The sequence below is a fragment of the Pseudomonas sp. Van50 genome, assembly GCF_055390755.1.
On record NZ_AP024343.1, the window covers coordinates 2114062 to 2342286 of the forward strand.

Annotated in this window: 195 protein-coding genes, 3 tRNA genes, 1 other RNA gene and 12 pseudogenes (2 of these 211 cut by a window edge); 116 read left to right on the plus strand and 95 right to left on the minus strand. The window is 61.6% G+C overall.

Going from position 1 to position 228225, the window contains the following annotated elements:
- The 8 genes and pseudogenes from ppsA to ACZ5M5_RS09360 form a co-directional block, all read left to right on the plus strand.
- Positions 1 to 1138 carry the 3' portion of a phosphoenolpyruvate synthase gene (gene ppsA, locus ACZ5M5_RS09325; RefSeq protein ID WP_192259685.1) on the plus strand. Its footprint begins 1238 nt before the window's first position, so the window shows 1138 of its 2376 coding nt (coding positions 1239-2376); the start codon falls outside the window, past its left edge; it ends in the stop codon at positions 1136 to 1138.
- A gap of 157 nt (positions 1139 to 1295) precedes the next feature.
- Positions 1296 to 2285, plus strand: a complete 990-nt coding sequence (locus ACZ5M5_RS09330; RefSeq protein WP_060738492.1) for an alpha/beta fold hydrolase — start codon at positions 1296 to 1298, stop codon at positions 2283 to 2285.
- A 126-nt stretch (positions 2286 to 2411) separates the two neighbouring features.
- Positions 2412 to 2903, plus strand: coding sequence for a ribonuclease E activity regulator RraA (rraA, locus tag ACZ5M5_RS09335; RefSeq protein ID WP_060738491.1), 492 nt, complete (start codon positions 2412 to 2414; stop codon positions 2901 to 2903).
- A 25-nt stretch (positions 2904 to 2928) separates the two neighbouring features.
- Positions 2929 to 3923, plus strand: a pseudogene (locus ACZ5M5_RS09340) (zinc transporter ZntB).
- 64 nt (positions 3924 to 3987) lie between these two features.
- Entirely contained in the window at positions 3988 to 4233 is a 246-nt protein-coding gene (locus ACZ5M5_RS09345) for a hypothetical protein (protein ID WP_014337331.1), read from the plus strand.
- A 2-nt stretch (positions 4234 to 4235) separates the two neighbouring features.
- The gene (locus ACZ5M5_RS09350) at positions 4236 to 5060 is read left to right on the plus strand and encodes a mechanosensitive ion channel family protein (protein ID WP_003199523.1); all 825 of its coding nucleotides are present in this window, start codon (positions 4236 to 4238) and stop codon (positions 5058 to 5060) included.
- Positions 5061 to 5151: 91 nt separating this feature from the next.
- Positions 5152 to 5742 carry an RNA polymerase sigma factor SigX gene (gene sigX / locus ACZ5M5_RS09355; RefSeq protein ID WP_003183614.1) on the plus strand — a complete coding sequence of 197 codons (591 nt, stop codon included), beginning with the start codon at positions 5152 to 5154 and terminating at the stop codon, positions 5740 to 5742.
- Between the two features lie 107 nt (positions 5743 to 5849).
- Complete coding sequence (locus tag ACZ5M5_RS09360; protein WP_060738489.1) at positions 5850 to 6884, plus strand: OmpA family protein; 1035 nt, start codon at positions 5850 to 5852, stop codon at positions 6882 to 6884.
- Positions 6885 to 7100: 216 nt separating this feature from the next.
- Here ACZ5M5_RS09360 and cobA read toward each other — a convergent pair.
- The 8 genes and pseudogenes from cobA to ACZ5M5_RS09400 form a co-directional block, all read right to left on the minus strand.
- Positions 7101 to 7855 (minus strand): annotated as a pseudogene (gene cobA, locus ACZ5M5_RS09365) (uroporphyrinogen-III C-methyltransferase).
- A gap of 10 nt (positions 7856 to 7865) precedes the next feature.
- A complete protein-coding gene (locus ACZ5M5_RS09370) occupies positions 7866 to 10583 on the minus strand; it encodes a nitrate reductase (RefSeq protein WP_464738921.1) in 2718 nt (905 codons plus the stop codon).
- A complete protein-coding gene (gene nirD / locus ACZ5M5_RS09375; protein WP_018605256.1) occupies positions 10583 to 10900 on the minus strand; it encodes a nitrite reductase small subunit NirD in 318 nt (105 codons plus the stop codon). The genes ACZ5M5_RS09370 and nirD overlap by 1 nt, the downstream gene beginning before the upstream one ends.
- The gene (nirB, locus tag ACZ5M5_RS09380; protein ID WP_060738486.1) at positions 10897 to 13350 is read right to left on the minus strand and encodes a nitrite reductase large subunit NirB; all 2454 of its coding nucleotides are present in this window, start codon (positions 13348 to 13350) and stop codon (positions 10897 to 10899) included. Before nirB ends, nirD begins: the two co-directional genes overlap by 4 nt.
- 426 nt (positions 13351 to 13776) lie before the next feature.
- Positions 13777 to 15447 carry a bifunctional protein-serine/threonine kinase/phosphatase gene (locus ACZ5M5_RS09385; protein ID WP_060738485.1) on the minus strand — a complete coding sequence of 557 codons (1671 nt, stop codon included), beginning with the start codon at positions 15445 to 15447 and terminating at the stop codon, positions 13777 to 13779.
- A 9-nt stretch (positions 15448 to 15456) separates the two neighbouring features.
- Entirely contained in the window at positions 15457 to 16668 is a 1212-nt protein-coding gene (locus ACZ5M5_RS09390; RefSeq protein ID WP_025212688.1) for a nitrate/nitrite transporter, read from the minus strand.
- 531 nt (positions 16669 to 17199) lie between these two features.
- Positions 17200 to 17775: an ANTAR domain-containing response regulator gene (locus tag ACZ5M5_RS09395; protein WP_060738484.1), complete on the minus strand. Its 576-nt coding sequence runs from the start codon at positions 17773 to 17775 to the stop codon at positions 17200 to 17202.
- A gap of 14 nt (positions 17776 to 17789) precedes the next feature.
- Complete coding sequence (locus tag ACZ5M5_RS09400; protein WP_464739345.1) at positions 17790 to 18977, minus strand: CmpA/NrtA family ABC transporter substrate-binding protein; 1188 nt, start codon at positions 18975 to 18977, stop codon at positions 17790 to 17792.
- A 268-nt stretch (positions 18978 to 19245) separates the two neighbouring features.
- Between ACZ5M5_RS09400 and ACZ5M5_RS09405 the strand changes: the two genes are divergently transcribed.
- From ACZ5M5_RS09405 to ACZ5M5_RS09545, 29 genes and pseudogenes are all read left to right on the plus strand, one after another.
- Positions 19246 to 19983: a helix-turn-helix domain-containing protein gene (locus tag ACZ5M5_RS09405; protein WP_464738922.1), complete on the plus strand. Its 738-nt coding sequence runs from the start codon at positions 19246 to 19248 to the stop codon at positions 19981 to 19983.
- Positions 19984 to 19987: 4 nt separating this feature from the next.
- A complete protein-coding gene (gene sctC / locus ACZ5M5_RS09410; protein ID WP_464738923.1) occupies positions 19988 to 21643 on the plus strand; it encodes a type III secretion system outer membrane ring subunit SctC in 1656 nt (551 codons plus the stop codon).
- Positions 21640 to 22746: a type III secretion system gatekeeper subunit SctW gene (gene sctW, locus ACZ5M5_RS09415; RefSeq protein ID WP_464738924.1), complete on the plus strand. Its 1107-nt coding sequence runs from the start codon at positions 21640 to 21642 to the stop codon at positions 22744 to 22746. Before sctC ends, sctW begins: the two co-directional genes overlap by 4 nt.
- A gap of 24 nt (positions 22747 to 22770) precedes the next feature.
- Positions 22771 to 24821: pseudogene (locus ACZ5M5_RS09420) on the plus strand (EscV/YscV/HrcV family type III secretion system export apparatus protein).
- 66 nt (positions 24822 to 24887) lie between these two features.
- Complete coding sequence (sctN, locus tag ACZ5M5_RS09425; RefSeq protein WP_464738925.1) at positions 24888 to 26174, plus strand: type III secretion system ATPase SctN; 1287 nt, start codon at positions 24888 to 24890, stop codon at positions 26172 to 26174.
- Positions 26158 to 26613, plus strand: a complete 456-nt coding sequence (locus ACZ5M5_RS09430) for a type III secretion protein (protein WP_060738477.1) — start codon at positions 26158 to 26160, stop codon at positions 26611 to 26613. The genes sctN and ACZ5M5_RS09430 overlap by 17 nt, the downstream gene beginning before the upstream one ends.
- Positions 26610 to 27311 (plus strand): type III secretion effector protein, encoded by a 702-nt coding sequence (locus ACZ5M5_RS09435; protein ID WP_464738926.1) that lies wholly within the window; start codon positions 26610 to 26612, stop codon positions 27309 to 27311. Before ACZ5M5_RS09430 ends, ACZ5M5_RS09435 begins: the two co-directional genes overlap by 4 nt.
- Before the next feature lie 23 nt (positions 27312 to 27334).
- On the plus strand, positions 27335 to 27478 hold the full coding sequence (locus ACZ5M5_RS09440) for a hypothetical protein (RefSeq protein ID WP_464738927.1): 144 nt from the start codon (positions 27335 to 27337) through the stop codon (positions 27476 to 27478).
- Positions 27475 to 28398, plus strand: a complete 924-nt coding sequence (locus tag ACZ5M5_RS09445) for a FliM/FliN family flagellar motor switch protein (protein WP_103308492.1) — start codon at positions 27475 to 27477, stop codon at positions 28396 to 28398. Before ACZ5M5_RS09440 ends, ACZ5M5_RS09445 begins: the two co-directional genes overlap by 4 nt.
- Positions 28391 to 29050 carry an EscR/YscR/HrcR family type III secretion system export apparatus protein gene (locus tag ACZ5M5_RS09450; protein ID WP_103308493.1) on the plus strand — a complete coding sequence of 220 codons (660 nt, stop codon included), beginning with the start codon at positions 28391 to 28393 and terminating at the stop codon, positions 29048 to 29050. The genes ACZ5M5_RS09445 and ACZ5M5_RS09450 overlap by 8 nt, the downstream gene beginning before the upstream one ends.
- A gap of 8 nt (positions 29051 to 29058) precedes the next feature.
- Complete coding sequence (locus ACZ5M5_RS09455) at positions 29059 to 29313, plus strand: EscS/YscS/HrcS family type III secretion system export apparatus protein (RefSeq protein WP_092472850.1); 255 nt, start codon at positions 29059 to 29061, stop codon at positions 29311 to 29313.
- Between the two features lie 3 nt (positions 29314 to 29316).
- Complete coding sequence (sctT, locus tag ACZ5M5_RS09460) at positions 29317 to 30120, plus strand: type III secretion system export apparatus subunit SctT (RefSeq protein ID WP_103308494.1); 804 nt, start codon at positions 29317 to 29319, stop codon at positions 30118 to 30120.
- A complete protein-coding gene (locus ACZ5M5_RS09465) occupies positions 30095 to 31129 on the plus strand; it encodes an EscU/YscU/HrcU family type III secretion system export apparatus switch protein (RefSeq protein ID WP_103308495.1) in 1035 nt (344 codons plus the stop codon). Before sctT ends, ACZ5M5_RS09465 begins: the two co-directional genes overlap by 26 nt.
- Positions 31130 to 31400: 271 nt before the next feature.
- Positions 31401 to 31883: a type III secretion system translocator chaperone SicA gene (gene sicA / locus ACZ5M5_RS09470; protein ID WP_060738471.1), complete on the plus strand. Its 483-nt coding sequence runs from the start codon at positions 31401 to 31403 to the stop codon at positions 31881 to 31883.
- Positions 31884 to 31885: 2 nt separating this feature from the next.
- Positions 31886 to 33655, plus strand: coding sequence for a type III secretion system translocon subunit SseC family protein (gene sctE / locus ACZ5M5_RS09475; protein ID WP_464738928.1), 1770 nt, complete (start codon positions 31886 to 31888; stop codon positions 33653 to 33655).
- A 24-nt stretch (positions 33656 to 33679) separates the two neighbouring features.
- A complete protein-coding gene (locus tag ACZ5M5_RS09480) occupies positions 33680 to 34777 on the plus strand; it encodes a cell invasion protein (RefSeq protein WP_464738929.1) in 1098 nt (365 codons plus the stop codon).
- A 337-nt stretch (positions 34778 to 35114) separates the two neighbouring features.
- A pseudogene (locus tag ACZ5M5_RS09485) lies at positions 35115 to 35896 on the plus strand (IpaD/SipD/SspD family type III secretion system needle tip protein).
- A 79-nt stretch (positions 35897 to 35975) separates the two neighbouring features.
- Positions 35976 to 36233: an acyl carrier protein gene (locus ACZ5M5_RS09490; protein WP_207281427.1), complete on the plus strand. Its 258-nt coding sequence runs from the start codon at positions 35976 to 35978 to the stop codon at positions 36231 to 36233.
- A 341-nt stretch (positions 36234 to 36574) separates the two neighbouring features.
- Positions 36575 to 37756: a winged helix-turn-helix domain-containing protein gene (locus tag ACZ5M5_RS09495; protein WP_464738930.1), complete on the plus strand. Its 1182-nt coding sequence runs from the start codon at positions 36575 to 36577 to the stop codon at positions 37754 to 37756.
- Positions 37753 to 38217: a transglycosylase SLT domain-containing protein gene (locus ACZ5M5_RS09500; protein ID WP_060738465.1), complete on the plus strand. Its 465-nt coding sequence runs from the start codon at positions 37753 to 37755 to the stop codon at positions 38215 to 38217. The genes ACZ5M5_RS09495 and ACZ5M5_RS09500 overlap by 4 nt, the downstream gene beginning before the upstream one ends.
- A gap of 128 nt (positions 38218 to 38345) precedes the next feature.
- Positions 38346 to 39524: a PrgH/EprH family type III secretion apparatus protein gene (locus tag ACZ5M5_RS09505; RefSeq protein WP_464738931.1), complete on the plus strand. Its 1179-nt coding sequence runs from the start codon at positions 38346 to 38348 to the stop codon at positions 39522 to 39524.
- Positions 39525 to 39545: 21 nt separating this feature from the next.
- Positions 39546 to 39791: a type III secretion system needle filament subunit SctF gene (gene sctF, locus ACZ5M5_RS09510; protein ID WP_464738932.1), complete on the plus strand. Its 246-nt coding sequence runs from the start codon at positions 39546 to 39548 to the stop codon at positions 39789 to 39791.
- 59 nt (positions 39792 to 39850) lie between these two features.
- Complete coding sequence (sctI, locus tag ACZ5M5_RS09515) at positions 39851 to 40159, plus strand: type III secretion system inner rod subunit SctI (protein ID WP_103308499.1); 309 nt, start codon at positions 39851 to 39853, stop codon at positions 40157 to 40159.
- Positions 40156 to 40878 (plus strand): EscJ/YscJ/HrcJ family type III secretion inner membrane ring protein, encoded by a 723-nt coding sequence (locus ACZ5M5_RS09520; RefSeq protein WP_103308500.1) that lies wholly within the window; start codon positions 40156 to 40158, stop codon positions 40876 to 40878. Before sctI ends, ACZ5M5_RS09520 begins: the two co-directional genes overlap by 4 nt.
- A complete protein-coding gene (locus tag ACZ5M5_RS09525) occupies positions 40865 to 41431 on the plus strand; it encodes a secretion system protein (protein WP_464738933.1) in 567 nt (188 codons plus the stop codon). Before ACZ5M5_RS09520 ends, ACZ5M5_RS09525 begins: the two co-directional genes overlap by 14 nt.
- On the plus strand, positions 41403 to 42104 hold the full coding sequence (locus tag ACZ5M5_RS09530; protein ID WP_464738934.1) for an oxygen-regulated invasion protein OrgB: 702 nt from the start codon (positions 41403 to 41405) through the stop codon (positions 42102 to 42104). Before ACZ5M5_RS09525 ends, ACZ5M5_RS09530 begins: the two co-directional genes overlap by 29 nt.
- Positions 42094 to 42531: a hypothetical protein gene (locus ACZ5M5_RS09535; protein WP_060738458.1), complete on the plus strand. Its 438-nt coding sequence runs from the start codon at positions 42094 to 42096 to the stop codon at positions 42529 to 42531. Before ACZ5M5_RS09530 ends, ACZ5M5_RS09535 begins: the two co-directional genes overlap by 11 nt.
- Before the next feature lie 51 nt (positions 42532 to 42582).
- Complete coding sequence (locus tag ACZ5M5_RS09540) at positions 42583 to 43953, plus strand: hypothetical protein (protein ID WP_103308503.1); 1371 nt, start codon at positions 42583 to 42585, stop codon at positions 43951 to 43953.
- Positions 43954 to 44049: 96 nt separating this feature from the next.
- A complete protein-coding gene (locus ACZ5M5_RS09545) occupies positions 44050 to 45069 on the plus strand; it encodes a quinone-dependent dihydroorotate dehydrogenase (protein ID WP_060738457.1) in 1020 nt (339 codons plus the stop codon).
- A gap of 398 nt (positions 45070 to 45467) precedes the next feature.
- Here the strand turns inward: ACZ5M5_RS09545 and rmf are convergent, their stop codons facing one another.
- Positions 45468 to 45683: a ribosome modulation factor gene (rmf, locus tag ACZ5M5_RS09550; protein ID WP_003223300.1), complete on the minus strand. Its 216-nt coding sequence runs from the start codon at positions 45681 to 45683 to the stop codon at positions 45468 to 45470.
- 532 nt (positions 45684 to 46215) lie between these two features.
- Between rmf and rlmKL the strand changes: the two genes are divergently transcribed.
- Entirely contained in the window at positions 46216 to 48486 is a 2271-nt protein-coding gene (gene rlmKL, locus ACZ5M5_RS09555) for a bifunctional 23S rRNA (guanine(2069)-N(7))-methyltransferase RlmK/23S rRNA (guanine(2445)-N(2))-methyltransferase RlmL (RefSeq protein WP_464738935.1), read from the plus strand.
- 143 nt (positions 48487 to 48629) lie between these two features.
- Positions 48630 to 51013: pseudogene (locus tag ACZ5M5_RS09560) on the plus strand (sensor domain-containing diguanylate cyclase).
- A 167-nt stretch (positions 51014 to 51180) separates the two neighbouring features.
- Here ACZ5M5_RS09560 and dacB read toward each other — a convergent pair.
- A complete protein-coding gene (gene dacB / locus ACZ5M5_RS09565; RefSeq protein WP_103308506.1) occupies positions 51181 to 52647 on the minus strand; it encodes a D-alanyl-D-alanine carboxypeptidase/D-alanyl-D-alanine endopeptidase in 1467 nt (488 codons plus the stop codon).
- A gap of 47 nt (positions 52648 to 52694) precedes the next feature.
- Here dacB and ACZ5M5_RS09570 point away from each other — a divergent pair, with 47 nt between their 5' ends.
- Together ACZ5M5_RS09570 and ACZ5M5_RS09575 are read left to right on the plus strand one after the other, a co-directional pair.
- Positions 52695 to 52889 (plus strand): hypothetical protein, encoded by a 195-nt coding sequence (locus ACZ5M5_RS09570; RefSeq protein WP_139236193.1) that lies wholly within the window; start codon positions 52695 to 52697, stop codon positions 52887 to 52889.
- On the plus strand, positions 52879 to 53223 hold the full coding sequence (locus tag ACZ5M5_RS09575) for a YggL family protein (protein WP_072407906.1): 345 nt from the start codon (positions 52879 to 52881) through the stop codon (positions 53221 to 53223). Before ACZ5M5_RS09570 ends, ACZ5M5_RS09575 begins: the two co-directional genes overlap by 11 nt.
- Before the next feature lie 169 nt (positions 53224 to 53392).
- Here ACZ5M5_RS09575 and ACZ5M5_RS09580 read toward each other — a convergent pair.
- Positions 53393 to 54582: pseudogene (locus ACZ5M5_RS09580) on the minus strand (benzoate/H(+) symporter BenE family transporter).
- Between the two features lie 355 nt (positions 54583 to 54937).
- On the opposite strand from ACZ5M5_RS09580, the gene ACZ5M5_RS09585 reads away from it, so the two are divergent.
- Entirely contained in the window at positions 54938 to 55702 is a 765-nt protein-coding gene (locus ACZ5M5_RS09585) for a GntR family transcriptional regulator (RefSeq protein ID WP_003183531.1), read from the plus strand.
- A 122-nt stretch (positions 55703 to 55824) separates the two neighbouring features.
- Here ACZ5M5_RS09585 and guaD read toward each other — a convergent pair whose 3' ends face one another.
- The 4 genes from guaD to xdhA all read right to left on the minus strand — a co-directional run bounded on the left by guaD (position 55825) and on the right by xdhA (position 61965).
- A complete protein-coding gene (gene guaD, locus ACZ5M5_RS09590; RefSeq protein WP_207281437.1) occupies positions 55825 to 57129 on the minus strand; it encodes a guanine deaminase in 1305 nt (434 codons plus the stop codon).
- Between the two features lie 19 nt (positions 57130 to 57148).
- The gene (gene xdhC / locus ACZ5M5_RS09595; RefSeq protein WP_060738450.1) at positions 57149 to 57991 is read right to left on the minus strand and encodes a xanthine dehydrogenase accessory protein XdhC; all 843 of its coding nucleotides are present in this window, start codon (positions 57989 to 57991) and stop codon (positions 57149 to 57151) included.
- A 127-nt stretch (positions 57992 to 58118) separates the two neighbouring features.
- On the minus strand, positions 58119 to 60518 hold the full coding sequence (xdhB, locus tag ACZ5M5_RS09600; RefSeq protein WP_464738936.1) for a xanthine dehydrogenase molybdopterin binding subunit: 2400 nt from the start codon (positions 60516 to 60518) through the stop codon (positions 58119 to 58121).
- Positions 60511 to 61965: a xanthine dehydrogenase small subunit gene (xdhA, locus tag ACZ5M5_RS09605; RefSeq protein ID WP_464738937.1), complete on the minus strand. Its 1455-nt coding sequence runs from the start codon at positions 61963 to 61965 to the stop codon at positions 60511 to 60513. Before xdhA ends, xdhB begins: the two co-directional genes overlap by 8 nt.
- Before the next feature lie 370 nt (positions 61966 to 62335).
- Here xdhA and ACZ5M5_RS09610 point away from each other — a divergent pair, with 370 nt between their 5' ends.
- The 6 genes from ACZ5M5_RS09610 to ffs all read left to right on the plus strand — a co-directional run bounded on the left by ACZ5M5_RS09610 (position 62336) and on the right by ffs (position 71857).
- Positions 62336 to 62995, plus strand: a complete 660-nt coding sequence (locus tag ACZ5M5_RS09610; protein WP_060738447.1) for a GntR family transcriptional regulator — start codon at positions 62336 to 62338, stop codon at positions 62993 to 62995.
- A 1-nt stretch (position 62996) separates the two neighbouring features.
- On the plus strand, positions 62997 to 66485 hold the full coding sequence (gene smc / locus ACZ5M5_RS09615; protein ID WP_464738938.1) for a chromosome segregation protein SMC: 3489 nt from the start codon (positions 62997 to 62999) through the stop codon (positions 66483 to 66485).
- Positions 66486 to 66743: 258 nt separating this feature from the next.
- Positions 66744 to 67589: a cell division protein ZipA gene (gene zipA, locus ACZ5M5_RS09620; protein WP_092166671.1), complete on the plus strand. Its 846-nt coding sequence runs from the start codon at positions 66744 to 66746 to the stop codon at positions 67587 to 67589.
- Between the two features lie 133 nt (positions 67590 to 67722).
- The gene (ligA, locus tag ACZ5M5_RS09625) at positions 67723 to 70086 is read left to right on the plus strand and encodes an NAD-dependent DNA ligase LigA (RefSeq protein WP_464738939.1); all 2364 of its coding nucleotides are present in this window, start codon (positions 67723 to 67725) and stop codon (positions 70084 to 70086) included.
- A gap of 219 nt (positions 70087 to 70305) precedes the next feature.
- Entirely contained in the window at positions 70306 to 71466 is a 1161-nt protein-coding gene (locus ACZ5M5_RS09630; RefSeq protein WP_464738940.1) for a zinc-binding metallopeptidase family protein, read from the plus strand.
- Positions 71467 to 71760: 294 nt separating this feature from the next.
- Positions 71761 to 71857, plus strand: an RNA gene (gene ffs / locus ACZ5M5_RS09635) — signal recognition particle sRNA small type.
- Positions 71858 to 72038: 181 nt separating this feature from the next.
- Here ffs and ACZ5M5_RS09640 read toward each other — a convergent pair.
- The gene (locus tag ACZ5M5_RS09640; RefSeq protein WP_464738941.1) at positions 72039 to 72545 is read right to left on the minus strand and encodes a DUF4823 domain-containing protein; all 507 of its coding nucleotides are present in this window, start codon (positions 72543 to 72545) and stop codon (positions 72039 to 72041) included.
- Between the two features lie 199 nt (positions 72546 to 72744).
- Positions 72745 to 73059: a helix-turn-helix domain-containing protein gene (locus tag ACZ5M5_RS09645; RefSeq protein WP_053120652.1), complete on the minus strand. Its 315-nt coding sequence runs from the start codon at positions 73057 to 73059 to the stop codon at positions 72745 to 72747.
- 338 nt (positions 73060 to 73397) lie between these two features.
- Between ACZ5M5_RS09645 and ACZ5M5_RS09650 the strand changes: the two genes are divergently transcribed.
- Entirely contained in the window at positions 73398 to 75146 is a 1749-nt protein-coding gene (locus tag ACZ5M5_RS09650) for a putative bifunctional diguanylate cyclase/phosphodiesterase (protein ID WP_464738942.1), read from the plus strand.
- On the opposite strand, the gene ACZ5M5_RS09655 is transcribed toward ACZ5M5_RS09650, so the two are convergent.
- A complete protein-coding gene (locus ACZ5M5_RS09655; RefSeq protein WP_464738943.1) occupies positions 75092 to 75862 on the minus strand; it encodes a substrate-binding periplasmic protein in 771 nt (256 codons plus the stop codon). The genes ACZ5M5_RS09650 and ACZ5M5_RS09655 overlap by 55 nt on opposite strands.
- Positions 75863 to 76004: 142 nt before the next feature.
- Here ACZ5M5_RS09655 and dnaX point away from each other — a divergent pair, with 142 nt between their 5' ends.
- The 4 genes from dnaX to recR all read left to right on the plus strand — a co-directional run bounded on the left by dnaX (position 76005) and on the right by recR (position 80474).
- Positions 76005 to 78080, plus strand: coding sequence for a DNA polymerase III subunit gamma/tau (dnaX, locus tag ACZ5M5_RS09660; protein ID WP_464738944.1), 2076 nt, complete (start codon positions 76005 to 76007; stop codon positions 78078 to 78080).
- Positions 78081 to 78144: 64 nt separating this feature from the next.
- On the plus strand, positions 78145 to 78483 hold the full coding sequence (locus tag ACZ5M5_RS09665; protein WP_003183512.1) for a YbaB/EbfC family nucleoid-associated protein: 339 nt from the start codon (positions 78145 to 78147) through the stop codon (positions 78481 to 78483).
- 287 nt (positions 78484 to 78770) lie between these two features.
- Positions 78771 to 79805, plus strand: a complete 1035-nt coding sequence (locus ACZ5M5_RS09670) for an NADP-dependent oxidoreductase (protein ID WP_207281448.1) — start codon at positions 78771 to 78773, stop codon at positions 79803 to 79805.
- 66 nt (positions 79806 to 79871) lie between these two features.
- Positions 79872 to 80474 carry a recombination mediator RecR gene (gene recR, locus ACZ5M5_RS09675; RefSeq protein ID WP_060743061.1) on the plus strand — a complete coding sequence of 201 codons (603 nt, stop codon included), beginning with the start codon at positions 79872 to 79874 and terminating at the stop codon, positions 80472 to 80474.
- A 126-nt stretch (positions 80475 to 80600) separates the two neighbouring features.
- Here the strand turns inward: recR and ACZ5M5_RS09680 are convergent, their stop codons facing one another.
- The 18 genes and pseudogenes from ACZ5M5_RS09680 to ccoN (ACZ5M5_RS09765) form a co-directional block, all read right to left on the minus strand.
- Positions 80601 to 81149, minus strand: a complete 549-nt coding sequence (locus ACZ5M5_RS09680) for an adenine phosphoribosyltransferase (protein ID WP_003183509.1) — start codon at positions 81147 to 81149, stop codon at positions 80601 to 80603.
- A gap of 76 nt (positions 81150 to 81225) precedes the next feature.
- Positions 81226 to 81960 carry a fumarate/nitrate reduction transcriptional regulator Fnr gene (gene fnr, locus ACZ5M5_RS09685; RefSeq protein ID WP_060738437.1) on the minus strand — a complete coding sequence of 245 codons (735 nt, stop codon included), beginning with the start codon at positions 81958 to 81960 and terminating at the stop codon, positions 81226 to 81228.
- 94 nt (positions 81961 to 82054) lie between these two features.
- Positions 82055 to 83437, minus strand: coding sequence for an oxygen-independent coproporphyrinogen III oxidase (hemN, locus tag ACZ5M5_RS09690; RefSeq protein ID WP_464738945.1), 1383 nt, complete (start codon positions 83435 to 83437; stop codon positions 82055 to 82057).
- A gap of 221 nt (positions 83438 to 83658) precedes the next feature.
- Entirely contained in the window at positions 83659 to 84342 is a 684-nt protein-coding gene (locus ACZ5M5_RS09695) for a sulfite exporter TauE/SafE family protein (protein WP_072407868.1), read from the minus strand.
- Positions 84335 to 84553, minus strand: a complete 219-nt coding sequence (gene ccoS, locus ACZ5M5_RS09700; protein WP_060738434.1) for a cbb3-type cytochrome oxidase assembly protein CcoS — start codon at positions 84551 to 84553, stop codon at positions 84335 to 84337. The genes ACZ5M5_RS09695 and ccoS overlap by 8 nt, the downstream gene beginning before the upstream one ends.
- A 24-nt stretch (positions 84554 to 84577) precedes the next feature.
- A pseudogene (locus ACZ5M5_RS09705) lies at positions 84578 to 87027 on the minus strand (heavy metal translocating P-type ATPase).
- A gap of 178 nt (positions 87028 to 87205) precedes the next feature.
- Entirely contained in the window at positions 87206 to 87745 is a 540-nt protein-coding gene (locus ACZ5M5_RS09710; RefSeq protein ID WP_060738432.1) for a FixH family protein, read from the minus strand.
- Between the two features lie 11 nt (positions 87746 to 87756).
- Positions 87757 to 89172, minus strand: a complete 1416-nt coding sequence (gene ccoG, locus ACZ5M5_RS09715; RefSeq protein ID WP_060738431.1) for a cytochrome c oxidase accessory protein CcoG — start codon at positions 89170 to 89172, stop codon at positions 87757 to 87759.
- A gap of 205 nt (positions 89173 to 89377) precedes the next feature.
- On the minus strand, positions 89378 to 89800 hold the full coding sequence (locus ACZ5M5_RS09720) for a PIN domain-containing protein (protein WP_464738946.1): 423 nt from the start codon (positions 89798 to 89800) through the stop codon (positions 89378 to 89380).
- Positions 89800 to 90054: a type II toxin-antitoxin system Phd/YefM family antitoxin gene (locus tag ACZ5M5_RS09725; RefSeq protein WP_060738429.1), complete on the minus strand. Its 255-nt coding sequence runs from the start codon at positions 90052 to 90054 to the stop codon at positions 89800 to 89802. The genes ACZ5M5_RS09720 and ACZ5M5_RS09725 overlap by 1 nt, the downstream gene beginning before the upstream one ends.
- Before the next feature lie 149 nt (positions 90055 to 90203).
- On the minus strand, positions 90204 to 91187 hold the full coding sequence (gene ccoP / locus ACZ5M5_RS09730) for a cytochrome-c oxidase, cbb3-type subunit III (protein ID WP_060738428.1): 984 nt from the start codon (positions 91185 to 91187) through the stop codon (positions 90204 to 90206).
- Positions 91184 to 91369 (minus strand): CcoQ/FixQ family Cbb3-type cytochrome c oxidase assembly chaperone, encoded by a 186-nt coding sequence (locus ACZ5M5_RS09735; protein WP_003183474.1) that lies wholly within the window; start codon positions 91367 to 91369, stop codon positions 91184 to 91186. Before ACZ5M5_RS09735 ends, ccoP (ACZ5M5_RS09730) begins: the two co-directional genes overlap by 4 nt.
- A 5-nt stretch (positions 91370 to 91374) precedes the next feature.
- Positions 91375 to 91983, minus strand: coding sequence for a cytochrome-c oxidase, cbb3-type subunit II (gene ccoO / locus ACZ5M5_RS09740; protein WP_053120680.1), 609 nt, complete (start codon positions 91981 to 91983; stop codon positions 91375 to 91377).
- A complete protein-coding gene (gene ccoN, locus ACZ5M5_RS09745) occupies positions 91983 to 93425 on the minus strand; it encodes a cytochrome-c oxidase, cbb3-type subunit I (protein WP_030140905.1) in 1443 nt (480 codons plus the stop codon). The genes ccoO (ACZ5M5_RS09740) and ccoN (ACZ5M5_RS09745) overlap by 1 nt, the downstream gene beginning before the upstream one ends.
- Before the next feature lie 481 nt (positions 93426 to 93906).
- Positions 93907 to 94860, minus strand: coding sequence for a cytochrome-c oxidase, cbb3-type subunit III (gene ccoP / locus ACZ5M5_RS09750; protein WP_103308821.1), 954 nt, complete (start codon positions 94858 to 94860; stop codon positions 93907 to 93909).
- Positions 94857 to 95056 (minus strand): annotated as a pseudogene (locus ACZ5M5_RS09755) (cbb3-type cytochrome oxidase subunit 3). The gene ccoP (ACZ5M5_RS09750) and the pseudogene ACZ5M5_RS09755 overlap by 4 nt, the downstream one beginning before the upstream one ends.
- 5 nt (positions 95057 to 95061) lie before the next feature.
- Positions 95062 to 95670: a cytochrome-c oxidase, cbb3-type subunit II gene (gene ccoO / locus ACZ5M5_RS09760; RefSeq protein ID WP_053120686.1), complete on the minus strand. Its 609-nt coding sequence runs from the start codon at positions 95668 to 95670 to the stop codon at positions 95062 to 95064.
- Between the two features lie 10 nt (positions 95671 to 95680).
- Positions 95681 to 97105, minus strand: a complete 1425-nt coding sequence (gene ccoN / locus ACZ5M5_RS09765; RefSeq protein ID WP_003199614.1) for a cytochrome-c oxidase, cbb3-type subunit I — start codon at positions 97103 to 97105, stop codon at positions 95681 to 95683.
- Positions 97106 to 97201: 96 nt separating this feature from the next.
- On the opposite strand from ccoN (ACZ5M5_RS09765), the gene ACZ5M5_RS09770 reads away from it, so the two are divergent.
- The gene (locus ACZ5M5_RS09770) at positions 97202 to 97894 is read left to right on the plus strand and encodes an alpha/beta family hydrolase (protein ID WP_060738425.1); all 693 of its coding nucleotides are present in this window, start codon (positions 97202 to 97204) and stop codon (positions 97892 to 97894) included.
- Positions 97895 to 98055: 161 nt separating this feature from the next.
- Here ACZ5M5_RS09770 and ACZ5M5_RS09775 read toward each other — a convergent pair whose 3' ends face one another.
- The 3 genes from ACZ5M5_RS09775 to acnA form a co-directional block, all read right to left on the minus strand.
- A complete protein-coding gene (locus tag ACZ5M5_RS09775) occupies positions 98056 to 99621 on the minus strand; it encodes a methyl-accepting chemotaxis protein (RefSeq protein WP_060738424.1) in 1566 nt (521 codons plus the stop codon).
- 77 nt (positions 99622 to 99698) lie between these two features.
- Positions 99699 to 100487 carry a CPBP family intramembrane glutamic endopeptidase gene (locus tag ACZ5M5_RS09780; protein ID WP_060738423.1) on the minus strand — a complete coding sequence of 263 codons (789 nt, stop codon included), beginning with the start codon at positions 100485 to 100487 and terminating at the stop codon, positions 99699 to 99701.
- Positions 100488 to 100918: 431 nt separating this feature from the next.
- Entirely contained in the window at positions 100919 to 103660 is a 2742-nt protein-coding gene (acnA, locus tag ACZ5M5_RS09785) for an aconitate hydratase AcnA (RefSeq protein ID WP_464738947.1), read from the minus strand.
- A 173-nt stretch (positions 103661 to 103833) separates the two neighbouring features.
- Here acnA and rlmM point away from each other — a divergent pair, with 173 nt between their 5' ends.
- Complete coding sequence (gene rlmM / locus ACZ5M5_RS09790; RefSeq protein ID WP_103308819.1) at positions 103834 to 104922, plus strand: 23S rRNA (cytidine(2498)-2'-O)-methyltransferase RlmM; 1089 nt, start codon at positions 103834 to 103836, stop codon at positions 104920 to 104922.
- A gap of 144 nt (positions 104923 to 105066) precedes the next feature.
- A complete protein-coding gene (gene tusA, locus ACZ5M5_RS09795; RefSeq protein ID WP_003183455.1) occupies positions 105067 to 105318 on the plus strand; it encodes a sulfurtransferase TusA in 252 nt (83 codons plus the stop codon).
- Here the strand turns inward: tusA and ACZ5M5_RS09800 are convergent.
- Positions 105315 to 106718 (minus strand): MATE family efflux transporter, encoded by a 1404-nt coding sequence (locus ACZ5M5_RS09800; protein WP_103308818.1) that lies wholly within the window; start codon positions 106716 to 106718, stop codon positions 105315 to 105317. The genes tusA and ACZ5M5_RS09800 overlap by 4 nt on opposite strands.
- A 284-nt stretch (positions 106719 to 107002) precedes the next feature.
- On the opposite strand from ACZ5M5_RS09800, the gene pdxB reads away from it, so the two are divergent.
- The gene (pdxB, locus tag ACZ5M5_RS09805) at positions 107003 to 108157 is read left to right on the plus strand and encodes a 4-phosphoerythronate dehydrogenase PdxB (protein WP_464738948.1); all 1155 of its coding nucleotides are present in this window, start codon (positions 107003 to 107005) and stop codon (positions 108155 to 108157) included.
- Between the two features lie 120 nt (positions 108158 to 108277).
- On the opposite strand, the gene ACZ5M5_RS09810 is transcribed toward pdxB, so the two are convergent.
- Positions 108278 to 108457 carry a PA1571 family protein gene (locus ACZ5M5_RS09810; RefSeq protein ID WP_003199629.1) on the minus strand — a complete coding sequence of 60 codons (180 nt, stop codon included), beginning with the start codon at positions 108455 to 108457 and terminating at the stop codon, positions 108278 to 108280.
- Positions 108458 to 108715: 258 nt separating this feature from the next.
- Between ACZ5M5_RS09810 and ACZ5M5_RS09815 the strand changes: the two genes are divergently transcribed.
- Positions 108716 to 110488 carry an ABC transporter transmembrane domain-containing protein gene (locus tag ACZ5M5_RS09815; protein ID WP_464738949.1) on the plus strand — a complete coding sequence of 591 codons (1773 nt, stop codon included), beginning with the start codon at positions 108716 to 108718 and terminating at the stop codon, positions 110486 to 110488.
- 144 nt (positions 110489 to 110632) lie between these two features.
- Here ACZ5M5_RS09815 and ACZ5M5_RS09820 read toward each other — a convergent pair whose 3' ends face one another.
- Positions 110633 to 112561 (minus strand): transglycosylase SLT domain-containing protein, encoded by a 1929-nt coding sequence (locus tag ACZ5M5_RS09820; RefSeq protein WP_060738417.1) that lies wholly within the window; start codon positions 112559 to 112561, stop codon positions 110633 to 110635.
- Positions 112562 to 112774: 213 nt separating this feature from the next.
- Between ACZ5M5_RS09820 and ACZ5M5_RS09825 the strand changes: the two genes are divergently transcribed.
- Positions 112775 to 114691 carry an ATP-binding cassette domain-containing protein gene (locus ACZ5M5_RS09825; RefSeq protein WP_464738950.1) on the plus strand — a complete coding sequence of 639 codons (1917 nt, stop codon included), beginning with the start codon at positions 112775 to 112777 and terminating at the stop codon, positions 114689 to 114691.
- A 168-nt stretch (positions 114692 to 114859) separates the two neighbouring features.
- Here the strand turns inward: ACZ5M5_RS09825 and ACZ5M5_RS09830 are convergent, their stop codons facing one another.
- On the minus strand, positions 114860 to 115300 hold the full coding sequence (locus ACZ5M5_RS09830; RefSeq protein WP_060738415.1) for a universal stress protein: 441 nt from the start codon (positions 115298 to 115300) through the stop codon (positions 114860 to 114862).
- A 101-nt stretch (positions 115301 to 115401) separates the two neighbouring features.
- Between ACZ5M5_RS09830 and ACZ5M5_RS09835 the strand changes: the two genes are divergently transcribed.
- The 7 genes from ACZ5M5_RS09835 (at position 115402) to ACZ5M5_RS09865 (ending at position 123957) form a co-directional block, all read left to right on the plus strand.
- A complete protein-coding gene (locus ACZ5M5_RS09835) occupies positions 115402 to 115839 on the plus strand; it encodes a hypothetical protein (RefSeq protein WP_103308813.1) in 438 nt (145 codons plus the stop codon).
- 590 nt (positions 115840 to 116429) lie between these two features.
- On the plus strand, positions 116430 to 118577 hold the full coding sequence (fadB, locus tag ACZ5M5_RS09840) for a fatty acid oxidation complex subunit alpha FadB (RefSeq protein WP_060738413.1): 2148 nt from the start codon (positions 116430 to 116432) through the stop codon (positions 118575 to 118577).
- A 30-nt stretch (positions 118578 to 118607) separates the two neighbouring features.
- Positions 118608 to 119783, plus strand: a complete 1176-nt coding sequence (gene fadA, locus ACZ5M5_RS09845; RefSeq protein ID WP_024618393.1) for an acetyl-CoA C-acyltransferase FadA — start codon at positions 118608 to 118610, stop codon at positions 119781 to 119783.
- Between the two features lie 108 nt (positions 119784 to 119891).
- On the plus strand, positions 119892 to 120128 hold the full coding sequence (locus tag ACZ5M5_RS09850) for a DUF1653 domain-containing protein (RefSeq protein ID WP_060738411.1): 237 nt from the start codon (positions 119892 to 119894) through the stop codon (positions 120126 to 120128).
- Between the two features lie 115 nt (positions 120129 to 120243).
- A complete protein-coding gene (gene topA / locus ACZ5M5_RS09855) occupies positions 120244 to 122856 on the plus strand; it encodes a type I DNA topoisomerase (RefSeq protein ID WP_060738410.1) in 2613 nt (870 codons plus the stop codon).
- A 236-nt stretch (positions 122857 to 123092) separates the two neighbouring features.
- Positions 123093 to 123617 carry a DUF6586 family protein gene (locus ACZ5M5_RS09860; protein ID WP_103308812.1) on the plus strand — a complete coding sequence of 175 codons (525 nt, stop codon included), beginning with the start codon at positions 123093 to 123095 and terminating at the stop codon, positions 123615 to 123617.
- A 106-nt stretch (positions 123618 to 123723) separates the two neighbouring features.
- Positions 123724 to 123957 (plus strand): hypothetical protein, encoded by a 234-nt coding sequence (locus ACZ5M5_RS09865; protein ID WP_003183419.1) that lies wholly within the window; start codon positions 123724 to 123726, stop codon positions 123955 to 123957.
- 71 nt (positions 123958 to 124028) lie between these two features.
- Here ACZ5M5_RS09865 and sulA read toward each other — a convergent pair whose 3' ends face one another.
- Together sulA and lexA are read right to left on the minus strand one after the other, a co-directional pair.
- Positions 124029 to 124502 (minus strand): SOS-induced cell division inhibitor SulA, encoded by a 474-nt coding sequence (gene sulA / locus ACZ5M5_RS09870; RefSeq protein WP_464738951.1) that lies wholly within the window; start codon positions 124500 to 124502, stop codon positions 124029 to 124031.
- A gap of 10 nt (positions 124503 to 124512) precedes the next feature.
- Positions 124513 to 125121 carry a transcriptional repressor LexA gene (gene lexA, locus ACZ5M5_RS09875; protein WP_003199651.1) on the minus strand — a complete coding sequence of 203 codons (609 nt, stop codon included), beginning with the start codon at positions 125119 to 125121 and terminating at the stop codon, positions 124513 to 124515.
- 241 nt (positions 125122 to 125362) lie between these two features.
- Between lexA and ACZ5M5_RS09880 the strand changes: the two genes are divergently transcribed.
- Both ACZ5M5_RS09880 and nagZ read left to right on the plus strand, forming a co-directional pair.
- Positions 125363 to 126070, plus strand: coding sequence for a TetR/AcrR family transcriptional regulator (locus ACZ5M5_RS09880; protein ID WP_013692622.1), 708 nt, complete (start codon positions 125363 to 125365; stop codon positions 126068 to 126070).
- Positions 126071 to 126253: 183 nt separating this feature from the next.
- The gene (nagZ, locus tag ACZ5M5_RS09885; protein WP_177431707.1) at positions 126254 to 127252 is read left to right on the plus strand and encodes a beta-N-acetylhexosaminidase; all 999 of its coding nucleotides are present in this window, start codon (positions 126254 to 126256) and stop codon (positions 127250 to 127252) included.
- A gap of 273 nt (positions 127253 to 127525) precedes the next feature.
- Here nagZ and ACZ5M5_RS09890 read toward each other — a convergent pair whose 3' ends face one another.
- The 3 genes from ACZ5M5_RS09890 to mfd are packed head-to-tail and all read right to left on the minus strand — an operon-like array spanning position 127526 to position 134257.
- Entirely contained in the window at positions 127526 to 130219 is a 2694-nt protein-coding gene (locus ACZ5M5_RS09890) for a DEAD/DEAH box helicase (RefSeq protein WP_060738406.1), read from the minus strand.
- 11 nt (positions 130220 to 130230) lie between these two features.
- The gene (locus tag ACZ5M5_RS09895) at positions 130231 to 130797 is read right to left on the minus strand and encodes a peptidoglycan binding protein CsiV (RefSeq protein ID WP_265035847.1); all 567 of its coding nucleotides are present in this window, start codon (positions 130795 to 130797) and stop codon (positions 130231 to 130233) included.
- Between the two features lie 10 nt (positions 130798 to 130807).
- Positions 130808 to 134257, minus strand: a complete 3450-nt coding sequence (gene mfd / locus ACZ5M5_RS09900; RefSeq protein WP_060738404.1) for a transcription-repair coupling factor — start codon at positions 134255 to 134257, stop codon at positions 130808 to 130810.
- Between the two features lie 168 nt (positions 134258 to 134425).
- Between mfd and ACZ5M5_RS09905 the strand changes: the two genes are divergently transcribed.
- Positions 134426 to 135889 (plus strand): glyceraldehyde-3-phosphate dehydrogenase, encoded by a 1464-nt coding sequence (locus ACZ5M5_RS09905; protein WP_060738403.1) that lies wholly within the window; start codon positions 134426 to 134428, stop codon positions 135887 to 135889.
- Between the two features lie 168 nt (positions 135890 to 136057).
- Here the strand turns inward: ACZ5M5_RS09905 and tcuC are convergent, their stop codons facing one another.
- Entirely contained in the window at positions 136058 to 137356 is a 1299-nt protein-coding gene (gene tcuC, locus ACZ5M5_RS09910) for a tricarballylate/proton symporter TcuC (protein WP_464738952.1), read from the minus strand.
- 227 nt (positions 137357 to 137583) lie between these two features.
- Here tcuC and ACZ5M5_RS09915 point away from each other — a divergent pair, with 227 nt between their 5' ends.
- Both ACZ5M5_RS09915 and sthA read left to right on the plus strand, forming a co-directional pair.
- A complete protein-coding gene (locus tag ACZ5M5_RS09915; RefSeq protein WP_464738953.1) occupies positions 137584 to 138573 on the plus strand; it encodes an FAD:protein FMN transferase in 990 nt (329 codons plus the stop codon).
- Between the two features lie 212 nt (positions 138574 to 138785).
- The gene (gene sthA / locus ACZ5M5_RS09920) at positions 138786 to 140180 is read left to right on the plus strand and encodes a Si-specific NAD(P)(+) transhydrogenase (protein WP_003183399.1); all 1395 of its coding nucleotides are present in this window, start codon (positions 138786 to 138788) and stop codon (positions 140178 to 140180) included.
- 42 nt (positions 140181 to 140222) lie between these two features.
- Here the strand turns inward: sthA and ACZ5M5_RS09925 are convergent, their stop codons facing one another.
- Together ACZ5M5_RS09925 and ACZ5M5_RS09930 are read right to left on the minus strand one after the other, a co-directional pair.
- Positions 140223 to 140945 carry a glycerophosphodiester phosphodiesterase gene (locus ACZ5M5_RS09925; protein ID WP_072407809.1) on the minus strand — a complete coding sequence of 241 codons (723 nt, stop codon included), beginning with the start codon at positions 140943 to 140945 and terminating at the stop codon, positions 140223 to 140225.
- Entirely contained in the window at positions 140942 to 141538 is a 597-nt protein-coding gene (locus tag ACZ5M5_RS09930) for a PilZ domain-containing protein (protein WP_103308894.1), read from the minus strand. The genes ACZ5M5_RS09925 and ACZ5M5_RS09930 overlap by 4 nt, the downstream gene beginning before the upstream one ends.
- Before the next feature lie 94 nt (positions 141539 to 141632).
- On the opposite strand from ACZ5M5_RS09930, the gene ACZ5M5_RS09935 reads away from it, so the two are divergent.
- The 3 genes and pseudogenes from ACZ5M5_RS09935 (at position 141633) to ACZ5M5_RS09945 (ending at position 144881) form a co-directional block, all read left to right on the plus strand.
- Positions 141633 to 142883 carry a lipoprotein-releasing ABC transporter permease subunit gene (locus ACZ5M5_RS09935; protein ID WP_060738398.1) on the plus strand — a complete coding sequence of 417 codons (1251 nt, stop codon included), beginning with the start codon at positions 141633 to 141635 and terminating at the stop codon, positions 142881 to 142883.
- A gap of 7 nt (positions 142884 to 142890) precedes the next feature.
- Complete coding sequence (gene lolD, locus ACZ5M5_RS09940) at positions 142891 to 143574, plus strand: lipoprotein-releasing ABC transporter ATP-binding protein LolD (RefSeq protein WP_162843734.1); 684 nt, start codon at positions 142891 to 142893, stop codon at positions 143572 to 143574.
- A gap of 63 nt (positions 143575 to 143637) precedes the next feature.
- Positions 143638 to 144881: pseudogene (locus tag ACZ5M5_RS09945) on the plus strand (lipoprotein-releasing ABC transporter permease subunit).
- 101 nt (positions 144882 to 144982) lie between these two features.
- Here ACZ5M5_RS09945 and ACZ5M5_RS09950 read toward each other — a convergent pair.
- The gene (locus tag ACZ5M5_RS09950; protein WP_103308893.1) at positions 144983 to 146335 is read right to left on the minus strand and encodes a heavy metal sensor histidine kinase; all 1353 of its coding nucleotides are present in this window, start codon (positions 146333 to 146335) and stop codon (positions 144983 to 144985) included.
- On the minus strand, positions 146332 to 147012 hold the full coding sequence (locus tag ACZ5M5_RS09955) for a heavy metal response regulator transcription factor (protein ID WP_072407801.1): 681 nt from the start codon (positions 147010 to 147012) through the stop codon (positions 146332 to 146334). Before ACZ5M5_RS09955 ends, ACZ5M5_RS09950 begins: the two co-directional genes overlap by 4 nt.
- Before the next feature lie 152 nt (positions 147013 to 147164).
- Here ACZ5M5_RS09955 and copI point away from each other — a divergent pair, with 152 nt between their 5' ends.
- Both copI and queF read left to right on the plus strand, forming a co-directional pair.
- The gene (gene copI, locus ACZ5M5_RS09960; RefSeq protein WP_103308892.1) at positions 147165 to 147686 is read left to right on the plus strand and encodes a copper-resistant cuproprotein CopI; all 522 of its coding nucleotides are present in this window, start codon (positions 147165 to 147167) and stop codon (positions 147684 to 147686) included.
- Positions 147687 to 147747: 61 nt separating this feature from the next.
- Entirely contained in the window at positions 147748 to 148578 is an 831-nt protein-coding gene (gene queF / locus ACZ5M5_RS09965) for an NADPH-dependent 7-cyano-7-deazaguanine reductase QueF (protein ID WP_060738393.1), read from the plus strand.
- A 184-nt stretch (positions 148579 to 148762) separates the two neighbouring features.
- On the opposite strand, the gene ACZ5M5_RS09970 is transcribed toward queF, so the two are convergent.
- The gene (locus tag ACZ5M5_RS09970) at positions 148763 to 149026 is read right to left on the minus strand and encodes a DUF4404 family protein (protein ID WP_060738392.1); all 264 of its coding nucleotides are present in this window, start codon (positions 149024 to 149026) and stop codon (positions 148763 to 148765) included.
- 109 nt (positions 149027 to 149135) lie between these two features.
- A complete protein-coding gene (locus tag ACZ5M5_RS09975) occupies positions 149136 to 149756 on the minus strand; it encodes a phosphatase (RefSeq protein WP_103308891.1) in 621 nt (206 codons plus the stop codon).
- A 201-nt stretch (positions 149757 to 149957) separates the two neighbouring features.
- On the opposite strand from ACZ5M5_RS09975, the gene ACZ5M5_RS09980 reads away from it, so the two are divergent.
- The 3 genes from ACZ5M5_RS09980 (at position 149958) to rssC (ending at position 152657) form a co-directional block, all read left to right on the plus strand.
- Entirely contained in the window at positions 149958 to 150647 is a 690-nt protein-coding gene (locus ACZ5M5_RS09980; protein ID WP_060738390.1) for an MlaA family lipoprotein, read from the plus strand.
- Between the two features lie 346 nt (positions 150648 to 150993).
- Entirely contained in the window at positions 150994 to 152175 is a 1182-nt protein-coding gene (gene rssB / locus ACZ5M5_RS09985; protein ID WP_060738389.1) for a two-component system response regulator RssB, read from the plus strand.
- The gene (gene rssC / locus ACZ5M5_RS09990) at positions 152175 to 152657 is read left to right on the plus strand and encodes an anti-sigma factor antagonist RssC (RefSeq protein ID WP_025212773.1); all 483 of its coding nucleotides are present in this window, start codon (positions 152175 to 152177) and stop codon (positions 152655 to 152657) included. Before rssB ends, rssC begins: the two co-directional genes overlap by 1 nt.
- A 204-nt stretch (positions 152658 to 152861) precedes the next feature.
- On the opposite strand, the gene tal is transcribed toward rssC, so the two are convergent.
- The 5 genes from tal to ACZ5M5_RS10015 all read right to left on the minus strand — a co-directional run bounded on the left by tal (position 152862) and on the right by ACZ5M5_RS10015 (position 156655).
- On the minus strand, positions 152862 to 153788 hold the full coding sequence (tal, locus tag ACZ5M5_RS09995) for a transaldolase (RefSeq protein WP_092197315.1): 927 nt from the start codon (positions 153786 to 153788) through the stop codon (positions 152862 to 152864).
- 177 nt (positions 153789 to 153965) lie between these two features.
- Positions 153966 to 154961, minus strand: a complete 996-nt coding sequence (gene dusA / locus ACZ5M5_RS10000) for a tRNA dihydrouridine(20/20a) synthase DusA (protein WP_464738954.1) — start codon at positions 154959 to 154961, stop codon at positions 153966 to 153968.
- Between the two features lie 110 nt (positions 154962 to 155071).
- Positions 155072 to 155920, minus strand: a complete 849-nt coding sequence (locus ACZ5M5_RS10005; RefSeq protein ID WP_464738955.1) for a metallophosphoesterase — start codon at positions 155918 to 155920, stop codon at positions 155072 to 155074.
- A complete protein-coding gene (locus tag ACZ5M5_RS10010; RefSeq protein WP_464738956.1) occupies positions 155886 to 156485 on the minus strand; it encodes a putative adenosine monophosphate-protein transferase Fic in 600 nt (199 codons plus the stop codon). The genes ACZ5M5_RS10005 and ACZ5M5_RS10010 overlap by 35 nt, the downstream gene beginning before the upstream one ends.
- Positions 156485 to 156655 (minus strand): YhfG family protein, encoded by a 171-nt coding sequence (locus ACZ5M5_RS10015; protein ID WP_003199786.1) that lies wholly within the window; start codon positions 156653 to 156655, stop codon positions 156485 to 156487. Before ACZ5M5_RS10015 ends, ACZ5M5_RS10010 begins: the two co-directional genes overlap by 1 nt.
- 152 nt (positions 156656 to 156807) lie before the next feature.
- Here ACZ5M5_RS10015 and ACZ5M5_RS10020 point away from each other — a divergent pair, with 152 nt between their 5' ends.
- Both ACZ5M5_RS10020 and ACZ5M5_RS10025 read left to right on the plus strand, forming a co-directional pair.
- On the plus strand, positions 156808 to 158028 hold the full coding sequence (locus ACZ5M5_RS10020; protein WP_103308883.1) for a putative DNA modification/repair radical SAM protein: 1221 nt from the start codon (positions 156808 to 156810) through the stop codon (positions 158026 to 158028).
- The gene (locus tag ACZ5M5_RS10025; RefSeq protein ID WP_464738957.1) at positions 158019 to 158897 is read left to right on the plus strand and encodes a TIGR03915 family putative DNA repair protein; all 879 of its coding nucleotides are present in this window, start codon (positions 158019 to 158021) and stop codon (positions 158895 to 158897) included. The genes ACZ5M5_RS10020 and ACZ5M5_RS10025 overlap by 10 nt, the downstream gene beginning before the upstream one ends.
- A 15-nt stretch (positions 158898 to 158912) precedes the next feature.
- Here ACZ5M5_RS10025 and ACZ5M5_RS10030 read toward each other — a convergent pair whose 3' ends face one another.
- Together ACZ5M5_RS10030 and ACZ5M5_RS10035 are read right to left on the minus strand one after the other, a co-directional pair.
- Positions 158913 to 159275, minus strand: coding sequence for a DUF6364 family protein (locus ACZ5M5_RS10030; RefSeq protein ID WP_060743052.1), 363 nt, complete (start codon positions 159273 to 159275; stop codon positions 158913 to 158915).
- 4 nt (positions 159276 to 159279) lie between these two features.
- Positions 159280 to 159551, minus strand: a pseudogene (locus tag ACZ5M5_RS10035) (BrnT family toxin).
- A 678-nt stretch (positions 159552 to 160229) separates the two neighbouring features.
- Between ACZ5M5_RS10035 and ACZ5M5_RS10040 the strand changes: the two are divergent.
- A complete protein-coding gene (locus ACZ5M5_RS10040) occupies positions 160230 to 160505 on the plus strand; it encodes a hypothetical protein (protein WP_025212783.1) in 276 nt (91 codons plus the stop codon).
- Between the two features lie 608 nt (positions 160506 to 161113).
- Here the strand turns inward: ACZ5M5_RS10040 and ACZ5M5_RS10045 are convergent.
- Positions 161114 to 162049, minus strand: coding sequence for a LysR substrate-binding domain-containing protein (locus ACZ5M5_RS10045; RefSeq protein ID WP_060738349.1), 936 nt, complete (start codon positions 162047 to 162049; stop codon positions 161114 to 161116).
- 183 nt (positions 162050 to 162232) lie between these two features.
- Between ACZ5M5_RS10045 and ACZ5M5_RS10050 the strand changes: the two genes are divergently transcribed.
- Both ACZ5M5_RS10050 and cuyB read left to right on the plus strand, forming a co-directional pair.
- On the plus strand, positions 162233 to 163528 hold the full coding sequence (locus ACZ5M5_RS10050) for a dicarboxylate/amino acid:cation symporter (protein WP_060738348.1): 1296 nt from the start codon (positions 162233 to 162235) through the stop codon (positions 163526 to 163528).
- A gap of 10 nt (positions 163529 to 163538) precedes the next feature.
- Positions 163539 to 165050, plus strand: coding sequence for a cysteate racemase (gene cuyB, locus ACZ5M5_RS10055; RefSeq protein ID WP_464738958.1), 1512 nt, complete (start codon positions 163539 to 163541; stop codon positions 165048 to 165050).
- A 61-nt stretch (positions 165051 to 165111) separates the two neighbouring features.
- On the opposite strand, the gene ACZ5M5_RS10060 is transcribed toward cuyB, so the two are convergent.
- On the minus strand, positions 165112 to 166020 hold the full coding sequence (locus tag ACZ5M5_RS10060; protein WP_464738959.1) for an AraC family transcriptional regulator: 909 nt from the start codon (positions 166018 to 166020) through the stop codon (positions 165112 to 165114).
- 368 nt (positions 166021 to 166388) lie between these two features.
- Between ACZ5M5_RS10060 and ACZ5M5_RS10065 the strand changes: the two genes are divergently transcribed.
- Positions 166389 to 167606, plus strand: a complete 1218-nt coding sequence (locus ACZ5M5_RS10065; RefSeq protein ID WP_464738960.1) for an MFS transporter — start codon at positions 166389 to 166391, stop codon at positions 167604 to 167606.
- Between the two features lie 12 nt (positions 167607 to 167618).
- On the opposite strand, the gene ACZ5M5_RS10070 is transcribed toward ACZ5M5_RS10065, so the two are convergent.
- Positions 167619 to 168026 carry a DoxX family protein gene (locus ACZ5M5_RS10070; RefSeq protein WP_464738961.1) on the minus strand — a complete coding sequence of 136 codons (408 nt, stop codon included), beginning with the start codon at positions 168024 to 168026 and terminating at the stop codon, positions 167619 to 167621.
- A 57-nt stretch (positions 168027 to 168083) separates the two neighbouring features.
- On the opposite strand from ACZ5M5_RS10070, the gene ACZ5M5_RS10075 reads away from it, so the two are divergent.
- Complete coding sequence (locus ACZ5M5_RS10075) at positions 168084 to 168503, plus strand: winged helix-turn-helix transcriptional regulator (RefSeq protein ID WP_318646565.1); 420 nt, start codon at positions 168084 to 168086, stop codon at positions 168501 to 168503.
- A gap of 124 nt (positions 168504 to 168627) precedes the next feature.
- Positions 168628 to 168864 carry a hypothetical protein gene (locus ACZ5M5_RS10080; protein ID WP_192259847.1) on the plus strand — a complete coding sequence of 79 codons (237 nt, stop codon included), beginning with the start codon at positions 168628 to 168630 and terminating at the stop codon, positions 168862 to 168864.
- 45 nt (positions 168865 to 168909) lie between these two features.
- Here the strand turns inward: ACZ5M5_RS10080 and ACZ5M5_RS10085 are convergent, their stop codons facing one another.
- From ACZ5M5_RS10085 to ACZ5M5_RS10095, 3 genes are all read right to left on the minus strand, one after another.
- Complete coding sequence (locus tag ACZ5M5_RS10085) at positions 168910 to 169398, minus strand: hypothetical protein (RefSeq protein WP_192259848.1); 489 nt, start codon at positions 169396 to 169398, stop codon at positions 168910 to 168912.
- A 140-nt stretch (positions 169399 to 169538) separates the two neighbouring features.
- Positions 169539 to 169826: a NadS family protein gene (gene nadS, locus ACZ5M5_RS10090; RefSeq protein WP_060738344.1), complete on the minus strand. Its 288-nt coding sequence runs from the start codon at positions 169824 to 169826 to the stop codon at positions 169539 to 169541.
- A gap of 2 nt (positions 169827 to 169828) precedes the next feature.
- Positions 169829 to 170143 (minus strand): type II toxin-antitoxin system RelE/ParE family toxin, encoded by a 315-nt coding sequence (locus ACZ5M5_RS10095; RefSeq protein WP_106269851.1) that lies wholly within the window; start codon positions 170141 to 170143, stop codon positions 169829 to 169831.
- Between the two features lie 127 nt (positions 170144 to 170270).
- Here ACZ5M5_RS10095 and arsN2 point away from each other — a divergent pair, with 127 nt between their 5' ends.
- On the plus strand, positions 170271 to 170702 hold the full coding sequence (gene arsN2, locus ACZ5M5_RS10100; RefSeq protein ID WP_092166495.1) for an arsenic resistance N-acetyltransferase ArsN2: 432 nt from the start codon (positions 170271 to 170273) through the stop codon (positions 170700 to 170702).
- Here arsN2 and chrA read toward each other — a convergent pair.
- Complete coding sequence (chrA, locus tag ACZ5M5_RS10105; RefSeq protein WP_207281483.1) at positions 170699 to 172057, minus strand: chromate efflux transporter; 1359 nt, start codon at positions 172055 to 172057, stop codon at positions 170699 to 170701. The two genes, arsN2 and chrA, sit on opposite strands and share 4 nt — an antisense overlap.
- A gap of 322 nt (positions 172058 to 172379) precedes the next feature.
- Between chrA and ACZ5M5_RS10110 the strand changes: the two are divergent.
- The 4 genes and pseudogenes from ACZ5M5_RS10110 (at position 172380) to ACZ5M5_RS10125 (ending at position 177416) form a co-directional block, all read left to right on the plus strand.
- Positions 172380 to 173950: pseudogene (locus ACZ5M5_RS10110) on the plus strand (sensor domain-containing diguanylate cyclase).
- Between the two features lie 102 nt (positions 173951 to 174052).
- Positions 174053 to 174847, plus strand: a complete 795-nt coding sequence (gene xth / locus ACZ5M5_RS10115) for an exodeoxyribonuclease III (RefSeq protein ID WP_464738962.1) — start codon at positions 174053 to 174055, stop codon at positions 174845 to 174847.
- A gap of 102 nt (positions 174848 to 174949) precedes the next feature.
- Entirely contained in the window at positions 174950 to 175774 is an 825-nt protein-coding gene (locus ACZ5M5_RS10120) for an arylamine N-acetyltransferase family protein (protein ID WP_103309341.1), read from the plus strand.
- A gap of 124 nt (positions 175775 to 175898) precedes the next feature.
- A complete protein-coding gene (locus tag ACZ5M5_RS10125) occupies positions 175899 to 177416 on the plus strand; it encodes a nucleobase:cation symporter-2 family protein (RefSeq protein WP_464738963.1) in 1518 nt (505 codons plus the stop codon).
- Between the two features lie 78 nt (positions 177417 to 177494).
- Here ACZ5M5_RS10125 and ACZ5M5_RS10130 read toward each other — a convergent pair whose 3' ends face one another.
- Entirely contained in the window at positions 177495 to 177845 is a 351-nt protein-coding gene (locus tag ACZ5M5_RS10130; protein WP_060738336.1) for a hypothetical protein, read from the minus strand.
- 260 nt (positions 177846 to 178105) lie between these two features.
- Between ACZ5M5_RS10130 and ACZ5M5_RS10135 the strand changes: the two genes are divergently transcribed.
- Positions 178106 to 178927, plus strand: a complete 822-nt coding sequence (locus tag ACZ5M5_RS10135; protein WP_192259857.1) for a shikimate 5-dehydrogenase — start codon at positions 178106 to 178108, stop codon at positions 178925 to 178927.
- A 6-nt stretch (positions 178928 to 178933) separates the two neighbouring features.
- Here the strand turns inward: ACZ5M5_RS10135 and ACZ5M5_RS10140 are convergent, their stop codons facing one another.
- Entirely contained in the window at positions 178934 to 179581 is a 648-nt protein-coding gene (locus tag ACZ5M5_RS10140) for a YceH family protein (protein ID WP_103309333.1), read from the minus strand.
- A 129-nt stretch (positions 179582 to 179710) separates the two neighbouring features.
- Between ACZ5M5_RS10140 and ACZ5M5_RS10145 the strand changes: the two genes are divergently transcribed.
- The gene (locus ACZ5M5_RS10145) at positions 179711 to 180220 is read left to right on the plus strand and encodes a DUF1993 domain-containing protein (RefSeq protein WP_060738333.1); all 510 of its coding nucleotides are present in this window, start codon (positions 179711 to 179713) and stop codon (positions 180218 to 180220) included.
- A gap of 200 nt (positions 180221 to 180420) precedes the next feature.
- Here ACZ5M5_RS10145 and sstT read toward each other — a convergent pair whose 3' ends face one another.
- Positions 180421 to 181653, minus strand: coding sequence for a serine/threonine transporter SstT (sstT, locus tag ACZ5M5_RS10150; protein WP_464738964.1), 1233 nt, complete (start codon positions 181651 to 181653; stop codon positions 180421 to 180423).
- A 281-nt stretch (positions 181654 to 181934) separates the two neighbouring features.
- On the opposite strand from sstT, the gene ACZ5M5_RS10155 reads away from it, so the two are divergent.
- Positions 181935 to 183095, plus strand: a complete 1161-nt coding sequence (locus tag ACZ5M5_RS10155; RefSeq protein WP_072405360.1) for an MFS transporter — start codon at positions 181935 to 181937, stop codon at positions 183093 to 183095.
- On the opposite strand, the gene nhaR is transcribed toward ACZ5M5_RS10155, so the two are convergent.
- Positions 183092 to 183988 (minus strand): transcriptional activator NhaR, encoded by an 897-nt coding sequence (nhaR, locus tag ACZ5M5_RS10160; RefSeq protein ID WP_060738330.1) that lies wholly within the window; start codon positions 183986 to 183988, stop codon positions 183092 to 183094. The two genes, ACZ5M5_RS10155 and nhaR, sit on opposite strands and share 4 nt — an antisense overlap.
- Before the next feature lie 140 nt (positions 183989 to 184128).
- Between nhaR and ACZ5M5_RS10165 the strand changes: the two genes are divergently transcribed.
- Both ACZ5M5_RS10165 and ACZ5M5_RS10170 read left to right on the plus strand, forming a co-directional pair.
- Positions 184129 to 184380, plus strand: a complete 252-nt coding sequence (locus ACZ5M5_RS10165; protein ID WP_060738329.1) for a hypothetical protein — start codon at positions 184129 to 184131, stop codon at positions 184378 to 184380.
- Between the two features lie 26 nt (positions 184381 to 184406).
- Positions 184407 to 185156 (plus strand): TerC family protein, encoded by a 750-nt coding sequence (locus ACZ5M5_RS10170; protein WP_060738328.1) that lies wholly within the window; start codon positions 184407 to 184409, stop codon positions 185154 to 185156.
- Positions 185157 to 185236: 80 nt separating this feature from the next.
- Here ACZ5M5_RS10170 and ACZ5M5_RS10175 read toward each other — a convergent pair whose 3' ends face one another.
- On the minus strand, positions 185237 to 185401 hold the full coding sequence (locus tag ACZ5M5_RS10175; RefSeq protein ID WP_170842391.1) for a hypothetical protein: 165 nt from the start codon (positions 185399 to 185401) through the stop codon (positions 185237 to 185239).
- A gap of 224 nt (positions 185402 to 185625) precedes the next feature.
- On the opposite strand from ACZ5M5_RS10175, the gene ACZ5M5_RS10180 reads away from it, so the two are divergent.
- Positions 185626 to 186303, plus strand: a complete 678-nt coding sequence (locus ACZ5M5_RS10180; RefSeq protein ID WP_060738327.1) for a hypothetical protein — start codon at positions 185626 to 185628, stop codon at positions 186301 to 186303.
- A gap of 101 nt (positions 186304 to 186404) precedes the next feature.
- Positions 186405 to 186599 carry a DUF6021 family protein gene (locus ACZ5M5_RS10185; RefSeq protein ID WP_092176405.1) on the plus strand — a complete coding sequence of 65 codons (195 nt, stop codon included), beginning with the start codon at positions 186405 to 186407 and terminating at the stop codon, positions 186597 to 186599.
- A 114-nt stretch (positions 186600 to 186713) separates the two neighbouring features.
- On the opposite strand, the gene pbpG is transcribed toward ACZ5M5_RS10185, so the two are convergent.
- Both pbpG and folD read right to left on the minus strand, forming a co-directional pair.
- Positions 186714 to 187652: a D-alanyl-D-alanine endopeptidase gene (gene pbpG / locus ACZ5M5_RS10190; protein WP_060738325.1), complete on the minus strand. Its 939-nt coding sequence runs from the start codon at positions 187650 to 187652 to the stop codon at positions 186714 to 186716.
- A 331-nt stretch (positions 187653 to 187983) separates the two neighbouring features.
- Positions 187984 to 188838 (minus strand): bifunctional methylenetetrahydrofolate dehydrogenase/methenyltetrahydrofolate cyclohydrolase FolD, encoded by an 855-nt coding sequence (gene folD, locus ACZ5M5_RS10195; RefSeq protein WP_053120836.1) that lies wholly within the window; start codon positions 188836 to 188838, stop codon positions 187984 to 187986.
- 281 nt (positions 188839 to 189119) lie between these two features.
- On the opposite strand from folD, the gene ACZ5M5_RS10200 reads away from it, so the two are divergent.
- From ACZ5M5_RS10200 to ACZ5M5_RS10245, 10 genes are all read left to right on the plus strand, one after another.
- A tRNA-Arg gene (locus tag ACZ5M5_RS10200) sits at positions 189120 to 189196 on the plus strand.
- Positions 189197 to 189237: 41 nt separating this feature from the next.
- Positions 189238 to 189313: transfer RNA gene (locus tag ACZ5M5_RS10205), tRNA-His, on the plus strand.
- A gap of 58 nt (positions 189314 to 189371) precedes the next feature.
- Positions 189372 to 189456, plus strand: a tRNA-Leu gene (locus tag ACZ5M5_RS10210).
- 422 nt (positions 189457 to 189878) lie between these two features.
- On the plus strand, positions 189879 to 191189 hold the full coding sequence (tig, locus tag ACZ5M5_RS10215) for a trigger factor (protein WP_060738324.1): 1311 nt from the start codon (positions 189879 to 189881) through the stop codon (positions 191187 to 191189).
- Between the two features lie 93 nt (positions 191190 to 191282).
- Positions 191283 to 191924: an ATP-dependent Clp endopeptidase proteolytic subunit ClpP gene (gene clpP, locus ACZ5M5_RS10220; protein WP_003183177.1), complete on the plus strand. Its 642-nt coding sequence runs from the start codon at positions 191283 to 191285 to the stop codon at positions 191922 to 191924.
- Between the two features lie 107 nt (positions 191925 to 192031).
- Positions 192032 to 193315 carry an ATP-dependent Clp protease ATP-binding subunit ClpX gene (gene clpX / locus ACZ5M5_RS10225; protein WP_024778305.1) on the plus strand — a complete coding sequence of 428 codons (1284 nt, stop codon included), beginning with the start codon at positions 192032 to 192034 and terminating at the stop codon, positions 193313 to 193315.
- Positions 193316 to 193476: 161 nt separating this feature from the next.
- Positions 193477 to 195873: an endopeptidase La gene (gene lon / locus ACZ5M5_RS10230; protein ID WP_014339302.1), complete on the plus strand. Its 2397-nt coding sequence runs from the start codon at positions 193477 to 193479 to the stop codon at positions 195871 to 195873.
- A 149-nt stretch (positions 195874 to 196022) separates the two neighbouring features.
- The gene (locus tag ACZ5M5_RS10235) at positions 196023 to 196295 is read left to right on the plus strand and encodes an HU family DNA-binding protein (RefSeq protein ID WP_002552737.1); all 273 of its coding nucleotides are present in this window, start codon (positions 196023 to 196025) and stop codon (positions 196293 to 196295) included.
- A gap of 224 nt (positions 196296 to 196519) precedes the next feature.
- Positions 196520 to 198391: a SurA N-terminal domain-containing protein gene (locus ACZ5M5_RS10240; protein WP_060738323.1), complete on the plus strand. Its 1872-nt coding sequence runs from the start codon at positions 196520 to 196522 to the stop codon at positions 198389 to 198391.
- Positions 198392 to 198733: 342 nt separating this feature from the next.
- Positions 198734 to 199627, plus strand: a complete 894-nt coding sequence (locus tag ACZ5M5_RS10245; protein ID WP_464738965.1) for a DUF2242 domain-containing protein — start codon at positions 198734 to 198736, stop codon at positions 199625 to 199627.
- A 279-nt stretch (positions 199628 to 199906) separates the two neighbouring features.
- Here the strand turns inward: ACZ5M5_RS10245 and ACZ5M5_RS10250 are convergent, their stop codons facing one another.
- From ACZ5M5_RS10250 to ACZ5M5_RS10260, 3 genes and pseudogenes are all read right to left on the minus strand, one after another.
- Complete coding sequence (locus ACZ5M5_RS10250) at positions 199907 to 200944, minus strand: AraC family transcriptional regulator (protein WP_060738321.1); 1038 nt, start codon at positions 200942 to 200944, stop codon at positions 199907 to 199909.
- Between the two features lie 2 nt (positions 200945 to 200946).
- A pseudogene (locus ACZ5M5_RS10255) lies at positions 200947 to 202076 on the minus strand (carbon-nitrogen hydrolase family protein).
- 173 nt (positions 202077 to 202249) lie between these two features.
- Positions 202250 to 203467 carry a DUF3422 domain-containing protein gene (locus ACZ5M5_RS10260; protein WP_103309325.1) on the minus strand — a complete coding sequence of 406 codons (1218 nt, stop codon included), beginning with the start codon at positions 203465 to 203467 and terminating at the stop codon, positions 202250 to 202252.
- 239 nt (positions 203468 to 203706) lie between these two features.
- Between ACZ5M5_RS10260 and ACZ5M5_RS10265 the strand changes: the two genes are divergently transcribed.
- Both ACZ5M5_RS10265 and ACZ5M5_RS10270 read left to right on the plus strand, forming a co-directional pair.
- Complete coding sequence (locus ACZ5M5_RS10265) at positions 203707 to 205746, plus strand: oxidoreductase (RefSeq protein ID WP_060738318.1); 2040 nt, start codon at positions 203707 to 203709, stop codon at positions 205744 to 205746.
- A 186-nt stretch (positions 205747 to 205932) separates the two neighbouring features.
- A complete protein-coding gene (locus ACZ5M5_RS10270; protein WP_464738966.1) occupies positions 205933 to 206841 on the plus strand; it encodes a 1-aminocyclopropane-1-carboxylate deaminase/D-cysteine desulfhydrase in 909 nt (302 codons plus the stop codon).
- Between the two features lie 7 nt (positions 206842 to 206848).
- Here ACZ5M5_RS10270 and ACZ5M5_RS10275 read toward each other — a convergent pair whose 3' ends face one another.
- On the minus strand, positions 206849 to 207397 hold the full coding sequence (locus tag ACZ5M5_RS10275) for a cytochrome b (RefSeq protein WP_060738316.1): 549 nt from the start codon (positions 207395 to 207397) through the stop codon (positions 206849 to 206851).
- 123 nt (positions 207398 to 207520) lie between these two features.
- Positions 207521 to 208927, minus strand: a complete 1407-nt coding sequence (locus ACZ5M5_RS10280; protein WP_464738967.1) for a type VI secretion system Vgr family protein — start codon at positions 208925 to 208927, stop codon at positions 207521 to 207523.
- Positions 208928 to 209145: 218 nt separating this feature from the next.
- Between ACZ5M5_RS10280 and ACZ5M5_RS10285 the strand changes: the two genes are divergently transcribed.
- Positions 209146 to 209850, plus strand: coding sequence for a YebC/PmpR family DNA-binding transcriptional regulator (locus tag ACZ5M5_RS10285; protein ID WP_003183149.1), 705 nt, complete (start codon positions 209146 to 209148; stop codon positions 209848 to 209850).
- Positions 209851 to 210038: 188 nt separating this feature from the next.
- Here the strand turns inward: ACZ5M5_RS10285 and ACZ5M5_RS10290 are convergent, their stop codons facing one another.
- From ACZ5M5_RS10290 to ACZ5M5_RS10325, 8 genes are all read right to left on the minus strand, one after another.
- Complete coding sequence (locus tag ACZ5M5_RS10290) at positions 210039 to 211364, minus strand: leucine-rich repeat-containing protein kinase family protein (RefSeq protein WP_464738968.1); 1326 nt, start codon at positions 211362 to 211364, stop codon at positions 210039 to 210041.
- Between the two features lie 233 nt (positions 211365 to 211597).
- Positions 211598 to 212659: an ABC transporter substrate-binding protein gene (locus ACZ5M5_RS10295; RefSeq protein WP_464738969.1), complete on the minus strand. Its 1062-nt coding sequence runs from the start codon at positions 212657 to 212659 to the stop codon at positions 211598 to 211600.
- A gap of 18 nt (positions 212660 to 212677) precedes the next feature.
- Positions 212678 to 213793: an NAD(P)/FAD-dependent oxidoreductase gene (locus ACZ5M5_RS10300; RefSeq protein ID WP_464738970.1), complete on the minus strand. Its 1116-nt coding sequence runs from the start codon at positions 213791 to 213793 to the stop codon at positions 212678 to 212680.
- Positions 213790 to 215145, minus strand: a complete 1356-nt coding sequence (locus ACZ5M5_RS10305; protein ID WP_464738971.1) for an FAD/NAD(P)-dependent oxidoreductase — start codon at positions 215143 to 215145, stop codon at positions 213790 to 213792. Before ACZ5M5_RS10305 ends, ACZ5M5_RS10300 begins: the two co-directional genes overlap by 4 nt.
- 166 nt (positions 215146 to 215311) lie before the next feature.
- Entirely contained in the window at positions 215312 to 215602 is a 291-nt protein-coding gene (locus tag ACZ5M5_RS10310) for a (2Fe-2S)-binding protein (protein ID WP_003199964.1), read from the minus strand.
- 7 nt (positions 215603 to 215609) lie between these two features.
- Entirely contained in the window at positions 215610 to 216404 is a 795-nt protein-coding gene (locus ACZ5M5_RS10315) for an ABC transporter permease (RefSeq protein ID WP_060738310.1), read from the minus strand.
- Positions 216405 to 216410: 6 nt separating this feature from the next.
- A complete protein-coding gene (locus ACZ5M5_RS10320) occupies positions 216411 to 217280 on the minus strand; it encodes an ABC transporter permease (protein WP_060738309.1) in 870 nt (289 codons plus the stop codon).
- Entirely contained in the window at positions 217277 to 218302 is a 1026-nt protein-coding gene (locus ACZ5M5_RS10325) for an ABC transporter ATP-binding protein (protein ID WP_464738972.1), read from the minus strand. The genes ACZ5M5_RS10320 and ACZ5M5_RS10325 overlap by 4 nt, the downstream gene beginning before the upstream one ends.
- A gap of 247 nt (positions 218303 to 218549) precedes the next feature.
- Here ACZ5M5_RS10325 and ACZ5M5_RS10330 point away from each other — a divergent pair, with 247 nt between their 5' ends.
- Entirely contained in the window at positions 218550 to 219386 is an 837-nt protein-coding gene (locus tag ACZ5M5_RS10330; protein ID WP_464738973.1) for an IclR family transcriptional regulator, read from the plus strand.
- 134 nt (positions 219387 to 219520) lie between these two features.
- Here ACZ5M5_RS10330 and ACZ5M5_RS10335 read toward each other — a convergent pair whose 3' ends face one another.
- Positions 219521 to 220273 carry an anti-sigma factor family protein gene (locus ACZ5M5_RS10335; protein ID WP_060738306.1) on the minus strand — a complete coding sequence of 251 codons (753 nt, stop codon included), beginning with the start codon at positions 220271 to 220273 and terminating at the stop codon, positions 219521 to 219523.
- Positions 220270 to 220776, minus strand: a complete 507-nt coding sequence (locus tag ACZ5M5_RS10340) for a sigma-70 family RNA polymerase sigma factor (protein WP_092175321.1) — start codon at positions 220774 to 220776, stop codon at positions 220270 to 220272. The genes ACZ5M5_RS10335 and ACZ5M5_RS10340 overlap by 4 nt, the downstream gene beginning before the upstream one ends.
- A gap of 167 nt (positions 220777 to 220943) precedes the next feature.
- Here ACZ5M5_RS10340 and ACZ5M5_RS10345 point away from each other — a divergent pair, with 167 nt between their 5' ends.
- A complete protein-coding gene (locus ACZ5M5_RS10345; protein WP_103309885.1) occupies positions 220944 to 222026 on the plus strand; it encodes a catalase family peroxidase in 1083 nt (360 codons plus the stop codon).
- The gene (locus tag ACZ5M5_RS10350) at positions 222023 to 222559 is read left to right on the plus strand and encodes a cytochrome b (RefSeq protein ID WP_464738974.1); all 537 of its coding nucleotides are present in this window, start codon (positions 222023 to 222025) and stop codon (positions 222557 to 222559) included. Before ACZ5M5_RS10345 ends, ACZ5M5_RS10350 begins: the two co-directional genes overlap by 4 nt.
- Positions 222560 to 222765: 206 nt before the next feature.
- On the opposite strand, the gene ACZ5M5_RS10355 is transcribed toward ACZ5M5_RS10350, so the two are convergent.
- Together ACZ5M5_RS10355 and ACZ5M5_RS10360 are read right to left on the minus strand one after the other, a co-directional pair.
- Positions 222766 to 223917, minus strand: coding sequence for a M14 family metallopeptidase (locus ACZ5M5_RS10355; RefSeq protein WP_464738975.1), 1152 nt, complete (start codon positions 223915 to 223917; stop codon positions 222766 to 222768).
- Between the two features lie 496 nt (positions 223918 to 224413).
- Complete coding sequence (locus ACZ5M5_RS10360; RefSeq protein WP_060738301.1) at positions 224414 to 224755, minus strand: DUF6124 family protein; 342 nt, start codon at positions 224753 to 224755, stop codon at positions 224414 to 224416.
- A gap of 130 nt (positions 224756 to 224885) precedes the next feature.
- Here ACZ5M5_RS10360 and ACZ5M5_RS10365 point away from each other — a divergent pair, with 130 nt between their 5' ends.
- Entirely contained in the window at positions 224886 to 225533 is a 648-nt protein-coding gene (locus tag ACZ5M5_RS10365; protein ID WP_060738300.1) for a LexA family protein, read from the plus strand.
- 29 nt (positions 225534 to 225562) lie between these two features.
- On the opposite strand, the gene ACZ5M5_RS10370 is transcribed toward ACZ5M5_RS10365, so the two are convergent.
- Entirely contained in the window at positions 225563 to 227512 is a 1950-nt protein-coding gene (locus tag ACZ5M5_RS10370; RefSeq protein ID WP_464738976.1) for an acetyl/propionyl/methylcrotonyl-CoA carboxylase subunit alpha, read from the minus strand.
- On the minus strand, positions 227509 to 228225 hold the 3' portion of the coding sequence (locus tag ACZ5M5_RS10375) for a gamma-carboxygeranoyl-CoA hydratase (RefSeq protein ID WP_464738977.1). It continues 105 nt past the right edge of the window; the window shows 717 of its 822 coding nt (coding positions 106-822); the start codon falls outside the window, past its right edge; its stop codon occupies positions 227509 to 227511. The genes ACZ5M5_RS10370 and ACZ5M5_RS10375 overlap by 4 nt, the downstream gene beginning before the upstream one ends.

The following is a 228225-nucleotide window of genomic DNA, read 5'->3' on the forward strand; positions in this document are numbered from 1 at the left end:
CGGGCGTACCTGCCACGCGGCGATCATCGCCCGTGAACTGGGGATCCCGGCCGTGGTGGGTTGCGGCAACGCCACCCAACTGCTCAAGGATGGCCAGGGCGTGACCGTTTCCTGCGCCGAAGGCGATACCGGCTACATCTTCGAGGGCGAACTGGGCTTCGACATCAAGAAGAACTCCGTGGACGCCATGCCGGAGCTGCCGTTCAAGATCATGATGAACGTCGGCAACCCGGACCGCGCCTTCGACTTCGCGCAGTTGCCGAACGCCGGTGTGGGCCTGGCCCGCCTGGAGTTCATCATCAACCGCATGATCGGCGTGCACCCCAAGGCACTGCTGAACTACGACGGCCTGCCCCAGGAAATCAAGGACAGCGTCGACAAGCGCATTGCCGGCTACGACGATCCGGTCGGTTTCTACGTCGAGAAGCTGGTGGAAGGCATCAGCACCCTGGCGGCGGCGTTCTGGCCGAAAAAGGTCATCGTGCGCCTGTCGGACTTCAAGTCCAACGAATACGCCAACCTGATCGGCGGCAAGCTCTACGAGCCGGAAGAAGAGAACCCGATGCTGGGCTTCCGTGGTGCGTCGCGCTACATCAGCGAATCGTTCCGCGACTGCTTCGAGCTCGAGTGCCGCGCCCTCAAGCGCGTGCGCAACGAGATGGGCCTGACCAACGTCGAGATCATGGTGCCGTTCGTGCGGACCCTGGGCGAAGCGAGCCAGGTCGTCGACCTGCTGGCGGAAAACGGCCTGGCCCGTGGCGACAATGGCCTGCGCGTGATCATGATGTGCGAATTGCCGTCCAACGCCATCCTGGCTGAAGAGTTCCTCGAGTTCTTCGACGGTTTCTCCATCGGTTCCAACGACCTGACCCAGCTGACCCTGGGCCTGGACCGCGATTCCGGGATCATCGCCCACCTGTTCGACGAGCGGAACCCGGCGGTCAAGAAGCTGCTGGCCAATGCCATCGCCGCCTGCAACAAGGCCGGCAAGTACATCGGCATCTGCGGCCAGGGGCCTTCGGACCACCCGGACCTGGCCAAGTGGCTGATGGAGCAGGGCATCGAAAGCGTTTCGTTGAACCCCGACTCGGTGCTGGAAACCTGGTTCTTCCTGGCCGAGGGTCAGGCGGCGGTCTGATCGAGTGAAGGGACCTCACCGGTAATGTAAGCCGGGTAACCTTTGTGGGAGCGAGCTTGCTCGCGATAGCGGAGTGTCAGCCAAGATTATTTTGCTGATCCACCGCAATCGCGAGCAAGCTCGCTCCCACAGTCGTCTTTTTTTGTGCAAGAAGATTATGCAAAGCAGCAGCAACCTTTTTCCTGTCGCCCTGATCAGCGCCGAGCGGCGCGGTGATCTGAGCGAAGATGTCTATCGCTTGAAACCCGGCAACAGCCCGGACTACAGCGTCGAACTGGCCGTGACGCGGCTGGGCATGGCCGACGCGGGTGAAACCCGTGGCGTCCCGGTGATCCTGTTGCACGGCAGTTTTTCCAACCGGCGCTTCTGGTATTCGCCCAAGGGCCTGGGCCTGGGGGCGTACCTGGCACGCCTGGGATTCGACGTGTGGATCCCCGAGATGCGCGGCCATGGGCTCTCCCAGCGCAACCAGGGCTATCGCCACAATCGAGTGGCCGACTATGCCCGCTACGACTTGCCGGCCATTGGCGCCTTCGTGCGTGAACAGAGCGGGCAGGTTCCCCACTGGATTGGTCATTCCCTGGGGGGCATCACCCTGGCGGCAGCCTTGGGCGGCCACTACCTGGGCGAGCCTGCCGTGGCGTCGGCGGCGTTTTTCGGCACCCAGGTCAGCCGCACCTACTGGCCGCTGAAAATTCCGCCGGTGGAATGGAGCGGTCGCTTCATTCTCAAGCGTTTTGCCCAGTTATCCGGCTCGAGGCTCAAGCGTGGCCCCGAGGACGAGCCTATCGGCCTGGCCCTGGAAAGTATGCGTTGGTACGGTTTGTTCGGGCGTTTCGGCGATGCCGAGAAGAACTGGTGGGCCGGGTTGGCCGATGTCCAGTTGCCGGTGCTGGCGGTGAGTGCCGCGGGTGATCACCAGGACCCGACCTGGGCTTGCCGCAAGCTTTTCGATCAGATCGGCTCCGTGCACAAGCAGTTTGTCTGCCTGGGCCGGAGACAGGGTTTCACTGACGATTTCGGTCATGTCGAGATGCTGGTCAGCAAGGCCGCCCACCTTGAGGTCTGGCCGTTGGTGGCGCGTTGGCTCGAGGATCAACAGGCCCCCCTGCTGGCAGAACAGCCCCAGTTGGCCGAGGCGGTTTGAGGCGAAGGCTCTGACAAGGGCATTTCGCTCTGGTCGGCTTGCGGCTAAGATATGACGCTTCAAGCAGTTCCAGTCACAAACGGTTGCTCATTCAGTCTGACGTTCCAGCCTTCCAGGAGTTGTTCGATGAACCATTACCTCACGCCCGACCTGTGCGACGCCTACCCGGAACTGGTGCAGGTGTTGGAACCGATGTTCAGCAATTTCGGTGGCCGCGATTCCTTCGGCGGCGAAATCGTGACCATCAAGTGCTTCGAGGACAACTCGCGGGTCAAGGAGCAGGTTGAACTCAAGGGCAACGGCAAGGTGCTGGTGGTCGACGGCGGCGGTTCCCTGCGCCGGGCACTGCTGGGGGACATGCTGGCGGAAAAAGCCGCGAAAAATGGCTGGGAAGGGCTGGTGATCTACGGTTGCATCCGCGACGTCGATGTCATCGCCCAGACCGACCTCGGGGTCCAGGCCCTGGCCAGCCATCCGATGAAGACCGACCGGCGTGGTGTCGGCGAGCTCAATGTGGCAGTGACCTTTGCCGGCGTGACGTTCCGCCCGGGCGAGTATGTCTACGCCGACAACAACGGCGTGATCGTTTCGCCAAGCCCGCTGAAAATGCCTGAATGAAGCGCTGCAGCCATAAGGGATGAGGATGTTCGAGGAAGAAAACGCGCAATGGGGGCTGGTGCATGCCCTGGTGCTGGACGGTAAAGGCGGCGCGCGTTCCATAGCCCGGACCGAACTCGACGATTTGCAGTTGCAGGCCCACGAAAGCCTGTGGCTGCACTGGGATCGCAGTCATCCGCAAACCCACACCTGGCTGCGCAAATCCAGCGGCCTGAGCGAATTCAACTGCGACCTGCTGCTCGAAGAGAACACCCGGCCGCGCTTGTTGCCGTTGCCCAACGCCGAACTGCTGCTGTTCCTGCGGGGGATCAACCTCAACCCGGGCGCCGAGCCGGAAGACATGGTGTCGGTACGGATCTTCGCGTCCGCCCAGCGGGTGATCTCCCTGCGCCTGCGTCCGTTGCGCGCCACCGATGAACTGTTGGCGCAACTGGCCGAGGGCAAGGGGCCGAAAACGGCCTCCGAACTCATCCTTTATATGGCGCAATACCTCACCAACAAGGTGCAGGACCTGGTCACTTGCCTGTCCGAAATCGTCGATGGCGAGGAAGAAAAGCTTGATACCGACGAACGGTATACCCCGAGCACGACGCCATTTTGCACATCCGTCGAAGGGCCGCCGGACTCAAGCGATTCCTGGCGCCACAGCGGGACATCTTCGGCCAGATGACGCGGCTCAAGCTGCCCTGGTTTTTCGATGACGACGGTGACTATTGGAACGAATTGAACAACAGCCTGACCCGTTACCTCGAGGAGCTGGAATTGACTCGAGAGCGCGTGGGGCTTGTGCTGGAGGCCGAAGACCGGCGCCTTTCGGTGCGCATGAACCGCACCATGTACCGCTTCGGCATCGTCACCGGGATTTTCCTGCCGATGAGTTTTCTCACCGGCCTTTTAGGTATCAACGTCGGCGGCATTCCGTTTTCCGAAAGCCCCTACGGTTTCATGGTCGCGTGCCTGCTGATGATCTGCGTGGCACTGGGGCAGTGGTGGTTGTTCCGCCGTTTGCGCTGGGTGTGACAGGGGTTTCATGTGACCCGACGAAATTTGATCGCGTCTTCCACAGACATCACGAGAGGTGCGTATGCACGATCCGTTTGAACAGTCTTTGCGCGACATGCTCAAGGCCTCGCCGTCCAGCCGGGACGACGATGCATGCCTGGGACGTGTACTGAAAACCGCCAACCGCCAGGTCGGCGCGGGCGATCTGTTCAGTCTGCTGGGCCGCTGGTTGCCCGCACTGATGATCGCCCTGAATAACGGATCGGCCCATGTCTCGCCGGTTTCCCGCCGTAAACCTGTTACTCGCACCGCTGATAAGGCTGATTGAATATGGAACTTGATCTCTGGACCCAGAGCCTCGTCACGGCAATGACTGCGTTGTGGACCAAGGTAGCCAACTTCATCCCGAACCTCTTCGGGGCGTTGGTGGTGCTGTTGTTGGGTTTTGTCGTGGCCAAGCTGCTGGACACGCTGCTGTCCAAGTTGCTCGCCAAGCTGGGCCTCGATCGCCTGATGGGCGGCACCGGCCTGACCAAGTTGCTGTCCCGTGGCGGCATCCAGGTGCCGATCTCGACCTTGGTCGGCAAGATCGTCTATTGGTTCGTATTGCTGATTTTCCTGGTTTCCGCAGCAGAATCCCTTGGCCTTGAGCGAGTTTCAGCTACGCTCGATATGCTTGCATTGTATTTGCCGAAGGTTTTTGGTGCTGCGCTGGTGTTGCTGGTGGGTGTCCTGCTGGCACAACTGGCCAATGGGCTGGTGCGCGGAGCGGCCGAAGGCGTCGGGCTGGACTATGCCGCTGGCGTGGGGCGTATCGCCCAGGGCCTGGTGATTATCATCAGTATTTCGGTGGCGATCAGCCAGTTGGAGGTCAAGACTGACCTGCTCAACCACGTGATCGTGATCGTATTGATTACCGTTGGTCTGGCGGTTGCGCTGGCAATGGGATTGGGAAGCCGGGAAATCGCCGGTCAGATTCTTGCGGGAATCTATGTGCGTGAATTGTATGAGGTTGGGCAACAAGTGCGTGTTGGCGAGGTCGAAGGCCAGATCGAGGAGATCGGCACGGTGAAAACCACATTGCTGACCGAGGAGGGCGAGTTGGTGTCGCTTTCCAATCGGATCCTGCTGGAACAGCATGTGAGTAGCCGCTAACCCGGCAAACCCTGCTAATGTATGCCGCCGCGAAATGCCTGCTACCACAGGCTGCGGCGCACATTGACCTAGACTGTCGGCCCGACTTGTTTTGAACAAACCCCAATCGCTATCCACGCGCTACGACCCCCGTGATCTCTCCGATGAGGAGTTGGTCGCGCGCGCGCATACGGAGCTGTTCCACGTAACACGCGCCTATGAAGAGTTGATGCGTCGCTACCAGAGAACTTTATTTAACGTTTGTGCGCGTTATCTCGGGAACGATCGTGATGCTGACGATGTCTGTCAGGAGGTGATGTTGAAGGTGCTGTATGGCCTGAAGAACTTCGAGGGGAAATCGAAGTTCAAGACCTGGCTCTACAGCATCACGTACAACGAATGCATCACGCAGTATCGCAAGGAACGGCGAAAGCGTCGCTTGATGGACGCGTTGAGCCTGGACCCTCTCGAGGAAGCGTCGGAAGATAAGGCGCCCAAGCCCGAGGAAAAGGGTGGACTCGATCGCTGGCTGGTCTATGTAAACCCGATCGACCGGGAAATTCTGGTGCTACGATTTGTCGCAGAGCTGGAATTCCAGGAGATCGCAGACATAATGCACATGGGTTTGAGCGCGACAAAAATGCGTTACAAGCGCGCTCTTGACAAATTGCGTGAGAAATTTGCGGGCATTGCTGAAACTTAGTTCGGCGCAAATATCTCTTACGTGTAGGCAAGTTCTGATAGACTTGCCGCCGAGTTGTCCCCCGGTTTGCGGGACTGCTTCACAATCACCAGATGGGGATTTAACGGATGAAACTGAAAAACACCTTGGGCTTTGCCATTGGTTCTTTGATTGCTGCCACTTCGTTCGGCGCTCTGGCACAAGGCCAAGGCGCAGTTGAAATCGAAGGCTTCGCCAAGAAAGAACAATTCGACAGCGCTCGTAACTTCAAGAACAACGGCAACCTGTTCGGCGGTTCGGTTGGTTACTTTCTGACCGACGACGTTGAACTGCGTCTGGCCTACGACGAAGTGCACAACGCACGTACCGACGACGGCACTAACGTCAAGGGCGCCAACACCGCTCTGGACGCCCTGTACCACTTCAACAACCCAGGCGACATGCTGCGTCCTTACGTTTCGGCCGGCTTCTCCGACCAGAGCATCGACCAGAATGGCAGCAACGGCCGTAACCGTTCTACCTTCGCCAACGTTGGTGGCGGCGCCAAGCTGTATTTCACCGAGAACTTCTACGCCCGTGCCGGCGTTGAAGCTCAGTACAACATCGACCAGGGCGACACCGAGTGGGCGCCAAGCGTTGGTATCGGTGTGAACTTCGGTGGCGGCTCCAAGCCTGCTGCTGCTCCAGTTCCAGCTCCGGCTGAAGTTTGCTCCGACAGCGACAACGACGGCGTGTGCGACAACGTCGACAAGTGCCCTGACACCCCAGCCAACGTAACCGTTGACGCTGATGGCTGCCCAGCAGTTGCCGAAGTCGTTCGTGTTGAGCTGGACGTCAAGTTCGACTTCGACAAGTCGGTCGTCAAGCCTAACAGCTACGGCGATATCAAGAACCTGGCTGACTTCATGAAGCAGTACCCATCCACCAGCACCACTGTTGAAGGTCACACTGACTCCGTCGGTCCTGACGCTTACAACCAGAAACTGTCCGAGCGTCGTGCAAACGCCGTTAAGCAAGTTCTGACCAACCAGTACGGTGTTGAATCGTCCCGCGTTCAGTCTGTTGGCTACGGCGAAACCCGCCCAGTTGCCGACAACGCCACTGAAGCTGGTCGTGCAGTTAACCGTCGCGTAGAAGCGCAGGTTGAAGCTCAAGCTAAGTAATTAGCCCACAGCTTTGGAAAAGCCCGGCCTAGGCCGGGCTTTTCTTTGCCTGGGATTTATTAAAATGAGGGGGGCGTTGCCGCAAGACCGTTGGTTAAACACAACACCTGTGGGAGCGAGCTTGCTCGCGATAGCGGTGTGTCAGCCAGTATTGATGCTGCTGACCCGACGCTATCGCGAGCAAGCTCGCTCCCACATTGGGTTGGGTGTTGTTTGTTACAGCGCCGAAGCCTGAACCCACGCAGGCTGTGATGCGGCCAGTTCGGCAGCACCGGCCACCGCGCCAATCACCAGGATCGCCGGGCTCTTGAGCTGGAAGGCGCTGGCATCGGCTTCCATCGAGGCCAGGTCGCTGCGGCAATCACGCTGGTGGGGCAGGGAGGCGTTTTCGATCATGGCCACGGGCGTGTTCGCCGCCAGGCCACCGGTCAGCAACTGCTCACGGATCTCGCTCAGTTTCGCCACGCCCATGTACACCACCAGCGTTGTGCCGCTTTGAGCCAAGGCTTGCCAGTTCAGGCTGCTACCGTCCTGGGTGTGGGCCGTGACGAGGGTCACGCCCCGGGCAATCCCGCGCAGGGTCAGTGGAATATCGCACTGGGTCGCCCCCGCGAGGCCGGCGGTGATGCCGTTGACCAGCTCCACCTCGACGCCATGCTCGCGCAACCACTGCGCTTCTTCGCCGCCGCGGCCGAAGATGCACGGGTCGCCGCCCTTGAGGCGCACCACGCATTTGCCCTGGCGGGCATAACGCAGCATCAGCCGATGAATGAAGGCCTGGGGGTGGAACGACAGCCACCGCGCTTGCCCACGGCAATGATGCGCGCAGCGGGGCAGTGCTCCAGCACCGCGGCATTGACCAGGTCGTCGATCAACACCACGTCGGCCTCGCCCAAGGCGCGCACGGCTTTGAGGGTCAGTAATTCAGGGTCACCGGGACCTGCACCCACCAGCCAGACTTTTGCGTTCATAGTGTTTTCCTCACGAGATAGCCGCCAGCGGTTGCGCAGTGGCAACCAGCAGGCGTTTGATTTCCGGTACGCAGGAACCGCATTGCGTGCCACAGCCCAATTCCTGTTTAAGCCCCTGCAAGTCCAAGCCACGTTCAATGCCTGCGCAGATCGCACGCTGGCTGACGTTCATGCAGTTGCACAGGGTTTTGCTACCACCCGTTGCGGCGCCGACATTGCCTGGCGGCGCGCTCAAAGGCGCCAGCAGCCAGCGCCGCAGTTGTTCATCGGCACGGCCTTCGAGCCACAGGTTCTGCAGCCAGTGCCGAGCCAGGGTTTCGCCGGCCAGGCGAATGGCGGTGATGCGGCCGTTTTCGATGCGCACCCGTTTGCCGATGGCGCGACGCGGGTCGTCATAGGCCAGCACCGGCCCGTCGATCAGGCCCAATTGCTGGTCGATGGCCTGGAGCAGTTGCGGTTCGGGTGCAACGGCGCTGGCAGCGCGAATCAGCAACGCGGGACGCTCACGGCCGGTCAGGCTCAGGCTGACGTAGGAAAACGCCTCACACAGGGGGCGCAGCGCCTCCAGATGCTGTTGAACATCGCCTTCGATCAAGGCGAAAAGCTGCCAAGGCAGGTTCACCGGCTCCAGGCGCACGCCGCTGTGCTTGAGTTCCGGTTGTTTCGACAAGGGGTCGAAAGCCGGTTGAGTCAGGGTATTCACGCCGCCCTTGAGGAATCGATCACCCCAGTGCATGGGCAGGAACGCTTGACCGGGGCGCACACTGTCGTCGCTGTCCACCGCCACGATCACGCTGCCGCGACGGCTCTTGAGGCTGACCAGGTCGCCCGCTTGCAGGCGATGCCGCTGCAGTTCATCGGGATGCAGGCTGAGTACGGCTTCGTTCACATGCCCAAACAGCTGCGCGGCGGTACCGGTGCGGCTCATGCCGTGCCACTGGTCACGCAAGCGGCCAGTGTTGAGGGTCAATGGGTAGCGGGCGTCACGCAGTTCCTGGGCGGCGCGATAGGGATCGGCCACGAAGCGCGCTCGGCCACTGTCGGTCGGGAAAATCCCGTCCACGTACAGGCGCGCCGTCCCGACCGTGGCGCCGTCCGGGAAGGGCCATTGCTGGGGGCCGAGGCGGTCGATCAGGGCATGGCTGATGCCGGACAAGTCCAGGTCGCGGCCACGGGTCAGTTGCTTGTATTCATCGAACAGTTGGGCCGGGGTGTCGAAGGCGAAAAGGCTGGGTTGGCCTGGGCGCAGACGTTTCTCCAGGCGTTGTGCGAAATCCACTGTGATTGCCCAGTCCGGCCGTGCTTCACCCGGTGCGCCGATGGCCCGACGGACGTGGGAAATACGCCGTTCGGAGTTGGTCACCGAGCCTTCCTTCTCGCCCCAACTGGCTGCCGGCAGCAGCAGGTCGGCAAAGGCAGCGGTCTCGGTGGTCCGGAAGGCTTCCTGCAACACCACGAACGGGCAGGCTTGCAGGGCCTCGCGTACCGCTGTCTGGTCCGGCATCGACTGGGCCGGGTTGGTGCAGGCGATCCACAGGGCCTTGATCTTGCCGCTGCGCACCTGCTCGAACAGCTCGATGGCGCTCAAGCCGGTGGTGGCGGGCAATTGCTCGACGCCCCAGTAACGGGCGACGTCGGCACGATGCTCCGGGTTGGCCGCTTCGCGGTGGCCCGGCAACAGGTTCGACAGGCTGCCGGTTTCTCGTCCGCCCATGGCATTGGGTTGGCCGGTCAGCGAGAAGGGGCCCGCCCCCGGCCGGCCGATTTGCCCGGTGGCCAGGTGCAGGTTGATCAGTGCGCTGTTCTTGGCGCTGCCGGCGGTGGACTGGTTCAGGCCCATGCACCACAACGAAAGGAAGCTCGGCGAGGTGCCGACCCATTCGGCGCACTGGTGCAGTTGTTCGACGCTGATGCCGCACAACTGGGCGACCATCGCCGGGGTGTAGTCGCGTACCAGGTTCTTCAGGTCCGCCAAACCTTCGGTGTGGGCGTTGATGAAGTCGCGGTCGACCCAGTCTTCCCACAGCAGCAGGTGCAAAATCCCATGGAACAAGGCGACATCGGTGCCCGGCAGGATCGCCAGGTGCAGGTCCGCCAGGTCGCAGGTGTCGGTGCGCCGGGGATCGATGACGATGATTTTCATCTGCGGCCGGCGGGATTTGGCCTCTTCGAGGCGGCGAAAGAGGATGGGATGGGCGTAGGCCATGTTACTGCCGACGATCATCACGCAGTCGCTCAGCTCCAGGTCTTCATAGCTGCAGGGCGGGGCGTCGGCGCCGAGGCTGCGTTTGTAGCCCACCACGGCGGAAGACATGCACAGCCGGGAATTGCTGTCGATGTTGTTGGTGCCCACCAACGCCCGGGCGAGTTTGTTGAAGGCGTAGTAATCCTCGGTCAGCAATTGGCCGGAGATATAGAACGCCACGCTGTCGGGGCCGTGTTCGGCGATGGTCGCCGCGAAGACGCTGGCGGCGTGATCCAGGGCGCTGTCCCAGTCGGTACGGGCCCGGGTCAGGCCTTTGCCCAGGCGCAGTTCCGGGTACAGGGCGCGGGCGGCGAGGTCGCCGGTCAGGTGCAGGGTGGACCCCTTGCTGCACAGTTTGCCGAAGTTGGCCGGGTGGGCGGGATCGCCGCTGACGCCGAGGATGCGCTCGTCGTCATGCTCGATCAGGACGCCGCAACCGACCCCGCAATAACAGCAGGTCGAGGCAGTGATCTGGCGGTTCATCAGCTTGCGTCCCGCAGGGCCAACTGCACCCGGCCGTTTTCCACCCGGGCCGAATGATGATGGGCGCAGCCCACATCGGGGGCTTGGGCCTGGCCGCTTTCCAGGTCGATCTGCCAGTTGTGCAGCGGGCAGGCCACGCGCTTGCCGTAGACCAAGCCTTGGGACAACGGGCCGCCCTTGTGCGGGCAACGGTCATCGAGGGCGAACACTTCATCGTCGCTGGTGCGGAAAATCGCGATATCGCCTTTGGGGCCATTGATGATGCGCGAACCGAGGATATTGATCTCTTCCAGTGCGCAGATATCCAACCAGTTCATGCCGGCACCTCCAGGTTTTTCACAGGGATGACCTCGAATTCTTTCTTCAACTGAGGCTGTTCCAGGCGTTGCTTCCAAGGGTCCTGTTCCAGCGACAGGGAAAACTTCAGGCGTTCGTGGAGGGCCTTGCGCCGCTCGGGGTCTTCCAGCACGGCTTTCTTGATGTGCTCCATGCCAACTCGCTGCATGTAATGCACAGTGCGTTCGAGGTAGAAGGCTTCCTCGCGGTACAACTGCAGGAAGGCGCCGTTGTATTCACGCACTTCTTCAGCGGTCTTGAGCTTGACGAAAAACTCGGCGACCTCGGTCTTGATCCCGCCGTTGCCACCGATGTACATCTCCCAGCCGGAGTCGACGCCAATGATGCCGACGTCCTTGATCCCGGCTTCCGAGCAGTTGCGTGGGCAACCGGAAACGGCCAGCTTGACCTTGTGGGGAGACCACATGTTGAACAGGTCGTGTTCCAGCTCGATGCCCAGTTGCGTCGAGTTCTGCGTGCCGAAGCGGCAGAACTCACTGCCCACACAGGTCTTCACGGTGCGGATGGATTTGCCGTAGGCGTGGCCGGACGGCATGTCGAGGTCTTTCCAGACGCCGGGCAGGTCCTGCTTCTTGATCCCCAGCAGGTCGATACGCTGGCCGCCGGTGACCTTGACCATGGGTACGTTGTACTTGTCGGCCACGTCGGCGATGCGCCGCAGTTCCGAAGGATTGGTCACGCCGCCCCACATCCGCGGAACCACCGAGTAGGTGCCGTCTTTCTGGATGTTGGCGTGGGCGCGTTCGTTGATCAGGCGCGACTGCGGGTCGTCCTGGGCTTCGCCGGGCCAGGTGGAGATCAGGTAGTAGTTCAGCGCCGGGCGGCAGGTGGCGCAGCCGTTCGGGGTGCGCCAGTTCAGGTAGCTCATGGCCCCGGCGATGGTCAGCAGGTGCTGGTCGCGGATCGCCTGGCGGATCTGGCCGTGGTTGAGGTCGCTGCAACCGCAGATGGCTTTTTCGCTCTTGGGTTTGACGTCCGCCGCGCCGCCGACGGTGTTGATCAGGATCTGCTCCACCAGGCCGGCGCAGGAGCCGCAGGAGCTGGCGGCCTTGGTGTGTTTTTTCACGTCATCGACGCTGAACAGCCCGTGCTCCTGGATCGCCTTGACGATGGCGCCCTTGCACACGCCGTTGCAGCCGCAGACTTCGGCGCTGTCGGCCATGCTCATGGCTTTGTCCTGGCCTTGGTGGCCGACGTCGCCCAAGGCGTTTTCGCCGAACATCAGGTGATCGCGGATCTCGCTGATGCCGTGGTTTTCACGGATCTGGCGGAAGTACCAGCCGCCGTCCGCGGTATCGCCATACAGGCAGGCGCCGACCAGCACGTCATCCTTGATCACCAGTTTTTTGTAGACGCCACCGATGGGGTCGGAAAGGGTGATGGTCTCGGTGCCTTCGCCGCCCATGAAGTCGCCGGCGGAGAACAGGTCGATGCCGGTGACTTTCAGCTTGGTCGACGTGACCGAGCCCTTGTAAGTGGCGAAGCCCAGTTGGGCGAGGTGGTTGGCGCAGACCTTGGCCTGCTCGAACAACGGCGCCACCAGGCCGTAGGCGGTGCCGCGGTGGTTGGCGCATTCACCGATGGCGTAGATGCGCGGGTCGTAGGTTTGCATCGTGTCGTTGACCAGGATCCCACGGTTGCACGGGATGCCGGATTTTTCCGCCAGCGCGGTGTTGGGACGGATGCCGGCGGCCATTACCACCAGATCGGCGGGGATGATGTCGCCGTTCTTGAACTGCACCGAGCCGACCCGACCATTGCCGGCGTCGTGCAAGGCCTGGGTCTGCTCGCTGAGGCGGAACTTCAGGCCACGGTTTTCCAGGGCAGTTTGCAGCAGTTGGCCGCTGGTCTTGTCCAGTTGCCGTTCCAGCAACCATTCGCCCAGGTGCACCACGGTCACGTCCATGCCCCGCAGCTTCAAGCCATTGGCGGCTTCCAGGCCCAGCAGGCCGCCGCCGATGACCACGGCGTGCTTGTGGGTCTTGGCGGTGTCGATCATCGCCTGGGTGTCGGCGATGTCGCGGTAGCCGATCACGCCGTCCAGGGTATTGCCGGGGATCGGCAGGATGAACGGGGTGGAGCCGGTGGCGATGAGCAGGCGGTCGTATTCGGCTTCGCTACCGTCTTCGGCGATGACCCGGCGCTTGACCCGGTCGATTTCCACCACTTTGCGGTTGAGCAGCAGCTTGATGTTGTTGTCCAGGTACCAGCTCAGGTCGTTGAGCACGATCTCTTCGAATGTCTGCTCACCGGCCAGCACCGGCGAGAGCAGGATGCGGTTGTAGTTGGTGTGGGGCTCGGCACCGAACACCGTGATGTCGTACAGCTCGTTGCTCAGCTTGAGCAGTTCCTCGAGGGTTCGAACCCCGGCCATGCCGTTGCCGATCATTACCAGTTTGAGTTTTTTCATCAGGGTTCTCCGCAAGCCAGGCCCGTTTCATCACGGCGATCGGACTGGCTCGGCAATTTTTACGAAAACAAAAAAAGGCGTCCCGCTAGCAAGCTAGCGAGGACGCCTTTGTCCTGGTCCCGTTCTCTCGGGAAGCACCGCCTTCATCGTTGGAGGCGTTGCTTTATGTATGGTGAGAGAGGTTATGCAGTGGTTGTGCCAAGTGCCGCGAGGGCGCGGATTTATTGAGGGGCAGGCGGGTGAGTCCAGTTGAAGAGGGATTTATTGCACCGAATCAAAGCGGGTTGCCCGGTATTGGAGCGTCTTGCAGGAGCAGTTGTATGGACGATCAGGCCGCCATCGCGAGCAAGCTCGCTCCCACATTGGATCTGCGGTGGACACAAAACCTGTGGGAGCGAGCTTGCTCGCGATAGGCGCGACCGGATCTCAGCTGTGAAACACCAAAAACAGCAGCACAACATTCACCACCAACGACACCAGCGCCAACGTCCGCCAGACTTTCAGCGGTTCGCGCTCCAGCAAGGGCCTGGGCCTTACGCTCAAGCTGCGGCGCTCGCCCTGTTCCAGCAGCAATAACCACTCTTCGGCGGTTTCAAAGCGCTGGCCCGGGTCCGCCGCGACGGCGCGTTCCAGGCTTTGCCCGAGCCATTCGGGCAGGTCCGGCCGATAGCGGCTGGCACTGACCGGCACACCGAAGCGCGGGCGCTGGAAGGCTTCGATTTCGCCGTAGGGATAATGCCCGGTCAGCAGGAAATACACGGTCACGCCGACGGCATACAAATCCTGTTGCGCCGTGGGCGCGGTGCCGCCGAAGGCTTCCGGGGCAATGTAGCTGGGGGTGCCGGGCAACACGTTGGCCTGGTCTTCGGACAGGCCCGGGCAGTACGCCAACCCAAAATCCAGCAAGCGCAATTCCCCGTCGTCGCCCAGGTGCAGGTTTTCCGGCTTGATGTCGCGGTGGTAGATCTGCCTTCGATGCAACAGGCCCACGGCCCGCACCAGCCGTTGCGCCAGGTCCAGCCATTGCGCCAGAGGCAGCGGTCCACCCTGGTTGAACAGTTCGGCCAGGGTCGCCCCCGGATACTCCCGCATCACATAGTACAAGTGCTGCCGCTGGGGAACGCCATGGACCTCGGGAAACTGTCGTCCGGCGACCCGCTTGAGAAACCATTCTTCCGAGAGCAAGGCCTGTCCGGCCCGGCTGTCGTCCCGTAGCTGCACGGGCAGGGTTTTCAGCAGCCAGGGTTGGCCTTGGCCGTCGTGTACCCGGTAGAGCAACGATTGCTGGCTGTGGCCGAGCAGGCTTTCGATCTGCCAGCCCTCGAAGACCTGGCCCGGTTTCAGCGCCGGCGGCAGGGGCCATTGCTGCAACTGGATCAGGGCATCGCCGATGCTGGCTTCGCCCACCGCATCGACCCGCACCAACAAGGCGCTGGCGTTGTCCTGGCTACCGGCCAGGTGCGCGGCGTTGACCAGGGTCTGGGCGGCGAGGTCCAGGTCCGGTTGGTCCCGAAGAATGCCGGCGATGGCCGTGTCCCCCAAGACCGCCCAGACGCCGTCGCTGAGCAATACGAAAGTTTCGTCGATGCGCAGTTCACCGTCGAGAAAGTCGAGGATCAGGTGTTGATCCAGGCCCAGGGCGCGCTTGAGCACATGTTGCATGCCCTGCTGTTCCCAGACGTGATCCTCGCTGACCCGTTGCAGATGATCGGCGTGCCAGCGGTAGACCCGGCAATCGCCGACATGCGCGAGGGTGAAGCGCCGGCCTCGCAGGACCAGGGCACTGACGGTGGTGAGCAGCGGTTGCCCGCCACCGTTGGCCTGCAGCCAACGATTCTGTGCCAGCAACAGCCGGTCCAGGGCCTGGGCCACGCCCCAGGTTTGTGGCGTGGAATAGTAGTCCAGGGCCAGGGCCTGCAAGGTCGAACGGGCGGCCAGCCCGCCATCGGCGCATTGGCTCACGCCGTCGGCGATGGCGAACAGGTAACCCTTGCTGGCGGCCAGGGCCGGGGCGGGGGTGACCAGGCGCAGGGCGTCCTGGTTTTCCTCCCGCGGGCCAATGGCACTGGCTTCGGCGAAGCTCAATTGCAGGCTCATGGTTGCAGGTTATACCCGAGCAGCGGTGACGGCGGCCGAACCCCAAGTGGTTCTCCAGCGACGCTTGACGCCGTGCAGGCCGAACCAGGCCAGGACACCGAGGCTGGCGAACAACCACAGCGCCAGTTGATAGCTGCCGGTGCTTTGCTTGATCGCCCCCATGCCCGCCGCCAGGGCGAAGCCACCGATGCCGCCGGCCATGCCGATCAGCCCGGTCATCACGCCGATTTCGCGACGGAAGCGTTGTGGCACCAGTTGGAACACCGCGCCGTTACCCGCACCCAAACCGAGCATGGTGCAGACGAACAGGGCCAGGGCCGCATAGGAGCTCGGCAGGTTGAAGCCCACCGCCGCGATGCAGACCGCCGCTACGGTGTACATGCCCAGCAAGGTGCGGATGCCGCCGAAACGGTCCGCCAGGGCACCGCCCAAGGGCCGCATCAGGCTGCCACCGAAGACGCAGGCGGCGGTGTAGTAGCCGGCGGTGACCGGGCTCAGGCCGTATTGGTCGTTGAAATAGCCGGGCAGGGCGCTGGCCAGGCCGATGAAACCGCCGAAGGTCACGCTGTAGAAGAACATGAACCACCAGCTGTCACGATCGCCCAGGGCCTTGAGGTAGTCGGCCATGGATTTGGCTTTCGGCCGCTCGGGGGCGTTCTTGGCTAGCCAGGCGAAGAGCACCAGGGTCAGCACCAGGGGGATCAGCGCGAAGCCGAACACATTGGTCCAGCCGAAGGCCACCGCCATCACTGGAGCGATCAACGCTGCGAGCACGGTGCCCGAGTTACCGGCGCCAGCGATGCCCATGGCCTTGCCCTGGTGCTGTGGCGGATACCACTGGGACGCCAGCGGCAGGGCCACGGCGAACGACGCGCCGGCCACGCCCAGGAACAAGCCCAGCAACAAGGCTTGCTCGTAGCTGTGGATGCCCAGTTTCCAGGCGCAGAACAGCGCACCGATCACAATCACCTGGCCGACCATGCCGGCGGTCTTCGGCGAAATCCGATCGGCCAGCAGGCCCATGAACAGGCGCAGTACGGCACCGGCCAGGATCGGCGTCGCCACCATCAGGCCGCGTTGTTGGGTGGTCAGGTGCAGGTCGGCGGAGATCTGCACCGCCAGTGGGCCGAGCAGGTACCAGACCATGAAACTCAGGTCGAAGTAGAGGAAGGCCGCGAACAGTGTCGGGGTGTGGCCGGATTTCCAGAAGCTTGAATTCATCGCGCACCTCAGCTGTAAAAGTCTCGAGAAATGAGTCAGTGCTTAGAGCAGTGCGCCGTCTGTGGTCGCACCACCGGCTCCGAAGAGCCAAAACAAAAAAACGCCGCAACCCGGATCGCCAGAGAGGCAAGGAGGGTGTGCGACGTCTTTGTCGTAGGTGGGGCAACCGCCGTTGGTTACCTGTGGGTTTGTTTAAGCGAGATCTGTGCCAACAGTAGGGATTGGCGTGAGGGCTATCGCGAGCAGGTCAGTCAAAGGTGATGTTGAATGCAGGGCCGCCATCGCGAGCAAGCTCGGCTCCCACAGTTGGTTGGGGGTGTTCGCAAATATTGTGTTCACCCCTGGACCTGTGGGAGCGAGCTTGCTCGCGATGGCGCCAGGCCAGGCGCCACAAGGCTTTCAGCCGAGCAACTCGTTCATGGCAATGATCTCCCACAGTTGGTTGGGGGTGTTCGCAAATATTGTGTTCACCCCTGGACCTGTGGGAGCGAGCTTGCTCGCGATAGCGCCAGGCCAGGCGCTACAAGGCTTTCAGCCGAGCAACTCGTTCATGGCAATGATCTGCTCCGCCACCTGGATCAGCTTCTGCTGGCGGCTCATGGCCTGGCGGCGCATCAGGGTGTAGGCCTGTTCTTCGTTGCAGTCCTTCATCTTCATCAGCATGCCCTTGGCCAGTTCGATGCGCTTGCGTTCGGCCAGTTGCTGGTCCCGGGCCAGGAGTTGGGCGCGCAGGGCCTGGTCGCTTTCGAAGCGGGCCATGGCCACGTCGAGGATCGGTTGCAGGCGTGCGGCGTGGATGCCTTCGACGATGTAGGCACTGACGCCCGACTTGATCGCCTGGCGCATCACATTGGGGTCGTGCTCGTCGGTAAACATGACGATCGGTCGTGGTTGGTCACGACTGACCAGCACCACTTGCTCCATCACATCGCGTCCGGGTGACTCGGTATCGATCAGGATCACATCCGGACGCACCGTTTCGACGCGCGCCGGCAGGTCGATGGTCAGGCCGGATTCGTCGATCACTTCGAAGCCGGCTTCAATCAGGGCGGCCTTGAGGCGGCCGACTTTTTTCGCGGTGTCGTTGATCAGCAGGATACGCAGCATGGTCGTGGCTCCTGTCAGCGGCTGGCGAGAAGGGGAGCCGCATCGCTCAAGGCGTGCAGTTTGAAGCTGCGGGCGTACCCGGCCGGGTCCGAGCCGTCCCAGGTAATGCCGTCGATCAGTTGGCTGCTGCGCATGTCCTGGCCCGGGGACGCGATGTCCAGCGCCGCACAGGCTTCACGGTACAACGTGAGCTGCTGGACGTCCCGGGCCACGGCCAGGTAATCCGGGTCTTCGCGCAGCAGGCCCCAGCGACGGAACTGGGTCATGAACCACATGCCGTCGGACAGGTACGGCAGGTTCACCTCGCCATTGCCGTGGAAACGCATGGCGTGGGGATCCTGCCAACTGTTGCCCAAGCCATCGGCGTAGATCCCCAGCAAGCGGGGCTCGATGCAGTCCAGCGGGGCGTCGAGGTATTCGGGGGCACTCAACAGTTGCGCGGTGCTGCGACGGTTTTCGCTGTTTTGTTCGATGAAGCGGCTGGCTTCGAGGATCGCCATCACCAAGGCCCGGGCGGTATTGGGGTATTGCTCGACGAACGCCCGGGTGCAGCCCAGGACTTTTTCCGGATGGTCGGGCCAGATGGTCTGGGTGGTTGCCAGGGTAAAACCGAGGTTCTGTTTCACCGCGCTGGCGCACCACGGCTCGCCGACACAAAAGCCGTCGATGCGCCCGGCTTGCAGGTGCGCAATCATTTGCGGCGGCGGCACCACCACGCTGTCGACGTCCGACAAGGGGTGGATGCCCTGGGCGGCGAGCCAGTAATAGAGCCACATGGCGTGGGTGCCGGTGGGGAAGGTCTGGGCGAAGGTCAGTTTCGGGCGAGTTTGGTGCACGTGTCGTTCCAGTGCTTCAGGACTGGTCACGCCCTGGGCCTGCAAGCCATGGGACAGGTTGATGCTCTGGCCGTTCTGATTCAGCCCCATCAGCACCGCCATGTCGGTCGGTGCGACCCCGCCGATGCCCAGGTGCACGGCGTAGACCAGGCCATACAGGCTGTGGGCGGCATCGATTTCACCGCTGACCAGTTTGTCCCGCAGGTTGGCCCAGGATGCCTGGCGCTTGAGGTTCAGGGTCAGGCCGTAGGGTTGGGCGAAGCCCTGGGTGGCGGCGACCACCACCGGGGCGCAGTCGCTCAGGGCCATGAAACCGAGGTTGACCGCGCTCTTTTCCGGGGCATCGCTGCCATTGACCCAGGCCAGGGGTTGGCTGGAACTTCATTCATCGCGCTTCACCTTTACACATAAAAAAAGCGCCGTGTCCGAGCCAAATGCCAGAGCCGGGCCGAAGACGCCGCCGTTGTCCCTTTAATCAGTCTGGCACTCATTTGGCCGTCGGCATGGGCGCCGATGAACAGTAATGGTGCAAGGCATATGCCAGCCCGGCCCTCATCACCTTTCCATCAAGATTCCCGGCGTCGGGTCTTTCATCCTGTCGTTCCTTCCAACGCCACGTCGCAAAGGAGACGGTATGCAGGACAAATCAATTCGCGCCACGGCCTTGCCTGATCTGGGCGAACGCGTGCTGCACCTGCGCGTGGCCCAGTCCCCGGTTCAGCTCAATGCTGCGGGGTTGGGCCGCAGCCACTGCCTGCCCGTCGGTTGGGAGGGGTTGTTGGTACAGAACGATTCCCTGCGCTTCAGTGGTGGCGAGCTGCATGTCACGCCGGTGTGCGAAGCGACGCTGGTCAAGCTGCAGGCGTTCCTGGATATGAGCGATGCCCTGGTGGATGTCGGGCAACGGCTGGACGCGCTGCCATGGGCCTTGTTGCCGGTGGCCGGCGAAACCGTCCGCTCGCCCCAACGGCTCGAACGCTGGTACATCGGGCAAGCGATGGATGGCACCGAGGCCTATCACGCTGTCGCTCGCCTGTTGCGGCATCACGAGAGCTACGGGCTCGTGCGTTTTTTGCTGGAGCAAGGCACCCGCAGTGAAAAGCTGACTACCCTGGCGCAGCGTTATGGCGTGTCGGTCTCGCATTTTCGCCGGCTCTGCCACCAGGCCCTGGGCAGCGCGGCCAAGCCGGCCTTGCGCGGTTGGCGCACGGCCCAGGCGTTGCTGAACATGAGCCTTGGGGACGGCTCGCTGACCGATGTCGCGCTGGAGTTCGGCTTCGCCTCTTCGTCACATTTCTCCAAGGAGATTCGCGAGCTGGTGGGTTTTACCCCCAGCAGCCTGGCCGATATCACCTACCTGCCAGGCAAGTGAATCGATGATCCCTCGTTCGTTATCCCGGGTCCTGTTATTCCTCTGCTTGAACGGCGCGTGGCTGCTGGCACCCGTTGCCGCGGCCGCCAATGTCTATACCTTCGAGGCCCGGGAACAGAGCGCGCGCACGTTTTTCAGCGAGTTGTCCGGGGCCTTGGGCAAGCCGGTCATCGTCAGCAAGGCCGCAGCGGCCAAGCGCATTGGCGGGACGTTCGATCTGCGCACGCCGCAACGGACGTTCGAGCGGGTCAGCGCGCAGATGGGGTTGATCTGGTACAGCGATGGCCAGGCGATCTATCTGTATGACGCCTCGGAAATCAAGAGCGCGATGATGTCGTTGCAGACCTTGACCGTCGCCAAGCTCCAGGCGTTCCTCGGGCGTTCGGGCTTGCACGATGGGCGTTATCCGTTGCGCCACGACGGGCTGCGGACGTTCCATGTGTCGGGGCCGCCGATGTATGTCGACCTGGTGGTGCAAGCGGCCGGGTTGATGGACAACCAGCGCTCGGAACTGCTGCTGGGCAAGCAACAGATTGGCGTCATCCATGTGCGCAACACCTTCGTCAGTGACCGCCAATATGAGCTGCGCGACGACAAGGTGACCATCCCCGGGCTGGCCACCGTGATCGAAGCGTTGTTGCGCGGTGAGCAGCAACAGGTCGAGCCGTCGGTGGCGCAAACCCCCGAACCGCGACCGCGGGGGACGATGCCGGTGTTTCCCCTCGAAGGCCTGGCGAACACCTCTTCGGACCAGGACCCGACGGCCCCACGCATCATTGCCCGCGAGGTGGCCGCCGGCAACATTCGGGTGGTGGCCTACCCGGATACCAACAGCCTGCTGGTCAAGGGGCTGCCGGAGCAGGTGCGTTTCATCGAGAACCTGGTCAACGCCCTCGACACGCCGAAACGCCACGTCGAGTTGTCGCTGTGGATCATCGACCTGCACAAGGATGAGCTCAACCAGTTGGGCATCAACTGGCAGGGCGCGGTGAAGTCAGGCGGGCAGTTCAGCGCCTCGCTCAACGCCGGCTCGGCCACCACCCTCGACGGCGCCTCGTTCGTGACCCAGGTCATGGCGCTGGAACGTACCCACCGGGCGAACGTGGTCTCGCGACCGGTGATCCTGACGCAGGAAAACGTGCCGGCGATCTTCGACAACAACCGCACGTTCTACGCCCCACTGGTGGGGGAGCGCAGTGTCGATCTGCAGCACATCACCTACGGCACCCTGGTCAACGTGCTGCCGCGTTTCGCCCAGGCCGACGAGATCGAGATGTCGCTCAATATCGAGGATGGCAACGAAGTCGAGAATCCCGGCCGGGGTGAGCAGCCCAGTGCGTTGCCGACGGTCGGGCGTACCCGCATCAGTACCGTGGCGCGGGTGCCCCAGGGCAAGAGCCTGCTGGTGGGCGGCTTCACCCGTGACGATCACGGCGAGCAGATCGGCCGCGTGCCGGTGCTGGGGTCGATTCCGTGGATCGGCCGTTTGTTCAGCTATCGCCAGGGCCGCTCGGCCAACACGGTGCGGGTGTTTCTGATCCAGCCCAAGGAGATCCGCGACGCCCTTGAGTCCGCCACGGTGGAGTTGGGCATGCCGTTGCTGACCCCTGAGCAGCACGAGCGCGTGCGGCGAATGTACTTCCGGATGTCCGAGCAATGATCCTGCCACCGGTTTCCATGGGCGGCCGGGCCGCCCAGGCCCGGTTGAATGCCGAGAAGGCCGCCGAACATCCACAACCGCAAGTCGACGCCGAGGCGACGCTGGACGACAGCGCAACGGCGGCCGTGGCGCAGCGCATCGTGCAGATCAGCGACGAGTTGTCGGCGGCGCTGACGCAGTTCCGTGCCCGACGGTTGTTCGAGCTCAAGTCCGAAGCCCTGACCGACACCTTCGAACGCGTGCTGGAGGACGACACCGTGCCCAAGGCCCGGCAGGTGCTGAGCCTGGCGCGGCTAGCGGACAAGCCCGTGGCCTGGTTGCTGCAGATGGCGCGCCGCCTGTTCCCCGATGACAGCGACCTGGCGCTGGTGCTGCGGGCGTTGTTGCGCCGCCGCAACCTGGAAACCCACACCCGCCAGCGCCTCGAAACGCTCTTGCAGACGGTGGTTGCCCAAGGCTCCCCCAAGCGCATGAACGCCGGGATCAACGCCGCGCTCAAGGCCAGGATGTTCGGCAAGAGCATGGCCGTCAGGGCCGGGCTGTTGCGCGAAACCTACCGGGATTTTCTCGAGTCCGACGAAGGCCCGCTCGGTTGCTACCAGGACTGGATCGCCCTGTACGGCCCGGCACAGCGCATGAATGTGCTGGTCTTCATCGAAGCCGCGTTGCTGACTGATATCAGCGCCCAGGACCCCAGTTGCTCGCGCCTTGAGTTCGGTCAACTGTTGACCCGGGTGACCGACCTGAAGCGCTTGCGTTCGGCCGATGGGCTGTTTATCGGCGCCGTGCTCGGCGATGCACTGGTCTGTCGGCACAACCCCCATGAGACCGAATGGCTGGTGTTCCTGCTCGGCGTGTTGACCTACCCCGACGACCTCGACCAGCTACTGCTCGGGGCGTTGGGCGAGCAGGTGCTGCTCAGTGCCCACCGCGAGCGTTCGACGTTGCTGCAAACCCTGCGGCGGCTCAGCCTGCAATTGCCGCCGCCATTGTTTGCCGATGAAGAGGCGCCACAACGCCTGGCCATTCAGTTCACCCGCCTGGCCGACGTCGCCTATGCCCACGAATGCATCGAACAGCGCCAGTCCGGCGGTCAGCCATGATCTTGTCGCGGAGCCTGGCCTGAAATGCTTAATGTGTTCCTGCGAAGTGTCGGCGCGCGTCCGGAGCTGCTGATCCTGACCTTGATGGTGATGATCATCGCCATGCTGATCATCCCCCTGCCGACGGTGCTGGTGGATTTTCTCATCGGCCTGAACATCGTCATCTCGTTGTTGGTGTTCATGGGCTCGTTCTACATCGAGCGCATCCTCAGCTATTCGACGTTCCCGGCGCTGCTGCTGTTGACGACCTTGTTTCGCCTGGCCCTGTCGATCAGCACCAGCCGGCTGATTCTCAGCCAGGCCGATGCCGGCGAGATCATCGCTTCCTTCGGTGACTTCGTGATCGGCGAAAGCCTGGTGGTGGGCTTCGTGATTTTTTCCATCGTCACCATTGTCCAGTTCATCGTGATTACCAAAGGCTCGGAACGGGTGGCCGAAGTGGCGGCGCGCTTCTCCCTGGACGGCATGCCCGGCAAGCAAATGAGCATCGACGGCGACCTCAAGGCCGGCGCCATCGATGCGGCCCAGGCGCGGGAAAAACGCAGCGTGCTGGAACGTGAAAGCCAGCTGTACGGTTCTTTCGACGGGGCGATGAAATTCATCAAGGGCGATGCCATCGCCGGCATCATCATTATTTTCGTCAACTTCATCGGCGGCATGGCCATCGGCGTCGGGCAACTGGGCATGGACCTGTCCACGGCCCTGTCGACCTACACCCTGTTGACCATCGGCGATGGCCTGGTCGCCCAGATCCCGGCGCTGCTGATCGCCATCGGCGCCGGTTTCATCGTCACCCGCGTCAACGGCGATGACAGCAACCTGGGGCGCAACATGCTCACCCAGATGCTGGGCAACCCGTTCGTCCTGGGCGTCACCGCGTTGCTGGCGGTGGGCGTGGGCCTGTTGCCCGGTTTTCCACTGCCGACATTTCTCTCGATCGCCGCGGTGCTGGGGCTGGTGGTGTTCGTGCGCCATCGCCGCGCCTCGCGCCCGGCTGGATCGGGGGAAAGCCGCAGCGAACCTGCCGAGGCCGGCGCGGGGCCGGGGGCGTCGGGACTGATCGATGACGTCGACAACGTTGCGACCGAAACCATCGCCCTGATGCTGCTGGTGCCCCCGGCGCACCTGCAAGCGTTGGAGAAGAATCGTTGGGCGGCGCGCTTTCGCAGCCAGTTTTTCGTCGATTACGGGTTGCGCATTCCCGAACCGCGGCTGCGGGCCAGCGAGGTGCTGCCAGTCCATCAAGTGGCGGTGCTGATCAATGAAGTGCGCGCCGAGCAGTTCGATATTCATTTCGATCACTGGCGCCTGCTGGATTACTCCCCGAATTGGAACCGTTGGGCTTTGCCCTGGTGCGCGGCACCGACAGCAATCGCCTGGGCGGCGTCTGGGTTACGGGTGCCGACCGGGAGCGGGTGCAGCAGTTGGGTTATCACCTGCGGCCTGCCGACGAAGAGTGTTATCGCTGCCTGGTCACGTTGCTGGCGCGCAACATCCAGGAGTTTTTCGGCGTGCAGGAAACCAAGCAGTTGCTCGACGAAATGGAAGCGCGTTACCCCGACCTGCTCAAGGAAGTCTATCGCCACGTCACGGTGCAGAAGATCGCCGAAGTGCTGCAACGCTTGATCGGCGAGCGGATCTCCGTGCGCAACATGAAGCTCATCCTCGAATCCCTCGCCCATTGGGCCTCCCGGGAAAAGGATGTGCTGGCGCTGGTGGAACACGTTCGCGGCGCGATGGCTCGCTACATCAGTAACAAGTTCGCCCAGGGCAACGACCTGCGGGTGTTGCTGTTGTCGGCGGAGTTCGAGGACGTGGTCCGCCGGGGCATCCGACAAACCTCGGGCGGCAATTTCCTCAACCTGGAGCCGGCCGACTCGGAAGAGCTGATGGACCGTCTCAGTGTCGGCCTGGACAGCGTGCACATCGCCCACAAGGACATGGTGCTGCTGTGTTCGGTCGACGTGCGGCGCTACATCAAGAAACTGATCGAGGGACGTTTCCGGGAGCTGGACGTCATGTCGTTCGGCGAGGTTTCCGAGAATGTCTCGGTCAATGTCATCAAGACGCTTTGAGGAGATCTGCCCCATGTCGCACATCTTTTTGCAGGTTGTTGAAACGCTGGCTGAGCAGCCGTGACGATGAATGTCCAGCTGGAAAGACGGGCGGCCCATCCCTTGCGTTTGAGCGGTCCATTGATCGAAGCGGCGCTGAGTGAGGTGGTGGTCGGCGAAATCTGTGAAGTGCGCCGGCATTGGCGTTCGCCCCAGGTCGCAGCCAGGGCGCAGGTCATCGGCTTCAAGCCTGGCGCGGTGCTGCTCAGTTTGCTGGGCGAGGCGAAAGGCTTGTCCCGGGAATCGATGATCGTGCCCACCGGCTCGACTTTGCAGTTGACGTGCAGTGACGCCTTGCTCGGCAGCGTGGTCGATCCCCAGGGCGTTATCGTCGAGCGCCTGGCGCCGTCGACGGCGGTCGCCCAGCGCGATTGTGCGGTGGATGCCGACCCACCGTCGTACCAGCAGCGACGCCCGGTGGTGGAGCCGCTGCGCACCGGTATTCGCGTCATCGACGGCTTGCTGACCTGCGGCGTCGGCCAGCGCATCGGCATTTTTGCCGCCGCCGGTTCCGGCAAGACCACCTTGATCAACATGCTGATCGAACACACGGACGCGGAGGTTTTTGTCATTGGCCTGATTGGCGAACGCGGGCGCGAAGTCACCGAGTTCATCGAGCATTTGCGCCAGTCGCCCAAGCATTCCCGTTGCGTGGTGGTGTACGCCACGTCGGATTTTTCCTCGGTGGATCGCTGCAACTCGGCGCTGCAGGCCACCACCATCGCCGAGTATTTTCGCGACCAGGGCCGGCGCGTGGTGCTGTTGCTGGACTCGTTGACCCGCTACGCCCGCGCGCGCCGCGACCTGGCCTTGGCCGCCGGTGAAGCACCGGCGCGGCGGGGTTATCCGGCCTCGGTGTTCGATGCCTTGCCGCGCCTGCTGGAACGTCCGGGTGTGACCGCGTCGGGCAGCATCACGGCCTGGTACACCGTGCTGCTGGAAAGCGACGACGAGCCGGATCCGATCGCCGAGGAGATTCGCTCCATTCTCGACGGCCACGTCTACCTTAGCCGTGCCTTGGCCGCCAAGGGGCATTACCCGGCCATCGATGTCTTGCGCAGCGTCAGCCGGGTGGCGACGCAGGTCACTACGCCAGAGGTTCGGCAATTGGCAGCCGCGACTCGCGACGCCCTGGCGCGCCTTGAACAGTTGCAGGTGTTTCTCGACATGGGCGAGTACAGCCCGGGCGCGGACGCGGCCAATGATCACGCGCTGCAACGTCGCGAAGCCCTCGACCAATGGTTGCGCCAGCCGACGGATCAATCCAGTGAGCCAGATGAAACCCTGCGGAGCCTGCATGAAATCATTGCTTGATCGACGACGCCTGCTGGCCTTCAGTCTGTTCCGCCGGCAACGCGGCGAGCAGGCCGTGTTGCGTGTCCAGCGTCAATTGCAGCCGCTGCGCCAGGAACAGTCCGCTGTCGAGGAGCAAGAGGCGGCGCTGCAACGTTTGTTGAGCAGCCATCAAGCCAATGATTGTGTGCTGGATCACGGCCAGTTGTTGGCGCTGTTGCGCACCCAGGCGGTCATCCGGCGACGCATCGACCTGCTGCGTGTCGAGCGTGACCGCGTGGATCAGCAGTACCGGCAGGTCGAGCAACAGTTGCAGGCGCAGCGCGAGCAACTGCGTGGGCTGCAACGCAGACACGACAAGTATGCGCGCGGCGTCCAACAGCTGTTGCGTGGGCAACGGCTCGAGGCGGTGCGCCGCGAAGAACGGGAGCTGGAAGAGATGATCGGAGTGCGGCGATGAACGAGGTCTTTGCAGTGCCCACGGGGCCGGTCCAGGCCCTGGAGCCCGTCGACGAAGGTCCGCTGGATGAGCTGCTGGATCAACTCGTCCCGGTGCAAGAGGATGAACTGCCACAAGGTGTGCTGGACCTGGTGACGGCGCTGATTCTGCCTCGGCGCCCCCTGATGGAAGCCGCCCTGACGCTGACCAGGCAGGCGATGAAGGTGGGGCAGGCGGCGCTGGCGGTCGAGCGCGATGAAGCCCGGCCGTTTGGCCGTGATACGGAGGGGGTTGAGCCTGCTGGCAAACGGTGGGTTGCCCGGAAAACCCAGGCTTTTCCACAGGCAGGCCCTCCGTTCGGCAAGTCAACCCAATACGCGTTGCCGCAACGCCTGGAGCCTGTGGCCCCTGGCGTCGATAAAGCGGCGGTGTCGGCATTGGTTGAACCGCTGGCGGTGGAGCCTTTCACTGCACCCCGTCTCGACGAACAACCGTTGCCCCAGGCGCCGATGAGCGCTCAAGGCCCGCGCCAGGCGCCGGCCGTTGCCCCAGCGGCCCTCCCTTCAGCGGCACTACCACCAGCGCCGCCAATGCTTGAGGTGATGGTCGAGGCGTTGCCGGACACGGGCTGGGGCGTGCTGCAAGTACCGTTCAATAGAGGGGCTGCCAGTGGACAGATAACCATTACCCGGGTGCCCGAAGAATCCCCCGGAGCCTGACGCTCAGCCCCAGCAATACCCTGGTGTTCGAGCAACTCAAGGCGCCTTTCGAGCTGGCCCGGGAACCGGCCTGGCGGCTGGCCGACAGTGGCGGCGAGCAGTCGCGCCAGGGCTCGCATCAGGCGCCGGATGAGGAGCAGGACGAGCAGGTCGAGCGTCCGGCATGAGCGCGTTGCCGCTACGACGTGTCGAGCCGTTGGCCCATGCCCAGGCCCAGGCGGTTCAACGTTGGCGACGGGCCGGTCGGGACACGGGGTTGGGCCAGGTGCCAGGGCATGACGGCTATTTGCGTTTCTGCGCCCACGGCGACGGCGGCCACTGGCAAGGGTTGATCGCGGCCCATGACTGGCTGTATCGCGCGCTTCCACAGTTGCAATCGTTACTGAAGGTGGAGACGTCGTTGATGAATATCGTCGAGTTGTTTCGGGCGCTGCCACGTCCCTTGCTGCTGGAGGTGGAGGAGCTGCAGTACCGGGCGCTGTCCGACATCGAATGCGTCGCCCCGGCGCGATTGCCTACCTGCGAGCTGCCCTGGCTCGAAACCCCACGGGGGCGCCTGTGGTTGCTGCAACTACCGCCGACACCCGTTGCCAGCGAGCGCGTGGGTGTCGATTCATGGCTGGACGAATTGCCGTTGCGCCTGGAGTTGATGCTCGGCGTCAGCCACCTGAGCCGCGCCAGCCGGATGCGCCTGGAAGAGGGCGATGTCGTGCGCATCGTCCAGGGTTCTCAGCGCTGTTGGCTGGCCGACTACTGCCTTGGCACTTTCACCTTTACCCAGGAGGGTCTACACATGCAACCGAGCGTGACCGATGCCAATGCGGATAACCCGCCAGAAACCGACGCGACGATCGACCTGGGAGCGCTCCCGGTGCGCCTGGAGTTCCTGCTCCCCAGCCATGAAACCGACCTGGCCACCTTGTCGCGCATCATCGATGGGCAACTGATCCCGCTGACCGAGGACGCGGCGCGGCACATCGAGGTGCGGGCCAACGGCAAGCCGGTGGCCCGCGGGGAGCTGGTGCGGTTGGACGGTCAGTTGGGTGTCGAATTGCTCCAGGTCTATCGGGCCAGCGCCGATGAATGATGTCTCGCTGATCGCGCTGTTGGCGTTCGCGTCGCTGCTGCCGTTCCTGGTGGCGGCGGGCACGTGCTACCTCAAGTTTTCCATTGTGTTCATCATCGTGCGCAACGCGTTGGGCCTGCAGCAGGTGCCGTCGAACATGGCGCTCAATGCGATTGCCCTGATGCTGGCGATTTTCGTCATGACGCCGGTCATGAAGCAGGGCCATGACTACTACAAGCGCGAGGCGGTGGCCTTTACCGATGTCGAGTCGGTGGTGAACTTCGCCGAGAACGGCCTGGGCAGTTACAAGGATTACCTGCGCACCTACACCGACCCGGAGCTGGCGCAGTTTTTCGAGCGGGCCCAGGCGCTCCAGGATGAATCCGACGCGGGCCTGCCTGCCGATGAAGAACTTGAGCCCTCGCTGTTTGCGCTGTTGCCGGCCTATGCCCTGAGTGAAATCAAGAGTGCCTTCAAGATTGGCTTCTACCTGTACTTGCCCTTCGTGATCGTCGACCTGGTGATCTCCAGCATCCTGCTGGCGCTGGGCATGATGATGATGAGCCCGGTGATCATTTCCGTGCCGATCAAACTGGTGCTGTTTGTCGCGCTGGACGGTTGGGCGCTGCTGTCGACCGGGCTGGTCAAGCAATACCTGACCTTGCTGGCTTAGGTGCACCGATGAACGATCTGGTCTATGCCGGCAACAAAACCCTGTACCTGATCCTGCTGATGGTGGCCTGGCCGATCATTGTCGCCACGGTAGTCGGCCTGGTGGTTGGGTTGATCCAGACCGTGACCCAGTTGCAGGAGCAGACGCTGCCGTTTGGTTTCAAGCTGGTGGCGGTTGCCGCTTGCCTGTTTTTGCTCTCGGGTTGGTACGGCGAAACGCTGCTGGATTTCAGTCGTGAAGTTATCCGCCTGGCGTTGAGCTAGCCGATGTCGGTGGCGTTGTTTTTCGACCTGTACGCCTGGTTCGCCGCAGCGGTCCTGGGTGTGGCGCGGCTGGCACCGATTTTTTTCATGTTGCCGTTTCTCAACAGCGGCGTGCTCACCGGTGTCGCGCGTCAGGCGGTGATTGTTCTGGTGGCGCTGGGGTTCTGGCGCTACATCGGTGTGCCCGCACCCGCCCTCGACAGCCTGGCGTTCCTCGGCCTGGTGCTGCGCGAGGCGAGTATCGGCGTGCTGTTGGGAATGCTGTTGGGCTGGCCGTTCTGGGTGTTGCACGCCATGGGCAACCTGATCGACAACCAGCGCGGGGCGATGCTCAGCAGCACCATGGATCCGGCCAACGGTGTCGACACCTCGGAGCTGGCGAATTTTCTCCAGTTGTTTGCCGCGGCGGTGTATCTCGCCGGTGGCGGGATGCTGTTGATGCTCGAAACCGTTGGCCACAGTTATCGCCTGTGTGCACCGGCGAGCGGCTGTCAGTTGCACTTGCCGGCGGTGCTCGGGTTGCTGGATGCGCTGGTGAGCAAGACGCTGGTCATCAGTGCGCCGGTGGTGGCGACCTTGCTGGTCAGCGAGGCGCTGCTGGGCTTGCTCTCGCGTTATGCGCCGCAGATGAATGCCTTCTCTGTGTCACTGACGGTCAAGAGCCTGGTGGCGTTGGTGGTGCTGATGCTGTACTTCGGCGTACATCTGCCGGACGAAGTCTTGCGCATGGGCACGATGGCCGACGGCGTGGCGCAGGCGCTGGGCGGTGGGGAGGAGGGTGATGTCATCCAGCGCCTCGAAGACTGAGAAACCCACGGCCAAGCGCTTGCGTGATGCCGCGCGCAAAGGCCAGACGTTCAAGGCCAAGGACCTGGTCATCACCTGCCTGACCCTCTGCGGCATCAGCTACATGGTGTTCAACAGCTCGTTAGTCGAGGTCATGGAGGTCTACCGGCGGATCATCGCCAGCGATTTTGACGCCGACCTGCAGGCCTACTCGGTGATGCTGGTGCTGATCGGCCTCAAGGCGTTGCTGCCGTTGTTGTTGGTGTGCGTGCTGACCAGTGCCTTGCCTGCCTTGCTGCAAAGCGGTTTTGCCTTGGCCAGCGAAGCCTTGAAGCTAAACCTGGGTGCGTTGAACCCGATCAATGGCTTCAAAAAACTGTTCAGCCTGCGCACGGTCAAGGACACGCTCAAGGCGCTGTTGTACCTGGGCAGTTTCGCCACGGCGCTGTGGATCGTCTGGATCACCCAGCGGCAATTGATCTTCGCCCAACTGTTCGTCCAGGCACCGGCGTTGTTCGCGATCTGGGGGCGTTTGTTGCTGGTGTTGGTGCTGGCATTTCTCGCCTGTGTCCTGCTGATCGTCGTGCTCGATGCCCTCAGCGAGTACTGGTTGTTCATGAAAGACCAGATGATGGACAAGGATTCGGTCAAGCGTGAACACAAGGAGCAGGACGGCAACCCACAGATCAAGGGGCGCCGCCGCGACCTGCACATGGAGCTGTTGTCGGAGCAGGTCAAGTCCGATGTGCGCAGCTCGCGGATGATCATCGCCAACCCGACCCACATTGCCATCGGCGTGTATTTCCGCCCGGAAATCACCCTGCTGCCGTTCATTTCCCTGATGGAGACCAACCAGCGTGCCCTGGCGGTCCGGGCATACGCCAAGGAGGTCGGGGTGCCGGTGATCAACGACGTCGCCCTGGCCCGACGGATCTTCAAGACCCACCAGCGCTACAGCTTTCTGCAGGTGCAGGAAGTCGAGGAGGTGCTGCGCCTGTTGATCTGGCTGGAGCAGGTCGAACAGGCCTGAAGCCAGGCAAAGCCCCTGTGGCGAGGGAGCAAGCTCGCGCTGGGCCTGTAGGAGCTGTCGAGCGGAGCGAGGCTGCGATCTTTCCCCTGGCACTTGAGTCTCAAGCGAAAGATCAAAAGATCGCAGGCTTCGCCAGCTCCTACACAGCCCAGCGCGAGCTTGCTCCCTCGCCACAAAGGGATTGATGAGCGCAATTTGGCAGCGTGGCCTATCGGTGTTTTGGCCCAATGCACCGGTCAGCGACGCTGACGTTTTTTCAGGAGTGTGGCTGATGAGTCGTGACAACAAACAAGACGAGCAGGTGGCCCTGGACGTCGTCGACGCGGTGCTCGGTGGCGCGGCGTTGAAGGACGTGCAAGGCCTCAGTGACGAGCACATGGACAGTCTCTATGCCTTCGCCTTCCAGTTCTACGAACAGGGGCGGCTGGACGATGCCGAGAAGTTCTTTCACTTCCTGTGCATCTACGACTTCTACAACAGCCATTACTGGATGGGACTGGCGGCGGTGCACCAGCTCAAGCAAAACCACCAAAAGGCAATCGACCTGTATGCCATCGCCTTTGCCCAAGGCAGCAACGACTACCGGCCGATGCTCTACACCGGCCAATGTCATCTGGCCCTGGGCAAGGTCGGCAAGGCTCGGTTGTGTTTCGAGTACGTGCTTGAGCAAGCCCCGCAAGACGACCTGCGCGAGCAGGCCAAGGTGTATCTCGACACCCTGGCCCACATGGAACAGCACTGTTCGGAGGACTGAACATGAGTGAAATAAGGGCTACTTTCAACCCGGCGCTTCACGGCGCGATGAGCCGCAGCGAGGCCTTTGAAAAATACGCCGCGGCGGCCAGCAAGGCCGCTCGGACCGCGGATTTCCAGGAGGCTGGCCAGAAAGCGCTGGCGGACCTGATGTCAGTGAAATACGAAGGTCAAACCGGCACATCCGCCGCCTCTACAGGCCGGCCCATGCTATATGCGCCGCCACCGCGCGCCGATGGCAACAAACAGGAAACCAACGGCGACCTGTTCACCCTGTTGATGGCGATGATCAGCGAGCTGATCGGCGAGGTCGACGTCAAGAAGCTGAAAAACCGCCTGGCCATGCTGCAGAGCATGGCCGGCGCCAGGCAACAGGCCCATGAAAACCTGTCGGCTGAATACACCGCCGCCGTCGAGGCCATGACGGCGGCCGAGGGCAGCGTCGGGAGCAGCCAGGAACACCTCGATCAATTGCAGGAGCGGGTCCTGCATGTCCAGGCGTTGCTTCAAGAAAGCGAGGCGCGACTGGCGCAGCTGGACCCGGAGTCCCCCGAATATGCCCAGGAGCTGGCCCGGCGCGACCAGATCCGCGGCGACTTGACCAGCCAGGTCCAGACCCTGCAGACCGCCACCGATGCGCATCTGAAACTGATCGAGGTCGCCAACGCCTGCGCGAAAACGGTGAGCGTGGTGTTCGGCAAAGTGTTGGTGTTCAGCGCCACGAGTTCGACCCCCAAGCAAACCGACGAAAAGGCCCTCAGCAGCAGTGCGCTGGCGCTATTGAACCGCTTGAAAATCATCGAGTTGCTCGGCGAGTCGGCGCAAAACAAAGAGGAGCTCAGCCAGGAGCTGTTCCAGGAACTGCAAGCCAGGCTCCAGGCGCACATGCAGCGCGAGTCGGAAAAGTACCTGGAAGAAGTCCGCAAGGCCGAGGCCCTGCAAAAGACCATGGGCTGCATCGGCAAGATCGTCGGGGCGATCTTGACCGTGGCGACCATCGCCGCCGGTGTCTTGACCGCCAACCCGGTGCTCATCGCCGTGGGCGTGGTCGGTGCGGCCGTGATGATTGCCGACTCGGTGATCCAGGACAAAACCGGCGTGTCGTTCATGGCCGAAGCGATGAAGCCGCTGACCCTCGTCATGCAGGAAGCCATCAAGCTGTTCACCGAGATCTATACCAAGATGCTGATGGAGCTGGGTGTCGATGAAGACAAGGCCAAGGAAATCGCGCAGATCGCCGGCATGATCCAGGGTGTCGTTTCGACGCTGGCTGCCGTCGCGCTGGTGGCCGTGGTCGGGGTGCAGGTGATCGGGCCGATGGTCAGTGCCGTCGCCTCGAAACTGGCGTCGGTGGCCGCCCAGGCCGCGCCCGCCGCCATGCAAGCGATGAAGCAAGTGGCAAGCTCGGTCGGCAACACGCTGACCCAGATGCTCACCCAACTGCGCGGCTTCATCACCAACGGTGCCGATCCGGTATTGCTGGCCCGTTATGCCGCCAACCTGGAAATCGCCCAGGCCGTCACCGAGTTCGGCCACGTCGCGGTGCAGGGCGGGTTGCAGATCAAAAGCGGCCAGCACCAGGTCCAGGCTGCCGTGCACCTGGCCGATGTGCGGGTACGCATGGCTATCAGCGAGGAAATCAGCGCCTACCTGACTCAGGTGGTCAGCAACTATGGCCAGGCGATGCAGGAACGAACCCGCCAGATCGAGCACTTGTTTGCCGATATGCAACGCAGCCATTCCGTCAGCCTGCAAATGGTCAGGCATGTTTGAAATCACGGACAACAGGTATCTACGATGAGCACTATTTACGTTCCAACCACCATCGCATCCCCTGTCATTGACCACGACCGGATCAATGACGCAGGGCTGAGCGAGTTGATCGCCCAAGAGCAATTTTCAAAACGCAAATCCCTTGAGGATTCGCCGATCCTCGACCAGATCGCTGCAAAGCAAATCCTCCAGAACGGTCACTTCGCAGGCCCTTCGGCTGCGGAACTGGGAAGCCGGATCAACGCCTACCAGCCCACTGAATCGGACCAGGAGGACTTCGCTGAAGCGTTGTCGATGGTCAGCGATGACGTGCGCACCGACCTGGCATTTGACCCGGGCGCCTGGGAGAAACACGCCAACGTCCTGGTGGCCGCGATCATTGCCTTGAACGTCGCGCGGGTCGCCAATGCGCAACTGCGCGGCCACTTCAGCGTCATGGCTTCTGAGGCGGCGAAATCCCAGGGCGCGGCCATTGTCGAGTCGGGCCGGGCGGCGCTGAACAGCGCCATCACCGGCGCGGTGGTGTCCGGCGCCATCGCCGGGTTTGCCATGGTCAAGACCTTCCAGGGCCAGGCGTTGAAGCATGCCGACATCGACGTGAACCGTCGTAATGCCATGGATGCCGGCAACCTGGAACGCGACCTCACGTTGGAACGCGGTCGCAATGAGTGGAACCCGCAGACCACCTACAAGATCAAGACCTTCGATGATTTCGCTCGGCCGAAAACGGTCGACTTCAAACCCAAGGGTTCGACACTGACGGACAAGGAACGTGCCTGGTTCGACGGGGAGATCCTCAAGGCCCAGAAGGTCGGCCAGACCTCCGACTGGCTGAGCCAGATGGGCAGCAAGGGGATCGAAAGGAAACTGGAAATCGGTCGCGCCCTCAGCACCCTGTCGATGAGCTTCAGCCAAGTGGTCACGAGTATGGTGCGTCTGACCGAGCTCGCGGCGAAGGAGAAAGAAGTGCTGATGCAAAGTGCGCAAAGCAGCCAGAAGAGCCTGGCTGATGAAGTCAGCCAGAGGGATGGGGCCGACGCGGCGCTGCTGCAAAAAATGATGGACACGGTGATGCAGCTTTTCCAATCCCGTAGCGATGGCATTCGTGCCGTGACGGCGTGAAGGAGCGAGGCCTATGGAAATCACTCAATCTATTCGTTCGCCTATCGTACTGCTGCCGAACGTGGAGGCCATCACCGATGCAGCCCCGCCTCCAGACGTACCGGCTGAGATTCAAACGGTCAGTTCCCTGACGAATCTGCTCGATCGGTCCATGAACGCGATGAACCGCAGCCTTGGTCATCTGCTCAAGTGCCCGTCCATCATCGCCAAGCCAGTGCAGGGCGACGCCGTCGAGTCCACAACGCAGCACCTTGTCGCGGAGTTTGTCGAACTGATCCACGCCAAACGTGATCGAGCGCAAATGTGGGCCGTACAGGTTCGCCAGTGCGTTGCCGTGATGACCCACAGCCAGGGCACGGGGCTTCTGGACAACAGCCAGCGCCAGCAACTCAATGACGAACAAGGCAAAATCCTCCGGGCCCTCCAGGAACACCTGGAGCAGGGCAAGCCCCTCGAGATCGCCGAGGCCTTGGATGCGACGATAAACTCATCGAACGACTTCTTCGACAAACTCCTTGAGCTGATCGACCTGATCAAGAACGGCTACCTCGCCGGCTACGAACACATCATCTCGGCCTATTCGGACTTCTTCTCCGATTTCAACACCGAAATCACCGCGATGATGAAGGATTGGGTCGAAGGGGTTAACGACGGTAAAGAGGTCGAGTTAAGTGCGGGCCCGTTGCGCGAGGCACTGGAAAAACTGATTGCAAAATATTCCCTGCCCAACCCTGCCGCCATGCTCTTTCCGGCCCCCCCGATACCGGAGCGAGCAAGGAAGACGCGGAAAAATGGCTCAAGGCGCTGGGCCTGCCTGACAGTTGCCTTCAGCAAAATCCCAAGCCGAACGGTCCCTGGTGCGTGGTCATCGACATCGGGCCGTTGAATGTGATGCACGACGGGCTGAAGGATTATGGCGACAAGGTAAAGCTCGATACGGCCGCATTCAACGCCTGGCAAACCGGCTTCAACGCCCAGGAGGAACTTCTGAAAAACAGATTGCAGTCCTTCACGCAGAAGTATTCGAACGCCAACGCTTATCACGATAACTTCAATAAGACTTTGTCGGCGCATTTGAATCAGTATGCGGATATGTTGAGGGCGATGTTGAACTTCTAAGGTCGAGCAACGGCTGCAATATTCAATCTGGCATGGCGTGTATTGTTCCACGCCTGTCAGATTCTTTTCAGGAAAGAAAATGTCAGAAAATCTAAGCGAAAGTATCCAGGCCGTCATCAAATCATTGGCGCTTGGTATTCCCCCCAGTGATCGGGTCATTGGCGATGCTTCGCGGTTGGTCGAGGACCTGTTTATCGATTCCATGAGTCTGGTGGAGCTTGTCCTGGCGCTTAATAACGCTTTCGGTATCGAGCTGCCCGAAGGAGAGGTGGAGGCGTGGAGGACAGTGCAGGATGTAGTCGACTCGGTGCAGAGACATATAGGGAATAGCCCTTGATGGGTACCTATCCAGGGGGTAAAGCGTTTTTAATGTTCATTGCCGTGTTTGTTCGCTCTTTGCGGTGTGGTTAAGTTTTATATCTTGATTTTATTGAGTTCCTTCCTACGGTTCTCGTCGCGGTTTCCTACGTTAATAACGTTCAGCGACCTACGGAATCCTCCTACGCATCTTCCTATAGTCAAGCAGCTCGTCATCCCGAGCCTGTCACACCCACAGGCTCACGCGCGCTTCAGTAACTTTCTATAGAGAAGTTTCAAAGTATGGACAGTGCAACTGATCAACCGCTGGTCAAGTCATTCGTTTTTGACCACTGGCTATTGCAAAGCGATGGAACGCTGATGCGAGATGGACAAGGCGTTCATGTTCCACCCAAAGAGCTGCACGTACTGCGTCTGTTGTTGAAGTCGGCGGGTACGGTCGTCAGCAAGGATTTTCTGCTGGACCATGTCTGGCCCCGGATGGATGCGGCGGAGGAGTCGTTGACCCGTTGTATCTACGCATTGCGCAAGTTGTTCAAGGAGAACAAGGGCTACATTGCGACGGTTTACGGCCAGGGTTATCGGTTCACCGGTTCCGTGGTCGAGCTCGACGTACCGAGCGAGGCGACGGCGGTGGCGCCTTCGCTGGCGGTGTTGTCTTTTCGCAATCTGGACGAGATCGCGGCGCTGGATCTGCAGGATCTGATGATCCGCCAACTGACCACGGCGTTCGGTGAGGCATTGCATGTCATTCCCTCGGGTCTGATCGCGGCCTGCGGGGCTTCGGACGACGTGCGGTCGTTGGCCGGGCAGTTGTCGGCGGATTATTGCTTGAACGGTCGTTTTATCGGTGCGGGCGGGTTGCAACACTGGTCGATCGAGTTGATTCGTGGACGCGACCAGGCCTTGCTGCACGGTCAGACGCTGGATGCCTGGGATCCGGGGGAGGCGCTGGGTACGTTGACATGCCTGGTTGCCCAGCACGTACCGGGGCTGCGGCCGGTCGGTGATCGCTGCGGGTCCTATCCGGTGGCGGTGGCGTATCTCAATGGCTTGTGCAGCGTGCAACAGCACACGGTGCAAAGCCTGTGCGATGCCCGGGTGCTGTTCAGGCAGTGTTTGAAACTCGATGCCGGGTACGCGCCACCCTGGTGTGGTCTGGCGGATGTGTGGCTGGGGCAGGCGATGATGGGCCTGGGTGACCCGGAGCGCGCCATCGAAGAGGCGCATTCGGCGGTTTCCAGTGCGTTGGCGCTGGACCCTGGCAGCATCCCGGCGTTGACGCGCCTGGCGTTGCTTACCAGTTTGCGCGGCTGCGAGCAGGCGGCCCAAGTGTTGTTCCGGCGCTGCCTGTTGTCGGCCGATCAGGCGGACGTGCTGTATTTTCATGCCTGGCATCACTGGTTCTGGCAACGCAACGAGCAGGCGCTGCAAGTGCTTGACCAGTGTCTGGCGCATGATCCGGGCTGTGTCCGGGCGCAGATACTGCGGGTGCGCATTCATGAACAGCCGGTGTGGATCCGCGAGAGACGCCTGGCATGACGCGGCGCAGCAAACCGTGGTTATGCCTGCCGGTGTGTCTCGGCCTGGGGTTTGGCATGGCCCAGGCGCACGCCTGGTGCTGGAGCAAGGCGGGACAATTGCACGCCATCGAACCCGAACTGCTTCAGGCGATTGCCGAGGTCGAGTCGGGCCTGCGCTCGGATGCCATCAACCACAACCGCGATGGCACCCGCGATATCGGGCTGATGCAGATCAACAGCATCCATCTCCCACGGCTGAGCACCCAGGGCATTACCGAACAACGCCTGCTGGACGATCCTTGCCTGTCGGTGGAGGTCGGGGCGTCGGTGCTGGCCGGGTTCATCACCCGTTATGGCTATAACTGGACGGCGGTCGGTGCCTACAACGCTGGCAATTCTCCCCGGCGCCAGGCCGCGCGCCTGCGTTATGCGCGCAAGGTCTGGCAGCGCTATCAAGTGTTTACCCAAGCCCGACGATGACCGCGCCATGACCAGGCCGGCGCAGGATTCTGATCCTTTGCCGCACGCTATCGGCAGAATCCGATCAGGAAGCCGGCGGCCGGCCTTTCTACCATGGCAGCTCATTTGACTGCCCTGGAGCCTGGACGGTGACAGTCCTGACAGCCCCCACGCCACAGCCCTGTGTCCTGCGGATACTCAATGGTCCCTTGCAGGGCTGCGAGTTTCCCCTTGGCGAAGGCACGACCCTGTTCATCGTTGGGGCGGTGAATGTGCTCGCAGAAGGCTCACATTCAGCCAGCGTGCCGGCGGATGCTTTCTTCGTGCCCCTGGAGGACGGCGGGTGCAATTTCGAGGTGCTGGCCGATCAGGTCACGCCGGACGGTTTGCCGCTGCGGCTGCTCGGCGACCCCGTGCAAGTCCGGCAGTGTGCCTTCCAATCCAGGGTGCAGATCGACGGCCTGTATATCGCCTTGCGTCCTGAAGACCAGCCTTGGGCGCCGGAGTTGCTCGATTCGCCACTCGACGCCCGGGGAGAGACTGGCGTGCTGCTGGGTGGGCACCGGCGGTGGCTGCGCGGGCTTGGCGGCGCTCTGGCGTTGGCGGTAGCGATCGTCGCGATCAGCCTCTGGTGGATGCCGACGCCTGCGCCTGAAACCGATGTGCGTGAGCTGATGGCGGGCGCCAGTGCGCAGGTCCAGGTGCTGCGCGGGCGTGATCAGGGGGTTTATGTCTTTGTGGCGTCCGAGCGCGATGCCGGCTGGAGCCGACAGGTGCTGACGCGCCACGCCACCTTGAGCGGGCACGTGCGGGTGATGGACCAGGAGCGGCGCCGGCTGGAGCAGGTGCTGGTGGACCATGATCCGCAACTGGCCTGGCATTTCCTCGACCTCAAGGACCCGTCGGTGCCGCGGCTGCTGCTCAGCGCGCAACGCAACCTGCTCACGCCGGACCAGCAGGCCAGGCTGCTCGAGACCTTGCTCGCGGCGGCGCCGTATGCCCGCGACGTCGTGCTGCAAGTGCAGGATGACGCGCTGCTCGCCGATCTGGCCCAGGGCGGTTTGCAGCGTCTTTCGCTGACCTTCAGTCGGGTCGAGCATGGGGACAGTGTCACGTTTGCCGTCGCGGGCGATTTGCAGGATGCCGAACTGGCTGCCGCCCGCCAGTACGTCGACGATTTTTACCGGCAGTGGGGTGGCCGCTACGTGCATTTCACTGTCGAGCTCAGGGACGACGGACTCAAGGGCAAGTCGTTCCAAACCGGCCCGCAGGGCTACGTCAAGACGAGCGCTTCGTCCTGGCATTTCTCCAACATGCAGAGTGAATAACGAATGCCTGGTATCCCGATCATGTTTCCCTTATTCCCCGATGACTTTCTCGGCAAGCAAGCCGCTGCCTTCGAGCTTGGCGCCCAAGGCCTGAAGGAAGCCTTGGACCAAGCGCTGGTGGACCTCAAGGCGGATGCTTCAGACCCCGGAAAACTGGCGGCCTACCAGACCGCGTTTTCCTCCTACACGGTGTTCCGCAACGCCCAGACCAACACGATCAAGGGCTTCAAGGATATCGACATGGCGATCATCCAGGCGGCTCGCTGACCCGTTCTCTTTCAGTTGGCCATCGCTCATGACGATGGCCATTTTCATGAGTGCATCGTATGTCCATCCAAGCTGTTTCCCCGTCGGCCAGTGCGCGCTCGGCCTTGATTGAGTTGCGCGGCCCGCAGGAAGGTCCGGTCGTGTCACTGGAATCGCGAATGATCGATTTGTTTGCCGGTTCCGCCGTCAACAGCGAGCAAGAGGTCTCGGCGATCAATCAGTTGATGCAACGGCCGGACGTCACTCACCCCGAAGTGCTGGCCCACCTGCAGGAGTTGACCGGGCAGTACAACGTGGAGATCAATCTGCTCAACGTGCTGGTGCGCAAAGGGGTGAGCACGGCAGAAACCTTGTTGCGTGCGTCATGAAGCCAGGCCTGTGGGGACTGCTGTTGTGCCTGGCGCTGGCGGGTTGCCGTCAGCCGAACCTGCTGGAAGGGCTGGATCAACAACAGGCCAATGAAGTGCTTTCGGTGCTGCAGCGCAACAATATCGCCGCGGTGAAAGTCGACGCCGGCAAGAACGGTTATGCGGTGAAAATCGATCAGTTGGATTTGCCCGCCGCCGTCGATCTGCTCAACCTGTATTCATTGCCTTCCCGGCCACGCCTGCAAGTGGCCGAAATGTTTCCCGCCGATTCCCTGGTGGCCTCGCCCCGTGCGGAAAAGGCCCGACTGTATTCGGCGTTGGAGCAGCGCATTGAACAGTCGCTGGGTGTGCTCGAAGGCGTGGTGTCGGCACGGGTCCACGTCAGTTACGACCTCGATGCGGGCGAAGGTGGGCGCAAGCCGTCGCCCATCCACCTTTCAGCGGTGGTGTTGCATGAGCGCGATGTCGAACCGCAGTTGCTGATCACCGACATCAAGCGCTTTCTCAAGAACAGTTTTGCCGCGGTGGCGTACGAGAACGTTTCGGTGGTGCTGTCCAAACGCTCTGCAACCCAGCATGTCGCGCCGTCGGTGGTCACGACGCGGCGGCATTCGCCGTGGCCGTGGTGGTTGGCGGCGATTGGCGCGGTGCTGGTGGCCGGTGGTGGCGCTTGGTTGTATCGCCAGTCAACTGCAAGGCCGCGTGATGTCGGACCTTGAGTGTCTGGAACGCATCCTCGCCGAGCCTTTGGCCTACCTGCACCCCCAGCGCCTGGTCGTACCGGCGGGGTTCGAGGGCGATGAGGCCCGCGATCTGCTCGACCGGATCGTCCTCGAGGGGCTGGGACTGCAAGGGCCGTGGCCCTCGCCGCCGTTGACCGGCGTGGCGAAGCAGTGGGTTCGTCATTGGCGGCAATTGCCCTACATCGCCTCGCTCATGGGCGCCTGTCGTTTGCGCGCCGAACTGGCGCGCGGCGCGGCGCTGCTGGGCCTGCCAGGCTCGGTTCGCCGATTCGCCAGCTTCAACCTGGAGGCTCGGGAACGCCTGGCGATCGAATGTCCGCCGGTTTCGCTGGAGCAGGTACAAGCGGCCGGCCTCAACGCATTATGGGGCTGGCACGGGTACGTCCCGTCCCCGCTGCTCGAACGCCTGGACTTGCAGTTCTGCGAGGCGGTGGTTCACCTGCACCGGCAATGGCCCGTCACGAAACCTGATCCAACCCTGTTCTTTTTGGCGGTGCAGCATGCTCGATTCCATCCGAACCCTGAATGACGTGCCCGTTGGCGAAGACGTGCACCTGGCTCGCGAAGACATCGCCGCCGCCCGGCGCCGTCATGCCTTGCAGCTCGAGGCCCGGCGCCGGGCGCGTGAGTATATCGAGCAGGCCCAGCGCGATGCGCAAGCGCTGCATGCCGAGGCATTCCAACGGGGGTATGCCGAAGGCATTCTGCGGGCGACCGGGCATCTGGCCGAAGGCTTGCGGAACGGGCAATCGCTGAGTCTGCAATTGCGCAACGCGCTGGCCCAGGCTGCCCGGGACCTGCTCGCCCAAGCCCTGGAGCAACCCCAGTGGCTGGATGGAATGCTCCAGCGTTGGCTTACCGCGCAACCGGGCGAGACTGGCGCGGTACTGCACCTGCTGTTGCCGCAGCATTGCCGGGAACGTGGCGATGAATGGCGCGAACGCCTGCGCCCGTTGTGGACCGGCGATCTGCTCGTGCACTACCACCCGCACAACCGCTACGTGCTGCGGCTTGGCGATCAACTGCTGGAGTTCGACGTTGAAGCCACCCGGCAACGTCTGGAACCCCGCTTGATGGCGCGCATTGCGCAGTTGCCGGAGACGGTTCGCGTCCTGGACCAAGGGGCGACCCAGGCGCTTGAAGCGTTGTGCTCAAGCTTCACCGGGCAGGCAGCCGAGGCGATGCACGACCATGAAGATTGAATCGTCGACCGCTCCAATCGCCTTTGAGCGCGGCGCGGATGTTGCGGTGCAGAGCCTGGAGTCGCGCCTGTTGGCCGCCCATCAGGGGACGAGCCAGGGCAAACGCCCGGACCCTGAGTTCGAGCATCTGTATCAGGTACTGCTGGCGATGGAAGGGCAGGGTGAGAAGGCCATCCATGAATTCCTCCGCGCCCTGCGGGGAGCCGACGGCGAAACCGCAGCCTATCCCACCGCTCAGGCGCTGATGGCGGTCACGCTGCAGGTGCTGGTTCGACTGAAGGAGCAGGGGTTGGAAAAGTCGCAGCTTTACCGGGAGGTCAGCGGTGCCAATGGCCTGGCGTTTGCGGTGGACCTGTTTGTTAAGGGATTTATGCGGGATGTGTTTCAGCCTATGGGGGATGAGGCTTGGGAGATGAGTGAGTGGTGAGTAACGCTCGGAAAATTTGGCTGTTGATCAAACTACAAGGAGAAATTGACCATGCAAATTACAGGAGGAGCCGGCATACCCGCTGCGGCTCGGAACGACGTTGTTTCGGTTTCAAATACCTCAGCAGGGCCTCTAGAGAAGCTTGATCCCGCGATGTTGAACGCTACGGGATTTCAACCGAGCGAGTTGGGATCACCCAGGCAAGTCAAAGCGGCCTTTGAGCTTTTAAGTCGCGCAACGGAGCCTTTCTTTCAGGAGTGCAATAAGAATCTGGGACAGCTGGATCTAGATGCGAAAATCCGAATTGAACACTTTATCGAATCGGGTGAAATGCCCGCTGATCCTGAAAACAGCGGAATTTTTAATTTAATCGGCGAAGGGGGCACTACTGGCGCCGAAAGCCGTGTAGATCGCTTGAAGGAAGTACTTGAGGCTGGCATGGAACTGCTCGAAGCCGCCAAGGGGCCAGGACTCAATCTCCTGAATGTCGCTGGGCACACGGGCTTGATCATTGCGCTGGCCACCTGTTTGCGCCAGTACGTTGGCTATCACGTCGAACACGCTCTGCGCGAAGGTGATACACCTGAGGCCACGCGGGCATGGGCGACCGTTGCGCTGGCAATGATGGGGCCGGCATTGACGCTGATGGGGGCTGTCCGCAGGGAGATGGCAGGGGAGGCGACCTGGAAGTCTCGGTTGGGGAATTTGTGCATAGCGTCTGCTGCGCTGGGAGGTTCGGTCGCGGCCGTTCTCACGGGAGCGGCGTCAAAGGTTTTCCCAGCATTGACCGGTGGAGTCGTCTACATCATGGCTCGGGCGGTGGCTCAATCCTTCTTTCCTTTGAAAGACAACGCAGGTCCCGCGAACGCAGCGTCAACCGCGGTGACAGCAGCGGCTTATGGCGCAGGTCAATTTGCTTTGGCTGAGCTGGGAAAGGTCATGCCATTGAGTGGGCCTGCCAGGGCAGCCGGGGAGCTTGGTCACGATTTCGGGGCGGACGCTATTCAAGCCGGGCTGAACGCGCTCGGAATGGTAGCCGATGTGGCTACCTTGATTGTCTGCAAAAGTTGGCATGTGCTTTCGCCCCAACGAGGACTGGATTCGGTCTTTTCTGATCCTGAGTCTTTACAACAAGTGGCCTTGGAGGTGCGCGCTGGTGTTCAGTGGCCCACCAGAACGCAATTGGCCGATGCATTCGTGAATGTTGCGGGGGTACGTCTATCGTTTGGGCATACTCTCACCCTGTTCCTAGGTGCGATAGCGGCCATATTGAGTGAATCCCAGTTCGGAGACGATACCCAGGGCCATATGCTCAATGGCTGTTTCGCCATAATGATGACGGTTCTTTATTTTCCACTCATCTTTGCCAACCTGAAACAAACCGGCAATACCTATACTCTGCAGGAAACGACCACGTCTTGATTCAACCCGGGAGCAGCCGCCATCGGTTGCTCGCTCCCATCCCTTCACCCCGGCTATAATCCGCGCCTCATTTCGTCGATCGAGTCAAACCCGCCCATGTACACCCTGGCCCGTCAGCTGTTGTTCAAACTTTCCCCGGAAACCTCCCACGATCTGTCCCTTGACCTGATCGGCGCGGGCGGACGTTTGGGCCTCAACGGTTTGCTGTGCAAGGCACCGGCGAAATTGCCGGTGACGGTCATGGGCCTGGCGTTTCCCAACCCGGTCGGGTTGGCGGCGGGCCTGGACAAGAATGGTGCGGCCATCGACGGGTTCGCCCAGTTGGGTTTCGGTTTCGTCGAAATCGGCACCGTTACCCCACGACCCCAGCCGGGCAACCCCAAGCCACGGATCTTCCGCCTGCCGCAAGCCGAGGCGATCATCAACCGCATGGGTTTCAATAACCTGGGTGTAGACAACCTGCTGGCTCGCGTCGCAGCGGCCAAGTACCAGGGCGTGCTGGGCATCAACATCGGCAAGAACTTCGACACGCCAGTGGAGCGGGCCGTCGACGACTACCTGATCTGCCTGGACAAGGTCTACGCCCACGCCAGCTACGTGACCGTCAACGTCAGCTCCCCCAACACCCCGGGGCTGCGCAGCCTGCAATTCGGTGATTCCCTCAAGCAATTGCTGGCCGACCTGGCCCGGCGTCGCGCGGAACTGGCGTTGACCCACGGCCGGCATGTGCCACTGGCGATCAAGATCGCCCCGGACATGACCGACGAGGAGACCACCCAGGTGGCCCAGGCCCTGATCGAGACGGGCATGGACGCGGTGATCGCCACCAACACGACCCTGGGGCGCGAAGGTGTCGAAGGGCTGGAGCACGGTGACGAGGCGGGTGGTTTGTCTGGCGCGCCAGTGCGTGACAAGAGCACCCACACCGTGAAGGTGCTGGCCGCTGAATTGGCGGGGCGCTTGCCGATCATCGCGGCGGGCGGGATTACCGAAGGCAAGCATGCCGCCGAGAAGATCACCGCCGGGGCGAGCCTGGTGCAGATCTATTCGGGGTTCATCTATAAAGGGCCGGCGTTGATCCGCGAATCGGTGGATGCCATTGCGGCGTTGGGTTGATCAGCCGCGCCTTGAAGTCTGAACAGACCCCTGTGGCGAGGGAGCTTGCTCCCGCTGGACTCTGTAGGAGCTGGCGCAGCCTGCGATCTTTTGATCTTGATCGTTCGCTCTCGACTCAATTGTCTGGAGCAAGATCGCAGCCTCGTTGCACTCGTCAGCTCCTACAGGGCGCAGCCCAGCGGGAGCAAGCTCCCTCGCCACAACGGCGTTTGCAGCTTAGTAATTACATAAAGCCAAGGTATTGGTGTTTGCCGCTCAGGCGATCGCATAAAGCCCAGGCATTAAAAAGGGCTCCTCGAAGGAGCCCCCTGGGCCGTAGCCCGCCGTCCGGATGGGACGTGCGTGGTTAAATCGATATGGGTGTCAAATTGTCGAGTTCTTGAGTATTAAGCCCTGTGTCAGCCGACGGCGTGAAGTTCGTTGAGTCTGTGGATACCCGCAGTGCCGGTCATACCGTCCCAGTTGTCGCCGCGTCCTTCTCGCCAGCCATTGATCCAGGCTTGACGTACCGACGGTAGAGTAAAGGGGCAAAGCTCACGGGATTTACCACCAACGCCATATTGGTAACCACGTAAAAATGCTCTTTCCAACGGATCACGCTTAAGTCTTCTCATAGGGTGTTGCCCTCACTTGTTGACTGTTACTTTAGCGTCGACCTCTATCGAGGCCGGGGCAGAATCATTCTGCCGTTGGTGGCTCGTTGCCGGCGTGACGAGCCGAGGTGTTGACGCCGTTGCGACGTCAACCTGTGTTGAGTTCTAACCAAAGCGTCACAGGGATGGAATGATCGTTTTGTCATAAGCACGTAACAATAAAGATGTTAGGGCGATAAGTAACTTCATGTTCGTTGACCGCTTTTGAGCAAGACCCCTGTATGATCGGCCCTGCGCCAAAGGGGACTGGCTTCGCTTGAATGAGAATGTCCCCCTGTTGCACTCGGGTACTATTCGACGAAAGGGTCGAGTTTTCACAATTTGTTGCACAGAATTTTTTACCTGCCTTCGCATCAAAGCTCTTTTAACCTGAGCGGCGAGGGCGGCACGGCACACATTCGTGCCACGCGGGTGCTCTTGAGAAAAGCACCTGACTGAACCCGGCCCGGCAATGCGTTGCCCGGTCCACTTAGCCAAAGGCTCTGGAAATCCCATGTCCGATCGTTTCGAACTCTTCCTCACCTGCCCCAAGGGCCTCGAAGGCCTGCTGATCGAGGAAGCCGTCGGGCTTGGCCTTGAAGAGGCGCGCGAGCACACCTCGGCCGTGCGCGGCATGGCCGACATGGAAACGGCTTATCGCCTGTGCCTGTGGTCGCGCCTGGCCAACCGCGTGTTGCTGGTGCTCAAGCGCTTCCCGATGAAGGATGCCGAAGACCTGTACCACGGTGTGCTGGATGTCGAATGGCAAGATCATATGCTGGCCGATGGCACCCTGGCGGTGGAGTTCAGTGGTCATGGCTCGGGTATCGACAACACTCACTTCGGCGCCTTGAAGGTCAAGGACGCCATTGTCGACAAACTGCGCACCCCGACGGGCGAGCGGCCATCCATCGACAAGCTCAACCCGGACCTGCGCATCCACCTGCGCCTGGACCGCGGCGAAGCGATCCTCTCCCTCGACCTTTCCGGCCACAGCCTGCACCAGCGCGGTTATCGCCTGCAGCAAGGCGCCGCGCCGCTGAAGGAAAACCTCGCCGCCGCGATCCTGATCCGCGCCGGTTGGCCGCGCATTGCCGCTGAAGGCGGGGCGCTGGCCGACCCGATGTGCGGTGTCGGCACGTTCCTGGTGGAAGCAGGCATGATCGCCGCCGATATGGCGCCGAACCTGCGTCGCCAGCAGTGGGGCTTCACCGCCTGGCTCGGCCATGTGCCGGCGTTGTGGAAGAAACTCCACGAAGAGGCCACCGCTCGCGCCGCCGCCGGGCTGGCCAAGCCGCCGTTGTGGATTCGCGGCTACGAAGCCGACCCACGGCTGATCCAGCCGGGCCGCAACAACGTCGAGCGTGCGGGCCTGAGCGAGTGGATCAAGATCTATCAGGGCGAAGTCGCCACCTTTGAACCGCGTCCGGACCAGAACCAGAAAGGCCTGGTGATCTGCAACCCGCCGTACGGCGAGCGTCTGGGCGACGAAGCCAGCCTGCTTTACCTCTACCAGAATCTCGGCGAACGTCTGCGCCAGGCCTGCCTGAACTGGGAGGCGGCGGTGTTCACCGGCGCGCCAGACCTGGGCAAGCGCATGGGCATTCGCAGCCACAAGCAGTATTCGTTCTGGAACGGCGCCTTGCCGTGCAAGCTGCTGCTGATCAAGGTCTTGCCGGATCAGTTCGTCACCGGCGAGCGTCGCACCCCGGAGCAACGCCAGGCCGAGCGCGAACAGGCCGCCTACGATCAGGCCCCTGAAGTACCGCAAGAGCGCCAGTACAACAAGAACGGCAACCCGATCAAACCGGCTCCGGCACCGGCCCCTGTGGTCGAGCAGGCGCGGTTGAGCGAAGGCGGGCAGATGTTCGCCAATCGCCTGCAAAAGAACCTCAAGTTGCTGAGTAAATGGGCCAAGCGTGAAGGTGTGGACTGCTACCGGGTCTACGATGCCGACATGCCGGAATATTCCATGGCCATCGACCTCTACCACGACTGGGTTCACGTCCAGGAGTACGTCGCGCCGAAGTCCATCGACCCGGAAAAGGCCTCGGCCCGCTTGTTCGACGCCCTGGCGGCCATTCCCCAGGCACTGAACGTCGACAAGAGCCGTGTGGTGATCAAGCGCCGCGAGCGTCAGAGCGGCACCAAGCAGTACGAGCGCCAGAGCGCCCAGGGCAAGTTCACCGAGGTCAACGAAGGCGGCGTGAAGCTGCTGGTCAACCTTACCGACTATCTGGATACCGGGCTGTTTCTCGATCATCGGCCGATGCGCCTGCGGATCCAGAAAGAAGCAGCCGGCAAACGCTTCCTCAACCTGTTCTGCTACACCGCGACCGCCAGCGTCCACGCTGCCAAGGGTGGTGCTCGGAGCACCACCAGTGTCGACCTGTCGAAAACCTACCTGGACTGGGCGCGGCGCAACCTCTCGCTCAATGGTTTTTCCGACAAGAACCGTCTGGAGCAGGGCGACGTGATGGCCTGGCTGGAAGCCAGTCGTGACGAGTACGACCTGATCTTCATCGACCCGCCGACCTTCTCCAACTCCAAGCGCATGGAAGGCGTGTTCGATGTGCAGCGTGACCACGTCCAGTTGCTGGACCTGGCCATGGCGCGCCTGGCCCCGGGCGGTGTGCTGTATTTCTCCAACAACTTCCGCAAGTTCCAGCTCGAGGACAATCTCGGCGAGCGCTACGTGGTGGAAGAGATCACCGCCAAGACCATTGATCCGGATTTTGCCCGCAACGGCAAGATCCACCGTGCCTGGAAGATCATGGCCCGTTGATCGAAGTCTGATTGGATCCATGAAGCCTTGTAATTCAAGGCTTCCAGCCGCATTTTTGGGCTGGCCAAAGTGATGGCTAATAGCTATAACTTAGGCTGTGTCCAGGGCTGTGCCTATGCCTGGCTCCATTCTGAGTTGTGTTTATGGCATTGCATCGGGTGCGCCCCAGGATCCTGGGCTTTATCAGCGAAGATGTGTCGGCCTGGCTAGTGGCTTCGCTGGTGCTGCTGGCCGGCACCTTCCTGACCGGCTTGCTGAGCTGGGCGATGACGAACCTGTTCAATCAGCAATTGCGCCAGCGCTTCGAGTTGCAAGCCGAGGAGCGCTTCAGCCGCATCGAAGAACGCTTCCAGGACGAAGAACAACGTCTCGATGGTTTGCGGCGGTTCTTTGCCAATTCGGTAAAGGTTTCCAACGCGGAATTTCACGGCTACGTCGAACCGCTGTTGCGGCGCACCCTGGCCTTCGCCTGGGCGCCCCGGGTATCTCGGGACCTGCGACAATCCTTCGAGCAAGAGACGCGAGCCCAGGGGGACGACGCCTTTGCCATCCGCGAGGCCGACGATAGCGGCGGCTTGCGGCGGGCCGCCGAGCGGGACGAGTACGTGCCGGTACTGTACCTCCAGAGCCAGCCGCTTTCGATGTCCCCCCTGGGGTTCGATCTGCTTTCCCATCCATTGCGGCGGGCCGCGCTTGAACGAGCGCGTTTGCTCGGTACGGTGGCGGTTTCGCAGCCGTTGGACCTGATGGGGGTCGGACCGGACTTCGCCCGTGGCGTGTTGCTGGTGGCGCCGGTCACCCGGGCGTCGGTCAAGGAACCGTTCGGTTACGTGGTGGCGGGTATCAACATGCGTCAGCTGGTGGGCGATGGCTTGCCGACCGCAGGTCATGACAACCTTTCGATGCGTGTTCTGGACCCGTCCACGTCCGACCGGGAGGAAGTGTTGTTCGACACTCTCGACGCGCCGGGTGACAGTGATTTATCGGCGACCCGCCTGTTGCACCTGGCTGATCACAATTACCGGGTGGAATTGCGGCCCAGCCGGGTGTTCCTGTCGACCAATCACTCTTCGATCACGGGCATGGTGATACTCGGCGGTTTGCTCAGCCTGCTGCTCAGTGCCTTGCTCTACGTGCTGGTCAGCCAGCGGCAGCGGGCCTTGAAGCTGGTGGAGCAACGCACCCGTGAACTGCGCGCCCGGGAACAGGAATTGCGCGGCACCCACGGCCAGTTGCGCGGTGTGCTGGATGCCGCAACCCAGGTCGCGATCATTGCCACTGACCTGCGCGGCGTTATCACGACATTCAACGCTGGCGCCGAACAGATGCTCGGCTACCCGAGTTGCGAGGTGCTGCAAAGCATGACCCTGGAAAGCCTGCATGTGCCCCGCGAGCTCCAGGCCCGGGCCGCCCAGCTCGGCGCGCGTTTTGGCAAACCGATCCCCACCTGCCATGCGATGCTGCTCGAGGGCGGTGAACAGGGTGGGCAACAGGCGCGGGAATGGACCCTGGTACGCCGCGATGGCAGCCACTTGACCGTGAACATGCTCGCCACACCGATGCTCGATGAGCAGGGGCTGTGGGTCGGGCACCTGGCAATCTGCATCGACGTCACCGAACGCAAACGCGTCCACGAAGCGCTGGCGGCCCGTGACCTGCTGTTGAAAAAGCTCAGCGCTCATGTGCCCGGGGGATCTACCAGTTCAAGATGGACTTCAATGGTCGCTTCAGCGTGATCTATGCCAGCGACGGCATCCGCGACATCTATGAGTTGGAACCCGATGTACTGGTGCAGAACGCCGAGGCGATTTTCTCGCGTATTCACTCCTTGGACAGTACGCGCGTCCGCGCTTCGATTCGTGCTTCGGCCCACACCTTGAGCCCGTGGCGTGAAGAGTACCGGGTGCAACTGCCTTTGCGCGGCCTGCGTTGGGTGCGCGGCGAGGCCACGCCTGAGGAGCTGCCTGGCGGTGGGGTGTTGTGGCACGGCTATATCTCGGATATTTCCGACCTCAAACGCGTGGAAGAAGAACTGCGGGCGCTGTCCGTGACCGACGCCCTGACCGGCATTCGCAATCGCCGCTATTTCCAGGAGCGCCTGACCTCGGAGATGGCCCGGGTCGAGCGTGGTTCCGGTGGGCTGGCGGTCATCATGCTCGACATCGACCACTTCAAGCGCATCAATGACCAACACGGCCATGCGGTGGGCGACCGGGTATTGCAGGCGGTCTGCCAGCGCATCGCCCAACGGTTGCGCCGCACCGATGTGTTCTGCCGGTTGGGTGGGGAAGAGTTCGTGGTGCTGTGCCCGGACACTGACAGCGACAGCGCCTATTCCCTCGCCCTGGAACTGTGGGAAGGCTTGCGGGCTGCGCCCATCGAGGATGTGGGGGTGGTCACCGCCAGTTTCGGCATCGCCACCTGGCGCGCCGGGGAGGGCGCCGATGCGTTGCTGCTCAGGGCCGACTCGGGTGTGTACGCGGCCAAGCAGGCCGGGCGGGATCGGGTCGAGACGCAGCTGGATTAGCCACTTGGGCTGGGTACATGGGGCCAAAGTGGACACAAAATTTGTGTACGACACAAATCCCCTGTGGGAGCGAGCTTGCTCGCGATAGCGCCAGGTCAGTCACATCCCTATCAACTGGCCGACCGAATCGCGAGCAAGCGCGCTCCCACATTGGGTTTTGCGCTGGGTCAGAGCACCGAAGCCGTCTGCGGCAGTTTCGGCTGGCGGTACAGGTCCAGCAGCACCTGGTCCAGCACCGACGAAGCGCCCCATGGCTTCGGATCGTTGAGGATCGCTACCACCGCCCAGGTGTTGCCATTGATGTCGCGGCTGTAGCCGGCGATGGCGCGGACGGTGTTCAGGGTCCCGGTCTTGACGTGGGCCTCGCCGGCCATGGCAGTGGTCTTCAGGCGTTTGCGCATGGTGCCGTCGGTGCCGGCAATCGGCATCGAGCTAATGAACTCCGCCGAATACGGGCTGCGCCAGGCCGCTTGCAGCATCGCCGCCATTTCCCGGGCGCTGACCCGTTCGGCACGGGACAGACCGGAGCCGTTCTCCATCACCAGGTGCGGCGCGGTGATGCCTTTCTTGGCCAGCCACTGACGCACCACCCGTTGCGCCGCCTTGGCGTCATCACCATCGGCTTCGTTACGGAACTGCGCGCCGAGGCTCAGGAACAACTGCTGGGCCATGGTGTTGTTACTGTATTTGTTGATGTCGCGGATGATCTCCGCCAGGTCCGGGGAGAACGCCCGGGCCAGCACCTTGGCGTTGCTCGGGGTCGCGGCCAGGCGGTCCTTGCCCTGGATGCTGCCGCCCAGTTCCTTCCAGATCGCCCGCACGGCACCCGCGGTGTAGGTGGCATGGTCCAGCAGCGACAGGTAGGTCTGGGAGCTGCAACCGTCACCAAGCTGGCCGCCGACGGTCACCGTCACGCTGCCGTCTGCCTGTGGCACCGGGTTGTAGCGCACGCCGCCGGCGCATTGCTTGGAATTGACCGCCTTGACCTGGTTTTCGATGCGAATGCTGGCAATCGGCGGTTCCACCGACACCAGCACCCGGCCGCCGTCATTGCGGGCGACGAAGCGCAGGGCCTTGAGGTTGACCAGCAGCGAGTCGGGCTTGACCAGGAACGGCTTGTTTTCGTCATTGCCGTCGTCGTTGAACTCGGGCAGTTGCGGCTGGATGAAGAAACTGCGGTCCAGGACCAGGTCGCCGGTGATCTGCTGCACGCCGTTGGCCCGCAGGTCGCGCATCAGCAGCCAGAGTTTTTCCATGTTCAGCTTGGGATCGCCGCCGCCCTTGAGGTACAGGTTGCCGTTGAGAATCCCGCCGCTGAGGGTGCCGTCGGTGTAGAACTCGGTTTTCCACTGGTGATTGGGGCCGAGCATTTCCAGGGCCGCGTAGGTGGTCACCAGTTTCATGGTGGAAGCGGGGTTGACCGAAACGTCGGCGTTGTACAGCGTTGGAGTGCCGGGGCCATTGAGCGGCACCATCACCAGGGACAGGGCGTCATCCTGCAGTTTGCTGGCCTTGAGGGCTTTTTGCACATTGGGCGACAGGGCAGTGTTGATCGTGGCGGCGTGGGTGGTGACAGGGAGGGCCAGGGGAAGAAGAAGGCTGGCCAGAAGCAGTGGACGCAAAGATTTGATCATTTGAAATAGAACCCTACGGGCGAGGGGGAAAAAACGAGGACATGAAAATGAACGTCCTCAACGGTCATGAAAGTGTCGGCATTATGCCCCAAGCTGCAACGGCTTGGGCCGTGCCTGAGCCCTTCGGCTGCTATTTTTTACCGACGGTAGGCCGATACGCCCGATCAGTCGGGCAATCGACGCATCAAACTGGTAAAGTGCCGGCCGTTATTACTTATGAGGATTGTTCCAATGGCGACTAACCGTTCCCAGCGTCTGCGCAAAAAACTGTGCGTGGATGAATTTCAAGAGCTGGGTTTCGAACTGAACCTGGATTTCAAAGAAGATCTGGCCGATGAGGCTATTGACGCTTTCCTCGACGCTTTCCTGAAAGAAGCCATGGAAGCCAACGGCCTGGGCTACGTCGGCGGCGACGACTACGGTCTGGTTTGCCTGCAGAAGCGTGGCTCGGTCACCGAAGAGCAGCGCGCTGCCGTTGAAGCCTGGCTCAAGGCCCGTCCTGAGCTGACCAGCGTGGAAGTCAGCCCGCTGATGGACGTCTGGTACCCGGAAAAGCCGATCAACCCGGTCGCTTGATGGTCCGATGATGTTCCGAAACCGGCTGCCCGTCTGGGGGCCGGTTTTTTTGTGCCTGTCTGTTGGGTATTGAGTGACCTTCAGGCCGCTATCGCGAGCAAGCTCGCTCCCACAAGGGGCGCATGAACACCCCAAATCTCCTGTGGGAGCGAGCTTGCTCGCGATGCTTTCAAGCGCTACGCCAGTTCAGAATCACCAGGGTCAACACCCCCGCCACAATCCCCAGAACGCCGAACCGATGGAGAACAGTGTCAGCCCCGACGCCGTGACCATGAAGGTGATCAGCGCCGCTTCCCGTTCCTTCGCTTCGCTCATGGCGATGCTCAAGCCATTGATGATCGAGCCGAACAGCGCCAAGGCCGCGATGGACAGCACCAGTTCCTTGGGCAGCGCCGCGAACAACGCCGCCAGCGTCGCGCCGAACACCCCGGCAATCCCGTAGAAAATCCCGCACCAGACCGCTGCGGTGTAGCGCTTGTTGCGATCTTCGTGGGCGTGGGGGCCGGTGCAGATGGCCGCGCTGATGGCGGCCAGGTTGATGCCATGGGAGCCGAACGGCGCCAACAGCAGCGAGGCAATACCGGTGCTGGTGATCAGTGGCGAGGCCGGTACGTTGTAGCCGTCGGCCCGCAGCACGGCGATGCCGGGCATGTTCTGCGAGGTCATCGCCACCACGAACAGTGGAATGCCGATGCTGATGGTGGCCGCCAGGGAGAAGTGCGGCGTGGTCCACACCGGCGTCGCGACTTCCAGGGCGAAGCCGCTGAAGTCCAGCAGCCCCAGCAGGCCCGACAGCGCCGTGCCGATCAACAATGCCGCCAATACCGCGTAGCGAGGGGACAGGCGCTTGACGATCAGGTAGGTGAAAAACATCCCCAGCACCAGGCCGGTGCGATGTTGGGTGGCGACGAAGATCTCGCTGCCGATCTTGAACAGGATGCCCGCCAGCAACGCCGCCGCCAGCGAGGCCGGAATGCGCTTGACCAGGCGCTCGAAACTGCCGGTCAGGCCACAGATCGTCACCAGGACTGCGCAGGTAATATAGGCGCCGATGGCCTCGCCGTAACTCACACCGCCCAGGCTGGTGATCAGCAGCGCCGCGCCGGGTGTCGACCAGGCGATGGTGATCGGCGTGCGATAACGCAGCGACAACCCGATGGAGCACACGGCCATGCCAATGGAAATCGCCCAGATCCACGAGGAAATCTGCCCGCTGGTCAGCCCCGCCGACTGTCCGGCCTGGAACATCAGCACCAGGGAACTGGTGTAGCCGGTCATCATCGCGATGAACCCGGCGACGATGGCCGAAGGCGAGGTATCGGCTAATGGACGAAGTGGCGTGGTCGTGACTTCGGTCATGGTGCGTGATGTTCCTTATTATAGATTATGCGTGTAGGAGCAAGGCCTGTGGGAGCAAAGCTTGCTCGCGATGCAGACGATTCGGTCTGTCAAAGGACCGCGTTGTCGTTCATCGCGGGCAAGCCTTGCTCCCACAAGCCTTGCTCCCACAGGTGTCACAGAATGGTGGGTTTAAGCCTAAACTCAACCCAACTGCCGATTGCAATACAGCCATGCCCGCAAACAGCCGTACAGTCGTGTTGCCATCAGAGGTTGTGTACAATCGAGCTGTTTTTTACGCGATACTTGCCAGCGACCCGCTGTGCCGTATTACAGTCACGGTCAATTCGCCGCAGTTCTCCCGACTCGAGTGCCCATGAACGAACAGTTGCAGCCCCTCAAGAAACAACCGCGAGCTGGTAAAGCCGGCCGCAGCGGAACCCAGGACGATATTGTCTATGCGCATATCTTCGAGGCCATCCTCGAACAACGCCTGGCGCCCGGTACCAAGTTGAGCGAAGAGGCGCTGGGGGAAATTTTCGGGGTCAGCCGCACGATCATCCGCCGGGCGTTGTCACGCCTGGCCCACGAAGGCGTGGTGCTGCTGCGGCCCAATCGCGGTGCCGTGGTGGCGAGCCCCAGCGTCGAAGAGGCCCGCCAGGTGTTCATGGCCCGGCGCCTGGTGGAGCGGGCGATCACCGAACTGGCGGTGCAGCATGCCACGGCCGAACAACTGGCTGAGCTGCGGCAGATGGTCAGCGATGAGCGCGACAGTTTTTCCCGTGGCGACCGCGGCGCCGGCATCCGTTTGTCGGGCGAGTTCCACCTCAAGCTGGCCGAAGCGGCGAAGAATGCACCGCTGATCAGTTTCCAGCGCAGCCTCGTGTCCCAGACGTCGCTGATCATCGCCCAGTACGAAAGCGGCAACCGCTCCCACTGTTCCTACGACGAACACACCCAGTTGATCGACGCCATCGAGGCGCGCGATGCGACGTTGGCGGTGGACCTGATGATGCATCACATGGACCACATCGACAGCAAACTCAACCTCGACGAAGAAAGTGCGTCGGATGACTTGCACGCGGTGTTCTCGCATTTGTTGCAGAGCAAGAAGCCGGGGCGGTCGACGGCCAAGCTCTGAGGGTTGAATCAGTCATACCGTCAATCGCGAGCAAGCTCGCTCCCACAGTGGATTTGTGTTGTTCACATAACCCTTGTGGGAGCGAGCTTGCTCGCGATAGCGATCCTACAGGCGCTGAAACTTTAGCGCTGATGCACCAATTTACCGGCCGCATAAGTCTGCGCCACCGTCCGGTCATCCCCCAACGTCATCAACACGAACAACCGCTCGGCAATGTCCCTGGCCTGCTTCAGGCGATAGCCCAGCAGCGGCGTGGCGTTGTAGTCCAACACCAGGAAATCCGCGTCCGTCCCCGGCTGCAACGTGCCGATCTTGTCCTCCAGGCGCAAGGCCCGGGCGCCGCCGAGGGTGGCCAGGTACAGCGACTTGAACGGGCTCAGCCGCGCCCCTTGTAACTGCATCACCTTGTAGGCTTCGTTCAGGGTGTGCAGCAGCGAAAAACTGGTGCCGCCACCGACGTCCGTGCCCAACCCTACGTTTACCTTGTGCTTCTCGGCCATCGGCAGGTTGAACAGGCCGCTGCCGAGGAAAAAGTTCGAGGTCGGGCAGAAGGCGATGGCCGAACCAGTCTCGGCCAGGCGCGCGCATTCGTCGTCGCACAGGTGCACGCCGTGGGCGAACACCGAGCGCTCGCCGAGCAACTGGTAGTGATCGTAGACGTCCAGGTAACCCTTGCGCTCCGGGAACAGTTCCTTGACCCACTGCACTTCCTGCAGGTTCTCGCTGATGTGGGTCTGCATGTACAAGTCGGGGTATTCCCCCAGCAACTGACCGGCCAGGGCCAGCTGTTCCGGGGTGCTGGTGGGCGCGAAGCGTGGGGTCACGGCGTAGTGCAGGCGACCCTTGCCGTGCCAGCGCTCGATCAGCGCCTTGCTCTCGGTGTAGCTGGATTCGGCGGTGTCGGTCAGGTAGTCCGGGGCGTTGCGGTCCATCATCACCTTGCCGGCGATCATCCGCAGGTCGAGCTTCTGGGCTACTTCGAAAAACGCGTTCACCGACTGCGGGTGCACGCTGCCGAACACCAGCGCGGTGGTGGTGCCGTTGCGCAGCAATTCCTTGACGAAAATATCCGCCACCGCGTCGGCGTGGGCCTTGTCGGCGAACTGGCTTTCGCAGGGGAAGGTGTAGGTGTTGAGCCAGTCCAACAGTTGCTCGCCATAGGCACCGACCATGCCGGTTTGTGGCAGGTGGATGTGGGTGTCGATCAAACCTGGGGTGATCAGCGCGTCCGGGTAATGGGCTATTTCGATATCCGCCGCCAGGGTCGGCAGCAGGTCATGGGCGTGGCCGATGGCGCTGATCTGGCCGTTCTCCACCACCAGCAAACCGTCTTCGAAATATTCATAGGACGCCTCGATACCCACTTCGGCCGGGTCGGCGAGGCTGTGGAGCAGGGCGGCGCGGTAGGCTTTGCGTGTCAGGGGCATGGGAATTCTCAACGAGTGTTCAACGGTTCGCCTGGCTGCGGCGCGAGGCCGGCAGCAGCTTGGCAATCGGTTCGGCGCGCACGGTGTGCTGGCCGAAATCGGCGTTATAGGTGGCGATGATTTCGCCGGCGATGGAGATGGCGATTTCCACAGGCAACTTGCCTTTGACTTCGCCGATGCCCATCGGGCAACGCATGCGTTGCAAGGTGGTGCTGTCGAAACCTCGATCGCGCAGGCGATGTTCGAACTTGACCCGTTTGGTCTTCGAGCCGATCAGGCCGAAGTAGGCGAAGTCGTTGCGCTTGAGGATCGCGGCGCTCAATTCCAGATCGAGCTGATGGTTGTGGGTCATGACGATGCAGTAGCTGCCGGCGGGCAATTCGTCGACTTCATCCAGTGGCTCTTCGGTGACGATCTTGCGTACGCCGTGGGGCAAGTGTTCGGGGAATTCCGCCTCCCGCGAATCGATCCAGCGCACCTTGCAGGGCAGGCTCGCCAGCAGTGGCACCAGGGCGCGGCCGACATGGCCGGCGCCGAACACGGCGATCTGCGCCTGGACCTGGCCCATGGGTTCGAACAGCAACACGGTGACGCCGCCGCAGCACTGGCCCAGGCTCGCACCGAGGCTGAAGCGCTCCAGATGGGTATTCTGCTGGCCGCTGGCGAGCATGTTCCGGGCGATTTCCATGGCCTTGTATTCCAGGTGGCCGCCACCGATGGTGTCGAACGTCTGGCTGGCGCTGATGACCATCTTCGAACCGGCGTTGCGCGGGGTGGAGCCGAGTTCTTCGATGATCGTCACCAGCACACAGGGTTCGCCGCGGGTTTGCAGGTCGGCGAGGGCGCTGATCCAGTTGTACATATTCCACCTCGACATCTGTTTTGTCTGTTCCGGCCTCATCGCGAGCAAGCTCGGCTCCCACAGAGGACCTCAGGGTTAACAAAACTCCTGTGGGAGCGAGCTTGCTCGCGATCGGCCGCGCCGCGGTCTACAGCGAAGCCACTTCGACTTCAGCTTCCTCAGTCTTGACCGCCTTCAACCCCCGCATCTGCTCACACCCCCACAACACCCGCTCCGGCGTGGCCGGGGCGTCGATGTTCGGCTGATGCCGGTAATCCCCCAGGCTCGTCACGGCGTCCTTGATGGCGCACCACGCGGCGATGCCGAGCATGAACGGCGGTTCGCCCACGGCCTTGGAGTGAAACACCGTGTCTTCAGGGTTCTTGCGGTTTTCCACCAGCTTGACCCGCAGGTCCAGCGGCATGTCGGCCACGGCGGGGATCTTGTAGCTGGCCGGGCCATTGGTCATCAGCTTGCCCTTGTCGTTCCACACCAGCTCTTCCATGGTCAGCCAGCCCATGCCCTGGATGAAACCGCCTTCGACCTGGCCGATGTCGATGGCCGGGTTCAGCGAGGCGCCGACGTCGTGGAGGATGTCGGTGCGCAACATCTTGTACTCGCCGGTGAGGGTGTCGACGATCACCTCGGCACACGCCGCGCCAAAGGCGTAGTAGTAGAAGGGGCGGCCACGGGCCTGGCTGCGGTCGTAGTAGATTTTCGGGGTCTTGTAGAAGCCGGTGCTCGACAGCGAGACCTGGGCGAAATACGCCTGCTGCACCAGCGCCTCGAAGCTCAGGATGTGATCGCGCACCCGCACATGGCCGTTGTGGAATGCCACGTCTTCTTCGCTGACCTTGTACTGCCGCGCGGCGAACTCCACCAGGCGCCGCTTGATGGTTTCGGCGGCGTTCTGCGCCGCCTTGCCGTTCAGGTCGGCGCCGCTGGAGGCCGCGGTGGGCGAGGTGTTCGGCACTTTGTCGGTGTTGGTCGCGGTGATCTGCACGCGGTCCATTTCCACCTGGAACACCTCGGCCACCACCTGAGCGACCTTGGTGTTCAGGCCCTGGCCCATTTCGGTGCCGCCATGGTTGAGGTGGATGCTGCCATCGGTGTAGACGTGGATCAGCGCGCCGGCCTGGTTGAGGAAACTGGCGGTGAACGAAATGCCGAATTTCACCGGGGTCAGCGCCAGGCCTTTTTTCAGGATCGGGCTGTTGGCGTTGTAGCGGCGGATCGCTTCGCGGCGCTCGGCGTACTGGCTGCTTTCTTCAAGCTCGGCGGTCATTTCCTCGAGCATGTTGTGCTCGACGGTCTGGTAGTAGTGGGTGACGTTGCGTTCGGTCTTGCCGTAGTAGTTGGCCTTGCGCACCGCCAGCGGATCCAGACCCAGGTGCCGGGCGATGGCATCCATCACCTCTTCGATGGCGACCATGCCTTGGGGGCCGCCGAAACCACGGTAGGCGGTGTTCGACGCGGTGTTGGTCTTGCAACGGTGGCCGTTGATGGTGGCATCGCCCAGGTAGTAGGCGTTGTCGGCATGGAACATCGCCCGGTCGACGATGGAGGCCGACAGGTCCGGCGAGCATCCGCAGTTGCCGGCCAGTTCCAGGGCGATGCCGTGCAAGCGCCCGCGGCTGTCGAAACCCACGTCGTATTCGATGTAGAAGGGGTGGCGCTTGCCGGTCATCAGCATGTCTTCGACCCGGGGCAGGCGCATCTTGGTCGGCTGCCCGGTGAGGTGCGCGACGACCGCGCACAGGCACGCCGGGCTGGCGGCCTGGGTTTCCTTGCCGCCAAAGCCGCCGCCCATGCGGCGCATGTCCACCACGACTTTGTTCATCGACACGCCCAGCACTTCGGCCACCAGCTTCTGCACTTCGGTGGGGTTCTGGGTCGAGCAGTAGACGATCATGCCGCCGTCCTCGGTGGGCATCACCGAGGAAATCTGGGTTTCCAGGTAAAAATGCTCCTGGCCGCCGATGTGCAGCGAGCCCTGGAGGCGATGCTCGGCGCTCGCCAGTGCCGTGGCCGAATCGCCACGTTGGTGGGTGTGGCTGTCGAGCACGAAATGCCGCTTGCGCAGGGCTTCGACCACATCCAGCACCGGTTCCAGGTCTTCGTATTCGACGATGGCGGCCATCGCCGCCTTGCGGGCGGTTTCCAGGTCTCTGGCGGCGACGGCCAGCACCGGTTGGCCGACGAACTGCACGTCATCGATGGCCAGCAGCGGGTCGCCGGGCAGCAGCGGGCCGATGTCCTTCAGCCCCGGAATGTCGGCATGGGTAATGGCGATGCGCACGCCTTCGAAGGCGTAGCAGGGCGCGGTATCGATGCGGATGATCCGGGCGTGGGCGCGGTCCGATAGCCGGGCGTAGACGTGCAACTGGTTCGGGAATTCCAGGCGGTCATCGATGTACTGCGCTTCGCCGGACACATGCTTGGCGGCGCTGTCATGCTTGACGCTGCGGCCTACGCCAGTGGTCAGGTCGCAGGCGAACAGCTCGGCCAGTTCGGCTTGGGTCTTCTCTACGGCGTGATGGTTAGACATAAGCGGTCACCCGAGTCTCGATGTGCGGCGTTTGCAGTTCGATGGAGTATTTGCGCAACAGGTTGCGGGCGCTGAGCAGGCGGTATTCCTTGCTGGCGCGGAAATCCGACAGCGGCGTGAAGTCCTCGGCCAGGGCAGCGCAGGCGCGTTCGACGGTGCTGTCGGTCCACGGCGCACCGATCAGTGCGGCTTCACAATGCTTGGCCCGCTTGGGTGTGGCGGCCATGCCGCCGAAGGCGACGCGGGCGTCGCGGACCACGCCGTTGTCGATGCGCAGGTTGAACGCCGCGCACACCGCGGAAATATCATCGTCCAGGCGTTTGGAGACCTTGTAGGCGCGGAACGCCTGTTCGGCACTGGCCCGGGGCACGATGATCTTCTCGATGAATTCGCTTTCCTGGCGCGCAGTGACCCGGTAGTCGATGAAATAGTCTTCCAGGGCCAGGGTGCGCCGGGTCTGGCCCTTGCACAGCACGATTTGCGCGCCGAGGGCGATCAGCAGGGGCGGCGAGTCGCCAATCGGCGAGGCGTTGCCGATGTTGCCGCCGAGGGTGCCCTGGTTGCGGATCTGCAGCGAGGCGAAGCGTTGCAGCAGTTCGCCAAAGTCCGGGTATTCGGCTTTCAAGGCTTCGTAGCAATCGGAGAGGGCGGTGGCGGCGCCGATCTCCAGGCGATCGTCGAAACGCTCGATACGCTTGAGTTCGGCGACGTTGCCCACGTAGATCATCACCGGCAGGGTGCGGTGAAATTGCGTGACTTCCAGGGCCAGGTCCGTGCCGCCGGCCAGCAGGCGCGCCTGGGGATAGGCGTCGTAGAGATCGGCCAGGTCGGCCACGGTCAGCGGCACCAGGCAACGTTTGTCGCCGCTGTTGAGCTCGCCGGTCTCGGTCGGTGCGATGGCTTTGAGGCGGGCGATGGTCTCGGCCGCGCGGGCGTCGAACTGGTCCGGTTGCTTGCCGCAGCAGGCCTGCTCGGCGGCGGCCAGGATCGGCCGATAGCCGGTGCAACGGCACAGGTTGCCGGCCAAGGCTTCGTGGGCCTTGTGGGCGTCGGGCTGCTCGCTGTTTTTTTGCAGGGCGAACAGCGACATGACGAAGCCGGGTGTGCAGAAACCGCACTGCGAACCGTGGCAATCGACCATCGCCTGCTGGACGCTGTGCAGTTGGCCCTGGTGCTTGAGGTCTTCGACGCTGATCAGTTGCTTGCCGTGCAGGGACGAGACGAAGGTCAGGCACGAATTGAGGCTGCGGTAGCGAATGCGTTCGCGGCCATTCGCGTCCGTCTCCAATTCGCCCACCACCACAGTGCACGCACCACAGTCGCCGCTGGCGCAACCTTCTTTGGTGCCTGGTTTGCCAACGTGTTCGCGCAAATAGTTGAGCACGGTCAGGTTCGGGTCCAGGGCGTGCTCGCTACGGAGTTCCTGGTTGAGTAAAAACTGGATCACGGAAGGCCTCGCAGACTCATTATTGTTGTATCGACATGGGCCTGAATTTATCAGGTCTGACTTTTCGGTCAATGATTTTCTGACTTAAAGGTCAGGAAAATTCGTTTGGTCGATCAACTGCCGTGTTTGGTCAGTATGGACCCATTGTGGGAGCGAGCTTGCTCGCGATAGCGTCGGGTCTGTCGATGCGTTCATCGGCTGGTGCACCGCCATCGCGAGCAAGCTCGCTCCCACAGGTTTGGTTCAGGATGAAAAGCTCAAACTTTTTTGCTTATATCGTGCCAAAAACCCGCTGCAGGCCCTGCGCCATGACGTATCGAGTGCGCTACACTGCGCCGCTTGTGCAAATCGAAGAGTTTGAAGGACAACCATGACGTTCAAGGCCCCGGACAGCCTCGCCGAGCAAATCGCCCACCATCTCGCCGAACGCATCATTCGCGGCGAAATGAAGCCGGGAGAGCGCATCCAGGAACAGAAGGTCACGCTGGCGCTCAATGTCAGCCGCGGCTCGGTCCGCGAGGCCTTGCTGATCCTGGAACGACGCCATTTGATCGCGATCCTGCCGCGCCGTGGCGCCCACGTCACCGAACTTACCGAACACAAGGTGCGCAGCCTCTGCGCGCTGATGAGCGAGCTGTACATCCTGCTGGGCAACGCCGTGGCCCATGGCTGGAAAGAACAGGCCGACATGGCGCCGTTCGTGGCCATCCAGCAGCGTCTCCAGGACGCCTACGCGCGCCAGGACATCCGCACCTTCGTCGATGAAAGCTTCAGCGTGATGCGCGCGGCCTATCTCTTCGCCAACAACCCGTACTTGCAGGAAACCGTCGAGAACCTGCAACCGGCCATGAGCCGTGCCTACTTCCTGGCCCTGGAGCAGCGCAAGGCGGAAATGAGCGAATTTCTCGACCTGTTCCAGCGCCTGCTCGCCGCCGTGCTGGCCCGTGATCTGCCGCAGATCCGCATCGTGCTGACGGCCTACGCCCAGCGCAGTTGCGATCTGGTGGTTGCTGCCCTGACGGCGGCCTGACGTGCGGCTCAAGTGCATCAAGTTGGCGGGGTTCAAGTCCTTCGTCGACCCGACCACGGTGAACTTCCCCAGTAACATGGCGGCGGTGGTCGGACCCAACGGTTGCGGCAAGTCGAACATCATCGACGCCGTGCGCTGGGTGATGGGCGAGAGCTCAGCCAAGAACCTGCGCGGCGAGTCGATGACCGATGTCATCTTCAACGGCTCCACCAGTCGCAAACCGGTAAGCCAGGCCAGCATCGAGCTGGTGTTCGACAACTCCGACGGCACCCTGGTGGGCGAGTACGCAGCCTATGCGGAAATCTCCATTCGTCGCAAAGTGACCCGCGACAGCCAGAACAGCTATTTCCTCAATGGCGCCAAGTGCCGGCGTCGCGACATCACCGATATTTTCCTCGGCACCGGCCTGGGCCCGCGCAGCTACTCGATCATCGAACAGGGCATGATCTCCAAGCTGATCGAAGCCAAGCCCGAGGACCTGCGCAACTTCATCGAAGAGGCTGCGGGGATCTCCAAATACAAGGAGCGGCGGCGCGAGACCGAAAACCGCATTCGTCGCACCCACGAAAACCTGGCGCGCCTGACCGACCTGCGCGAAGAGCTCGAACGTCAGCTCGAACGTCTGCACCGCCAGGCCGAGGCCGCGAAGAAGTACCAGGAATACAAGGGCGAGGAGCGCCAGCTCAAGGCCCAGCTTTCGGCCCTGCGCTGGCAGGCGTTGAACGAGCAGGTCGGCCAGCGTGAAGCGATCATTGGCAACCAGGAAGTCAGCTTCGAAGCCCTGGTGGCCGAGCAGCGTAATGCGGACGCCGCCATCGAGCGCCTGCGGGACGGTCATCATGACCTGTCCGAGCGCTTCAATCTGGTGCAAGGACGCTTCTATTCGGTGGGCGGCGACATCGCCCGGGTCGAGCAGAGCATCCAGCATGGGCAGCAACGGCTGCGGCAGTTGCAGGATGACTTGAAGGAAGCCGAGCGGGCGCGCCTGGAAACCGAATCGCACCTGGGCCACGACCGCACACTGCTGTTGACCCTTGGCGAAGAGCTGGACAGGCTCACGCCGGAGCAGGAAATCACCAGTGCCGCCGCCGAAGAGGCCGCCGCGGCCCTGGAAGAAGCTGAACTGACCATGCATGGCTGGCAAGAGCAGTGGGACAGCTTCAACCTGGCCTCGGCCGAGCCGCGGCGCCAGGCTGAAGTCCAGCAGTCGCGCATCCAGCAGTTGGAAACCAGTATGGAGCGCCTGGCCGAACGTCAGCGCCGGCTGTCCGAAGAACGTGCCTTGCTCGCGGCGGACCCGGAAGACGCAGCGATCCTGGAACTGAGCGAACAACTGGCGACCAGCGAAGCCACCCTCGAAGACTTGCAGGCCAGCGAAGACGCCCAGGTCGAACGCCTTGAGCAACTGCGCCAGGCCTTGCAATTGGCCTTGCAGAACCAGCAACAGGGCCAGGGTGAGTTGCAGCGGCTCAATGGGCGCCTGGCTTCGCTGGAGGCCTTGCAGCAAGCGGCGCTGGACCCGGGCACCGGCACCGCCGAATGGCTGCGCGACCAGCACCTGGCCGAACGCCCGCGGCTGGCCGAGGGGCTGAAGGTCGATGCCGGTTGGGAGCTGGCGGTGGAAACCGTGCTGGGGGCCGACCTGCAAGCGGTGCTGGTGGATGACTTCGGCGGCTTCGACCTGTCGGGCTTTACCCAGGGCGATCTGCGCCTGCTCAGCCCGGCCGGCGACGGAGTACGAATTCCCGGCAGCTTGCTGGACAAGGTCGAGGCCCAGGTGGACTTGTCGCCGTGGCTGGGACAGGTCAAGCCGGTGGACAGCCTTGAGCAGGCGTTGGCCCTGCGCGGGCAATTGGCGGCCGGCGAAAGCCTGATCAGTCGTGACGGGTATTGGGTCGGCCGGCATTTCCTGCGGGTGCGCCGGGCCAGCGAAGCCGAGAGCGGCATGCTCGCCCGTGGCCAGGAAATCCAGCGCCTGGGCGCCGAACGGGAAGAGCGCGAAGCCAGCGTCGAAGCCCTGGAAACCGAATTGCAAAACCTGCGGGCGCAACAGCGTCAACAGGAAAACGGCCGCGAACACCTGCGGCGGCTGTTGCAGGATGAAGCGCGCCAGCAAGGCGAGCTCAAGGCGCAGTTGTCGGCCGGCAAGGCCAAGGTCGAGCAACTGGCGCTGCGTCGCACCCGCCTGGAAGAAGAAATCACCGAGCTGGGCGAGCAGCGGGCGCTGGAGCACGAACAGATCGGTGAGGCGCGCTTGCAACTGCAAGAGGCCCTCGATGCCATGGCACTGGACACCGAGCAGCGTGAACTGCTGCTGGCCCAGCGTGACAGCTTGCGTGAGCGCCTGGATCGGGTGCGCCAGGAAGCACGCCAGCACAAGGACCACGCCCATCAGTTGGCGGTGCGCCTGGGCTCGCTCAAGGCTCAATACGATTCCACGCGCCAGGCCTTGGAACGACTGGAAATGCAGTCCGAACGCCTGACCGAAAAACGCGAGCAACTGAGCCTCAATCTGGAGGAGGGCGAGGCACCTTTGGAAGAGCTGCGCCTCAAACTCGAAGAGTTGCTCGACAAGCGCATGAGCGTCGACGAAGAACTCAAGACGGCGCAGATCGCCCTGGAGGACGCCGACCGCGAACTGCGCGACGCTGAGAAGCGCCGCAGCCAGGCCGAGCAGCAATCCCAACTGATCCGCGGCCAGATGGAACAGCAGCGCATGGAGTGGCAAGCCCTGACGGTGCGGCGCAAAGCCTTGCAGGACCAATTGCTGGAAGACGGCTACGACCTCGATGGCGTGCTCGCCACCTTGGTGGCCGGGGCGAATGAAAAGGACGCCGAGGAAGAACTGGAGCGCATTGCCCAGCGTATCCAGCGCCTGGGGGCAATCAACCTGGCGGCCATCGACGAGTACCAGCAGCAGTCCGAGCGCAAGCGCTACCTGGACGCCCAGAACGATGACCTGGTGGAAGCCCTGGAGACCCTGGAAAACGTCATCCGCAAGATCGACAAGGAAACCCGCAACCGCTTCAAGGATACCTTTGATCAGATCAACGGCGGTTTGCAGGCCCTTTTCCCAAAAGTTTTCGGTGGCGGCAGCGCCTATTTGGAACTGACGGGCGAAGATTTACTCGATACAGGGGTGACAATCATGGCGCGTCCTCCTGGCAAGAAGAACAGCACCATCCATTTGCTCTCCGGTGGCGAAAAGGCGCTGACCGCGCTGGCCCTGGTCTTTGCCATCTTCAAATTGAACCCGGCGCCGTTCTGCATGCTCGACGAAGTCGACGCGCCATTGGACGACGCCAACGTAGGCCGTTACGCACGGCTGGTGAAGGAGATGTCTGAAACGGTGCAGTTCATCTACATCACCCACAACAAGATCGCCATGGAAATGGCCGATCAGTTGATGGGGGTGACCATGCATGAGCCTGGCTGTTCGCGACTGGTGGCGGTGGATGTGGAGGAGGCCATGGCCATGGTGGATGCCTGAACAACCGGTTGTAGGGCTTCTACTTCGAACGCTGTAGGTATTTTTTACCCGGGGGGTTGATGTTCAATTCACAGATTGGGCACAAGCCTATGCGACAGACGGTGTAAAGTTATCTTTGGTCGTGCTAGTTTAATGTCAATTTTTCGTATGCGTGGGCAAAACGCCATTCAGAACATAGAGTTGGCGCCACGTTTTAAAGCGGTTTGCAAATAGCTAAGCCCCTTATTTTTCAGCATTTTTATAGAGGCACGGGATTACATGGAAATCGGTCTGCGCGAGTGGCTGATCGTCATCGGCATCATTGTCATTGCCGGTATTCTTTTCGACGGCTGGCGTCGCATGCGCGGCGGCAAGGGGAAACTGAAGTTTCGCCTGGATCGCAGCCTGTCGAACCTGCCTGATGAGGATGACAGCGCCGAACTGCTGGGCCCGCCGCGGGTGCTGGACACCCACAAGGAGCCGCAGCTGGACGAGCACGACTTGCCGTCGATGAGCGCACCTGTCCGCGAGCCACGGGAGTCGGGTTCCAAGCGCGGCAAGCGCAACAGCGAGCCGTCCCAAGGTGATTTGAACCTGAACCTCGACCTGGATGGTGGGCCGAGCTTCAGCAGTCGCGACGGCGACTTCCCGGACGAGACCAAGACCCCGAGCGCCGACAAGGACCAGGCCCAGGCTGAAGAAGTGCTGGTGATCAGCGTGATCTGCCGCGACCCGGCCGGCTTCAAGGGCCCGGCGTTGCTGCAGAACATCCTCGAAAGCGGCCTGCGTTTCGGCGAGATGGACATTTTCCACCGCCACGAAAGCATGGCCGGTAACGGCGAGGTGCTGTTCTCCATGGCCAACGCGGTCAAGCCCGGTGTGTTCGACCTCGACGACATCGATCATTTCAGCACGCCAGCGGTGAGCTTCTTCCTCGGCCTGCCGGGCCCGCGTCATCCCAAGCAAGCCTTCGACGTGATGGTGGCCGCGGCGCGCAAGCTGTCCCAGGAACTCAATGGTGAACTGAAGGATGACCAGCGCAGCGTGCTGACCGCCCAGACCATCGAGCACTACCGCCAGCGCATCGTCGAATTCGAGCGCCGGGCGCTGACCCAGAAGCGCTGAGCGATAGATGGCTCTCCTGCCCAGAGAGCTTTGTGTGGCGAGGGAGCTTGCTCCCGCTGGGGTGCGAAGCGCCCCCATGTATCAAGAAAATCGAGCAGCCTAGGCTGCTCTTTTGCTTTATGAGAGAACACCCATGAACGCCGTTGAAACCCGCATCCAAAAGCTGCGTACCGAGCTGGATCAGCATAACTACCGCTACCACGTCCTCGATGAGCCAAGCATTCCCGATGCCGAGTACGACCGCCTGTTCCACGAGCTCAAGGCCCTGGAAGAGCAGCATCCGGAACTGGTCACCAGCGACTCCCCGACCCAACGGGTCGGCAGCGTGGCGCTGTCGGCGTTCAGCCAGGTGCGCCACGAGATCCCGATGCTCAGCCTGGGCAACGCCTTCGACGAAACCACCATGCGTGAGTTCGACCGGCGGGTGACGGAAGGTCTCGACCTGCCCATGGGTGACTTGCTGGGCGGTGGCGCGGTGGTGGAGTACAGCTGCGAGCCGAAGCTCGATGGGCTGGCGGTCAGCCTGTTGTATCAGGACGGCATGCTGGTGCGCGGCGCCACGCGCGGTGACGGCGCCACGGGCGAGGACATCAGCGTCAATGTGCGCACCGTGCGCAACATTCCCCTCAAGTTGCAGGGCACCGGCTGGCCGCCGCTGCTGGAAGTGCGCGGCGAGGTGTACATGTCCAAGGCCGGCTTCGAGCGCCTCAACGCCACGCAGTTGGAGGTGGGCGGCAAGACGTTTGCCAACCCGCGCAACGCGGCGGCCGGCAGCCTGCGTCAGCTCGATTCCAGGATCACGGCCAACCGTCCCCTGGAGTTCTGTTGCTACGGCATCGGCCAGGTGACGTCGGACATCGCCGACACCCACATCGGTAACCTCAAGCAACTCAAGGCCTGGGGCATGCCCATCAGCCGTGAGCTGAAACTGGCCCGCGGCATCGACGAATGCCTGGATTACTACCGTGACATCGGCGAGCGGCGCAACGCGTTGCCCTACGAGATCGACGGCGTGGTGTTCAAGGTCAACAGCATCGCCTCCCAGCGCGAGCTCGGTTTCCGCGCCCGGGAACCGCGTTGGGCCATCGCCCACAAGTTTCCCGCCACTGAAGAACTCACCGAGTTGCTGGACGTCGAGTTCCAGGTCGGCCGCACGGGCGCGGTGACTCCGGTGGCCCGACTCAAGCCGGTGAAAGTCGCCGGCGTGACCGTGGCCAACGCCACCCTGCACAACATGGATGAAGTGGCGCGCCTGGGCGTGATGATCGGCGACACCGTGATCATCCGCCGCGCCGGGGATGTGATCCCGCAGGTGGTGCAGGTCGTCACCGAGCGCCGTCCGGAAAACGCCCGCCCGGTGGAGGTGCCCCAGCAATGTCCCGTCTGCGGCTCCCACGTCGAGCGCACGCAATTGATCAAGCGCAGCAAGGGCCGCGAAACCGTCAGCGAAGGCGCGGTGTACCGCTGCGTCGGTCGCCTGGCCTGTGGCGCGCAACTCAAGCAGGCGATCATTCACTTCGTTTCGCGTCGGGCCATGGACATCGAGGGCCTGGGCGAGAAGAGCGTCGAGCAACTGGTGGATGAGGGGCTGGTGGGTTCGCCTGCCGATCTGTATGCCTTGACCTTCGAACAGGTGGTCGACCTGGAAGGCTTTGCCGAACTGTCGAGCAAGAACCTGCTGGCCGCCATCGTCGACAGCAAAAAACCAAGCCTGGCACGGTTTATCTACGCCCTCGGCATTCCGGACGTGGGCGAGGAGACGGCCAAGGTCCTGGCTCGTTCCCTCGGTTCGCTGGAGCGCGTGCAGGCGGCCTTGCCCCAGGTGCTCACGTACTTGCCGGACGTCGGTCTGGAAGTCGCCCACGAGATCCACAGCTTCTTTGAGGACCCACACAACCGCCAGGTGATCAAGGACCTGCTGCGCCATGGCCTCGAGATCCAGGACCAGGGCGAGTTGGGCGCCGAGTTTTCCGCCAGCACCACCCTGGGTGGCTTTCTCGACAAGTTGCACATTCCTTCGGTGGGGCCGGGCGGGGCGCAGAAACTGGCGGACAAGTTCGGCTCGCTCGAAGGCGTGATGAACGCCGATTGGCTGGACATGCGCCAGGCGCTGCCGGAAAAGCAGGCCAACGCCGTACGCGAGTTCTTCGCCATCGCCGCCAACCGTCAACAGGCCGAAGCGGCGCAACAGCAGTTGCGCGACTTCGGCATGCACTGGCAAAGCGAGAAGAAAGTCGTCGAAGGCTTGCCGGAGGCCGGGCACACCTGGGTGCTGACCGGTTCGCTGGAGCTGATGAGTCGTGACGTCGCCAAGGACAAGCTGGAGAGCCTGGGGGCCAAGGTGGCCGGTTCCGTGTCGGCGAAAACCCATTGCGTGGTGGCCGGGCCGGGGGCGGGTTCGAAATTGACCAAGGCAAACGAGCTGGGCCTCAAGGTGCTCGACGAAGCGGCGTTCGTGGCTTTTTTGAGTCAGCATGGCATCACGGTTCAATCGTGATCCGTGGCGAGGGAGCTTGCTCCCGCTCGGCGGCGCAGCCGTCGTAAAACCTCCTGTCGCGGTCTGTCTGGTAGGTTGAGTCGTTCCGATTGGGGCGGCTGCGCCACCCAGCGGGAGCAAGCTCCCTCGCCACGGTTTATTCGGTGCTGTGATGCAGTGCGGGGGAACGATCCGACACGGAGCATGATCTAGTCTTGCAGGCTCCAGGGAGAGATCGCCATGTACCGCTTCTTCGAACAACTGAGTTCACGCATCGCCGCGCCGTTCCTGGGTGATCGGTCACGTAACAGCAAGGTCTGGCCGTGTCGTTGCGGCCAGTCCCTGTTCTTTCGCAACAGCCAATGCCTGGCCTGCCTGGCGGCCCTGGGGTATCAGCCCGATCAGAGTCGCTTGTCCTCCCTGCAGCCCGCTGAGCAGCCCGACACCTGGACGCTGGATGCCGATCCGCAAGCCGGGCTGTTCCGCCGTTGCGCCAACCTCGACACCCCGGCGGCCTGCAATTGGCTGCTGCCGGACAATGGGCGCGATACCCTGTGCATCGCCTGCAGCCTGAACCGCACTATCCCCGACCTGTCGATTCCGGAAAACCCTGAGCGCTGGCGCAAGGTCGAGACCGCCAAGCGTCGTCTGGTCGCGCAACTGATTACCTTTGGCTTGCCGGTCATCCCGAAAACCGTCGACGAAAACATCGGCCTGGCTTTCGACTTCATCGGCGTCGACCCCGACGGCAAATCGCCGATGACCGGCCATGCCAGCGGGCTGATCACCCTCGACATCAAAGAGGCGGACGATGCCCATCGTGAGTACGTGCGCCAGCAGATGCGCGAGCCGTATCGCACCTTGCTCGGGCATTTTCGTCATGAGGTGGGGCATTACTACTGGGATCGACTGATTGCCAACAGCCACTGGCTCGAGGCGTTTCGCGAGTTGTTCGGCGATGAGCGCGCCAGCTATGCCGAAGCCCTGGAACGCCACTACCAGCAAGGTGCGCCGCTGGATTGGCAAACCCGCTACGTCAGTGCCTACGCCACCATGCACCCTTGGGAAGACTGGGCGGAAACCTGGGCCCATTACCTGCACATGATGGATGCGGTAGACACTGCCCTGGGCTTCGGCATGAGTGCCCGGGAGATGGATTTCGACTACCAACCGTTCCCGCCCGAGACCTTGTACGACCCCGAACACACTGGCGGCGCGGCTTTCCTCTCGTTCGTCAACGCCTGGATCGAACTGGCCGGCATGCTCAACGAATTGTCCCGCAGCATGGGCCAGCCGGACTTCTACCCGTTCGTCGTGCCGGCAGCGGTGATCACCAAACTGCATTTCATCCATCTGGTGATCCAGGAAGAGGGTGGTCGGGCGGATGAGGTGTTGTTGTAGTTTTCTGTGGAGGCAGCTTGCAACCCTGTTGAATGTACCGACGCCTTCGCGAGCAAGCTCGCTCCCACACACGCGAAGCGCAGATCCCCCCTGTGGGAGCGAGCTTGCTCGCGATAGCGACAGGTCAGCCTGCGATCATGCCGGATGTGCCGACTTCATCGCAGACACGCTTTGTTCCCATAGCAAGTACTTGAACATCTTCAGTTTTTTAATCCGCCGCGAACGGTTGTAACTTCTTGCCAGATAGGTACAATGGCGCGGCTCGCCGTCAGGCGGGCGTCGTTATGGTGACCCCATCGGTCCCCCCGCAACGATTACCCGTGAACCTGGTCAGATCCGGAAGGAAGCAGCCACAGCGGGAACATTGTGTGCCGGGGTGTGGCTGGTGGGGTTGCCTCCATAACGCCCAAGCCTTCATTCGCAAGGTTTGCAAACTTCAAAATTTCTTGCTGTTTTGCTGATCGATACCGATCGGTGCTTTCTGCTGTCCAGGCTTTGGCCGGACAAGACAATCGAGCGTCAACGTCAACAAGCAGGCCGGTCCTGTGCATCGACAGGACCGGGCCCTGGGGTCAGTACTGAGCCTTCACATACTCAGTAATCGGCTCTTGCAAAAGATCCTGTGGATGATCCCCACCGAAAGTCGCCCATTTGCTTTTACCGGACAAGATCGCAGACCCCAGCGGCTGTGCGCCAGTCGGGCCATAAATGGCGAGCTTCACTTCAATCTTGTCGGGGAGGCCCGACCATTCCGTGGCGCGTTCTTCCCAGTGCAGGATTTCCGGGATGACGTAGTAGCCCGAAGGGCTGTTCTGTCTCAGGCAGCTCAATTCACGGCACGCGCCCACTACCGTCACACGGTTGGTGTAATAAGAGAAGGCCGTCTTGACGGTGGCAGCTGTCATATCACCGGAGGCAGGGTAGGGCGTCGTTTCGTAGCGGCCGTCGACCGGTATGGCGATGGTGACGGGCATTTGCCGATCAAGTTTTCCCGGGTTGGGGAATACGTCTTGTTGCGCGTATTTGGCGGTGCAGCCTGTGGCGAGTATCGAGACAAGAATGATCGAAAGTTTACGCACGGAGTCCCCTGGGATTTTGTTGTGTCGACGAGTCGGTGGGCGTCATCGGGACGCAGGAATCAGTGCGTTGATAGTCCGGGTTCGTGGCAAGAGATGTCAACGTGACATTATGTCGTGCGTCATCCTCGGAATTGGGCAGGCGAGCAAAGAGAAGCCTGGCTTGTCTCGCCTCGACAGGCCAGGCTGCTCTTTCACTGCGTCAAGGCTTGGACAAGGCCTGGTCGACCGCTGCGATCAGCTTTCCCAGGTCCTTCGGGGTGGCTTTGTGTATGACACCGAACAGGTACGCCCGCTGTTCGTCCTCATCGGCCATGTCGGCAAAAAAGGCCTTCAGTTGCACATCCAGCACATTGGCAAGCAGGAACAAGGCTTCGACGCTGGGGGTGTAGGTGCCGGTTTCGAAGCGGCTGATGGTTTTAGGGTCAAAACCGGTTTTTTCGCCAAGTTCAGCCTGAGTAAGCCCCGCTACTTTGCGGTAGCGTCTGATGGCCGGACCCAAACTTGAAATTTGCATCGCTTAATTCCCATTTAGAATCAAGAACTTAACGATAGATTTTCGCATTAGGCAACCGCGTGATCCATCACCTTGCTTTGCAAAATGTGATGTGTTTCGTAGAATCGGCCTTTGGCACGGGTATTTGGTGACCTGCTTTTCGAAGCCGAGGTGTGTGCGGGGGCCGGGCCTTGTGTTCTTGCCACGATACAAGGCAAGGGCTGAAGCTCTCCCTTGGCATCGCCAGGGCCCGCGCTCCAGCTTCTCTCAGAGTGTTTGAGCCTAGTTGATTTTCGCCTGTCTTGAAGGCGGTGCAACCGCGCGCGACAAATGAGCCTGACTCATGGATGACTGCTTCGATGGATAAGAAGTACCGCAGGGCCGTTGACGCCGCCGCGATTTTTTCCGAGACCGATCTGAGCGGGCGCATCACCTACGTCAACGATCAATTTTGCAGTCTTTTCGGTTACCGGCGCGATGAGCTGCTGGGCGCGAACCATCGCCTGCTCAATTCCGGCCAGCACCCTGGCGAGTTCTTCAGCGCCATGTGGGGCACCATTGCCCTGGGCCAGGTCTGGAAAGGGGAAATCTGCAATCGGGCCAAGGACGGTACGCTGCACTGGGTCGACACCACCCTGGTGCCGGTGATCGACGACGAGACCGGCCAAATCGAGCGCTACCTGGCGATTCGCTTCGACGTCAGCGAAAAGCGTCGCCTGCTGCATTCGTTGCAATGGCGGGTCGGTCACGATGTGCTGACCGGCCTGCCCAATCGTACTTATCTATCGGATCTGCTGGACCAGGCCCTGGAGTTTTCCCGGGAGGAAAACCTGCCCTTGGCGGTGTGCATGCTCGACCTCGATGGCTTCAAGGCGGTCAATGACGGCTATGGTCACGCCAGCGGTGATCGACTGTTGGTGGAGGTCGCCAGGCGCCTGCGCAGCATTGTGCGTGGCGAGGACGTGGTAGCGCGGCTGGGCGGGGATGAGTTCGTGCTGGTGTTGCGCCATGTGCGCGGGATGGAAGAGCTGCATGCCGCGTTGAACCGGGTGTTGATCGCCGTCTCCATGCCGTATGCCATTGACGGCAAGGACATCAAGGTCTTCGCCAGTATTGGCGTCACGTTGTTCCCGTGGGACAACGAAGACGCCGAGACCCTGTTGCGTCATGCCGACCAGGCGATGTACGTGGCCAAGCAAAGCGGTCGCAATCGTTTCCACTTGTTCGATGTGTCCCGGGACAAGGAGGTGCGGGCCACTTACCAGACAGTCGAGCGGGTCCGCCAGGCACTGGCCGATAACGAACTGCGGCTGCATTTCCAGCCCAAGGTCAATATGCGTCATGGCACCGTGGTCGGCCTGGAGGCGCTGCTGCGCTGGAAGCATCCGCAACGTGGCCTGGTGCCGCCTCGGGAGTTCTTGCCCCTGGTGGAGGAGACTGACCTGATCGTCGAGATCGGCGAGTGGGTCATGGAACAGGTCTTGACCCAGTTGCAACAATGGCAGCAGGCGGGGCAGGGCTGGCCGGTGAGCATCAATATCTCGGCACGGCATTTCCAGCGGGCGGATTTTGTCGAGCGACTGCGACAGGTGTTGGAGCGGCATTCGGCGGTGCCGCCACGGCTGTTGGACCTGCAGATTGTCGAGTCCGTCGCCGTGGAGAACCTGGCCCACGTCAGCGCCTGCCTCCAGGCGTGCCAGGCACTGGGCGTGGGGTTTTCCCTGGGTGGTTTCGGCACCGGCTACTGCTCGCTCAACGACCTCAAGCACCTGCGCACGCAAACCATCAAGATCGACAAGACCTTCGTGCGCGACATTCTCGATGACCGCGACGACCTGGCGCTGACCGAAGCGGTGATCGGCCTGGCTCGGGCGTTTGGCCGCGAGGTGGTCGCCGAAGGGCTGGACAGCCTGGAGCATGGCCAACTGTTGCTGCGCCTGGGCTGCGAGGTGGCACAAGGTTATTTCATCGCCCGGCCCATGCCGCCCGAACAGATACCCGGCTGGGTGCAGGGGTTCGTTCCGCCGTCGCAATGGCGGCAGCGGCCAGGCGATCAGGGCGAGGGCGCCTCGCTCTCGGCCCGTGATGCTTCACTGCGGCCGGTGTAGAGCTGGATGATCGCGTCGATTTCCCCGGACGTCTTCATGTTCAGCAATGTCCTCAGAATGCGCTGTGCGGGAATGCTCGGATCGTTGCGCACATAACAGCTCAACCGCTGTTCCTGCAGGACAGCCACCTCATGGAGTTGGCGATCAGCGGTATGACGTTGATTGAACCAGTCCAGCGCCCATTGATTACTGATCCCATAGCGATAACGCCCGGCCAACAGTTTCGCCAGCACTTGTTCCTGGCTGCGGGCATCGTCGCGGTACAGTTGACCGGCGTCGAACAAGGGTTGCAAGGTCGGGTAGCTGTAGCCGAGCACCGTGCCGATGGGTTGGGGCGACAGCGTTGTTGGCGTTACCGTCGCGGGTACGCTTGTGGTGGCGACGAGCAGGTCACGTTGGAAAAACAACGGGATGCTCCACAGATAATCATCGTTGTCCTTCACCCAGTCAGGGCTGACATAGCAACGCATGTCGACCTCGCCGTGTTTCATGGCACCGTCGAGCCGGGCGCGGGAGAGGACGTGGAATTGCGCCGGCTTTCCTATCTGGGTCGCCAGGCTGATCATGATGTCGGGAATGATGCCCTGGGTCGGGCGGCCTCGTTCAATCTGCACCATGGGCATTGCCCAGCCATCGGTAACGGCGAAACGCAAGGGGGCTTCCTCGGCAAGACAGCCGGTACTCAACAACAGCAAAGCCCCCATGGCTGAGCGCATAAACTCTCCTGACTGTGTAAAACCGTGTCGACAACGAGTCCCGTAGCCTAGCTTAGTCACATTAGACGAGCACACCGGATGCAATTTCGCCCCTGCTCCGCTAGCATTAGCCGCTTATGTTCCTTCGTTGCGACGGTTTTCGATGAGTTATCAGGTTCTTGCACGTAAATGGCGTCCGCGCTCGTTCCGCGAAATGGTCGGCCAGACCCATGTGCTCAAGGCTCTGATCAATGCCTTGGACAGCCAGCGGCTGCACCACGCCTATCTGTTCACCGGTACCCGTGGCGTGGGCAAGACCACCATCGCGCGGATCATTGCCAAGTGCCTGAACTGTGAAACCGGTATCACTTCGACACCTTGTGGCGAGTGCTCAGTCTGTCGGGAAATCGACGAGGGCCGCTTCGTCGACCTGATCGAGATCGACGCCGCCAGCCGCACCAAGGTCGAAGACACCCGCGAACTGCTCGACAACGTGCAGTACGCCCCGAGCCGTGGGCGCTTCAAGGTCTACCTGATCGACGAAGTGCACATGCTCTCCAGCCATTCCTTCAATGCGCTGCTCAAGACCCTCGAAGAACCGCCGCCCTACGTCAAGTTCATCCTGGCGACCACCGACCCGCAGAAACTTCCTGCAACGATTCTGTCGCGGTGCCTGCAGTTCTCCCTGAAGAACATGACGCCGGAGCGGGTGGTCGAGCACCTGACCCACGTACTGGGCGTCGAAAACGTGCCATTCGAAGACGATGCGCTGTGGCTGTTGGGCCGCGCCGCCGATGGTTCGATGCGCGACGCCATGAGCCTGACCGACCAGGCCATCGCTTTCGGTGAAGGCAAGGTCATGGCCGCCGATGTCCGAGCCATGCTCGGCACCCTCGATCACGGCCAGGTCTATGACGTCTTGCATGCGCTGATCGAAGGCGATGCCAAGGCGCTGCTCGAGGCGGTGCGTCACCTGGCCGAGCAGGGCCCGGACTGGAATGGCGTACTCTCGGAAATCCTCAACGTGCTGCACCGTGTCGCCATTGCCCAGGCCCTGCCTGAAGGCGTCGACAACGGCCATGGCGACCGTGATCGCGTACTGGCCCTGGCCCAGGCGCTGCCGGCCGAAGACGTGCAGTTCTATTACCAGATGGGTCTGATCGGCCGTCGCGACCTGCCCCTGGCACCGGATCCGCGAGGCGGCTTCGAAATGGTCCTGTTGCGAATGCTGGCGTTCCGGCCAGCCGATACGGCGGATGCCCCGAGGCAAACGCTAAAGCCAGTGGGGATCAGCCAGGCCACAGCTGATTCCGCCAAGCCAGTGGCTGCCGCGCCCGTCGTTGCGCCGGCAGTGACTTCGGCTCCGGCAGCGGTGACACCTGTAGCCCAGCCGGTGCCGGCGCCTGTGGTCGCGACGGCCGAGCCGGAACCCGAGCCGGTCGTCGAGGCACTGCCCGAGCCCGTCGCCGAAGAAGTCGTCGACCTGCCTTGGAACGACCCGGTCGAGCCGCCAGTGGTCCAGCAGCCGGTCGTCGAGCCCGTGTTGGAAACCGTCGCCGAGCAGCCCGAGTTGCCGCCGATGCCCCTGCCGACGCCCGACAGCGTGGTACCCGATGCGCCGGAATGGGTCGCAGCGCCCGTGCCCGAGCCGACGGTGGCCGACGTCGATATCGCCACGCCGGGCATCGACCTGGACGACGAGCCGCCGCTGGATGAGGATTACATCGAGCCGGACATGGATTCGGCGTACAGCTACCTGGACGACCTGGCCAGCGAGCACGCCGCCGAGCCAGCCCCGGAGCCCGAGCCGGAACCGGCGGCGATGCCGGCCACCGGGCTGGCCCTGCAGTGGCTGGAACTGTTCCCTAAACTGCCGATCAGCGGCATGACCGGCAGCATCGCCGCCAACTGCACGCTGATGGCCGTGGAGGGCGACCACTGGCTGCTGCACCTGGACCCGGCCCACAGCGCACTGTTCAACGCGACCCAGCAACGTCGCCTCAACGATGCACTGAACCAGTACCACGAGCGCACCCTGACGCTGACCATCGAGCTGATCAAGCCCGAGCAGGAGACCCCGGCCCAGGCCGCGTCCCGCCGCCGTGCCGACCGTCAGCGCGAAGCCGAGGAGTCGATCCACGGTGATCCATTCATCCAGCAGATGATGCAACAGTTCGGCGCCGTGGTCCGTCACGATACTATCGAACCTGTCGAGGCCCCGGTCACCCAGGGCTCATAACTGAAGGCGCCAGGCCGAACGGGCCGGGCGTGTTGTTTATCCAAGTACTTTCGAGGTGATTCCCATGATGAAAGGTGGCATGGCCGGCCTGATGAAGCAGGCGCAGCAGATGCAGGAAAAAATGGCCAAGATGCAGGAAGAACTGGCCAACGCCGAAGTCACCGGCAAATCTGGTGGCGACATGGTGACCGTGGTCATGACCGGTCGTCACGACATCAAGCGTGTCAGCATCGACCCAAGCGTGGTCGAAGGCCTGAGCGAAGATGACAAGGAAATGCTCGAAGCCCTGTTCGCTGCCGCCGTCAATGACGCGGTGCGCAAGATCGAAGCCAACAGCCAGGACAAGATGTCCGGCATGACCGCTGGCATGCAACTGCCACCGGGCATGAAATTGCCGTTCTGATTCGCCATCCCGGTCGGGATGGGCTACACACAATGCCAGGCATCGCGCCTGGCATTTTTGTTTCTGGCCCAGATACAACGTTGGATGTCCGGCCGCTATCGCGAGCAAGCTCGCTCCCACACTGGATTGAAGTGCTCCTCAATTGTGAGGTTCGTCGCAGGTCCTATGTGGGAGCGAGCTTGCTCGCGATGCGGCCACTGCGGTCCAACTGAACAAACATCGAACGCTGCCCCCTGGCAAGGGTCTGCTCCCTATACGTGCCACTCAACGATCAAGGAGACGCTTCCATGTCACAAGCATCGACCACCAGCCAGCGCATCGTCCTGGCCTCTCGCCCCCACGGCGCCCCGACCCCGGAGAATTTCCGCCTGGAGCAGGTGACCCTGCCGGACTTGGCACAGGGGCAGATCCTGCTCAAGACGCTGTTTCTGTCCCTGGATCCCTACATGCGTGGGCGCATGAGCGATGCACCTTCCTACGCCGCGCCGGTGGAAATCGACGAGGTGATGACCGGCGGCGCTGTCAGCCGCGTGGAGCGATCGATGCACCCGAAATTCCAGGAGGGTGATCTGGTGGTGGGCGCCACGGGTTGGCAGAGCCACAGCATCAGCGATGGGCGCAACGTGATGCCCATCCCCTCCGGGCTGCCCAGCCCGTCGATGGCCTTGGGGGTACTGGGCATGCCGGGCATGACCGCTTACATGGGGCTGATGGACATTGGCCAGCCCAAGGCCGGGGAAACCCTGGTGGTCGCGGCCGCCTCGGGTGCCGTGGGCTCGGTGGTCGGCCAGGTGGCGAAGATCAAGGGCCTGCGTGTCGTCGGGGTCGCAGGCGGCAGCGAGAAATGCAAGTACGTGGTCGACGAACTGGGCTTTGATGCCTGTGTCGATCACAGGAGCGCCAATTTTGCCGAAGAACTGGCGCAGGCCTGTGACAAGGGCATCGATATCTATTACGAAAACGTCGGCGGCAAGGTCTTCGATGCCGTCGTGCCGTTGCTCAACGCCAAGGCGAGGATCCCGCTCTGCGGCCTGATCGCCTCCTACAACGATCATCAAGCACCGAGCGGCCCGGATCGCTTGCCGCAACTGCAGCGCACCTTGCTGACCAAACGCGTGCGAATCCAGGGGTTTATTGTGTTCGACGACTATGGTGACCGTCAGCCGGAGTTCATCAGTGCCATGGCCCCTTGGGTGCGCGATGGCAAGGTCAAGTTCCGTGAGGACGTGGTCGATGGCTTGGAAAATGCGCCACAGGCGTTTATCGGCCTGCTGGAAGGGCGCAACTTCGGCAAGTTGGTGGTGCGGGTCGCGCAGGATTGAGTATTTGACGCTAACCGGAGGCGCGGGTATAAACCGCGTCTCGTTGTTATGTCGGACATTTCCTCCATGAGCTTCAGCCCTTTGATTCGCCAACTGATCGATGCCCTGCGAACGTTGCCGGGTGTGGGTCAGAAAACTGCCCAGCGCATGGCGTTGCAATTGCTCGAGCGTGATCGCAGCGGCGGTTCACGCCTGGCCCAGGCCCTGAGCCAGGCCATGGAAGGTGTAGGGCATTGCCGTTTATGCCGCACCCTCACCGAAGACGACCTCTGCCCGCAATGCGCCGACCCGCGTCGGGACGACACCTTGCTTTGCGTCGTGGAGGGGCCGATGGATGTGTATGCGGTGGAGCAGACCGGTTTTCGTGGCCGTTATTTCGTGCTCAAGGGCCATTTGTCCCCGCTCGACGGCTTGGGGCCGGAAGCCATCGGCATTCCACAGTTGATCGCGCGGATCGAAGAGGCGGGCACGTTCACGGAAGTCATCCTCGCCACCAACCCGACGGTCGAAGGCGAAGCCACCGCCCATTACATCGCCCAACTGCTGAACAACAAAGGCCTGGTCGCCTCCCGCATCGCCCACGGCGTGCCACTGGGAGGGGAGCTTGAGTTGGTGGACGGTGGAACGCTGGCGCATTCGTTTGCGGGCCGTAAGCCGATCGCGTTGTAACCGCTACCCCATACCCTGTGGGAGCGAGCTTGCTCGCGATAGCGGTGGATCAGTCAACATCCATGCGACTGATAAACCGCTATCGCGAGCAAGCTCGCTCCCACAGGTTTGATGGTTGCCTGGCAATTATTTTTCGCTGAGGGAGAACTGCGTCAGGCAGAACGTCGGGATCCCCATGTCTTCCAGGCGCTGGGAGCCGAGCAGTTCCGGCAAGTCAATGATCGCTGCGGCCTCGTGGACCTTGGCGCCCATGCGACGGATCAGGTTGGCGGCGGCGATCAGCGTGCCACCAGTGGCGATCAGGTCATCGAACATCACCACCGAATCCCCCTCGCACAGGCTGTCGGCATGCACTTCAAGGAAGGCTTCGCCGTATTCGGTCTGGTACCCCTCGGCCAGTACGTCGGCCGGCAGCTTGCCTTGCTTGCGGAACAAGACCAGCGGTTTGTTCAGCTGATAGGCCAGGATCGAACCGATCAGGAAACCGCGTGCATCCATCGCGCCAATGTGAGTGAACTCGGCCTCGACATAGCGGTGGGCGAAACTGTCCATGACCAGGCGCAGGGCGGTCGGGGATTGGAACAGTGGGGTAATGTCGCGAAAGATCACGCCGGGCTTGGGGAAATCGATCACGGGGCGGATCAGGGATTTGATGTCGAAGGAGTCAAAGACCATCGTGGAGGTGTCCTGGCAGGGCTGCAAACGCGGCAGTATAGCGCGGCGGGGCAAATCCCTCAGCCGCGCTCGTTCATCAGCCGTCGATCGAGCCGCCGGCCAGGGCGCAGAGCTGGATCGGGTCGAGGATGTGAATTTCCTTGCCTTCGGCGGCAATCAATTCGTTCTGCTGGAAACGGGTGAACACCCGGGACACGGTTTCCACCGCCAGGCCCAGGTAATTGCCGATTTCGTTGCGCGACATGCTCAGGCGGAACTGGTTGGCCGAGAACCCGCGGGCGCGGAAGCGTGCCGAGAGGTTGACCAGGAACGTGGCGATGCGCTCGTCGGCGGTTTTTTTCGAGAGCAGTAGCATCATCTGCTGATCGTCACGGATTTCCCGGCTCATGACCCGCATCAACTGGCGACGCAGTTGCGGCAACTGTAGGGCCAGCTCGTCCAGGCGGTCGAAGGGAATTTCGCACACTGAGGTGGTTTCCAGCGCCTGGGCCGAGACCGGATGGGTCTCGGTGTCCATGCCGGACAGGCCCACCAGTTCGCTGGGCAGGTGGAAACCGGTGAGCTGCTCTTCGCCGCCATCGCTCAAGTTAAAGGTTTTCAAGGCGCCCGAGCGCACCGCGTAGACGGAATCGAAGGTGTCGCCCTGGCGAAACAGGAATTCACCTTTTTTCAACGGGCGGCCCCGTTTAACGATTTCGTCCAACGCCTCCATGTCCTCCAGATTCAATGAAAGTGGCAGGCACAGCGGGGCCAGGCTGCAATCCTTGCAGTGGGCCTGGTTGTGGGCGCGCAGTTTGACTGGCTCGGACATTTCTTCAATCCTTGTGGGAAAACACACATAGGCCGTAAGGGTACCCCAGCGTAGGCACTCCGGCCAGTGCGGTTTCGTCGTCAAATTGTCGCGCTCAGATAACTCGGGAGAAGCGCTGCCGGTTGTGCTGCTCCAGATAGGCATCGAAGACCATGCACACGGATCGCACCAGCAGGCGCCCGGCGGGCAGGACTTTGATGTGCGTGTTGTCGAGTTCGATCAGGCCGTCCTTGGCCATGGCCTGCAATTGCGGCCATAGCGGCGCAAAATATCCGCCAAAATCGATATTGAAGGTTTGCTCGATCTCGGCGAAGGCCAGGTTGAAATGACAAATCAATTGCTGGATCACCGCACGCCGCAGCCGGTCGTCGGCGTTGCATACCCAGCCGCGACTGGTTGCCAGTTGCCCGTCGGCGAGGGTGTTCTGGTAATGGTTCAGGTCGCTGCTGTTCTGGCAATACAGGTCGCCGATCTGGCTGATGGCCGACACGCCGAGGCCGATCAGGTCGCAATGGCCATGGGTGGTGTAGCCCTGGAAGTTGCGCTGCAACGTGGCCTCTTCCTGGGCGATGGCCAGCTCGTCGTCGGGCAGGGCGAAGTGGTCCATGCCAACGTAGCGGTAGCCGGCGGCGGTCAGTTGTTCGATGGTGCCCTGCAGCATCGCCAGTTTCTGTTCCGGGTTCGGCAAGTCCTGGCTGTTGATGCGCCGCTGGGGCATGAAGCGTTCCGGCAGGTGGGCGTAATTGAACACCGAGAGCCGGTCCGGTTGCAGGTGGATGACTTCCTCGACAGTGCGGGCGAAGTTGTCCGGGGTCTGCTTGGGCAGGCCGTAGATCAGGTCAATGTTGATCGAGCGGAACTGCAAGGTTCGGGCAGCCTCGACCACCGCGCGGGTTTCTTCCAGGCTTTGCGGGCGATTGACGGCACGCTGCACCGCCGGGTCAAGGTCTTGCAGGCCGATGCTGACCCGATTGAACCCCAGTTCACGCAACAGCCCCATGGTCGACCAGTCGGCCTCCCGGGGATCGATCTCGATGCCGTAGTCGCCGGAATCGTCGTCCAGCAGGTTGAGGTGCTTGCGCAGCGTGGCCATCAGTTGACGCAGCTCGTCGTGGCTGAGGAACGTCGGGGTGCCGCCGCCAAAGTGCAGCTGTTCCACGGGCTGGGTAGGGTCCAGGTGGCAGCCGATCAACTGGATCTCCTGTTCCAGGCGTTGCAGATAGGCGTGGGCGCGGCCACGGTCCTTGGTGATGACCTTGTTGCAGGCGCAGTAGTAGCAGATGTTCGCGCAGAACGGCACGTGCACATACACCGACAGTGGTCGCCGGGCCTTGCGGCTGTCACGCAGGGCATGGAGCAGGTCGAAGGTGCCCACCTGGCCGCCGAACTGCGCCGCAGTCGGGTACGAGGTGTAGCGTGGTCCCGCCAGGTCGTAGTGGCGGATCAGGTCTGAGTCCCAACGGATGGCGTCGAGCATGCGGGTGTTCCCCGGGTAGGCTGGCATGGGGCGAGTCTAGGGGGGGAGGCGCGGGGTGGTCTTGATTTGTGTCAACGAGCTCGCTGCGCAGAAAGGGTGTGCAAGGCCTTTGAAGACGATACATGACCTGTGGGAGCCGAGCTTGCTCGCGATAACGGCGGCACATCCAGCACGGATGTCAGCTGAACCACCGCCATCGCGAGCAAGCTCGGCTCCCACATTCAGTGGCCCATGAGCCAATGCTGATGCGGCCCCGGCAGTGTCCAGATCCCGAAAACAATCACCAACAGCCCGCCGGCCATGCGCACGCTGCGTTTGCGCAGCAGGGCGGTGATGCGCTCGGCGGCCAGGCCAGTGGCGAGCAGCACCGGCCAGGTACCCAGGCCGAAGGCGAGCATCAGCAGGGCGCTGTCCAGGGCATTGCCCTGGCTGGCGGACCATAGCAGGGTGCTGTAGACCAGCCCGCACGGCAGCCAGCCCCATAGCGCACCGAGCAGCAAGGCCCGGGGCAGGCTCGACACCGGCAGCAAGCGGTTGGCGACGGGTTGGATGTGCCGCCACAAGCCACGTCCCACGCTTTCGATGCGGGTCAGGCCGCTCCACCAGCCCGCCAGGTACAGGCCCATGGCAATCAACAGCAAGCCGGCCAGCACTCGCATGATCATCGCTGCTGGACTGTTGGACACGGCCCAACCGGCCAGGCCGATCAGCAACCCGGCGGTGGCATAGCTCAGGATTCGTCCCAGGTTGTACGCCAGCAGCAACCGAAAGCGGCGGCTGCGCTGTTCCTTGGGAATCGCCAGGGTCAGGGCGCCCATCAGGCCGCCGCACATGCCCAGGCAATGACCACCGCCCAGCAGGCCAAGGATAACGGCCGAAACCAGCAGTGGCGCCAGGTCAAGCATGGGGTGGGGCCTTGTCGTCCGCCTTGCGGACTTCGCCACTGGCTTCGTCCACCGCCGCCTTGTGGTTCGGGTCCTGATCGTCGAACAGGATGCTATGGGCCGGACCGTCGAGGTCGTCGTACTGTCCGCTGTCCACGGCCCAGAAGAAAATGTACACGGCGATGGCCACGATCAGCAGCGCGGCCGGGATCATCACGTAAAGAGCTGGCATGTCGGAACTCCATGCCCGCGCGGCTCAGGCCGGCAGCGGGCGGGTATCGGGCGTGGCGGTGAAAACCTGCGCCTTGGGCTGACGCGTCAGCCTCAGGGCATTCAACACCACGGTCAACGAACTGATGGACATGCCGACCGCGGCCCACACCGGTGTAATCCAGCCGAGGGCGGCGAACGGCAACATGAGGCCATTGTACAGCCCTGCCCACACCAGGTTCTCGACGATCACCCGGCGAGTGCGTCGAGCCAGGTCGAAGGCGTGGATCAGGGCGTCGAGGCGGTTGGACAGCAGCACGGCGTCGGCGCTGGTCTTGGCCAGGTCGGTGGCCGAGCCCATGGCGACACTGATGTCCGCCGCCGCCAGCACGGGCACGTCGTTCACGCCATCGCCGAGCATCAGCACCTTGCGGCCCTGTTGGTGCAATTGCTGCAACACCGCCAGTTTGTCGTCCGGGCGCAGGCCGCCCCGGGCCTCGTCGATGCCCAGTTCGGCGGCGACGCTGGCAACCATCGGCGAACTGTCGCCCGACAGCAGCAGCGTACGCCAGCCCCGCGCCTTGCAGGCTGCCAGCAGGGCCGGGGCGTCGGCGCGCAAGCGGTCATCGAGGACGAACCAGGCCAGCGGCCCGAGCTCATCGCCCAGCAACAGCCATTGCCCGGCTTCGTCCGGCATCTGCGGTATGGCCGCGCCACTCAGTTCGCAGACAAAACCGGGCTGGCCGATGCGTAGGCGTTGTTCGGCCACGAGGCCTTCCAGTCCCAGCCCCGGGGTGCTTTGCACCTGCTCGGCGGCCATTGGCGCGCGGCCAAAAGCACGGGCGATGGGGTGTTCCGAGCGGTTTTCCAGGGCTGCGGCCAAGCCCAGGCAGTGATCGCTGTCGAGGGCCGCCAGTGGTCGAATGGCGCGCAACGCCAGGCGGCCTTCGGTGAGGGTGCCGGTCTTGTCGAAAATGACCGTGTCGATCTGGTTCAGGCCCTCCAGTACATGGCCGCGCGTCAGCAGCAGGCCAAGTTTGTGCAAGGTGCCGGTGGCTGCGGTGAGGGCGGTCGGCGTGGCGAGGGACAATGCACAGGGGCAAGTGGCGACCAGCATCGCCAGGACGATCCAGAAGGCCCGCGAGGCATCCAGTTGCCACCACAACAGGCCGATGGCCGCCGCCGCGACCAGGGAGAACAGCAGGAACCATTGGGCGGCGCGATCGGCGATCTCCGCCAATCGTGGTTTCTCGGCCTGGGCCCGTTCCAGCAGGCGAACGATGGCCGACAACCGGGTATCTTGCCCGAGGGCCAGTACCTCGACGGTCAAGGCGCCTTCGACATTCAGCGTACCTGCGGTGACCGCGTCGCCCTCCTGCCGAGGTTGTGGCAGGTATTCACCGGTCAGCAGGGATTCGTCGATGCTGGACTGCCCCTCGAGGATTCTGCCGTCAGCCGGCAGGACCGCCCCGGGATGCACCAACACTCGGTCGCCGGTGCGCAACTCGCTGAGCAGGATGCGTTCGCTCTGGCCATCGTCCGCCAGGCGCAGGCACGAGGCCGGTAACAGATTGACCAGTTGGGCGGTGGCGGCGGCCGTGCGCTCCCGGGCCCGGCGCTCCAGGTAACGGCCGGCCAGCAGGAAAAGGGCGAACATGCCCACGGCATCGAAGTACAACTCGCCAACGCCAGTGATCGACGTCCAGATCCCGGCAATGTAGGCGCTGCCAATGGCCAGGGACACGGAAACGTCCATGGTCAGGTGGCGGGTGCGCAGGTCGCGCATGGCGCCTTTGAAGAATGGCGCGCAGCTGTAGAACACGATGGGCGTGGTGAGAAACAAGGCGACCCAGCGCAGGATGGTGTGCATCTCCGGGCTCAGGTCGATGTTGAATTCCGGCCAAGTGGCCATCGTCGCCATCATCGCCTGGAACCACAACAGGCCGGCCACGCCCAACTGGCGCAGGGCCAGGCGGTTTTGTGCGGCGAGTTGCTCGCACGCCTGGTCGGCCTGGTACGGGTGGGCGACGTAGCCGATCTGGCGCAACTCGGCGAGCAGCGTGCTCAGCGGCAACTGCGCATCGGCCCAGCGCACATGCAGGCGATGATTGGACAGGTTCAACCGCGTCTCGGCCACGGCCGGCAGGCTGCGCAGCTGTTTTTCGATCAACCAGCCGCAGGCGGCGCAACTGATGCCTTCCATCAACAGGGTGGTTTCGGCCAGTTCGCCCTCATGGCGCACGAACGATTGCTGCACGTCAGGGCGATCGTACAGCGCCAGTTCATCGATCAACTGGACGGGCAGGGTCTCGGGATTGGCCGACGCCTCACTGCGATGCAGGTAATAACTTTCCAGGCCACCGGCGACAATGGCCTCGGCCACCGCCTGGCAGCCCGGGCAGCACAGCTCGCGGGTTTCACCGAGGACAACGGCGGTGAAGCGACTGCCAGGGGGACGGGCAGGGCGCAGTGGTAGCAGGGCTGTGGAGTGGTCATGGTTGTCGCATGAAGGCCTTTCTGGCTGGGCGTTTGCTGGTTTATGGGCGCTGTTGTGGCGAGGGAGCTTGCTCCCGCTCGGCTGCGTAGCAGTCGTAATCGGGTGAGCCGGTCACACGAAGAACGGGGCCGCTTCGCGACCCAGCGGGAGCAAGCTCCCTCGCCACAGAGAAGCGATTTATTTCTTCAGGTCTTCAGCGCCTTGCAGCGGTTCATCGCCGAGCAGGATGTCCTGGTCGTGGTTGATCTGTTCTTCTTCGAACAGGCGCCAGGTCTTGTCGTTCTCCACCCCCAGCAATTCGACAAAGCGCCGGCCTTCGATCTTGTCCGTCAACTGGCCGACGTAGCGCCCCGGTTCGCTGTCGTTGCGGGTCAGGACGATCTTGCGGTCCTTCTCCGGTTGGGTCGGTGAGATCAGACTCAGTTCCAGGGTCTGGGGGCGGCTGTCGCCGTTCAGGCGCAGGTTCACTTCGCCGGTCACGTCATCCAGTTGCACGTTGGCATGCAGTTGCAGGGTCTGGGCCAGCAGTTCGCGCTCCAGCGAGCGGTTGATGCCCTTGCCGGCTTCGTAATAGTTGTCGTTGACCAGGTTGTCCGGGTTCTTCACCGCAATGGTCACCATCGTCAGGCTCAGGGTCACCGAACAACTCAGGATCGCGATGATGATCCACGGCCAGAGGTGCTTGTACCAAGGGCTGGTGGCGGTTGCTGCAGGCATGTTCAGTTCTCTCAACGAGTTTGTGGGCCGATGAACCGGCTCTTGGCTTCGACATGTACGCTTTCGTCATCGGCGTCCTTGAGGATGAAGGTCACCTCGTTGGTGCTCGATGGCAGTTGCTCCGGTGCGCTGGACAGTTCAACCGGCTGGCTGTAGATCTCGCCGGCCGCGACCTTGATTTCCCGACGGCCTTGCAGCTTGAGGTCGGGCAGGCCTGAGGCTTCCAGGACGTACGTATGGTCGCGTTGGTCCTTGTTCATGATCTTCAGGCTGTAGACGTTCTCGATCCGGCCCTCGGCGTTTTCGCGATACAGCACGCGGTCCTTGCTGACATCGAAACCCACCAGCGAGCGCATGAAGAACGCCGTCACCAACAGGCTGATCATGGCCAGCAGCACCAGGGCATAGCCGATCAGGCGCGGGCGCAGTTTATGGGTTTTCTGCCCCGAGAGGTTGTGTTCGGTGGTGTAGCTGATCAGGCCGCGGGGATAATCCATCTTGTCCATGATGTTATCGCAGGCATCGATGCAGGCCGCGCAGCCAATGCACTCGATCTGCAAGCCGTCGCGGATGTCGATGCCGGTCGGGCAGACCTGGACGCACATGGTGCAGTCGATGCAGTCCCCAAGGCCCAGGGCCTTGTAGTCCACACCTTTCTTGCGCGGACCACGGCTTTCGCCACGACGCGGGTCGTAGGACACGATCAAGGTGTCCTTGTCGAACATCACGCTTTGAAAGCGCGCGTAAGGGCACATGTAGATGCACACCTGCTCGCGCAGCCAGCCGGCGTTGCCATAGGTGGCGAGGGTGAAGAAGCCGATCCAGAAATACGACCAGCCATCGGCCTGGCCGGTAAAGAACTCGAACACCAGTTCGCGGATCGGCGTGAAGTAACCGACAAAGGTCACGCCGGTGACGAAGCCGATCAGCAGCCACAGGCTGTGCTTGGCGAACTTGCGCAGGAATTTGTTGGCGCCCATGGGGGCCTTGTCGAGCTTGATGCGCTGGTTGCGATCGCCTTCGGTGACTTTTTCGCACCACATGAAGATCCAGGTCCACACGCTTTGTGGGCAGGTGTAGCCGCACCACACCCGTCCGGCATAGACCGTGATGAAGAACAGGCCAAATGCCGCAATGATCAGCATCCCCGACAGCAGGATGAAATCCTGGGGCCAGAACGTCGCACCGAAAATGAAGAACTTGCGTTCCGGCAGGTTCCACCAGACTGCCTGGTGGCCGCCCCAGTTCAACCAGACCGTACCGAAATACAGCAGGAACAAGAACGCTCCGCCCAGCATCCGCAGGTTGCGGAACAGGCCGGTGAAGGCGCGGGTGTAGATTTTTTCCCGAGAGGCGTACAGGTCGACGCTTTTGTTCGCGTCCTTGGCAGGCGGGGTAACGTCATGTACCGGAATCTGGTTGCTCATCAATTGCATCCCACGGCAGTGGAAAAGTGCCGGGGCCAGTACGTGCCGACCACGGTCAGAAAGGGTATTGCAGTGGCGCAATGATACGCCTGTCGCTCTGGCTCAAGGGTGCGACCTTTGGTCGCGTTGGGTGCCTGCACAGAATGGTGTAGCGGATGTAACAAGTCATGACCCAGATCAATTGACTATTGTAGGAGCTGCCGTCTCAAGCGGGTGGAGTGGATGACCATGGGTTGAGCACCGCCACGCCGCTGCTCTGGAAATCATTCACGTTGCGGGTGACGACGGTCAGTCCGTGGACCAACGCAGTGGCGGCAATCAGTGCATCGCATTCATTGCTGCGATCCGGAACGTGCAGGCGAGCGCAGCGCAGCGCGACGGCGCGGTCGACCGCCAGGATTCTTCCGGCGAATGCGGGCATGACATGGTTGTCCAGCCATGCGCGCAGGTGGCTGCCTAGCACCGGGTCCTTGCGTTCGAAGCGCAACACGCCGGTTTCCAGTTCCAATACGGTAATCGCCGAAAGGTAAAGGCTGGGGGCGGGCACGCCACGGGCCCAGGCCTGTACGTTCTTATCGGCTTGAGGCTTGCGCAGTTCCGAGATGACGTTAGTGTCGAGCAGGTACATCAGGACAGGTCCACCGGTCGAGGAGAGATGACGGCACGTTCGGTATCGAAATCAATATCCGGCGTGTCGGGCATGACCAGCAACTCGACAATGCTGGTGCCGATGCCGGTCAGTTTCTGGTACTCCTCAATGCTTAGCAGCACATGGGCCGGCTTGCCACGGTCGGTGATGATGACCGGCCCCTGGCGGGTGGCTTTTTTGGCACCACTTGTGTCGTGGTTGAATTCGCGGCTGGAAATAGTGGTGATGGACATGGCGGCGTCCTCAATAAAACTGAATGTAGGCACGTTACTACTGCTACTGATTGCGGGCAAGATAAAACAATTTCGTCCTGTCGCACCGGCAAACAAAAAGGCCCCGTCAACGTTGGTTGACGGGGCCTTTGGTACATCAGGCGTTGGCTTTACTGGGCGTCAGCCGCAGGTGCTTTCTCGCCGTGAGACAGGCTGTAGACATAGGCGGCCAGCAAGTGGACCTTGTCGTTGCCTTGCAGGTCGGCCTGGGCCGGCATCTGGCCCTGGCGACCGTAGCGGATGGTCTGCTGCAGTTGAGCGAAGCTCGAACCGTAGATGAAACCGGCCGGATGCGTCAGGTCAGGTGCGCCCATGGCGGGCGTGCCCTTGCCGGCAGGACCGTGGCAGGCCACGCAGTTGGCCGCGAACAGTTTCTGGCCGTTGGCCGGGTCGGCCTTGGCGCCTTCCGGCAGCTTGCGACCGTGCAGGCTGGTCACCAGGTAGGAAGCCACGTCGGCCACGCCTTGTTCGCCGACCACGGCAGCCCAGCCCGGCATCACGGCGTGACGTCCGCCCATGATGGTGGTCTTGATGGTTTCCGGCTCGCCGCCCCAGCGCCAGTCGGCGTCGGTCAGGTTGGGGAAGCCATAGGCACCCTTGGCGTCGGAACCGTGGCAGACCGAGCAGTTGGAGGCGAACAGGCGGCCACCCATCTTCAGGGCCTGCGGGTCCTTGGCGACCTCTTCGATAGGCATGGAAGCGAACTTGGCGAAGATCGGACCGAACTTGGCGTCCGAGCGAGCCATTTCCTTTTCCCACTCGTGAACGCCTGTCCAGCCGGTCTGGCCGTTGGCGAAGGCGGTCTGCTTTTCGTTGTCCAGGTAGTTATAGCCTGGCAGCAGGCCTTTCCAGTTGCCCAGGCCAGGGTAGAGCACCAGGTAACCGAGGGCGAACACGATGGTGCCCACGAACAACATGAACCACCATTTCGGCAGCGGGTTGTCGTACTCCTCGATCCCGTCGAAGGAGTGGCCAACCGTCTCTTCGGTGGCTTCGCTGCGCTGGCCCTTGCGGGTCGACAGCAGCAGCCAGGTCAGGGCGAAGATCGTACCCAGACTGAGGACTGTGACGTACAGACTCCAGAACGTAGTCATTCTTTGTTACTCCTAGAAGCTTGCTCGACGTGCTTGATGGCCTCGGGATCATCCGCGAACGGCAGCAAGGTCGCGTCGTCAAACTCCGACTTGCGCTTGGGGCTGAACACCCACAAGGCCAGGCCGATAAAGGCCACCATCACGACGACGGTGCCCAGGCCACGAATCATCCCGATATCCATCCAGATCACCGTTTGCTTTTGATGATGGTGCCCAGGCCTTGCAGATAGGCCACCAGCGCGTCCATTTCAGTCTTGCCCTTGACGGCATCCTTGGCACCGGCGATGTCTTCGTCGGTGTAAGGCACGCCCAAGGCGCGCAGGACTTCCATTTTCTTGGCGGTGTCTTTGCCGTCGAGCTTGTTTTCTACGAGGAACGGGTAGGCCGGCATCTTCGACTCAGGCACAACGTTGCGCGGGTTGTACAAGTGCGCACGCTGCCAGTCGTCGGAGTAGCGGCCGCCAACGCGGGCCAGGTCCGGGCCGGTCCGCTTGGAACCCCACAGGAACGGGTGGTCCCAGACGCTTTCACCGGCAACCGAATAGTGGCCGTAGCGTTCGGTCTCGGCACGGAACGGACGGATCATCTGCGAGTGGCAGCCGACACAGCCGTTGGCGATGTAGATGTCGCGGCCTTCCAGTTCAAGGGCGGTACGCGGCTTCATGCCTTCGACCGGCTTGTTGGTCACGTCCTGGAAGAACAGCGGAACGATCTGGGTCAGGCCGCCGATGCTCACGGCGATGACCATGAAGAAGGCCAGCAGGCCGATATTCTTCTCTACTGCTTCGTGCTTCATCAGTGAGCTCCAACTACGGCGATCTTGGCGGCGGCTTCAGCTTCAGCCGGGTCAGAGGCACGAACGGTGCGGTACACGTTGTAGGCCATCAACAGCATGCCGCTGGCGAAGAACGCGCCGCCCAGGGCACGTACGATGAAACCAGGATGGCTGGCTTGCAGCGCTTCGACGAACGAGTAGGTCAGGGTGCCGTCGTCGTTGATCGCACGCCACATCAGGCCTTGGGTAATGCCGTTGACCCACATCGAGGCGATGTAGAGCACGGTGCCGATGGTCGCGAGCCAGAAGTGCGCGTTGATCAGGCCGGTACTGTGCATCTGCGCACGACCGAACAGTTTCGGGATCATGTGGTAGATGGCGCCGATGGAGATCATCGCCACCCAGCCGAGCGCACCGGCGTGTACGTGGCCGATGGTCCAGTCGGTGTAGTGGCTCAGGGAGTTGACGGTCTTGATGGCCATCATCGGGCCTTCGAAGGTCGACATGCCGTAGAACGCCAGGGACACGACCAGAAAGCGCAGGATCGGGTCGGTGCGCAGCTTATGCCAGGCACCCGAGAGGGTCATCATGCCGTTGATCATGCCGCCCCAGCTTGGCGCCAGCAGGATGATCGACATCGCCATGCCCAGGGACTGCGCCCAATCCGGCAGTGCGGTGTAGTGCAGGTGGTGCGGACCGGCCCAGATGTACAGGGTGATCAGCGCCCAGAAGTGGACGATGGACAGGCGATAGGAATAGATCGGACGCTCGGCCTGTTTCGGCACGAAGTAGTACATCATCCCCAAAAAGCCGGTGGTCAGGAAGAAACCCACGGCGTTGTGGCCGTACCACCACTGGATCATCGCGTCGGTCGCGCCCGAGTAGGCCGAGTACGACTTGAAGAAGCTGACCGGCAGGGAGGCGTGGTTGACGATGTGCAGCATGGCGGTCACGACGATGAAGGCACCGTAGAACCAGTTACCGACGTAGATGTGCTTGGTCTTGCGCTTGACGATGGTGCCAAAGAACACCAAACCGTAGGTCACCCAGACGATGGCCAGCAGAATAGCCAGGGGCCATTCCAGCTCCGCGTATTCCTTGGTGGTGGTGAAACCCATTGGCAAGGTCACGATCGCACCGACGATGACCGCTTGCCAGCCCCAGAAGGTGAAGGCGGCGAGGCTGTCGGAGATCAGTCGCGTTTGGCAGGTTCGCTGCACGACGTAGTAAGAAGTGGCAAACAACGCACAACCACCGAAGGCGAAGATCACCAGGTTGGTGTGCAGCGGGCGCAGGCGTCCAAATGTCGTCCATGGCAGATCGAAGTTCAACTCCGGCCAGACCAGTTGCGAGGCGATGAAGACACCGAGCCCCATGCCAAGGATCCCCCAGACCACCGTCATGATGGCGAACTGGCGGACTACCTTATAGTTATAAGCAGTCGGACTGATTGCTGTGCTCATTCTAAGGTTCCACGGTTTGGGTGTTTTATTAGGATAAAAATCGGTCGCAAGTATGGAGAAAGCGGGGGTCATTGCAACGCGCCATGACCTGGGTCAATGCTTTCCAAAGCTGATTCTGCGGCCTTTCCATGTGCTGAGTAGGGACAAAATTGGCCCTCGGCAAAATGTCGCAACGAAGGAAAGAGGCGAGGGGGTCAGGTCGGTTGTAACGGGGTGTGTTCGAACACGGCGTTCGGGTGATGCCAGGCAACTGTCGCAACAGCCGGTATTCACCTGCCTTTGCGGCCTTTTTATCGAACGATTGTCGAACGCATCGGGTCGGGTCGACCTGAAACCGGCAGTCGCCAGCGCACGCAGAGGCAAGCTTAGACCTGATTCCGGGGAACCGAAAGGAAGACGATGGGAGGGGTGCGACAATGCGTCGCGCAGGGGCACGAAGCAGCCGCATCCAGATGAATGCGGCTGTTTGTGTGGTCAGGATTTATTCGCTTTTGTGTTCCGCTTGCAGGCGCTCGGTGCGGGCACCCTGGGACAGGCTGTAGACGTAAGCGGCGAGCAGTTGCACTTTGTCATTGCCCAGCAACTCATTCTGCGCCGGCATGTGGCCCTGGCGACCATGGCGAATGGTCTGCTGCAACTGGGCCAGGCTGGTGCCGTAGATGAAACCGGCCGGTTGCGTCAGGTTCGGCGCGCCCATGGCTTCGGTCCCTTGGCCGTTGGCGCCATGACAGGCCACGCAGGTGGTGTTGAAGGCCTGCTGGCCGGCTTGCAGATCGGCACCGCTGTCTGCCGGCAGCGGCAGGCCGGCCAGGTCGTGGCGTACATACGCGGCCACGTTCTTGACCCCCGCGTCCCCCAGCACTTCGCCCCAGGCCGGCATCGCCGCCATGCGGCCGCCCATGATGGTCGCCTTGATGGTGTCGGCAGCACCGCCCCAACGCCAGTTGCTGTCGGCCAGGTTCGGAAAGCCGAAGGCACCCTTGGCGTCCGAGCCATGGCAGACCGAGCAGTTGGAGGCGAACAGGCGACCGCCCATTTTCAGTGCCTGCGGGTCCTTGGCGACTTCTTCCACCGGCATGGCGGCGAATTTGGCGAAGATCGGTCCGAATTTGGCATCGGCCTTGGCCATTTCCTTTTCCCATTCATGGGCGCCGGTCCAGCCGTTCTCGTAGCCGGGCAGGATGCCTTTCCAGTTGCCCAGGCCCGGATACAGGACCAGGTAGCCGACGGAAAACACGAGGGTGCCGGCGAACAACAGGAACCACCACTGTGGCAGTGGGTTGTCGTACTCCTCGATGCCGTCGAAGCTGTGGCCCATGGTCTGGTCGACGCTGCCCTTGGTCTCGCCCTTGCGGGTGCCGATCAGCAGCCAGGTCAGGCCGATCAGGCTGCCGATGGTCAGTACGCAGATCCACGTACTCCAGAAGGTGGTCATGGCCGGGTACTCCTTGTCGCAGGGTCTTGGGGGTGATGTCGGCGGGCGGTTCGTCGGCGAACGGCAGCAGGCGCGCCTGGGCGAATTCCGGGCCGCGCTTGCTGCTGAATACCCACAGGGTCAGGCCGATGAAGGCGATGAACACCACGACGGTGCCCAGGCCACGGATCATTCCAGTGCTCATTTCAAAGAACATCAGGCTCACCTCTTGCTCTTGATGGCAGTGCCGAGCACTTGCAGGTAGGCCACCAGCGCGTCCATTTCGGTCTTGCCCTTGAGCGAGGCCACGCTGCCGGCGATGTCGTCGTCGGTGTACGGCACGCCGAGGGTGCGCATGGCGCGCAGCTTGCCTTCGGTGTGGCTGCTGTCCACCGCCTGGGCTACCAGCCATGGGTAGGCCGGCATTTTCGACTCGGGCACGACGTTGCGCGGGTTGTACAAGTGGGCGCGGTGCCAGTCATCGGAGTAGCGCGCGCCGACCCGTGCCAGGTCCGGCCCGGTCCGCTTGGAGCCCCACAGGAACGGGTGGTCCCAGACGCTTTCGCCGGCGACGGAGTAGTGGCCGTAGCGCTCGGTCTCGGCGCGGAACGGACGGATCATCTGCGAGTGGCAGCCGACGCAGCCTTCACGGATGTAGATGTCGCGGCCTTCCAGTTGCAGGGCGGTGTAGGGCTTCATGCCGTCCACCGGCTTGTTGGTCACGTCCTGGAAGAACAGCGGCACGATCTGGGTCAGGCCACCAATGCTCACGGCCAGGACCATCAGCAGCATCAGCAGGCCGACGTTTTTTTCGATTGTTTCGTGTTTCATGGTGGACTCCTCAGGCCATCTGCGCGGCAGCGGCGGCTTCGGCAGGCTGGTAGGCCCGCACGGTGCGCCAGGTGTTGTAGGCCATCAGCAGCATGCCGAGAAGGAAGATCGACCCGCCCGCCAGCCGCACGACGAAGCCTGGGTGGCTGGCCACCAGGGTTTCGACGAAGGAGTAGGTGAGCGTGCCGTCCTCGTTCACCGCGCGCCACATCAGGCCCTGGGCGATGCCGTTGACCCACATCGAGGCGATGTACAGCACCGTGCCGATGGTCGCGAGCCAGAAGTGCGCGTTGATCAGGCCGATGCTGTGCATCTGTGGCCGACCGAACACTTTCGGGATCATGTGGTACAGCGCACCGATGGAAATCATCGCCACCCAGCCGAGCGCACCGGCGTGTACGTGGCCGATGGTCCAGTCGGTGTAGTGGGAGAGGGCGTTGACGGTCTTGATCGCCATCATCGGACCTTCGAAGGTCGACATGCCGTAGAACGCCAGGGACACCACCAAGAAGCGCAGGATCGGGTCGCTGCGCAACTTATGCCAGGCCCCCGAGAGGGTCATCATGCCGTTGATCATGCCGCCCCAGCTGGGTGCCAGCAGGATCAGCGACATCACCATGCCCAGTGACTGCGCCCAGTCCGGCAGCGCGGTGTAGTGCAGGTGGTGCGGGCCGGCCCAGATGTACAGGGTGATCAACGCCCAGAAGTGGACGATGGACAGGCGATAGGAATACACCGGGCGCTCGGCCTGCTTGGGCACGAAGTAGTACATCATCCCCAGGAAGCCAGCAGTGAGGAAAAAGCCTACGGCGTTGTGGCCGTACCACCACTGCACCATCGCATCCGTGGCTCCGGCATACACCGAGTAGGATTTGGTGAAACTCACCGGCAGTTCCAGGTTGTTGACGATGTGCAGGATCGCCACGGTCAGGATGAACCCGCCGAAGAACCAGTTACCGACGTAGATGTGCTTGGTGTTGCGCTTGGCCACGGTGCCGAAGAACACGATGGCGTAGGCGACCCAGACGATGGTGATCAGGATGTCGATCGGCCATTCCAGCTCGGCGTATTCCTTGGAACTGGTGTAGCCCAGGGGCAGGCTGATAGCCGCCAGCAGGATCACCAATTGCCAGCCCCAGAAGCAGAACGCGGCGATTTTCGGCGCGAACAGCTGTGTCTGGCAGGTGCGTTGCACCGAATAGAACGAGCTGGCGAACAGGGCACAGCCCCCAAAAGCGAAGATCACCGCGTTGGTGTGCAGCGGGCGCAGGCGGCCGAAGCTGGTCCAGGGCAAATCGAAGTTGAGCTGCGGCCAGACCAATTGGGCGGCGAGAAAAACCCCGAGCCCCATGCCGACGATGCCCCACACCACCGTCATAATGGCGAATTGGCGGACCACCTTGTAGTTGTAGGCGGTACTGATAGAAGTGTTCATGGTTCCCCATCCACGGTTCAGCCGAAGTGAGCGCCTGCGCAAGGCAGTGCGGCGTTCTTCGCCTGGAGTTATAGGCAGACTAAAAGCGAGGCAAGCATGGACAAACAGCACAAGGCCAGTATTGACGGGGATCAATGGGCGCGGTGCGTGGAGCAACACGGTTGGCGGTGGACGGCCGCGCAACCGGGCGCGGGCGCGGAGCCGCCAACCCTGATCCTGGCCCACGGTGCCGGTGCACCGATGGACAGCGGCTTCATGGAGGAAATGGCCGCGCGCCTTGCCGTACGGGGCGTCAACGTGTTGCGCTTCGAGTTCCCCTACATGGCCCAGCGGCGCCAGGATGGGGGCAAGCGTCCCCCCAACCCGGCACCCAAGTTGCTGGAATGCTGGCGTGAGGTGTATGCCACGGTGCGGCCTTATGTCGCTGGGCGGCTGGCCATTGGCGGCAAGTCCATGGGGGGGCGCATGGCGAGCCTGCTGGCCGATGAGTTGGGCGTCGATGCGCTGGTGTGCCTGGGCTATCCCTTCTATGCGGTGGGCAAGCCGGAGAAACCGCGGGTCGAGCACTTGGCAGGGTTAAAGACCCGGACCTTGATCGTCCAGGGCGAGCGCGATGCCTTGGGTAACCGGGAGGCGGTGCAGGGGTATGAATTGTCACCGAGCATCGAGGTGATGTGGCTGGTGGCGGGGGATCATGACCTCAAGCCGCTGAAGGCGTCGGGGTTCAGTCATGAGCAGCATCTGGAGGCGGCGGCGGGCAAGGTGGCGGCGTTTCTTTTTCAGGATTGAGAGCGCCTGTCCCGGCCTCTTCGCGAGCAAGCCCGCTCCCACACTGGATGTGTGGCGTTCACAACCCCCTTGTGGGAGCGAGCTTGCTCGCGATGGCGGCTGCCCAGGCAACAAAAAACCCGGAAGCGTTCGCTGTCCGGGTTTTTTGTTGCCAATTGAAGTCAGCGGTTGAACCGCTCCACCAACGAATACTGCGAATTCGCCGTGTGGGTCAGCTCTTCGCTCAGCAGCGCCGAGCTGTGGGCCTGGCCGGAGGTCTGGTCGGCCAGGTCCGAGATGTTGCTGATGTTACGGCTGATCTCCTCGGCCACCGAGCTTTGCTCCTCGGTGGCGGCGGCGATCTGGGTGGTCATGTCGGTGATGTGGGCCACCGCTTCGCTGATGCCCACCAATGCCTGGTCCGCTTCCATGACCCGCGCCACGCCTTCTTCGGCCTGGCGGTGGCCGGCCTCCATGGTTTGCACGGCATTGGTGGCGGTTTGCTGGAGCTTGGCGATCAGGGCATGGATCTGCCCGGTGGATTCGCTGGTGCGTTGCGCCAGTTGGCGTACTTCGTCGGCCACCACGGCAAAGCCGCGGCCCATCTCACCGGCACGGGCCGCTTCGATGGCGGCGTTGAGGGCCAGCAGGTTGGTCTGGTCGGCGATGCCTTTGATCACGTCGACCACGCCACCGATCTCGTCGCTGTCCTTGGCCAGCTGAGTCACGGTGTTACCGGTCTCGCCGACCACCACCGACAGCCGCTCGATGGCTTCGCGGGTTTCCCCGGCGATGTCGCGGCCGCGGCTGGTCAGGCGATTGGCTTCCTGGGTGGCATCGGCGGTGCGCTGCACGTGACTGGCGACTTCCTGGGTCGTTGCCGCCATCTGGTTGACGGCTGTGGCGACCTGTTCGGTTTCCACCCGCTGGCGCTCAAGGCCGCTGGAGCTGTCATGGGCCAAGGTGTTGGACTGGCGAGCCTGGTCGTTAAGGTGCTCAGCGGTGTCCTGCAGGCGCGTCAGGCAGGTTTTCAGTCGTGCTTCCTGGCTGAGGATCGACATCTCCAGGCGCGCCTGGGCGCCACGGCTGTCGGTGTACATCCGGGCGATCAACGGGTCGGAAGTGGTTTGCTCAGCCAGGCGCAGCAGGCGCTTGATCCCGCGTTGCTGCCATTGCAGGCCGATCAACCCCAGCGGCACCGAGAGCACGGCGGCCAGGGCAAAACCCCAGTGGGAGTTCAAGAAGGCGCCCACGACGAAGCTCAACTGGCTGACCAGGATGAACGGCAGCCAGTCCTGCAGCATCGGCAGCCATTTGTCGCTGCCGGGCACTGCGGACTTGCCCTGGTTGATGCGCTGGTAAAGTGCTTCGGCCCGGCCGATCTGCTCGGCGGTGGGCTTGACCCGTACCGACTCGTAGCCGACCACCTGGTTACCTTCGAAGATGGGCGTGACGTAGGCGTTGACCCAGTAGTGGTCGCCGTTCTTGCTGCGGTTCTTGACGATGCCCATCCATGGCAAGCCTTGTTTCAGCGTGCCCCACATATGGGCGAACACGGCTGACGGAACATCGGGGTGACGGACGAGGTTGTGCGGCGAACGGATCAGTTCTTCCTTGGAAAACCCACTGATTTCAACGAACGCGTCGTTGCAGTAGGTAATGACACCCTTGGCGTCGGTGGTCGAAATCAATCGTTGCTGGGCCGGGAAGGTCCTTTCGCGTTGTGTGACGGGTTGGTTGTTACGCATGGTGTGTAGATCCGCAAGGCTTTGAAAGGTTGTCGGCGCCGTCAGGTTTTAGTTGAAGTTATTTTTGCCTGTCGCTATCACGCCAGCATCGGGTAGGTAAATAGGGCGAAGTGAAGCAGGTTGAGCAGAAAATGCGTGACAATCGCCGCGCCCAGGCCGCCAAAACGATACGCCAGGCCGTAACCGAGCCCCGCCAGGCCCGACAGCAGCACCCATTGCCAACCCGCGCCCGCATGCACAAGGCCGAACAGCAGCGAAGCCAGGAGCAACGCCAGGTTGTCGCCTTGGGCCATATGTTTGAAGCGCCGACTCAGGCCCCCCTGAATGTAGCCGCGAAACAGCGCTTCCTCCACGAGCGTGACCAATAAAAGATTATTAAGTACCCACATCCAGGCATGGTCCGGCCATTTCGGCGCCCAGTGGATCATCCCCAGCAGCATCGCGCCACCAATGGCCAGCACCGCGCTCAGCGCCAGGCCCAGCGCCGTGGCCTGGACCGACAGGCGCAACGAGCGCCGGCCGACGATCCAGGGGCAGGCCAGCAACAGCCAGAAGCCGATCAGCGGCTTGTCCTGGTTCAGGTACATGGCGAAGCGTGCCGCATCATCGGTGAGGCGTTGCGCCGGGATGGCCCGGCCGTTGAAGAAACCTGGCATCCAGTGCATCGCCAGGGCCAGGGCCATCACCAGAAACAGGACGTGCCCGAGAAACCGGCCCACCGGCATTTCCCGCTGGCGCACCGCGTAACCGGCAAATAGCAGCAGCGCGACGGAAATACCGGCCGTCCAGGCCAGTTGGCCGTAAGCCAGGGCCAGGCCATAGCCAATGGAAAGAAGGGCCAGGTAAGGCCAGGGCAGAGCGGGCATACAACATCCTTTTAGGCTGTGAAGCTTTGGGCGAACGTAGCCGCCGCGTCTACGACGCCGCCATGTCGCGTAAAGAGCACATTTGTGTCCATTCAGATTCATGCGCAGGAGGGGCAAGCAGTTGGCTGACGCGGTTGCGTGAGTGCCGGAGGGATTATAGGCGGGCTCATACAAAAACAGCGTCTGTTAAGTAACCGTGGGAGCGAGCTTGCTCGCGATCGGGGCAGGTCAGCCAACACTGATGCTGGCTGATCCATCGCTATCGCGAGCAAGCTCGCTCCCACAGGGGAGCGGGGTCGAACGCTGCGTCTGTGAGCAGCCAGAATCTATTGTGGGAGCGAGCTTGCTCGCGATGACGGCGGAACATTCAGCACAGATGCCGGCTGATCCACCGCTATCGCGAGCAAGCTCGGCTCCCACGGGGGCGTGCTTCAACCTGCAATCAATTGCCGCAACACATAGTGAAGAATCCCGCCCGCCTTGAAGTATTCCACTTCATTCAAGGTATCGATCCGACACAACACTTCGATTCGCTCCTGGCGGCCATCCTCCCGGGTGATGATCAGGGGCAGGTTCATGCGCGGCGTCAGTTCGACGTCATTGAGCCCGAGGATGTCCAGGGTTTCCCTGCCCGTGAGGTTCAGGCTCTTGCGATTCTGGTCGAGCTTGAACTGCAGCGGCAGCACGCCCATGCCCACCAGGTTGGAGCGATGGATGCGCTCGAAGCTTTCGGCGATCACCGCCTTGACCCCCAGCAGGTTGGTGCCCTTGGCCGCCCAGTCCCGGCTCGAGCCCGTGCCATATTCCTGGCCGGCGATCACCACCAGGGGCGTGTCCGTGGCCTGGTAGAGCATGGCGGCATCGTAGATCGGCATTCGTTCGCCACTGGGGATGTAGATTGTGTTGCCGCCTTCTTCACCGTCGAGCATTTCGTTGCGGATGCGGATATTGGCGAAGGTGCCGCGCATCATGACTTGATGGTTGCCGCGTCTGGAACCGTAGGAGTTGAAGTCCCGTGGCTCCACGCCTTGTTCGCGCAGGTAGCGACCGGCCGGGCTGTCGGCCTTGATGTTACCGGCCGGGGAGATGTGGTCGGTGGTCACCGAGTCGCCCAGCAGGGCCAGGACCCGGGCGCCCTCGACGTTCCTGACGGCCGGTGGCGGCCCGCCGATGTCGTCGAAGAAGGGTGGGTGCTGGATGTAGGTTGAGTCATCCTGCCAGACGTAAGTCGCCGCTTGCGGCACTTCGATGGCCTGCCATTGCTCGTCACCGGCAAACACGGCGGCGTATTCCTTGTGGAACATGCTGGTGTTGACCTGGGCCACGGCGGCGGCCACTTCCTGGCTGCTGGGCCAGATGTCCCGCAGGTACACCGGCTTGCCGTCCCGGTCGTTGCCCAGCGGTTCGCTGCTGATGTCGATGCGCACCGTGCCGGCCAGGGCATAGGCGACCACCAGCGGCGGTGAGGCCAACCAGTTGGTCTTCACCAGGGGATGCACCCGGCCTTCGAAGTTGCGGTTGCCCGACAAGACCGAGGCCACGGTCAGGTCGGCTTTCTGGATGGCTTTCTCGATGGGGTCCGGCAACGGCCCGGAGTTGCCGATACAGGTCGTGCAACCATAGCCCACCAAGTCGAAACCGAGTTTATCCAGGTACTCGGTCAGGCCGGCCGCGTTGTAGTAATCGGTGACCACCTTGGAGCCCGGCGCCAGGGAGCTCTTGACCCAAGGCTTGCGGACCAGGCCTTTTTCCACGGCTTTTTTCGCCAGCAGCCCGGCGGCCATCATCACGCTGGGGTTGGAGGTGTTGGTGCACGAGGTGATGGCGGCAATCACCACCGCACCGTTTTTCAGGCGATGGGTGTGGCCTTCGAATTCGTACTCGGCTTCGCCCACCTGGTCGGCATTGCCCACCGCGACGCCACCGCCGCCTTCACTTTCCAGGCGGCCTTCTTCTTTGCTGGTGGGTTTGACCTGCAACCCCAGGAAGTCGCTGAAAGCCTGGCCGACATTCGGCAGCGAAACCCGGTCCTGAGGGCGTTTTGGCCCGGCGAGACTGGCCTCGACGCTGCCCATGTCCAGCTCCAGGGTGTCGGTGAAGACCGGCTCCTGGCCGGGCAGGCGCCACAGGCCCTGGGCCTTGCAATAGGCTTCCACCAGCTTCACGGTTTCTGCCGGACGCCCGGACAGGCGCAGGTAGTCCAGGGTCACCTCGTCCACCGGGAAGAAACCGCAGGTGGCGCCGTATTCCGGGGCCATGTTGGCGATGGTGGCGCGGTCGGCCAAGGGCAGGTCGGCCAGGCCGTCGCCATAGAACTCGACGAATTTGCCCACCACACCTTTCTTGCGCAGCATCTGCGTGACGGTCAGCACCAGGTCGGTGGCGGTGATGCCTTCGCGCAGCTTGCCGATGAGTTTGAAACCGATGACCTCGGGAATCAGCATCGACACCGGTTGGCCGAGCATGGCCGCTTCCGCCTCGATCCCGCCGACGCCCCAGCCCAGTACGCCGAGGCCGTTGATCATGGTGGTGTGGGAGTCGGTGCCCACCAGGGTATCGGGGAAGGCGTAGGTGCGGCCGTCTTCTTCTTTGGTCCACACGGTGCGGCCCAGGTATTCGAGGTTGACCTGGTGGCAGATGCCGGTGCCCGGCGGTACCACGCTGAAGTTGTCAAAGGCGCTCTGGCCCCAGCGCAGGAAGGCGTAGCGTTCGCCGTTGCGCTGCATTTCGATGTCGACGTTCTGCTCGAACGCCTGGCTGCTGGCGAACTTGTCCACCATCACCGAGTGGTCGATCACCAGGTCCACCGGTGACAGCGGGTTGATCCGCTGGGGATCGCCGCCGGCCTTTTCCACGGCGGCGCGCATGGCGGCCAGATCGACCACGGCGGGGACGCCGGTGAAATCCTGCATCAGTACCCGTGCCGGGCGGTATTGAATCTCGCGGTCGGAGCGACGCTCCTTGAGCCACCCGGCCAGGGCCTTGAGGTCGGCGCCGGTGACGGTTTTTTCATCTTCCCAGCGCAACAGGTTTTCCAGCAGCACCTTCAAGGACATGGGCAGCTTGTCCAGGTCACCCAGGCTTCGGGCGGCATCCGGCAGGCTGAAGTAGTGGTAGGTCCTGGCGTCGACTTGCAGTGTCTTAAGGGTTTTCAGGCTATCGAGGGACGGCATTGAAATCACTCCTTTGAGTCCGCACGGCTACGGACGGAGGGGGACGGACAGAGCCTTTAACCTAGCCCTGTTTTGAGCGTATGACTAATCACTGGACTCTATAGGCAGGTTCGGGGTTCCGAACTCCGCTATCATGCGGCGGTTTTCGTGACAGGCTTTGCTACGGAGTTTCAATGAACACGCTTTTTATGCACTGCCGGCCAGGCTTCGAAGGCGAGGTCTGTTCCGAGATCGCCGAACACGCGGCCCGGCTCAACGTGGCCGGCTACGCCAAGGCCAAACCGGCCAGTGCCTGCGCCGAATTTGTCTGTACCGAAGAGGACGGCGCCGAGCGGCTGATGCGCGGGCAGCGTTTTGCCGAGCTGATTTTTCCACGCCAGTGGGCGCGGGGCACGTTCATTGAATTGCCGGAAACCGACCGTATCAGCGTGATCCTGGCTCACATGTCGGCGTTCCCGACCTGCGGCAGCCTGTGGCTGGAGGTGGTCGACACCAATGACGGCAAGGAGCTGTCGAACTTCTGCAAGAAATTCGAAGGCCCGTTGCGCAAAGCGCTGAGCGGGGCCGGCAAGCTGGTGGACGACCCGCACAAGCCGCGCCTGCTGCTGACGTTCAAGAGTGGCCGCGAAGTGTTCCTGGGCCTGGCGGACGCGGATAATTCGGCGATGTGGCCAATGGGCATCCCGCGCCTGAAGTTCCCCCGGGAAGCGCCGAGTCGCTCCACACTCAAGCTCGAAGAGGCCTGGCACCATTTCATCCCTCGGGAGCAGTGGGACGAGCGCCTGCACAGTGACATGACCGGCGTGGACCTCGGTGCCGCGCCAGGCGGCTGGACCTGGCAATTGGTCAACCGTGGGATGCTGGTGACGGCCATCGACAACGGCCCGATGGCCGAAAGCCTGATGGACACTGGCCTGGTGCAGCACCTGATGGCGGACGGCTTCACGTTCAAGCCCAAGCAGCCGGTGGACTGGATGGTCTGCGACATCGTCGAAAAGCCTGCGCGCAACGCGGCGATGCTGGAAGAGTGGATTGGCGAGGGCCATTGTCGCGAGGCCGTGGTCAACCTCAAGCTGCCGATGAAGCAGCGTTATGCCGAGGTGAAGCGCCTGCTCGAGCGTATCGCCGAGGGTTTCAAGGCCCGGGGCATCAAGGTCGAGATCGGTTGCAAGCAGCTGTATCACGACCGTGAGGAAGTGACCTGCCATCTGCGGCGGTTGGACACGAAGAAGCCCCGTGGGAGCAAAGCTTGCTCGCGATGAACGATGACGCGGTCAGGAGACCGAGGTGCCTGCATCGCGGGCAAGCCTTGCTCCCACGGTGTTGCTTTCGCATGTTTGCTAACCCGCAGGCTTTGCTCAGAACCGACATTGCGCGACAATGCCGGCCAGTTTCAGGAGTAGAACATGAGTGAAATGAACGACACGCCGGTCGACGGCACGCTGGATGCCACTGGCCTCAATTGCCCGGAACCGGTGATGATGCTGCACCAGCACATTCGCGACCTGGCCCCCGGTGGCCTGCTGAAAGTCATCGCCACCGACCCCTCGACCCGCCGCGACATCCCCAAGTTTTGCGTGTTCCTGGACCACGAACTGGTGGCCCAGCAGGAAGAGGCCGGCACCTACCTCTACTGGATCCGCAAGAAACTCGCTTAACCCGTCGAGCGGCTGAGGCGGATCTGCTTGCGCGCGCTACGTGCCAGACGGATCGACAGCATCAGTGCCGCGCAGCTCAAACCCACGATCAGGCCTTGCCACAACCCGCTCGGGCCGCTGGCCGCGCCGAGCCAGTCGGTCAGGCCCAGGGCGTAACCCACTGGCAGGCCGATGCCCCAATAGGCGAACAGGGTCAGGATCATCGTCACCCGGGTGTCCTGGTAGCCGCGCAATGCGCCTGCCGCCGTGACCTGGATCGCATCGGAAAACTGAAACAGCGCCGCATAGACGATCAGCATCGACGCCACTTCGATCACCACCGGGTCGGCGGTATAGATCGCCGCGATAGGCCCGCGCAGCGCGAACATCAGGCTCGCCGAGAGGCAAGCGTAGGCCAGCGCGGTGCCCATGCCCACCCCGGCGGCGAAGCGCGCTTCGCGAGGCTGCTGCCGTCCCAGGGCCTGGCCTACCCGCACGGTGACGGCCATGCCCAGGGAGTAGGGGATCATGAACACCAGGGAACTGAAGTTCAGCGCGATCTGGTGCCCGGCCACCACGGTGGCGCCGAGGCTGCCGATCAGCAGGGCGATCACCGCGAAAATACTCGACTCGGCGAACACCGCAATGCCGATCGGCAAGCCGATGCCCAGCAGGCGCTTGATGACCGCCCATTGCGGCCAGTCGAAACGGCTGAACAACCGGCTCGACTGATAGGCCGGTGCCCAGCGCGCCCAACCGGCCATGCCCAGGGCCATGACCCACATCACGATGGCCGTGGCCCAGCCGCAACCGACGCCGCCCATGGCGGGCACGCCCAGGTGCCCATAGATGAAGATGTAATTGAGCGGAATGTTCAGCGCCAGTCCGCACAGCCCCAGCACCATCGCCGGTCGCGTGCGACCCAGGCCGTCGCTGAAGCAGCGCAGTACGTGATACAGCGCCACGGCCGGCAGGCCCGTGCCGATGCCCCGCAGGTATTCCATACACGGGCCGATCAATTCGGGATCGACTTTCATGATGTGCAGGATCGGCTCGGCGCTGAACAGCGCCAGTGTCGCGATCAACCCCACCACCAGCGCCAGCCACAGCGCCTGGCGTACCAGCGGCCCGATCTCGTCGAACGTACCGGCACCGAAGCGCTGGGCAACTTTCGGGGTGGTCGCCAGCAGGGTGCCAGTCATCAACAGGAACACCGGCACCCAGATCGAGTTGCCCAGGGCCACGGCCGCCAGGTCCCGTGGACCGACCCGACCGGCCATCACCGCATCGACGAAGCCCATGGCGGTGGTCGCCAGTTGCGCCACCATGATCGGCAAGGCCAGGGCCAGCAGCGTCTTGAATTCCAGGCGTACCCGGGCCGGGCGGGAGAGGGGAGCGGGGGTGTCGATGACAGGATTCACAGGGCAAGCGTCCGAAAGGGTTAAGCGCGAGGCGGCGAATTCTACGCTTTGACGCGGTGGTCAGGAAAAAACCTGTGTTGTGGATTTGTAAGCGTTCCAGCTTTTACCCGTGGCGAGGGAGCTTGCTCCCGCTGGACTGCGCAGCAGGCCCAAGGAGACTGGCGGCTGCTGCGCACCCGAGCGGGAGCAAGCTCCCTCGCCACACCATCGTTCACTGAAGTAATGCGCTGGCCCATTGAGGCGAGGAACGCCTACACTGCCCATCCCGCCAAAGGAGCTCTGCCATGCTGATCGTCGCCGACGAAAACATCCCCCTGCTTGATGCGTTCTTCCAAGGATTCGGCGAAATCCGCCGGGTACCGGGCCGGGGGATCGACCGGACGATGGTCGAGCACGCCGATGTATTGCTGGTGCGTTCGGTCAGCCAGGTCAATCGGGCCCTGCTGGAAGGCAGCAAGGTACGCTTCGTCGGCACTTGCACCATCGGCACCGATCACCTGGACCTGGATTATCTTGCCGAGGCGGGGATCCGCTGGGCCAGTGCACCCGGCTGCAATGCCCGTGGCGTGGTGGACTATGTGCTGGGCAGCCTGATGACCCTGGCAGACATCGAAGGTGCGGCGCTGGAACAGCGGACCTTCGGCGTGGTCGGTGCGGGCCAGGTGGGCGGACGGTTGATCGAAGTGCTCAAGGGGCTGGGCTGGGCCGTGAAAGTCTGCGATCCACCGCGTCAGGCCGCCGAGGGCGGCGACTATGTGAGCCTGGAGCAGATCATCGAGCAGTGCGATGTGATCAGCCTGCACACCCCGTTGACCCGCGACGGTGAGCAACCGACCTGGCACCTGTTCGACGAAGCGCGCCTGAACCAGCTCAAGCCCGGGACCTGGCTGATCAATGCGGCTCGAGGGCCGGTGATCGATAACGCCGCGCTGCGCGAGGTGTTGCTGGAGCGCGAAGACCTGCAGGCGGTGCTGGATGTCTGGGAGCAGGAGCCCACCGTGGATGTGGACCTGGCCGATTTGTGCGTGATCGCCACTCCACATATTGCCGGTTACAGCCTCGATGGTCGCCAGCGTGGCACGGCCCAGATCTACCAGGCCTTGTGCGCGTTCCTGGAACGACCGGTTGAAGTCAGCCTCAGCGACCTGTTGCCTCGGCCGTGGCTGGGTGGCATCACCCTGGATGCCGAAACCGACCCGGCCTGGGCCTTGGCGGCGTTGTGCCGGAGCGTGTACGACCCCCGTCGCGACGACGCGGATTTTCGCCGCAGCCTGGTGGGCACCGTCGACGAGCAACGCCGCGCCTTCGATGCCTTGCGCAAGCATTATCCGCCTCGGCGGGAGATCGACAGCTTGAAGGTTCGTATCGAAGGGCCGTCGGCGGCTTTGCAACAGATTGTGACGGCACTGGGTTGTGGGAGCAAAGCTTGCTCGCGATGAACGATGACGCGGTCAGGGGACCGAGGTGCCTGCATCGCGGGCAAGCCTTGCTCCCACAATCTTTCTGGCAGGCATAAAAAACCCGACATCAACGTCGGGTCCAATTGAAGACGGGCTGTATCACTTTTGTTCGGCAGGCTTGACCAGTCGTTTTTCCAGCTCGCTGCAGGCTTTCTGGATCATGTCTTCGGTGATCGGTACCTCGCGCCCTTGGGCGTCGATGAACGAGCAGCCCAGAGACTGGTCCGGTTGCGTGCGGATTACTTGAATCTTGTCGTCGCTGCTGTGTTGCAAGGACATGGCCTGTCTCCTCATCAGGTTGTGTGCCTACTTTAGTGTCGCCAGGTGACCGAGCCATGACACTCCTTGTAGGTTCATGGCGACACCTCCACTCAATCAGAAACACAGTTGCGTTTCCAGCCAGACTTTAGACCGATAACATCTAGCCGCTAGTCATAGTGGTCATATTTAACCTGACTCATTGCGATTCAACTTGGTTCCGCTGCGTTTCGGCGTCGCGAGCTGGCCTTTTTCCTGCTGCATTATCGGACGCCTTTGATGCTTTCTTCCCGACATCGCCGTGCCATACGCCTGGCCAGCGGCTTCATCGCCCCTTATCGCAAACAGGTCGCCGGCGCTTTGCTGGCCTTGATTGTCACCGCCGGCATTACCTTGTCCATGGGGCAAGGCATCCGCTTGCTGGTGGACCAGGGCTTCATGACCCGCTCACCGCACCTGCTCAATCAATCCATCGGCCTGTTCATGGTGCTGGTGGTGGGGTTGGCGATCGGTACCTTTGCCCGTTTCTACCTGGTGTCGTGGATCGGCGAACGGGTGGTGGCGGATATCCGGCGGCAGGTCTTCAACCATCTGGTGTACTTGCACCCGGGTTTCTACGAAAACAACCGCAGTTCGGAAATCCAGTCACGGTTGACTACTGATACGACCCTGCTGCAATCGGTGATCGGTTCGTCGCTGTCGTTGTTTTTGCGCAATGTCTTGATGGTGGTGGGCGGCATCGTGCTGCTGTTCATCACCAATCCCAAGCTGACCAGCATCGTGGTGATTGCCCTGCCGCTGGTATTGGTGCCGATCCTGCTCTTCGGGCGTCGAGTGCGCAGCTTGTCGCGCCAGAGCCAGGACCGCGTTGCCGACGTAGGCAGCTATGTCTCCGAAACCCTCGGCCAGATCAAGACCGTGCAGGCCTACAACCATCAGGTCCAGGACGAACAACGTTTTTCCGTGACGGTGGAGCAGGCCTTCGACACCGCTCGCAAGCGCATTGTCCAGCGGGCCTGGTTGATCACCCTGGTGATCGTGCTGGTGCTGGGGGCGGTGGGGGTGATGCTCTGGGTCGGTGGCATGGATGTGATCGCCGGGCGGATTTCCGGTGGTGAGCTGGCGGCGTTCGTGTTCTACAGCCTGATCGTCGGCAGTGCCTTCGGGACCCTGAGCGAAGTGATTGGCGAGTTGCAGCGGGCAGCCGGTGCGGCAGAGCGCATTGCCGAGCTGCTGCGTTCGGAAAACATCATCCAGCCGCCGGCTTCAGGCCTTGTGACCTTGCCGGCGCGGATCCGCGGCGATTTGCGTCTCGAAGGCGTGCGTTTCTCCTATCCGTCCCGGCCGGACAGTTATGCGGTCGACGGCCTCGACCTGAGTATCAAGGCCGGTGAGACCCTGGCCCTGGTCGGGCCTTCCGGCGCGGGCAAGTCGACGGTCTACGATTTGCTGCTGCGTTTCTATGATCCCGTGCAAGGGCAGATCCTGATCGACGATGTGCCGTTGACTCGGCTCGATCCGCTGGACCTGCGCCGGCATTTCGCCCTGGTTTCACAAAGCCCGGCGCTGTTTTTCGGCACGGTCGAAGAGAACATCCGCTATGGCAACCCGGAGGCGACGTCGGAGCAGGTACGCGAGGCCGCGCAGATCGCCCACGCCCACGACTTCATCGAAAAAATGCCCGACGGCTACCAGACGCACCTGGGCGACGGCGGCCTCGGGTTATCCGGCGGCCAGCGCCAACGCCTGGCTATCGCCCGAGCGTTGCTCGTGGATGCCCCGATCCTGCTGCTGGACGAAGCCACCAGCGCCCTTGATGCGCAAAGCGAGCACCTGATCCAGCAAGCCTTGCCCAGCCTGATGAAAAACCGCACGACGCTGGTGATCGCCCATCGCCTGGCCACGGTGAAAAACGCCGATCGGATCGCGGTGATGGACCAGGGCAAGGTGGTTGCCGTGGGCACTCACCAGGAGCTTGTCGCCAGCAATGCGCTGTATGCGCGATTGGCGGCGTTGCAGTTCAATGTGGGAGCGGAGGCGGCAACCGACTGATACCGCGTGCTGTGTTTGATGCAGAGCCTGTGGGAGCGAGCTTGCTCGCGATAGCGGTGAGTCAGCTTGCATTCATGTTGCAGGTGCCGACGCCATCGCGAGCAAGCTCGCTCCCACAAAGAAGACGCTTTGTGGGCGTGTTAATCACTGATCGTCGAAATACCGCTCATGCCAGTCCACCAGCGGTTGCGGCGAGTTGAGCTTCTGCCCGTAGATCACCGAATAAGACAACACGTTCTGCACGTATTGGCGGGTTTCGTCGAACGGGATGCTCTCGACCCAGACGTCGAAGCTCAAGTGATCGGCGCCGCGCAGCCATTGGCGCACGCGACCGGGACCGGCGTTGTAGGCCGCCGAAGCCAGGACGCGGTTGCCGTTGAACTGGCTATGAACCTGGCTCAGGTAGGCCGCACCCAACTGGATGTTCTTGTCCGGGTTCAATACTTGTTGGGGCGAGGCCAGGGGAATGCTGAATTTGCGCGCGGTTTCCTTGGCGGTGCCAGGCATCAGTTGCATCAGGCCGGCAGCGCCGACGCTGGAGCGGGCATCATCCATGAACGCACTTTCCTGGCGGGTAATGGCGAACGCCCAACTTGGATGCAAGCCGCGGATCTTGGCTTCGCGCACCAGGGTCTCGCGGTGGGCCATCGGGAAACGGATGTCCAGGTCGTCCCAGTACTTGGCCTGGCTGATGGTGCGGATGGCCGGGAAATACCATTTCAGGTCGTAAGCCAGTTTCGCCTGGGCGACCATTTCGTCCCGGTTGAAATGACGGCTGACGTGATACCACTCACGGCGTCCATCGACGATGTCGCCACGGGCATGAAACTCCAGCGCCCGACGCACGCCAGGCGTGTTGCGTACCTTGTTGATCAACGCCTGGCTCATCACCAGTGGCTTGTTGACGAGCGAATACGGCGATTGGGATCGGTCGGCGGCCAGGAAGCCATAGAAGTCCCGCTCACGGGCCAGGTGCTTGTAGAGCGTCAGGGCTTCCGGGTTCTGCGGCTGCGCCAGTTCCAGCGTGCGGGCTTGCCAGTACCGCCAGCGGTTGGTGCTGGACAGCGACTCGGGCAGGCGACGGGTCAACTGATAGGCATCGTCCCAGCGAGCGAGGCGCAACAGCAGGCGCAAGCGCCATTCCGAAACGGTGTCATCGCGCAACTCCGGGTCGTATTTCGTCATCACGTCCAGGGCGCGGCTGTCGAAGCGCTTGGCCAGGGTCAGGCCGATCTCGCGGGCGATCGCGACTTTTTCATCCCGGGAAAAATGCATGGTGCTGGCGTAGCCATCCAGCAGCGCCATGGCTTTTTCCGGGTCCTGGCGGGCCAGGCGACGCAGGCCGAGGCTGACGATATCGGACATCGGTTCATCGGCTGGAACGAAGCGCGAGGGCTGGTTGAGCAACTCGGGCTTTTGCGCCACGTCCACCAGCAAGTTGCCACGGGGAGCGAGGGTGGTCAGGCCGCTGACCAGGCTGTTGGCCAGTGGGTAGTTGCGCGCCTGGGCGGCCAGCTTGGCGCGCTCCCAGCGCTTCTGCTCGGTCAACTGGCCCTGGGATGCCCACAAGCCGAACAACGCATCGCACGCCTGGGGCTGGGACTTGCCGGTGAGCCACAGTTTTTCGGTGTTGGCATAGCCCTCGGCCTTCAGGCCATGGCTGAGTTGGTACTGGGCGTTGAGGCAATCCAGTTCGGTGAAATTGAGCTTGGGGTCGTAATACTTGACGAAGGTTTCCCAGTCGCCGCGCTCGGTCAGCCAACGCAGCCAGCGCAGCTTCATCCAGTTGGCCTGGGGCAGGTCGCCGTGCTCGGCGAGGAACTTCTCGATTTCGGCGTTGCTGGCGCTCTTGAGGCGAGCGGTCAATTCGTCGTAGGCCAGGTACGGCTCCAGCGGGTAATCGCGAAGGGCCTGGCTGTAGCGAAAGTAAGGGCCGGAATCGCCCTTGGCCAAGGCACGCTTGGCTTCGTCGTAGTATTGGCGCTGAGTGGAGATATCCACCGCCTGAGCGGATTGAACGGCAGTGGCACATACAAAAAGACACGATAAAACACTGAAAAGGCGACTGCGCATGAGACGTCCGGGCAGAAAAAACATGACAAGCCCAAGGGTTAACCCAGGGTAACTGTCTGTAGCTTAGCCTTTTGCCAGCAGCCGGCGAAAGCTTTGCAGGGCCGTCGGTGCAAGTTCGCAACATTTGTTATGCAGAGTGCTTCAGTGGCGAAATTGGCGGACCCTTGAGGCCTCATCTCAGGTAGAATGCGCGCCCGGTTTTTGGAGAAGCTCATGACCCTGCTCAAATTCAGCGATGTGTCCCTTGCTTTCGGCGCTATGCCGTTGTTGGACAAGGTGTCCTGGCAGATCGCCCGTGGTGAGCGGGTGTGCATCATCGGCCGAAACGGCACTGGCAAGTCCAGCATGATGAAGCTGGTCAAGGGCGATCAGAAGCCCGACGACGGCTCGGTCTGGCGTGCGCCAGGCCTGAAAATCGGCGAATTGCCCCAGGAACTGCCGGTGGCCGACGAGCGGACCGTGTTCGATGTGGTCGCCGAAGGCCTGGACGGTGTCGGCGCGCTGTTGGCCGAGTATCACCACCTGAGCCAGAACATCGTCACCGATGCCGACCTGGACAAGTTGATGCACGTGCAGCACGACCTTGAGGCCCGAGACGGCTGGCGTCTGCAGCAGCTGGTCGACAGCACCCTGAGCCGCCTGCAATTGCCGGCCGACAAGACCCTCGCCGAGTTGTCCGGCGGTTGGCGTCGCCGCGTCCTGCTGGCCCAGGCCCTGGTCTCCGAGCCAGACCTGCTGCTGCTCGACGAACCGACCAACCACCTGGACATCGGCGCCATCGCCTGGCTTGAAGAAGCCCTGAAGGACTTCCAGGGGGCGGTGCTGTTCATCACCCACGACCGTTCCTTCCTGCAGAACCTGGCGACGCGCATCCTTGAATTGGACCGCGGCGGCCTGATCGACTGGAACGGCGACTACGCCAGCTTCCTGGTGCACAAGGAAGCGGCGTTGGCAGCGGAAGAAACCGCTAACGCGCTGTTCGATAAGAAACTGGCCCAGGAAGAAGTCTGGATTCGCCAGGGCATCAAGGCGCGTCGCACCCGCAACGAAGGCCGTGTGCGTGCGCTCAAGGCGTTGCGCGTGGAGCGCAGCGAGCGTCGCGAGCGCACCGGCAAGGCCAACATTCAGTTGGACACCGCTGACAAGTCCGGCAAGCAGGTGATGGTTCTCGAGAACGTGAGTTTTGCTCACCCTGGCGGCCCGTCCCTGATCAAGGACTTTTCCATGGTGCTGCAGCGTGGCGATCGTATCGGCCTGCTGGGCGCCAACGGTACTGGCAAGACCACCCTGCTCAAGCTGATGCTCGGCGGCCTGGTGCCCACCAGCGGCAAGGTGGAAGAGGGCACGAAGATCGACGTCGCCTACTTCGACCAGTTGCGTCATCAACTGGACCTGGAAAAGACCGTGATCGACAACGTCGCCGAAGGCCGCGATTTCATCGACATCGATGGCCAGAGCCGCCATGTGCTGAGCTACCTCGGCGATTTCCTGTTCAGCCCCCAGCGTGCCCGTACGCCGGTCAAGGCGTTGTCGGGTGGTGAGCGTGCTCGTCTGTTGCTGGCCAAGTTGTTCAGCAAACCGGCGAACCTGCTGGTGCTCGACGAGCCCACTAACGACCTGGACGTGGAAACCCTGGAATTGCTGGAAGAGGTGTTGCTGACCTTCAACGGCACCGTTCTGATGGTCAGTCACGACCGGGCATTCCTCGACAACGTGGTCACCAGTACCCTGGTGTTCGAAGGCGAAGGCCTGGTTCGCGAATACGTCGGTGGCTATCAGGACTGGCTGCGCCAGGGCGGCTCGCCGCGTCTGCTGGGGGTCACTGAGAGCAAGTCCGGCAAGGCCGACCTGAATTCGGCCGTGGTCAAGGCCGAGCCCGCGCCGGTTGCCGCAGCAGCCCCGGCCCCAGCGAAGAAAAAGCTCAGCTACAAGCTGCAGCGTGAACTGGAAGCCTTGCCGGGTGATATCGACGCGAAGGAGCAGCAGATCGCAGCGGTAGAAGCCGAAATGGCCGACACCGGGTTCTACCAGCGACCTGCTGCCGAAACCGCCAAGGTGATCGCGCACCTGGAGCAACTGCAGGCCGAACTGGATGCATTGGTCGAGCGCTGGGCTGAACTGGACGCCTGATCCACTGTCGAGAAAAATCCCTGCGTTCAGCAATGAGCGCCGGGATTTTTTACTTGAAACGCCATCCCCTTGTGGGAGCGAGCTTGCTCGCGATAGCGGTGTGACAGTCAGCATCAATGCTGCTGATCTACCGCGATCGCGAGCAAGCTCGCTCCCACAGGTTTAGGTTTATGTGCGCTTGACCAGGTGTACTGCCAATACATCGCAAGGCGCGCCATGCAGCACATCGTTGGCGGTCGAGCCCAGCAGCAGCGCCAAGCCGTGGCGACCATGGCTGCCGACGACAATCAGGTCGCAACCCTGTTCCTTGGCCAGGTGATGGATCTCCTGGCGCGGCTGGCCGTAGGTCAGGTGGCTGAATTCCTTCTTCAGGGCCGGGTATTTCACGATCAGTCGGTCAAGGCGTTCCTTGGCCTGGTCGAATTGCTGCTGCTGCAACTGGGAAAGGTCCATCGGCACGTCGCCGCCGAAGGCCATGGCCATCGGTTCGACGATATGCACCAGTGACAGCTGGGTGTCTCGGCCTTCGCAGAGGGCGAGGGCGCGCTTGACGACCGGATCGCATTCTTCAGTGAGGTCAACGGCGACCAGAACGTGGTTGTAGTACATGGAAGGCACTCCAGAGAATTGCGATACGGTAAGTATGGCTGGTTTCAAGCGCATTGACGCGACCTGGGTCAATGGGCTCATCAGAATCGGGGAGTACGAATATGACGGTCTGGATAGTGCTGTCAATCCTGTTGGTGGTGTTAAGTCCGCTGGCATGGTTGCGTCCGTCCCGTGTACAGAGCGGTCGCATGGCCCTGCGCATGGAAGCGCGACGCCTGGGCCTGGCTATGCAACTGGCGCCACAAGAGTGGCCGCACTGGCTCGACCAACAGCCGCCAAACCCCTGTGCCCAGTACTATCGGCCTCGGCGCGGCAGCCAGCCGGCCTGCTGGAGCTACTGGCAAACTGCGCCGGGCGTCTGGGTCAATCAGTGGCGGGAAGTCTGCCTGGATGAGCCCCTGCTCAATCATTTCGAAAAATTGCCGGCCAACGTCTACAAAGTTGAAGCCGACCGGCAAATGATCGCCTTGTATTGGGGCGAAAAGGGCGAGGCGAGTGTTTTACAGGAGATTTCCTGGGTGCTGAAGGCGCTGGCCTGAAGCGCTGCAGGAGCTGTCGAGCGCAGCGAGGCTGCGATCTGTCCACCGTTCACTGAATCTCAGGTGAAAATCAAGAGATCGCAGCCTCCGGCAGCTCCTACGGGCATAAAAAAGCCCGACAGTCTCATCGGGCGGGTTGGCCAGGCAGGCCGGTAATCCATCTCGTGTCAGGGCGTGCGTTCGCAGCGCCCTTCATTTCGCAAAATTCAATCGCATTCCCGACAGCTTAGTCGGCTGGATCCGGTCTGTCTGGAATTAGGGCGATTTTTCTAATGATTGATTCTATGAATGGCTGCTCATGCGGCGCCGTGTTGCGGATCCGTAGGGTACGGAAATGACCGTAAAGTCGCGTTCACGCCTGTGTTTAGGGCGATTGACAATTGTCGGAAATTCCGTGAAGGTGACGTACCCAAATCAAACGGGCGTATGAATTGAGCGTTTGTATTTTCAGACGGCTCCTACAGACCCCGACTATCGCGTTGACGGGTGTGCCTGGCGGATTGGCGTAGCATCGACGGTAACGTCAATGCCGAACCAGCAGCCAGCGTCCAACGTGTACTGTTCAGCTTCCATATCGTGGAGATCAGTTGATGATTTACGAAGGTAAAGCCATCACGGTTAAGGCTCTTGAAAGTGGCATCGTCGAACTGAAGTTCGACCTCAAGGGTGAGTCCGTCAACAAGTTCAACCGTCTAACCCTGAATGAATTGCGTCAGGCCGTAGACACTATCAAGGCAGATGCTTCGATCAAGGGTGTGATCGTCAGCAGCGGCAAGGACGTGTTCATCGTCGGTGCCGACATCACCGAATTCGTCGACAACTTCAAGCTGCCCGATGCCGAACTGATCGCTGGCAACCTCGAAGCCAACCGTATTTTCAGCGACTTCGAAGACCTCAACGTACCGACCGTCGCGGCCATCAACGGCATCGCCCTGGGGGGCGGCCTGGAAATGTGCCTGGCGGCGGATTACCGCGTCATGGCCACCACGGCCAAGATCGGCCTGCCGGAAGTCAAGCTGGGCATCTACCCGGGCTTTGGCGGCACCGTGCGCCTGCCGCGCCTGATCGGTGCCGACAACGCTATCGAGTGGATTGCCGCCGGCAAGGAAAACCGTGCCGAAGACGCGCTGAAAGTCGGTGCCGTGGATGCCGTGGTCGAACCTGGCAAGCTCCATGAAGCGGCCCTTGAAACCATCAAGCGTGCCATCAGCGGTGAGTTCGACTACAAGGCCAAGCGTCAGCCGAAGCTGGAAAAGCTCAAGCTCAACGCCATCGAACAAATGATGGCCTTCGAAACCGCCAAGGGTTTCGTGGCCGGTCAGGCAGGCCCGAACTACCCGGCGCCGGTCGAAGCGATCAAGACCATCCAGAAAGCCGCGAACTTCGGTCGCGACAAGGCCCTGGAAGTCGAGGCCGCCGGCTTCGTCAAGCTGGCCAAGACCTCGGCTGCACAAAGCCTGATCGGTCTGTTCCTCAACGATCAGGAACTGAAGAAAAAGGCCAAGGCCTACGACGAAATCGCCCGTGACGTGAAGCAGGCCGCCGTGCTCGGCGCCGGTATCATGGGGGGCGGCATCGCCTACCAGTCGGCGTCCAAAGGCACGCCGATCCTGATGAAGGACATCAACGAACACGGGATCGAGCAAGGCCTGGCCGAAGCCGCCAAGCTGTTGGTCGGTCGTGTCGACAAAGGTCGCATGACCGCCGCGAAGATGGCCGAAGTGCTCAACGGCATTCGTCCGACCCTGTCCTATGGCGATTTCGGCCATGTCGACCTGGTGGTCGAAGCGGTTGTCGAGAACCCGAAGGTCAAGCAGGCGGTACTGGCTGAAGTCGAAGACAAGGTCAAAGAGGACACCATCCTCGCCTCGAACACCTCGACCATCTCCATTTCGCTGCTGGCCAAGGCCCTCAAGCGTCCGGAGAACTTCGTCGGCATGCACTTCTTCAACCCGGTGCACATGATGCCGCTGGTGGAAGTGATCCGTGGCGAGAAGTCCAGCGAACTGGCGGTGGCCACCACCGTGGCCTACGCCAAGAAAATGGGCAAGAACCCGATCGTCGTCAACGACTGCCCGGGCTTTTTGGTCAACCGTGTGCTGTTCCCGTACTTCGGCGGTTTCGCCAAGCTGGTCAGCGCCGGTGTGGACTTCGTGCGCATCGACAAGATCATGGAAAAATTCGGCTGGCCGATGGGCCCGGCGTACCTGATGGACGTGGTCGGCATCGACACCGGCCACCATGGTCGCGACGTGATGGCTGAAGGTTTCCCGGACCGCATGAAGGACGACCGTCGTTCGGCTGTCGACGTGCTCTACGAAGCCAAGCGCCTGGGCCAGAAGAACGGCAAGGGCTTCTACGCCTACGAGACCGACAAGCGCGGCAAGCAGAAGAAAGTCGCCGACTCGTCGGTGCTGGAAGTGCTCAAGCCGATCGTCTACGAGCAGCGCGAAGTCACCGACGAGGACATCATCAACTGGATGATGATCCCGCTGTGCCTCGAAACCGTGCGTTGCCTGGAAGACGGCATTGTCGAAACCGCCGCCGAAGCCGACATGGGTCTGGTCTACGGTATCGGTTTCCCTCCATTCCGTGGCGGTGCGCTGCGTTACATCGATTCGATCGGTGTGGCCGAGTTCGTTGCCCTGGCTGACCAGTACGCTGATCTGGGCGCGCTGTACCACCCGACCGCGAAGCTGCGTGAGATGGCCAAGAACGGCCAGCGTTTCTTCGGTTAAGCGCCCAACGACTAGAGCGAGAGAACATTTATGAGCTTGAATCCTAGAGACGTCGTGATCGTCGACTTCGGTCGTACGCCGATGGGCCGCTCCAAGGGCGGCATGCACCGCAACACCCGCGCCGAAGACATGTCGGCGCACCTGATCAGCAAGCTGCTGGAGCGCAACGTCAAGGTCGACCCGAACGAAGTCGAAGACGTGATCTGGGGCTGTGTGAACCAGACCCTGGAGCAGGGCTGGAACATCGCCCGCATGGCCTCGCTGATGACCCAGATTCCTCACACCGCGGCGGGCCAGACCGTCAGCCGCCTGTGCGGTTCGTCCATGAGCGCACTGCACACCGCCGCCCAGGCGATCATGACCGGCAACGGTGATGTGTTCGTCGTCGGTGGTGTCGAGCACATGGGCCATGTGAGCATGATGCACGGCGTCGATCCGAATCCGCACATGTCGCTGTACGCGGCAAAAGCCTCGGGCATGATGGGCCTGACTGCGGAAATGCTCGGCAAAATGCACGGCATCACCCGCGAACAGCAGGACGCCTTCGGCGTGCGCTCCCACCAGCTCGCCCACAAGGCGACAGTGGAAGGCAAGTTCAAGGATGAAATCATCCCGATGCAGGGCTACGACGAGAATGGCTTCCTGAAGCTGTTCGACTACGACGAAACCATTCGTCCGGAAACCACCCTGGAAAGCCTGGCGGCCCTCAAGCCAGCCTTCAATCCGAAGGGCGGCACCGTGACAGCCGGTACTTCGTCGCAAATCACCGACGGTGCCTCGTGCATGATCGTGATGTCGGCCCAGCGTGCCCAGGACCTGGGTATCCAGCCGATGGCGGTGATCCGGTCGATGGCCGTGGCGGGTGTGGACCCGGCGATCATGGGCTATGGTCCAGTACCGGCCACGCAGAAAGCCTTGAAGCGCGCAGGCCTGGGTATTGCCGATATCGACTTCTTCGAGCTCAACGAAGCTTTCGCCGCACAGGCCCTGCCTGTGCTGAAAGATTTGAAAGTGCTCGACAAGATGAACGAGAAGGTTAACCTGCACGGCGGCGCGATCGCCCTGGGTCACCCGTTCGGTTGCTCCGGTGCGCGTATCTCCGGCACGCTGCTCAACGTCATGAAGCAGAATGGCGGCACCTTCGGTGTGTCCACCATGTGCATTGGCCTCGGCCAGGGCATCGCCACTGTCTTCGAACGCGTCTAAGCGTTGCGTCGATGGAAGCCGGGGCCAAGTGCCCCGGTTTTTGTTTTTTCCGGGTTTAGTAGAAAAATTTTGTTTTTATTTTGAAAAGATTTGAGTGAGGGCCAAGACATGCCGATACAACCTGGGCTCTACCAGCATTACAAAGGTCCGCAGTACCGCGTATTCAGCATCGCGCGGCATTCCGAGACCGAAGAAGAAGTGGTGTTCTATCAAGCCCTGTATGGCGATTACGGCTTTTGGGTGCGTCCCTTGAGCATGTTCCAGGAGTCCGTCGAGGTTGACGGCGAACAGGTGCCACGCTTTGCTTTGGTGCAGGCCGAGGAGAGCATTTTTTCCACGCCTTGAGGCCGGCATGCGGGCAACCCTGCGCTTGACCTCACCTTGCAGCCACTATATATAGCGGTGCCGCGTCAGGCGCCAACCGCCTTTCACTTTTTAGAATTCAGGAATTTTCTGATCCATGGGCAAATCGCTGGTCATTGTGGAATCCCCGGCTAAGGCCAAGACCATCAACAAGTATCTGGGCAACCAATACGTGGTGAAGTCGAGTATCGGCCATATCCGAGACCTGCCCACCAGCGGTTCGGCTAGCGCCAGCAAGGAGCCAGCCGCCAAGCGCGGCAAGGCTGCTGCCGGTGAAGTGCCGGCGCTGTCGCCCAAGGACAAGGCGCGCAAGCAGCTGGTCTCCCGCATGGGGGTCGATCCGGAACACGGCTGGAAAGCCAAGTACGAGATCCTCCCGGGCAAGGAAAAGGTCATCGAAGAGCTGCGCCGGCTCGCCAAGGATGCCGACACCATCTATCTCGCGACGGACTTGGACCGCGAAGGGGAAGCCATTGCCTGGCACCTGCGCGAAGCCATCGGTGGGGATGACAGCCGCTACAAGCGCGTGGTGTTCAACGAAATTACCAAGAAGGCCATCCAGGAAGCCTTTTCCCAACCGGGCGAGTTGGATATCGATCGGGTCAACGCCCAGCAGGCGCGTCGCTTCCTCGACCGCGTGGTGGGCTACATGGTCTCGCCGCTGCTGTGGGCCAAGATCGCCCGTGGCCTGTCGGCTGGTCGCGTACAGTCGGTTGCGGTGAAGCTGGTGGTGGAGCGCGAGCGTGAGATCCGCGCGTTCATCCCTGAAGAGTACTGGGAAGTCCACGCCGACCTCGGCACCGCCAAGGGCGCGACCGTGCGCTTCGACGTGGCCCGCGAGAAGGGCGAGGCCTTCAAGCCACTCAACGAAGCCCAGGCCATGGCGGCGCTGGAGAAGCTCAAGGCTTCCAGCTACAGCATCGTCAAGCGCGAAGACAAGCCGACCAGCAGCAAGCCGTCGGCGCCGTTCATCACCTCCACGCTGCAACAGGCCGCAAGCAACCGCCTGGGCTTTGGCGTGAAGAAGACCATGATGATGGCCCAGCGTCTGTACGAAGCCGGCTACATCACCTATATGCGTACCGACTCGACCAACCTGTCGGTCGATGCGGTGGCGATGGCGCGCACTTATATAGAAAGCGAATTCGGCAAGAAGTACCTGCCGGACACGCCGAACGTCTACAGCAGCAAGGAAGGCGCGCAGGAGGCTCACGAAGCGATTCGTCCGTCCGATGCCAACACCGAGCCAAGCAAGCTGTCGGGCATGGAACGTGACGCCGAGCGTCTCTACGAGCTGATCTGGCGCCAGTTCCTGGCTTGCCAGATGCTGCCGGCGCAATACCTGTCGACCACGGTCAGCGTTGGTGCTGGTGACTTCGAGTTGCGTGCCAAGGGCCGCATCCTGAAGTTCGACGGCTACACCCGCGTCATGCCGCAAATCACCAAGCCTGGGGATGACGACGTCCTGCCGGACATGGCCCAGGGCGACGTGATGAAGCTGATCAAGCTCGATCCGACCCAGCACTTCACCAAGCCGCCGGCCCGTTACTCCGAAGCCAGCCTGGTCAAGGAAATGGAAAAGCGCGGCATCGGTCGTCCTTCGACCTATGCCGCCATCATTTCCACCATCCAGGACCGCGGTTACGTGGCGCTGCACAACCGTCGTTTCTATTCGGAAAAGATGGGTGACATCGTCACCGAGCGTTTGTCCGAGAGCTTCTCGAACCTGATGGACTACGGCTTCACCGCCGGCATGGAAGAGAACCTCGACGATGTGGCCCAGGGCGAGCGGGACTGGAAAAACGTTCTCGACGAGTTCTACGGCGACTTCAAGAAAAAACTTGAAGTGGCGGAGAGCCCGGACAACGGCATGCGGGCCAACCAGCCGGTCATGACCGACATCCCGTGTCTCACCTGCGGACGTCCGATGCAAATCCGGACTGCCTCGACCGGTGTCTTCCTCGGTTGCTCGGGCTACAGCCTGCCGCCCAAGGAACGCTGCAAGGCGACGGTCAACCTGGTGCCGGGCGACGAAATCGCCGCGGACGACGAGGGCGAATCGGAATCCCTGGTGCTGCGTGGCAAGCATCGCTGCCCGATCTGCAGCACGGCGATGGATGCCTACCTGCTGGATGAGAAGCGCAAGCTGCACATCTGCGGTAACAATCCGGACTGTGCCGGCTACGAGATTGAAGAGGGCACTTATCGCATCAAGGGCTACGAAGGCCCGAGCCTGGAATGCGACAAGTGTGGCAGCGAGATGCAGCTCAAGACCGGCCGTTTCGGCAAGTTCTTCGGCTGCACCAACCCGACCTGCAAGAACACGCGCAAACTGCTCAAGAGCGGTGACGCAGCGCCGCCGAAGATGGACCCGGTGAAGATGCCTGAGCTCAAATGCGAGAAGGTCAACGACACCTATATCCTGCGCGACGGTGCCTCTGGCCTGTTCCTGGCGGCCAGCCAGTTCCCGAAAAACCGTGAGACCCGTGCGCCATTGGTGATGGAGATCGTGCCGCACAAGGACGAAATCGATCCGAAGTACCATTTCCTCTGTGAGGCACCACAGAAGGATCCGGAAGGACGCCCGGCGGTCATTCGCTACAGCCGCAAGACCAAGGAGCAGTATGTGCAGACCGAAGTCGACGGCAAGCCGACCGGCTGGAAGGCGTACTACGATGGCGGTAAATGGACCGTTGAAGACAAGCGCTGATCGCCAGGGCTTGTCTGGAGGGCGGGGTTGAGGCTCTTGTGGCGAGGGAGCTTGCTCCCGCTGGCGGCGCAGCCGCCCTCTACAATCGCTAAATCTGCATGGACTTGACAAAAAGGCCGCATGACAACCCATAGGTTTTCATGCGGCCTTTTTGTTTTTGGCTTGCAGTGGCCTCGGTTGATCCACGACACTGTCGCACTTGCGTGAAGCTTTCATTTCGTTGGGGAGATGCCGCCATGGCCCACGAACTCTATACCCGCACCAATCAGAAAATCTATTTCGCCGGCCTGTCGCTCGAAGCACTCACCAGGGCCGAGGACGGGCGTGCGATGAATTCCCCGGCGCTGCTCCAGGCAGGGCGTGAGTCCGCGCTGTTTCACCTGTACGGTGCATTGTTGGGGTTGTGCCATGAAATCGCCGGTTTCTATCGCCTGCCACAAGCGAACGCCCCGCGAGCCGAGTTGCTGTTGACCCGCGAAGTGCTGGAAACCATCGCGATTCCGGAGCTGGCCGAAATGGTCGAGTTGGCGCATAACCCGGAAACCTGGCTTGCGAAGTTATTGGCGGCCCATGCGGCGCTGTTCGAGCCGCCCCGGGCCCCGCGCAAGCCCAAGGGGGACGTGACCCAACCGTTGATCGTGGCGGTCAATCTGGATGAGCAAGACCCGGAGCAGGAGCTGAGTCGGGAGGAGCTGGAGAGCTGGCGCCAGAACCTCAAGAGCCTGGCGATACGCTTTCGTGAAGGGTTGAACGAGTGCTGAGTTTCTCCTCGGCCCGTTACGTTCGTTGATAACGCTTGGTCAAGATCCCGAGCGGAGCCTGGCCGATGACTATATAATCCTCGCCTTTCGTGGAGAACAGACTTTTATGCCTACGTCCTTTCTAGAAATTGTCGAACTTCCTGATGGCCGCATCGAGCTGCGCAGGGCCGAGGACGAGGGTTCTCTGGTGACCTTGAACTTCTCCGAAGATGCCAAGGTATTCCTCCAGGGCCAACACGTCGAAGTCGCCAAGGCGATGCTGAGCGTGGGCGTCCAGATGGCAGGTCGCCTGGTTGAAGGCGAATTCAACAAGGAAGAGGGGCCGCGGGTTCTTCACTGATCCCGTCTGTCGGCTTTTTTGAATAGTGTGGCTGGTCGGCTTCTCTACTTTGGAGAAGCCCCGCGTTTGTCTTAGCCCAATCGAATATTCAGGCTTTGTGCGTCCCCGGTGCGGGCGGCGCTGATCAACTGTTGCCGTGCGGCCGTGGTCAGTGGGTTGAGCCAGCTGACCACGGTGTGGCTACGGCCCAGACGCAAGGCCTCGCAAGTCAACTGTTGGGCGCTTTGGGTGCCCCTCGGCTGCAGCAACAGGATGCGCTCACGGTTCAGGCCGGCGTCACGCAGCCAGGCCTGGGTAACGCTGGCCGGTGGGGCGATCAGCGTCAACCAGCGAGCATCCTGGTCCTGGCTGAGTTCTCGCAGAATCGGCGCCAACAGGTTCAGGCAGTTTCCGGCCGCACCACGTAACGACAGTTCGCTGAAGGCCTCGGGTTCGACGCCCCAGGGCGACTCGATGACCTCTTTCAGGGCTGGAACCAGCGGTTGGGCCATGAATGCCTCGAACAGCGGAAGTTGTGTGTGTTGTGGTGTGTGAGGGAACTGCATAAAGCCTCCTTTAGCGGCGAATGACGCCGACGCTCAAGCCTTCGATGACCAGGTCCTGATCTTTCAGGTTCACTTCGATGGGGGCGAACTCCGGGTTCTCGGCAATGAGCCAGACCTTACTGCCGTCGCGCTTGAAGCGCTTGACGGTCACCTCGTCACCGATTCGCGCCACCACGATCTGGCCATTGCGGGCTTCGCGGGTGGTGTGGACGGCCAGGAGGTCACCGTCGAAGATGCCGATGTCCTTCATGCTCATGCCGTGTACACGAAGCAGGTAATCGGCCCGGGGATGAAAGAACGAAGGGTTGATGTTGCAGGATTCCTCGACGTGCTGCTGGGCAAGGATCGGTGCGCCCGCCGCGACTCGGCCGATGATCGGCAGGGTGGTTTCGTCGGCCTTGGCTTCGAAGCCGGGGATACGAATGCCACGGGATGCGCCCGGGGTCATTTCGATCGCGCCCTTGCGCGCCAGCGCCTTGAGGTGTTCTTCAGCCGCGTTGGGCGACTTGAAACCCAGTTCCTGTGCGATTTCCGCACGGGTCGGCGGGTAGCCGTTGTCTTCGAGGCAGCGTTTGATGAAGGCCAGAATCTCTGCTTGGCGTGGCGTCAGCTTTAGCATATTGATCGCTCTGTCTTTTTATACAGTGACTGGGATTATATACAGTGAACGCCACTTGGCAATCCTCCTTTTTCCACAGGCCGCTGGACGGTCGGTCGGGTTGTGGGATGGGGCAGGGCTACCCCCTGTGAAAAGGTGTGGTTAAATACGTGACCGGGCGTTCGCAAAACGCCCCGGCAGGCTTGACAACCCCTGGGCTGAAACGTATGTTTCAAACAAGTGTTTGTCAGGCGGAGTAACCATGGCCCAGTCGGAAACCGTTGAACGCATTCTCGATGCTGCCGAGCAGTTGTTCGCGGAAAAAGGTTTCGCCGAAACCTCATTGCGTCTGATCACCAGCAAGGCCGGGGTCAACCTGGCGGCGGTGAATTATCACTTCGGCTCGAAAAAGGCCTTGATCCAAGCGGTCTTCTCACGCTTCCTCGGGCCTTTCTGCCTCAGCCTCGATCGTGAACTGGAGCGGCGCCAGGCCAAGCCTGACGTCAAGCCTACCCTGGAAGAGCTGCTGGAAATCCTGGTCGAGCAAGCCCTTGTCGTGCAACCGCGCAGCGGTAACGACCTGTCCATTTTCATGCGCCTGCTGGGCCTGGCCTTCAGCCAGAGCCAGGGCCACCTGCGGCGATACCTGGAAGACATGTACGGCAAGGTGTTCCGTCGCTATATGCTGTTGGTCAACGAAGCCGCACCGCGCATCCCACCCATCGAGTTGTTCTGGCGAGTGCACTTCATGCTCGGCGCCGCCGCGTTCAGCATGTCCGGGATCAAGGCGCTGCGGGCCATCGCTGAAACCGATTTTGGCGTGAACACCTCGATCGAGCAGGTGATGCGCCTGATGGTGCCGTTCCTGGCGGCCGGCATGCGTGCCGAGAGTGGCGTCACCGATGAGGCCATGGCGGCCGCGCAACTGCGTCCACGCAGCAAATCGACGCCGGCGCTGGCCAAGGCTTGAGTGCACGGGTGGGCGCGGCTGCCCACATCCGCTAAGCTAGCCGCCCATGCCGACTCTCGTTTCGAACCCGTTCCATTCTTTAGTGCATGACCGCGACCTGCCGGGCCCTGGGCCTGGCAGTTTGCTCATGCCTGTGTCGCCGCTCGGGTTCATCGTTATTAAGGAAATGCTATGACTGCTGGCCTGCAAGGCTCGTTGATGGTGGACGTCGCCGGTACCTGGCTGACGGCCGAAGATCGCCACCTGTTGCGCCAGCCAGAAGTAGGCGGCCTGATCATTTTTGCCCGCAATATCGAGCATCCGCGGCAGGTGCGCGAGCTGAGCGCGTCGATCCGCGCCATTCGTCCCGACCTTTTACTGGCGGTGGACCAGGAAGGTGGTCGCGTTCAGCGGCTGCGCCAGGGCTTTGTGCGGTTGCCGGCGATGCGGGCGATAGCCGACAACCCGAACGCTGAATACCTGGCCGAGCAGTGCGGCTGGATCATGGCCACCGAAGTGCTGGCGGTCGGTCTCGACTTGAGTTTTGCCCCGGTGCTGGATCTCGACTATCAGCGCAGCGCCGTCGTCGGCAGTCGTTCCTTTGAAGGCGACCCCGAGCGCGCGGCGTTGCTGGCCGGTGCCTTCATCCGTGGCATGAGTGCCGCCGGCATGGCCGCCACCGGCAAGCACTTCCCGGGGCATGGCTGGGCCGAGGCCGATTCCCATGTGGCGATTCCGACCGATGAGCGCAGCCTCGAACAGATTCGGGCCAACGACCTGGTGCCGTTTGCCAGGTTGAGCAAGCAACTGGCCGCCGTGATGCCGGCCCATGTCATCTATCCGCAGGTTGACGCCAATCCAGCCGGGTTTTCCCGCCGCTGGTTGCAGGACATCCTGCGCGGCGAGTTGCAATTCGAGGGCGTGATCTTCAGTGATGATCTGTCGATGGCCGGTGCGCATGTGGTCGGTGATGCCGCCAGTCGTATCGAGGCGGCGTTGACGGCGGGTTGCGACATGGGGCTGGTGTGTAATGATCGCGCCGCCGCGGAGTTGGCCTTGAGCGCTGCCCAACGCCTGAAGGTCAAGCCTTCGGCGCGGATCGCCCGTATGCGCGGCCAGGCCTATGCTTCAACGGAATATCGCCAGGACCCTCGCTGGCTGGCGGCGCTCGGCGCGCTGAGGGCTGCCCAGCTGATTGATTAGCGCTGAGCAATGTGGGAGGGCATACAGTCAACATCTACGCCCGCTGAACCACCACTATCGCGAGCAAGCTCGCTCCCACATTGGAAGTGTGGTGGACTCAGGTTATATGAACACCGCCTCTCCCCTGTGAGAGCCGAGCTTGCTCGCGATGACGGCAGCACAGTCAGCCTCTGCACCCGCTGAACCACCGCTATCGCGAGCACAGTCAACATCCGCACCCGCTGAACTACCGCTATCGCGAGCAAGCTCGGCTCCCACAGGAATTGAGGGGGGTCAGCGCTTTTCCAGTTTGTCCGGCAGCGGCGCGAACAGCGCTTCGATATCGTCGCTCTGCAATTTCCAATCTCCGGCCACGCGTCCGTCCAGCACGCCGGCCGCGAGGTCGGACTTTTCCTTTTGCAGCAGCTGGATTTTCTCTTCCACCGTGCCTCGGGCTATCAGCTTGTAGACGAACACCGGCTTCTCCTGGCCGATGCGGTAGGCTCGGTCGGTCGCCTGGTTTTCGGTGGCCGGGTTCCACCACGGGTCGTAGTGAATCACCGTGTCGGCCTCGGTCAGGTTCAGGCCTACACCACCGGCCTTCAGGCTGATCAGAAAGATCTGACGCTTGCCACTCTGGAACTCCTTGACGGGCGTGCGACGGTCCCGGGTCTGGCCGGTCAGGATGGCGTAATCGACGCCGCGTTTCTTCAGCTCATCTTCAATCAGCGCCAACATGGACGTGAACTGGGAGAACAGCAGCACCCGACGGCCTTCTTCAAACAGCTCGTCGAGCATTTCCATCAGGCTGTCGAGCTTGCCCGAGGTGCTGCCTCGGGCGGGCAGGGTGGCGTCGTTGATCAGGCGCAGGTCGCAACACACCTGGCGCAGCTTGAGCAGCGCCTCAAGAATGATGATCTGGCTGCGGGCCACGCCTTTGCGCGTGATCTCGTCGCGGACCTTCTTGTCCATCGCCAGGCGCATGGTTTCGTAGACGTCGCGCTGGGCATCGCTGAGTTCGACCCAATGGATGATCTCGGTCTTGGGCGGCAGCTCGGTCGCCACTTGTTCCTTGGTCCGGCGCAGCAGGAAGGGTTTTATCCGACCGTTGAGGTGCTGCAGTCGTACATCGCTGCCGCGCTTTTCGATCGGTACGCGGTAATCGCGGTTGAAACTCTTGACGTCCCCGAGCCAGCCCGGCAGCAGGAAGTGAAACAACGACCACAATTCGCCCAGGTGGTTTTCCAGGGGCGTACCGGACAGGCACAGCCGCTGGCGGGCGTTCAGCTCGCGGGCGGCCTGGGCGGCTTTGCTGGTGGGGTTCTTGATGTACTGGGCTTCATCGAGGATCAGCACGTGCAATGGCTGCGCGGCCAGGCGCTCGACATCCTTGGGTAGCAAGGCATAGGTGGTGAGGACCAGGTCGTAATCGGCCAGTCGTTCGAAATGCTTTTTGCGCCCGGCGCCATACAGGGCCAGTACCTTGAGTTGCGGTGTGAAGTGAGCGGCTTCGTCGAGCCAGTTGGGAATCAGGCTGGTGGGCATCACCACCATGCACGGGCGATCGAGACGCCCAGCGTTTTTTTCACTGAGAATATGCGCCAGGGTCTGTAGGGTTTTACCCAGGCCCATGTCGTCCGCGAGGATGCCGCCGACTTCCAGCTGCCGCAGTGATTGCATCCAGCTCAAGCCTTCTAGTTGATAAGGCCGTAGCGTCGCGTTCAGGCCTTCCGGCGCGGTGGTGGTGTAATCCTTGATGTCCCGCAGGCGCTGGGCCAGGCCGCGAATGTGTTCGCCACCTTCCCAGGTCAGTGGCATGTCCTGCAGCGGGTTCAGGCGCAAGGCGTCCGCGCTGTTGAGGCGCAGTTTGGTGGTGCCGGGTTCTTGCAGGTAGAACTCGCCCAGGGTCGCCAGCACCGGTTTCAGGCGGCCATAGGGCAGGGCCACCTGCTGCGGACCGAACTCAGAGTTCGGGCGGTTGGGCAGGTTGACCAGAATCAGTTCATCGTCCCGACGCCGGGCCAGGCGTTCCGGGTTGAACAATTCGATGTGCGAACGCATCAGGTTCAGCAGGATCGGCAGCAGGCTCAGGCGCTCGCCATTGACGATGATCCCCAGTTCCAGGTCGAACCAATCCCGTTCCGGTGTTTCCTCGACCGTGGCGTACCATTCGTCCACGGCCGTCAGGTCGAAGCCGAAGTCCTCGTCGATCTGCAATTCCCAGCCCTGGGTGCGCAGTTTCGGCAGGTCGTTGAGGGTGAACGTCAGCCAGGCGCTGTCGTTGACCATTTCGTACAGTTCGCCAGCGCTTTCCGGCAGGGCCTTGCTTTGTCGGGTCGCGACCTTGAAACCGAGGATTCGCAGCTGTTCGCGGTAGGACTGTTCCACATCGGTGTGGCGTTTTATCCGCAGCGTCTGGGTTTCCTGGCGAATCAGCACGTCGGTGTTGCGCTGGCCGCTGACGTACTCGTCCAGATAGCTGAAGGACAAGGCGGCGCGGTGCTGGATGTAGCGTTGCATCTTGCCGTTGCGTGGCTCGAAGGCGCTGAACTCGATACTGGCCAGCCACAGGCGCGGCACCGGTTGTATGTTGTCCACCAGCACTTGCGGTGGGGCCTTGGGGCTGCGGTTGTCCAGCACGGCCTGGAGTTTTTCCAGCAATTGCGCGTCTTTTTCGGCGGCCGGGTAGGCCAGGGTTTCCTGGACTTGCAGCAACACCGCCGCGCAGTGCTTGCAGTTGATGCGCACCGGGCAGGAGCACGCGGCTTCGAGCAGAATCAGCGCGCCCTTGGCTGACTCTTTAAGGCGAATGGTCTGACGGTAGACGTTGCCGCCAGAGCCTTCGCAACTGGCGGTGATGGTGCTGTCGCCGGCCTCGACGATCCTGACGCGGTTTTCCAGCGCATAACGGCGCCCGCGCTCCAGGCTCTGTTCCTTGAATCGATTGACCCAGGAAGGTGCCAGGGGTTTGCTCAGGGGCGAGGGCATAGGCGCGCCAATCAGTCCGGAATGACTTCAGGTGCCTGCCGTGGCGCGGGCGCGGTCAGCGAGGTGATCTTGATCAGCAGGCCGAGGTGGCCGTTATCGAGGAAATTCAGTTGGCCATTCTTGGTATGGCTCTGCTGTTTGAGGCGCTCGCTGGCAGTGACCAGGCCATTGGCGTCGATCTGGTTGATCCAGAAATCGGCATCCACGTCGGTGAAACGGCCCAGTTTCAGTTCCAGGGTGCCCTCGATGGGAAATTGCCCAAACTGTTCGGCACCATCGCTGATGGCGACTTTGCGGCCCTGTTCACCGAGGGTCTGCTGCCAGGCCTTGTGCATCAATACCGTGTATTGGCCGCTGGTGGTGAGTTTCTCGACGATGTTGCCCATGGCCGGCGTGCGCTGGCTGTCCGCGCCCAGGCGTTGCGCGCCGGCGTCCCAGTCTTCCGGCGCGGCGCGGCTGACAATCGCCGGCTCGGCGTTCTGGCGGACCAGAATCATTTCAACCTGATACAGGTCGTCGGCAAACGCCAGGGGAGCGACCAGGGTCAACAGCAAGGTCAGTGAGCGAAACAGGCGCATGGGGCGTCCTTCAAGCAGTGGTCGGAGTGAGGCGCTCGAACAGCGCCTCTACGGTATTGAAACGCTCTTCCGCGCGTTCCATGGGCACCATGAATTTGAACATCGTGGCCCCTTCGAATTTGTAGCGTTTGGGCTGGCCTTGGATCAACTTGATCAGCACCAGCGGGTCGACCGGAGTCTGGGCTTCGAACTCGATCCGGCCGCCGTTGGGGCCGCCATCGACTTTCTTGATGCCCAGTTGCTCGGCCTTGAGCTTGAGCAGCGTGGTTCGCACCAGGTTCTTGGTCGGTTCCGGCAGCAGGCCGAAGCGGTCGATCATCTCCACCTGCAGGTCCTTGAGGCCTTCCTCGTCGCTGGCCGAGGCGATGCGTTTGTAGAGAATCAGCCGTGCGTGGACGTCCGGCAGGTAGTCTTCCGGGATCAACGCCGGCACGCGCAGATTGATTTCCGGTCCACCGCCCAGGGGTTGATCGAGGTTCGGCTGCTCGCCCTTGCGGATCGACTTGACCGCGCGTTCGAGCATTTCCATGTACAGGGTGAAGCCGACGGCCTGGATCTGGCCGCTCTGGCCGTCGCCGAGCAATTCGCCGGCACCGCGGATTTCCAGGTCGTTGGTGGCCAGCACGAAGCCGGCGCCGAGGTCCTGGGTATTGGCGATGGCTTCCAGGCGCTTTTCCGCATCCGGGGTGATCTGCTGGCGCGGAGGCGTCAACAGGTAGGCATAGGCCTGGTGGTGGCTACGACCGACCCGGCCGCGCAACTGGTGCAGTTGGGCCAGGCCGAACTTGTCGGCGCGCTCGATGATGATGGTGTTGGCGCTCGGCACGTCGATGCCGGTCTCGATGATGGTCGAGGCGATCAGCACGTTGAAGCGTTTGTGGTAGAAGTCGCTCATCACCTGTTCGAGTTCACGTTCGCGCATCTGCCCGTGGCCGATGCCGATGCGCGCTTCCGGCACCAGTTCGGCCAGGTCGGCGGCGCATTTCTCGATGGTCTTCACGTCGTTGTGCAGGTAATAGACCTGGCCACCACGCAGCAGCTCACGCAGCAGGGCTTCCTTGACCGTGCTTTTGTTCTGCTCCATGACAAAGGTGCGCACCGACAGGCGTCGGGCCGGCGGCGTGGCGATGATCGACAGGTCACGCATGCCCGACACCGCCATGTTCAGCGTGCGTGGGATCGGCGTGGCGGTCAGGGTCAGGATGTCGACTTCGCTGCGCAGGGCCTTGAGCTGTTCTTTCTGGCGCACGCCAAAACGGTGTTCTTCGTCGATGATCACCAGCCCCAGGTTCTTGATCTTCACGTCGTCCTGCAGCAGCTTGTGCGTGCCGATGACGATGTCGATCTTGCCCTCGGCCAGTTCGGCCACGGCGGCGTTCACTTCCTTGGTGGATTTGAAGCGGCTCATCACTTCCACGGTCACCGGCCAGTCGGCGAAGCGGTCGCGGAAACTGTTGTAGTGCTGCTGGGCGAGCAGGGTGGTCGGGACCAGGATCGCCACCTGCTTGCCACCGTGCACGGCAATGAACGCGGCGCGCATCGCCACTTCGGTCTTGCCGAAGCCCACGTCGCCGCACACCAGTCGGTCCATGGGCTTGGGCGCGAGCATGTCGGCGCGCACGGCTTCGATGGTGGTCTGCTGGTCGACGGTTTCTTCGAACGGGAAACCGGCGCTGAAGGTTTCGTAGTCGGCTTTCGGATCGGCGAAGGCGTAGCCCTCGCGGGCGGCGCGACGGGCGTAAATGTCCAGCAGTTCGGCGGCCACGTCGCGCACCTGTTCGGCCGCCTTGCGCTTGGCTTTCTGCCAGGTTTCCGAGCCCAGGCGATGCAGTGGGGCGAGGGCGTCGTCGCTGCCGGTGTAGCGGGCGATCAGGTGCAGGTTCGCCACCGGTACGTAGAGCTTGGCGCCCTCGGCGTATTCCAGGGTCAGGAACTCGGCGGCCTGGTTGTCGATTTCCAGTGTCGCCAGGCCCAGGTAGCGGCCCACGCCGTGGTCGATGTGCACCACCGGCGCGCCTTCGCGCAGCTCGGTGAGGTTCTTGATGACGGCGTCGTTGGCGGCGTCGGCGCGTTTCTCGCGACGGCGGCGCTGCATGACGCGCTGGCCGAACAAAGGACTTTCCGCCACCAGTGCCAGGGCCGGGTCATCCAGGACCAGGCCGTCGTTCAACGGCGCGATGGTGATCGCCAGGCGATCCTTGCCGGCGACGAAGTCCGGCCAACTGTCCACTGTCTTCGGCCGCAGCTTCAGGCGTTCGAGCAGTTCCAACAGCACTTCGCGACGCCCCGCGGATTCGGCGGTGAACAGGACGCGACCGGGGAATGCGTCGAGAAAGCTCGCCAGTGCCGCCAATGGCTGCGTGGCCTTGGCTTCGATGGCCAGGTCCGGCAACGCCTTGGCCGGGAAGCGTTCACGGCCGACGCCGGTTTCCACGTCCTGCTGGCTTGCCACCACCCGCGGCCAGCTCTTGAGGCGGGCAAAGCAGTCTTCCACCGGCAGGAACAGCTCGGCCGGCGGTAATAAAGGCCGGGAAGGATCGACGCGACGCTCTTCGTAGCGGTTGCGCACGTCGTTCCAGAAGTTTTCCGCCGCCTGCTCGATGCCCGGCAGGGAGAACACCTGGGTGTCCTGGGGCAGGTAATCGAACAGGGTGGAGGTTTCTTCGAAAAACAGCGGCAGATAGTACTCGATGCCGGCGGGGGTGATCCCGCTGCTCAGGTCCTGGAAGATCGGGCAGCGGCGGAAATCCACGTCGAAACGTTCGCGAAAGCGTGCCTTGAAGCGGGTCACGGCGTCTTTTTGCAGCGGGAACTCCTTGGCCGGCAACAGGCGGATCGACTGCACTTTATCGATGGACCGCTGGTTTTCCGGGTCGAAAGTGCGCAGGGTCTCGATTTCGTCGTCGAACAGGTCGATGCGATAAGGCAGTTTGCTGCCCATCGGGAACAGGTCGATCAAGGCGCCGCGTACCGCGAACTCGCCGTGCTCGTACACCGTGTCGACGCAGCGATAGCCACTGGCCTCAAGGCGGGTGCGCATTTGCTCGACATCGAGCTTCTGGCCGATGTCCAGCACCAGGCTGCTGCCAAGCAGGAATTGGGTCGGAGCCAGGCGATGTAGGGCCGTGGTGATCGGCACTACCAAAACGCCATGACTGAGCTCCGGCAGCCGATAAAGGCTGGCGATTCGCTGGGAAATGATGTCCTGGTGCGGTGAAAACAGATCGTAGGGCAGGGTTTCCCAGTCCGGGAAATGCAAGACCGGCAAATCCGGAGCGAAAAAACTCAGCTCCTGTTCCAACCGTTCGGCGCTTTGGCTGTCGGCGGTCAGCAGCAGGGTAAAACGCTTTGCAGCGCTGGCAGCCTCGGCGATGGCCAGGCTCAGGGCGGCACCGGGCAGGTTGCCCCAGTGCTGTTTACCTGCCGCGGCAGGGAGAAGCGGAAGACGCAGAACGGGCACGGAAGATTGAGCTCCAGCATTGCGACAAAGTCGACAATTGTAGCGGGGGAAGGGGGCTGCTGTCAGTCGCAGACTACCCTGGCCGGCAGGAAAACCACGGCGCGACGGGCGCGCATTGCTCCGCCGAGGACTCGGCGGCATAATGTAGCCCCTTTTTTCAGCCCCTACATGTGGAAGGTTACCGTGACTCAGAAGCCCGACCAGTGTCTTGGTGAATGGATTGATCGTGAAGCGCTCGCCGAAGCGATGATCCCTCTCATCGGTCAGCTCTACCGCAATAACAACGTGGTGAGCTCGATCTATGGCCGCAGCCTGATCAACCAGTCTGTCATCGCGATCCTCAAAGCCCACCGCTTTGCTCGCCACCGTTCTTCCGACGACAGCGAACTCTCCGTCCACGAAACATTCCCTCTGCTCAAGGCCATGAGCGAGCTCAAGCTCGGCGCGGCGTCGGTGGACCTGGGCAAGTTGGCGTTCAAATTCCGCAACGAAGGCAATGGCCGTAGCGCCGAGCAGTTCGTGCGTGAAGAGATGGCTGATGTGGTTGGCCAGCAGAACGTTTCGGCTCGCAAAGGCACTGACGTGGTCCTGTACGGCTTCGGTCGTATCGGCCGTCTGCTGGCGCGCATCCTGATTGAAAAAACCGGTGGTGGCGACGGCCTGCGCCTGCGGGCCATCGTGGTGCGCAAGGGCGCCGAGAACGACCTGACCAAGCGTGCCAGCCTGCTGCGCCGTGACTCGGTCCATGGTTCCTTCAACGGCACCATCACCATCGACGAAGAAAACAACACCATCACTGCCAACGGCAACCTGATCCAGGTGATCTACGCGAAGAACCCGACCGAGGTGGACTACACCCAGTACGGTATCAAGGATGCGCTGCTGGTGGACAACACCGGTGTATGGCGTGACGCCGAAGGCCTGGGCCAGCACCTGGCCTGCCCGGGTGTCGACCGCGTTGTCCTGACCGCGCCAGGCAAGGGCAAGCTGAAGAACATCGTTCACGGCATCAACCACGGTGACATCACCGCTGATGACAAGATCGTCTCCGCCGCCTCTTGCACCACCAACGCCATCGTGCCGGTGCTCAAGGCAGTGAACGACAAGTTCGGCATCGTCAACGGTCACGTCGAAACGGTTCACTCGTACACCAACGACCAGAACCTGATCGACAACTTCCACAAGGGCGATCGCCGTGGCCGCAGCGCCGCGCTGAACATGGTCATCACCGAGACCGGTGCCGCCACCGCCGCCGCCAAGGCCCTGCCTGAACTGGCCGGCAAGCTGACCGGCAACGCGATCCGCGTGCCGACGCCGAACGTGTCGATGGCCATTCTCAACCTGAACCTCGAGAAAGCCGCCACCCGTGAAGAGATGAACGAGTACCTGCGCTACATGGCGCTGCACTCCGATCTGCATAAGCAGATCGACTTCGTCAATTCCCAGGAAGTGGTGTCCACCGACTTCGTGGGTTCGCGCCACGCCGGTGTCGTGGATGCCGAGGCAACCATCAGCCAAGATAACCGCGTTGTCCTGTACGTCTGGTACGACAACGAGTTCGGTTACAGCTGCCAGGTGGTTCGCGTGATGGAAGACATGGCCGGGGTAAACCCGCCAGCGTTCCCGCGCTAAGCCTTAGCCGCTTGTGAAAACGCCCCGACTTGTCGGGGCGTTTTTTTTGTCCGGGTTTTGTGGTGTCTGGGCTGGCCTCATCGCGAGCAAGCTCGCTCCCACAGTTTGATCGTGTACATCCTGTGGGAGCGAGCTTGCTCCGGGCGGCGATCCGACGATGGCGATCTGTCAGGCGCCGCTCACCATCGAAGCTTGTGCGGTCCGCAGTTCATGCCGATTGCCCTTGAACAACACCAGGGTCGCAATCAGCCCCAGCACCGCCGCCCCACTGAGCCATATCCCCGGTGCAGCCTTGTTGTCGAGCACATGGATCAGGTAGGTACAGGCTGCCGGAGTAAATCCGCCGAACGTTGCTGTTGCCAGGCTGTAGGCCAGGGAGAAACCGGTGGTGCGTACCTCGACCGGCATGATTTCCGTCAAGGCCACCACCATGGCACCGTTGTAGGATCCATACAGGAACGACAACCACAGCTCGACGATCAGTAGATGGCTGAAGCTGGGGTTGGCTACCAGCCAGGACAGCGCCGGATAGGCCGTCAGGATCGCCAGGATCGTCGCACCGAGCAGCAGGGGTTTGCGTCCGATCTTGTCGGAAAACGCCCCCATCACAGGCAGCCAGAAGAAATTCGACAAGCCGATGCACACCGTGACCAGCAGCGCATCCAGGTCCGACAGGTTCAATTCGGCCTTGCCGAAGGTCGGTGTGTAGGCGGTGATCAGGTAGAACGACACGGTAGTCATCACCACCAGTGCCATGCCGGCCAAGACAATGCCGAAGTTCTGACCGATGGAGCGGACAATTTCCGACAGGCTGGGGCGGTGTTTTCTTGCTTGGAATTCAGGTGTTTCTTCCAGCGAACGACGAATCATGAAGATGGCCGGGACAATCATGCAACCCACCAGGAACGGTACGCGCCAGCCCCAGTCGCCCATCTCCTGGGGGCTCAGCCAGTGATTGAGGCCAACCCCCAGCAGGCCGGCAAACACCACCGCCGCCTGTTGGCTGGCGGATTGCCAACTGACAAAGAAACCCTTGCGCCCCGGCGTGGAGATTTCCGCCAGGTAGACCGACACACCACCCAGCTCCACGCCTGCGGAGAAGCCTTGCAGCAATCGGCCCAGCAGCACCAGCAAGGGGGCCACCACGCCGAGGACGGCGTAACCTGGCACGCAGGCGATCAGTATGGTGCCCATGGCCATCAGCGCCAGGGTGATGATCAAGCCTTTGCGACGGCCATGGCGGTCGATGTAGGCACCGAGAAAAATCGCCCCCAGAGGGCGCATCAGGAACCCGGCACCGAACGTGGCCAGGGACAGCATCAGCGAGGCGAACGCACTGTCGGCGGGGAAGAACGTCTTGGCGATGGCCGTGGCGTAGAAGCCGTAGACCATGAAGTCGAACATCTCCAGGAAGTTGCCGCTGACAACGCGAAAAATCGCCTTGCCGTTGCTCGTGGTGGAAGACATGGGTAGGTACTCACTCTGGCAAATCTTGTATGGGGGCGTTGTATCCCCTGTGGGAGCGAGCTTGCTCGCGATAGTGGTGGATCAACCAGCATCGATGTAGCTGACACGCCGCCATCGCGAGCAAGCTCGCTCCCACAGGTTCGCGCATGCACGCGCTGAAGCTCATAATGGCCGGCGCGGTTTTGAGGGGAGATGAAGATTTGTTAACTGGACGGTGGGGAAGGCTTGTGGTGCTGGCCGGCGTGTTGTCCGGTTGTGGCAGCGGCGACACCCTGGAACGTTTCGACGGCCCGACCATGGGCAGTCATTATTCCATTCAGTACGTCAGGCATTCCGCCGGGCCCGCGCCGAAAACGGTGCAGGTCGAGGTGGAAAGCATCCTTGCCGAAGTGGATCGGCAATTCTCGACTTATCGCAGCGATTCGGACGTTGAGCGCTTCAACGCATTGCCGGCCAACAGTTGCCAGGTCATGCCTGGGCCGGTCCTGGAGTTGATCCGCGTGGGCGAGCAGTTGTCGGTTCAAAGCGATGGGGCCTTTGATCTGACCGTGGAGCCGCTGTTGAACCTGTGGGGCTTCGGGCCCCAGTCCCGGGAAGAGAAAGTGCCGACTGCAGAAGCCTTGGCCTTGGTGCGCCAGCGCGTCGGTCATGGTCATTTGCGTATTGAGGGCGACCGGTTGTGCAAGGACGCCGCGGTGGAAGTCGACTTCAACAGTATCGCCGCCGGTTATGCCGTCGACCGCATCGCCGCCAGGCTCCAGGCCTTGGGCATCGACAGTTACCTGGCCGAAGCCACCGGGGAGCTCAAGGCGGTTGGGCGCAAACCCGATGGTTCGGCCTGGCGCATCGCCCTGGAAGAGCCCCGGGATGACCGGCAAGTGGCGGAGCGTGTCATCGAGGTCAACGGCTACGGCGTTTCCACCTCGGGTGACTACCGTCATTATTTCGAACAGGGCGGTCAGCGTTATTCCCACACCTTTGATGCACGTACTGGTGCGCCGGTCCTACATAACCTGGCGTCAGTCACGGTGATTCATCCTTCGGCGCTGATGGCCGATGGACTATCGACGCTGTTGCTGATTCTCGGCCCTGAACGGGGTTGGGACTATGCCCAGAAACAGGGCGTCGGGGTATTTTTCGTATTGCGGGACAATGACCGTTTCGTCGTTCGCACCAATGAAGCATTTGAACGGATGACGGGCGGAAAACCTCAATGATGACAGCGCCCTGAAAGGTCACCTGTGGCGAAATAGCGCAGGCAAAACTAGCCTACGACGCGACCAAGGGGTAATGTGCGCGGCGTTGACGCTTCTATAGACTGTGGCCGGGCTCGTGAACCGGCCTGAAAATTGTTCCTTCATGCCGCAGGCCGGCATGATTTAGCCGCCGATGCCTAGTGAGGCGTCGCGGCCTGTTCTGAGGAGTACGCATGGCTGTCTACAACTACGACGTGGTGGTACTGGGTTCCGGCCCGGCGGGGGAAGGCGCGGCAATGAACGCGGCCAAGGCAGGGCGCAAGGTGGCGATGGTCGACAGCCGTCGGCAGGTCGGCGGCAACTGCACCCACTTGGGTACCATCCCGTCCAAGGCCTTGCGTCACTCGGTCCGGCAGATCATGCAGTTCAACACCAACCCGATGTTCCGGGCCATCGGCGAGCCGCGCTGGTTCTCCTTCCCGGACGTGCTCAAGAGCGCCGAGAAGGTGATCTCCAAGCAAGTGGCCTCGCGCACCGGCTACTACGCCCGCAACCGCGTGGACGTGTTCTTCGGCACGGGCAGCTTTGCCGACGAGCAGACGGTCGAAGTGGTCTGCGGCAATGGCGTGGTCGAGAAGCTGGTGGCCAAGCACATCATCATCGCCACCGGTTCGCGCCCCTATCGCCCGGCCGACATCGATTTCAACCATGCGCGGATCTACGATAGCGACACCATCCTGAGCCTCGGTCACACCCCGCGTAAGCTCATCGTCTACGGTGCTGGCGTGATCGGTTGCGAATACGCCTCGATCTTCAGCGGCCTGGGTGTGCTGGTGGAGCTGGTGGATAACCGCGGCCAGTTGCTGAGCTTCCTGGACTCGGAAATCTCCCAGGCCCTGAGCTATCACTTCAGCAACAACAACATCACCGTGCGCCACAACGAAGACTATGACCGGGTCGAAGGCGTCGATAATGGCGTGATCCTGCACCTCAAGTCCGGCAAGAAGATCAAGGCCGACGCCTTGCTCTGGTGCAACGGCCGTACCGGTAACACCGACACCCTGGGTCTGGAAAACATCGGCGTGAAGGTCAACAGCCGCGGCCAGATCGAAGTCGACGAGAACTACCGCACCTGCGTGCCGAACATCTACGGCGCCGGTGACGTGATCGGCTGGCCGAGCCTGGCCAGTGCCGCCCACGACCAGGGCCGTTCGGCCGCCGGCAGCATTGTCGACAACGGCAGCTGGCGCTTCGTCAACGACGTGCCGACCGGCATCTACACCATTCCGGAGATCAGCTCGATCGGCAAGAACGAGCAGGAGCTGACCCAGGCCAAGGTGCCGTACGAAGTGGGCAAGGCGTTCTTCAAGAGCATGGCGCGCGCGCAGATCGCCGGCGAGCCGCAAGGTATGCTGAAGATCCTGTTCCACCGCGAGACCCTGGAAGTGCTGGGCGTGCACTGCTTCGGCTACCAGGCGTCGGAGATCGTGCACATCGGCCAGGCGATCATGAACCAGCCGGGCGAGCTGAACACGCTGAAGTACTTCGTCAACACCACGTTCAACTACCCGACCATGGCCGAAGCCTATCGGGTAGCGGCCTATGACGGGCTCAACCGGCTTTTTTGAGCGGCTCCGGCCGGTGGCCTGAGCCGGCCGGGGAGACCGATTTCAGCCCTTCCCAAGGGTGGCAGTGGCCAAACCGGGAAAGTCTGTAATCAGGCTGTCAGCGCCAAAGTCGGCGAGCCTGCGCATCAGCGCGGGTTCGTTGACGGTCCAAACCGATACGTGCAGGCCTTGACGCTGTGCCTTGATCAGGCGTTCCGGCGTGCACAGGGTCCAGTTCAGCGCCAGAATCTCGCAGCCGTAGCTCTGGGCGACCTTCAACGGGTCGAGCCAGGCGTATTCGGCCACCAGTCCGCGGGAGATGTCCGGGGTCAGGTCCAGGGCCGCCTTGAGCACTTCCCGGGAACTGGACGTGATGGTGATTTTGTCCAGCAGCCCGAACCGCTGGGCCATTTCGCGGATGCCCAACACGGTGGCCGCAGCGCGGGTGCGCGAAGCGCTCTTGACCTCCAGTTGCCAATGCTCGAAATCACACGTCTCGAACAGCTCTTCCAGGCGCGGAATCGGGCACGGCTTGATCCAGCCCGGGCCGCCCTTGCGCGCATCGTAGGTCACCAGTTCGGCGGCGGAATGTTCCACCACCTTGCCGCGGCGGTCCGTGGTGCGCTTGAGGGTCGGGTCGTGGATGACCATCAACTCGCCGTCCATCGAAAGATGCAGGTCCAGCTCGCAACGGCGTACGCCGTGCTTGAGGCACTCCTGAAAACCGGTCAGGGTGTTTTCCGGCGCTTCGCCCTTGGCGCCGCGGTGGCCATAAATGAGGGTCACGGTTCTTCCTTATTGATACCTGATTCGGTCAGTTCCCGGGCCAGGCGCCGTTCTTGCGCCTGTTTCTGCAGGATGTAGCGGGCCAGCAACTGGCGCTGGGCGTCGGTGGGGCGTTCGAACTCGGTGCCCACGTCGTAGCCGTCGCCCTTGGGGTCGCAGTGGGTGACCCGCGCCCGCAGCAGCAAGCCGAGGGCCTGGGGCATCAGTACCAGCTTGATCGACAAGTGGGCGCCGACGGCGATTGGGGTGGGGTATTGGAAGTCGACGCCGCCTTCGGAAATGATCACCGGCTGTGGCTCGCCGATTTCGCCGAGCACCGTCAGGGCAATGACCTGGCTGAGCAGGTCGATGCGTTTGTTCATCGCCTTGAGGTACGCCGCGACGCTGCGTTCGCGCTCGCTGATCTGGCGCAGCAGGTGCTGTGACTCGAATTCGCTCAGGTGCAGTTCACTGAGCAGGTTGAACAGTGGAGAAGCATCCTGCAACACTTCCTGGCCAGCAGCTTCAGGAATGGAGAGGGGCCGAATTTCCAGTGCGATCGTGTCCTCGATACGGTAGTATTCGCGGCGATCTTCTTCATCTAATGTCGACATGGCGAACCCATGGTAGCGGCGGTGGTCTGAGTGTAAAGCTGGTTTGTGACCCCCGCCACAAGGACGTTCCTTTTCCCTCCGAACAAGCCCCGACATGTTCAGACCTCTCTTCGTATTTATCGGCACGCGTTATACCCGTGCAAAGCGTCGCAATCATTTCGTATCGTTCATTTCCCTGACGTCCATCATCGGACTGGCCCTTGGCGTGGTCGTGATGATCGTCGTGCTCTCGGTGATGAACGGCTTCGACCATGAGATGCGCACCCGCGTGCTGGGCATGGTGCCCCACGCGACCCTCGAAACCGGCGAAGCCATCGGCGACTGGCCGAGCCTGGCCGCCAAGGTCAAGCAGAACCCGCAGGTGTTGGCCGTGGCGCCATTCATCCAGATGCAGGGGTTGCTGACCAACGACGGCAAAGTGTCCAAGGTGTTGCTCAATGGCATCGACCCCGGACTCGAGCGGCAGGTGTCGATCATCGATAACTTCATGCAGCAGGGCAAACTCGACGACCTGGCGCCCGGCAGCTTCGGCATCGTCATCGGCGACAAGGCCGCGGCCAAGCTCGGCGTTGCCATCGGCGACAAGCTGACCTTCGTCGCCCCGGAGGTCACCGTGACCCCGGGCGGCATGTTCCCGCGCATGAAACGCTTTACCGTGGTCGGCATCTTCCATGTCGGCGCCGGCGAGCTGGACGGTTACCTGGGGGTCACCAACCTCCAGGACCTGGCCCGCCTGCATCGCTGGAAACCGGATCAGGTCCAGGGCCTGCGGTTGAAGTTCGATGACCTGTTCCAGGCTCCGCGTGTGGCCTGGACCATCGCCCAGCAGCTTGGCGAAGACCGCTACTACGCCCGGGACTGGACCCGCACCCACGGCAACCTGTACCAGGCGATCCGCATGGAAAAAGCCATGATCGGCCTGCTGCTGTTGCTGATTGTCGCCGTGGCGGCGTTCAACATCATTTCCACGCTGGTGATGGTGGTGAACGACAAGAAGGGCGACATCGCGATCTTGCGCACCCTCGGTGCCACGCCAGGGCAGATCATGCGGATCTTCATGGTCCAGGGCACGGTCATTGGCGTGATCGGTACGTTCGTGGGGGCCCTGGTCGGGATGTTCGCCGCACTGAATGTCAGCGCCGCGATCGCCGCCCTCGAGGGCCTGATCGGGCACAAGTTTCTCAACGCCGACGTGTACTTCATCGACTACCTGCCATCGCAGTTGCAGTCCGATGACGTGTTGATGGTCTGCGGCGCCGCGTTGGTCCTGAGTTTCCTCGCCACCCTGTATCCTGCCTGGCGTGCCGCGCGCACCCAGCCTGCGGAGGCGTTACGTTATGAGTGAGTCGGGCATGAGTGAAAAAGCGATCTTGAGCTGCCGCAACCTGGGTAAATCCTACGAGGAAGGCCCGGAGTCGGTGGTGGTGTTGTCGGGCCTGCAACTGGAACTGCACCCGGGCGAGCGCGTGGCGATTGTCGGCACCTCCGGGTCCGGCAAAAGTACCTTGCTCAACCTGTTGGGCGGTCTGGATACGCCGACCGCCGGCAGTGTCTGGCTGGCCGGCGAAGAACTGTCGGCGCTGAACGAGAAGGCCCGTGGTCTGCTGCGCAACCGTTCCCTGGGTTTCGTCTACCAGTTCCACCATCTGCTGCCCGAGTTCACCGCGCTGGAAAACGTCTGCATGCCGCTGTTGATCGGCCGCACGGCGATTCCTGAGGCCCGTCAGCGCGCCACGGCGTTGCTGGAGCGGGTAGGGCTGGGGCATCGCCTGGAACACAAGCCGGCCGAACTGTCCGGTGGCGAGCGTCAGCGCGTGGCGATTGCCCGGGCCCTGGTCAACAAGCCTGGTCTGGTAATGCTCGATGAGCCGACCGGCAACCTCGACTCCCACACCGCCCAAGGCATCCAGGACTTGATGCTGGAGCTCAGCACCTCGATGCGCACGGCGTTCCTGGTGGTGACCCACGACATGAACCTGGCCCGGCAGATGGACCGCGTCCTGCACTTGCAGGAAGGTTGCCTGACGCCCATCTGACCGACCGAAACCCGACACTTGGAAACAGTGCCGGGTCTTTTATTTTCATACGGTGCCCCGCGAATGTTCAGACCGTTATCGATCTTTATCGGCACGCGCTATACCCGCGCCAAGCGCCGCAATCGCTTTGTTTCGTTCATCTCCATGACCTCGATGATCGGCCTCGCCCTGGGTGTGCTGGCAATGATCGTGGTGTTGTCGGTGATGAACGGCTTCCAGCGCGAGATGAGCTCGCGCATCCTCGGCATGGTGCCCCACGCCACGATCGTCGGTGTGAACCCGATCGACGACTGGCAGCCGGTGGCCGCCGCGGCGCTGAAGAACCCCGAAGTCACCGCCGCTGTGCCGTTTACCGAGATGGAAGGCATGCTGAGCCATAAAGGTTCGATGCAGCCGATCCAGATCAGCGGCATCGATCCGGCCCAGGAAGGCAAGGTGTCCATCGTTGCCCAGCATATCGTCCAGGGGCGTCTCGATGCCTTGAAGCCGGGCGAATACGGTGTGGTCATCGGCGAGATCACGGCCCGGCGTTTCCGTTTGAATGTCGGTGACAAACTGACGTTGATCGTGCCGGAAGTCAGCACCGCGCCGGGGGCATCACGCCGCGGATGCAGCGCTTGAACGTCGTGGGTGTGTTCAAGGTCGGCGCCGAGCTGGACGGCTCCATGGCCCTGATCCACCTGGCCGACGCCGCGCAGATGCAGCATTGGCAGCCGAACCAGGTGCAAAGCGTGCGCCTGGCGGTGAAAGACTTGTACGCGGCGCCAAAGGTCTCCGGTGACATCGCCACTGGCCTTGGCGCGGATTACAAGGCTGACGACTGGACTCATACCCAGGGCAGCCTGTTCAGCGCCATGAAAATGGAAAAAACCATGATTGGCTTGCTGTTGCTGATGATTGTCGCGGTGGCGGCGTTCAACATCATCGCCACGCTGATCATGGTGGTGAACGACAAGGGCGCGGACATCGCGATCCTGCGTACCATCGGCGCCACGCCGCGGCAGATCATGGCGATCTTCATGGTCCAGGGCACGGTGATTGGTGTCGTCGGCACGCTCATCGGTGGCGTGCTGGGGGTGATCGCGGCGTTGAACGTCAGTGCACTGGTGGGCTGGCTGGAACGGGTCAGCGGCCAGCACATCTTCAGTTCCGATGTGTATTTCGTCAGCAACCTGCCGTCGGAGCTGCAGCGTGGTGACGTCGTGCTGATCTGCTCGGCCGGGTTCATCCTGAGCTTCCTCGCCACCGTCTACCCGGCATGGCGCGCGGCGAAGATCGAACCGGCGCAGGCGTTGCGGTATTCCTGATACCCCGTAGGTCTGGATGCTTGCCAGGCCTGTGGCTTTTTTTTGGAGCGCTTCGCGCTCCAGCGGGAGCAAGCTCCCTCGCCACAGGGGTTGTGTCGGGCTTAATCCCCCTTCGGCAATTCGATCAGGAACCGCGTCCAGCCTTCGGCCGATTCACAACGGATCTGCCCGCCATGGGCGCGGATGATCGAGCGGGTGATGGCCAGTCCAAGCCCCGCATGTTCGCTGCTGCCTTCCTGGCGGGCCGGGTCGGCGCGGTAGAAGCGGTCGAACAGGCGCGGCAGCAAGTCCGCTGCAATTCCTTCGCCACTGTTCTCCACACTAACGCTCACTCCTTGAGTCGCATCGACAATGTGCACCCGCACTTCGCCGTCAGCGGGGGTGAAGCGCAGGGCGTTGTCCAGCAGGTTGGAGAGCGCCCGGCGCAACATGTTGCGGTCACCCTCTATGCGGCCATCGCCCTCGCGGCTCAGGCGGACGTTGGTGTCTTCGGCCAGCGGCGCGAAGAAGTCCAGCAGCACGTCCACTTCCTCGGCCAATTGCAGCGGTTCGCGATTGAGCGCCAGCAAGCCGTGGTCGGCCTTGGCCAGGTACAGCATGTCGTTGACCAGTTGCGCCATCCATTGCAGTTCTTCGAGATTGCTGTGCAACGCCTCGCGGTAATCCTCCAGGGGGCGTTCGCGAGTGAGGGTGACTTGGGTGTGGGTCAGCAGGTTCGACAGCGGCGTGCGCAACTCATGGGCGATGTCGGCAGAGAACGCCGAGAGCCGCTGAAACGCATCGTCGAGGCGTCCGAGCATGGCGTTGATGCTGTGGGCCAATTCCGCCAGTTCGGCGGGCATCTGCTCTTCGGGCAGGCGGGCGTTGAGGGAACGGGCCGAGACGTTGCCGGCGATGGCGCCCATGCGTCGCAACGGCCGCAGGGCCCGCCGGGCGGCCCAGGCACCGAGCAGGGCGGTGGCCAGGGCCGAAAGGCCGACGGTCAGCCAGATCAGCCTTTGCATGCGTTGCAGGAAGTGCTGGTGGTGGGTGATGTCCAGCAACAGGGTCAGTTGCGGTGAATCGGCTCGGTCGGGATACAGCGGTGCATTCAACACCCGGTAATCGTTGTCGGCATCGCTGAGGGTCGACAGGCCGGGCCGCTCCGGCAACTGAGCCGGAATCCGGATCGAACTGTCGTACCAACGCACGCCATCGCTGCCTTTGATGCGCAGCGCCAGGTCGGCCTGACGGCTCAGCTCATCTTCCAGCCGGCGCTGGGTCTGCTCGGCGTTAAGGTCTTGCAGGGCGCGGCGCAGGCCGATCAGCTTGCCTTCGAGCAGTTGCTGGTCCAACTCGATGAAGTGTGCCTCGCTGCCACGGCTGAACAGCACGCCGGCAAACAACGACACCACTGCCGTGCAGGCGGCGAACAGCAGCGCCAGGCGGCTGCTCAGCGACCACCGGCCCCTCACAGGCTGCGCTCTTCAAGCACATACCCCATGCCCCGCACGGTGTGGATGAGCTTATTGGGGAACTCATCGTCGATCTTGATGCGCAGGCGCCGGATGGCGACCTCGATGACGTTGGTGTCGCTGTCGAAGTTCATGTCCCAGACCTGGGACGCGATCAGCGATTTGGGCAGCACTTCACCCTGGCGGCGCAGGAGCATTTCCAACAAGGCGAACTCCTTGGCGGTGAGGTCGATGCGCCGACCGCTGCGTTCGACGCGACGGCGGATCAGGTCCAGGCGCAAGTCGGCCAGTTGCAGGCTGGTTTCCTGTTGCGTCGAACCGCCTCGGCGCAACAGGCTGCGCACCCGCGCCAGCAACTCGGAAAAAGCAAAGGGCTTGACCAGGTAATCATCGGCGCCCAGCTCCAGCCCGTGGACCCGATCCTGTACCGCGTCCCGCGCGGTGAGGAACAGCACCGGGGTATCCAGGCCAGCCCCGCGGACGGCTTGCAGGATCTGCCAGCCATCGCGGCCGGGCAACATCACGTCGAGGATCAGCAAGGCGTATTCACCGCTCAAGGCCAGTTGCTGACCGGTGATGCCGTCGGCCACCAGGTCGGCGTTGAACCCGGCTTCGCCCAGGCCTTGGCGCAGGTATTGGCCGGTTTTGGTTTGGTCTTCGACGATCAGCAGTTTCATGGGCGGCTCAAGGCTGGGTTGGGACAAGGGCGTTATACCGTGGCAGGCGGGCTGGTGGCGCAACCTGACAAAGTTGTAATCGAGCTGTCAGCCGACTGGCAGGGCTGCAGCGATAGAGTTTCCCACACGCTGAATCCGATTGGAGTATGGACATGTTGATGGGAAACCGCTTGATCCTGGCTGCTTGTGCACTGGCCCTCAGTGCGCCGCTGTGGGCATCGCCCGGTCATTTCGATTTTGGCCAGCCCGCGCCGGCGGCCAAGGCCAGTCGCAGCATTGACGTGGTGATGGGCGATATGACGTTCGATCCCGGAGCCCTTGATATCAAGGCCGGCGAGACGGTTCGGTTCGTGCTGATCAATAAGGGCCAGTTGCTCCACGAGTTCAACCTGGGCAACGCGGCCATGCACGCCGACCATCAACAGGAAATGCTCAAGATGCAGCAGAGCGGCCAGTTGATGCCAACCGCGATGAAGCCGGGGATGGATCATGCCGCCATGGGCCACGACCAGGCGAGCATGCGCCACGATGACCCCAACAGCGTGTTGGTGGAGCCGGGCAAGACCGCCGAGCTGACCTGGACCTTCAGCAAGGCCACGCGCTTGGAGTTTGCCTGCAATATTCCCGGTCACTACCAGGCCGGGATGAAGGGCGACCTGACAGTCAGTCAGTAAGCACTCAAAGCCTGCGGCAAAGGCTGATAGAATCCGCTGATTCTTCAGTCAGGTTTCCGTCATGCATCCCGCAGCCGAACATTCGCCGCTGGGCAAATCCAGCGAATACATCGCCACGTACACGCCGTCACTGCTGTTCCCGATCCCGCGCACCGCGAAATGGGCGGAACTGGGCCTGACGGCCGAGACCCTGCCGTACAAGGGCGTGGATTTCTGGAACTGTTTCGAGCTGTCGTGGCTGTTGCCGTCCGGCAAGCCGGTGGTGGCCATCGGTGAATTCGCGATTCCGGCGGATTCGCCAAATATCATCGAATCCAAATCCTTCAAGCTGTACCTCAACTCCTTGAACCAGACCCCGTTCGCCGACACCGCGAGCCTGGAAGCCACCCTGCGCCAGGACCTGTCGGCTGCGGCCGGCAAGGCGGTGGGTGTGCGAATCCGCAGCCTCAAGGACGTGGAGCGTGAAGGCATCGTGGCGCTGCCCGGTACCTGCATCGACGATCTGGACATCAGCGTCGACTCCTACGCACACCCGCGCCCGGAGCTGCTGCGCTGCGATGCTTCACGCATCGTCGAGCAAAGCCTGCACAGCCACCTGCTCAAATCCAACTGCCCGGTGACCAGCCAGCCAGACTGGGGCAGCGTGGCGGTGGAATATCGCGGCGCTGCCCTGGACCCGGCCAGCCTGCTGGCCTACCTCGTCAGCTTCCGCCAGCATTCCGATTTCCATGAGCAATGCGTGGAACGAATCTTTCTCGACCTGCAGCGCTTGCTCAAACCGGAGAAATTGACGGTGTATGCGCGGTATGTAAGGCGTGGTGGGCTGGACATCAACCCGTATCGCAGTACCGAAGATGTCCAACTGCCGAACCACCGCCTGGTCCGTCAGTAAACTTTTCTTGTGGAGGTGAGCTCTTGTGGGAGCGAGCTTGCTCGCGATGAGGGCAGCACATCCAAGATTGAGGTTGGCTGATACACCGCTATCGCGAGCAAGCTCGCTCCCACAGGGGATGCATTGCAGGCACGTGAAACTAAAAAGCCCTGCTAGATAGCAGGGCTTTTTGCATGCGAAGGGTTCAGATCCCCATGTTGCCCAAGGCTTGCACGATGTTGCGCAAGGTCCCGGCCAGCGTGGGGTGCTCCAGCTCGAAGCGTTCGACAGCCAGGTTCACATTGTCAGCGAGGTTGGTGTCCTGTGTTTGGGTTTCCAGTTCAAGCTCGAATTCGATCTGTTCCATCAGCGCCTGCAGGTCGGCGCGTTCGGCTTCGGACAGGGGTGGATTCTGGTCCAATTGCTCGCGCAGTGTGTTGAGCTGGTCTTGCAATTCGCGGGCAGGCATTGGCGTACTCCCTTTATTGATAGGCACAGCCATGGACCGCGACGCTGCGTCAAAAGTCCATGGCCTGCCTTAAGAGTAATCCACACTGACGCGCCCTGCATGATCCCGGTCAGGGCTTCTCGCCTTTAATGCGGCGCAGGCAGATATCGGCCAGGCAAGTGTCGAGCTCGCCCAAGTGATCGATCACTGAATGCACCCCGAGGCCGAACAATTGCACGGTGGCCTTGGCGCGTTTGGTTTCCCGCGCCTGTTGGCTCAATGCCTGCCACTCGGCGGGCGCCAGGCCACACAAAGAGCCGCAGGATGCCAGTCCGATCGTCCATAAACCTGCATTGAGCCCTGACTGCAACAACCGCGGTTCGCCGCTGACCAGCACGCAGCCGTCCAACTGCTGGACGTTCAGCGCCATCAGCGCTTGCCAGCAGGCATGCGGTGCTGGCCATGGATAATTTGTTGCGGGAAGTTGCGGCGCTTTGATGGACGTGGGCAATGAAGCCGCCAGGCTATGGCTGATGGCGGGAGGCAATTCGTCGAGCCAGGCGCAGGGGATATTCAGATGTTGCAAGCGTTGCAGGCTTTCCAGGGCTCCGGGTGTCGGCTGGGCGTGATCCGCTGGTGCTGCCCCTGGCTGACGAATGCGCGCCCCGAAATCCACCAGGCATCCGCTGAGGCCAAACAGTACGGCGGTCAGGCTGGGGACGGGGAGGGGCAGGGCTTCGGCGCGGGGCATGGGAACGTCCTTGAAATAACCAGCAGCCTAATGGGCTCCGATGACAGTCCGGTGACAGTGAGATGAAGGCTGCCAGTTGCGGAAAAGTCCTACGGCCTGGGTGTTTTTCGGTGCTGCCTATCCACGCGTTCCGTCTTATACTAGCCAGCTTACCGCCTGGGCTCGGCGCCCTTGCCTGAATAATCCAAGGAGTTTTTCCCTATGCGCTGGAGCCATCGTCTAGCTCAGCTGAGTCTTTCCGCTTGTGTCCTGCTGGTTCCGTTCGCCACTCAGGCCGCGACGGAAGAAGATCCTTGGGAAAGCATCAACCGTCCAATCTTCACCTTCAACGACACCGTCGATACCTATGCGCTCAAGCCACTGGCCCAGGGTTATCAATACGTGACGCCGCAGTTCCTCGAAGACGGCATCCACAACATGTTTCGTAACATCGGCGACGTCGGCAACCTGGCCAACAACGTGCTGCAGGCCAAGCCGGCCGCCGCCGGGGTCGACACCGCCCGGTTGATCTTCAACACCACCTTCGGCCTGCTGGGCTTCTTTGACGTGGGCACCCAGATGGGCCTGCAGCGCAGCGATGAAGATTTCGGCCAGACCCTTGGCTACTGGGGCCTGGGCAGTGGTCCGTATGTGATGCTGCCGCTGCTGGGGCCAAGCACCCTGCGTGACGCACCGGCCAAACTGGTCGATGACTACACCGCTCCTTATCGTTATATCGATAACGTCTCGGTGCGTAACTCCATTCACGGCCTGAACATCGTCGATACCCGCGCCAGCCTGTTGTCGGCCGAGAAGATGGTGAGCGGCGACAAATACGTCTTCATCCGCAATGCCTACCTGCAGAACCGCGAATTCAAAGTCAAGGACGGCCAGGTCGAAGACGATTTTTGATTTCGATTTGTAAAACCACAGAGGGCGGCCCAAAAGGCCGCCTTCTGTGCTTTGGCGTCGTGTTTGAGCGGGTTTGATCCTTCCATTGAGTTACGCTTCGCTCGGTTCTTATAACTCTCTGTGCTTTGACAAATAAAGACGGCAAGCGGCTATCTGCATGAGCTTGAAACGCCCCGCGGATGGGAGTACCGTCTGCGCCTTAGAAGGGCACCTCTGATGTAAGGGCGTGTAGGGCAAAGGCCTGAAGCCGGTACGACAGAGAGGCTAGAAAGCGAATCCAGTAGTGCGTGCCAGGCCAGACCGCCCAGCCCGCTACGCCAACCTAATTCTGGCGCCGTTTGCCCACATGCCAAAAACCAGTGCCACGCTGCTGATAATCGATGATGACGAAGTGGTGCGAGCCAGTCTCGCAGCCTACTTGGAAGACAGTGGTTTCAGCGTCCTGCAGGCCAGCAATGGCCAACAGGGTCTTCAGGTATTCGAGCAAGACAAGCCCGACCTGGTCATCTGCGACCTGCGCATGCCGCAGATGGGCGGACTCGAACTCATTCGCCAGGTGACCGAGCTTTCCTCGCAGACCCCGGTGATCGTGGTGTCGGGCGCGGGCGTGATGAACGACGCAGTCGAGGCATTGCGCCTGGGCGCGGCGGATTACCTGATCAAGCCCCTTGAAGACCTCGCGGTGCTCGAGCACTCGGTACGCCGGGCCTTGGACCGTTCGCGGCTGTTGGTGGAAAACCAGCGCTATCGCGAGAAGCTGGAAACCGCCAACCGCGAGCTGGAAGCCAGCCTGAACCTGTTGCAGGAAGACCAGAACGCCGGGCGCCAGGTGCAGATGAACATGCTGCCGGTCAGCCCCTGGACCGTCGACGATTTCCGTTTTGCCCACCAGATCATCCCGTCGTTGTACCTGTCGGGCGATTTCGTGGACTATTTCCGCGTCGATGAGCGGCGAGTGGCGTTCTACCTGGCGGATGTTTCCGGCCATGGCGCGTCCTCGGCCTTCGTGACGGTGCTGTTGAAATTCATGACCACGCGGCTGCTATTCGAATCCAAGCGCAATGGCACGCTGCCAGAGTTCAAGCCGTCGGAAGTCCTTGGGCATATCAACCGAGGCCTGATCAGTTGTAAGCTGGGCAAACACGTCACAATGGTCGGTGGAGTCATCGACGAGGAGACTGGTTTGTTGACCTATAGCATCGGCGGTCACTTGCCGTTGCCTGTGTTGTATACGCCAGACAGTGTTCGTTACCTGGAGGGGCGTGGTTTGCCGGTGGGCCTGTTCAACGAGGCCACCTACGAAGACCACGTACTGGAATTGCCACCGACATTCAGCCTGACGCTGATGTCTGATGGCATTTTGGACCTTTTGACAGAACCTACACTCAAAGAGAAAGAAGCGGCCTTGCCTGAACGGGTAAGCGCAGCGGGCGGCAGCCTGGAAGGCTTGCGTCAAGTGTTTGGATTAGCCACGCTCGGGGAGATGCCGGATGATATCGCCCTGTTAGTGTTGAGCAGGAACCTTTGATGAGTACCGGTAGAATCCAGTTCGCCGAGCAGGACGGCACCTTCGTCCTGAAGTTTGTCGGTGAAGTGCGCCTGACCCTGTGTTCGGCGCTGGATGCGACTATTGAGCGGATCTTCACCGCGCTGAACTTCAGCGCCATCGTGATCGACCTGACCGAAACCCGCAGCATCGACAGCACCACATTGGGCCTGTTGGCCAAGCTGTCGATCCTGTCGCGGCAAAAGGTCGGCCTGCTGCCGACCGTCGTCACCACCCACAATGACATCACCCGTCTGCTGCAATCGATGGGCTTCGACCAGGTGTTCAACATCGTGGGCGACCCTGTGCCGTGTCCGGAATGCCTGGACGACCTGCCTGACCAGGATCAGTCGGAAGAGGAAGTGCGGATCAAGGTGCTTGAAGCCCACAAGATCCTCATGGGGCTCAACGATTCCAATCGTGAAGCGTTCCATGATCTGGTGAATGCGCTGGAGCGGCCTTGAGCCCTGGGCTTCGTGTAGGCTGCACCGGCTTTATCGCGAGCAAGCTCGCTCCCACAGGTTTTGTGGTGTTCTGACATCCCTTGTGGGAGCGAGCTTGCTCGCGATGGCGTTTGCCGACCCGCCACATCGCTTAAGCCAAGCAAGCCGCATAAAAAAGGGCGAACCCAACCAGGTTCGCCCTTTTTGCATGCCGGCTGAATCAGCTCAAAGCTTGGCTTGCAGCAACGCCTCCAGTTTCTCCTGGTCCCGGGCAAACTGACGAATACCTTCGGCCAGTTTCTCGGTCGCCATGGCGTCCTCGTTGGACAACCAGCGGAACTGCGCTTCGTCGAGGATCAAGCGCGCCTCCCCGGCTTGCCCTGGCGCCAGCTTGCGCTCCAGCTTGCCTTCGTCGGCGGCGAGTTTTTCCAGCAGGTCCGGGCTGACGGTCAAGCGGTCGCACCCGGCCAGTTGCTCGATCTGGTTGAGGTTGCGGAAGCTCGCGCCCATGACCACGGTCTTGTAGTCGTTGGCCTTGTAGTAGTTGTAGATGCGCGTCACCGACTGCACGCCCGGATCATCCGCGCCGGTGTAGTCGTTGCCATTGGCTTTCTTGTACCAGTCGTAGATACGGCCCACGAACGGCGAAATCAGGAACACCCCGGCATCGGCACAGGCCGCGGCCTGGGCGAAGGAGAACAGCAGCGTCAGGTTGCACTGGATGCCTTCACGCTCCAGCTGTTCGGCTGCACGAATGCCTTCCCAGGTGGAGGCAATCTTGATCAACACCCGATCCCGGCCAATACCGGCCTTTTCGTACAGGTCGACCAGACGATGCGCACGCTTCAACATGGCCTCGGTGTCGAACGACAGGCGCGCGTCCACTTCAGTGGAAATACGCCCCGGGATCACTTTCAGGATTTCTTGCCCGACCGCTACGGCAAAACGGTCGCTGGCCAGGCCCACATCGCCCTTGCAGTCCGCCACGCAGGCGTTCAGTTGCTCGGCATAGCCTTGAATGGCCGACGCCTTGAGCAGCAGGGAAGGGTTGGTGGTGGCGTCCACGGGTTTGACGCGGGCGATGGCCTCGAAGTCGCCGGTATCGGCCACGACGGTGGTGAATTGTTTGAGTTGTTCCAGCTTGGAAGTCATGAGCGTGCTCTGTCCTATGGGTCCGTTGACATTACCCGAGGGCCGGCAGCCACTCAAGGGCGTGAAGAGGTATCGACGGCCCCAGCGGCAACAACCTGAAAACGGCTGTTTGAAAGGCCGGGGCGGTATCGCTAGATACGATGCCAAAACAGCGTGCAGGTTCAAAGCAAGTGACGGTTAACGCCCTTCCAGCAGTTGCCCCGCCTGATCCAGCAACGCCAACGGATCCTTGGTTTTGTGAATGTCTACCGACAACAACTGCCGAAACCGCCGCGCCCCCGGAAACCCGGTGCCCAGCCCCAACACATGACGAGTGATGTGATGCATCGCCCCGCCAGCGGCCAGGTGATCGGCAATATAAGGCCGCAACTGCGCCAGCGCCTCGGCCCGGGTGATGATCGGTGCGGTGCTGCCAAACAACTGCTGATCCACTTCGGCCAGCAGATACGGGTTGTGATAGGCCTCGCGCCCCAGCATCACTCCGTCGAACGTCTGCAGATGCTCGTGGCAGGCCTCCAGCGTCTTGATCCCACCGTTGAGCACAATCTCCAACTCCGGAAAATCCGCCTTCAACCGCGCGGCCACGTCATAACGCAGCGGCGGGATGTCGCGATTCTCCTTCGGCGACAGCCCCTCCAGAATCGCAATCCGCGCATGCACGGTAAAACTCGTGCAACCGGCCTCGCGCACCGTCCCGACGAACTCACACAACTGCTCGTAACTGTCCCGCCCATTGATCCCGATGCGATGCTTGACCGTCACCGGAATCGACACCGCATCACGCATGGCCTTCACACAATCAGCCACCAACCCCGGATGCCCCATCAGGCACGCGCCGATCATGTTGTTCTGCACCCGGTCGCTGGGGCAGCCGACGTTGAGGTTCACCTCGTCGTAGCCGTGCTCCTGGGCCATACGGGCGCAGGCGGCCAGGTCGGCAGGCACGCTGCCGCCCAGTTGCAGGGCCAGGGGATGTTCGGATGGGTGATGGCGCAGGAAGCGTTCGTGGTCACCGTTGAGCAGCGCGCCGGTGGTGACCATTTCGGTGTAAAGCAGGGCGTGCTTGGAGAGGATGCGTAGGAAGAAGCGACAGTGGGCGTCGGTCCAGTCCATCATCGGCGCCACGCTGAAGCGCCGAGAGAGAAGGTGTGATGGAATATGTTCTATGGGCATGGGGATCGGATGCAAATTGCGAAAGGGGCACAGTTTATCAGGTCTGGGGTGGCGTGAATGAGAGGGCGCTCGTACCCCGACATTCAGAGTAATAACCCCCCGCCCTGACCTTACTCGCTCATGCGGGTGCTCACGACGGTTTCGAATTGGATTTCTATCAGGCTTAACGCGCCATCAGCAAATCCACAGCCCGTATCGATATAGACGACATTGCCCAGCCTCATGACCCCGGATACGGTTGAGTGCCCTACATAGAGCTGGCTTATTCCGTTAATGGAAGAGTGATCTTGCCGCTCGATTTTTTTCCTGGCATACAGCGCTGTTTTCAGGGCTTGTCGTTGATTCGACTTTCCAGATTTTCCGCTAATAGCGTCCTTCGCTTCCTGCCAGCCATCGTTACTTTTAATGATTGGAGCTTCGGCATGTACTACTCCAATTGTTTGATCGCTTGATAGATTTATTTCAATGATCAGCGGAAGCGCTTGCAAGGCTTGCAGGAGTTCATGTTGAAGAGTCGGTTGTAACTCGTAGAGCCAGGCCCCACCATTTCGGATATGCCTAGGTATATTCCCGTGGCCGGAGACGCAGTCAATGAGCATCTGCTCATGATTGCCGCGCACGGCATGGAACCATGGTTTCTCAAGCCAATTCAGTACATCTGTAGAGTCGGGGCCTCGGTCGATGAGGTCACCCACAGAAAAGATACGGTCTGCTTCGGTATTGAAATTTACTTTGCCCAAGGCTTTTTTCAGAAGCTTGAAATGCCCGTGAATGTCTCCCACTACAAAGTCACGACCTTTTTCGTTGGGTGGGAAGGAGTTTGTCGTGAGCATTTTTAGTGCTTTAGCAGATGTTAGTTGCTGACAACTGTAGCACTTTGACGGAATGCACCGTAAGGCACTGAGCAGGGTGACGTCGAGGCGATCAAAGTTGAATCGTTTGCCCGATACATTTCTCAAAAACCTGCTCCATAGGCTCCATGACGCAGTTATAAGCCGCGATATTGGCGTAGATCCACTCGTCCTTCTCAATCCCCCACCAACTGATTTCAAACCCGGCGTTCATGATCAGGTGTTCAAACAGAATACGCTGGGCACGGCCATTGCCTTCGCGGAAGGGGTGTACGACGTTGATGTCGGAATAGGCCTCTGCAACGGCGACGATCAGCTCAGCCCGCTCCATGCCCTCGAACCAGTTGGCCGCTGCCATGTTCATGAAGATCTTGTTGGCTTCCGCCTCCATGTACTGGGGTTGGCAAAAGCGGGTGGCTTGCTTGGACATGCCGACGGTGCGCAACTCGCCGGCCCATTCGAACAGGTCTGAAAAGAGGATTCGATGAATGTTTTGAAGGTAGGCCAGGCTGTAGGGAGGAGGGCTGAATTCGACGTTGTCCGCTGCGATGGCCGAGAGTTGTTGTTCGGCTTCGCTTAGGGTCGGTTCGTCACGGATATTGAGTTTGTTGCGAAGGACCGTGGAGCCGGGGTAGCAATAAGCGTCTTCGCCGACTCCATATTTGTCAGCCATCAGGTTCTGGTCTGGGTGAAGGCCTTCAAGACCTCTTCGCGCGTTGGCATTTTGCGTTCGCCGTCCGCGAAGGTCGTTTTGAAGCCTTCCAGGCGCAGGCTAGCCGCGTAGTTGGATCTGCGCGTCCTGGCGGCATAGGCCTTTTTGGTTTCAAGGCTGACATTGCCCATGGGGCTGGACCTCAATCGCGTTGGTTGGCCGATTATAGCCCATCCCACTCACGGCCTGGGCGACTCATGGCAGGTGTTGAATTGACCAATGGCGCTTGCATCGCGGCGCTTCTCAAAATACTGTGTTTATATCCAGTATCTGAGTTCACTTCATGCAACTTATCGCCAAGCTCGGCATTCTTGCCGATGCTGCCAAGTACGATGCTTCCTGCGCCAGCAGCGGTGCCCCTAAGCGTAGCTCCCGTGGTCGTGAGGGGCTGGGGGCCACCGATGGCATGGGCATTTGCCATAGCTATACGCCGGATGGGCGCTGCGTTTCGTTGCTGAAGGTGTTGCTGACCAATTTTTGCCTGTACGACTGCCAGTATTGCGTCAACCGTCGTTCCAGCAATGTGCCGAGGGCGCGTTTTACGCCGGAGGAGGTGGTGCGGTTGACCCTGGATTTTTATCGCCGCAACTGCATCAGTGGGCTGTTTCTGAGTTCCGGCATCATTCGCTCGGCCGATTACACCATGGAGCAGTTGATACGAGTGGCGCGGTTGCTGCGGGAAGAGCACCAGTTTCGTGGCTATATCCACCTCAAGACCATTCCCGATGCCGATCCGCTATTGATCGAGGAAGCGGGGCGGTTGGCTGATCGTTTGAGCGTGAATATCGAACTGTCCTCCGATATCAGCCTCAAGCGTCTCGCACCGGAAAAGCAGTTGACGACCATCCGCCAAGCCATGGGCACCATCCACCAGGGGCAACAGGCGGTGGCCGGTGAGCCGCGGGCGCCTCGCTTCGCTCCGGCCGGGCAGAGCACGCAGGTGATTGTGGGGGCCGATGCCACCGATGATCACGCCATCCTGAGCAACGCCGAGTCGCTCTACCAGGGGTACGGTTTGCGACGGGTTTACTATTCAGCGTTCAGCCCGATTCCCGACAGCCCCGCCAGTGTGCCCCTGGCAGCGCCGCCGTTGCTGCGCGAGCATCGGCTGTATCAGGCCGATTTTCTCATGCGCGGTTATGGCTACAAGGCAGGCGAGCTTTTGAGCGAAACCCACAACCTGGACTTGGACATCGACCCGAAGCTGGCATGGGCGCTGGCTAATCGCGAGGTGTTCCCGCTGGATATCAATCGTGCCGAACCCGCCTTGTTGGCGCGTATTCCGGGGATTGGCCTGCGTAGTGTGCAACGCCTGGTTGCGTTGCGCCGGGAGCGGCGGGTGCGTTATGACGACTTGGTGCAGTTGCGGTGCGTGCTGGAGAAGGCGCGACCGTTCATTGTCACCAGCGATTACCGGCCTGCCGACGCCCAGGTGCGCAGTGGTCTGCTGCGGGCGCGGTTGCGTGATCCCCAGCGGCCGGTGCAGATGGGGCTTTGGTCGTGATTGCCCTGGATTGCGGGGATGATTTCGCTACGTGGCGGGACCAGGCTCGAACGCTGCTCGGCCAAGGCATCGACCCGAGCGATGTCACGTGGGCCCAGGGCCCAATGGCCGACTTGTTGGCCGTGCCGGCACCGCTGCCCCTAGGGCCGGGCCCGTTCCGTACGCGGGTTCCCGCAGCCTTGCTGACCCAACTCGAACAGGCTGGTCGCTACCAGGGCGAACAACGTTGGAATCTGCTGTATGAGGTGCTTTGGCGGGTTGCCCACGGCGACCGCACGGCCATGCTCGCGGGCGACCGCCTGGGCAGTGAGCTGCAGCGACGGATCAAGCAGGTCCAACGCGAGGCTCATCACCTGCATGCCTTCGTGCGCTTCGTTCCCTTGCCGCAAGCATTGGCCGAGCAACTGCAACTGGATCTGGTCGCCTTTCATCAACCGGCCCATGACATCCTCGAAAGTGCCAGCGGCCATTTTGCCGAGCGGTTGGGGCAACAACGCTGGCTGATCGCAACGCCTCGCGACGGTATCCGTTTCGATGGGCAGTCGTTGGATTACCAGCGACGTTGCCCCGAGCAGTGGCAGCATTGGGCACGTCACGCTGAAGATCCCGGCGCCGAGCTGTGGCGGACCTATTACAGGCACATCTTTAACCCGGCGCGGCTCAATCCCCAGGCGTTGCGTCAGCACATGCCGGGGCGATTCTGGCAGCACTTGCCGGAAGGAGAGTTGATTCCGCGCCTGGTGGGTTTGGCGCGGCGGGGGAAGCAGCGGGATGGGCAGGCGTTGGAGGTGGGGGAGAAAATGGGCAAGCGGATTATTGTGGGTGTGGGTGAAGGCACCGGGTTAAGACAGTGCCTTGCTCCTGAGTAAATCGATCTTCTCGGTTCATACCGATGCTTTGGCTTTACCGGGCCTGGATGCGTCCACCATCTTGTGCAGCTCCTCAGTCATGGCGGCTAGGCGCTTTTCCAGATCCTTCACGTCGGACCGGGTAATACCGTTTGCATAGGGTTTAACTGTTCGGGTTCGCTTTTGGGCTGCCGGTGACAGATTGTGGGCAGTTTCAGATATCAAAGCCTGACGCAGTAGATTGTTGATGAGTGTCTGATATCCAGTACCAGCACTTTCGGCGCGTTCGCGAGCGGCCTCGATCACGTCCTCATCAAGCATGATGGTTATGCGGGTTTTGCCTTTGCTGCTTGCAACCGCCCCACGCTTGGCTGTGCTGAAATCGTATTCTTCTTTCATGGGTTCAACCTCCCAGGTACTGACGTAGTTCTTTTTTGGAGGCTAGTCGTGCGCTGATAAGACGAACGAAATCTGGCTCACGGTAGGTGTATGCAACGACGAGTACACGACCGCAGGCGTCTTTCCCCATGATAATCCACCGCTTTCATCATTATCCTCACGCTCAAGAGCCATTTCGTCATAAAACACAGCTTCGGCATCGGCCAGGCTCACCTTGTGTTTCTTCTTGTTAGCGACGTTTTTTGCTGGATCATACTGAGTTCTGAATGTTGTCATTATGCATATTCTATATGTATAAAAAAGACCCTGTGTCAGCCCTTTCGTTTGACTTGCAGCCAGGACGGGTGTGCTCAACCATACGATGAAACCTCAGCCCTTGCTTATGGCGCTGAGCGCTCATTCGTATCGAAATCATTCTTTGCATCCCACCGCCTGAACTGCTGAGTCCAGCTCCGGACACCCTCATCGGAAATTTCCCTCAAGCTGCGTCGCTCCCCGCTGACTATCCACCTAATCACCCCGTGGGCTAAGTTCTCTCCGTCGCTGCAAATTCAGCGAGAGGGTGTGGAAGCCCTCACGAAAACCTAGCGCGTTGCACCGCTAAATTAAAAAGCAGACGCTTTTCCTAGGTCTGCTGTTAAATTACGGCGGCTGTACGCGGGGCGCCTTCGGGTGCGCCGGGTCCTAGGTTCTCGGTCTTCCACACCCGCGTACAGCTGCCACCCACCAGGTGGAAGTGGTGAAGGCAGTTCCTTTACATAACCTAGGTACAAGCCAATGAAAAAACTCACCCCCAACCCTCCGACAGCCACAGCCAATCCAAGGTGGCTTTCGTCTAGCGTCACCCAAGAACATCTCCTGCCACGTATCCGAATCTCGCTCCCGGATTCACTCCCTTCGCCAGCGGCATCCCAATCCGCCACTGACCGCCCATTCCCGCAGGAGTAACCCCTCATGTCCCGCTACATGCCTATCACCGGTATCGAAAACAATTTCCACGCGCTCCTGATCGACACGGAAGCACCGTTGGACGTGTTGCACGACACCGCCGCTTACCGCATCGCCGCTGTCACCCAGTTACTGGAAAACCTCGCCATGCGGTCCGACATCAGTACGGACGCGGTGGTACTCCATGATTTTGCCCAAGTGTTGGCGATCCCCCTGCGCGATGGGTGTGATTTGCTGGATGTGATCGGGCGGCGATTGCAGGCGCAGGTTCTGGCGTCGTAAGGGAAGTGGGCGACCTCACAAGGTCGCCTGCATTGCCTTGCTCATCATCCTGTGCAGCCTGGAACCTGTGGGAGCGAGCTTGCTCGCGATAGCGGTGGTTCAGTTGATGGCGATGTTTGATGTGATGCCGTCATCGCGAGCAAGCTCGCTCCCACAGTTTTTTCCGAGTTGTTCACAGATAGTGCGTTCACCACAAATCCCTGTGTGGGAGCGGGCTTGCTCGCGAAAGCGGTGTGTCAGTTTGCAGGATGCTGGATGTGCTGCCGCCTTCGCGAGCAAGCCCGCTCCCACAGGGTTTGGTGGGTACACAAATGTTGCGTACACCCTCAATCCACTGTGGGAGCGAGCTTGCTCGCGATAGTGGTGGTTCAGTTGATGGTGATGTCTGATGTGCTGCCGTCTTCGCGAGCAAGCTCGCTCCCACAGGGTTTGGTGGGCATACAAATGTGGCGTACACCCTCAATCCTCTGTGGGAGCGAGCTTGCTCGCGATAGCGGTGGTTCAGTTGATGGCGATGTTTGATGTGATGCCGTCATCGCGAGCAAGCTCGCTCCCACAGTTAATCGGCGTGTACCTACCCTTTGCGAGCAACGCTTGGGTGGTGTTGATCAGTTCGCACTCGGTGCGCTGCCCAGCCGATGCAACGAAGCACCCTCCAATGTCTTCCACAACTTGCGCATCGTCGGATTGCGATTGGCAATCGCACAATACGAGCGAATCTCCAATCGCGTGCTCCATTGCTCACCGCCGGCCCGCACCAACAGCCCACGCTCCAGCTCGTCGGCCACCGCACTCTGCGGCAACCAGGCCACGCCGTAGCCCTCGATGGCCATGCGCATCAGCAGCATCGCCATGTCCGCTTCGTAACAGCGCTCCAGCGCGATGGGTTCAGGGCCGTTGTTGATGACGATGTCGGCGACGCGCCCGAGGAATGTCGTTGCCGTATAGGCCAGGTAGGGCACCGGTTTGCCGGCGCGTCCGGGCAGGCGGAACAGCGGTTCGCCCTTGCGGTTGGGCGCGCATAAGGGGATGAACGCGTCGTGGCCGAGCACCAGGCTGCCAAAACGCTCGGCGTCCAGCAGGATGGGCGCAAGCGGGTGATGGTAGACCATCATCAAGTCGCAACTGCCTTCCTCCAATGCAATGACGGCGTCATGGATGTTGGCAGCCACCACCCGGGCGTTGAACTGCTCGTTGTGTTGCTGGAACTGCGACAGCCACTTGGGTAGGAAGGTCATCGACAGGCTGTGGCCGGCGGTGATCTGGATGGAGCGTCCCGGCATTCGTTCCACGTCCCGCAGCGTCGAGCGCAACCGCAGTAGTCCGGCGAGGGCCTCTCGGCTTTCATCGCAGAAGGTGACTCCCGCGGGGGTGAGTTGGACAGGGTAGGTGCCCCGGTCCACCAGCTTGACGCCCACCCATTCCTCAAGTGAACGAATACGCCTGGACAAGGCCGATTGCGTCACGCATCGAACCTCGGCCGCGCGTGAGAAATTTTTCCATTCGCCAATCGCCAGAAGATCATCCAGCCATTTGAGTTGCATATCGAGAAACTCCCCCTGTGAGAGCGCGATTTTACTGGGCAATTCCCCAGCATAGCGCGGCCTTTCGCTAACTATTCCAAAAGCGCATGGGGTTAGCCGGATTACTCATCATCCTCCCGGATCTGCTCCTTAGAATCGATCCTGCCAAGTAAAAAACTCCAAGAACTACTTGAGGACAGCACCGTGAAGAAGAATAAGCTCCCACGTCGAATTGCAATGGGCATAGCCCTGGGCGTGCTGGTCGGTTGGGCGTGTCACCATTTCGCAGGGAGCGAGCAAAGTGCCAAAGAGATCGCCAGTTACTTCTCGATGGTCACTGATATTTTCCTGCGCATGATCAAGATGATCATCGCGCCCCTGGTGTTCGCGACGTTGGTGGGCGGTATCGCCAGCATGGGCAATTCTCGCTCTGTCGGCAGGATCGGGGCCCGGGCGATGGCCTGGTTTGTCACCGCCTCGGTCGTCTCGCTGCTGATCGGAATGGGGCTGGTCAACCTGTTTCAACCCGGTGCCGGGCTGAACATGGACGTGGCCCAGCACGCAACGGCGGCCGTGCCGGTCAATACCGGCGACTTCAGTCTCAAGGCGTTCATCGGCCACGTGTTTCCCCGCAGCATTGCCGAAGCGATGGCCAACAACGAGATCCTGCAGATCGTGGTGTTTTCGCTGTTTTTCGGCTTTGCGTTGGCGGGGGTGAAGCGGGCGGGCTACACCCGGATCACCGATTCCATCGAAGAGTTAGCGAAGGTGATGTTCAAGATCACCGACTACGTGATGGCCTTCGCGCCGATTGGGGTGTTTGCCGCCATCGCCTCGGCAATCACCACCCAGGGGCTTGGCTTGCTGGTGGATTACGGCAAGCTGATCGCCGAGTTCTACTTGGGGATCCTGATCCTCTGGGCGTTGCTGTTCGGTGCCGGCTACCTGTTCCTCGGTCGCTCTGTTTTCCACCTCGGCAAGCTCATCCGTGAGCCGATTCTCCTGGCCTTTTCCACCGCCAGCAGTGAGTCCGCCTACCCGAAAACCATCGAGGCGCTGGAGAAGTTTGGCGCGCCAAAACGTGTGTCCAGCTTCGTGTTGCCGCTGGGCTATTCGTTCAACCTTGACGGCTCGATGATGTACCAGGCGTTCGCCATCCTGTTCATCGCCCAGGCCTACAACATTGATCTGAGTTTCACCCAGCAGTTGCTGATTCTTCTGACGCTGATGATCACCAGCAAGGGCATGGCCGGTGTCGCCCGGGCTTCGGTGGTCGTGGTCGCGGCCACGTTGCCGATGTTCAATCTTCCCGAGGCGGGGCTGCTGTTGATCATCGGCATCGACCAGTTCCTCGACATGGCCCGTACGGCCACGAATGTGGTGGGTAACAGCATTGCGACGGCGGTTGTCGCCAAGTCCGAATCCCACGAAGAAGCCGACGAGGAAGAGGGTGAACATGCTCCGGCTCGGTCGCGATCCGAGCCGGTGCCGGTGGCTTGAGGAGAGACTCATGAAGGCTAAAGCGAAGTCGAGCCACAAGGCTGTGGTGCGCAAGTTGGGGATTGTTGGTGGGCTCGGGTCACTGGCCGGTGGCGACCTGTTCTACAAGTTGGTCAAGTCCCGGGCGGTGCTCGAGGATCAGGCGCGCTACCATTTCCTGTTCGAGCAGCACCCCTTCAAGGATGTGCTGCTGCCGCTGGACCAGGGCGCGAACATGACGTCGCGCAAGTTCTATGTGTTCCAGGTGTGCAAGTCGTTCGAGGACAGTGGCTTCGATGCGGTGATGCTTCCATGTTTCGCCAGCCATACGTTTCGCGCTGAAATCGAGGAGGCGCTGGGCATTCCCGTGCTGGACATGATGGCCGCCTTGACCCAGCACGTCAGCCACACGGTGCCGTCCCAGGCGACGTTGGGGGTGATCGCCTCCGACTTTGTGCGTCATTGCGGATTGTTCGAGCGACATTTTGGCAAAGACTTTCAGATCGTTTACCCCGACGCAGACGCTCAAGCGGGTTTGATGGAGGCGATGTACGGCCTCAATGGCATCAAGGACGGTCATCTCGAAGGTGTGCCGCTTGAGGCGGTCTATCGGGCGTGTCTCTCATTGCAGGCCCAGGGGGCGACGGTGATCCTGCCCGGCATGACCGAGCTTTCCCTGGTCTGTGCCGACTTGCAGCGTCGCGGGGTCACTGTGCTGGACATCAATGAGATCTACGCCGACTTCGCGACGCTGGACCAGCAGTCCAGGCGCCCACCCTTCAAGCTGGGCATCGTGGGGGGCGTCGGGCCTGCCGCCACGGTGGATTTCATGGCCAAGGTGGTGGCCAATACGCCAGCGGGAAAGGACCAGGACCATATCAAGATGGTGGTCGAGCAAAACCCGCAGATACCGGACCGGACGGCGAATCTGTTGCGGGATGAGACCGATCCGACGATGGCGATGTACGCCACGTGCAAACGTCTCGAAAGCGCCGGCGCCAACGCCATCGCAATTCCCTGCAACACCGCCCATGCCTTCGTCGACCGGATCCAGGCGCACCTGAGGGTACCCATCGTGAACATGCTGAGCGAGACGGTGGCGTGGATCGCGGGCACTTATGGTTCGGGCAAGGCGATTGGCCTGCTGGCGACGTCCGGTACGGTGCAGAGCCAGGTTTATCACCAGGCGGCGCGTCATGCCGGGTTCCAGCTTCTTACGCCAGGTGTCGATTACCAGGCGATGGTCATGGACGCCATCTACGGACCACGGGGTATCAAGGCTGGCTTCACACAGGGGCTCTGCAGGGAGCAGTTGTTGCTGGCGGCTGAGCACCTGTGCGAGTTGGGGGCGGGGGTGTTGATCCTGGGGTGTACGGAGTTGCCGCTGGTGCTGGCGCATTGCGAGGCGTTCGATATCAATGGGCACAGGGTGGCGCTGGTTGATCCGACGATGATCCTGGCGTTGAGGTGTGTGACGTTGGCGCAAAGGCATGGCTCTGTGGGAGCAAGGCTTGCCCGCGATGAAGCTGATGCGGTCTTCTGAAAGCCAAGGTAACGGCATCGCGAGCAAGCTTTGCTCCCACAGGGCCATGCTCGATGATGAATCAGCCAGCCTTGGCCGGCCCACGCAACGCCGCAATGTCCCGCTTGGGCGGCACACCAAACAAGCGGGCATATTCGCGGCTGAATTGTGAAGGGCTTTCGTAACCCACCTTGAAGGCCGCACTCGCGACGTCCACGTGTTCGTTGAGCATCAAGCGTTTGGCTTCGTTCAACCGCAGCCACTTCTGGTATTGCAGCGGGCTCATCGCCGTGAGCTGGCGGAAGTGGTGGTGAAACGTCGGCGCGCTCATTTGCACCCGCGCCGCGAGGTCGTCCACGCGCACGGGCTCGGTGTAGTTCAATTTCAGCCAGTCGATGGCCTTGGCGATCCGGTAGCCCTGGCTGTCGACCGAGGCGATCTGCCGCAGTCGGGCGGCCTGGTCGCTGAGCAGCAGCCGGTAGTGGATCTCGCGCTGGATCAACGGTGCCAGTATGGGAATTGCTTCCGGTTCGTCGAGCAGCGCCAGCAGGCGTGCGAACGGCGCCAAAAGGTCCGGCGTCGCGGTGCCGATTCCTGCGCCGATCCCGACCGCTCGATCACGCGGCGGCGACAGGCTGCCCAGGGCGATCAGGTCGGCCACCATGCGCAAGTCGAGCCTCAGGACCAGGCCCAGGCAGGGTTGCTCCGGGCTTGCCTGCAGCACTTCGGAATTGGCCGGGATGTCCAGGGAGGTCATGAGGAACCGCTCGGTGTCGTAGCCATAGGCTTCGCCACCGATCCACACCTGCTTCTCGCCTTGGGCCACCAGCACGATGCTCGGTTCGATCATGCAAATCACCGGCGGCGCCGGGGCTTCACGCCGGAAGAAGACCAGGCCGGGAATGGGCGTTTCGAAGTCGCCCGGGTGTGGTGTCCAGGCGCCAATGATGGCGGTCAATGTCTCTTGTACGGATCTGCGTTGGACGACCATGTCGGCTCCGGGTGTCATCTCGGCTCAAGCGCTATAGGCAGAACATTAACGCGCTAAACGAAGCGCTGCCTATGCGCGATGGAAGAACTCATAGGATCAGGCAAGCATCTCAGCGTAATGCGTTACCGACCGGCCGGATCGAGCGCTGAAAATACTCCCTCACTCAATCCACCAAAGAATCGCGAGCAAGCTCGCCCCCACAGGGGAGGTGTGGCGGGCACGAAATATGTGAACACCCCATTCAAAACTGTGGGAGCGAGCTTGCTCGCGATAGCGGTCTGCCTGAGGCGCCGGTGTCGGATGTGCCGCCGTCATCGCGAGCGAGCTCGCTCCCACAGCTCCATCAAGCAACACAGGATTGTCATTCAATGACCGATAACTCATTGCCACAAGACCCGCCCGCCTGGGGTGCGGTATTTGCCATGGCGCTCGCCGCATTCGTGCTGGTTGCCTCGGAGTTCATGCCCGTCAGCTTGCTGACGCCGGTAGCGGCCGATCTTCATGTCAGTGAAGGGCAGGCCGGTCAAGGCATTGCCGTCTCTGGCGCGTTTGCCCTGATCACCAGCCTGTTCATCGCCTCGATTGCCGCCCGGGTCGACCGCAAATGGCTCCTGCTGGGGCTGACCTTGCTGATGATCGTTTCAGGCACCGTGGTGGCGTTCGCACCGAATTACCCGGTATTCATGGTCGGTCGCGCGTTGATCGGCGTGGCGATTGGCGGCTTCTGGTCGCTGTCGGCGGCCACGGCCATGCGGCTCGTGCCGGACGCTCAGGTTCCGCGGGCACTGGCCGTGGTCAATGGCGGCAATGCCTTGGCGACCGTGGTCGCTGCGCCGCTGGGCAGCTTCCTGGGCGCGATCATCGGTTGGCGTGGCGCGTTTTTCTGCATTGTGCCGGTCGCCGCCATCGCCCTGGTCTGGCTGCTGTTGCGCCTGCCCTCCATGCCTTCGAAGGCGAAGCAGGGCAATACCAACGTCTTCAAGTTGATGACCCGGGCACCGGTCGCGCTGGGCATGCTGGCGGTCAGCACGTTTTTCATGGGCCAGTTCATGTTGTTCACCTACCTGCGACCGTTCCTTGAAACAGTGACGCAAGTGAGCGTTTCAAGGCTGTCCTTCATGTTGTTGGTGATCGGTGTGGCGGGGCTGCTGGGCACCTTCCTGATCGGGACCTGCTTGAAGAACAACCTCTATCGGACGCTTATCGTCATCCCCCTGTTGATGGCCGCGATTGCCATTGCCCTGGTGGGGGGCGGCGGCTCGGTCACGATCACGACCCTCCTGCTCGGCCTTTGGGGCCTGGTGGCTACGGCAGCGCCCGTAGGCTGGTGGACCTGGCTTTCGCGAACGCTACCGGAAGATGCCGAAGCCGGTGGCGGCCTGATGGTAGCGATCGTCCAGCTCGCCATCGCTGCGGGCGCGACAGTGGGTGGCCTGCTGTTTGATCTGAGTGGCTATCGCGCGACCTTCGAAACCAGTGCGGCCGTGTTGGCTATGGCCGCTGTGCTGACGGTGCTGGCTGCTCGGTCAGCGGCCCGGGAATCTTCATCGACTACGCAAGCAACGCCCTATGGCACGGTGGGTTGAGATCAGTACCCGTCAGTCGAGGATGAACGGGTGCTGCGCCGCACCAGGCGCATAGGGCGACGGAGCTTCGCGGACGGCGTTTTGGGTCAGGAAGGAGGCGATCAGCAACACGATGCCTATCGCTGCCGGAAGAGCGCCGCGCGGCTTGTGCACACCCAGGTGCGCGGACGCCGACAGTAGCAGGTGATAGAGCATGCCTGCATAGGCCAGGTCGCTGAGCGCCACGCTTGGGCGCGACAGGATGGCGACTACTCCGAGGATTTTCAGGACGGTGAGCATCGGTATCAGGTAGCTGGGGTAACCGAGGTCGGCCAGCGCCTGACCCACCCAGGCCTTCTTGGTGACGTACAGCGTTGCCGACGCCAGGTAAAGCAGGGCCAACGCCGCGGTGCTGAGCCAGTAGAGGTAGTGTTCAATCATGAGGTTTCTCCTGAGTGGGCTGGGTTGAATCGACATGGGGCGAGAATGTCGCCTAACATGAAAGCCCGCAAGAAGGATGAAAAAGTGACGGTTAGTATGGAAAACCAGACTAATGAGGGCGCCGGTATCAACATGCACGAGCAAATGCGCCGCGCATTCGCGCTGCTCTCGGGCAAGTGGAAATTGGAAATCATGTGGTTGCTCAATCAGCGGATCTACCGCTTTGGGGAGCTGCGAAAGGCCATTCCCGGCATCACGCAGCATATGTTGACGGCGCAACTTCGCGAACTGGAGAGAGATGGGCTGGTGTCTCGCACGGTGTTCGCGCAAGTACCGCCGCGGGTGGAATACGAAATCACGCAGAAGGCCCGAGGGCTTGGGCCGACGATGGAGGCGCTGACGGTTTGGTGGACGGAATATGGCAACAGCGTGCCTGTGAACGGCAGCCCCCGCGGACGCAAAGCCAAAGCAGGCTGACAGGGCGACCGTTGGGCGCTTGAGCTTGGTGGCACATTGATGGCTTGATATGCTCTGGGTTTGTTATCCATCACGTTGGTTCATTGTGACAACAGAGCGAATTTCCCAATTAGAGCAAGCCCTTATGGCCGTGATCGCCGCGGCCGGGAAGATGGGCATCAGCCGCGATGAATTGTGCGCACAGGCCGTTGGCGGGCTGATATCCGATCCGTACTGGAGCTGGGCGGATGTTCGATACGCGCAAGGCGCGGCTGACGAAATCGACAATGCCTTGAATTTACTTGTAGGAAGACCGGCCCAAGAACTGGCGCTACCGGTGCCCGGAAACGATCCAGCACTCGAATCAGCGCCGCAGATCTAGCGTGCCCTCCAATGAAAATGGGCGATCAAGGATCGCCCGTTTACGTTATAGGCCAAGGCCTTCTTCTACCAGCGAGAGCAAGGCGTCCTCGTCCAGAATGGCAGGTTCAGCGGGCTGTTGACCTGTCGAGCGCAGGGCCTGGATATGCCAAAGCGATTCGCCATGCTCACCGAGTGTGCGCACGATGCAGTGTTCCTGCCCTTTCATATGGACTTCAATGCAGCCCTCTCCCTTGGCCGAGAAGCGCGCAATCGGGTCGAATGAAATGCGGCGATGATTGCCTTCGATCATCAGTTGGTCGATGGCGTAGTTGTACGTCGAACCGCTGGAGTGACTTTCAAAGACGTGGGTGGGGTTGCGCCGAATGTCCAGGCCCGCCTCGCACACGGGAGCCAGCCAGGTTTCGATCTGGCGATACAGCTCGTAGACCTGGGCCGGCCAGTGCTCGATCGCCAGGTCGGCGCAGTTGTCGGTATCGGCGCGGGTCTGCTGGGTCTTCCTCAGTTTGGCCGCTAGCTCGTCTGCCTTGCTCATGTCGATTCCCTGTCGTGATGATAGGTTGAGCTTAGCTGATGGGGTGGGGTGTTCATTTGCGCTGGGTCATGGCGGGCTGGGAGCAAGCGCCTTCGCCACATGGAAGCATTGCCTGAGCGTTCTGTTCATTTCGACAATGCTTAAACGGCTAAGGCGCTGATCACGTGTTTCGGATCATTGTGAATCGCCCGCAGCAGCGCTTTAGCGGGGCCGGTAGGCTCGCGCCGTCCCTGCTCCCAGTTGCGAAGCGTGCCCAGTTGGACATCGATCAGTGCTGCAAATTTGGCTTGGGTCAGGCCGGTAGCCTTGCGTATCGCCTTCACTTGCAGTGCATCGACGATGAATTCCCGTGATGGCTGGCGTTCGCCTCGGACGATTTCATCCATCTGTTGCACGCTTTCCATCAGCTCATCGAAAAATTTGCTCATGGTTATCTCCAGTGCTCGACAATCAATTTCAACGCTTTTCGTTGATCGACAGTCAAGTCTTGCTGTTCATTTTTCGGATATATCATCAGTAACGCGATCCGCGAAGCATGGACGAAGTGGTAGTAGATCACCCTGGCTCCCCCCCGTTTGCCATGGCCTTTGGCTGCGATACGAATCTTTCGGATCCCCCCGGTGGCTTCCATAACTTCACCAGCGGAAGGATTGCAGACCAGTATTTTCTGTAGGACAGCGAAATCATCGTCATCCATCAGTTCTTTGACCCGACGGGTAAAAATTGGAGTTTCAATAAAAATCATTGCTAATGTACGCCAGTGGCTTACTTTCGAGCAATCCTATTGAAGCCCGACCTCCGATGCACTCCGTGAGTTGTAACCAAATTCGGGGTGCCCGATGATCAAGGCAAGACGTAGACGAGCACCCACCATGCACATGACAGCTCTAAGCAATAACGATCTGGGACCCTTGCGCGATGCACTCACCCAAGCCGGGCTACCCGTGGACGACCTGACATATTCCGGTCGCCAGTTCTTCAGCTTCAACCACCAGGGTGTCGACGTGGGGTTTGCTGGCATCGAGGGGGAGGGGGCCGAGCGGTTGCTGCGCTCGTTGGTTGTCCTTGAGGGGCAGCGCGGGCGGGGGGCTGGGGTGGCGGTACTGGCCGCTGTCGAAGCGTTTGCGAGACGCGAGGGGGTGGAGCGGCTCCACCTGTTGACCGACAGCGCCGCGGCGTTTTTTTCCGGCCAGGGCTATCAGCAGGAGGATCGCTCGCTGGCGCCCGCGTCAATCAGCGCGACGGCCCAGTTCAAGACCTTGTGCCCGGCCTCGGCGACCTACCTGAGCAAGCGCCTCGTCTAGCGCAACAAATGCACCGCCAGCCCGGCCAACCCGCACGCCAGCAACACCTGGATCACCCCGCGCTTGTAGCGAAACAGCGCAACTGCCGCCGCAATCGCGATGATCGCTGACGGCCAGTCCAGTGCACCTGCAAAACCGTTGGGCCAGAGCACGTGGTAACCGAAGAAGCAGGCCAGGTTGAGGATTACCCCGACCACCGCCGCGGTAATCGCCGTCAGCGGTGCGGTGAATTTCAATGCGTTGTGGGTCGATTCCACCAGCGGGCCGCCGGCCAGGATGAACAGGAACGAGGGCAGGAACGTGAACCAGGTCACCAGCGTGGCCGCGACGACCCCGGCGAGGAAGGCCTGTTCGGGACCGAATACCTGCATCACGTAACCTCCGACGAAACCGACGAAGGCCACGACCATGATCAGCGGCCCGGGCGTGGTTTCGCCCAGGGCCAGGCCGTCGATCATTTGTGTCGGCGTCAGCCAGCCGAAGTGCCCGACGGCGCCCTGGTACACGTAGGGCAAGACCGCATAGGCACCGCCGAAGGTCAGCAGCGCGGCCTTGGTGAAGAACCAGGCCATTTGCGTCAATGTGCCGCCCCAGCCGAACACGGCGGTCAGCAGGCCCATGGGCACGATCCACAACAGGGCACCGACGACCACCAGGCGGACCAACCTGGCGGCGCTGAACCGGGCATGCTCCGGGGTTGGCGTGTCGTCGTCGATCAAGGCGGGGCCGAAGGATTTGTGTTGGGTATCGTGACCGCCCAGGCTGAATTTTTCCGGTGCCCAGCGACCGCCGAAGTAACCGATGGCAGCCGCACCCAGCACGATCAATGGGAAGGGGAGATCAAGGGCGAAGATCGCGGTGAACGATGCCGCCGCAATCGCCCACAGCCAATTGTTCTTGAGTGCGCGGGAGCCGATCCGGTGGGCGGCATGCACCACGATGGCCGTCACGGCCGGTTTGATGCCATAGAAAATACCCGCCACCACCGGCACTTCGCCAAAGGCGATGTACAGCCACGACAACGCGATGAGAATGAACAGCGAAGGCAGCACGAACAACGCGCCGGCGATCACTCCACCCCAGCTTCGGTGCATCAACCAGCCCAGGTACGTCGCCAATTGTTGGGCCTCAGGCCCCGGCAGCAACATGCAGTAATTGAGGGCGTGCAGGAAGCGCCGCTCGGAAATCCAGCGCCGCCGTTCCACCAGTTCCTGGTGCATGATCGAGATCTGCCCCGCTGGGCCGCCGAAACTGATGAAGCCCAGTTTGAGCCAGAACCAGAACGCCTCACGCAGACTGACGGCGCCGGGTCGGGTCAGGGCCTGTTCATCATCGATTCGGGTCGGTTGGCTCATGGTCGATGGGGCACTTGGAAGTCAAAGGCGACCATACGTTATGGGGCGTTACGCAATTTAGATAGCCCCAGGAAGGTTTGCTTGTAAAAAACAGTCCTTCAACGCTGTCGCAAGTGCGGGTGTGCATGCTCTCGGCACGGGAATTTCTTCGTTCTGAATCAGGCATTTTTGCAAGCCCAGGTGCGGGGTTTTGGATCCACTCCAGCCACCCATCGGCTTCGCTGCACAGGCAAATTGCCGCCTTACAAGCGGTAGGCTAAGCTCACGAATATTGGGGGTTATGCGCGAATTCGCGCATGCTTTGCCCTCTTCAGGAATTCGCTTGCCAATCCCCATCTACGATCCTTTTCATTCCCCAGCCGGTGCCCTGAAACGCCTGCCGCTGCTCAAGGCTGCGGTTACGTTTATCGCGGCGGTATGCCTGTGCCTGTGCGGTTTGCTTTACCTGCAGTTGGAGCAATCCCGCAGCCACGACGTGGCGTCGGCCCGCATCGCCTCGGCCACCCTTACCCGGGCCATGGCCCAGCAGGCCCAGGACACCTTCCTCCAGGCCGATCTGGTCCTGGCCAGTCTGGCGGATTGGATCCAGGTCGACGGTTTTGGCCCTGCGGTTCAGCCACGCTTGCAGCAAACCTTTGCCCGCCGCGTGCAATCGCTTGAGCAATTGCATGGCCTGTTCCTGTTCGACAAGCACGGCCATTGGGTCATTACCTCCTTCGAGGACCTGCACAGGGGGGCAGGGGTGGCGGATCGAGAGTATTTCGTTTTCCACCAGCAGAACGCCTCCCTGGTCCCCCATATCGGCCCGGCGATCCGCAGTCGGCAAAACGGTGAGTGGATCATCCCGGTTTCCCGGCGCTTGAATGACCGAGACGGCAACTTCCAGGGTGTGTTGCTGGCCGGCATCAAAATGTCCTACTTCGACCGGTTCTTCAAAAGCTTCAGCCTGGATGAGCAAGGCGAGATGGCCCTGGCTTTGTCTGACGGGACGCTGTTGGCCCGGCGCCCCTTCGATGAGGCGCGGATCGGCCGCCCGTTGGCCGAGGAAGGGATCTACAACCATACCGCGGCCAACGGGATGTCTGGCGATGCGATCATCCGTTCAGATGTCGACGGTGTCGTCAGGCTGTATGGGCATCAACATTTACAGGCTTATCCGTTGGTGGTCACCGCCGCGATGTCCGAAGAATCGATCCTGGCGGGCTGGCATGACCGGGCGTTCCAATCCAGCCTCATCGTGGGCCTGGTGGTCCTGGGCATTTGCTTGTTCGGCTGGGTCTTCGTGCGCCAGGTACGCAACAGCGAAAAGATCGAAGCGGACTTGCGCAAGGCGCAGGAGGCGTTGGAACTGATTGCCACCCATGACAGCCTCACCGGGCTGGCGAACCGGCGTCTGTTCGAACGGGCCCTGGACATCGAGTTCGGTCGGGGCGCTCGTCAGCGCAGTCCCTTGAGCCTGATCATGCTCGACATCGATTTTTTCAAACGCTACAACGACGCCTATGGGCACGTGGCCGGGATCACTGCCTGGCGGAAGTGGCCAAGGTGCTCAAGAGTTGCTGCCATCGCAAGGCCGATCTGGCGGTACGGTATGGCGGCGAAGAGTTTGCGGTACTACTGCCTGACACGAACCTTTCGGGGGCCATGGCGTTGGCCGAGCAGATCCGCCGCAGCGTCATCGACAAGCACATCACCCATTCCGGCTCCCCGACCGGCTTCCTCACGGTGAGCCTGGGCTGCTATGCCTTTGTGCCCAGCAGCCTGGACAGCATCGAAGTCTTCATCCAGCGCGCCGATGCGGCGCTTTACCAGGCCAAGCACAGTGGCCGCAACCGAGTGGCGGTGTTATCGACAGAAGGCGGGCTGGATACGCTGGCGCGCTCGGATCGTTGAGAGCGATTGGAACATCGGCCATGGGCTGACGAAGACCCGTTGCAACCACCGCACCGGGTTGACGGTCACAGCCAGTAACGTGACGTTTCGAGTGCTGGGTCTATGAAAAACCTGCGGATCGCGACCTTCAATATCAATGGCATCCGGGCACGGCTGCCCAACCTGCTGGAATGGCTGGAGCGGGAAAAACCCGACATTGTCTGTTTGCAGGAGCTCAAGGCCGTGGACAAGGATTTCCCGGCGGCGGAGCTGGAGTCGGTGGGGTACGGGGCAATCTGGCACGGGCAGGCGTCCTGGAACGGTGTCGCGATCCTGGCCCGTGACGCGCAGCCGTTGGAGAGCCGCCGAGGCCTGCCCGGTGGAGATGACGACAGCCACAGTCGCTATCTGGAGGCGGCGGTGCACGGCGTGCTGGTGGGGTGCCTCTACCTGCCCAACGGCAATCCGCAACCGGGCCCCAAGTTCGACTACAAGCTGGTCTGGTTCGAACGGCTGATCGAATACGCCCAGGGGCTGCAGGCCAGCGACCATCCCGTGGTGCTCGCCGGTGACTACAATGTGGTGCCCACCGACCTGGACATCTACAACCCGCGCTCCTGGCTCAAGGATGCGCTGTTGCAGCCCGAAAGCCGCGAGTGTTATCAGCGGTTGCTGGCCCAGGGCTGGACCGATTCGCTGCGCCATCTGTATCCGGACGAGCGCCTCTACACCTTCTGGGATTATTTTCGCCAGCACTGGCAAAAGAACTCCGGACTGCGCATCGATCATCTGCTGCTCAATCCGGTCGCCAGCGCCTACCTGAGCGAAGGCGGGGTGGACGCCTGGGTCCGGAACCAGCCCCACCCCAGCGACCATGCGCCCACCTGGATCCGGCTGGCTTCGCGTAAACGGCGCTGAGGGGGCCGATTGTTGTCTCTGTGAAGGGAATGCCTTATACCTGCGCCCATTAGCCGTGCGCTTGTTGTGAGCGCTGGCCGCCCCCGGAAAAGGACAACCGTCATGAGTCATCCCCAACTGAGCGATACGACCCGTTATCTGCGGCGCCTGGGTTTCGACGCACCACCGGCGCCGACGCTCGACACCTTGCGCCAACTGCAATGGCGGCATACCGCTGAATTCCCCTTTGAAACCCTGTCGACATTGCTGCGTCAGCCTGTGCCCATCGACCTTGAATCGGTCGAACGCAAGGTTTTCGAAGAGGGGCGTGGCGGCTATTGCTATGAACTCAACCAGTTATTCCTGGCGCTGTTGCAGACATTGGGTTTCGATGCCCGTGGCATCACTGGGCGCGTGGTGATGAATGCGCCGGAGGACGCCTGGCCTGCCCGGACCCATCGGCTGAGCCTGGTGACGATCGACGGTGTGCGCTATATCACCGACGTCGGTTTTGGCGGCATGGTGCCCACCGCGCCGCTGCTGCTGGACAGCCGTGATACCCAAGTCACGCCCCATGAGCCGTACCGCATCGAGACCCCTGCGGACGGCTATCTGTTGCGCGCCAACGTCGCCGGCGAATGGCGGCCGATGTACCTGTTCGACCTGCAACGCCAGGAAGACATCGATTACACCGTCGGCAACTGGTATGTCTGCAACCATCCAGAGTCGCCGTTCATGGGCCGGTTGATGGTGGCCCGCACCGGTGACGGATTGCGCAAGACCCTGAACGGCAACAGCTACGCCGTGCATCGCATAGGGCAGGAGAGCGAGCGGCGCGTGATCGTCGATGCCGATGAGTTGATCGATCTGCTGGAACAGGCGTTCAGCCTGCGCGTGCCGCCACGGGAGCTGTTGCGGCCCGCGCTTGTGGGGTTGCTTCAAGGGTAAAAAGGCGGTTGGCCGCAGGCCTGTTCCGAATGTGCACACGATAAGTTGTATACAACTCTATGGACATTTGTCCTGAGTTTTGAATACAGTGTGCCCATAACAAAAAACAGGGAATCCCCGAACCATGAAAACGCCCCATGTTTCACTCCCACGGCCCGAGGACGAAAACCTCGGCGTCGGCGCGAATATGGCTTACGGCCTGCAACATGTGTTGACCATGTACGGTGGCATTGTCGCCGTACCGTTGATCATCGGCCAGGCGGCCGGGCTTTCGCCGGCGGACATCGGCCTGTTGATTGCTGCGTCATTGTTCGCAGGGGGCCTGGCCACGTTGCTGCAAACCCTCGGCCTGCCGTTTTTCGGCTGCCAGTTGCCTTTGGTGCAGGGCGTATCGTTTTCGGGCGTCGCGACCATGGTGGCGATTGTCGGCAGCGGGGGGGAAGGGGGCTTTCAAGCCATCCTCGGCGCGGTGATCGCAGCGTCGCTGATCGGTCTGCTGATCACCCCGGTGTTTTCACGCATCACCCGGTTCTTTCCGCCACTGGTCACGGGCATTGTGATCACCACCATCGGCCTGACCCTGATGCCGGTGGCGGCGCGTTGGGCGATGGGTGGCAACAGCCACGCCGCCGATTTTGGCAGCATGGCGAACATTGGCCTGGCCGCCGTGACCCTGGTGCTGGTGCTGCTGTTGAGCAAAATGGGCAGCGCAACCATCTCCCGTTTGTCGATTCTGTTGGCGATGGTCATGGGGACGGTCATCGCGGTGTTCCTCGGCATGGCGGACTTTTCATCGGTCAGCCAAGGCCCGATGTTCGGCTTCCCGACACCGTTCCATTTCGGCATGCCGACGTTCCATATCGCCGCGATCCTGTCGATGTGCATTGTGATCATGGTGACCCTGGTGGAAACCTCTGCCGACATCCTGGCGGTGGGCGAGATCATCGACACCAAAGTCGACTCCAGGCGTCTGGGTAACGGCTTGCGGGCGGACATGCTGTCGAGCATGATCGCGCCGATCTTCGGTTCCTTCACCCAGAGTGCCTTTGCCCAGAACGTCGGGCTGGTGGCCGTGACCGGAATCAAGAGCCGTTTCGTGGTGGCGACCGGTGGGGTGTTCCTGGTGGTGCTCGGCCTGTTGCCGTTCATGGGCCGGGTGATTGCCGCAGTGCCGACCTCGGTGCTGGGCGGTGCCGGTATCGTGCTGTTCGGCACGGTGGCTGCCAGCGGCATCCGCACGCTGTCGAAAGTCGATTACCGCAACAACGTCAACCTGATCATCGTCGCCACCTCCATCGGCTTCGGCATGATTCCTATTGCTGCGCCGAATTTCTACGACCATTTCCCGAGTTGGTTCGCGACCATCTTTCATTCGGGCATCAGTTCTTCGGCAATCATGGCGATCGTGCTGAACCTGGCATTCAACCACTTCACCGCGGGCAATTCCGACCAGCAGTCAGTCTTCGCTGCCGGTACCGAGCGGGTGTTGCGCTACCAGGACCTGGCGGCACTGCGCGAAGGCGACTATTTCAGTGACGGCAAGCTGCATGATTGTGATGGCAACGAGATTCCTGTGGTGGAACCTGTCCACGAGCCGGCGGAGCATGGGCCGATCCGACTGAAAAGCAGCGAGCACGTCTGACAAATACCGGTTTATCAGCAGACATGAAAAAGCCTGTGATCAATGATCACAGGCTTTTTTGTGCCGCCCGGGAGGCGTTTACCAGCGGCCGTAATGACCCCGGGGCGGGCCGTAGTAGTAGCCCCGTGGTGGCCCGTAATACACCGGTGCCGGGCGATAGTAGATAGGCTGTTCCACATACACCGGTTGCGGCTGATAGTAGACCGGTGGTGGGGCCTGGTAGTAGACCGGCTGCGGCTGGACGTAGACCGGTTGCTGCACATACACCGGCCGATCACGGTTGATGATGGCTGAGCCAACGATGGCCGAACCGACGATGGCACCAAAAACGGCGGGCCCCTCCCAACCACCACGACCGTGGGCGGATGCCTGGCCGGTGACCGCGAGTGCCCCCATGAGCAGGGCGATGATGGGAAGTCTACGATTCATGGCTGTTCCTCGTTTCGGCCCCGGCGCCTGTGGTCTGCAACAGACCCGATGAGGGTCGCGGGGATACTTGCTATGACAGCGATTTTCTCAGGATTTTCGACGCCGTTGGGTAAATATTGTGTAAGGTCTGTAGCGCTTTTCTTGACCGCGCCGCGTCATCCAGCGGCCTGAGATCGGGCCGGGCCTGGCGGTATCATCATCGAACAGACTTTTGGCGACGGTGTTTCCGTCTGTCCGAAAGTGAATGCAAGGAGACACGCATGCAGATCAATCCCAACAAAGACACCCAACTGTGCATGTCGCTCTCGGGGCGTCCCGGAAACTTCGGCCTGCGCTTTCATAATCATTTGTATGAACAATTGGGGCTGAACTTCTACTACAAGGCGTTCAGCAGCCAGGACCTGCCTGGGGCGGTGGGTGGTATCCGCGCGCTGGGCATTCGCGGCTGCGGCGTGTCGATGCCGTTCAAGGAAGCCTGCATCGCCCTGGTGGACGAGCTGGATCCTTCGGCCGCCGCGATCCAGTCGATCAATACGATCGTCAATACCAACGGCCATCTGAAGGCCTACAACACGGACTACATCGCCATCGCCCAATTGCTGCAAAGCCATGCCGTGCCCCAGGATTCGACCTTTGCCCTGCGCGGCAGCGGCGGTATGGCCAAGGCTGTGGCCAGTGCCTTGCGCGATGGGGGCTACAAGAACGGGCTGATCGTTGCCCGCAATGAAGCCACCGGGCGAGCCCTGGCCGAGTCCCTGGGGTATGAATGGCAAGCGGAACTGGGCGCCCGGCGGCCGCAGATGCTGATCAACGTCACGCCGATCGGCATGACCGGCGGCCCGGAAGCCGACCAGCTGGCGTTTGAACCCGAGACCATCGCCGCGGCCGAGACTGTGTTCGATGTGGTGGCGATCCCGTCGGAAACGCCGCTGATCGTACGCGCCCGGGCCGAAGGCAAACGGGTCATCACCGGGTTGGAAGTCATTGCGATCCAGGCCCTGGAGCAGTTCGTGCTGTACACCGGTGTGCGGCCCAATCTGGAGCAATTCGAAAAAGCCGTGGCCTTCGCCCGGTCGGCGTAGGCGCCGCTACTCCAGCCGCGCCAGGCGTTCTTCCAGTGCCGCGATCCGCGCTTCGAGCTCCTCGATGCGTTCCAGCGAGACACCGCCGCCGGCGCCACGCTCCACCGGGTGCTGGCGGGCGGCGAGAATCGCTTCGACGTCCGCCGGGTCACCCATGGCGTGCACATAACGGTCTTCGCGCTGGCCGGCCTGGCGTGGCACCAGCAACGCCAGGCCGCGGGCGATCAGACGTTCGAGCTGGTGCACCACTTGTTCGGCGTCTTCGAAGTCGTGCATCCGTCCGCTGCGGGTCAACAGCTCATTGACCGTTTGCGGGCCACGCAGGAACAGCAGGCCCATCAGGACCACCTGGGCCGGTACCAGCTCCAGGGCTTTGTCGACCCGATGCTCCCAGCGGTCGGCGCGGCTGCCCATCACCAGCTTGGTGAAACCGCGCCCTTCCAGCGCCCGCAGGCTCTGGCCGACCTGGCCCGGGTTGAGGTTCATCACCGGTTCGCGGCTGGTTTTCTGGTTGCAGGCCAGTACCAGGGCGTTGAGCGTCAACGGGTAGGTCTCGGGGTTGGTGGCCTGTTTCTCGACCAGCGCGCCGAGGATGCGGATTTCCGTGCTATTGAGCCGTGGTTCTTCAGCCTGCTGTTGTTCTTCGATGCTCATCGCGCGTTCCCTATGCTGTGGAAGCCGCCTAGCCTAATCCTTGCGTAATAAAAGACAAGCCGTGCAACAAGGCGTGGCTATAATCGCAGCCGTTTGATCATTCTTTCCTGCCACCTGCATGAGATTGCCATGACTATTTCCCTGTACGCCGCTTCCGTCCCGGTTTTCAAGCAGATGCTCAACGCGTTGAGCGATGTTCTGAACAAGGCTGAAGCCCACGCCACCGCGAAGAACATCGACCCGAACGCTTTCCTGCAAGCCCGCCTGTACCCGGACATGTTCCCGCTGGTGCGCCAAGTGCAGATCGCGGTGGATTTCGCCAAGGGTGTGTCCGCCCGCCTGGCCGAGGTCGAGGTGCCGAAGTATGAGGACAGCGAGACCACTTTCGCTGAGCTGCAAGCCCTGATCGCCAAGGTATTGGCCTTTATCGACGGCATCAGCCCTGCGCAGATCGATGGCAAGGAAGGCATCGAAATCGTTACCCGCCCGGGGACGCCGAAGGAGAAGCGCTTCAGCGGCCAGAATTATCTGCTGACCTACGGCCTGCCGCAGTTCTTCTTCCACGTCACCACCACTTATGCATTACTGCGCCACAATGGCGTGGAAGTGGGCAAGCGCGACTACATGGGCGCGTTCTAACCCCGCAGGCATGAAAAAGCCCGGGACGGTGTGGGCCGTTCCCGGGCTTTTTTGTGGCTGTCTGTTACATCCTCGGCGCCGCTATCGCGAGCAGGCTCGCTCCCACAAAGGATTGGTGGCGTAGCGGCTATTGTGTGAGCGCCGCTGCCCCTGTGGGTGCGGGCCTGCTCGCGATGACAAGCCCACAGCCACAGCAATTGTCACGCCGTACGGGCGAGCTTCTCTTCCTCACCCAGGCACGCCGCCGCCGTGAACAGCACATCCGTCGACGAGTTCAACGCCGTCTCCGCCGAGTCCTGCAGGACACCGATGATGAAGCCCACCGCGACCACTTGCATGGCGATCTCACTGGGAATGCCAAACAGGCTGCACGCCAGGGGAATCAGCAACAGCGAACCGCCGGCCACCCCGGATGCACCGCACGCGCAAATGGCGGCGACAACGCTCAGCAGCACGGCGGTTGGCACGTCCACCACAATACCCAGGGTGTGTACGGCCGCCAGGGTCAGTACGGTGATGGTGATGGCGGCGCCGGCCATGTTGATGGTCGCGCCCAGGGGGATCGACACCGAATAGGTGTCTTCGTGCAGGCCCAGGCGTTTGCTCAGTTCCAGGTTCACCGGAATATTCGCCGCCGAGCTGCGCGTGAAAAACGCCGTGATGCCACTTTCCCGCAGGCAGGTGAACACCAGTGGGTAAGGGTTGCGACGCAGTTTCCAGAACACGATGAGTGGGTTGACCACCAACGCCACGAACAGCATGCAACCGATCAGTACAGTGAGCAGTTGCAGGTAGCCGAGCAGGGCGCCGAAGCCGGACGTGGCCAGGGTCGAGGCCACCAGCCCGAAGATCCCCAGCGGGGCGAAGCGGATGACCAGGCGCACGATCACGGTCACGCCGTTGGACAGGTCTTCGAGCACGGTACGCGTGGTCTGGCCCGCATGACGAATGGCGATGCCCATGCCGATGGCCCAGGCCAGGATGCCGATGAAGTTACCGTCCATCAGCGCCCGGACCGGGTTATCCACCACGCTCAGCAGCAAGCTTTGCAGCACCTCGCTGATGCCTCCGGGCGCTGTGACCGCGACGTCTTGGGTCGACAGCACCAGGCTGGACGGAAACAGCATACTGGCAACCACCGCGACCACCGCCGCGGCGAAGGTGCCCAGCAGGTAGAGAAACAGGATGGGGCGGATATGGGTTTCCTGGCCGTGCTTGTGGTTGGCGATGGACGCCATGACCAGCACGAACACCAGAATCGGCGCCACGGCCTTGAGTGCGGACACGAAGACCTTGCCAATGAACGCGGTGGATTTCGCCAGGTCGGGCGCCAGCCATGCCAGGACAATACCGGCGATCAGGCCAATGATGATTTGCGCCACCAGGCTGGTGCGTTTGAGGCGTTGCAAAGGGGTAACGGACGAAGCTGTCATAGCGGCATCTCTGATTTTATTGTGTTCAACGGTCGACGAATCAGGGCAACAAGCGGGCAGGCCACATGAGCGGACCGAGAGAAAGTAGGGCATTTGCAGGCCGCGGACTTTATCACAGCCGATGAAAAATCTGACGGACCTGTGACAGTCCGTCACCCTTATCCGGGTCATGCCGAGCGTTTGTATGACGCACGCATTCTGTTAGGCTTTGTCGCTCTCACTTTCTTTCCGCCAGCGGGCCTCCGGCTAACGCTGGTGTCGTCGTTTTGCTGGAGTTCTGCATGTTGTTACCCATTTTCCTGTTGTCGGCCGCCGGTTTTACCGTGCTGACCACGGAATTCGTCATCGTTGGCCTGTTACCGTCCATTGCCCGCGACCTGCACGTCACCATTCCCCAGGCGGGGCTGCTGGTGACGTTGTTCGCGTTTACGGTAGCGGCCTTCGGGCCATTCCTGACGGCCTGGTTCGCTCGCTTCGAGCGGCGCAAGCTGTTTATCAGCGTGCTGGTGATGTTCGGCCTGGCCAACCTGCTGGCCACCTTCGCCCCCAACATCTGGGTGATGGCCATTGCCCGGTTGATCCCGGCCCTGGGCCTGCCGGTGTTCTGGGCGCTGGCCAGTGAAACGGCGGTGGACATTGTCGGGCCGCAGCTGGCCGGGCGGGCCATCGCCCGGATCGGCTTCGGCATCGTCTGCGCCACGGTGTTCGGCATTCCAGTGGGCACGCTGATTGCCGATGCGTTTGGCTGGCGCAGCGCGTTTGCGATCCTGGCGGTCATTGCCTTTGCCAAGGCCTTGTTGCTGTTTATCTATTTGCCAAAAACCAATTTGCACCAGCATCAGGTGAGCTTCCGTTCCCAATTGAAGATCCTGCGCAGCCCACTGATGCAGGGGCACGTGCTGTTGTCGATCCTGGTGTTCAGCGGCATGTTCACCGCCTACACCTATCTGGCGGATATCCTCGAGCGCCTCGCCGGATTCGATGGCACCTTGGTGGGCTGGTGCCTGATGGGCTTTGGTGCAGTCGGGCTACTGGGCAATTCCCTGGGCGGCCGTGCGGTGGACCGGCATCCGTTGATTGCGTCGATGGTGTTCTGCCTGTTCCTGATCGGCGGCATGGTGGCGTTGGTGCCGAGCATTCATTCGCCCCTCGCGCTGGCGGCGGCGATGGGCATCTGGGGCGTGACCCAGGCCGCTTTGTTCCTGGTCAGTCATGTGCGGCTGATGAAGGCGGCCCCGCAGGCGCCGGCGTTTGCCGCCTCGTTGAACATTGCCGGGGCCAACCTGGGGATTGGCCTGGGGGCGATGGTTGGTGGCCGAGTCATCGATAACCTGGGCCTGGGCAGTGTCGGGTTCGCTGCAGCCGGGTTCATCTTTGTGTCGATTCTGCTGGCGTTGCTGCTGATGACCGTCAAGCCCCGTGCGACTTGCATGGATGGCTAAGTGCTGAACAACTCGCGACGCGCACCTTCGGCAATCGCGACGATGCCGGGGTGGCTGACCTTGCGTTCCACGGAAATGGCGTAGAAGGACTCACTCACCGCATCGGTCTGGCCGATCACTTCTACGCCGTATTGGCGCTTGACCTCTTCGGCAATCACGCTCGGGCCGATGAAAATCCCGCTGCCGGATTGACCGAAGGCCTGCATCAGTGCGCTGTCGTCGAATTCGCCGACGATGCGCGGCTGGATCTGTTGTTCGGCGAACCAGCGTTGCAAGCGGCTGCGCACCACGGTCTCCGGCCCGGGAATCAGCAGCGGAGCGTCATGCAGGCCATGGGGGAAATCCTGCCCGTAGCGTTCGGCCAGCGCGGCGGTGGCGAAAAAACTGATCCCGCATTCCCCCAGTTTCTGGCTGTAGCCCTTGATGTCCAGGTGAGTCGGCATCGGACTATCGGAAATCACCAGGTCCAGACGCTGGATCGCCAGGTCCGCCAGTAGCCGTTCGAGCTTGTCCTCGCGGCAGGTGATGCGCAGCGGCTCACTCAACTCCATGGTCGGCGCCAGCAGTCGATAGACGATGGATTTGGGCACCACATCCGCCACCCCGACCCGGAACAGGGTCTGTTGTTCGTTGGGCTGGGCCCGCAGCATCAGTTCCAGTTCGCCGCCCAACTGGAACATGTGTTCGGCGTAGGGGAGCGTCTGGCGGCCGGCTTCGGTCAGTTCCAACTGCCGCCCGACACGGCGAAACAGTTTGATGTTATACGTCTGCTCGAACAGGGAAATCTGACCGCTGATGGTTTGTGGCGTCAGGTTCAACTGCTCGCACGCGCGCACGATGCTGCCGGTTTTCGCCACCACCCAGAAGTAATGCAGTTGTCGATAATTGAGCATGGGATCACATTGCTTCGTAAAAACCGAAGTATAACCGCTGAAAATACGAATTTTCCTGAAGTATTCGCGTCTCTAGAATGCCTCGCCATTGGTGGGCCACTTTTCGTGCTCCTTTTATTCTCCCAAGAGGCATTGATTCCATGACATACAAATCCCTGGGGCTGGCAGCCCTGTTGGTGATGTCCGTAACGACACTGGCAGGTTGTGAACAGGCTGAAAAAAGTGCCCAGCAACTGATGGGACAGGCAGCGGAAACCGCCAAGCAGGCCATCGACGAGACCCACAAGGCCGCCGAACAGGCGATCAGCGAAGCCACCGGTGGCTTGATCAGCCCGAAGAAAGAGCCGGCGGACGAAGCTGACGAAACACAAACCCCTACCAAAACCATCTAACGCGTCACATCAGTCAGGACTGACCCATGGATTATCTTTTACAGCTCGCCGCCAGCCCCACCGCGTGGATTGCCCTGGCGACTCTGGTCGTGATGGAAATCGTGCTAGGCATCGATAACCTGATCTTCATTTCGATTCTGACCAACAAGCTGCCCGTACAGCATCGTGCCAAGGCTCGGCGGATCGGTATCGGCATGGCACTGATCCTGCGCCTGGGCTTGTTGAGCACCATTGCCTTTATTGTGCAGTTGACCGAACCGGTCATCGAAATCCTGGGCCAGGCGTTCTCCTGGAAAGACATGATCCTGATCGCCGGTGGCCTGTTCCTGCTGTGGAAAGCGACCACTGAAATCCACCACAGCATGGATCCTGCGCCAAATGATCCCAAGTCGGCCACGTCCGGCGTGACCCTGGGCTTTGCCGCGGCCATCGGTCAGATCCTGATGTTGGACCTGGTGTTCTCCATCGACAGCATCATCACCGCCGTGGGCATGACCGAGCATTTGCCGATCATGATCATCGCCGTCGTCGTATCGGTGCTGGTGATGCTGTTGGCGGCTGAACCGCTCGCCAAGTTCATCAATGACAACCCGACGGTGGTCATGCTGGCCCTGGGCTTCCTGATCATGATCGGCATGACGCTGATCGCCGAAGGCTTCGGCGCCCATGTACCGAAAGGCTATATCTATGCGGCCATGGCGTTCTCGGCGGCGATCGAGGTGTTGAACATGTTGTCCCGTCGGGCCAAGGAAAAGGCGCTGGCCGACAACGCCTGATTCCAGGCAGACAGAAGCCACCCGGGTCCAGGCCCGGGTGGCTTTTTTTATTTGAGCGTTATGGGTTTGAACGTGAAGGGTCAGTGTGCGGCGGCGTGGCGCCGGGCAGGTTTGGCGGCTTTTTCCGATGGCGCAGGTGGCGCATGATGATGGCGCCGAGCGATTCGAAGCACTCCCCACAGCATGGCCGTGGCTACGCTCAGCCAGCCGAATATCAGCATCAGGATTGTCGTGGTCAGGCTCATTCGTGCCTCCTTCTATCCCCGGTTCGGGATATCGCACCCAGTACAATGGACAGTCTAGTCGCTCAAGTGTTGCAACTGATCGATCCATGGCGTTGGGGTTCGGATCGGTTCGTTCTATTGCCGCCGTAAAACGATGCTTATCGCTATACCCAGGGCTGTGCGCACCTTATGATCGTCGACCCAAGCCCGGCCCGGATGCCGGGTGCCTGAACAAGAGAGTCGTCATGTCGCCGGTCATTTCATCGTTTCGATCACTGGTACTGGCGGTGTCCTGCCTCGTCGCCCTGGCGGGTTGCGCGGGCAGCGTATCGCCGCAGATCCAGCGCCTGCCCGAGCGGGTGGAGCTCAATAGCGTGCCGTTCTACCGTGGCGAAATGTACCAGGGGGCTCCGCAGTCCCTGGCCGCCTTATTGACGTTGCAAGGCACTGTGATCACCCCGGGGTTGTTGGAAAAACCATTGCACCTGCCCGGTGGCGAAGCCGATTTGCAGCAGAATATGCCCACCCTGGCACGAGAGTACGGGCTGCTGGTGTATCCCCTGGACGCCAAGCTGCCTGCGCTGTTGGAGCAGGTCGCGGCGGGCTATCCGGTGCTGGTGCGCTATATCGACGGTTCGGCGTTCTGGGCCGCGCCTCGGTATGGGATTCTCGCCGGCTACAACCGTCAGAAGCAGACGGTGTTGCTGCGTGCAGGCATGAACCGGCGGCAGTTGATGAGCTTCAGTGCCTTCGAGTCGGCCTTCCAGAGCGCCGGCGGCTGGGCGGTGCTGGTCCAGCGACCCACGCAGCTTCCCGCCAATGTCGACGCGCAGCGCTGGCTGAAAGCGGCGGCTGATCTGGGTGGGGCAGGGCAGGAGCAAGCCGCGGCGCGGGCCACCAAGGCCCTGGGCGCTGCGCATTGATCGAGCGTCCCGTTCGTCACTTGTCGGGCACGACCTCGCGGGCTTGAGGCTCTTATCGTCAGGGTTGGGGATTTTTCCGCCCGTGATTGGAGGAGGCACGCATGGCACAGTCGAAAACACCTTCGGGGCCACATTCATCAGAGCATTCCAGCGGTGATGACCTGGGGTTCGATCCGGATTCGCCGGACCTTGAGGATCCCCAGGTCGATCCGGTAGGGCCGGCCAAGGCGCCCCTGGATAAGAAGGATGAGCGCAAGCCCAAACCCTATGATCCGCTGGGTGACTTGAAGCCATAAATAACCTGTGGGAGCAAAGCTTGCTCGCGATGGTGGCAGGCCAGTCAACGGCATTGTCGACTGGCCCATCCCTATCGCGAGCAAGCTTTGCTCCCACAGTTTTGTGCCGTTGAATTATTTGGAGGCTTCCACCACGCCACTCTGGCGGCTCTTGAGATTCTTGGCGGCCTTGTATTGCAGGGCCACCGCGGGCACGGCGGCGCTTTTTCCGGTTTCCACCCAGCTACGAATCCGGCTGGCATCAGCGAAGTGCGTGTACTTGCCAAAGGCGTCGAGGATCACCAGCGCCATCGGGCGATTGCCCATCTTCGTCACCAGCACCAGGCAGTGGCCGGCCTGGTTGGTGAAGCCGGTCTTGGTCAACTGGATATCCCAGTTGGCCTTGTGGACCAGGTGGTCGGTGTTGCGAAATCCCAGGCTGTACACAGGCTTGCGGAAGGTAACGGTCTTTTCCTTGGTCGTACTCAGTTCGCTCAGCAGTGGGTACTTGCGGGCGGCGATCAACAGCTTGGTCAGGTCCCGGGCGGTGGAGACGTTGTTGATCGACAGGCCCGTGGGTTCGACGTAATGAGTGCTGGTCATGCCCAATGCCTTGGCCTTGGCGTTCATGGCGGCAATGAATGCCGCATAGCCGCCCGGATAGTGGTGGGCGAGGCTGGCGGCGGCGCGGTTTTCCGAAGACATCAGGGCGATCAGCAGTACGTCCCGGCGCGACAGTTCGCTGTTGAGCTTGACCCGGGAAAACACGCCCTTCATCTCTGGGGTGTTGGCGATGGTGATGGAAATGTATTCATCCAGGTTCTGTTTGGCATCCAGCACAATCAGGCCGGTCATCAACTTGGTCACCGAAGCGATAGGCACCACCACGTCCGGGTTGCTCGAATAAACGACTTTATCCGTCTGCAGGTCCAACAGCATCGCGCTGCCCGAGGCCACTTGCAGCTTGGCTGAATCCCGAGGGGCCGCGATGGTTTCCTGTGCAACGGCATTGTGCGTGATGAAGGGGCCTGTGAAAGCGATGAACAGGCTGATGATCGAAAGACGGATTTTCACGCGAGTAGACTCGATGGAGTTGAAGGTGCCGTTGAGCAACGACTTTTAAAGAAAACGTCGCATTTTAGGAGTATGGGCGATAGCAGCGCTATATGCCTGTATCGCCAAGGCTTGTGAATAAATAAAGTTTAATGAAGGGCGATTCTGGCGAATCGAATCTGAAAATCTTGTAGTTTGCGCGATCGATACCTGGCGGCTAAGTCCAGGCCCCGGAAACACCTGTGGGAGCGAGCTTGCTCGCGATGGCAGTGTGTCAGTCAACTTGGATGTTGGCCGGTCCACCGCTATCGCGAGCAAGCTCGCTCCCACAGGGTCTTTGTTGGCGCGTCGATCAGCTATGCAGCGTCTCGGCCGCGTACAACGTGTTTTCCAGCAGGCAGGCCCGGGTCATCGGGCCTACGCCGCCGGGTACCGGGGTGATCCAGCCAGCGCGGGGCAGGGCGGTCTCGTAGACCACGTCGCCCACCAGCTTGCCGTCGTCCTGGCGATTGATGCCCACGTCGATGACGATGGCGCCTTCCTTGATCCACTCGCCCCTGACCAGCCCGGGTTTGCCGGCGGCCACTACCACCAGGTCGGCACGGCCGACATGGCCGGCCAGGTCCTTGGTGAAGCGATGGGTCACGGTCACGGTGCAGCCGGCCAGCAGCAACTCCATGGCCATCGGGCGGCCGACGATGTTGGACGCTCCCACTACCACAGCATCGAGGCCATACAGGTCCACGCCAGTGCTTTCCAGCAAGGTCATGATGCCTTTGGGGGTGCAGGGACGAAGCAGTGGGATGCGTTGGGCCAGGCGGCCGACATTATAAGGATGGAAACCGTCGACATCTTTGTCCGGGCGGATACGCTCCAGCAGTTTGGAGGCGTCGAGGTGTTCAGGCAGCGGCAACTGGAGCAGAACACCGTCGATGTTCGGGTCGTCGTTCAGGCGATCGATCAGATCGGCCAACGCTTGCTGGGTGGTTTCGGAAGGCAGGTCGTAGGCCTGGGAAAGGAAGCCGACCTCTTCACAGTCTTTACGCTTGTGCGAGACATAAACCTGAGAGGCAGGATCGCTGCCGACCAGGATCACCGCAAGGCCGGGCGTACGCAGGCCTTGCTGGCGGCGCTCGGTGACTCGTTGGGCGATCTGCTGGCGCAGGCTGGCGGCGATCGATTTGCCGTCGATAAGTTGTGCAGTCATTGCGCGTGGTTAACCATCGAGAGGGGAAAAAAAGAGAACGCATTCTCGCATGCCGGGGCGTGAGGGCAAAGGCGCTTGGTCTGCAAATTCCCCTAACCCCTTTAATTAAATGAATTTTTTTTAAAAAAGAGTTGACGACCTATCAGGCCGTCTATAACATTCGTCGCACTTGTCGGGCACAGCCTAGCACTGGTTAAGAAGGTGGAGCGGAGTTGGTTGTTTCAACTCGGCAAAACTGAAAGCACTTAGTTTGTAATCGTCCAAGAATACAGATTAAAAAGGCGCCCGTAGCTCAGCTGGATAGAGCATCCGCCTTCTAAGCGGATGGTCGCAGGTTCGAGTCCTGCCGGGTGCGCCAATTAGGCAGCTTTGGCACAAGTAAGGCAACAAGGCAATATGGTGGGCGTAGCTCAGTTGGTAGAGCACGGGATTGTGACTCCCGTTGTCGTGGGTTCGATCCCCATCGTCCACCCCATATTCTAGAAAGGCGCCAGATCTAACAATCTGGCGCCTTTGCTTTAAAAGCTTGATACGCGGATGTGGTGGAATTGGTAGACACACTGGATTTAGGTTCCAGCGCCGCAAGGTGTGAGAGTTCGAGTCTCTCCGTCCGCACCATACAAGTGGCTATTTAAATAGCAGAAAACGGCGCAGTACCTGAAAGGGGCTGCGCCGTTTTTGTTTTCAGTGGTTCTGTGTTTGGCGTCGGTACTGTTTTTGCGGTTGTGCGCAGCGGTCGGTTTGTCACGAATGTGTTTCGTGATGATGCGCGGTATGCCCGTTGGTCTCCTTGTGGGGCGGGGCGCTGCGCGACCGGAGAAGCGGCTTCTATATATAGAAGCGTTGGCGCAGAGCCTTGGACTGAATCGACTGTATTTGCAATCCGGGTGGGGCATGACCGTTTGCCCCGCCCTAAATCCGGCGCCTGTTTCCAGCGCGTTTTCAGTAGGGTGACTTCTTGAGTTTGACCTACTAGAATGCATGCCCTTGATTCTGGGGTCGGAAACGCCCGGCCAACGTCTGTGCAACGAGGAATATCCATGCAAGTTTCTGTTGAAAATACTTCTGCTCTTGAGCGCCGCATGAGCATCACCGTGCCGGCTGAGCGCATCGAGACTCAGGTCAACAAGCGTCTGCAGCAGACTGCCCAAAAGGCCAAAATCCCAGGTTTCCGCCCAGGCAAAGTGCCAATGAGCGTGATCCGTCAGCGTTACGAAGCTGATGCGCGTCAGGAAGCCGTGGGCGACGTGATCCAGTCTTCGTTCTACGAAGCGGTCGTCGAGCAGAAGCTGAACCCGGCCGGCGCACCGTCCGTCGAGCCTAAAGTGCTGGAGAAAGGCAAGGACCTGGAATTCGTCGCCACGTTCGAAGTGTTCCCGGAGTTCACGGTTGCCGGTTTCGAGTCCATCGCTGTCGAGCGCCTGAGCGCTGACGTGTCGGATGCCGACCTGGACAAGATGCTGGACATCCTGCGCAAGCAGAACACCCGTTTCGAAGTGACCGAGCGTGCTGCCCAGAACGAAGACCAGTTGAACATCGATTTCGTCGGCAAGGTCGACGGTGAAGTGTTCGCTGGCGGTTCCGCCAAGGCCACCCAGCTGGTACTGGGCTCCGGTCGCATGATTCCTGGCTTCGAAGACGGCCTGGTTGGCGCCAAGGCCGGTGAAGAGCGCGTTCTGAACGTGACCTTCCCCGAGGATTACCAGAACCTGGACCTGGCTGGCAAAGCCGCCGAGTTCACCGTGACCGTCAACAGCGTTTCCGAGCCGAAACTGCCTGAGCTGAACGAAGAGTTCTTCGCCCAGTTCGGTATCAAGGAAACCGGTCTGGAAGGTTTCCGCACCGAAGTTCGCAAGAACATGGAGCGCGAGCTGCGCCAGGCCATCAAGTCCAAGGTCAAGAACCAGGTTATGGACGGTCTGCTGGCCTCCAACCCGATCGAAGTGCCAAAGGCCCTGCTGGACAACGAAGTGAACCGTCTGCGCGTGCAGGCTGTTCAGCAGTTCGGCGGCAACATCAAGCCGGACCAACTGCCGGCCGAGCTGTTCGAAGAGCAGGCCAAGCGCCGCGTCGTGCTGGGCCTGATCGTTGCCGAAGTGGTCAAGCAGTTCGAGCTCAAGCCTGACGAAGCCCGCGTTCGTGAGCTGATCCAGGAAATGGCCTCGGCCTATCAAGAGCCTGAGCAGGTCGTGTCCTGGTACTACAAGAACGACCAGCAACTGAACGAAGTCCGTTCGGTTGTGCTGGAAGAACAAGTTGTGGATACTGTTCTGCAGAAAGCTAGCGTGACCGATAAAGCGGTCTCTTACGAAGAAGCGGTCAAGCCGGTGGAAGCTCCACAAGCCGATTGATGGTTCTGCGGTAAGAAATAAACACCCATAAGCCAGCCTTCGTGCTGGCTTATGCGTATTCAAGACATAACTATTTGGGAGTGACTGCGAGACATGTCCCGCAATTCTTTTTATCAGCAGAGCTCTGACATCCAGGCCGCAGGCGGCCTGGTCCCGATGGTTATCGAGCAGTCCGCCCGCGGCGAACGTGCCTATGACATCTACTCGCGTCTGCTCAAGGAACGCGTCATCTTCCTGATCGGCCCCGTTGAAGACTACATGGCCAACCTGGTCGCGGCGCAGCTGTTGTTCCTTGAAGCGGAAAACCCGGACAAGGATATCCATCTGTACATCAACTCACCTGGCGGTTCGGTGACTGCGGGCATGTCGATCTACGACACCATGCAGTTCATCAAGCCTGACGTCTCCACCATCTGCATCGGTCAGGCCTGCAGCATGGGTGCCTTCCTGTTGGCCGGTGGCGCCGCGGGCAAGCGTCACTGCCTGCCTAACTCGCGGATGATGATTCACCAGCCATTGGGTGGTTTCCAGGGCCAGGCGTCGGATATCGACATCCATGCCAAGGAAATCCTCCACATTCGTTCGCGCCTGAACTCGTTGCTGGCTCATCACACTGGCCAGAGCCTCGAAACCATTGAGCGCGACACCGAACGTGACAACTTCATGAGCGCCGAGCGTGCAGCCGAATACGGCCTGATCGACTCTGTGATCAACAAGCGTCAAATGCCTGCCTAAGCCGCTCAAAATGCAGGTGGTTGGGATGACCGGCCGCCTGCGGGCTTGAAAAAGCCCGCAATTGCCTTCATCTTGTGTTGCAAGCCTATCGGATTTGGATCGATCGAATGACTGACACCCGCAACGGCGAGGACAACGGCAAACTGCTTTATTGCTCCTTCTGTGGCAAAAGCCAGCATGAAGTGCGCAAATTGATTGCCGGCCCCTCGGTCTTCATTTGCGACGAGTGCGTCGACCTGTGCAATGACATCATCCGCGAGGAGGTGCAGGAAGCCCAGGCCGAGAGCAGCGCGCATAAATTGCCTTCGCCTAAAGAAATCAGCGGCATCCTTGATCAGTATGTGATTGGTCAGGAACGTGCGAAAAAGGTACTGGCCGTAGCGGTGTACAACCACTACAAGCGCCTGAACCAGCGTGACAAAAAGAATGACGAGGTCGAACTCGGCAAGAGCAACATCCTGCTGATCGGCCCGACAGGCTCGGGTAAGACCCTGCTTGCCGAAACCCTGGCTCGTTTGCTGAACGTTCCGTTCACCATCGCCGACGCAACCACTCTCACCGAGGCGGGTTATGTAGGTGAAGATGTCGAGAACATCATTCAGAAGTTGTTGCAGAAGTGCGACTACGATGTGGAAAAAGCCCAGATGGGTATTGTCTACATCGATGAAATCGACAAAATTTCCCGCAAGTCCGACAACCCGTCCATCACCCGGGATGTTTCCGGTGAAGGCGTGCAGCAGGCCTTGCTCAAGTTGATCGAAGGTACGGTCGCTTCCGTTCCACCCCAAGGTGGTCGCAAGCATCCGCAGCAGGAATTCCTGCAGGTCGACACCCGTAACATCCTGTTCATCTGCGGTGGTGCGTTCTCCGGCCTGGAAAAGGTTATTCAAAACCGTTCCACCCGTGGTGGCATCGGTTTCAATGCCGAAGTACGCAGCAAGGAAGAGGGCAAGAAGGTCGGTGAGTCCCTGCGTGAAGTCGAGCCTGACGATCTGGTCAAGTTCGGTCTGATCCCGGAATTCGTCGGTCGTCTGCCAGTCCTGGCGACGCTGGATGAGTTGGATGAAGCGGCGTTGATGCAGATTCTGACCGAGCCGAAAAACGCCCTGACCAAGCAGTATGCCAAGCTGTTCGAAATGGAAGGTGTAGACCTGGAATTCCGTTCCGACGCGCTGAAATCGGTCGCCAAACGTGCCCTGGAGCGTAAGACCGGTGCCCGTGGGTTGCGCTCGATTCTCGAAGGCGTATTGCTCGACACGATGTATGAAATCCCCTCGCAGTCCGAGGTGAGTAAAGTCGTGATCGACGAAAGCGTTATAGAAGGCAAGTCCAAGCCACTGTATATCTATGAAAACAGTGAGCCGGCTGCCAAGGCCGCACCGGACGCATAAGCGTCCCGCTGCCGGAATAAAGAAGGGGCCTTCGGGCCCCTTTGCTTTTAGCGTGTTTTAGACGTGTCTTAGCGCTTGTTTTTTTTCAAGGCTGCCCCCATCTTGGTTTCAAGCTTACTTCCATCTGTTTCCGGCCCTAGGGCCGCCGTAGAGGCGAAATCATGAAGACAACCATCGAATTGCCTCTCCTGCCATTGCGCGATGTCGTGGTGTATCCGCACATGGTTATCCCGCTGTTCGTGGGGCGCGAGAAGTCCATCGAAGCCCTCGAGGCTGCGATGACGGGTGACAAGCAGATTCTTCTGCTGGCTCAGAGAAATCCAGCCGACGATGATCCCGGCGAAGACGCACTGTATCGCGTAGGTACGATTGCAACGGTTCTGCAATTGCTCAAGTTGCCCGACGGCACCGTCAAGGTCCTGGTCGAAGGCGAGCAGCGCGGGACTGTCGAACGTTTCAGCGAAGTGGACGGCCATTGCCGGGCCGAAGTGTCGCTGATCGAAGAAGTCGATGCGCCCGAGCGTGAATCAGAGGTGTTTGTCCGCAGCCTGCTGTCGCAGTTCGAACAATACGTGCAACTGGGCAAGAAGGTGCCTGCAGAGGTCCTGTCGTCGCTCAACAGCATTGACGAGCCTGGGCGGCTGGTCGATACGATGGCGGCCCACATGGCCCTCAAGATCGAGCAGAAGCAGGAAATCCTCGAGATCATCGACCTGTCTGCCCGTGTCGAGCACGTGTTGGCATTGCTCGACGGCGAGATCGATCTGTTGCAGGTCGAGAAACGCATTCGCGGTCGCGTCAAGAAGCAGATGGAGCGCAGCCAGCGCGAGTACTACCTGAATGAGCAGATGAAGGCCATTCAGAAAGAGCTGGGCGATGGCGACGAAGGTCACAACGAAATCGAAGAGCTGAAAAAGCGCATCGATGCCGCTGGCTTGCCCAAGGATGCCTTGGCCAAGGCTCAGGCTGAGTTGAACAAGCTCAAGCAAATGTCGCCGATGTCTGCCGAAGCCACCGTGGTGCGCTCCTACATCGACTGGCTGGTCCAGGTGCCGTGGAAAGCCCAGAGCAAGGTGCGTCTGGACCTGGCGCGGGCTGAAGACATCCTCGACGCCGACCATTACGGCCTGGAAGAGGTCAAGGAGCGCATCCTTGAGTATCTCGCCGTACAGAAACGCGTGAAAAAGATTCGCGGCCCGGTCCTGTGCCTGGTCGGTCCTCCCGGGGTCGGTAAAACCTCCCTCGCGGAGTCGATTGCCCACGCGACCAACCGCAAATTCGTACGCATGGCCTTGGGTGGTGTGCGTGACGAGGCGGAAATTCGTGGTCATCGCCGGACCTACATCGGTTCGATGCCAGGAAGATTGATTCAAAAAATGACAAAGGTCGGCGTGCGCAATCCGCTGTTCCTTTTGGACGAAATCGACAAGATGGGCAGCGACATGCGCGGCGATCCCGCCTCTGCGTTGCTCGAAGTGCTCGATCCCGAGCAGAATCACAACTTCAACGATCACTACCTTGAGGTCGACTACGACCTGTCGGACGTGATGTTCCTCTGCACCTCCAACTCCATGAACATTCCGCCGGCATTGCTGGACCGGATGGAGGTGATTCGTCTACCGGGCTACACCGAGGACGAGAAGATCAACATCGCCGTGAAGTACCTTTCGCCCAAGCAGATCCAGGCCAACGGGCTGAAAAAAGGCGAGCTGGAATTCGACGAGGAAGCGATTCGCGACATCATCCGCTACTACACCCGCGAAGCCGGCGTGCGTGGCCTGGAGCGGCAGATTGCCAAGGTCTGCCGCAAGGCAGTCAAGGAACATGCGCTGGAAAAACGCTTCGCGGTCAAGGTCACTGCGGACCTGCTGGAGCACTTCCTGGGTGTGCGCAAGTTCCGCTACGGCCTGGCCGAGCAGCAGGACCAGATCGGCCAGGTGACTGGCCTGGCGTGGACTCAAGTCGGTGGTGAGTTGCTGACCATCGAAGCGGCCGTGGTACCGGGCAAGGGGCAACTGATCAAGACCGGTTCCCTGGGCGACGTGATGGTCGAGTCGATCACCGCGGCGCTGACGGTGGTGCGCAGTCGTGCGCGGAGCCTGGGCATTCCCCTGGACTTCCATGAGAAGCGCGACACACACATCCACATGCCTGAAGGGGCTACGCCCAAGGACGGTCCAAGCGCCGGTGTAGGCATGTGCACGGCCCTGGTCTCGGCATTGACCGGCATCCCGGTGCGCGCCGATGTCGCCATGACGGGTGAAATCACGCTGCGCGGCCAGGTCCTGGCGATTGGCGGCCTGAAGGAAAAACTGCTGGCGGCACACCGTGGCGGGATCAAGATCGTGATCATTCCCGAAGAGAATGTCCGCGATCTGAAGGAAATTCCTGACAACATCAAGCAAGATCTTCAGATCAAACCGGTTAAATGGATTGACGAGGTCCTGCAAATTGCGCTGCAATACGCGCCGGAGCCCTTGCCGGATGTGGCTCCTGAGATTGTCGCGAAGGAAGAAAAGCGAGAGTCTGACTCTAAGGAAAGAATTAGCACGCATTAATACGCATTGGCCTGGAGGGCCTTCCTTGACAGTTTTTTAGAGCCCTTGTTATAAAGCGGCTCTTAAGTGTCTGCAGGCCATTCAGCACTCGTTTTTGCTTTCACCAAAAAAACTTAGAATCATCTCAAATAGATATAAGGGGACTTAGAGTGAACAAGTCGGAACTGATTGATGCTATCGCTGCATCCGCTGATATCCCGAAAGCTGCTGCTGGCCGTGCGCTGGACGCTGTAATCGAATCCGTCACTGGCGCTCTCAAGGCTGGCGACTCTGTTGTTCTGGTTGGTTTCGGCACCTTCTCCGTAACCGATCGTCCTGCTCGTATCGGTCGCAACCCGCAGACCGGTAAGACGCTGGAAATCGCTGCTGCCAAAAAGCCAGGCTTCAAAGCTGGTAAAGCACTGAAAGAAGCCGTTAACTAAGGTTTCGTTGAGTTTATCCGGGTCGGGGTCATGCCTGGCTTGGCAGCGGAGCGGTAATATGGCCGGTTACAACCGGCCTGGCACGCCAGGGCTTGCAGGTTCGAGCCCGGTCCGCTCCGCCAGTTACGAGAAGGCGCATCCTCGGATGCGCCTTTCTTCTATCCGGATTCTACCCACGCTCCACGGTTGCCTAAATTTGAAGTTCAACCGTTTCTGGGGGACGCATGCTGCAGAATATCAGGGACAATTCACAAGGCTGGATTGCCAAGACCATCATCGGGGTCATCGTCGCATTGATGGCGTTGACCGGTTTCGATGCCATTTTCCAAGCTACTACCAACAGTAACGACGCGGCCAAGGTCAACGGCGAAAATATCAGCCAGAACGAGCTGAGCCAGGCGGTCGACATGCAACGCCGTCAGCTCATGCAACAGCTAGGCAAGGATTTCGACGCCTCCCTGCTGGACGAAAAAATGCTGCGCGATTCGGCGCTCAAGGGCCTGATCGACCGCAAGTTGTTGCTGCAAGGCGCACACGATGCGAAATTCGCTTTCTCCGAAGCTGCGCTCGATCAAGTCATCCTGCAAACGCCTGAGTTCCAGGTCGATGGCAAATTCAGTGCCGAGCGTTTCGATCAGGTGATTCGCCAGTTGGGTTACAGCCGTATGCAATTCCGCCAGATGCTGGCTCAGGAAATGCTGATCGGTCAGTTGCGCGCCGGCCTGGCGGGCAGCGGTTTTGTCACCGATGCCCAAGTGTTGGCATTCGCCCGCCTGGAAAAGCAGACCCGTGATTTCGCCACCTTGAGCATCAAGGCCGATCCTGCGTCGGTGAAGCTGACCGATGATGAGGTCAAGGCTTACTACGACCAACACGCCAAGGAATTCATGACGCCTGACCAGGTGGTCATCGATTACCTCGAGCTGAAGAAAGCCTCTTTCTTCGATCAGGTCAGCGTCAAGGACGAAGACCTGCAAGCGGCCTATCAGAAAGAAATCGCCAACCTGTCCGAACAGCGTCGCGCTGCGCACATCCTGATCGAAGTGAACGACAAGGTGACCGAAGCCCAGGCCAAGGCGAAGATCGAAGAGATCCAGGCTCGCCTGGCCAAAGGCGAGTCGTTTGAAGCCCTGGCGAAGGAGTTTTCCCAGGATCCGGGTTCGGCGAACAATGGCGGCGATCTCGGCTATGCCGGCCCAGGCGTCTACGATCCGGAATTCGAAAAGGCCTTGTACGCCTTGAGCAAGGACCAGGTCTCGGCACCGGTCCGCACCGATTTCGGTCTGCACCTGATCAAGCTGCTGGGTGTCGAGGCGCCCGAAGTGCCGACCTTCGCCAGTCTCAAGGACAAGCTGACTCGCGAGTTGAAGACTCAGCAGGTGGAGCAGCGTTTCGTGGAGGCGACTAAGCAACTGGAGGATGCCTCGTTCGAAGCGTCCGACCTGGCGCAGCCGGCCCAGGACCTGAAGCTGACCGTCCACACATCGGCCCCGTTCGGTCGTGAAGGCGGTGAAGGGATTGCGGCCAACCGTGCCGTGGTCACTGCGGCGTTCAGCCCGGAAGTGCTGGATGAGGGTGCCAACAGCACCGCCATCGAACTGGACCCGGAAACCGTCGTGGTGCTGCGTGCCAAGGAGCACCGCAAGCCTGAGCAACTGCCCCTGGAAAAAGTGGCCGGGCCGATTCGTGCACAACTGACCAAGGAACACGCCAGCGCAGCGGCCAAGACCCGCGCCGACGAGCTGATCGCCAGTCTGCGCGACGGTAAGACGGCATTGGACAAAGCGGTTGACGGCCAAGGCTGGAAACCCACCGAGGCGGCCACCCGCAACCAGGAAGGCATCGACCCAGCGGTGTTGCAAGCACTGTTCCGCATGCCCAAGCCTGAGTCCAAGGACAAGCCGACGTTCAGCAGCGTGACCTTGCCTGACGGCAGCCTGGTGGTCGTGCGTCTGAACGGCGTGAACGAAGCGGCGGCACCGACTGACGAAGAGAAAGCGGAATATCGTCGCTACCTTGCGTCCCGTGTGGGTCAGCAGGACTTCGCGGCCTATCGCAAGCAGTTGGAGAGTCAGGCGGATATCAAGCGTTTCTAATCGCTTGATGCTTTTTCAAACCTGGCTGTGATGCTGTTCACTTGAAATAACGGCGCTTCTTCAGAAATGGGAAGCGCCGTTTTTTTTGGTTTTTTTGGGGAGGGTGAGGGGGACATCCATTTCTTCGGTAACGGCTCAAGTGAACCGCATCGGGCCAAAATGCAGGGTTTTTGTATCAGCTTGTTGCCCAAAAGCGGGTGTTCGTCGATCCACCGGATTAGCGTCTTTTTCCTGCAAACAACCCCCAGTAAACTTGTAACCCCCTTGAAACAAGATTAGCCACGCTGCCAGGTCGCGTTCTGTTGCACAATACGCCCCGGACCGTTTCTCTCAGGATGTTCAATGTTCAAATCATTTCACATGCGCACCGTCGGGCTTGCATTGGTGCTGGCCGCCGCAGCCGGTTGCTCGTCGAAGAAAGCCGCCATCTACGAGCACGAGAACTTCGATGATTCCGGCACGTTCTCGCGCACTTATCCCGTGAGTGACGCGGCGACCTGCGAGGCCGGGCGCCGGGCGTTGCTCAGCCAGGGCTACATCATCACCAGCAGCGATCCGAAGCTGGTCAGTGGCCACAAGAGTTTCCAGCAGACCGGCGAGACCCACATGGAGATCAGTTTCAACCTGGTCTGTGCCGAGGACGGTGGTGCCGGACACCGTGCGACCATGTTCGCCAACGCCCTGCAGGACCGTTATGCCCTGAAGAAAACCAACAACTCCGCCAGCCTGGGGGTGGGCGTGCTGGGGTCGGTGTCGATGCCGATCGGCTCTTCGGACGATTCGATGGTCAAGGTCGCCAGCGAAACCGTGTCGGCGGCCAAGTTCTATGAGCGTTTCTTTGCCTTGGTGGAGCTGTTCCTGCCCCCCGAAGCGAAGAAAGCTGCCGAGAAGGCCGAGAATGCCGATAAGCCAAAAACTGAGCTGGGTGTCCCGGAAACCAAGGCTGAGCCGGCCGCCTTGATGCCGGCTCCGGCTCCAGCTGCAGCTGCAGCACCTGCGTCGGAACCGGTTGCGCCTGCACCCGCAGCAGCCACGCCGGTAGAGGAGGCTGCGCCGGCCCCCGTCGAAACCGCCCCTGCGGTGTCGGAACCCGTCGCACCGCCGAGCGAGCCAGCGCCGATTGCGCCTGAGTCGTTCGAGTCTGCGCCGACGACGGAAACCGTGACACCGCCACCACCACCGTCCAGCTCGTTACCGGCCCCGAGCGAGCCGATCCAGCCGCTTCCGGCTTCCTGAGCTTCCCGTGGCAGGGCGTTACGCCCTGTCACACTTCACGCGGTAATTTCCCGACCCTGTGCTACGTTTAATTCATGAAGCCTTTGCTTCATGTTTTGTTCATAAAGCAGCTTTATGCTGATGCCAGCGCCATCAGGCATTGGATTCAATAACAGGGGAAGGACACGTAATGGACGATTATCAGGAAGAGCTGCTGGAATACCAGGCCTATGAACTGGACCCGCTGGAACCCGCCGAAGATGCAACGGAGTTGTAGGAGAACAGGCTAGCGCTTGAAGCTCAACGCCCTCTGTGACTACGACGAAATTCCCCGGGCGTCTGGTCGTTCCAGCGTTTGAAGGCTCGTTGAAAGGCCTCGGCTGAGGCAAACCCCAACAAGTAGGCGATTTCGCCGAACGCCAGTTCGGTATCGCGTATGTAGGTCATGGCCAAGTCGCGGCGGGTGTCGTTGAGGATGGCGCGAAATTGCGTGCCTTCCTCGGCCAGCTTGCGCCGCAGGGTCCAGGTCGGCAGTTTCAGGCGGGCCGCCACTTCTTCCAGGTCGGGTTCCCGGCCCCCGCTGAGCAACGGTCCCAGCAATTGAATGATGCGCTCACGCAGGCTGCGGGTGCGGGTCAGTTGTTCCAGTTCCCGCTCACACAATTGAACCATATGGTGCCAGGTGCTGGGGCAATGCTGTGGGTTGCGCTGGGCGAGGCTGTCCAGGCCCAGTCGCAGTTGATTCTGTTCGGCGCCAAACTGGATCGGGCAGTCACCGAGCGTGCGGTAAGCCTCCAGGTACGCCGGTTCCTCGAATTCGATTTCGATGCGTTCGGGCCGCAGCGCGATGCCGCTGACGCTGGACAGTTGGGCCAGCCAGCCGGCGATGATCGAATCCACCACGAAGCGGTTGTAGGCGTTATACGGGCTGATGGAATAGAACCGTAGCCAAGCGCCGCGGGCATCCTCATGAAAACTCGATTGGCCGCGATAGTTGGAGCCATACAGCGGCTCGAAGCGGATCATGCAGCGGGCCGCCTCGCGCACGGTCGGTGCCTGGGCAGCGGTAACGCCCGCCAGCCCGGCCTGGCTCAAGCGCCCGAGCTGACCCATGCGCAGGCCCAGGGCCGGGTCCTGGGTCTGTTGAATCGCGGCGTGGCCCAGGCGCATGTAGCGTGGGATCGACAGGCGTGCGCCGGGCTCGGCCAGGCGCGCGGCATCGAGGCCGTACTGCTCCAGCAAAGGCTTGGGGTCCTGCCCATGGCTGGCAATTGCGTCAGCCAGGCTGTGGACGAAACCTACTGACAGGTCCCCCAGGCGCATCGGCTGCGGTTTCATGCTCACAACCACAGGTTAAGCAGGCGCGCGCCACGGGCTTCGCCATCGGGGAAGTGCTGGCCGTTGTGGCTGATGAAACTCTGGCCGGCGCTGCCGCTGTCCCAGAACTGGCCACGCAGGAACACGCTGACACCGCCCAGGGCTTGGCTGATGGGCAATTGACCGGTCAATGTCAGGCGATGCCAGGCTTGCCCCTCGCTCACTTCACCGGGCTTGAGGCTCACTTCGCTCGGTGTGGACAGGCCCTTATAACCGCTCCAGGGCTTGTCCCAGGCGCCGCGACCGATGATGAAGGCGGGCACCGCGATCAGTTGCGCGCCCTGTTCGTTGAGCTGCCGGTAGTGGAGCGGGTACCAGCTGTCGCTGCCGATCAGCACGCCCAGGCGCCCGGCGGGGGTGTCTATGACGAGGGGTGGGACCGGATGGTCGGCGCCCAGCACATCCTGCTGTTCGAAGACCGGATGTCGTTGGCGTTGCGGCTGGCCGATCGGCCGGCCATCGCTGCTGAACACCAGGCTGCTGTTGTACAGGGCGCCGCGGCCAATCTTCAGCTCGCCGTCGCTGACGCTGGGCTCGGGCAGCACGATGGAGCCGGCCACCAGGGTGACGCCGAACTCCTTGGCCAGTCCGCCGAACAGCGCTTGATAGTCGCGGGCCATGCCCTGGGCTTTCATGCGCAGGTAGGCATCCTCCAGGCGGTTATCGCCTTGGGCACTGACCAGCGCCTGGATAAACGCCAGTGGATTGCTGACCGCCAGCCAGTGCATGGCTTCCTTCAGGGTGGTGGCCTGGTACAACTCGTCTTTTTCGCCACCGATCATCAACCAGGTGCCGATGTGCTCGGGCAGGACCACCACGGTCTTGGCATTGAGAAAGCCCTGGTCGCGAGCCGCCTGCAGGTAGGCCGCCAGTTTGCGGTGCAGGCGCTCGGGCTCTGGTAGTCGGTGGGGAACAGTTCAGGCTGGATGCCCAGCAGGTTGCCGCGGTCGGCGGGCGTGCCCTGGTCGACCGCCAGGTTGATACGCAGGTCTGACAGGTAATGACCCGCCGGACGATCGGTCGTCCACAGTGCGTAGCTGACCAGGGCGGCAATCAAGGCCAGTGAAAACAGCAGGTACAGAAATTTGCGCATGGGGGAACAGTCAGCGGCCGTGTGCAGGTTCGTGATTTTTCATCAGGAGCTACGGGGCAGGGTACGGTAAAACAAGGGATTAGCGAAGGGCGGGCGCTGATTTGTACGCACGGCAAGCACCCACAGAGGGTGTCCAAGGAATCTTTGGACACCCTCTGCGCCGGTAAGGCGCGCTAGTGACTTTTGGCCTTTCTGATCCGGATCAGAATCAGCAGCATGATCAACAGCACCGGTGGCGTCATGCCCAGCAGCGCTTCACGGGCCGAGAGGTTCGCGCCCAAGGTATGCAACCCGCTGTAGACCAACTTGAACAGGTTGATCAGGTAGTAGGTGATGGCAATGATCGACAGGCCTTCCACGGCGCGCTGGATCTTGATCTGTGCATCGGCACGGGCATTGAGGCTGCGCAGGATCTCGGCGTTCTGGTCTTCCATCTCCACTTGCACGCGGGCTTGCAGCAGATCACCCAGGTTGGCGACGCTCATCGCCAGTTGTTCGAGGCGCTGTTCGGTGGCTGCGCAATAACGCACCGTGGGTTTGAAACGCCGTTCGATGAACACGCCCAGTCGCTGGCAATCCCCCAGGTGACTTTCACGCAACTCCCCCAGGCGTTCGAACACCAATTGTGCGTAGGCGCGGGTTGCGCTGAAGCGATGGCGATTCCTGACCGTGCTGCTGACCACTTGGCGAGACAGCAGGGCGATGTCTTCCAGCAGGGCCTTGGCATGCACGCCGCTGGCGTTGGCGTTGCGTTCGGACAGGCTCACCAGGGTCCGATCGAATTCGTTCAGTTGCGGGTCCAGGGCCTTGGCGATGTTGAGCGACAAGGACGCCATCATGCGATAGGTCTCGATTTCCAGCAGGCGCCGGATCATGCGTCCCTGGCGATAAGCGTTGAGCCGTCGGTTGATGAACAGCAGGCGATTGGTGCCGTCCTCGGTCAGGCGAAAATCGCTCCAGACCACGGCATCGCCACCGCCTACGCATGAACCGCAAGGGTCCTTGAAACCGTAGCTGGGCAGGTCGAGACCGGCTTCTGCGCGCACCACCACCTGAACGGCATTGATGAGGTGCTGGGCGTGACCTTCGATCCCACGGGCAAGGCTTTCGGGCAGCGTCGTCCAGTGCAACTCATTGCTGCTGGCTGGCACGACCAGGGTCAGGGTGAAGAACTCGGCGTGGCGTTCCCACTTCAGCGGATGTCCTTCCAGGCGGGTGATGCCTTGTGCGGCCTCCGTGGTGACGGTATCGGGGCACAGTCGCTCGAGCAGCGCGTCGCACTGGGCATTGTCGCCCAGAAACGCCAGGTGGAAGACGTGGGCCGGTTCGTCGAAGTACAGCGACGGGCGGGCGTGCAACTCGTTGTGCAGCATTTTTCGTTGGGGATGCATGCGAGGGCGACCGTGTTATTAGGGTTATTTTAGGGTTGAGCACCTGGACCAGCGTTGATAGGACTGGTGCATTCCACCGAGAGTCACGCACGGCTGATCGGTGCGCTGCACATTTGGATCATTAACTTGTCAGTTACGGTCATTGAGCACCCGCATCCGGACTCTTACGCTGTGGGCCATGACAGACGCATGCCGCAGAGCTGCGCTTTTTTCCGTGATCGCCCGTTGTGGAGTTACCGATGACCGCCTCCCATTACCCGCATCTGCTGGCCCCGCTGGACCTGGGTTTCACCACGTTGCGCAACCGTACCCTGATGGGCTCGATGCACACCGGCCTGGAAGAGAAACCCGGTGGCTTCGAACGCATGGCGGCGTATTTTGCCGAACGCGCCCGGGGCGGCGTGGGCCTGATGGTCACCGGTGGGATCGGGCCGAACGACGAGGGCGGGGTCTACTCCGGCGCGGCTAAGCTGACCACCGAAGAAGAGGCGCTCAAGCACCGGATCGTGACCCGGGCCGTGCACGAGGCCGGTGGCAAGATCTGCATGCAGATTCTTCACGCCGGGCGCTATGCCTACAGCCCCAAGCAAGTGGCACCGAGCGCGATCCAGGCGCCGATCAACCCGTTCAAGCCCAAGGAACTGGACGAGGAGGGAATCGAGAAGCAGATCAGCGATTTCGTCACCTGCTCGGTCCTGGCCCAGAAGGCCGAATACGACGGCGTCGAGATCATGGGGTCGGAAGGTTATTTCATTAACCAGTTCCTGGCGGCCCACACCAACCACCGCACCGACCGTTGGGGCGGCAGCTATGAAAACCGCATGCGCCTGCCGGTGGAGATCGTCCGCCGGGTGCGCGAAGCGGTAGGCCCGAATTTCATCATTATCTTTCGCCTGTCGATGCTCGATCTGGTGGAAGGCGGCAGCACCTGGGACGAAATCGTCCTATTGGCCAAGGCCATCGAGCAGGCCGGCGCGACGATCATCAACACCGGTATCGGTTGGCACGAAGCACGCATTCCTACCATCGCCACCAAGGTTCCGCGGGCGGCGTTCAGCAAAGTCACGGCCAAGCTGCGCGGTTCGGTGAGCATCCCACTGATTACCACCAACCGCATCAACACCCCGGAAGTGGCCGAGCAGATCCTGGCCGAAGGCGATGCCGACATGGTCTCCATGGCGCGACCGTTCCTGGCCGATCCAGAGTTCGTCAACAAGGCCGCTGCCGGCCGCAGCGATGAAATCAATACCTGCATCGGCTGCAACCAGGCGTGCCTGGATCACACCTTTGGCGGCAAGCTCACCAGTTGCCTGGTCAACCCACGGGCCTGCCATGAAACCGAGCTGAACTACCTGCCGGTGACCCAGGTGAAGAAAATCGCCGTGGTCGGTGCCGGCCCGGCCGGGTTGTCCGCGGCCACGGTGGCGGCCGAACGTGGGCACCTGGTGACGCTGTTCGATTCGGCCAGTGAAATCGGTGGTCAGTTCAACATTGCCAAGCGCGTGCCGGGCAAGGAAGAGTTCTTCGAAACCCTGCGCTACTTCAAACGCAAATTGCAGACCAGCCATGTCGAGTTGTGCCTCGACACCCGGGTGGATGTGGCGCAATTGGTGGCTGGCGGTTACGACGAGATCATCCTCGCCACCGGCATCGCCCCACGCGTGCCGGCGATTCCCGGGGTGGAGCATGCCAAGGTCTTGAGCTACCTGGACGTGATCCTTGAGCGCAAGCCGGTGGGCCGCAGCGTCGCGGTGATCGGTGCCGGCGGTATTGGCTTCGACGTGTCGGAGTTCCTGGTTCACCAGGGCGTCGCCACCAGCCAGGACCGCGAGGCGTTCTGGAAGGAGTGGGGCATTGACACCCACCTCGAGGCCCGCGGCGGCGTGGCTGGGATCAAGGCTGAACCCCATGCACCGGCGCGCCAGGTGTTCCTGCTGCAACGCAAGACCTCGAAGGTCGGTGACGGCCTGGGCAAGACCACCGGCTGGATTCATCGCACGGGCCTGAAGAACAAGCAGGTGCAGATGCTCAACAGCGTCGAATACCTGAAGATCGACGATGACGGGCTGCACATTCGCATCGGCGAAACCGGCGAGCCGCAAGTGCTGGCCGTGGATAACATCGTGATCTGCGCCGGCCAGGATCCGCTGCGTGAGCTGCAGGAAGGCCTGGAAGCGGCGGGGCAGACCGTTCACCTCATCGGCGGTGCCGACGTGGCGGCGGAACTGGATGCCAAGCGGGCGATCAACCAGGGTTCGCGGTTGGCGGCGCAGTTGTAAGGCTCAACCCCAGGAAAACCCTTGTGGGAGCGAGCTTGCTCGCGATTGCGGTGAGTCAGTTGCATGATGTTGGCTGATCCGCCGCTATCGCGAGCAAGCTCGCTCCCACAGTGGGGAGGGGTGAACCTGAAGTCACCCGCCACCAAGCTGTTAAGATAGCGGCCTGTTCCCACCCGGCCTGCCGCCATGCTGCTTCCCGCCCTCGACTGGCATCCCCAACCCCGCCTCGAACCCCTTCACCTGGACTGGCTTGCCCGTGCCGGTGTCGAAGTGGCGGTGTTGCGCCTGGACCGGATCGATCCGCTGATCAGCGGCAACAAGTGGTTCAAGCTGGTCCATCATCTGCGTGCCGCCCATGAGGCCGGTGCCGAAGGGATCATGAGCCTGGGCGGTGCCTATTCCAACCATTTGCATGCGCTGGCGGCGGCGGGCAAGCGCTTCGGCTTTCCCACGGCCGGGCTGTTGCGCGGTCATCCCCAGGACACGCCGACGGTGCGTGACCTGAAAGCGTTTGGCATGGACCTGCACTGGTTGGGTTATGGCGGATACCGAGAGCGGCACGCAGCGGATTTCTGGGGACCGTGGCAGCTCCGCTATCCACATTTGCATCCGGTGCCCGAGGGCGGTTCGGGATTGCCTGGGGCGCAAGGTTGCATGACGTGGGTGGCCAGTGTCCGTGAACAACTGGCGGCGCTGGGATGGGTGGATTACCACGGCTGGTGGTTGGCCTGCGGCACTGGAACGTCGCTGGCCGGACTGGTGCTGGCCGAAGCGGGCGCGCGCCCGGTCTACGGCGTGCTGGCCGTGCCGCCGGACCATGGCGTGGCCCGGCAGGTCGAGCGCATCGTGGGGGAAGCGGGGCTTTCCAGCCCGCGTCATGAGTTGTTCGACGGCAGTCGTGGCGGTTTCGCCCGGGTCGATGCCGAGCTCACGGCCTTCATCGAAACCACGACGGCCATCGAACTGGAGCCGTTGTACACCGGCAAGGCCTTGATGGTGCTCAAGGCGCGGGTCGAGGCGGGAGGCTTTGCCCCCGGCACGCGCCTGGTCTTTGTCCACACCGGCGGTTTACAAGGCCGCCGAGGGTTCGATTGACGGGCGATCAGCCGCGTTTGGGCATCATCCGCAGCAGCGTGTTGTCCCGTACCACATAGTGGTGATACAGCCCCGCCAAGGCATGCAGGCCAATCAACCAATAGCCGATGGTGCCGCCCAGCACGTGCCAGCCTTCCAGTTGCTTGGCGAACTCCTTGTCTTGATCGATGAGCAACGGCAGATCGAAACCATAGAACATCACCTGGTGCCCTTCGGCGCTGGTGATCAGCCAGCCCAGCAGCGGCATGGCGATCATGAACAGGTACAGTGCCCAGTGCATCAGGCGGGCGAGGATGGTTTGCCAGGCAGGCGATGCCGGGAAAATCGCCGGTGCCTTGCCCATGCTGCGGGCGAACAGGCGCAGCCAGACCAACACGAACACCGTCAGGCCGAGCATGAAATGCGCTTCCTTGATCAATGTCCGGCCGCCGCTGCCCTTGGGAAAAATTCCCCGCAACTCAATGCAGGCATAAACCACGGCCAGCAGGACCAGCATCAGCCAATGCAAGGTTACCGTGACGGTACTGTAGCGGCTTTCCGAGTTTTTCCAGGGCATTGCGGGTATCTCCAACAATCAGGGCAGAGCGCCGTCTAGCGCGGCGTGTCTTTACTGTAAGCCCGTTTCGCTGGGTTTGCATGAGCCAGATCAGGTTTGCTGGCAAGAATCCAAAGGGCAGGATCAGGGTGTGAAGTCTGGCGGGTTCAGCAGCCAGTCCAACAGCAGCCCGGCATCGTGATTGCCACGGGACGGTTTCGGTGGGGCGGCGGCGTGTCCTGCGCCGGTATCGACAGCCCCTGGGCACAGCACCGGTCGGTCGGGGTCGCCATCGAGAAAGCTCACCAGCACTTCGCTGCCGGCCATCAGGGGAGGGCTGTCGCCCAGCGTCAGTCGCGACACGGGCAGCGTGATGCCTTCCTGGTCCGGCGCCCAGAGGCTGACACTCACGTGGCCGCGCTCATCGAATGGGGCCGGCTGGCCGGTGCGGCCGAGTACATGAGCCAGGTGATACCCGGGAATGCACGGTTTGGGATGCTTGAGGGCCGGCCTGAACACGGTGGACCAGGGGATGGCGGTGAAGCGGTTGCGGTAGTCACGGGCCGACGGTGTGGTGGGCAGGTCCGGTTCAAGGATCGAAAACTGCCGCCCGCGATGCTGGACCTCGGTGATCAGCCATTGATCGTTGAAGGTGGAAACCGGGTGTTCGCAGATCTGCACGATGTCGCCGCCGTGCAGGGCCGATTGATCACTGTGGCCATGGATTTCCCGTTGTCGACAGCGCAACCGTTCCAGATGGCGGCGTCCGGCCTGGTAACGGTGAGTCAAGGCCGGGTCGCGGTGCATGGCCTCATGGTCGATCTGCTCGAGGGGTTGATTCGCCGCCGGGGCCTCGGTTTCGGTCTCGGCCCGGTCACGGAACCCGACAGGCACGCCAGGTACCATCGCGTGGTGGCGCAAATACAAGCGCTTGATGGCCGGTATCGAGTTGTCGTTCGGGCGCAGGGGCAGCTCGATGGGGCGCGCGGGGAAACTCTTCGGGTCTTCGGCAAACACCAGGACGTGGCCCTGGGGAGTGTGTTCGAAGTGGTAATGAATGCCTTCTTCCTCACACAGGCGTTGCAGGAGGGCCAGGTCGCTTTCGTCGTACTGGATGCAGAATGGGCGACACGGATACTGCCCATGGGGCAGCTCGAAACGGTAACTGTCGGCGGGCAGAGCGTTGTCTTCCAGCAGGCGTTGCAGCAGTTGCACCACGCTGAGCCGATGGAAAACCCGGCGCCGCGGGCCTTGTTCCAATCGCAGCAGGTAGGGCACCAACGTCAAGCGGTAGCCGATGCGCCGCGGTGCCGAGGCACTCAGGCTGACGCTGTGGACAATCCCATGGATGCCCGACTCGCCGTCCAGGCGCAGGAACGCCGGATGCCCCAACAGCAGGTCGGGGTTTATCGGTGGGGCCAGGCCGATCAGTTCGAGGTCAAAGCGGTACGGCTGGTTGAGGGCTTCGCGGCCATTGAAGCGCAAGACTTGCAGCTGCAAGTCGTTTTGCGTGAGCGTCAGGCTGAAGGGACTTTCCGTGTCGTTGCGCATCGCGCCTCCTACTGGCAGGGACAGAGGCCCAGAGGGTACGAAACCACGGGGGGAGCGGTGCTTGCGAGCCGCTATTTCAGAAAAGCCCTACAACACACTGTGAAAATGTCGATCCGGCACGGTGAATTTTTTGGTCGATCAGCCGGTTTAGGCCGTATAAACTTGCGCCACAGCGCCGGCCGGCAGATGTCTCGGCGCGTCAGACAAGAGAGTGAGTAATGGGCGCACAGTGGAAGGTTAAACACAAAGAAGCGGCTGCCAACGCCAAGGGCAAGATCTTCGGCAAACTGGTGAAGGAAATCACCATTGCCGCGCGCAACGGTGCTGATACCGCGACCAACGCGCACTTGCGTCTGGTGGTCGAGCAGGCGAAGAAGGCCTCGATGCCCCGCGAGACCCTGGAACGTGCGATCAAGAAAGGTTCCGGCCAGCTCGGTGAAACCGTGCAATACCACCGCGTCACCTACGAAGGGTTCGCGCCGCACCAGGTGCCGCTGATCGTTGAATGTGTGACCGATAACATCAACCGTACCGTCGCTGAAATTCGCGTCGCGTTCCGCAAGGGCCAACTGGGCGCCTCGGGTTCGGTGGCGTGGGACTTCAACCATGTCGGCATGATCGAAGCCGCACCGGACAGCCCGGACGCCGATCCGGAAATGGCCGCCATCGAGGCCGGTGCCCAGGATTTCGAGCCGGGCGAAGACGGCGCGACGTTGTTCCTCACCGATCCTGCCGACCTCGATGCCGTGCAGAAGGCGTTGCCGGAGCAGGGCTTCACCGTGTTGTCGGCCAAGCTGGGCTACCAGCCGAAGAACCCGGTCAGCGGCTTGACCGACGAGCAGATGGCTGAAGTCGAAGCCTTCCTCGAAGGCCTCGACAACCATGATGACGTGCAGGACATGTTTGTCGGGTTGGCGGGTTAAGCACTACCCCCTGTGGCGAGGGGATTTATCCTTGGGTGCGGTTCACTCTGTGGGAGCAAGGCTTGCCCGCGATGCGCAGATCTCGTTTTTTCAGAGACCGCGCCGTCTTCATCGCGGGCAAGCCTTGCTCCCACAGATAAATCCCCTCGTCACAATAAGTCGTGTGTTTGTTAGTTTGGGGTGCTGGTTTAGTCGATGTGTTTGAACTCGCTGAGCAACCTTTCAATCTCATCAAAACCCGGCCGTGCCAGCACGTCTGGCTGACAGCAGCGTGCCTGCAGCTCCTGCAACGTTGCCAACTCCACGGCACTGGACGCCGGTTCGATCCGCGCCAGCAATTCCCCCAGCAAGATTGCGAAGGCCCGCACCTCGATGCGTTGCAGTGCGCGGGTTTGCACGGTGTCGGCCGTGGCGTGGAACGACGCCGCGCCAAAGTCCCCCAGCCGGCAATCGCCCTGGTCATTGCAGAGGATATTGTGCCCGTACAGATCCCCATGGGTGATGCCCTGATGGTGCAGGTGCGCCGCCACCGAGGCGATGCCGTGGGCGATGCGCAAGGCTGCCGGGGCGCTCAGGCGCAGTTCATCGGCATATACGTCGCGGGTGCATGACGCCAGGCTTGGCAGTCCGGCAAGGTTGCGGTAGCTGGGTTCGATCAGTGCCATGACCAGCCCGGCCTGTTGCTCGGGGTGCCCGGCGACCTGACCCAACACGTCAATCAGGTTCGGGTGTCGACCGGCCGTGATGCAGGCATGCATTTCATGCAGGGGTGAGCCGTCGCTGGTCATCTGGCCTTTGTACAGCTTCACCGCGACGTTTCGCGCCACCTGGCCGGGCGCCTGCCAGAGCGCTTGGTGAATCACTCCGGAGGCGCCTTCGCCCAGTTGTCGTTGCAACGTCAGTTGCGACCAGTCGATGGGGGTCGTGGTGTTCAAGGCTGCGGCATCGGCCTGGGTTTCCAGTGGGTTGCCGGCGTAGGCCAGCCAACTGAGGCTCGGCAGCTCCAGCAACCATTGCGGCAGCTCGGTCAGTTGGTTGGCGGCGATGCGCAGCAGTTCCAGGCGATGACACTGGCCCAGGCTCGCCGGTAACTGCTGCAAACGGTTGCCGGCCAGCATCAGTTTTTGCAGGTGCGGGCGTTGGCCCAGCTCATCCGGCAAGTGGCTGACGTCGTTGTCGGTCAGGATCAGCCAGCGCAGCCGTGGTGGCAGCGCGGCGCCCGTGACGCGGGTGATGCGGTTGGCCTTGAAACCGACCATGGTCAACGCGTTGCAACGGCCCAGGCATTCGGGCAGTTCAGTGAAGCGGTTGTCGGAACAGAACAGCACGCGCAGGCGAGTCAGCCGATGCAGGTCGTCGGGCAGCGTGTCCAACTGATTGCCGCTGAGGTTGAGGATCTCGAGGGAGTCGGCCAGCTCGAAGATTTCCCGGGGAAACTCCGTCAAGCCGCAGGCCAGGTCCAGCCGGGTGATGCCCGAGAGCTGGCCGGCGCGTAGTTGGGCGAGGGTGTGCATGGCAGGGTTCGCTGTTGATCAAGAGGGGGCTGGCGCCCGTAGCCGGACAGTTAACCAATAATCAGCTCAGTACAACACCCTGTGGCGAGGGGATTTATCTGTGGGAGCAAGGCTTGCCCGCGATGAAGACGACGGGGTCTCTGAGAAAGCGAGGCGCCTGCATCGCGGGCAAGCCTTGCTCCCACAGCAGTTTTTCCATAACAGTGCTGCTCCGCTGGCCACAGTCAATCGGGCTAGCGCTCGATGCTGCGGTTCCAACGGGCGTTCCAGGCCGGGCGTTGTTCGTTGACCTGGTCCCAATCCACGGCAATCGCTGTTTCCAGGTATTGCTTCATCGCCTCCACCTGGCCACGGGTCTTGTCGGTGGTCGGGGTGTTGGGGTTGGAAGGAATCTGGTCGCCTTCTTCCAGGGCAATGGCCTGGGCTTGTGGGGTCAGCAGGAAAGCGGCGAGCTTTTGCGCCAGTTCCGGCTGGGTGTTTTGCGCGATGGTGCATTCGGCGACGTTGAGGACCACGGCGCCTTCCTTCGGCTGGGCATATTCGACGGGCATGCCCTTGAGTTTCAGCGCGGTCACCTGGGTCGGTGTCAGCGGGAACAGCGCGGTTTCGTCGGTCTGTAGCATTTCGGATATCTTCGCCGAGCTCGGGATGTACTCCAGCACGTTGCGCCCCACCGTGTTCGGCCACGCCTTGAAACCTGGCTCGACGTCAGTTTCGCTGCCGCCCTGGATCCGGTTGAACATCAAAAAGCCGTGCAGGCCGAAGGTGGACGAGGCCATCGACTGGAACACCACTTTGTCCTTGAAGCGCGGATCGGCCAGGTCCATCCATGAAGTGGGCGTGTTCCAGCCTTTTTCCTTGAACAGCCGCGTGTTGTAGGCCAGCCCCGTCACCCCGAGGCTGACGGCCACGGCCTGATCCTTGATACGCCCCTTGGCCGGGATCTGCGCCAGGGTCGGGCTGTCCTCGAGCTTGTCGCACAGCCCCATGGCGATGGCGCGGTACATGATGCCGTCATCGAGAAACATCACGTGCATCTGCGGGTTGCCTTTGCTGGCCTGGACTTTCGCCAGGATGTCGGCGGAGGTGCCGGGCACGATGACCACTTTGACATTGTTGGCTTTCTCGAACGCCGGCAAGACCTTGTCGGCGTAGAGCCGCTCCATGGTGCCGCCGTTCATGCCCAGGTAAAGCGTCGGCTCGGCCAACGCCTGGGTGACCGGGAGCAGGGCGCCCAGGCAAGCGGAACCCAGCGAGCAGAAGCCGAACAGTGCACTGCGTTTGATGTTATTCATTGGCGCGACCTTCCTCTATCAAGCAACGGAGATGGAGTGAAACCGGGTGATGGAAAACGCATCCAGCGGCGTGGTCGAAGCCCCGCTGCAGATGATCTCGGTGAGCGCCTGGCCCACCGCCGGGCCGATCTGGAAGCCCGCGCCGGCAAAGCCGAACGCGTGCAATAGGCCGGGCTGGGTGCTGCTGTGGCCGATCACCGGTTGGCGATCGGGCAGGTAACCTTCGGTGCCGCTCCAGGTCCGAATCGCCTGGGCGCCTTCCAAAAACGGGTAGAGCTCGACGGCCTGGCGCAGGATTTCCAGCACGGCGTTCTGGCCGGGCCGGGCGCGAGCGGCATCCAGGGCAAAGCCTTGGCCGCCTCCCAGTACGCAGTTGCCGCGCGAGACCTGGCGGGCGTAGATACCGCCACCCTCGACGCCGGTGCTGGCGTCCATGATCAGGGGCAAGGGTTCGGTGACCAGCATCGCCGGGTGCCCGGCGTGCATCGGTACCGCTTCGCCAAATTGCGCGGCGAACTGGCTGGCCCAGGCTCCGGCGCAGTTCAGCAGCCAGGGCGCGTGGAACGTCAGGCCCATTGCGGTGTGTACGACAAAGCGTTGGCCGTCGTGCAGCACGGTGCTGACGGTGCATTGTTCATGGACTTGCGCCCCCTGCCGGCGAGCGGCCTGGGCAAAGGCTGGGGATACCAGGCGTGGATTGGCATGGCCGTCATCCGGGCACAGCGACGCCCCGACCGCGACGGCGCCGACCCACGGAAAACGCCGGCGCAGGGCGGTGCGATCGAGCAGTTGCAACTCCAGGCCGAAGCCTTGGCTGGCGACGGCGTAGTCGTGCAGCGCTTGCAGGTCTTCAGCACTGCGGGCCAGCTTCAGATGACCGCTGCGCTGGTACTCGCCGTCGATGCCGATCAATTGGGGCAACTGGCGCCAGATTTCATGGGCCCGTTGCGACAGGGGCAGTTGCGACAGGGGGCGGCCCTGGCGGCGCACACCGCCGTAGTTCACGCCGCTGGAGTGCGAGCCGCAGAAGTCGCGCTCCAGCAACGCCACCCGGCGTCCGGCCTGGCTCAGGAACAACGCGGCCGAGGCGCCGACGATACCGCCACCAATGATCACTGCATCCACTTCGATCATGGCTCGACCTCCAGGCCGAACGGCACGGGCTTGATCGGCGCCTGGGCCCGCAAGCGGCCGATGCTGGCGACGGCGCGGCCACTTTCGCAGGCAATGATTTCCGCGGCAGCGGCGCCGCACATCCGCCCCTGGCAGCGGCCCATGCCGACCCGGCAATGGGCCTTGACCCGGTTGATCTCCCAATGGCCTTCGCCCACTACCCGGCGGATATCGCCCGCGCTGACTTCTTCGCAGCGGCAGATCATCAGGTGATCGGCTGCGTCGGCGGCCCAGTGTTCAGGAAAGGCAAAGGCGCGCTCCAGGCCTTCCCGGAATCGGCCGATGCGTTCAAGGGTTTCTTCCAGTTGCGTGCAACGCTGCGGGTCGGTCGAGTAGCCGAGGTCTTCGAGCAAGGCCAGGGCCGCCCGTTCACCAGCCAGTTGCGCCGCGTCGGCGCCCATGATCCCGGCGCCGTCACCGGCCAGGTAAATCCCCGGCACGCTGCTGCGCCCGGCGTGGTCTCGTTGAGGCAGCCAGGCGCGGTTGAGGGCGTTCCAGGTAAACGCACAGCCCAGCAGGTCGGCCAGTTGGGTTTCGCTGCGCAAGCCGTGGGCGAAGGCCACCGCGTCACAGTCGAGGGTGTGTTTACCGCTTGCATTGCGCCATTGCAGCGACTGCACCCGACGTTCTCCATCCAGATGTGTCAGGCTCGCGCCTTGATGCACGGCGATGCCGCGGGCGGCCAGCCAGGCGCGGTAGTAGAGGCCCTTGGCGAGGGTGGCCGGTTGTGCCAGCAGGCCGGGCAGGGCGCGGACTTGGGCGCCAAAGGGCGAGCTGTCGAGGACGGCGACCACATTGGCGCCGGCCCGGGCGTATTGATAGGCCACCAGATACAACAAGGGACCGCTGCCAGCGAACACCACCCGTTCGCCGATGGCGCAGCCCTGGAACTTCAGGGCAATCTGCGCCGCGCCCAGGCTGTATACCCCGGGCAGGGTCCATCCCGGCACGGGCAGGATCCGGTCGGTGGCGCCGGTTGCGACGATCACGCTGGCGTACTCGAGGCGGTCGGCGCGGCCTTCATGCAGGGTATCGAGCAGGCCGGCCTCGGCGTTCCACACCAGGGTGTCGGGACGGTAATCGAGCTGTTTGCGCAACGCGTCAAGCGTCTGGTGGACGGCGTTGGCCTTGTGCGCTTCGAAGCCATAGAGCTCGCTAGGCGAGCGCTTGAAATTGGCCGGTTGGCGCCGATAGATCTGCCCGCCACCGAGAGCGGCTTCGTCCAGCAGGACCGGGTACAGGCCGTGGGCGACCAGGGTCTGCGCGGCGCGGATACCGGCCGGGCCGGCGCCGATGATGGCTATCGGTTTCATCGCCACCTCACGGGCAGGGCCGGGGGATGTGTGGGGTTGTCGAAACGGTCATCGCGAGCAAGCTCGCTCCCACATGGGATCTGTTGTGGATATTGGTTTTGTGCACGCCGCAAATCCCCTGTGGGAGCGAGCTTGCTCGCGATGAGGCCATGCCTGTCGACAATGTTCATACCTGGCGCCCCGGTTCGCGGCTAATGTGCTGCCCGGCTTCGAGCAGGGTCGAGCAGGCGCGTACGCGGCGGCCGTCGCCCAGGCGCACCCAGCAGTCCTGGCAGGCGCCCATCAGGCAGAAGCCGGCCCGGGGCTCGGCGCTGAAGTCACTGCCGCGCAGGTGTTCGCTGCAGGTCAGCACGGCGGTCAGCAGCGTGTCCCCCAGCAGCCCGGTGGCGGGCTGGCCGTCGAGGGTGAAGTCCAGGGCCGGGCGGTCGCCTTCGGCCAGTCGTTTCAGCAGTGCCATGACACCCTCATTGTTTGCCTACCAGGACCCGATCCAGGCCATAGACCCGGTCGAGCAGAATCATGGTCAGTGCGGTGAGCCCGATGACCAGCGCCGACACTGCCGCCATCATCGGGTCGATGGATTCGGTGGCGTACACGTACATGCGCACCGGCAAGGTTTGCGTGGCCGGCGAGGTGACGAAGATCGACAGGGTGACTTCATCGAAACTGTTGATGAACGCCAGCAGCCAGCCCCCGGCCACCCCTGGCAGGATCATTGGCAAGGTGATTTGCCGGAACAGCGTGAAGCGCCCGGCCCCCAACGATTGCGCGGCCTGTTCGGCGCTGCGGTCCAGGCCGATGGCCGAGGCCAGCACCAGGCGCAGCACATACGGCGTGATCACCAGCACATGGGCGAAGATCAACCAGGCGAAGCTGCCATTCACGCCCATCAGCGCGAACAGGCGCAGCAAGGCGACCCCCAGCACCAGGTGCGGAATGATGATTGGCGACAAGAACAGGCCGTTGAAGAAATCCCGCCCCGGGAACGCGAGCCGGGTGATCGCCAGGGCCGCCGGCACCGCAATCAGCGTCGCCAGGGAGGCCGCGCAGAACGCCAGGACCAAGCTGTTGTAGAACGCGTCGACAAAATCCGCGCGTTCGAACACCGCGCGAAACCAGCGCAGGGAAAACTCGGTGGTCGGCAGGCTCAGGGTGTTTTCCGGGGTGAAAGCGACGAGGCAGACCACCACCAGCGGCGCGAGCATGAAGACCACCACCAAGGCGTGGAACAGCAGCGCGAAAGGACCGTTTCTGGACATGACGAATTATCCCAATGACTTCTTGTAGCGGCCTTCGATCATCCGGTTCCACGACAGCATGATCAGCAGGTTGAGCAGCAGCAGCGCGACGGCGATGGCCGCGCCCATCGGCCAGTTCAGCTCCGACAGGTACTGGTCGTAGATCAACGTGGCGACCATCTTCAAGCGCCGTCCGCCGAGCAGGCCGGGAATCGCGAAGGAGCTGGCGGCGAGGCCGAACACAATGAGGGTGCCGGACAGCACGCCGGGCATGATTTGCGGCAACACTATTTTGCGGATCACCGTGAACTGGCTCGCCCCCAGGGACAGCGCGGCCTGTTCGGCGGCCGGGTCGAGTTTCTGCAACGAGGTCCAGACTGGAATGATCATGAACGGCAACATCACGTGGACCAGGGCGATGACCACGGCGAACGGTGTATAGAGCAGCTTCATTGGCGCACTGCCGAGGGCTTGCAGGGCCTGGTTGATCAGGCCGTCGGCACCGAGCAAAAGGCTCCAGCCGAAGGCCCGCACCACCACCGAAATCAGCAGCGGCGTGAGAATCAGAATCAGGAAAATCGAGCGCCATGGCGCGCCCATGCGGCTGAGGATGTACGCCTCGGGCACGCCGATCAGCACGCACAAAACAGTGGTCAGGGCGCTGATCCAGAATGTGCGCAAAAAGATCTCGTAGAAGTACGGATCACCCAGCAGGCTGGTGTAGTGCTCGAAGGTATAGGCGTCGCCGTCGATGCCCGAACTGTAGTCGAAGACGTTGAACGACAGGACCAAGGTCAAGCCCAAGGGAATCACCAGCAAGCCCAGGTACAAGGCCAGGGCCGGCGCGGACATCAGGTAGCCTTGCCGACCGCGGCGCATCGCATCGATCAGCTTCATGCCGGTACCTCGTCCACGCTCAGCACCCGCAGCAGTGCCGGATCCCAGTCCAGGCCCACCGCCGTGCCTTCGACCAAGGGCGCCGAGCCGTCGTTGCGGCGCACCACGCAGAGCTCACCCAGGCCGGTGGACACGCCGTACAGCCATTGGCTGCCCAGGAAAAAACGGCTGACGAGGGTGCCTTGCAGTCGCCCCGAACCGGCCTCGCACAAGTCGATTTTTTCCGGGCGCAGGCTCAGGGTCAGCTCGCCATCGGCCTGGCTGCAGGCTTGAACGATGCCCGCACTGTCCCGCACGCCGGGCAGCAGGTTGGCTTTGCCGACGAAGCTGGAAATGAACTCGGTGCGTGGGTGCTCGTAAAGGGTGTACGGCGCGTCGATCTGGGTGATGCGCCCGGCCTGCATCACCACGACCCGGTCACTGATCGACAGGGCTTCGGACTGATCGTGGGTCACCATCAGCGTGGTGATTCCGACTTCGCGCTGGATGCGGCGAATCTCGTATTGCATCTCTTCGCGCAAGTTGGCGTCGAGGTTGGACAGCGGCTCGTCGAGCAACAGCACCGGCGGTTCGATCACCAAAGCCCGGGCCAGTGCCACGCGTTGGCGCTGACCGCCCGAGAGTTCTCGTGGGTAGCGGTCGGCGTGGCGGTCCAGGCGGACCAGTTTCAACACCCGGTCCACCCGTTGTTGCAGTTCGGCGTTGGCCACCTTGCGCATGCGCAGGCCGAAGGCGACGTTGTCCTTGACGGTCATGTGGGGGAACAGCGCGTAGCTCTGGAACACTACCCCCAGGCCACGGCTGGCGGGCTTGGCGTGGGTAATGTCGCGCCCGTCCAGCAGGATGCGCCCGCTGCTGACTTCGACGAAGCCGGCAATCATTTGCAGGGTTGTGGTCTTGCCGCAGCCGGAAGGCCCCAGTAGCGAGACAAACTCGCCTTTTTCCACCGACAGGTTGGTGGCGACCACGGCGTCGATGTCGCCGTAGCGTTTGCCAAGTCCTTCAAGTTGCACAAAAGCCATCGCTGCGCTCCACCTGGGATTGTTATGCGTCGCCGCAAGGGCGCGCTTTTTTGTATGGGCAGATACGAAAGGGTGCTGCTGGGGTGCGTTGGCGCTCGACCTTGAGTCGGCTGCCGCTGTTGTTCGAATCGCCCCTGTCTGGACGAAGAGTAGGACGAAGAATAGGATGGGCTCAATGGACTATTTCACTGAGATGAAGACTATTTTCAGTTTCATTCAGTGAGTAAATTTAATAATGAGAAATTACATGGTTGATTCCACTGATCGGAATAATTACAAGGGCGAAGTCGGTGTCGGAGCGGTCTCCAGGTTGTTTGCCGTGCTGCGCAGCTTGGGTGACACCGTCGAAGGCGGCGAGCGAGTGACTCAATTGGCCCAGCGCATCGGCCTGTCCCAGCCCACCACGCATCGCTTGCTGCGCAGCCTGATGGACGAGGGCATGGTCGAGCAGGATGCCCGCAGCAAACGCTATCGCTTGAGCCTGGAGTTCTTCGCCCTGGCGGCCCGTGCCGGCAATACCGGTAACCTGCGCGACCTGGTGCGTCCGGCCATGCTGCGGTTGTCGGCGTCCTTGGGGGACTCGCTGTTTCTGCTCGCCCGCAGTGGTTTCGATGCCATCTGCCTGGACCGCAGCGAGGGGCCGTTTCCGATCCGCACGTTCACCGGTGACATTGGTGGCCGCGTGGCGTTGGGCGTGGGGCAGGGCAGCCTGGCGATCCTGGCGTTCCTGCCGGAAGAGGAGCGCGACACGGTGATTCAATACAACCTGCCACGGCTCAAGGATTTCCATCTGTACGACGAAGTCTTCTTGCGTTCGGAAGTGCAGAACGTGCGCGCGCTGGGCTATGCCGGGCGCAACACCGGCGTATTGCAAGGCATGGCCGGGGTGGCTGTGCCGATCCTGGACCGTGATGGCCGGGCCGTGGCCGCCTTGAGCGTGGCAACCGTGAGCGACCGGTTGGGGCCCGATCGCCTGCCGACGGTGGTGGACATGCTCAAGCGCGAGGCGGCCCTGATCGGGCCGCGGATCAACCCGTTCGACCCGCTGCTGCGCAGGCCTTCGCAGGTGTTTGGGCAGGGGTGAACACTGCCTCAAGATCACCGCGGATCCCTTTGTGGGAGCGAGCTTGCTCGCGATGGCGGCCGTTCAGTTAGCAATGATGTTGACTGACACACCGCTATCGCGAGCAAGCTCGCTCCTACAGGGATCTGCGCGGATCAGAAGTCCAATGTCTGCTTAAGTCTTTGCATCGTCGGCGTGTCACTCGGTATGACCACCGCATAGTTGTAGCCCGGCCCGGACCAGTACTCGGCTTGCAACTCGCCATCGCGGCGACTGCCCCGGGGCAGCAGGAAGTTTTTCGGGCCGGGTGGGCGCACGTAGAAGCTGATTTTCTGACCGCTCGGGTCCTGATAGACCACCATCGCCGCCGCGCCTTGCTCGGTGCTGAGCAAGCGCCCGCTGACCGGTTTGAAGCCGGCGCCGGACAGGTCGGGCAGTCGGTCGGCCTGGGTGAAGTAGCGGTCGAGCCAATCTTGCATGTGCTGCTCGTCGCCGCTCTGGTAATCGGCTGGAAGGATGCCCTGCTGGGCAATCAACCGGTACGCCTGGAGGGCATCGGCCATGGGCGCAACGGCGCTGAGCAGGGTCATTTGCCGCGCCTGCCAGCCACCGAAGCCACCCACGCTGACGGCCAGCAACAACACCGCGGCGCTGGCCAGGTGGCGATGGGAGCGATGTTTCAGGCGCTGGCGAATCATGGCCGGGTCGAGGTCCGGGTTGGACGGTTGTTGCAAGGCTCCGCTCAGGGCCGTGCGCAGGTGCTGCGCGTCCTGTTGCCAGGCCCGGACGCGGGCGGCGACTTCGGGCTGGTTGGCCAGGTAGGTCTCGACCAGGCGCTGGTCGGCCTCGCTCAGTTGACGATCGACGTAGGCGTGCAGGTCGCTTTCGCTGGGGGGCATGCTGATCATTTGAGTATCCGCAGGGTGGGGCGGGTGATTTCGCCATCGCTGAGTTGGCGCAGGGCCTGGCGGGCGCGGGACAGGCGGGACATCACCGTGCCGGTCGGTACGCCGAGGATGTCGGCGACTTGCTGGTAACTCAAGCCTTCCACCGACACCCATAACAACAGCGCACGCTGTTCCGTCGTGAGCTGATCGAAGGCCTGCAAGGACGACTGTGCGATCACGCTGCGTTCGGCCGAAGGGTGGGCATCGTCGCGGCCGGTGAAAAATTCCAGCATGCGTGCGTAGCGGCGGGAGCGGCGATGGCCGTCGAGAAACTGCCGATACAGGATCGAAAACAGCCAGGCTCGCAGATCGCCGTCCGGGCGCTTGTCGTTCCATTTGGACAACGCCCGTTCCAGGCACATCTGCACCAAGTCGTCGGCGTTGCTTGGGTTGCGCGTCAGCGACACGGCAAAGCGCCGTAGCCTAGGGAGGAGTTCGCGCAACTGTTCGTCGAGTGCATTCATGGAAGGTAGCTTCTGTAGGCAGTCACTGCGCCGGGACTGGAAAGACGATCCGCGAACGAGATTATTCCAGTGCAGGAAAAATAAATACGAGGCGTGGGAATAAACCTGCCAGGCCTTCGTCTGACGGATCCTTTCCAACAAATGGCCTCGTGCCCTGGAGCTTTCTCATGGTTGATCCTTCTCCCTCGGCGAGCCGGCCGCCCTTGAGTGCCGTCGCCCTGACACTGCGCCTGAGCGGCATTGCCGTGATTGTCGCCGCGCTGGCCGGGCTGTTTGCCTACGTCAATGGCAGCCTTGACCCACAGCGCCTGACACCGGAAGCGCTGGTCAATGTCTTGGAAAAAAACAACGGCGTTCACCCGGGTTTTCGACGCAACCACTCGAAAGGGGTCTGCGTCGCGGGTTATTTCCAAAGCTCGGGCGAGGCCAGCGCCTATTCCAGCGCCCAGGTGTTCTCGCTGCCGCAAACGCCCGTGGTTGGACGTTTCGCCTTGCCCAGCGGCAACCCTTATGCACCGGACGGCAGTGTGCCGATTCGCAGCCTGGCGCTGCGTTTTACCCAGGCCAACGGCCAGCAATGGCGCACCGGCATGAACAGCATGCCCGTGTTTCCGGTGGGCACCCCCGAAGCCTTCTACCAGCTCCAGCAAGCCCAGTCGCCGGACCCTGCCACAGGGAAACCGAATCCCGCGGCCGTACCGGCGTTCTTTGCCGCCCATCCCGAAGCCGTGCCGTTCCTGCAATGGATCAAGACCGCCAAGCCGTCGGCCAGCTATGCCACCGAAACCTACAACGGCATCAACGCCTTCTATCTGGTCAACCCCGCCGGGCAGCGCCAGGCCGTGCGCTGGGGCGTGGTACCACTGAGCCAGGGCGTTGCCGATGCGACGCCACCTCAAGGTGCCGACTTCCTTGAACACGACTTGGCGACGCGTCTCGCCGCCGGGCCGTTGCGCTGGCAACTGAACATCACCTTGGCCAACCCGGGGGACCCGGTGAACGACGCCAGCAAGGCCTGGCCCGCTGACCGCAAGGTGCTCAACGCCGGCACGCTGGTGCTGGAGCGCACCCAGGCGCAGGACAACGGTGAATGCCGCGACATCAACTATGACCCGCTGATCCTGCCCCAAGGGATCGAAGGGTCTGACGATCCGCTGTTGGTCGCGCGTTCCGCTGCTTATGCCAGTTCCTATCTACGCCGTACCAGTGAAGTGAGCCAATTGCCCGCCACCCAGGAGTCCCGCCCATGAGAGCCCCTCGTCACTTCGCACCGCTGGCTCGGCTGCTGCACTGGCTGATGGCATTGATGATCATCGCCATGCTGTTTATCGGCGCCGGCATGGTCGCTTCGGTGTCCGCGCGCCATGAATGGCTGCTGCAGTTGCACAAACCATTGGGCATCGCGATTTTGTTGTTGGTGATCGTGCGCCTGGTGGTGCGTTTCACTACCCGCCAACCACCGCTGCCGGCCGATCTGCCGGGCTGGCAAGTGCTGGCGGCAAACGTCTCCCACGTGTTGTTGTACGCCTTGATGCTGGTTCTGCCCCTGTTGGGCTGGGGCATGATTTCGGCGGCGGGGGATCCGGTGATGCTCGGTAACTGGCTGCAACTGCCCTCGATCCTGCCCGCCCACGCCCAGACGTTCGCACTGCTGCGCAAGGCCCACGGGTACCTGGCTTACTTGTTGTTCCTGACCGTGCTGGTGCATCTGGCGGCGGCGCTGTTTCACGCGTGGGTGCGCCGGGATGAGGTGCTGGACAGTATGTTGCGCGGCAAGGGCTGAAGTGGGTGAACGACTCAAAATACTGTGGGAGCGAGCTTGCTCGCGATGACGGCAGCACAGCCAATATCTCTGCAAGCTGACCCGCCGCTATCGCGAGCGAGCTCGCTCCCACAGGGATTCAGGGGACTTGGATGATGGTGGGAGCAAAGCTCGCTCCCACCCAGCGTGTCCACTTTGGATAGGATAGGGTTGATCAGGTCGTTGGATCAGCGCAATTGGTCAACCATGGCCTCAATGGTGCTCAACACATCCTTGCCCAGTTGCATCGAGCGTTTGCCAGACCAGCCGGTGATCGGGTTCGGGTGATCGTCATGGTCCTTGAATGGCATTTCCAGGGTCAGGGACAGGCAGTCATATTTCTGTCCGACCGCGTTACAGGCCAGAGTCATGTTGGCCTGGCCCGGTTCGTCGCGGGTGTAGCCGTGAGCGGTCTGGAAGTCTTTGGTCTGATGCTTGAGATGGCTGCGAAAGCGCTCTTCGAGTTCGGCGATGCGCGGCGTGTAGCCCGGGTTGCCTTCGCAACCGGCGGTGAAGACATGGGGAATTTCCTCATCGCCGTGAGCGTCAAGGAACAGATCGACGCCGTACTTTTCCATTTGCTGCTGGACGAAAAAGACTTCGGGGCTGATTTCCGAACTGGCGTTCTGCCAGGCGCGGTTGAGGTCCTGGCCCATGGCGTTGGTCCGCAGATGACCGTGGAACGCCCCGTCCGGGTTCATGTTCGGCACCAGGTACAGGTCGGCCTTGGCGAGCAACCGGTTCAGTTGCCCATCGTCATGCTGCTGGAGGCGTTCGATCACGCCTTCCATGAACCACTCGGCCATGTGCTCGCCGGGGTGCTGTTGGGCGATGATCCAGATTTTGCGCCGGCCCTCGGCACCGTTGCCCTTGCGCAGCAATTGAATGTCACGGCCTTCCACGCTTTTACCAACGGCCAATAGCTCGGTGCCGGCCTTGTGTTGCGCTTGCTCGATCAGCCAGTCATGACGGCCACGGCTGTAGGGTTCGAAGTAGGCGAACCAGGCGTGGGGTTGTTCGGCTTCCAGATGAAAGCGCAGGGCGTCGCCTTCAAACTGGGTCGGAATGCGGAACCAATTGACGTGATCGTAGGAGGCAACGGTCTGGTAGCCCGTCCAGGCCTTGTTGTAAGACGATTGACTGGCGTTGAGCAGGCGGAAGGAATATTCCTGGCCGACGTGCAAGCCGCTGGCCTTGAAGTGGAACCACTGGAAATGGGCGCTGCGGGTGTCGGGCCTGATCTTGAGCAACGACTGCAACGGGTTGCTGATGTCGACGACTTCGATGTTGCCGCTGTCGAAATTGGCACTGATATCAAAGGAAGATTTAGCCACGGTCACGATTCCTGGAAAGGATTTTCATGGCCGTTACTTTACACGCAAGAAAGGGCAAACCGGGACGATTTACGTCACCTAAACGAGGGGGCGTCCTCCCTGGACGCCGAGCCAGCTTAGAGAGTCTGCAATTGATTCTCAAGTGCTGGATGTCGATAGTTTTCGTCCGAGTGGCGGGGGGACGCTTGTAAACGGATATTCATTTGCTATCATCGCCGCCATCGAATTGGCAGCACCCCAAAAAGACTTCATTAGCCTGAAGACATAAGCCGAAAAATCGGCAAAAAAAGACCCGGCAAAAAGCCGGGTCAAAAACCGTGATTAGCCTGATGAGGAGATATTCCAGAAGTCCGACCTAAGGTCTTCTGGTCTATCGACTGATCTCGCGACCAGCTGATGCAATAATAATCATTATCATTTGCAAGTCAAATGGTTTTATCGCATCGATTGGAAAATTTTTTCTCGTCGTCCGCGTTCGCGACGACATTCCCAAGGGTTACCGCTAGCGAGTAGGGTAGCCATCCAGGGATCGGTCAAGCATCACCTTGACCAGATCGATCATGTGCACCACCGAAAATGCCAGGTCACGGCTCGAACCGTCTAACTGGTTGGCCGACTCATGGGCGGTTGCCGCTGCACAGCGCAGCAGGTCGCACGCATGGACCAGGGCTTCCTCCGCGCTGACGCTGTGGCTGACCTCGAAAAAACGATGTTCTGCCTGGGCTGGCGAAACACCTGGTTTCAAGTAGTAATCGAGGGCGCGTTTGGCTGCTGGGCAATCCTGCAGTGAAGGGAACGTGCCGTCGAAAGGGCTGCTGGGCTGGTCTGTATTGGGTGTGTCCATGGTGATGAAAATCTCCGTGTGAGGGGCTGAAGACCTGAATCCAGAATAGTACTTACCGTAATTGTGACGACAATTTAAATACTACAATTTGTGTTTTGCGGGTCGGAGCCACCCACGTATCGTGCCGCACATGGATAAATGGATAGAGTTGGTCAAGGCCAAGATGAAGGAGCTGCGCATCACGCAAGTGGTGCTCGCAGAGCGGTTGGGAATGTCCCAGGGCGGCGTCGGCCATTGGCTGACCAAGCGCCGGCAGCCCAGTGTCGACGACATGAACCGGGTCCTGCGGGAGCTGGGGCTGGAGTTTCTGGAAGTGGCCATGGTGATCCGCGAGCCGGACACCTCCACCGAAGAAGGCATGGCCCTGGCGCAGAAGTACAATCCGTACTTCCGTTACCCGATCAGTGAGTGGCACGAGGTTGGCGAGGTTCGCGAAGGCGATCCCGGCGCCTACAGCCAGGCGCGCTACGAACTGACGGACTACCACGCCCTGGGCGATGCATTCTGGCTGGTGGTGGTGGGCGATGCGATGACCGCACCCAGTGGGTTGAGCATTCCCGAGGGCATGTCGATCCTGGTGGATCCGGCCATCGAGGCGGTGCCCGGCAAACTGGTGGTCGCCTGCCTGCCCGGTAGCAGTGACGCGACCTTTCGCAAACTGATCGAAGAGAGCGGGCAGCGTTACCTGGTTCCGCTCAATCCGACTTACCCGAAAAACCTGTACACCGAGCAATGCCGTATCATCGGTGTGGTGGTGCAGGCCACCATCAGGTTCTGACTGGATCGGCCCTGGGAGCGGGCCGATGCCTATTCTTCGAACGCCACCAGGGCACTGCCCTCGCTGACCATTTCGCCTTCCTGGCAATACAGCGCCTTGATCACACCGGCCTTGGGCGCACGAATGCTGTGCTCCATTTTCATGGCCTCCAGTACCACCAGTTGAGCCCCGGCTTCCACCGTCTGGCCGACACCCACCAAGACTCGCACGATGCTGCCGTTCATGGGCGCGATCAGGCCGCCTTGATGGCTGTGGCTGGCTTCGGCGGCGGCCAGCGGGTCGTACAGGTCGATCCGATGCAAGTCACCTTCCCATTGCAGGTACAGGCTGTCGACCTGGCGAATGGCCCGATGGCTGCGGCGCACACCGTGGTGCTCGATCGTCAGTCGCTCACCCTCGAGTTCCGCGCAATGGGCTGTGACGTCCAGCGTCAGCGCACGATCCTGGCCTTCACAGCTCAGGTGCAGGGTGGTTTCCCTCGGCAACCCCAGGCGCATCCCGGTGGTGCTGGCCCACGGTGAACCGGCGTCATCGCCGCGTACGTGCGGTGCCAGGCTCAAGGCGACTCCCTGGGCGGCGGCGAACCAGAACGCGTCATCCAATTCGCTGGGCTCTGGCAGTAATTGCGCCTGGTAACGTGGGATAAATCCGGTGTCCAGCTCTGCCGCCGCGAAGGCGGGATGGGCGACGATTCGGCGCAGAAACCCGATATTGGTTTTCAGCCCGCCAATGACAAACTCATCGAGCATGCTCAACAGCCGCAAGCGCGCCTGCTCACGGTCTTCACCCCAGGCAATCAGCTTGCCGAGCATCGGGTCGTAGAACGGAGAGATTTCATCGCCTTCTTCAACCCCGCTGTCGACCCGCCGACCCGGCCCCTCGGCCGACTCGCGATACAGCGCCAGGCGCCCGGTGGCCGGCAGGAAATCGTTGCCCGGGTCCTCGGCATACAACCGCACTTCGATGGCGTGACCGAGCAGCGGCACTTGCGCTTGAGTGATGGGCAATGGCTCGCCTTGGGCGACGCGGATCTGCCAGGCCACCAGGTCCAGCCCGGTGATCGCCTCGGTGACCGGGTGCTCGACCTGCAACCGAGTGTTCATTTCCATGAAGAAAAATTCGCCCCGGGCATCCAGCAGGAACTCCACCGTACCGGCCCCGACATAACCGATCGCCTGGGCCGCGCGCACGGCGGCTTCCCCCATCGCCCGGCGCAGTTGCGGGGTCAGACCGGGGGCGGGGGCTTCTTCCACGACTTTCTGGTGGCGGCGTTGGATCGAACAATCGCGCTCGTTGAGGTACAGGCAGTTGCCGTGTTGATCGGCAAAGACCTGGATCTCCACATGGCGCGGCTTGAGCAGGTATTTTTCCACCAGCATCCGTGAATCGCCGAACGAGGACTGTGCTTCGCGCTGGGCCGAGGCCAGGGCTTCGGCCAGTTGGCTGACGTCCTCGACGACTTTCATGCCCTTGCCGCCACCGCCGGCAGTGGCCTTGAGCAATACCGGGTAGCCGATGCGCTCGGCGGCATCGCGAAAGGTCTCCAGGTCCTGGGCTTCGCCGTGATAACCGGGCACCAGGGGCACGCCGGCGGTTTCCATCAGCGTCTTGGCCGCCGATTTGCTGCCCATGGCGTCGATGGCCGAAGCCGGTGGGCCGAGGAAGATCAGCCCGGCATTTTCAATCGCCCGGGCGAACCCGGCGTTCTCGGACAGAAAGCCATAACCGGGGTGGATGGCCTGGGCGCCGCTGGCTTTCGCTGCGGCGATCAGTTTGTCGATTTGCAGGTAATTGTCGGCCGCCTTGCTGCCGCCCAGGTCGACGCGAATGTCGGCTTCACGGCTGTGGCGGGCATCACGGTCGGTGGCGCTATGTACGGCAACGGTGGTCAGGCCCATGGCCTTGGCGGTGCGCATTACGCGGCAGGCGATTTCGCCACGGTTGGCCACCAGCAACGTGGTGAGGGCAGGGGCGCTCATCGACGCGGCTCCTTGTTGTTATTCGACTCGGCTTGCCAGTTCGGCGCACGTTTTTGCAGGAAGGCGCGCAGGCCTTCCTGGCCCTCCGGGCTGACGCGGATGCGGGCGATGGCGTTTTCGGTGTAGCGCCGCAGCGCCGGGGTAAGGGCGCCGTTGCCGACTTCACGCAGCAGTTCCTTGCTGGCGCGCATGGCGGCCGGACTGTTGAGTAACAGGTTGTCGATCCACTGTTCGACCTGCTGGTCCAGGGTCTCGACTGGGTAACTTTCCGACAGCAAACCGATCTCTTTCGCACGTTGCCCGTCGAAGCGTTCAGCCGTCAGGGCATAACGACGCGCCGCCCGTTCGCCGATGGCTTGCACCACGAACGGGCTGATCACTGCCGGCGCCAGGCCAATGCGCACTTCCGACAGGCAGAACTGTGCTTCATCGGCGCCAATGGCCATGTCGCAAGCACTGATAAGCCCCAGCGCGCCGCCAAACGCCGCACCCTGGACGACGGCCAGCGTAGGAATTTTCAGTTTGGCGAGGTTGTACATCAGCTCTGCCAGTTCCCGGGCATCATCGAGGTTGGTGTGGTAGTCGAGTTCGGCCGATTGCTGCATCCAGGCCAGGTCGGCGCCGGCGCTGAAATGCTTGCCACGACCGCGGATCAGCAGGAAGCGCAGGTTAGGATCGCTGCTGACGTGGTCCAGGGCGAGGATCAGTTCGCG

Bases quoted from the DNA above. Each gene is read 5' to 3' on its own strand.
- ACZ5M5_RS09330 (WP_060738492.1), top strand. From the start codon at position 1,296: ATGCAAAGCAGCAGCAACCTTTTTCCTGTCGCCCTGATCAGCGCCGAG.
- rraA (WP_060738491.1), top strand. From the start codon at position 2,412: ATGAACCATTACCTCACGCCCGACCTGTGCGACGCCTACCCGGAACTG.
- ACZ5M5_RS09345 (WP_014337331.1), top strand. From the start codon at position 3,988: ATGCACGATCCGTTTGAACAGTCTTTGCGCGACATGCTCAAGGCCTCG.
- ACZ5M5_RS09350 (WP_003199523.1), top strand. From the start codon at position 4,236: ATGGAACTTGATCTCTGGACCCAGAGCCTCGTCACGGCAATGACTGCG.
- ACZ5M5_RS09360 (WP_060738489.1), top strand. From the start codon at position 5,850: ATGAAACTGAAAAACACCTTGGGCTTTGCCATTGGTTCTTTGATTGCT.
- ACZ5M5_RS09370 (WP_464738921.1), bottom strand. From the start codon at position 10,583: ATGAACCGCCAGATCACTGCCTCGACCTGCTGTTATTGCGGGGTCGGT.
- nirD (WP_018605256.1), bottom strand. From the start codon at position 10,900: ATGAACTGGTTGGATATCTGCGCACTGGAAGAGATCAATATCCTCGGT.
- nirB (WP_060738486.1), bottom strand. From the start codon at position 13,350: ATGAAAAAACTCAAACTGGTAATGATCGGCAACGGCATGGCCGGGGTT.
- ACZ5M5_RS09385 (WP_060738485.1), bottom strand. From the start codon at position 15,447: ATGAGCCTGCAATTGAGCTTCGCCGAAGCCAGTGCCATTGGCCCGCGG.
- ACZ5M5_RS09390 (WP_025212688.1), bottom strand. From the start codon at position 16,668: ATGAATTCAAGCTTCTGGAAATCCGGCCACACCCCGACACTGTTCGCG.
- ACZ5M5_RS09395 (WP_060738484.1), bottom strand. From the start codon at position 17,775: ATGCTGCGTATCCTGCTGATCAACGACACCGCGAAAAAAGTCGGCCGC.
- ACZ5M5_RS09405 (WP_464738922.1), top strand. From the start codon at position 19,246: ATGCAGGACAAATCAATTCGCGCCACGGCCTTGCCTGATCTGGGCGAA.
- sctC (WP_464738923.1), top strand. From the start codon at position 19,988: ATGATCCCTCGTTCGTTATCCCGGGTCCTGTTATTCCTCTGCTTGAAC.
- sctW (WP_464738924.1), top strand. From the start codon at position 21,640: ATGATCCTGCCACCGGTTTCCATGGGCGGCCGGGCCGCCCAGGCCCGG.
- sctN (WP_464738925.1), top strand. From the start codon at position 24,888: ATGAATGTCCAGCTGGAAAGACGGGCGGCCCATCCCTTGCGTTTGAGC.
- ACZ5M5_RS09430 (WP_060738477.1), top strand. From the start codon at position 26,158: ATGAAATCATTGCTTGATCGACGACGCCTGCTGGCCTTCAGTCTGTTC.
- ACZ5M5_RS09435 (WP_464738926.1), top strand. From the start codon at position 26,610: ATGAACGAGGTCTTTGCAGTGCCCACGGGGCCGGTCCAGGCCCTGGAG.
- ACZ5M5_RS09445 (WP_103308492.1), top strand. From the start codon at position 27,475: ATGAGCGCGTTGCCGCTACGACGTGTCGAGCCGTTGGCCCATGCCCAG.
- ACZ5M5_RS09450 (WP_103308493.1), top strand. From the start codon at position 28,391: ATGAATGATGTCTCGCTGATCGCGCTGTTGGCGTTCGCGTCGCTGCTG.
- ACZ5M5_RS09455 (WP_092472850.1), top strand. From the start codon at position 29,059: ATGAACGATCTGGTCTATGCCGGCAACAAAACCCTGTACCTGATCCTG.
- sctT (WP_103308494.1), top strand. From the start codon at position 29,317: ATGTCGGTGGCGTTGTTTTTCGACCTGTACGCCTGGTTCGCCGCAGCG.
- ACZ5M5_RS09465 (WP_103308495.1), top strand. From the start codon at position 30,095: ATGTCATCCAGCGCCTCGAAGACTGAGAAACCCACGGCCAAGCGCTTG.
- sicA (WP_060738471.1), top strand. From the start codon at position 31,401: ATGAGTCGTGACAACAAACAAGACGAGCAGGTGGCCCTGGACGTCGTC.
- sctE (WP_464738928.1), top strand. From the start codon at position 31,886: ATGAGTGAAATAAGGGCTACTTTCAACCCGGCGCTTCACGGCGCGATG.
- ACZ5M5_RS09480 (WP_464738929.1), top strand. From the start codon at position 33,680: ATGAGCACTATTTACGTTCCAACCACCATCGCATCCCCTGTCATTGAC.
- ACZ5M5_RS09490 (WP_207281427.1), top strand. From the start codon at position 35,976: ATGTCAGAAAATCTAAGCGAAAGTATCCAGGCCGTCATCAAATCATTG.
- ACZ5M5_RS09495 (WP_464738930.1), top strand. From the start codon at position 36,575: ATGCGAGATGGACAAGGCGTTCATGTTCCACCCAAAGAGCTGCACGTA.
- ACZ5M5_RS09500 (WP_060738465.1), top strand. From the start codon at position 37,753: ATGACGCGGCGCAGCAAACCGTGGTTATGCCTGCCGGTGTGTCTCGGC.
- sctF (WP_464738932.1), top strand. From the start codon at position 39,546: ATGTTTCCCTTATTCCCCGATGACTTTCTCGGCAAGCAAGCCGCTGCC.
- sctI (WP_103308499.1), top strand. From the start codon at position 39,851: ATGTCCATCCAAGCTGTTTCCCCGTCGGCCAGTGCGCGCTCGGCCTTG.
- ACZ5M5_RS09520 (WP_103308500.1), top strand. From the start codon at position 40,156: ATGAAGCCAGGCCTGTGGGGACTGCTGTTGTGCCTGGCGCTGGCGGGT.
- ACZ5M5_RS09525 (WP_464738933.1), top strand. From the start codon at position 40,865: ATGTCGGACCTTGAGTGTCTGGAACGCATCCTCGCCGAGCCTTTGGCC.
- ACZ5M5_RS09530 (WP_464738934.1), top strand. From the start codon at position 41,403: ATGCTCGATTCCATCCGAACCCTGAATGACGTGCCCGTTGGCGAAGAC.
- ACZ5M5_RS09535 (WP_060738458.1), top strand. From the start codon at position 42,094: ATGAAGATTGAATCGTCGACCGCTCCAATCGCCTTTGAGCGCGGCGCG.
- ACZ5M5_RS09540 (WP_103308503.1), top strand. From the start codon at position 42,583: ATGCAAATTACAGGAGGAGCCGGCATACCCGCTGCGGCTCGGAACGAC.
- ACZ5M5_RS09545 (WP_060738457.1), top strand. From the start codon at position 44,050: ATGTACACCCTGGCCCGTCAGCTGTTGTTCAAACTTTCCCCGGAAACC.
- rmf (WP_003223300.1), bottom strand. From the start codon at position 45,683: ATGAGAAGACTTAAGCGTGATCCGTTGGAAAGAGCATTTTTACGTGGT.
- rlmKL (WP_464738935.1), top strand. From the start codon at position 46,216: ATGTCCGATCGTTTCGAACTCTTCCTCACCTGCCCCAAGGGCCTCGAA.
- dacB (WP_103308506.1), bottom strand. From the start codon at position 52,647: ATGATCAAATCTTTGCGTCCACTGCTTCTGGCCAGCCTTCTTCTTCCC.
- ACZ5M5_RS09570 (WP_139236193.1), top strand. From the start codon at position 52,695: ATGAACGTCCTCAACGGTCATGAAAGTGTCGGCATTATGCCCCAAGCT.
- ACZ5M5_RS09575 (WP_072407906.1), top strand. From the start codon at position 52,879: ATGGCGACTAACCGTTCCCAGCGTCTGCGCAAAAAACTGTGCGTGGAT.
- ACZ5M5_RS09585 (WP_003183531.1), top strand. From the start codon at position 54,938: ATGAACGAACAGTTGCAGCCCCTCAAGAAACAACCGCGAGCTGGTAAA.
- guaD (WP_207281437.1), bottom strand. From the start codon at position 57,129: ATGCCCCTGACACGCAAAGCCTACCGCGCCGCCCTGCTCCACAGCCTC.
- xdhC (WP_060738450.1), bottom strand. From the start codon at position 57,991: ATGTACAACTGGATCAGCGCCCTCGCCGACCTGCAAACCCGCGGCGAA.
- xdhB (WP_464738936.1), bottom strand. From the start codon at position 60,518: ATGTCTAACCATCACGCCGTAGAGAAGACCCAAGCCGAACTGGCCGAG.
- ACZ5M5_RS09610 (WP_060738447.1), top strand. From the start codon at position 62,336: ATGACGTTCAAGGCCCCGGACAGCCTCGCCGAGCAAATCGCCCACCAT.
- zipA (WP_092166671.1), top strand. From the start codon at position 66,744: ATGGAAATCGGTCTGCGCGAGTGGCTGATCGTCATCGGCATCATTGTC.
- ligA (WP_464738939.1), top strand. From the start codon at position 67,723: ATGAACGCCGTTGAAACCCGCATCCAAAAGCTGCGTACCGAGCTGGAT.
- ACZ5M5_RS09630 (WP_464738940.1), top strand. From the start codon at position 70,306: ATGTACCGCTTCTTCGAACAACTGAGTTCACGCATCGCCGCGCCGTTC.
- ACZ5M5_RS09645 (WP_053120652.1), bottom strand. From the start codon at position 73,059: ATGCAAATTTCAAGTTTGGGTCCGGCCATCAGACGCTACCGCAAAGTA.
- ACZ5M5_RS09650 (WP_464738942.1), top strand. From the start codon at position 73,398: ATGGATAAGAAGTACCGCAGGGCCGTTGACGCCGCCGCGATTTTTTCC.
- ACZ5M5_RS09655 (WP_464738943.1), bottom strand. From the start codon at position 75,862: ATGCGCTCAGCCATGGGGGCTTTGCTGTTGTTGAGTACCGGCTGTCTT.
- dnaX (WP_464738944.1), top strand. From the start codon at position 76,005: ATGAGTTATCAGGTTCTTGCACGTAAATGGCGTCCGCGCTCGTTCCGC.
- ACZ5M5_RS09665 (WP_003183512.1), top strand. From the start codon at position 78,145: ATGATGAAAGGTGGCATGGCCGGCCTGATGAAGCAGGCGCAGCAGATG.
- ACZ5M5_RS09670 (WP_207281448.1), top strand. From the start codon at position 78,771: ATGTCACAAGCATCGACCACCAGCCAGCGCATCGTCCTGGCCTCTCGC.
- recR (WP_060743061.1), top strand. From the start codon at position 79,872: ATGAGCTTCAGCCCTTTGATTCGCCAACTGATCGATGCCCTGCGAACG.
- ACZ5M5_RS09680 (WP_003183509.1), bottom strand. From the start codon at position 81,149: ATGGTCTTTGACTCCTTCGACATCAAATCCCTGATCCGCCCCGTGATC.
- fnr (WP_060738437.1), bottom strand. From the start codon at position 81,960: ATGTCCGAGCCAGTCAAACTGCGCGCCCACAACCAGGCCCACTGCAAG.
- hemN (WP_464738945.1), bottom strand. From the start codon at position 83,437: ATGCTCGACGCCATCCGTTGGGACTCAGACCTGATCCGCCACTACGAC.
- ACZ5M5_RS09695 (WP_072407868.1), bottom strand. From the start codon at position 84,342: ATGCTTGACCTGGCGCCACTGCTGGTTTCGGCCGTTATCCTTGGCCTG.
- ccoS (WP_060738434.1), bottom strand. From the start codon at position 84,553: ATGCCAGCTCTTTACGTGATGATCCCGGCCGCGCTGCTGATCGTGGCC.
- ACZ5M5_RS09710 (WP_060738432.1), bottom strand. From the start codon at position 87,745: ATGCCTGCAGCAACCGCCACCAGCCCTTGGTACAAGCACCTCTGGCCG.
- ccoG (WP_060738431.1), bottom strand. From the start codon at position 89,172: ATGAGCAACCAGATTCCGGTACATGACGTTACCCCGCCTGCCAAGGAC.
- ACZ5M5_RS09720 (WP_464738946.1), bottom strand. From the start codon at position 89,800: ATGTACCTGCTCGACACTAACGTCATCTCGGAACTGCGCAAGCCTCAA.
- ACZ5M5_RS09725 (WP_060738429.1), bottom strand. From the start codon at position 90,054: ATGTCCATCACCACTATTTCCAGCCGCGAATTCAACCACGACACAAGT.
- ccoP (WP_060738428.1), bottom strand. From the start codon at position 91,187: ATGACTACGTTCTGGAGTCTGTACGTCACAGTCCTCAGTCTGGGTACG.
- ACZ5M5_RS09735 (WP_003183474.1), bottom strand. From the start codon at position 91,369: ATGGATATCGGGATGATTCGTGGCCTGGGCACCGTCGTCGTGATGGTG.
- ccoO (WP_053120680.1), bottom strand. From the start codon at position 91,983: ATGAAGCACGAAGCAGTAGAGAAGAATATCGGCCTGCTGGCCTTCTTC.
- ccoN (WP_030140905.1), bottom strand. From the start codon at position 93,425: ATGAGCACAGCAATCAGTCCGACTGCTTATAACTATAAGGTAGTCCGC.
- ccoP (WP_103308821.1), bottom strand. From the start codon at position 94,860: ATGACCACCTTCTGGAGTACGTGGATCTGCGTACTGACCATCGGCAGC.
- ccoO (WP_053120686.1), bottom strand. From the start codon at position 95,670: ATGAAACACGAAACAATCGAAAAAAACGTCGGCCTGCTGATGCTGCTG.
- ccoN (WP_003199614.1), bottom strand. From the start codon at position 97,105: ATGAACACTTCTATCAGTACCGCCTACAACTACAAGGTGGTCCGCCAA.
- ACZ5M5_RS09770 (WP_060738425.1), top strand. From the start codon at position 97,202: ATGGACAAACAGCACAAGGCCAGTATTGACGGGGATCAATGGGCGCGG.
- ACZ5M5_RS09775 (WP_060738424.1), bottom strand. From the start codon at position 99,621: ATGCGTAACAACCAACCCGTCACACAACGCGAAAGGACCTTCCCGGCC.
- ACZ5M5_RS09780 (WP_060738423.1), bottom strand. From the start codon at position 100,487: ATGCCCGCTCTGCCCTGGCCTTACCTGGCCCTTCTTTCCATTGGCTAT.
- acnA (WP_464738947.1), bottom strand. From the start codon at position 103,660: ATGCCGTCCCTCGATAGCCTGAAAACCCTTAAGACACTGCAAGTCGAC.
- rlmM (WP_103308819.1), top strand. From the start codon at position 103,834: ATGAACACGCTTTTTATGCACTGCCGGCCAGGCTTCGAAGGCGAGGTC.
- tusA (WP_003183455.1), top strand. From the start codon at position 105,067: ATGAGTGAAATGAACGACACGCCGGTCGACGGCACGCTGGATGCCACT.
- pdxB (WP_464738948.1), top strand. From the start codon at position 107,003: ATGCTGATCGTCGCCGACGAAAACATCCCCCTGCTTGATGCGTTCTTC.
- ACZ5M5_RS09810 (WP_003199629.1), bottom strand. From the start codon at position 108,457: ATGTCCTTGCAACACAGCAGCGACGACAAGATTCAAGTAATCCGCACG.
- ACZ5M5_RS09815 (WP_464738949.1), top strand. From the start codon at position 108,716: ATGCTTTCTTCCCGACATCGCCGTGCCATACGCCTGGCCAGCGGCTTC.
- ACZ5M5_RS09820 (WP_060738417.1), bottom strand. From the start codon at position 112,561: ATGCGCAGTCGCCTTTTCAGTGTTTTATCGTGTCTTTTTGTATGTGCC.
- ACZ5M5_RS09825 (WP_464738950.1), top strand. From the start codon at position 112,775: ATGACCCTGCTCAAATTCAGCGATGTGTCCCTTGCTTTCGGCGCTATG.
- ACZ5M5_RS09830 (WP_060738415.1), bottom strand. From the start codon at position 115,300: ATGTACTACAACCACGTTCTGGTCGCCGTTGACCTCACTGAAGAATGC.
- ACZ5M5_RS09835 (WP_103308813.1), top strand. From the start codon at position 115,402: ATGACGGTCTGGATAGTGCTGTCAATCCTGTTGGTGGTGTTAAGTCCG.
- fadB (WP_060738413.1), top strand. From the start codon at position 116,430: ATGATTTACGAAGGTAAAGCCATCACGGTTAAGGCTCTTGAAAGTGGC.
- fadA (WP_024618393.1), top strand. From the start codon at position 118,608: ATGAGCTTGAATCCTAGAGACGTCGTGATCGTCGACTTCGGTCGTACG.
- ACZ5M5_RS09850 (WP_060738411.1), top strand. From the start codon at position 119,892: ATGCCGATACAACCTGGGCTCTACCAGCATTACAAAGGTCCGCAGTAC.
- topA (WP_060738410.1), top strand. From the start codon at position 120,244: ATGGGCAAATCGCTGGTCATTGTGGAATCCCCGGCTAAGGCCAAGACC.
- ACZ5M5_RS09860 (WP_103308812.1), top strand. From the start codon at position 123,093: ATGGCCCACGAACTCTATACCCGCACCAATCAGAAAATCTATTTCGCC.
- ACZ5M5_RS09865 (WP_003183419.1), top strand. From the start codon at position 123,724: ATGCCTACGTCCTTTCTAGAAATTGTCGAACTTCCTGATGGCCGCATC.
- sulA (WP_464738951.1), bottom strand. From the start codon at position 124,502: ATGCAGTTCCCTCACACACCACAACACACACAACTTCCGCTGTTCGAG.
- lexA (WP_003199651.1), bottom strand. From the start codon at position 125,121: ATGCTAAAGCTGACGCCACGCCAAGCAGAGATTCTGGCCTTCATCAAA.
- ACZ5M5_RS09880 (WP_013692622.1), top strand. From the start codon at position 125,363: ATGGCCCAGTCGGAAACCGTTGAACGCATTCTCGATGCTGCCGAGCAG.
- ACZ5M5_RS09890 (WP_060738406.1), bottom strand. From the start codon at position 130,219: ATGCCCTCGCCCCTGAGCAAACCCCTGGCACCTTCCTGGGTCAATCGA.
- ACZ5M5_RS09895 (WP_265035847.1), bottom strand. From the start codon at position 130,797: ATGCGCCTGTTTCGCTCACTGACCTTGCTGTTGACCCTGGTCGCTCCC.
- ACZ5M5_RS09905 (WP_060738403.1), top strand. From the start codon at position 134,426: ATGTGGAAGGTTACCGTGACTCAGAAGCCCGACCAGTGTCTTGGTGAA.
- tcuC (WP_464738952.1), bottom strand. From the start codon at position 137,356: ATGTCTTCCACCACGAGCAACGGCAAGGCGATTTTTCGCGTTGTCAGC.
- sthA (WP_003183399.1), top strand. From the start codon at position 138,786: ATGGCTGTCTACAACTACGACGTGGTGGTACTGGGTTCCGGCCCGGCG.
- ACZ5M5_RS09930 (WP_103308894.1), bottom strand. From the start codon at position 141,538: ATGTCGACATTAGATGAAGAAGATCGCCGCGAATACTACCGTATCGAG.
- ACZ5M5_RS09935 (WP_060738398.1), top strand. From the start codon at position 141,633: ATGTTCAGACCTCTCTTCGTATTTATCGGCACGCGTTATACCCGTGCA.
- lolD (WP_162843734.1), top strand. From the start codon at position 142,891: ATGAGTGAAAAAGCGATCTTGAGCTGCCGCAACCTGGGTAAATCCTAC.
- ACZ5M5_RS09955 (WP_072407801.1), bottom strand. From the start codon at position 147,012: ATGAAACTGCTGATCGTCGAAGACCAAACCAAAACCGGCCAATACCTG.
- copI (WP_103308892.1), top strand. From the start codon at position 147,165: ATGTTGATGGGAAACCGCTTGATCCTGGCTGCTTGTGCACTGGCCCTC.
- queF (WP_060738393.1), top strand. From the start codon at position 147,748: ATGCATCCCGCAGCCGAACATTCGCCGCTGGGCAAATCCAGCGAATAC.
- ACZ5M5_RS09970 (WP_060738392.1), bottom strand. From the start codon at position 149,026: ATGCCTGCCCGCGAATTGCAAGACCAGCTCAACACACTGCGCGAGCAA.
- ACZ5M5_RS09975 (WP_103308891.1), bottom strand. From the start codon at position 149,756: ATGCCCCGCGCCGAAGCCCTGCCCCTCCCCGTCCCCAGCCTGACCGCC.
- ACZ5M5_RS09980 (WP_060738390.1), top strand. From the start codon at position 149,958: ATGCGCTGGAGCCATCGTCTAGCTCAGCTGAGTCTTTCCGCTTGTGTC.
- rssB (WP_060738389.1), top strand. From the start codon at position 150,994: ATGCCAAAAACCAGTGCCACGCTGCTGATAATCGATGATGACGAAGTG.
- rssC (WP_025212773.1), top strand. From the start codon at position 152,175: ATGAGTACCGGTAGAATCCAGTTCGCCGAGCAGGACGGCACCTTCGTC.
- tal (WP_092197315.1), bottom strand. From the start codon at position 153,788: ATGACTTCCAAGCTGGAACAACTCAAACAATTCACCACCGTCGTGGCC.
- dusA (WP_464738954.1), bottom strand. From the start codon at position 154,961: ATGCCCATAGAACATATTCCATCACACCTTCTCTCTCGGCGCTTCAGC.
- ACZ5M5_RS10010 (WP_464738956.1), bottom strand. From the start codon at position 156,485: ATGGCTGACAAATATGGAGTCGGCGAAGACGCTTATTGCTACCCCGGC.
- ACZ5M5_RS10015 (WP_003199786.1), bottom strand. From the start codon at position 156,655: ATGGGCAATGTCAGCCTTGAAACCAAAAAGGCCTATGCCGCCAGGACG.
- ACZ5M5_RS10020 (WP_103308883.1), top strand. From the start codon at position 156,808: ATGCAACTTATCGCCAAGCTCGGCATTCTTGCCGATGCTGCCAAGTAC.
- ACZ5M5_RS10030 (WP_060743052.1), bottom strand. From the start codon at position 159,275: ATGAAAGAAGAATACGATTTCAGCACAGCCAAGCGTGGGGCGGTTGCA.
- ACZ5M5_RS10040 (WP_025212783.1), top strand. From the start codon at position 160,230: ATGTCCCGCTACATGCCTATCACCGGTATCGAAAACAATTTCCACGCG.
- ACZ5M5_RS10045 (WP_060738349.1), bottom strand. From the start codon at position 162,049: ATGCAACTCAAATGGCTGGATGATCTTCTGGCGATTGGCGAATGGAAA.
- cuyB (WP_464738958.1), top strand. From the start codon at position 163,539: ATGAAGGCTAAAGCGAAGTCGAGCCACAAGGCTGTGGTGCGCAAGTTG.
- ACZ5M5_RS10060 (WP_464738959.1), bottom strand. From the start codon at position 166,020: ATGGTCGTCCAACGCAGATCCGTACAAGAGACATTGACCGCCATCATT.
- ACZ5M5_RS10065 (WP_464738960.1), top strand. From the start codon at position 166,389: ATGACCGATAACTCATTGCCACAAGACCCGCCCGCCTGGGGTGCGGTA.
- ACZ5M5_RS10070 (WP_464738961.1), bottom strand. From the start codon at position 168,026: ATGATTGAACACTACCTCTACTGGCTCAGCACCGCGGCGTTGGCCCTG.
- ACZ5M5_RS10075 (WP_318646565.1), top strand. From the start codon at position 168,084: ATGAAAGCCCGCAAGAAGGATGAAAAAGTGACGGTTAGTATGGAAAAC.
- ACZ5M5_RS10080 (WP_192259847.1), top strand. From the start codon at position 168,628: ATGGCCGTGATCGCCGCGGCCGGGAAGATGGGCATCAGCCGCGATGAA.
- ACZ5M5_RS10085 (WP_192259848.1), bottom strand. From the start codon at position 169,398: ATGAGCAAGGCAGACGAGCTAGCGGCCAAACTGAGGAAGACCCAGCAG.
- nadS (WP_060738344.1), bottom strand. From the start codon at position 169,826: ATGAGCAAATTTTTCGATGAGCTGATGGAAAGCGTGCAACAGATGGAT.
- ACZ5M5_RS10095 (WP_106269851.1), bottom strand. From the start codon at position 170,143: ATGATTTTTATTGAAACTCCAATTTTTACCCGTCGGGTCAAAGAACTG.
- arsN2 (WP_092166495.1), top strand. From the start codon at position 170,271: ATGCACATGACAGCTCTAAGCAATAACGATCTGGGACCCTTGCGCGAT.
- chrA (WP_207281483.1), bottom strand. From the start codon at position 172,057: ATGAGCCAACCGACCCGAATCGATGATGAACAGGCCCTGACCCGACCC.
- xth (WP_464738962.1), top strand. From the start codon at position 174,053: ATGAAAAACCTGCGGATCGCGACCTTCAATATCAATGGCATCCGGGCA.
- ACZ5M5_RS10120 (WP_103309341.1), top strand. From the start codon at position 174,950: ATGAGTCATCCCCAACTGAGCGATACGACCCGTTATCTGCGGCGCCTG.
- ACZ5M5_RS10125 (WP_464738963.1), top strand. From the start codon at position 175,899: ATGAAAACGCCCCATGTTTCACTCCCACGGCCCGAGGACGAAAACCTC.
- ACZ5M5_RS10130 (WP_060738336.1), bottom strand. From the start codon at position 177,845: ATGAATCGTAGACTTCCCATCATCGCCCTGCTCATGGGGGCACTCGCG.
- ACZ5M5_RS10135 (WP_192259857.1), top strand. From the start codon at position 178,106: ATGCAGATCAATCCCAACAAAGACACCCAACTGTGCATGTCGCTCTCG.
- ACZ5M5_RS10140 (WP_103309333.1), bottom strand. From the start codon at position 179,581: ATGAGCATCGAAGAACAACAGCAGGCTGAAGAACCACGGCTCAATAGC.
- ACZ5M5_RS10145 (WP_060738333.1), top strand. From the start codon at position 179,711: ATGACTATTTCCCTGTACGCCGCTTCCGTCCCGGTTTTCAAGCAGATG.
- sstT (WP_464738964.1), bottom strand. From the start codon at position 181,653: ATGACAGCTTCGTCCGTTACCCCTTTGCAACGCCTCAAACGCACCAGC.
- ACZ5M5_RS10155 (WP_072405360.1), top strand. From the start codon at position 181,935: ATGTTGTTACCCATTTTCCTGTTGTCGGCCGCCGGTTTTACCGTGCTG.
- nhaR (WP_060738330.1), bottom strand. From the start codon at position 183,988: ATGCTCAATTATCGACAACTGCATTACTTCTGGGTGGTGGCGAAAACC.
- ACZ5M5_RS10165 (WP_060738329.1), top strand. From the start codon at position 184,129: ATGACATACAAATCCCTGGGGCTGGCAGCCCTGTTGGTGATGTCCGTA.
- ACZ5M5_RS10170 (WP_060738328.1), top strand. From the start codon at position 184,407: ATGGATTATCTTTTACAGCTCGCCGCCAGCCCCACCGCGTGGATTGCC.
- ACZ5M5_RS10175 (WP_170842391.1), bottom strand. From the start codon at position 185,401: ATGAGCCTGACCACGACAATCCTGATGCTGATATTCGGCTGGCTGAGC.
- ACZ5M5_RS10180 (WP_060738327.1), top strand. From the start codon at position 185,626: ATGTCGCCGGTCATTTCATCGTTTCGATCACTGGTACTGGCGGTGTCC.
- ACZ5M5_RS10185 (WP_092176405.1), top strand. From the start codon at position 186,405: ATGGCACAGTCGAAAACACCTTCGGGGCCACATTCATCAGAGCATTCC.
- folD (WP_053120836.1), bottom strand. From the start codon at position 188,838: ATGACTGCACAACTTATCGACGGCAAATCGATCGCCGCCAGCCTGCGC.
- tig (WP_060738324.1), top strand. From the start codon at position 189,879: ATGCAAGTTTCTGTTGAAAATACTTCTGCTCTTGAGCGCCGCATGAGC.
- clpP (WP_003183177.1), top strand. From the start codon at position 191,283: ATGTCCCGCAATTCTTTTTATCAGCAGAGCTCTGACATCCAGGCCGCA.
- clpX (WP_024778305.1), top strand. From the start codon at position 192,032: ATGACTGACACCCGCAACGGCGAGGACAACGGCAAACTGCTTTATTGC.
- lon (WP_014339302.1), top strand. From the start codon at position 193,477: ATGAAGACAACCATCGAATTGCCTCTCCTGCCATTGCGCGATGTCGTG.
- ACZ5M5_RS10240 (WP_060738323.1), top strand. From the start codon at position 196,520: ATGCTGCAGAATATCAGGGACAATTCACAAGGCTGGATTGCCAAGACC.
- ACZ5M5_RS10245 (WP_464738965.1), top strand. From the start codon at position 198,734: ATGTTCAAATCATTTCACATGCGCACCGTCGGGCTTGCATTGGTGCTG.
- ACZ5M5_RS10250 (WP_060738321.1), bottom strand. From the start codon at position 200,944: ATGAAACCGCAGCCGATGCGCCTGGGGGACCTGTCAGTAGGTTTCGTC.
- ACZ5M5_RS10260 (WP_103309325.1), bottom strand. From the start codon at position 203,467: ATGCATCCCCAACGAAAAATGCTGCACAACGAGTTGCACGCCCGCCCG.
- ACZ5M5_RS10265 (WP_060738318.1), top strand. From the start codon at position 203,707: ATGACCGCCTCCCATTACCCGCATCTGCTGGCCCCGCTGGACCTGGGT.
- ACZ5M5_RS10270 (WP_464738966.1), top strand. From the start codon at position 205,933: ATGCTGCTTCCCGCCCTCGACTGGCATCCCCAACCCCGCCTCGAACCC.
- ACZ5M5_RS10275 (WP_060738316.1), bottom strand. From the start codon at position 207,397: ATGCCCTGGAAAAACTCGGAAAGCCGCTACAGTACCGTCACGGTAACC.
- ACZ5M5_RS10280 (WP_464738967.1), bottom strand. From the start codon at position 208,927: ATGCGCAACGACACGGAAAGTCCCTTCAGCCTGACGCTCACGCAAAAC.
- ACZ5M5_RS10285 (WP_003183149.1), top strand. From the start codon at position 209,146: ATGGGCGCACAGTGGAAGGTTAAACACAAAGAAGCGGCTGCCAACGCC.
- ACZ5M5_RS10290 (WP_464738968.1), bottom strand. From the start codon at position 211,364: ATGCACACCCTCGCCCAACTACGCGCCGGCCAGCTCTCGGGCATCACC.
- ACZ5M5_RS10295 (WP_464738969.1), bottom strand. From the start codon at position 212,659: ATGAATAACATCAAACGCAGTGCACTGTTCGGCTTCTGCTCGCTGGGT.
- ACZ5M5_RS10300 (WP_464738970.1), bottom strand. From the start codon at position 213,793: ATGATCGAAGTGGATGCAGTGATCATTGGTGGCGGTATCGTCGGCGCC.
- ACZ5M5_RS10305 (WP_464738971.1), bottom strand. From the start codon at position 215,145: ATGAAACCGATAGCCATCATCGGCGCCGGCCCGGCCGGTATCCGCGCC.
- ACZ5M5_RS10310 (WP_003199964.1), bottom strand. From the start codon at position 215,602: ATGGCACTGCTGAAACGACTGGCCGAAGGCGACCGCCCGGCCCTGGAC.
- ACZ5M5_RS10315 (WP_060738310.1), bottom strand. From the start codon at position 216,404: ATGTCCAGAAACGGTCCTTTCGCGCTGCTGTTCCACGCCTTGGTGGTG.
- ACZ5M5_RS10320 (WP_060738309.1), bottom strand. From the start codon at position 217,280: ATGAAGCTGATCGATGCGATGCGCCGCGGTCGGCAAGGCTACCTGATG.
- ACZ5M5_RS10325 (WP_464738972.1), bottom strand. From the start codon at position 218,302: ATGGCTTTTGTGCAACTTGAAGGACTTGGCAAACGCTACGGCGACATC.
- ACZ5M5_RS10330 (WP_464738973.1), top strand. From the start codon at position 218,550: ATGGTTGATTCCACTGATCGGAATAATTACAAGGGCGAAGTCGGTGTC.
- ACZ5M5_RS10335 (WP_060738306.1), bottom strand. From the start codon at position 220,273: ATGATCAGCATGCCCCCCAGCGAAAGCGACCTGCACGCCTACGTCGAT.
- ACZ5M5_RS10340 (WP_092175321.1), bottom strand. From the start codon at position 220,776: ATGAATGCACTCGACGAACAGTTGCGCGAACTCCTCCCTAGGCTACGG.
- ACZ5M5_RS10345 (WP_103309885.1), top strand. From the start codon at position 220,944: ATGGTTGATCCTTCTCCCTCGGCGAGCCGGCCGCCCTTGAGTGCCGTC.
- ACZ5M5_RS10350 (WP_464738974.1), top strand. From the start codon at position 222,023: ATGAGAGCCCCTCGTCACTTCGCACCGCTGGCTCGGCTGCTGCACTGG.
- ACZ5M5_RS10360 (WP_060738301.1), bottom strand. From the start codon at position 224,755: ATGGACACACCCAATACAGACCAGCCCAGCAGCCCTTTCGACGGCACG.
- ACZ5M5_RS10365 (WP_060738300.1), top strand. From the start codon at position 224,886: ATGGATAAATGGATAGAGTTGGTCAAGGCCAAGATGAAGGAGCTGCGC.
- ACZ5M5_RS10370 (WP_464738976.1), bottom strand. From the start codon at position 227,512: ATGAGCGCCCCTGCCCTCACCACGTTGCTGGTGGCCAACCGTGGCGAA.